This window comes from Streptomyces sp. D2-8 (genome assembly GCF_023184515.1).
Classification (GTDB): domain Bacteria; phylum Actinomycetota; class Actinomycetes; order Streptomycetales; family Streptomycetaceae; genus Streptomyces.
In genome coordinates, this window is the sequence record NZ_JAAHBP010000023.1 from 1 (window position 1) to 170,678 (window position 170,678).

Below are 170,678 nucleotides of genomic sequence, written 5' to 3' on the forward strand. Positions count from 1 at the left end.
AGACGACCAGCTGCTTGATGTTGAGGATCAGGTCGGTGACGTCCTCCTTGACGCCCGGCACGGTGGTGAACTCGTGCAGCACGCCGTCGATGCGGATGGACGTGACCGCCGCACCCGGGATCGAGGACAGGAGGGTCCGGCGCAGGGAGTTGCCGAGGGTGTAGCCGAAGCCCGGCTCCAGCGGCTCGATCACGAACCGGGAGCGGAATTCGTCGACGACCTCTTCGGTCAGGGACGGACGCTGAGCAATGAGCACGGGGTGGTGCCTCCAGTGGTTTGGCGCTCGCTGTGTGACGCCGTGGACACACGAAGGGTACGGGCGCTACGGATGCGACTCCGGGAGATAGCACGTGGAGAGGTCCATCAGCCACAGTGGCGACCACGGTACCCAAGATCGGCAGGGGGATGGTGGTCCCCAGGGCCTCAGCGTGTGAGGTCACGACGACTCGTTGCCTGGGTTTCAGCTGCCTGTTGATCGCGGAGTGACTCAGCAGAAGGGGGATGGAGGCTGTCCCAGGCGCAACTACGCTGATGCGTGCGTTTGCTTGGTGGACGATCAGCCTGTCGATCTCCTGAGTGGCCCACCCTGCTGCGGCGGCTGATTCTTCAGTCACGTGAGTGATGCGGCGCACCGCGTGACGGAAGTCCTCGTTCCGGGAACCGCCGCCGGGGATGCAGCTGGAGTCTGCGTGCCTGCCGTCGCTGCCCCATGCGGCTGGTCCGAGGGCTCCGGCACCCAAGGCCACCACCGACACCTCATCCAACCTGCTCTGCGCTTTCTCGCCGACCGCCAGCCATCGAAATCACCCGCCGCGCCAAGTCACCGTGCGCCCCGGTGAAGCGCAGACTGTGCCTGTCCGAGACCCTGGTGAAGGTCATGCCGCCTGGATGCTCGAAGGCGGGCAGGGCCAGGTCGCGACGAGCTGAGCCCTGAGGTGGAGTGGGGGGAAAGTCCCAGAGGACTCCCATTGCCGTCGGCCACTCTTTCGGCGATATGCAGAGTGAGGATGACGTCCCCTCGGATGTGTGGCCGGGTCGCCTTCGTGATGGTGCAGGTCCCGGCGGTGATCGGCCCGGCAGCCACGAACCTGGCGGGGGACGCCGCCTTGACCAGCTCGTGCAGCGGCCCGGGAGGCTCGGTCGCACCACCGGACCGATGGAGGTCACGCCTCGCGGGAACCCTCGTACATGGCCTCGATGGCCTCGGCGTACTCGCGCTCCACGACAGGCCGCTTGACCTTGAGGCTCGGCGTGAGCTCGCCGTGCTCCACGTCGAGGTCGCGCGGCAACACCGAGAACTTCTTGATGGTCTGCCACCGCTGCAGTTCGCCGTTGACGCGCTGGACGAAGCCGTCGATCAACTCGTGCACCTGCGGTGACGAGACGACCTCCGCGTAGCCGCGGCCACCGAGGTCGTGGGATGCCGCCCAAGGCATGATGGCGGTTTCGTCGAGGGCGATCAGAGCGGTGCAGTAGTTGCGGCCGTTGCCGATGACGAGGACGTTGCTGACGAACGGGCAGATGGCTTTGAAGCGCCCTTCGATCTCCGTAGGAGCCACGTACTTGCCGCCCGAGGTCTTGAACAGGTCCTTCTTGCGGTCGGTGATCCGGACGAAGCCGTCGCCGTCGACCTCTCCGATGTCGCCGGTGTGGAACCAGCCGTCGCTCTCCAGCACCTCGTCGGTCTTCTCCGGGAGGTTGTGGTAGCCACGCATGATTCCGGGCCCTCGGAGAAGGATCTCGCCATCGTCGGCGATGCGGACCTCGGTCCCGGGCAGGGGTTTGCCGACGGTGCCGACGCGAAGGTCGTCGGCGGGGTTGACGGTGCAGGCGGCGCTGGTCTCGGTCAGGCCGTAGCCTTCGAGGACGGGCACGCCGGCGCCGGCGAAGAAGTAGCCGATGTCGGGCGCGAGCGCGGCACTGCCCGAGACGCTGCCGCGCAGATTGCCTCCGAAGGCAGCGCGGATCTTGCGGTACACCAGCCGGTCGGCCAGGGCGTGCTGCACGGAGAGCCGCATAGGGGCCCTGCGCCTCGCGTTCGCCGCCACGGTGTTCTGCTGCGCCCTGGCGTAGTCGCGGGCGACCTGCGCCGCCCAGAGGAAGATCTTGTACTTGGCGCCGCCCTCGGCCCTCGCCTTGCTCGCGATGCCGTTGTAGACCTTTTCGAAGATCCGCGGTGCGGATGCCATCACGGTGGGCCGAACGGCGGGCAGGTTGGTGATGATGCGGTCGACACGCCCGTCCACGGCCATCACATGTCCGGTCCCGATCTGACCGGAGATCAGAGCCTTGCCGAAGACGTGGGACAGCGGAAGCCAGAGGAACTGCACGTCGTCGGGTCGCAGCAGCCCGCTGACCTCCTGTGCTACGCCCTGGTACGACCAGCAGTCGTGGACGAGGCGAACGCCCTTGGGGCGGCCGGTCGTGCCGGAGGTGTAGATGAGGGTCGCGAGTTGTTCCCGCTCGATGGCGCCGACGGCTGCCTCGATTGCGGCAGGGTGCTCTTCCAGGTGCGCGGTGCCGAGCTTCTCGAGCTCGGCGAGTGACAGCACCTCCAGGCCGTCCACGGGTAGGGCGTCCGCCTGTGGGTCGAAGAGGATCGCGTGGTCGAGCCCGGGAAGGCGGTCGGCATGGGCGACCACCTTGGCCAGCTGGGCGGCGTTCTCGACGAAGATCGCCCGGCTTCCGGAGTCGGCGAGGATGTACGCCGTCTCGTCGGCATTGGTGCTGGGGTAGACGGCGGTGGCGGCAGCGCCCGCGCACATGACGCCCATGTCGGCCAGGATCCATTCCACGCGAGTGGAGGAGGAGATCGCCACACGCTCTTCGGGCCGCACCCCGAGTGCGAGAAGGCCCGCCGCGATCACCTTGACCCGCTCGCCGGTCTGCGCCCAGGTCAGCGAGTGCCACTGCTCGGTGCCGGAAGAGCCGTCGTCGGACGGTGCGGGGTAGCGGTAAGCCTCCAGGTCAGGTGTGGCCCGGACTCTTGAGAGGAAGAGGTGCGCCACGGAAACGGGGCGGCTTTCAAGAAGAGACTGCGCGGAACTCACATCGACCTCCGGGCCCGGATGCGCCCATCCAAAGGCTTGTTAACTGGCTGGTAACTCGTAAGCAGATCTGAGACTAAGGGCAAAGCCTCCGGCACGTAAGGGGGAGGTTCTGGGGTGAACCCCCGCCTACCGTGGGTGTGCTGCGCGCTGTTGGTCAATGCGCCACATGCAGTGGGCGAAGCGTGTAGCGACGGCTTGGCCGAGCGGGCGGAAGGGCAGAGTGGGAGGTCGTTCCCCGGGCGACCCGCCGTGGTGGAACGGCACACGAGGGTTCGTCGGCTGGTCAGGCCCCGGCCGAGACCTGAGTCTTCTCGCCCGAGGCCGCGGCTGTTTCTTCTGCCGCCTGGAGTGTCTTGTTGCGGTGTACGGAGGACAGGAAGGAGGCCGCGATCAGGAACACGCCGACCAGGCCGGTGATGATCTCGCTGATCTCGTGCTGGATCGTCACCAGCAGGATCGCGGCGAGCGCGCCGATCGCGTAGTGGGCGCCGTGCTCCAGGTAGACGTAGTCGTCCAGGGTGCCCTCGCGGACCAGATAGACCGTCAGTGAACGCACGTACATCGCGCCGATGCCCAGGCCGAGCGCCATCCAGAAGATGTGGTTGGTGATGGCGAAGGCGCCTATCACCCCGTCGAACGAGAAGGACGCGTCCAGCACTTCCAGGTACAGGAAGAGGAAGAACGCGGCCTTGCCGGCCAGGGCGACCGCCGGGGCCGGTCTGCCCTCGGCCCTGGCCTCTTCCTCCTCCTCGTGTTCGTGCTCCTCCTCCTCTTCGAGTTTGTCCTCGAAGTAGCCGGAGAGACCGCCGACCACGAGATACGTGACCAGGCCGGCGACGCCGGAGAGCAGCACGGTGGCGGACTTGTCGGCGTGGCCCGTGCTGACGTGGGCGTTGGTGGCGAAGGTCGTCGCGGTGGCCAGCAGCACGATCAGCGCGACGCACACCGAGAGCATGTCGACCTTGCCGAGTTTGGCGAGCGGGCGTTCCAGCCGGGCCAGCCACTTGATGTCCCGGTCCTCGAGGATGAAGTCCAGGAAGATCATCAGCAGGAACATGCCGCCGAACGCGGCGATCGCCGGGTGGGCGTCGGTGACCAGGTCCTCGTAGCGGTTCGGGTCGTCGAGGGCGAGCTGCACCGCCTCGACGGGGCCGACCTTCGCGCTGATGGCGACGATCACGACCGGGAACACCAGCCGCATGCCGAACACCGCGATCAGAATGCCGAGGGTGAGGAAGACGCGCTGCCAGAAGGCGTTCATCTTCTTCAGGATCCCGGCGTTGACGACCGCGTTGTCGAAGGACAGCGAGATCTCGAGGATCGACAGGATCAGTACGATCCCGAACGCCTCCCAGCCCCACTGCCATGCGGCGAAGGCAAGGCCGGCCGCCGTGACGGCGAACGACCAGCCGAATGTCCTCAAGATCATGTCTTTCCCATGCAGTCGGAGTGAATACGGAGGCTGGGGGGCTCCGGCGCCGCTCGTGTCACGACGCCGGCCGGTCGAGATGGCTTGTGGGCGCGTGGGGTGCTACCTCGAACCAAACGGTCTTTCCCGTGGCCGTGGGCGTACTGCCCCAATCGGCCGCCAGGGCCGCGACCAGCAACAGGCCGCGACCACTCTCGGCGTACGGCTCGCCACCATGCGAGGTCCGGAGGGGGCGAGCCGTGTCGGCCACCTCCACCCGCAGCCGGGCCCTCGTCCAGCTCACGACGACGCTGTACGGGCCGGTGGCGTGCTGCAGCGCGTTGGCGATCACCTCGCCGGAGAGCAGCGCCAGGTCATCCAGCGTCTCGTCCGGAAGCGGCAGACCCCAGTCACCGACCGTCGACAGGATGAGCCGACGCGCCGTGGGAACGGTCTCGTCCCCCGTGCTGAGGGTGAAGTCGCGGCACAGGAGTTCTCTGTGGGTGTGCACCATGATCACCCCTTGACAGGTGCGCTCCCGGTGCGGACCGGGCGGCGACACCGCGGACACGGTCGGCGGGCGTGAGGCAGCAGGCATATGAAGGAGGGGCCGGCAGTGGTTCCCGGGATCGGGCGTATGGCTTGTCGTCCGCCCGCGTTGGTGCGCCCGCGCCGGGTAGAGGTTGATCTGTCTGTGATGCGTGGCCGGTCCATTTCGGGACGGACCGGCCACCTGCCCCTTGCCTGGCTCAGGACTTCTGGGCGAGGGCCTTCAGCGCCTTCTCCGCGCCGGGGTTCAGCTGGACGGGGGTGACGATCTCGGCCATGTCGAGATCGATGTCGGCCGCGGCCGCGTTCACCTTCTCCAGTTCGCTCTTCTTCTCGTAGACGAGGTTGACGATCTCGGCGGCGAGATCCGGGTCGAAGCCCTTCTTCACCAGCAGCACGTTGGGTACCACGATCGTGGGCACGTCCTTGGACTGGTTGTATACGGACTTGGGGATGGAGGCCGTCATGTAGACGTCGCCGTACTCCTGGTTCAGAGCGGACAGTTGCGGTGTCACGTCCAGGAAGCGGACCTCTTTCTTGAGGCTGGTGGTGAGGTCCGTGATCCCGCCGCTGGGCAGCCCGCCGGACCAGAACAGCGCGTCGATCGTGCCGTCCTTCATGGCGTCCACGGTCTCGGGGAGACCGAGACGGTCGGCGGAGACGTCCTTGTCGGGGTCCAGCCCGGCGGCCTTCAGCAGCCGGTTGGCGATCACTTCCGTGCCGGAGCCGGGGGCCCCGATGGAGATTCGCTTGCCCTTCATGTCCTTGATGGAGTCGATCCCCGCGTCGGAGCGGACCAGTACCTGGGTGTAGTTCGGGTACAGCCGGGTCAGTGCCTCGATGTCCTGGGGGGAGGAGAAGGACTCCTTGCCCTCGACGGCGTCGCCGGCGGTGTCCAGCAGGGAGAAGGCGACGTCGTAGGTGCCGGCTCCGAGGCCCTGAATGTTCTGCACGGAGGCGCCGGTGGTGGTGGCGGTGGCCCGGTAGCCGTCGAGGTTGTCGGAGATCAGCTCCGCGAGTCCGCCGCCGATCTGGTAGTAGACGCCGGTGGTGGGGCCGGTCGCGATGGTGAGCCGGCCTCCCTTCCCGCCGCTGTCGGCGGCCGTGTTCTCGGTCTGCTTCCCGCCACCGCAGGCGGTGGCGAGCAGACCTACGGCGAGAGCGGCGGTGGCGAGGCGCAGGGTGCGCATCCGGTGCTTCATGAGGAGAGCTGTCCTTCCGTGATGGTGTCCGCCTCGGGGTTCTCACCGGTGGTGGAACCCGAGAGGGTGGACTGCCGACGGCGTACGAGATGCACGCCGAGGGCGAGTACGAGGGCCGCGCAACCCGCGGAGATCGCCACGGGTTCGAGGTACAGCAGGCACAGGGCGGCGGCGGCGCACAGCGCACGCTCCACCGGGCCCGCCGGGCCGAGCAGCCGGCCTCCGGTGGCCGCGGCCAGTGCGGCTACGGCGAGGGCGGAGACCGCGGTGGTCCACAGGACGCCCCACAGGCCGCCGGTGCCGAGCAGATGGGCGCCGTTGTCGGTGAGGACGAAGGCGAACGGCACGAGGAACGCGGGCAGCGAGTACTTCCAGGTCGCCACCATCGTGCGCATCGGGTTGCCGCCGGTGATGGCGGCGGAGGCGGCCGCCGCCATGGCCGTCGGCGGGCTCACTTCGGAGAGCACGGCGTAGTAGAAGATGAACATGTACGCCTCGTGGGTGGCGACTCCCAGTTCGAGCAGGGCCGGCGCGATGATCACCGCGGCGATGATGAACGAGGCGGTGACCGGGACCGCGAGCCCGAGGATCGACACCGCGACCGCGGCGAAGAGAACGGTCAGGACCAGTGTCACGGTCGGGTTCTCGCCGAAGGCCCCGGCCGCGTCGACGATGACCGAGGCCAGGTTCAGGCCGAGACCGGTCTGGGTGACGACGGCGACGATCATGCCCGCCGCGGCGCAGGTGGCGACGACCGGGAGGACCGACTTGCTGCCCTCTGCGAGGGCTTGGTACAGCCGTCGCGGCGTCATCCTGTGCTTGGGGTCGAGGAACGACAGCAGGAACTGCAGGGCCGTCGCGTAGACCACCGCCCTGAAGGGGGGCAGTCCCATCGCCATGAAGCCGACGATCATGAAGAGGGAGAGGAAGTGGTAGCCGAACCGGCCCAGCAGGCGCAGTGCCGAGGTGGGCTCGTCGTCCACCACGGGCTGGGTGTGGTGCTTGCGGGCGTCGATCTCGACGGCGAGGAGGATGCCCAGGTAGTACAGGAGCGTGGGCACCAGCGCGTACAGCAGGACGGTGAGGTAACTCTCTCTCAGGTACTCGGCGATGATGAACGCGGCGGCGCCCAGTGTCGGCGGGGAGAGGATCGCGCCGATCCCGGCGGCCGCGAGCACTCCGCCGCCCTGCTCCTTGCCGTAACCGGCCCGGCGCAGGACGGGCCAGGCGACCGAGCCCAGGCTGACCGCGGTCGCGGTGCCGGAACCGGAGACGGTGCCGAGGAGGAAGCCCGCGGCGGTCACCGTGCGTCCGGGCGCGCTGCGGGAGCCGCGGAAGGCCGCGAACGACAGGTCGATGAAGAACTTGCCCGCGCCGGAGATGTCGAGGACGGCGCCGAAGATGGTGAACAGGACGATGTAGGTGCCGGCGACGTTCAGCGGCACACCGTAGACGCCGTCGGTGCCCATGAAGAAGTGGGCCGCGATCGCGTCGATGTCGAAGCCGCCGTGCGCCAGTGACCAGTCGTACGGCAGCAGTCCGCCGTAGTACGCGTACACCAGGAAGCTCGCGCAGAAGGCCGGCAGGACCCAGCCGGTGGTGCGTCGGCACGCCTCCAGGACCAGCACGATCATGGCGAGGCCGGCCGCCGTGTCCAGCGAGGTCGGCAGCTGGCGCCGCTCGATGAAGGCGTCGAACTCCAGCAGCGGGTACAGGCACACGGCGAGTGCCGCCGCGGCGAGCAGCCAGTCGAGCCACCCCGGGTTGTCGTGGCGGACGGCCGCCTTGTCCGGCACCCCGTCGGCGGGCGCGGTGCGGTCACCGCGTCGCCAGGGCAGCAGCAGCGCCGGTACCCGCACTGTCCCGCGGTGGGTCAGGAAGATCAACGGCAGCGTCCCCGCGAGGAAGAGGGTCAGGTAGTACTGGGTGCCCTTGGCAACCGGAAAGAAGATCGCGTACAGAACGAAGACCGACAGCGCGGCGCACACCACGGACACGGCCGCGGAGACCCGGGGGGAGAGTTTCCGGGCCGGCCGCTCCTGCTCGAACTCGGCCACGAGCTCCTCGGCTGATCGCTGCCTCGGCTCGGGCGGCACCGTTGCCATGCTCATCGCGGCTTCTCCTGGAACTAGGCGGTTCGTGGTGTCCCAGACCGTGGCAGCTGTTCACATGCGTGCAACAGAGCACGACCGAGGACTTAACGTAGGTTTAGGGTTCAGTGACGGCGGTCACTTCTACGCTCATCGCACCGGCTGTGACCTGCGCGCTCCCTCGGCACCTGTGCCGCCGGGCCTCAGGGCCCGCCGGATTCCATCCACCGGGAGGCCGTGTGCGGATACTTCTCGTCGAGGACGACAACCGGGTCGCCGACGCCCTCACCGGTGCCCTCCGGCGCCACGGATACGAGGTACGGCGTGCCGCGAACGCCGCCGACGCCCTGGCGGCACCCCCCGCCGATCTCGTGCTGCTCGATCTGGGTCTGCCCGACCGGGACGGCATCGAGGTCTGCCGCGAACTGCGCGCCCGCGGCGGCGTACCGGTGATCGCGGTGACCGCGAGGGGAGACGAGCCCGACCGGGTGCGGGGGCTGCGCAGCGGCGCCGACGACTACGTGGTGAAACCGTTCGGCACCGCGGAGTTGCTGGCCCGTATCGAGGCGGTGCTCCGGCGCAGCGTGAGCCAGCGCGGCCATGAGGACCGGCTCGTCGCCGTCGAGGGCCTGGAGGTGGACCTCGGGCGGCGCACGGTCACCGTGGACGGGCGCAGCGTCGCCCTGACCTTCAAGGAATTCGAGGTTCTCGCCCTGCTGGCCCGCGCGGGCGGTGCCGCCGTACCCCGCGACCGGATCGTGGTGGAGGTGTGGCAGACGACGTACGACGGCATGTCACGCACCCTCGACGTCCATGTGGCCACCCTGCGCGGCAAGCTGGGGCGGGCGGGGGGCTTGGTACAGACCGTGCGAGGGTTCGGGTACCGGCTCTCCGCGGGCCCGGGGGCGGCCCGTGGTCCGGGGGGCGGCACCGGTCCGGGAGCCGACGGTGGTGGCGCGGAGGCCGGCGGTCCGGCGGCGGCAGGCGAGTGAGGACGCCGGATGCGCCGCCGACTTCTCTTCATCGTCTTCGTCCTGGTCGCAGGTCTGATCGTCGCGCTCAGCCTGCCCCTGGTGCGGGCCACCGCGGAGCGTACGGTCCAGAGTTCGTTCATCGGGAGGGTCGAGGACGGCGCATGGTTCGCGGACCTGGCCGCCACCGCCCTGGAGTCGGGGCGGACCGGCCGTCTGGAGGCCGCCGCCGACCGCTACGCGAACCTCTACGACTCACGCGTCGCGGTGGTCGACGCCGACAGCGAGACCGTGATCGCCTCGCGCCCCGTCGACCTGGAGGAGCCGCAGGCGCGGTCGGCGCTGCTGCTCGCCCTCGCCGACCGGCCTCCCGAGCAGCCCGGCGTGTGGTGGCCATGGGACGACCGGCCCTTCGTGCTGGCCGAGCCCGTCCGGCGCGACGGCCGTGTGCTGGGTGCCGTGCTGATCGTCTCACCCACCGAACAGGCCCGTTCCGAGGTGGCCGACCATCTGACCCTGGTGGTGCTGGGCAGCCTCGCGGCACTCGTCCTGGTGGTGATCGCGGTCGCGGCGCCGGTGGTTCGCTGGGTGCTCCGTCCTGTCCACGACCTGGACCGTGCCACCCATGAGGTCGCCCTCGGGAGCCTGAAGACCCGTGTGTCGGAGCGGGTGGGTGCCCCGGAACTGCGCCGCCTCGCCAACCACTTCAACGTGATGGCGGACAGCATGCACGCCTCCCAGGAGCAGCAGCGGGCGTTCGTGGCACAGGCGTCCCACCAACTGCGCAATCCGCTGACCGCGCTCCGGCTGCGGGTGGAGAACCTGGAGGAGTTCGTGAACGACCCGCGCGGTCTGAACGAACTGCACTTCGCCGTGGAGGAGGCCGACCGGTTCGGCGAGATGCTCGACGGGCTGCTGCGGCTGGCCAGGGCGGAGGCGTCGGAGGCGGAAAGGGGACCGGTCGACGTCACCGCCGTGGTGACGCACCGGGTCGATGCCTGGCGGGCTGCCTTCTCCGGTGCGGGTGTCCCGCTCACCACGCAGATTCCCGACGGGGTGAGCGCGCTGTCCCTGCCCGACTGTCTCGACCACGCACTCGACACCCTGCTCGACAACGCCCTCAAGTTCGGCGAGGGGGCACCGGTCGATGTCTCCGTGCACCGCGCCCCGGCCGGGGCAGCGATGGAAACGGTCGAGGTGACGGTGCGGGATGCCGGCCCCGGCTTGACCGCGGAGGAACTGTCCCAGGCGGGCGGGAGGTTCTGGCGCAGCACACGTCACCAGAACGTCCGCGGCACGGGGCTCGGCCTCGCGCTCACCCGCATGGTGGTGGAGGCTGGCGGCGGTGAACTGCTCCTGGCAGCCGCGCGGCCACACGGACTCTCCGCCACCGTACGGCTGCCCGCCGCGCCGGCACTCCCCGGCGATCCCCTGTCCGATCCGCTGTGAGGGGAGCCGGTGACGGTACTTGCGAGCGGTCAGGGATGTGACTCGCGGTACCACCGAGCGGCGCCGGGGTGCAGCTCCAGCGGGTGGGTGGCGATCGCCGTACGCCGGTCGAGGCGGCGGGCCTCAGGGTGCGCCCGGATCAGCCGGGACTGCCCCTCGAACAGCAGCCGGGTCAGCCAGTACGCCTCCGCTTCCGGCATGTCCCGCCGTACCACCAGGAAGTTCGGCACGCTCACCGTGGTCACCGCGCTCTGCGCCCCGTACACGACGGCCGGCACGGTGGTCTCGGTGTACAGCTCGCCGTAGGACCCGGTGAGCTCGTCGACCACGTCGCCGAGGTCGACGAGGCGGATCATGGTGCTGCGGCGCAGTTCGGTGATGGCTCCGGTCGGCAGGCCGCCGCTCCAGAAGAAGGCGTCGATCCGTCCCTCGGCCAAGGCGGTCGCCGACTCGCGCACATCCAGCCGCAGCGAGGTCAGGTCACCGTTGGGGGAGAGCCCGGAGACCTTCAGGATGCGCTCGGCGATCAGCGCCGTGCCTGAGCCCTCGGACCCCACGGAGACCCGCAGCCCGCGCAGCGCTTTCGCGCTGCGGACCGGGCTGTCCGCGCGGACCACCAACTGCACATAGTTGTCGTAGAGCGAGGCCAGCGCCACCACGGGCAGCTTCTGGGAGAAGGGCGCGCTCCCGGCGACTGCGTCGGCGGCGGAATCGGCGAGGGTGAAGCCCGCCTGTGCCTGGTCGGCGGCCACCCGGCGCAGATTGTCCACACTGCCTCCGGTGTGCAGAACCCGCGCCGAGACGTCCGGCAGCCGGCCCTCGATGAGGTCGGCGTAACCGGCCCCATAGTCCGCGTAGACACCGCCCGGGTTGCCGGTGGCCACCTTGATCTCCCCGGACGGGCGGGGCGGCGCGTCGCTTCCGCCGCACCCTGCGAGCAGTAGTGCCGTGGTGAGGGCGGCGGCGAGTACGCGCGCCAGCCGCATGGGTACCTCCCTCGACGTTCCGAGCCGCGTACAGGGCGTGCGGCCCATGTCGTGCGGGGTCCGATGGGCCGACTCGGTCAGCCTAGCCGTCTGCGAAGACGGCGGTCCGTGACCGGGCGGTGGACGGTCGGCGGCGTCCCCGGCGGTGCTGCCGTACGGTGAACAGCCCGGCGGCCGCAAGCCCAAACCCGGCAGCACCGACTCCTACCGCGTCGGCCGAACCCCGTCCATCCCCTCGGCCCGTCTCCCTGACAGACGGTGGGACGTCCCCGGTCTCTGCGTTCCTCAGGATGTCGATCGATCCGGCTCGGAAGACCTATGGCCACGGGCACGCCGCAAAAGATGCCTTGCCAACAACACCACGCAGGCCACCATCGTCAACGTCGCAGCAATCCTCACCCAGGAGGCGCTGCCACTGCTAGCCGCCGTCCACCCACAGAACACGATGCTCAAGCACATCCCCCCCCCCCGGGCCGTCAAAGAACTCGCTCCTCGGGTTTCGTGACATCCCCACCTTCCTTCAGCTCTCGCAAGTCTCGGCCCCGGCCGCTCCAGCTGCGAGGAACCTTTCCACCGCCGCACGAGGACCGGGGCAGGGGAGCCGCCGCGCCGGGACAGGCAACTCAGCGAGGCGGCCCTGGTCGTCGGTGCCGTCCTTCGGGTGGGGGCACCCGGAACATCGCCCGCCGTAGCCGGCCGGGCAGAAGGGCCCGCCCGGCCATGACCGGACCGATGCCCAGCATGGCGCCTCCGATGGCGACGCAGCCGGAAGACAGCCAGCCGACGTTGTTCTCATCGGCCCAGTCCCCGAGGGCTGCGGCGACGAGGAAACCCAGCAGGCACGCGGCACTGATCAGGGCGTACCACCAACGAGAGAGCACAAGTTCACCCCTGCATGCGCCTCGAACGGGTTCGTTTGGCAGCGGACCCTGACTGTCCACGGTGAGTTGCCCAGCGTCGGCGCAGCCAGTCACCGATCTCCCCGATGCCGACCAGGAACGCCGAGGAGGCGGCGCATGCCGTGAGGGAAGAGGTCTGGCCGGCGGCGTGGCCAAGGAGCCACAGAGCCAGGGCCAGCAGCAGCCACCAAGCTGCGAGGGAGCAGGCATGCCGCACCAAGCGTGTACGGCCGGTCATCGGGTGGCCCTGGTCCGCTGGGTGGCGACGATCACCACGATGCATCCCGTGAGCGTCACCACCATCGCCAGGCCCGTGGCGGCCAGGGTGATCAAGGGCGAGGCGTCGGCCAGGCGGGGAATGGCGTTGAGCGGCGCAGCGGCGTAGAAGGCGAGAAGCGCCAGGCCGCGCGGGCGCATCGGGTCCAGACGAGGACGCAGCCGCTGTGGAATACGGCCGATGAGGAGAGCGACTCCAGCGGGCAACAGAGTGACAGAGAAGGCGGCGAGGCCCATCCACTGCCAGAGCATGGGAACCAGGGCTCCTGTCGGGGGTGAAAGTGATCACCTGCGGCGGAGCGCGGTGAGCATGAAGAAGCCGATGGTAAGAGCGGCCAGGCCGAGTACAAGGACAGGGAAGCCGGGGCCGGGCAGCACGTAGAGCGCAGCTCCTGCAAGGAAGAGCAGTGCGCCCACGACTACCAAGGCCATGCCGGTACACCCTTTGGCAGCAAGAGTCACGACGGTGGAGTCTCCGGGCAACGTCGACGAACGGGCACACAGCCCCCTTGAAACGCCGACCAGACTTCCCGGCACACCCCACATCGAGCTTGACGTGGTCTTTACAGACCATCTACCACAACCGACTCTGACCAGAGCGCTCCCTGCCACTCGCAGCTCGCCCAGCCTGCGCTTCGGCACCCGCTGGACTGCCCGCGCGGCAACGAAATTCGACCCGTCAAATCTCATCATCTTGCAAAGTGGTCCACCTCCATGGTGGCCTGGCCGCCCGGAGGACTGGTGAAGGAGCCTTGGACGCGTACGGGGATTCCGGTGTCATGGCAGTGAGCCCGGTGCATCGTGAGAGCTGCACGTCGGATGGCCTGGTGTGCGTAGGTGTCGGGCGGCTCGGGCAGGTCCGGGGCGGTAGTCCAGCGACAAGATCATCCGTCAGCGGGTGACTTCCGGTTCAATGCCGGAAGGCACTTCGCTGTCGACTGGCTCGGCGAGGAGGAAGCCTCCCATCTCGCGGACACCTTCCAGCCTTCCTGGCACCGGGGCCAGCACGACCGTATGGCAGTGGAGGCCCGCAATCTCCTGGCCGAGGACTTCGAGTTGCCGTGCGTGCAGGAACTCCGCCCCGACCAGCTTGCGGACCGTATCGACGTCCACACTCCCTGCCACGGTGCCCGTAACGCCGCGGTCCTCTTCACGGCCCTTCCCAAAACCGGCTTCACGAAGCGGCTGCTCGACGACTTCACGGACATCGGAAAGCAGACGGACCAGATCCAGATGACTGCCCTCGGCGCCCTCGCGCCCGACGCCGCTCAGCGCGCACGTGCGCTGGCTCTGGCAGATACGGAACCTGCGCGCCTGGTGACCCCTCTGCCCTGTAACGAAGCCCAGGCCGAGGTCATCCGTTCTGCCATGACCCGCCGCCTGACCGTGGCCACGGGACCTCCCGGCACCGGCAAGAGCCAGTTGGTGGCCAACCTCGTCGCCACCGCCATCGTCGACGGGCAGACCGTCCTGGTGGCCTCCACGAACAACGAGGCCGTGGACGAGGTCTGGCGTCGGTGCGACAGGCTGGTCCCCGGCAGCGTCGTACGCACCGGCTCGGCCCGAAAGAACGCGACGAGCAACGCGGAGCACGAGATCGCCGCCCTGCACGAGTTGCGGACCATGGCCGAGCCCTCGCCCAACGTGGCCACCGCCGCCGTGGAGGTCGACGTGTCGGCCGACCAGCTTGCTCGTGACCGGCACGCTCTCGCGCATATCGCGACCACGGAACGGCAGCTGCGCCAGGCGGGTGAGGCCCGCGAGGAGCACGCCAGGCAGCTCGGTGTTGCCGTAACCGAACTGCACCAGGTCCTCAATGGGCCGACGCAACCGAAAGAGCTGGAGGAGAAGGCGGGCCGCCTCGCCCGCGCGTGGTTCCTCGGGAGCTGGCGTTGCACCCGCTTTCTGCGTATGCACGGCCTCGGCGCGTACGACGGTGATCACGTCGCAGGGTGCCTCGCGCTCGCCGGCTTCGCCGCCGCCGAGGCCGACTGGCGTGACCTGCACAGTCATGTGGCTTCCGTCGATGACACACATCTGTCCAAAGCTCTGCACGGCGCCGAGGCGACTGTGCATGCCGCGTCGCGCACCCTTCTCGCCAGCACTGTTCAGGCACATGCACGGGCCGGGCGTCGCCGCATCCTCGACCTGCTCCGCGCACGGGACAGCGACCGCAGCGACTGGCCCGACATACGGGAAGTCCTCGGCCGGGCCCACGGGCAGAAGGTCCAGCCCGCGGTGGCCGGCTGGGCGGTGACCAGCCTTTCCGCCCGGCGTTTCCCACCCGGCCCGGCTCTGTTCGACCTCGTCGTCATTGATGAGGCCAGCCAGTGCGCCATCCCGCACGTTCTGCCGCTGCTGTTCCGCGCGCGGCGGGCTCTGGTGATCGGCGACGCCATGCAATTGGCGCACATCGCGAAGATCAGCCCGGAACGCGAGGCGCTCGTCCGACGGAAACTCGGACTGCGGTCGGAATGGCTGGAGAAGCACCGCCTTGCCTACCGGCGCCACTCCGCCTTCCACGCCGCCGAAAAGTCCGTCGGCGGCACTCTGCTGCTCGACGAACACTTCCGCTGCCACCCGCGTATCGCCGCGATCTCCAACGACTTCTTCTACGACGGTGAACTGACCGTTCTCACGGACACTCGCGGACGGCCTGCCCTGCCGCGTCCGGCAGTCATCTGGACCCACGTGCCCGGCCGCGCAGCCCGGCCGCCGTACGGAGGCTCCTGGGTCAACGATGTCGAGATGGACAAAGTGGACGCGAGCGTCCGGTATCTGTTGGAGCAACTGCCTCCAGAGGCCACCATTGGCGTGGTGACCCCCTTCGCAGCGCAGGCCGAAGCACTGCGTCGTCGACTGAGTCGATATGACGAAGAGCGTCTGCGCGTCGGTACGGTGCACACCTTCCAAGGCGGTGAACGCGACGTCATGGTGTTCTCACTCGTTGCCGGAGAGGGCATGCACCCCGGCGCCGTCGAATGGGGCGCCGGCCAGCTGAACCTCTGGAACGTCGCCATTACCAGAGCACGCAGTCACCTCATCGTGGTGGGGGACAAAGAGCGTTGGCGGAAACGGGGCGGTGTAGCCGTCGCACTGCTCGACGCAGCGGAAGACGACCGCTCAGGACCACACGACCATGCCGGAGACCCCCTGTCCAAGCGCCTCTATCAGGTCCTCTCCCAGCTACCCGGAGCCACTGTCACCTTGGGTGAGAGCCTCCACGGGCATCCGGCCGACGCGCTGGTGCGCTACACCGATGGCACAGCGACCCGGGCCATACTGCTCGATCATGAGCCGGAGGAAGAGACCGACGCGGCACGTCATCTGCGGCTGGCCCTGCACCGACGGAATCTGCTGAGCGGCGGACACGAGGAAGAAGGAGCCATCCGCTGGCCGGCTTGGAGGCTGTACGACACGAGTGGGACCTGAGCAGGGAGTGGCCCTGCCTCCCTGCCCTCATACAGGGGGGCTTACTTGCTGTATGCCTGCTTCCAGCGTGTCCTGTGCTGGGCGTCCCCCTGGCCGGCACCGTTGATCTCCGCGAGCGACATCAAAGAGGCTCCCCCGTTCCACGCCCCGAGGTGATCACGGTGTATGGCGAGGATCCCGTGCTGTACCGCGAACTTCTCCGACGGACGGCTGAACCGGGTGGTCGTCACGAAGACGGCCAGATCGGCACCAAAATGCACCCGGGCTCCCAGCAGGTCCCGCAGTTCGCGGCTCGCGATCGTGTTGGTCGGTGCGTACCGCTTGCACTGGATCACCATGCTGCGGCCGTCCGGAAGACGGCCGAGGACGTCGGCTCCGTTGTCGTTCGCGCCGCCCACCCGGCGTACCTCGACGCACCCGTCTCGTCGGCAGAGGTTCGCGACCAGTTCCTCGAACTCCATACCGGTCATCGCGTCCACTTCGGTCAGCGTCCGTCGACCGGCATCGATCAGATCGGCCTGACGCCATAGGTGGTCCCTCTGGCGTACCAGCCGGTCAGTGCGCCACAGCCACCAAGCGGCCGTTCCCACGCCGCCCAGCAACAGGGCCCCGGTGACGTAGGGCCAGACCATCGACCAGAACATCACCAGGAGGACCACCAAGGCGGCCCCACACGCCGATGCCCGCTTCAGCCGGACCACCCTCCGCTTACGTGCAACCGCACCTTGTCCACGCCGAGCCGCCATGCGAGCCTCCCGTCCCCAGCGCACCTCGGTGCGGCAGTCTGGCCGACGAGGGCCGACCCGAGTAGAGCGCGGGGTCGGCCATTGGCCGGATCAGCGGCGTGACCGGGCCGATACTGGGGCGATGGCCAGCATCTACAGAAGTGCTGCTGCCCGTAGCGAGGTTGGCATGTGGTGCGCTGATCGAGCTCACGCGGTGCCGGTGCCGCACCGGATCAAGGCACTGGCGTGGGCAAGGTGAAGCCTCGTCCATGGCCGCGGTGCCCCCGGCTCCAGCCCGCTGACGCCACTCACGCTGCGGCGGGGAGCTGCGTTCGCGCTTCTGTGTCGCAGTGCAGTCTGGCTGCTACGGCCAGGGCTTGTGTGAGCATCACGTTCCGGGTGATCGAGTTACGACGACGCCGCCTGGCACAACGGCAGGGTTCCCAGCAGTATCACCTTGGCGCAGACGAGGCCCGCAGCCCAGCGTCCGGTCCCATCGACTGGTCCGCAGACCCCGGCCAACGGCTGGGTCCGAGGCATCCTTTGCCGCCCTTTGCGGAGTCAGCCCCATCGAGTACTCCTCTGGCCGTCGGAGCACGCGCCGGCTCAACCACGGCGGCGACCGCCAGGCCAACGCGGCCCTGCACCGCATCGTGTTCACCCGCCTGCGCCACGACCCACGCACCCAGGCGTACTACGAACGCCGCACCCAGGAGGGCAAGACCCGACGTGAGATCATCCGATGCCTCAAGCGATATGCAGCCCGCGAGGTCTTCAACCTGGTCAGACCGGTTTCCTGCACCCCCGCGTTATAGGGGCGTCTGTGAGACGTGAGAGGGTCTGGGGCGTGAGTGAGACACCGTCGAACACCCTGCAATACCGCTTTGACGGGCCAGAAGAGGCTCCCGTCCTGATCCTCGGTCCCTCACTGGGTACCACATGGCACAGGTTGTAGAGACCGTCTTCGGGCGTCCATGTCAGTCCAGGGCGGGTGCGTAAGTCCAGGTCAGGGTGTCGCGCTCCGGGGGAGTCGGCGTAGTTGGTGACAGACGTGTGACAGCGCCTGTGACAGGCCGGTGATAGGACATGGCCGCACTGGGGAGCATGCCGGCGGGGCCTCTGCCCGGAGCCACGAGACGCAGCCCTACCGGAGCCCCGGTAGGGCTGCGTCTCGAGCTCGACTGTGCTTGCGCGCATGACGGGCTCGGCTTCTCATGCATTTCGTGTCCCTGTGCTGCGTTCGGCGATGCTGGATTTGCGATTGCAGCCAGCAAGACGGGACCTGTGAGGCCACGCGACCCCGCGGGGAAACCGGGCGGGCGGATGTGCGACGTGGTGGCCATCGTTGGTGCTGCGCCCCGTGATGAAACCGGACTTGGTCGTACGTGCCGGGCGTTCTGCGGGAACAGGGCACAATGGTCGGCATGCGGCGGCTGGGGGAGCGGCTCTGGGGGCGTCGTGAAGTTCAGAAAGCGAACGCTGGAAAGGCTTGGCGACCTCATTTGCGGGAACCTCGGTGCGGCTGATCCTCAGGTTGGTGCCGAGCCTGCATATTTCCCGTATCGCTCAAGCAGTTACATCACCGAGTTCTTCGCGGAACTCGACATGGAGTGGGAGCACGACGGTTCGACGCGGCATCGCTGGGTTGCGGGGGTGCTGGAACAATTGCTGGGGAGAGCCGCACGAGGGGTCTTCACACCCACAGGAGTCCTTCTGCAGGGTGATCGACCACTTGATGAATCCGGCGGATGCCCTCAACGAGGGTCTCGACCGGCCCGATGCCCTGCGCTTGCTGAACGCTCGCCCGGGAAGGTTTCGAAGCCTTCTATGGGGAGGACAAGCACTGCTACCTGCGGAACGAACACCGCCTCGATGTTGGCCGAGAATCCGCATCGTCCGCTGAGCGTCGCCGAGATGCAGCGGCGTGCAGCACTTGCCGCGTTCTTGGAAACGTGCAGTGAGGATGCGCTCATTGAGGAAATATTGCTGCCACTGTTCCGGCAGCTGGGTTTTCACCGGATCACTGCGGCTGGGCACCGGGACAAGGCGCTGGAGTACGGCAAGGACATCTGGATGCGTTACACCCTGCCGAGCCAGCACTTCCTGTACTTCGGCATTCAGGTGAAGCGCGGGAAACTGGACGCTACCGGAAAGTCCAGGGCGGGAAATGCCAACATCGCTGAGATTCACAATCAGGCCCTGATGACGCTGGCGCACGAGATCTTCGACCCCGAGACCAGCCGGCGTGTCCTTGTCGACCATGCGTTCACCGTGGCTGGCGGGGAGATCACCAAGGCTGCACGCAACTGGCTGGGCAACGCGTTGGACGCGGCGAAGCGGAGTCAGATCATGTTCATGGATCGCGACGACATCCTGAACCAGTTCGTGGTGACCAACCTGCCGCTGCAGCATGGCCTGCAGACGCTGACTGCGGCGGCCGTGCCGGAAGGTGAGCCCGCCGACCTGCTGCTCGGCGAAGGTGGCCTTCGGACACGCGGGCGCACTGCAGCGGAAGCGCCGTACCAGCCACCCCGTCCAGTTCGCGGAACAGCACATCGTCCAGATCCACCTCGGCCACGAAGACAGATCTTCGGTGCAAAGGCGCCCTTGCGCAGACAGAGCGTCGAAGGCGACCGCGGGTGGCTGGTCGTTTGTGAACGGGATCGGGTGTGACCGGCCGGCGGTGGCGACGGGGTTGTCGCTGTTGTTCAGCTCGGGCGCAGTGGAGGGCCAGGTGAACCGGATCAAGATGCTCAAGCGGCAGATGTTAGGCCGTGCGGGGCTGGACCTGCTGCGCAAACGGGTCCTGCTGGCCGTGTGAGTAGTGCCCGGGCCCTGCGGGGGCGGTGACCGTCCGTCAGCGCAACACGGAAAGTGGTCCAGAACCAAAATTCAGCCGCCGCCGACAGCCTACGTACGCCTTCCACCACCAGCGGTACTAGGTCGACGCGCTCACGTTCGGGAGCCGCGACGCCGGCGGCTTCGGTCTGGACAGCACCGACCCCCCTCATCGGCGCGGCACTGTTCCCCTCAGACCGTGACGAGGCGCTGTTCACGGTCCGCCGGTCGGCCCGTATGGACTCCTCCTCGCCACAGCGTCGCCGGGGAGACCGTCGTACCGAACACGGTTCTCGCTGAACTGGCCGTACGGGCAGGAGACGAGGAGGGCTGCACGGCGGTCGGCGAACTGGTCGTCGACACGCCGCTGGTGCTGCCACGCACCGGTGCCCTGCACCTCCAGGTCCGCGTCGCCGAACTAGACGCCACCAGCCGCCGGCTCCTCACCGTCCACGCCTGAGCAGCCGCATCTGGACGGCCGACTCCGGAGTTCACCCGCCCTTCACTCACTCATGACGGCAACAAAGGGGGCAACAACGACCTGAATCCGAAGAGAAGGAGGCGGATTTGCATCACAAATTGATGTTGATGTGAGGGTTTTGGAGCTGGAAAATGACTGAGTCATGGCAAGTTGCTCCAGTTGAGTACCTTTTGGATCTCTGTACGGTCACCCAGGCACTTCACAGGAAGTGCACAGATGTGATCAAGAGACCGAGGAATCATGGCGACTCACAGTCCCACGCCGGAGGAGCGGGGACGGCTCTGGTCAGGGGAAAGCCTGCGCTGCATAGCGGGCAGCCTCACCCTGGCGTTGACCGTCACCCTGCTCGACGGCGCGACCGCCGCCGCGGTGCCGCGCTCCCAGGCGCCGTCCGCGCCGAAGAAGCCTGCCGTCACCCAAGCAGCGGACTTACCGTCAGCCCGTGTCGCGGCCCGCTTGTCGGGCAAACGCGTCGAAGCGCTGTCAGAGCGGACCGAGACCTCCACGACCTGGGTGAACAAGGACGGCAGCCTCACCACCGAGTTCGCGGCCGGGCCGGTCCGTTTCGAGCGGGACGGCAAGTGGGTCGACGTCGATGTGGAACTGCGTGAATCCGGCTCAGGTGTGGAGCCGGTCGCGCACCCTGAGGGACTGCGGCTCGCGGGCAAGAAAGGTACGCCCGCGACATCACTGACGGCCGCGCGCGAGGCCAAGGCCACCGACCTGGTGACGCTCGGCGAGGGTGGCCAGCAGATCACCCTGCAGTGGAAGGGCGGGCTGCCGAAGCCGAAGCTCGACGGGACGCGGGCTGAGTACGTCGACGCCGTGCCCGGGGCGGACGTGGTCGTCGAGGCGACACGCACCGGCTTCGAGCAGTACGTGGAGCTCAGGCAGCGCCCCACCGGCGACGGCTACTCCTACACGCTGCCGCTGAAGGCCAAGGGGCTGAAGGCGAAGCAACTGAAGGACGGGAGCGTCCAGTTCACCGACCGGAAGAACAAGAAGCGGGCCGTCATGCCCGCTCCGGTGATGTGGGACGCCACCGTCGACAAGCGCTCCGGGGAGCACACCCGCAAGGCCAGGGTCGGCCTGAAGGTCGTCAAGACCCGGGGCGGAGTCGATCTGGTCGTCACCCCGGACGCGAAGTTCCTCGCCGACCCGGACACCAAGTACCCGGTCACTGTCGACCCGTCGACGTCCTCGCTGTCCAACGTCTTCGACACCTACGTCCAGCAGGGCGAGACCGTCGACTGGTCCAACGACACCGAACTGGACTTCGGCAACCCGGGCACGAAGAACGCCGACGGCACGCCGCGCACCGCGCAGTCGTTCATCTCCTGGAACACCTCGCCGGTCCAGGACGCACTGGTGTCCAGTGCCAAGCTGAGTCTGTGGAACTTCCACTCGGGCAACACCGACTGCAAGCCCTACCCCTGGGAGGCGTGGTCCTCCGGAGCGGCGTCCACCTCCAGCCGCTGGACCAACCGTCCGACGATGACGGCGAAGAAGGCCACCTCCACCGAGACCCGCGGCAACCCGGGCTGCAGCACACAGCCGGACGGCTGGATCAACGCCGACGTCACCACGCTGATGCAGGAGTGGGCGTCGGCCAAGGCCACCCGCGGCCATATGGGCATCCGCGCCTCCGACGAGTCGGCGACCGCCCAGTGGAAGCGGGTCAACTCCGCGAACGCGGCCTCTAATCCGCCCAAGCTGGTGGTGAACTACAACTACCGGCCGCGCACGGGCACCAAGCAGGAGGCCGGCCCGCCGTACTTCTCCTACAGCGGCGCCTACGTGGTGAACACCACCACACCCACCCTGCGGGACACCTTCGTCGACGCCGACGGTGACAAGGTCAACGGCACCTTCCAGATCTTCGACAACGCCACGAACACCCAGGTCGGCGATGTCATCGTCTCCAAGTACGTGCCCTCCGGGCAAGTCGCCTCGGTGACCGTGCCCTCCGGCGTGCTGACCAACGGCAAGACCTACAAATTCCGCACCTCGCCCTACGACGGGTCCCATTACAACAACGGCTGGTCGGCCTGGAAGACCTTCACCGTCGACACCACCGCCCCCTCCGCCCCCACTTCCGTCACGTCCACGGACTACCCGACGCCCCAGTGGGTGAAGGGCGCCGGACAAGCCGGCACGTTCACCGTCACCCCCAAGGGCAGCGACCACAACTGGCTGGAGTGGTCGCTGGACGGCATGACCTGGACCAAGGTCGCCACCGGTGGCTCCACCGCCGCCAAGGCCATCGGCATCACCCCGCCCAAGGACGGAACTCACACCCTTCAGGTCCGCCAGGTCGACAAGGGCGACAACAAGTCCGAGGCCGTCGACTACACCTTCCACGCCGGCCCGGGCGGCTTCGTCCGGCCCGACGAGGGGGAGCGCACCGCCCGACGCCTGCCGCTCGTCGCGGAGGCCGACGGTTCGAAGTACGACAAGGTGTCGTTCTCCTGGCGCCGCTCCGAGGCAGACCCGTGGGTGCGGATCCCCGCGGGTGACGTCACTTCGTCCGGCACTGCGCTGACCGCCTGGCCGGTGGCTCTCACGGCCGGCCGGAACGATCAGCTGGTGTGGGACGCGACCACCACGGTCGACCCGGACGGCACCGTCCAGATCAAGGCCGACTTCACCGGGCCCGACAACGCGTCGGGCAGTACCCAGCCGCTGTCCGTGGTCGTCGACCGCAACGCCTCCGGGGCAGCGACCGACGAGATCGGCCCCGGCTCGCTGAACCTGCTGACCGGTGACTACAGCCTGTCCGCCACCGACACCTCGCACTTCGACCTGTCGGTGACCCGCACCGCGTCCTCCCGGAGACCGGACGCCGGAGGACAGCAGACCGGCCAGGTGGCCATCTTCGGCAAGGAGTGGGTGTCGGGTACGGCCGCCGAGGCCACCGACTCCGACTACTCGCACCTGCGGAGGATTTCCGACACGGCCGTGGCCGTGGTGGACCTCGAGGGCGAGGAGATCTCCTTCACCGCGAACGCCGCGAAGACCGGCTGGATACCGGAGCCCGGTTCGGAGGAGCTGACCCTCAAGGGCAGTGTGAGCAGCACCTTCACACTCTCCGACACCGAGGGCACGGTCACCGAGTTCACCAAGCCGGACCCTGCCGCGACGACCTGGCAGGTCTCCAGCGCCCTGATGGACGGCCTGGCGCAGACCTCCACGACCGTGGTCTCCGAGACGGTGAACGTCGTCGGCAAGACGCTGGCCCGACCCAAGCGGGTCATCGCGCCGACGTCGGCCGTGTCCGCCGCGACCTGCACGGCCACCCCGGCCACGAAGGGCTGCCGCGCGCTGGAGTTCGTCTACGCGAGCACCACCACCGCCAACGCCTCCACGCTCGGCGACTTCACCGGCCAGGTCAAGGAGATCCGTCTCTGGTCGACCGACCCCGGCGCGGCATCGGCGACATCCAAGGTCGTGCAGACCTACCGGTACGACGAGGCCGGCCGGCTGACCGAGACGTGGAACCCGCTGATCAGCCCCGCGCTGAAGACGCAGTACGTCTACGACACCGCGGGCCGCGTCACCCAGGTCACCCCGCCGGGTCAGCTTCCGTGGACCTTCACCTACGGCAAGGCCGGCTCCGGCAGCGCGGCCGGTGACGGCATGCTGCTGAAGGCGACGCGGCCGGCGCTGCGGCAGGGCACCCTCGACGTGGTCGAAGGGACCGCCGCGACTAGCGTCGTCTACGACGTTCCCCTGACCGGCGGCACCGCCCCGCACAAGATGGGCGCCGCCGACGTCAAGGCATGGGGCCAGTCGGACGCCCCGACCGACGCGACCGCCGTGTTCCCCGCCGACGCCGTCCCGGCGTCGAACGCGGGCAGCGGCCTGTCCGCCACGTCCTACACGCGCGCCGACGTCACGTACATGGGTGTCTCGGGCCGCGCGGTGAACGCCGCGACGCCCGGCGGACACATCACGACGACCGAGTACGACCGCTTCGGCAACACCGTCCGCGAGCTGACGGCGGCCAACCGGGCCGTGGCGCTCGGCACGACCGCCGCGGACCGTGCCATGCAGGCCGAGCTGGGCATCGCCTCCCTGGCCTCGTCCGAGCGCGCCGACCTGCTCACCACCAAGTCCGTCTACAACGACAACGGCACGCGTGAGCTGGAGGAGTTCGGCCCGCTGCGGCGCGTCGACCTGACCGCGGACCTGAAGTCCGGCACGACCACCCTGGTGGCGGCCGACTCGCCCGTCACCGCCCGCAGCTGGACGGTCAACGAGTACGACGCGGGCCGGCCGACCGACGGCACCGCCAAGGTGAAGGACCAGGTCACCAAGGTCACCACCGGCGCCCAGGTCCGTGAGCACCCCGGTGTGCACGGCGAGACCAGGGTCGTGCAGACCGCGTACGACTGGGCCAAGGGCCTGCCGGTGAAGTCGGTCCAGGACCCGGGCGGCCTCGCGATCACCACCACGACCGAGTACGACGCGCTGGGCCGTGTGGCCAAGACGTACAACACGGGCAGCACGGGCGCCGACGCGGGCACCGTGGTGACCACGTACTGGTCCGCGACCGGCACCGGCACGTGCGCCGGCCGTCCGGAGTGGGCCGACCTGGTGTGCTCCACCGGACCCGGTGGCGCCATCACCGGAGGCGGCAGCAACCCGGGGCAACTCCCCACGACGAGCACCCAGTACGACTGGTGGGGCAACGCCACGGTCGGCACCGACACCGCAGGCGGCGTCACGCGGACCACGACCACCAGCTACGACGCGGCGGGCCGCCCCGAGACCGTGAAGGTCACCGGCGGCACCGGCCAAGCCGTCCCGGAGACCACCACGGCGTACGACCCGGCCACCGGGCAGGAGATCCGCACGACGTCGCCGACCGGCGGCACCATCACGCAGGTCTACGACAAGCTCGGCCGAGCCGCCTCGTACACGGACGCCGACGGCGGCAGGACCACGACCGAATACGATGCGCTGGACCGTCCGGTCAAGGTCAGCGACACCGCCCCGTCCACCGTCACCTTCACCTACGACCACACCGCCGAGCCGCGCGGCATGGCCACTAGGGCGACGGACTCCGTCGCGGGTGTCTTCCAGGCGACGTACGACGCGGACGGCTCGGTCGCCACGGAGAAGCTGCCCGGCGGCTACACCCTCACCCAGACCGAGGACACCACCGGCGCTCCGGTCGATCGCACGTACACCCGTGACAGCGACGGCACCGTGGTGATGTCCGACGCGGTCACCGAGTCCGTGCAGGGCCAGACGACCAGTCACGCCGGCTGGTCGGACCAGACCTACCGCTATGACGCCGCCGGACGCCTCACCCAGGTCGACGACACGGTGGAGACGGTCTGCACCCGGCGCACCTATGGCTTCGACAAGCACGCCAACCGCACGTCCCTGACCACGGCCGCCGCGGCCCCCGGTCTGGACTGCCCCACCTCCGGAGGAACCAGCAAGACCTCGACGTTCGACAGTGCCGACCGCATCACCGACGCGGGTTACGTGTACGACGCGTTCGGCCGCACCAGCGCCCTGCCGGGCGGCGTGAAAGTCGGCTACTACACCAACGATCTCGCCCACCAGCAGACCAGCGGCACCAAGCGCCAGACCTGGACCCTCGACGCGGCACTGCGCTTCCGCGCGTGGACCGTGGAGACCAACAGCGGCGGAACCTGGTCGCCCACTGAGAACAAGCTCAACCACTACGACGGCGACAACGACAATCCGCGCTGGATCGTCGAGAACACCGCCACCGGTGCCCTGACCCGCAACGTGGACTCCCTGTCCGGGAACCTCGGCGCGGTCACCAGCGCCACCGGTGACACGGTGCTCCAGTTCACCGACATCCACGGCGACGTGGCGCTCCAGCTCCCGCTCAACGCCGGCGAGGCGCCGGTCGTCCTCGACACCGACGAGTACGGCAACCCGCGCGACCGTCAGCAGGCCGTGCGCTACGGCTGGCTGGGCGGAAAGCAGCGCTCCAGCGAGACAGTGGCCGGCTACACCCTCATGGGCGTACGCCAGTACAACCCCGCCACCGGCCGCTTCCTGTCCGTCGACCCCCAGCACGGCGGCAACGCCAACGCCTACGAGTACTGCTCGGCCGACCCGGTCAACTGCTTCGACCTCGACGGCAAATGGGGCTGGAGGAAGATCTTCAAGAGGGCCAAACGCTGGGCCTGGCGCAACAAGTGGGACATCGCGCTCACCGCGGCCGGCTTCATCCCCGGCCTCGGTGCCGCCGCCTGGGGCTACCGCGCCTACCGCGGCTACCGCGCCCTGCGAGCAGCCCGCACCATCGCCCGCAGCTGCCGCCGGAACTCCTTCCTGCCCGAGACGCCGGTCGTCATGGCCGACGGCAGCACCAAGCCGATCAGCCAGGTGGAGGTCGGAGACCTGGTCCAGGCGGTGGACGAGATCACCGGTGAGACCACGATTTCCCCGGTCTCAGACGTGATCACTGGTCACGGCACCAAGGACCTCGTCACCTTGTCCGTGGATGCGGACGGCGACGGCACGTCGAAGAAGATCACCGCGACCGCCAACCACCCGTTCTTCGTCCAGGGCCGCGGATGGGTCGACGCGGTCCAGCTGAACCCGGGCTCACGCCTGTCCAGCCCCAGCGGGACCGCACCGAAGGTCACGGCCACCAGCCGCACGCAGGTGGTCCGCACCGTCTTCAACCTGACCGTCGCCGGCACCCACACGTATTACGTGGTGGCCGACGGCCGGTCGGCGCTGGTCCACAACTGCGCCCGCCGGATTCCCAAGAAGCGAGGCTGGAAGGACCTGCGGACGCCGACGAAGTTCAAGTCGAAGGCGCAGGCCATAGCAGCTGCTCGGCGCGATGCCCGAATGGGTGGTCGCTGCCGATACCGTGGAGTGTGCTCCTCAGGCAATCACGTCCACGTGGACTACTTCAACAGACGTGGGCAAATCTCGCACACCCGCCACTACAACTGGTGACGGGACGACACGGCCAGAGATCGGCCGGAGAACCAAGGAATCGGTATCGAGCACATGAGTATCCCTGCCGCGCTGAACGAGCTCGTGGCTGCCTTGAAGGAACATGCCGAGGTGATGTCCGGACAGGACGTCGCGCCAAGGAGGGCTGTCGAGGTCAATGAACGGGTACGTGTCGCTGCGGCGCGCTACTCCGACGCGACCTTCGAATCATCGGGTTGGGGGAGTCCGTTCTCCGATCTGTTCGAGGACGAGGAACTGGCCGAGGACACGGAAGAGAACAAGTCCGATGACGGCTCAATACCCGCAGACGCCGAGCGCATCAGCATCACAGGCCGCTGGGACTTCGTCGTGACGGACCAGGAGGCATGGTTTGCGCACGTAGTCCAAGAACTGGACGATCTCGGTGCCGGCGACTGCGTCGTGGAACTGAACAGCGCTGCTCAGGCGATGCATGAGCTTCTCTCTCACGATGAGCCCTTCAGCGGCTACACACGCCATGGCCTCGCCGACGGCGGTCAGGAGTGGGTGATCGAGCAGATCCCGAAGACACTGTCCGAAACGTCGGATGAGGAGCATCGAGCCTGAATCGCGTCAGACGTCGACACCGTTGAAGCACGAAGGTCTTGACGTAAGAAGCGGACGATGAACGTCGGGGCGGCCAGGAGGTCTTGGCCGCCCCGACCCATGCCGCGGACAGTGCCCGGTTGACGGTTCGCCGCGCTGGGGTGAGGCCACGGCCCGGCGGGCGTGTGCCGGGAGTTGTCACCCTTGGGCCGGGGAGTGCGGGCCGCAGTGAGGACGTGGGGGCACGGCCAGGAATGTGTCGAGCAACACAGCAGATGCCGGGCAGGATCGGCCATGACTCCAAGGTTGCACCTGGCGGCCGAGCAGGCGCAGAAGGCGGTGCGGCTGTGCTGCGGCCGCTTCGTCACGGGCTGGAGTGGATATGAGTGGAATGAGCGCCAAGACTCGATCAAGGACCTCGTAGTTGCTTACGCAGTCCTGGCCGACGCGAGCAACGTTTGTGATGCCGTCGACGAGGTGGTAGTGGCTGCAGACAGCTGGAAATCGGCCATCGAACTCATACGAGTCTGCGGCTACCGGAAGATTCCCGTTCGGCCCGCCCGCAGCACCATCGGCGACGACGCAGTGGAAGCGGCGTTCGCGATGCCCGGCACAGTCTTCGGCAAGCGCTTCGGAAGCGAAGCACCGTGGGCCCTGGTCTCCCACGGCGAAAAGGGCTGAATCCATGACGGTAGACACCAACTTGGAGCAATTGATCGCCGCTCTGCGACAGCACGCCCGGTTGATGACCGGGCCGGGGTCGGCGGGAGAAGCGGGCATCGATGCCTTTGATGCGTTGCGGTCGGCAGCGGTCTCCTACGGCAGATCTGTTACGGGAGACGACTGGCTGGGACAGCCCTTTCGACGAGCTGGAAGAAGTCGAGGGACTCGTTGTCGTCGGCGAAGCGGAGCAGCCTGCGGAATCCGACCGTTCGGATGAGCTGGGTCCCGGTCTCCCACCGCGGAAGAGGCTGAACCTGTAACGGATCACACCGCCTTCAAGCTGTTGACCGCCGCTCCGACAGCGACGGTCGCGGAACCGCCCGCATCGACAACCCGGTCGTCGCCACGGTCTCGAAGGCCGCCGTTATCTGTGCGGAGACCCTGAAGCCCAGCATTGTCGCCCTCCACCACCAAGCAGCGGCGGCTTGGATAGAGTGCGGGAGCGCTCCGACTGCCGGAGCTCAACCGCGCCGCAACAGAACGCGCCGAGCGCTGCAGCCTCACCCCACGGTGTGTCGCCGCGTTCGCAAGCCTTCCGCCGGCGCACGTATGCGGCCGGGGCCGCGATCCGAATGGGGTGGGAATGACCAAGCACAGGCTGTCCAGGAGAGGCCGTTACATCGCGTGGGCCACGACAGGCGTCGTCGTGGTCGCCGGTGCCGGGATCGCGGCGCAGACCTCCATGGCCGCCTCGAGCTGGCCGACGCAGAAGACGTACACGGGCCGGGCGTTCGACACCTGCACGGCGCCCTCCCTCGCCGCGATGAGGGCGTGGAAGACCGGCTTCTACGGCGCCGCCGCGGTCTACATCGGCGGCAAGAACCGCGGCTGCGCCCAGCCCAACCTCACCGCGTCCTGGGTGAAGTCGGTCAGCGCCACCGGCTGGAAGCTCATCCCGCTCTACGTCGGCGCCCAGCCGCCCTGCCAGACCAGCAGAAACCCGGAGAGGTTCACCGCCACCACGGCAGCCGCCGTCGGCAAGAGCAACGCCGAGGACGCCGTCGCGAAGGCGTCCGCGCTCGGCATGAAGCCAGGCAGCCCCATCTACCTCAACATGGAGTCGTACGACATCACGAACAAGGCGTGCAACGACGCCGCGCTGACGTACGTGCGCTCCTTCACCAAGACCCTGCGAGCCAAGACCTACCGCGCCGGGCTCTACGGATTCAGCAGCTCCAGCGCCAAGGCCGTCGCCACCGCCGGCGACCGGACCGACCTGCCCGGCAACCTCTGGTACGCGCTGTGGAACAACAAGAACACCACCACCGCTGACTGGCCCTGGGACCCCAAGCTCTACACCAACCACAGCCGCTCCCACCAGTACATGGTCAACAGCAAGGAGACCCGCGGCGGCCACACCATCACCGTCGACCGCAACGCCTGGGACGCCCCGGTGGCCATCACCGGATAGAGGGCCGGATAGGCCGTGATACCCGGGCACCAAGGCGCCTGGGAGTCATCCTGCCTCGGCAAGTGCAAGGTGGCGAAGAAGGGCTTCCCGGCACAGACTATGTCCAAGAGTGCTGAGCCCTCCGGCCCGTTTTTCATGGACACCACCGTCAACACCGCTGCCGCCAAGCAGCGGGGAACCGGCCGCAGCGTCGCCACCCTGGACGTCCACCAACCGCAGTGAGCGGCGCCGTCAGAGCTGACGAAGCTTTCTACCGTGGTCCTCCGCTGTGACAATGCATTGCCCGGCGCTCCCCCGATAGGTCGGTTGCGTAAACGTGCAGGGTGCGCCGGTGATCAGCTACAGCCTGAACGGGCCATGGCCGGAGGTCGCCACGGGACGATCCGGTGCCGTGCCCGGTGTGCGGTCAGCCGACGGGGCGGGTGCATGGTTTCCCCGGGCGGGTGGTCGCGGACGTGCCGGTGGACGGACGGCGGGTCGTGGCGTCGGTGCGGGTCCGGCGCCTGGTCTGTCCGGTGCTCGGCTGCCCGCAGCAGACGTTTCGTGAGCAGGTTCCCGGCATCGTGGAGTGCTACCAGCGTCGCACCAACTGCCCGGCCGACCAACTCGGTTGCGCAGTCTAGGAGTTAGCGGGCCGGGCGGGCGCCCGTCTCTCCCGCGCGATCTCCCGCTCGACCGAACTTCACATGCTCATGACACTCCGGTCTGGACCGGCAGCAAGACCTGGGTCAAGGGCGAGTTCCACACGGTGACCGCGACCTCGAAGATCAAGTGGACGAAGGGGACGGACCGCAGTGCCATCTCTCCCCTCTGGACCGTCAAGGGCGCGGCCAACGGAGCGACCACGGTGAACTCCGTCGACGTCGAGAAGCAGGAACTGGACGTCCGCTGCGACGTCGAGGTGGGACCACACCCGGCTGTGTCTTCAGCCGCTACAAGCCGACGTACGTCATGAACTCCAAGAAGTTCCCGGCGGCCGCCGCGCACGCGTGGCTGATCCAGAACAAGCTCCCCGGCCACTACGGTCTGCGGGGCAACACCCCGCTGACCAGGCCGGGGAAGCGGCCGGCTGCACCGGACTTCGTCAAGCGGGTCTTCACCGCCGAGGAACCCGACCTCGTATGGGCGGGTGACATGACGGAGATCGTCGCCGAGGCGGGCAAGCTGTACCTCGCCACGGTCATCGACCTGTTCTCCTGGCGCCTGCTCGGCTACGCGATGGGCGCCCACCACGACGCGGACCTGGTCGTGGCCGCGCTGAACATGGCAGCAGCCACCCGCGGCGGTGACGTCCGTGGCGTGATCTTCCACTCGGACCGCGGGAGCGAGTACGGCTCACGGAAGTTCGTCCGCGCCTGCCGCCGGCTGGGAGTGACATGGTCCGTGGCCCGAGTCGGCTCGTGCTTCGACAACGCCGTGAGCGGGGCGTTCAACAGCGTCCCCAAGGTCGAATACATCCACCGTCACACATTCCGCACCCGCATCGAGGCCCGAATCAGGATCGCCACCTGGATCACCGACTTCTACAACACCCGCCGATTACGCAGCGTGTGTGGATTCAAGAGCCCGATCGACTACGAGAACGAGTACCGGGCCAGCCTCACCATGAGACTGGCTGCATAGGAAGGACTCCACAGTCCGAGGGGATTGGCAACGACGTCGGTCCCCGGGTCGCAGCTCTTGCCGCTGGCGACCTCTGATCGCGCTGCTTGCCTTCGTGTGCTGTTGTGCTCGGTCGGGATAAGTTCGGGGTGTTGAGTGAAGGGGATTGAGCATGTTCTGCGGTTCCTGATTGGTAGCGAGATGAGGGGCGGGAGGATGAGCGGGCGCTGTCCCGGGCCCGGGGTCTGACTCATGATTTCTCTGACCGAAGTGTCTCGATCACACGGTGTCGGCCGTTGGCCGGGGATGGTGCGTTGCCGGTGCCGGGCCGGCGGGGTGTGTCCCGATAGGGGCCTGTCGACAGTTGTGGCGTCCTCACGATTCTGACCGTCTGACGCGGCCCGGTACCGCAACGCGACGTGGTATCGGACGGGAGGAGAGGAACGGGCATGTCCGGTTCGACCGTGCCCAGTACGTCGCCTGCTCCCAAGACCGGCCGCCGTCGCCCGGCAGGGGAGGTGGTTCTGGGAGTGGATACGCACCGGGATGCCCACGTAGCCTCGGTGCTCTCCGTGACAGGGGCAGTCCTTGCCACCGACGAGTTCCCGGCCACCGCGGCTGGCTACCGCGATCTGCTGAAGCGCGCCAGGAAGTGCGGAACCGTGATGCGGGCCGGAGTGGAGGGGACCGGCTCATACGGAGCGTCATTGTCCCGCTATCTGCTGGCCCAGGGCATAGACGTGTTCGACGTGAATCGAATGGACCGTGCGGATCGTCGTCGGCGCGGCAAGTCGGATCCGCTCGATGCCCAGAACGCGGCGCGATCCGTGTTGAGCGGGCGGGCCCGTGCCCGGGCCAAATCGGGCGACGGGCCGGTGCAGATCGGCAGGATGTACAAGCTCACGAAGGCGTCGGCTGTCAAAGCTCGCACGCAGGCCATCAACCAGTTCAAAGCCGTACTCGTCACTGCCGATCCCGTCTTGCGGGAGGAACTGGCCGGACTGGGCAATGCCGCACTCTTGCGTACCTGTGCGCGGTTCGCGGGCGCGAGCCGTTGCGAGGCGGCCAGCGAGGAGTCGGTGGTGCAGGCCACTAGGATCACGCTGGGCCTGCTGGCTCAACGGATCGGCCGGCTCTCCGAGGAGATCCGGGACGTTGAGGCTCGTCTGACCCGGCTCGTGGAAGGGCACGCCCCGCAGCTGCTCGACGTGGTGGGGATCGGTCCGGACACGGCGGTCGCTCTGCTGATCACGGTGGGGGACAACCCGGAGCGGCTGGACAGTGAGGCGTCGTTCGCCGCGCTGTGCGGTGTCAGCCCGGTCGAGCGTTCCTCGGGTCGGCGAAACTACCGTCGCCTCAACCGCGGCGGCGACCGGCAGGCCAACGCCGCGCTCCATCGCATCGTGTTCACGCGCTTGCGGGTCGACCCGCGCACCCAGGACTACTGCGAGCGCCGGATCAAGGAGGGCAAGGCCCGGCGCGAAATCGTCCGCTGCCTCAAACGCTATGCGGCCGGGGAGGTCTTCCACCTGCTAGGACAGCTACAGCCAGGACCCCGCTCATAGGGGCTGTCGTGACAGATGAGAGGCTCAGACGGGTGAGCGAGACACCACCGAACACCCTGCAATACCGCTTTGACGGGCCAGAAGAGGCTCCCGTCCTGATCCTCGGTCCCTCACTGGGTACCACATGGCACATGTGGGACCGCCAGATCCCCGAGCTGACCAAGCAGTGGCGCGTCTTCCGGTTCGACCTGCCCGGCCACGGCGGTGCCCCCGCGTACCCGGCGGGCTCGGTGGGTGACCTCACGACGCGGCTGCTGGCCACCCTCGAAGGGCTCGGCGTGCAGCGCTTCGGCTACGCGGGCTGCGCGCTCGGCGGCGCTGTCGGCATCGAGCTGGCCCTGCGCCACCCGGAGCGGCTCGCCTCGCTCGCGCTGATCGCCGCCTCACCCCGCTTCGGCACGGCCGACGAGTTCCGGCAGAGAGGCGTGATCGTCCGCACGAACGGCCTCGACCCCATCGCCCGTACCGCGCCCGAGCGCTGGTTCACCGGCGGGTTCGCCGCCGCGCAGCCCGCGATCACCGAGTGGGCCGTGCAGATGGTGCGCACCACCGACCCCGGCTGCTACATCGCCTCCTGCGAGGCGCTCGCCTCGTTCGACGTCCGCCCGGAGCTCGGGCGGGTCGGCGTACCGACCCTGGTCCTGGTCGGTTCGGACGACCAGGTCACCGGCCCGGCGGAGGCCCGCACGCTGGTCGCCGGCATCCCGGACGCCCGCCTCGCCGTCGTCCCCGGTGCCTCCCACCTGGTCCCGGTGGAGCAGCCCGCGGCGGTCACCGACCTGCTGGTGCGGCACTTCTCCACCGCCTGGCAGCCCGCCTTCGAGACCTCCACCGGCCAGACGGCCCTGCCCCCCGCCGCCCTCAAGCCGGTCCTGTCTCCCGCCTCGCCGCAGCCCCTGCAGACCGGGCCCGTCGCCGAGATCGCCCCGGTCGCCGTACCGCCGCAGGCCCAGGGGCGCCCCGACCCGTACGACGCCGGGATCAAGGTCCGCCGCGAGGTGCTGGGCGACGCGCACGTGGACCGGGCGCTGGCCCAGGCCGACGAGTTCTCCGGGGACTTCCAGGAGTTCATCACCCGCTACGCCTGGGGCGAGGTCTGGGACCGCCCCGGCCTCGACCGGCGCACCCGCAGCTGCGTCACCCTCACCGCCCTGGTCGCGGGCGGCCACCTGGACGAGCTGGCCTTCCACACCAGAGCCGCCCTGCGCAACGGCCTCACCCCGGGCGAGATCAAGGAAGTGCTGCTCCAGGCGGCCGTCTACTGCGGTGTCCCGGCGGCGAACAGTGCGTTCAAGGTGGCCCAGCAGGTCATCCGCGAGGAGACCACGCCCCAGGAGTGAGCCCGCGGGAGAGCGCGGAGGCAGGATGGAGCCATGAAGCTCACGAAGAAGTCGCATGCCTGCGTCCGCCTCGAGAAGGACGGCCGGACCCTCGTCCTCGACCCGGGCGGGTTCAGCGAGGAGGACGCCGCGCTCGGCGCGGACGCGATCCTCGTCACCCACGAGCACCCCGACCACTTCGACGAGTCCCGGCTGCGCGCCGCGATGGAGGACAACCCGGCCGCCGAGATCTGGACCCTGAAGGCGGTCGCGGAGAAGATCTCGTCCGCCTTCCCCGGCCGCGTCCACACCGTCGGCCACGGTGACACCTTCACGGCCGCCGGTTTCGACGTCCAGGTCCACGGCGAACTGCACGCGGTGATCCACCCGGACATCCCGCGCATCACCAACGTCGGCTACCTCGTCGACGGCGGCAGGGTCTTCCACCCCGGCGACGCCCTCACCGTCCCCGACCACCCGGTCGAGACGCTGATGCTCCCCGTGATGGCCCCCTGGAGCAAGATCTCCGAGGTCATCGACTACGTGCGCGAGCTGAAGCCGCAGCGCGCCTACGACATCCACGACGCCCTCCTCACCGACCTGGCCCGTCCGATCTACGACCGGCAGATCGGGCAGCTCGGCGGCTCGGAGCACCTGCGGCTGACGCCGGGGGACTCGGCCGAGGTCTGAGGCCCCCAGGGGGACACGGGCCGCGTTGTCAGACCCGCCGGGTAGGTTGTGGGACATGCGCATCGCGACCTGGAACGTGAACTCGATCACCGCCCGCCTGCCGAGGCTCCTGGCCTGGCTGGAGAGCAGCGGCACGGACGTGCTGTGCCTCCAGGAGGCCAAGGTCGCCGAGGAGCAGTTCCCGGCGGAGCAGCTGCGCGAGCTGGGCTACGAGTCGGCGGTCCACGCGACCGGCCGGTGGAACGGCGTGGCGGTGCTCTCCCGCGTCGGCATCGAGGACGTCGTCAAGGGCGTGCCCGGCGACCCCGGGTTCGACGGCTCGGTGGAGCCCCGTGCCATCTCGGCGACCTGCGGCCCGCTCCGCGTCTGGTCGGTCTACGTGCCGAACGGCCGTGAGGTGGACCACCCGCACTACGCCTACAAGCTCCAGTGGTTCGAGGCGCTCAAGGCCGCCGTCGCCGGTGACGCGGCGGGCAGCCGCCCCTTCGCGGTGATGGGGGATTACAACGTGGCGCCGACGGACGACGACGTCTTCGACCCCGCCTTCTTCGAGGGCTCCACCCATGTCACCCCCGCCGAGCGCGCCGCCCTGGCCTCCTTGCGCGAGGCCGGCCTGTCCGACGTGGTCCCGAGGCCCCTCAAGTACGAGCACCCGTTCACGTACTGGGACTACCGCCAGCTCTCCTTCCCGAAGAACCGCGGCATGCGCATCGACCTGGTGTACGCCAACGCGCCCTTCGCGAAGGCGGTCAGCGACGCGTACGTGGACCGCGAGGAGCGCAAGGGCAAGGGCGCGTCCGACCATGCGCCCGTGGTCGTGGACCTGGACGTCTAGGGGGCTTGTGATGGATCTCCGCGGCGTCGCGACGCCCGGCGCGCTCCCCCAAGCACTTCGAGCAGGGGGGACCCCCACTCGCCGCACCGGACAAAAGGCCTGGTAGCTCCTCCCCCCACTCTCGGCTTCGCTCGAGCGGGGGGACCCCCATCAAGGCCTTCCGCCCGGCACGCCGAGAGCACGCACCGAACGCCGCTCCTTCTTCCATGGAGAGCCATCAGAAGCCCCCTAGGGCCTCAGCAGCCGCAGGTCGACCGAGTCCGCCAGGGCCGCAAGCCCCGCGTCACCCGGATGCAGATGGTCCCCGCTGTCGTACGCGGGGAGCATCCGGGAAGGCCGCTCGGGATCACGGACCACCGCGTCGAAGTCGAGCACGCCGTCGAAGCCCCCGCCGTCGCGGATCCACTCGTTCACCGCGACCCGCTCGGCGTCGACGGCGGCCGTGCACCGCGTCTCGCCCTCACAGGGCAGGATCGTCGCCGCGAGCATCCTCAGCCCCCGGGCGTGCCCGCGTGCCGCCAGCTCGCGCAGCCCCGCGACCAGCTGCTCCGCCGACGCGCCCCACCGCAGGTCGTTGATGCCCTCGAAGACGACGGCCGTACGCGCCGACGGCTGGGCGAGGACGTCCCGGTCGAACCGGTGCAGGGCGCTCACCCCGGCCGTGTCCGTGGAGACCCCGTCGCCGGGGTACCGGTCGGACACCACGCGGTTGCCGGAGACGCCCAGGTTCAGCACGCCGTAGCGCGGGACGGTGCTCTGCTTCAGGAGCCGGCCGGCCAGGACGTTCGGCCAGCGCCGGTTCGCGTCCACCGTGGACTTGTCGCCGTCGGTGATCGAGTCCCCGAGCAGCACCACCGACCCGGGACCGCCGCTCACGTCGACCCCGGCGAGCAGCGGCCAGCGGGTGATCACCGAGGTGTACGCCCCGGCGTCGTGGTCCGCCGCGTGGTCTCCGGGCTCGCTGACCCAGGAGCGCTGCTGGGCCAGCCCGTGCACGGGTGCCGCAGCCACCGTCCCGGGCAGATGGAAGCTCACCAGCAGATTGGTGTCCGCCGGGACGGAGAAGCCGAGCGGATCGCTGTACGCCTGGCCCCCGGCCGGGATCGTCACGCCCGCCGCACCGCCGAAGGCCAACGCCACCGGGGTGGCCCGGGAGGCCGCGCCCGACGCCTGCACCGCGGCCGTCGCGCTCCCGATCCGTACCGGAGCCGCCGCGAAGGTGTTGTCGAACCGCACCCGCACTCGGGACCCGCCGGCCGACGTGTGCACGACCAGCCGCAGCGTCCGGTCCGTCCAGGGGCCCACCGCGGCGTAGCCGCCCGTGGCCGTCGACCAGCTGCCCGTCCAGCCCTGCGTGGCGGTCCGTACCGACACCGCGAAGACGTGCAGCCCGGCCGCGCTCGGCAGCCGGACCGAGGTCACCGCGCGCCCCGGGGCCAGCGGCACCGTCACGACGTACAGGCGGGCCGACCGGGCGAGTTGGCCGCCGGGCGTGTTGATGTGCGGCAGGGCCACCGCCTTGGTCGCGAGCGGCCCGGTGCGCCAGTCGGGTGCGGTCAGCCGGTACCCGGAGCGGGAGCCGTTCGCGTACGTGACCGTGCCCGGGCCGCCCACCTGGGAGCCTGCGGTGCCCGCCACCAGGAAGGCCAGGGCGTCCCCGCGCCCCGTGACCCGGACGTCCTGCCCGGCGGCGCGGACGTTGTCCGGCTCGCCCGGCTGCCGCCTCGGCCAGGTCAGCCGGGCGCCCTGCACGGTGAGCGCGCGGCCGGGCGTCCAGCCCGCGGCGGTGAGGTCCCGCGCGGACAGCGAGGCGCCGGAACCGTCGAAGTCGGCCTCTTGGGGCGATCCGTCGTCGCTGACGGCCACGTTGTCGAACAGCCGCTCCAGCGGCACCGGCGCGGCTCGTCTCTCCTCGGCGGCCTGCGCCGCCACCGCCGAGATCAGCGACCCGCACAGGGTCAGGACGACCAGGATCCCCCGGACACATCGGCGCACGGCCGACTCCTCCCGTTCATCGACACACGACGCAACAGACGAAAACGCAGGGACGGAACAGAAGAGGTAACGACGGCCGAGACGCAAGACGCACGGTGAAACTAGGGAGACATGACAGACCCGTCAACGCGCGATACGTGAACTCGGCCTGAATGCGACCGGGATCGGCGGGCCCGCGCGTCCCTGTGGTGCGTATGGCGGTACGAATGACACGCTGGACGTATGAACATCCCTTTCCTGGGCAACCGGCGCCAGAAGGTCGGGATCCCCGATCCGGCAGGCATCGCGGAACTCCTCGCCGAGTGTGAGCTGCTCCGCTCCCAGGCGTCCCGCGAGGGGTTCCTGCTGGACGACTCGGCGGCCTCCCTGGAGGCGCTGGACCAGCTCGTTCCGCGCTGGCGGGACGACGAGGAGACCCTGGCCTGGCTGGGCAACGACGCCGGGCTCTACCTGGGCACCGTCATCGTGCGCACCGTGCCGGGAGCCGCCTGGGAGATCCGCTCCGACGGACAACCGGTCGTGCGGCTGGCGTCCGGCCGGGAGTTCGACGTCGTGGACTCCGGGCACGAGTGGGCCGCGAACGGGGTGCCCGAGCTGTCGCAGTTGTACGCCGAAGTCGCGGAGTCGTGAGCCCCATGGCCGCAACCTTTGGCCCAAAGTCCGACGTAAATACGGCTAATGATCGAAAAGTGCGTGTCGCCCGACAAGTCCGATCTTGCCTGGATACGTTGCGGCAACCACCACACAGCTGAGAGTGAGTAGGGCTGAGTATGGCCGTCGAGCCGCTGATCGAGCTGCGTGACGTCAACAAGCACTTCGGGGAGCTGCATGTCCTGCAGGACATCAACCTCACCGTCGGCCGGGGGGAGGTGGTCGTGGTCATCGGCCCGTCGGGGTCGGGAAAGTCCACCCTGTGCCGGGCGATCAACCGCCTGGAGACCATCGAGTCCGGGACGATCATCCTCGACGGGCAGCTGCTGCCGGAGGAGGGCAAGCCCCTCGCGCGGCTGCGCGCGGACGTCGGGATGGTCTTCCAGGCCTTCAACCTCTTCGCCCACAAGACCGTCCTGCAGAACCTCTCCCTCGGGCAGGTCAAGGTGCGCGGGCGCAAGAAGGAGGACGCCGACCAGCGCTCCCGTGAACTCCTCGACCGGGTCGGCGTCGCCGACCAGGCGGACAAGTACCCGGCGCAGCTCTCGGGTGGTCAGCAGCAGCGCGTGGCCATCGCCCGCGCCCTGGCCATGGAGCCCAAGGCGATGCTCTTCGACGAGCCGACCTCGGCCCTCGACCCGGAGATGATCAACGAGGTGCTGGAGGTCATGAGGCAACTCGCCCGCGACGGCATGACCATGATCGTCGTCACGCACGAGATGGGCTTCGCCCGCTCGGCCGCCAACCGTGTCGTCTTCATGTCCGACGGCCGGATCGTCGAGGACCGCACCCCCGACGAGTTCTTCACCAACCCGAGCAGTGACCGCGCCAAGGACTTCCTCTCCAAGATCCTCAAGCACTGAACGGGCAGGCACCGGACGGCTCATCGCATCGGACCTCGACTACGATGTGCCCTTCATCCCTGTCGGAGAGGGGGACTTCGCCGAAGGCCGCCGATCCCGCCAGGGGTGAGCTGACCGCCCGCCCGGTCCGCGGGGCCATTCCCACCGGGTGCGGCCCCCATGGCCCGAAGGCCACGGGGGCGGCGGATCACATCGGCCAGGCCCGTCCGGCAGCAGCCGGAGATCACTGCTCGCGCAGCGGAACCGACACGTACGACGGGTCGTTCACCGGCGAGGAGAAGGTCAGCTGCGCGCCGGGCGGGTTGTGCTCGATGTAGAGCGGGTCGACCGTGTCGACGACCAGGGCGAGGCGATGCCCGGCCGGGACGTCGTAGGCCGTGGAGTACAGCTCCAGGTCGACGCCGAACGGCTTTCCGGGGGTGCGCCCGTGGAAGGTGTACGGCGCGTGGGTGACCAGCTTGCCGAGGCCGAGCGGCCCCACGTCGTACAGGTAGGCGACGAGGGTGCCGCTCTCCTTGGTCGGGGTGAGGGTCGTGTGCAACGCCGTCGTCCCGCGCACCCTTTGGGCCGCGGCGTACTTCTCCGACTGCCAGACGGCGGCCCAGCGGCGGGGGAGCAGCGGGATCGAGGCCATCGGCGGCAGCTGGGCCACCTGGTCGAGGATGCTGGACAGGAAGACGACGCCGCCGTCCGCCCCCGAGTTCACGTTCGCGCGGATCGTCTTCGAGCCCGCGAGGGCGATCTTCCGGCTGGTCGCGCCGGCCGACTTCCAGTCCGGGTACCCCTCGTAGCCGCCGGAGGTACGGGACTTGAGCTGGACGGGCTGCTCGCGGTCGATGCCGTTGTCCACGCCCCTGAGGTAGTGGTCGAACCAGCGCGCGGTGTCCTTCCACACGTCGTTGGGCAGCCCGAACAGGCCGGTCAGCTCCGCGGTGGCGTGGTCTCCGGGCCGCATCTCCAGCCGCTTCGGGCCGGTCAGCTTCTCGTAGAAGTCGGCGTACTGGTTGGGCGTGAAGACGCTGTCCCCCCAGGCGTTGGCCAGCATGATCGCCGCGCCGTTCTCGTTGATCTGGTCGACGTAGGTCGCAGCGGAACGTTTCTTCCCCCAGGCGACGAGCTCCGCTTCCTTCGCCAGGTTGGATCCGTAGAAGTCGTCGAAGGTCTGCCGGACTTCCGCGCTCTGGCGGCCCGTCACCACACTCGCGCCGTCCAGCAGCGCGGCGGCCTGGACGTGCTGGGTGCGCCCGCCGTAGATCGAGCCGATCAGGTCGGCCCAGCCGCTGAGTGAGGCGACCGCCTTGACCCGCTTGTCGTGCGCGGCCGTGAGCAGGCTGATGCCCGCCCCGTAGGAGACACCCGCCATGCCGATGTGCCCGGCCTCCGCGGGGGTGTGGGCGAGCGCCCAGTCGATGACCTTCGACGCGTCGGCGACGTCGGGTGGCCCCGCCACTTCTATCTCGCCGCCCGACTGCCAGAAGCCGCGCACGTTGTAGGTGACCACGACGTACCCGGAGTCGGCGAGCTTCTGTGCCTGGGCCAGGTACTCGACCTGGGGCAGGCCCCAGCTCGTGGGCATGACGAGCAGCGGGTAGCGGTCGGTGCCGCGTGCACCGGCCGGGGTGACGACGTTGGCCTTGAGGACGGTGCCGCCGTCGCCGGCGATGTCGACGAAACGGACGGGGTTCGGCGCCGCCTGGGCGGTGGGGGCGAATCCGAGGGCGGTGCCGGCGACCAGGGTCGCCGAGACGGCGCCTACGGCGGTGGTGCGCAGGGCGGCCTTGCGGTGGGGTCCCACGGGTCACTCCTCACTCGTGTCAGTGCAAAGTGACCGAACGGTAACCTCGCCCCCTTACCAGAGGTAACCCGTCGGTAAGTTACGTGCCAGTAACGATTGTTGAGCAGTGGAGGAGCTCAGGAGGCCCGGTGGGAATTGCGTGGAGCGGCGGGCGTCGCGGCGGGCAATGGGGTCTGTGCCGCCCGCGTCACGTCCTCCACCAGCTCGACGACGTCCGGGCCGTACGCCTGGGAGTTGATCACCTTGAGCAGCAGCACGAAGGAACCGCTGCCGTACTTGCGGGCCAGCCGCTCCTGGTTGCGGGCGAGATAGCGGGTGGCCGCCTGGTTGGTGATCGACGTCTGGCCGCAGAACACGAAGACCGGACGGGTGTTCTGGCTGCGCTCGGCGGTGAGCCGGGCGAGCAGGGCGTACTCCTCCTTGCCGTGATCCACGCGGTAGCGCTCCGGGCCCACCAGGAACGAGCCGCGGTCCGGGCCGGGTTCGGCATCCACGTTCACCCGCACACCGGGGAGCAGGGAAGACAGATGGGCCGCCATACGGCGGTTCGACGCCGGGCCGCCCACGCAGAACTCGGTGCGCTCGCCGAAGCCCTGACGCGCGGTGTCGTGCGGGAGGATCTGGGCGTGGGCGGTGCAGTCCTTGATCAGCGCGGCGAGTTCGAGGAGTGCGAACACGTCGTAGCGCATCACCGAGAACTCGGGCCCCGCCGCACCCCGGTTCACCACCAGCAGGGACTCGGAGTTGTCGGGCAGCCCGAAGAAGGCCTGCTTGCGGCGGAGCTTGCGCCGGTACAGATAGGTGCGGGCCACCCAGCCCAGCGCGGCACTGATGCCCGCCGCTATCACGCCCAGCACGATGTTGCGCACGTCGTCGTTCATGGGCGCGCATGGTAGCGGGCCCGACGCACCGGTGTTCGACGCTTGCCTGACGCGGGCATGGCCATGAATTAAGCTGCGCGGACGGCCTTTGACTGGAGGTGCGGATGCGTCGCCCTGTCGCACGGAATCTGACGGTCCTGGCGGTTTCGGCCGCTGTGGTGGTGTCGGTGGGGGCGGCGGCGCCGCCACCGGCCGCGCAGAGCCCCGGCGGTGAGAAAACCCCGCTGGCCGTCGGCTACGGCGGCGCCGTCTCGAGCGTCGACCCCGACGCCTCAGCCGCCGGGATCGAGGTCCTGAGGAAGGGCGGCAACGCCGTCGACGCGGCCGTCGCCACGGCCGCCGCACTCGGCGTCACCGAGCCCTACTCCGCCGGCATCGGCGGAGGCGGCTACTTCGTCTACTACGACGCCAAGTCCCGCACGGTGCGTACCATCGACGGCCGCGAGACCGCCCCCCTGAGCGCCGACAAGAACCTGTTCCTCGAGAACGGCAAGCCCCTCGCCTTCGCCGACGCCGTCAGCAGCGGCCTGAGCGTCGGCACCCCGGGGACGCCCGCCACCTGGCAGACGGCGCTGGACCAGTGGGGCAGCAAGCGGCTCTCCAGCGTGCTGAAGCCGGCCGAGCGGATCGCCCGCGAGGGCTTCACGGTCGACGAGACCTTCCGCTCGCAGACGGCGTCCAACGAGGCCCGCTTCCGCTACTTCCCGGACACCGCCGAGCTGTTCCTGCCGGGCGGACGGCTCCCCGTCGTCGGCTCCACCTTCAAGAACCCCGATCTCGCCCGCACGTACGCGGAGCTGGGACGCAAGGGCGTCGACGCGATCTACCACGGCCGGCTCGGCCGGGACATCGTCGACACGGTCAACAAGCCACCGGTGGATCCCGGCTCCGGCTGGAACGCCCGGCCCGGCGACCTGACCGCAAGGGATCTGGCCGCCTACCGCACCAAGCTCCAGGCGCCCACCAGAACCTCGTACCGCGGCCTCGGTGTCTACTCCATGGCGCCGTCCTCCTCCGGAGGCACGACGGTCGGTGAGGCGCTCAACATCCTCGAGCGGACCGACCTGTCCAAGGCGAGCAAGGCGCGCTATCTGCACCGCTTCATCGAGGCCAGCAGGATCGCGTTCGCCGACCGCGGGCGGTGGGTGGGCGACCCCGCCTTCGAGGACGTGCCGACGAAGGAACTGCTGTCGCAGAGGTTCGCCGACTCGCGCGAGTGCCTCATCAAGGACGACGCGGTGCTCTCCAGCCCGGTCGCGCCCGGCGACCCGCGTCATCCGCAGCGGTGCGGCACGGGCGGCACGGCGGCTCCCACGACGTACGAGGGCGACAGCACCACGCATCTGACGGCGGCCGACAAGTGGGGGAACGTCGTCGCCTACACCCTCACCATCGAGCAGACCGGTGGCAGCGGGATCACCGTCCCCGGGCGGGGATTCATCCTCAACAACGAACTGACCGACTTCTCCTTCACCCCGGCGAACCCGGCCGTGCACGACCCGAACCTCCCTGGTCCGGGCAAGCGCCCGCGGTCGTCGATCTCGCCGACGATCGTGCTGGACCGGCACCACAAGCCCGTGGTGGCGCTGGGGTCGCCGGGCGGCGCGACGATCATCACGACCGTTCTGCAGACGCTCACCGGCTTCGTCGACCGGGGGTTGCCGCTGGTCGACGCGATCGCCGCGCCCCGGGCCAGTCAGCGCAACGCCGCACAGACCGAGCTCGAACCCGGCCTGTACGACAGTGACCTGAGGAAGCAGCTCGAAGCGATCGGACACTCCTTCAAGGTCAACCCGGAGATCGGTGCCGCCACGGGTGTTCAGCGGCTGCCGGGCGGTAAGTGGCTGGCAGCCGCTGAGACCGTGCGGCGGGGTGGGGGGTCGGCGATGGTGGTGCGGCCCTCGCGTTGACGGCCGTGTGCGGGTGCGTGGGGGGCTGGTCGCGCAGTTCCCCGCGCCCCTAACGGGGCGCTGCCGGACTCTGCGTCTGGAACATGAGTTGACCGTCCTCCACGTCCACCGTCACCCCGCCACCCTTGTCGACCCTGCCGTCCAGCAACAGGCGTGACAGCTCGTTGTCCACCTCGCGCTGGATCGTGCGGCGCAGCGGGCGGGCGCCGTACTCCGGCTGGTAGCCGCGGTCGGCCAGCCATTCGACCGCCCGGTCGGTGAAGGTCACCGTGATGCCCTTGCCCCGCACCAGGGCCCGGGTGCGGTCCAGCAGGAGGTTGGTGATCCGGCGCAGTTGCTCCGTGGTGAGCTGGCGGAAGACGACGATCTCGTCGATGCGGTTGAGGAACTCCGGGCGGAAGTGCTCACGCAGCGGGCGCAGGATCTGCTCGCGGCGGGCCTCCTCGTCCGCGTCGGCGCCGCCCGCGGCGAAGCCCGTCGTGGCGCCCCGGCGGGTGATCGCCTCGGAGCCCAGGTTGCTCGTCATCACGATCACCGTGTTGCTGAAGTCCACCGTGCGGCCCTGGGAGTCGGTCAGCCGGCCGTCGTCGAGGACCTGGAGCAGGATGTTGAAGACGTCCGGGTGGGCCTTCTCCACCTCGTCCAGCAGGAGCAGCGAGTACGGGTGCCGTCGCACGACCTCGGTGAGCTGGCCCGCCTCCTCGTGGCCGACGTAGCCGGGCGGGGCGCCGACCAGGCGGCTGACGGTGTGGCGCTCCTGGTACTCGCTCATGTCGAGCCGGACCATGCGGTCCTCGCTGCCGAACAGGGCCTCGGCGAGCGCCCGGGCCAGTTCGGTCTTGCCGACACCCGTCGGGCCGAGGAACAGGAAGCTGCCGATCGGGCGGTCGGGGGCGGCAAGGCCGGCGCGCGAGCGCAGCACCGCGTCCGAGACGACCCGCACGGCCTCGTCCTGGCCGACCACCCGCTGGTGCAGATGCTCCTCCAGGCCCAGCAGCCGGTCCTTCTCCTCCTGGGTGAGGCTGCTGACCGGGATGCCGGTCTGCCGGGACACCACCTCGGCGATCGACTCGGCCCCGACGACGAGGTCCTGGCCCTCGTCGATCTCGCTGTCGCCGCCGGCCTGGGAGATCCGCTGCTTCACGTCCACGATGCGGTCGCGCAACTGGGAGGCCTGCTCGTACTGCTCGTCCGCGACGGCCTGGTCCTTGTCCCGGGTCAGCTGCTCCAGCTCCCGCTCCAGGGCCCGTACGTCCGTGCCCTTGGTCCGCGCCCGCAGTCGCACCCGGGCACCGGCCTGGTCGATCAGGTCGATCGCCTTGTCCGGCAGGCGGCGGTCGGAGAGATAGCGGTCCGACAGCTCCACGGCGCTCACCAGCGCCTCGTCGGTGTAGCGGACCTGGTGGTGGGCCTCGTAGCGGTCCTGGAGGCCGCGCAGGATCTCGATCGCGTCCGCGGGCGTCGGCTCCGGCACCATAATCGGCTGGAAGCGGCGGGCCAGTGCCGCGTCCTTCTCGATCCGGCGGTACTCCTCCAGCGTGGTGGCGCCCACGATGTGCAGCTCGCCCCGGGCGAGGGCCGGCTTGAGGATGTTGCCCGCGTCCATCGAACTGCCGTCGCCGCCGCCGGAACCGGCGCCCACGACCGTGTGCAGCTCGTCGATGAAGATGATCAGCTGGTCGGAGTGGGCACGGATCTCGCCCACGATGTTGTTCATCCGCTCCTCGAAGTCACCCCGGTAGCGGGTGCCCGCGACCACCCCCGTGAGGTCCAGGGCCACCACGCGGCGCCCGACCAGCACGTCGGGCACGTCCGCCTCGGAGATGCGCTGCGCCAGCCCCTCCACGATGGCCGTCTTGCCGACTCCCGCGTCACCGATCAGCACCGGGTTGTTCTTGCCGCGCCGCGAGAGGACCTCGACGGTCTGCTCGATCTCCTGGTCCCGGCCGATCACCGGGTCGATCCGGCCCTGCCGGGCCAGCTCGGTGAGGTCGCGGCCGTACTTGTCGAGGGTCGGCGTGTTCGTCGGGCGCGGGCGCTCGGACTGGGGGACCTCCGGCGCCTCGGGCGGTTCGGAGGGGGCGAAGCGGGCCGCGTTCAGGATGTGCCCGGCGGCCGAGTCGGGGTTCGACGCCAGGGCGCTCAGCACGTGCTCCGGGCCGATGTAGCCGTAACCGCGGGCCCGGGCCATGTCGTGCGCGTCCAGCAGGGCCCGCTTGGCGGCCGGGGTGAGGGAGAGCGCGGTCGGCGGCGGAGCGTCGTCCGGCGTGTGCTGGGCCGGGCCTGACCGGTCGTCGATCTGCGACGCCAGGGAGTCGGGGTTCGCGCCCGCCTTGCTGAGCAGGGTGCGGGTGGGCTCGGTGGCGAGCGCCGCCCGCAGCAGATGCTCCGTGTCGAGGTCCCGGCTGCCGTGCTCGGCGGCGTACTGTGCGGCGCCGCGGACGAGCTCCCGGGCCGGCTGGCTGAGCAGCCGCCCGAGATCGATCTGCCGGGGACCGGGACGCGGTCCGCCGAAGAAGCGTGCGAGGAATTCTCCGAAGGGATCCGAGCCGTAGCCCTCCGGGCTGGTGAAGCCGCTGCTCATGGGCCTTCCGTTCCCGGCGTCCCCGGCGCGCGGGCGGGGGACGCCCTCGCTGGTCGACGTGCCGGGGTCGGGTAACCCGGGTGGCAGCCGGTTACACCTGGGGCGCGCTCGTACAACACCTTCGCACGATCGTCGGCTAGGGGCACCTTTGGGGCATACCGGGGGGAAGGGGCGGTCGGCGGGGTTCAGCGGGCCGTCAGGATCCTCGGCCCGGACTCCGTGATCGCCACCGTGTGCTCCGCGTGGGCCGCGCGGGAGCCGTCGTTCGTCCGCAGGGTCCAGCCGTCGGCGGCCGCGTGGAACGCGTCCGTGCCGCCCTTGATGACCATGGGCTCGATCGCCAGCACCATGCCGTGCCGGAGCCGCATGCCGCGCCCCGGGCGGCCCTCGTTCGGCACCCCGGGGTCCTCGTGCATACGGCGGCCGATGCCGTGGCCGCCGAAGCCGTCCGGGATGCCGTAACCGGCGCCCCGGCACACCGTGCCGATCGCGTGGGCGATGTCGCCGATGCGATTGCCCACGACGGCGGCCTCGATGCCGGCCGCCAGGGCCCGCTCGGCGGTCTCGATCAGGCGGAGGTCCGCCTCCCGCGGGGTGCCCACGACGAAGCTGAGCGCCGAGTCGCCGACCCAGCCGCCCAGTTCCGCGCCGAAGTCGATGGAGACGAGGTCGCCGTCGCGCAGGCGGTAGCGGCCCGGGATGCCGTGCACGATCGCGTCGTTGACCGAGACGCAGAGGACGGCGGGGAACGGGGTCGGCGCGAAGGAGGGGCGGTAGCCGAGGAAGGGTGAGGTCGCGCCCGCCCCGCGCAGCACGCCGTGCGCCACCTCGTCCAGTTCCAGCAGGGGAACGCCCACGTCGGCGGCCTCCTGTACGGCCGTCAGGGCTCGGGCGACGACCTGGCCCGCCTCGTGCATCGCGTCGATAGAAGTGTCTGTCTTCAGCTCCACCATGCCAATTACTATACCGGTATTAGAATGGGGGCATGGTGCGCACCCCTCTCACTCCCGAAGAACGCGAACGCGGCGAGCGGCTCGGCCGGTTGCTGCGTGAGGCACGTGGTGGCCGGAGCATGGCGGAGATCGCGGCGAACGCGGGCATCTCCGCGGAGACCCTCCGGAAGATCGAGACCGGGCGGGCCCCGACCCCGGCCTTCTTCACGGTGGCCGCGCTGGCCGGAGTCCTCGGACTGTCCATGGACGAACTGGCCGGGCAGTGCGTGCTGGTGCCCGTCTGAGGCTCCTGCGCCGCGCGTGAAAACTCCCCGTAGCACGTCCGTAACACGACTGGTGTTGCCTACGGGGCGGAGTGCTCCGGTCTCAGGGAGTTGAGCGATGGCGGCGGATCAACTCCCGGCTGAAGTCGGGGAGTTCGCGACCTACCTGGACGGTCTGCTGGCACGCCTCGACCCGTCCGGCGGCTGGTTCGCGGTGTTCTGGCAGCGCGACCCGGAGGGCATGCGGGCCTGCCTCGACGGACGCGAGATGCCGCCCTGGGACGTGGTCGAGGCGCTGCTCCAGGACCTCGCCGGGCAGTACGGCCCGGCGGGAGCCGGCCCGGAGACGGACCGCGCCCGCGCCCTGCACGCCGCCGCGCTCGCCGCGTACGACACCCGGCCCGGGGGCCGTGACGCCCTCGGCGACCGCCTCGACGTCATGCTCCGCGAACAGAAGTACGCCGCCGAGCGCCAGGCCGCCCTGGCCCGCCACCTGACCTCGGCCACGACCCGCGAACAGGCGGACGCCCTGCGCCTGGACCTGGCCTGGGCACGCGACGACCACGAACGGGCCGGCGCGCGATGCGCGGAACTCCGGGCCCGGCTGGCGTACGTGAACCGGCGTGACCAGGGGGTGTCCCCGAGAGCGTGGAGTGAGGGCGAGGGGCTGCGCGGCGCCGGGGCAGGTTCGTCAGCGGCCGGGGACCCGTACGATCCCGGGCCACCCTCGGCTGCGAGGGGCGCCGTCGACCCGGACACCGGGCGTCCCGCCCAGCGGCATCCGGCGAGCCGGACCGCCGCCGGGGAAGCCGCCGCAGGCGTTTCCGACGCGTTCACCGTTCCAGCCCCGGCCCCATCGCCCGCCCCCGAACCCCCCACCCCCAAGCAGCGCAAGCGCCGTCGCGGGAGTGCTCGCTTCGCCGGGATGGCGGACGAGGAGGTCGCAGCCGCCGCCGTGCCGCCCGCTGTCGTGCCGACCCTGCCCGCACCCGCCCCCACGACCACAGGCCGTACCCCGCGCGGCGCGCGCTTCGCCGGGGCCGCCGAGGAGGCGGTGGCGGAGCGCCGGGCGCCGGAGGCCCACGCGGCCGGGGCCGCGGACCGGGCCGAGGTCGGACGGACCGTGGAGGTGCTGGCCCGGTTGCGGAGCGAGGGGCGCAGCGGGGAGGCCCACGCGCTGCTGGCCGAGGTCGTCTCGTGGGAGCCCGGCCGGTTTCCGCTGCTCGCGGAGCGGCTGCACCTCGCCGGGCTGGACGCCGACTGGCAGACCCTGCTGTGGGAGGCCGCCTCGCTGCCCGCCGGGCGGCTGGTCGCCGCCGCCGACGCGCTGGTCGCGGCCGGACGGGCGGGGGACGGGCGGCAGATGCTCCGGCAGGGCCTCGCACGGCCGCCGGGAGAGATCGGGGAGGCCGTCCTCGGCCTGGCCGCCGCGGGGCACGACCGCGAGGTGCGCGTGCTGCTCGACGCGTATGTCCGGGCCCGTACCCCCGAAGAGGCCGCCCGCAGCGCCGAACCCGATCCGGGGCGCCTCGTACCGCTTCTGCTGGAGGCCGCCCGGGACGTGTCGGAGGAGCGCCGCTGGGATGTCGTGTACGCCCTGCGGGTCGCCGGATTCCCCGCCTGAACGGCGATGCCGCGCCCCGGGCGACTCACCCACAGGAGTGCGAATCGCGCAATGCCCCGCGGGTTGGCGACGATGGTCTTGGCAACCCCGTGCCAGAGGCTTACGTTCGTGGCTCTACGGCCCGCTTCTACGGGCGTAGAGGCGCAGACGTCGCGTCGAAGGAGCAGCTCATGGCCAACGTCGTACGTGCCGCCCTGGTCCAGGCCACCTGGACCGGCGACACCGAGTCCATGGTGGCGAAACACGAGGAGCACGCCCGCGAGGCGGCCCGCCGGGGCGCGAAGATCATCGGGTTCCAGGAAGTCTTCAACAGCCCCTACTTCTGTCAGGTCCAGGAGCCCGAGCACTACCGCTGGGCCGAGGCCGTCCCCGACGGCCCGACCGTGCGCCGGATGCAGGACCTCGCCCGCGAGACCGGCATGGTGATCGTCGTGCCGGTGTTCGAGGTCGAGCAGTCGGGCTTCTACTACAACACCGCGGCCGTGATCGACTCCGACGGCAGCTACCTCGGCAAGTACCGCAAGCACCACATCCCTCAGGTCAAGGGCTTCTGGGAGAAGTACTACTTCAAGCCGGGCAACCTCGGCTGGCCCGTCTTCGACACGTCCGTCGGCCGCGTCGGGGTCTACATCTGCTACGACCGCCACTTCCCGGAGGGCTGGCGGCAGCTCGGCCTGGCCGGTGCCCAGCTGGTCTACAACCCCTCCGCCACCCACCGCGGCCTGTCCTCCCACCTGTGGCGGCTGGAGCAGCCCGCCGCGGCCGTCGCCAACGAGTACTTCGTCGCCGCGATCAACCGTGTCGGCCAGGAGGAGTACGGCGACAACGACTTCTACGGGACGTCGTACTTCGTCGACCCGCGCGGGCAGTTCGTCGGCGACGTCGCCAGCGACAGCACGGAGGAACTGGTCATCCGGGACCTCGACCTCGACCTCATCGAAGAAGTGCGGCAGCAGTGGGCCTTCTACCGCGATCGCCGCCCCGACGCCTACGAAGGGCTGGTGCAGCCGTGACCCACGACCTCCTGGGCCGCCACCGGGCCGTGCTCCCGGACTGGCTCGCCCTCTACTACGAGGAGCCCCTCGAGATCACCCACGGCGAGGGCCGCCACGTCTGGGACGCCCAGGGCAACCGGTACCTCGACTTCTTCGGCGGCATCCTCACCACCATGACGGCGCACGCGCTGCCCGAGGTGACGAAGGCGGTGAGCGAGCAGGCCGGCCGGATCATCCACTCCTCGACCCTCTACCTCAACCGCCCGATGGTCGAACTCGCCGAGCGCATTGCCCAGTTGAGTGGCATCCCGGACGCCCGTGTCTTCTTCACCACGTCCGGCACCGAGGCCAACGACACCGCCCTGCTGCTGGCCACGGCGTACCGGCGCAGCAACACGATCCTGGCGATGCGCAACAGCTACCACGGCCGTTCCTTCAGCGCCGTCGGCATCACCGGCAACAGCGGCTGGTCCCCGACCTCGCTCTCCCCGCTCCAGACGCTGTACGTCCACGGCGGCGTGCGCACCCGCGGCCCGTTCGCCTCCCTCAGCGACGACGACTACATCGCGGCCTGCGTCGACGACCTGTTGGACCTGCTCGGCCACACCCGCGCCCCGGCCGCGCTGATCGCCGAACCCGTCCAGGGCGTCGGCGGCTTCACGGCGCCGCCGGACGGGCTGTACGCGGCCTTCCGCGAGGTGCTGCACGAACGCGGCATCCTGTGGATCGCCGACGAGGTGCAGACCGGCTGGGGCCGCACCGGCGAGCACTTCTGGGGCTGGCAGGCCCACGGGCGCAACGGCCCGCCGGACATCGTGACCTTCGCCAAGGGCATCGGCAACGGCATGTCCATCGGCGGCGTCGTCGCCCGCTCCGAGATCATGAACTGCCTGGACTCCAACAGCATCTCCACGTTCGGCGGCACCCAGATCACCATGGCGGCGGGCCTCGCCAACCTCAACTACCTGCTGGAACACGACCTCCAGGGCAACGCCCGGCGCGTCGGCGGCCTGCTCATCGAGCGGCTGCGGGCCGTCGCCGCGCACGTTCCGGCGGTACGGGAGGTACGCGGCCGGGGGCTGATGATCGGCATCGAGATCACCGAACCGGGGACCGACACGGCCGATCCGCAGGCCGCCGCGGCCGTCCTGGAGGCGGCGCGCGAGGGCGGCCTGCTGATCGGCAAGGGCGGTGGCCACAACACCAGTTCACTGCGCGTCGCCCCGCCGCTGTCCCTCAACGTCGCGGAGGCCGAGGAGGGCGCCGCGATCCTCGAGAACGCTCTGAGGAGCATCCGGTAGCAGTGCACTGAGCAAGGGACCCGCCACCATGACCATCACCCCGGATTCCCTGGAACCGGCCCTGTCCGTCCGGCAGGTCCTCACCCTGGAGCGGGTGCTCGCCGGGGAGCCCGAGGTGGTGGCCGGCGCGAGCCATCTCGACCGGCCGGTGCGCTGGGTGCACGTCGCCGAGGCCGCCGACGTCGGTGTGATGCTCAGCGGTGGCGAGATGGTCCTCACCACCGGTGTGCTGCTCGCCGGCGACGAGGACAAGCAGGCCGAGTACGTCCGGTCGCTGCACCGCGCGGAGGCCGCAGCCGTCGTCCTCGGACTCGGCCGCGCCTTCCCCGCGGCGCCGGACGTGATGCGCCGGGCGGCCGAGCGGTGCGGACTGCCGATGGTCGTCCTGCACCGGCCCTTCCCCTTCGCCGAACTGACCGAGGAGGTCCAGTCGCGGCTGGTGCGGCGTAAGTTCGCCGTCGTCAGCCTCTCCGAAGCCGTCCGCACCGAACTCACCGCCCTCATCACCGCCGGCGCCCCGCTGCAACGCCTGCTCGACGAGGTCGCCCGGCACAGCGCCTGCCCGGTCGTCGTCACCAACCTCGCCCACCGCGTCCTCGGCACGGCCGGGGAGCGGCCCGCGGTGGACGACGTGCTGCGCGACTGGGAGCGCATCGCCCGGCAGGCATGGGGGCACCACCCAGGCCGTTCAGGCACTGGGGGAGGCACCGAGGGCGACGGCTGGATCCGCGCCGAACTGGGCGGGCGCGGCGAACGGTGGGGCCGGATCGTGCTGTGCGGATACCGCGGCGACACCGCCACCGGACGGCTGCTGGCCGACCGCGCCGCCGAGGCCCTCGTCCTGCACCGCATGCTCGGCGGCGGCGCCGCGTGCTCCTGGGAGGAGCAGTCCGCACAGAGCCTGCTGACCGACCTGGTCAGCGGCGTCGTACCGGCACGGCAACTGCTGCCCCGGGCCCGCGCGGCCGGGCTGCCGGTCAACCGGCGCACCTTCGTGCCGCTGGTGGTCCGCGACGGCGACCCCGCCCGCCTCGAACGGCTCCTGCGGCTGCTGGGCCTGCCCGGGCTGGTCGCCGAACTCGCCGACGGGGCCACCGCCGTGCTGCTCAGCCTGCCCCGGGACCAGGACGCGGGCGCCCTCGCCGTGCACTTCGCGACCCGGCTGCGCACCGAGTCCGGCGCGCACCACACGGTCGTGGCCGCGGCCGAACCCCGTGCCGCCTGGGACGACGTACCCACCGGACTGCGCGAGGCCCAGCACGTCGCGGACGCCGTGGCCGACTCCTCCGCCGTCCTCGACCTCCCGTCGGTGGTGCGCCTCAAGGACGTCCACCTGCGGGGCCTGATCCGCCTGCTGCGCGACGACCCGCATGTGCAGTCCTTCGCGGAGCGGGAGCTGGACGGGCTGCTGTGCGAGACCGAGGAGGACCTGCTGTCGGTGCTGCGCACCTACCTGGCCACCGGCCGCAACAAGTCCCGCACCGCACAGCTCCACCACGTCTCCCGGCCGGCCCTCTACCGCCGCCTGGAGGCGATACAGGTGCGCCTCGGGGTGGACCTCGACGACTTCGAGCAGGCCGCCTCGGTGCACATCGCACTCCTCGCGCACGACGCGCAACAGCAGTGAAACACGCGACCACCTGGGAAAACGGCGGTGAAACATGGGTCTTTGGCAGAGTGACACGGTGGCACGCCGCACGCCCTCAGACGTGACACGGTGCAACTCAAAGACCACCACGCGACTTCCTAGGCTCACGGCACACCGAGCGACCGGAGGTCCCGATGAGCCAAGTGATCCGTGCCGCCGTCTTCCAGACCGCATGGACGGGCGACAAGGAATCGATGATCCAGGTCCACGAACAGGCGGCTCGCGACGCGGCCGCGCAGGGTGCTCAAGTCCTGTGCTTCCAGGAGCTGTTCTACGGACCGTACTTCTGCCAGGTCCAGGACCCGGCCTTCTACGAGTACGCCGAGCAGATCCCCGAGGGCCCCATCGTCCGGCGCTTCCAGGCACTCGCGAAGGAACTGGGCATCGTCCTGGTGCTGCCGATGTACGAGGAGGAGCAGCCCGGCGTCCTCTACAACACCGCCGCCGTGATCGACGCGGACGGCTCCTACCTCGGCAAGTACCGCAAGACACACATCCCCCAGGTCAGGGGCTTCTGGGAGAAGTTCTACTTCCGCCCGGGCAACAGCGGCTGGCCCGTCTTCGACACGAAGGTCGGCCGTGTCGGCGTGTACATCTGCTACGACCGTCACTTCCCGGAGGGCTGGCGCGCCCTCGGCCTCGCGGGTGCCGAGATCGTCTTCAACCCGTCGGCCACCTCCCGGGGACTGTCCGCCTACCTCTGGCAGCTGGAGCAGCCGGCGGCGGCCGTCGCCAACGAGTACTTCGTCGGCGCGATCAACCGGGTCGGGGTCGAGGACTACGGCGACAACGACTTCTACGGCACGTCGTACTTCGTGGACCCCGAGGCCCAGTTCGTCGGCGAGGTGGCGAGCGACAAGGAGCCCGAACTGGTCGTCCGCGACCTGGACATGGCCAAACTCCGCGAGGTCCGCGACCGCTGGCAGTTCTACCGGGACCGGGCACCTGGAACGTACGGTCCGCTGACGGACCTCTAGGGGCGCGGGGAACTGCGCGACCAGCCACACACGACCGTCACGTTCAAACGGCGAGGAGCGACAGATCATGAGCACCCGAACCGTCATCCGAGGTGGCCTGGTCATCACCGCCTCCGACGAACTGCACGCCGACGTCCTGATCGAGGACGGCCGAATCGCCGCCCTCGCGGCCTCCGGCACACCTGCCGCCGAATCCTTCACCGCCGACCGGGTCATCGAGGCGACAGGAAAGTACGTCATCCCCGGCGGCGTAGACGCCCACACCCACATGGAGCTCCCCTTCGGCGGCACCTTCGCCTCCGACACCTTCGAGACCGGCACCCGCGCCGCGGCCTGGGGCGGTACGACGACGATCATCGACTTCGCCGTGCAGAGCGTCGGGCACAGCCTGCGCGAGGGCCTCGACGCCTGGCACGCCAAGGCCGACGGCAACTGCGCCATCGACTACGGCTTCCACATGATCGTCTCCGACGTCAACGAGCACACCCTCAAGGAGATGGACCACCTGGTCGAGGAGGGCATCACCTCCTTCAAGCAGTTCATGGCCTACCCGGGCGTCTTCTACAGCGACGACGGACAGATCCTGCGCGCGATGCAGCGCTCCGCCGAGAACGGCGGCCTGATCATGATGCACGCCGAGAACGGCATCGCCATCGACGTCCTCGTCGAGCAGGCCCTGGCCCGGGGCGAGACCGACCCGCGCTACCACGGCGAGGTCCGCAAGGCCCTGCTGGAGGCCGAGGCCACCCATCGCGCCATCAAACTCGCGCAGGTGGCCGGCGCCCCCCTGTACATCGTGCACGTCTCGGCGACGGAGGCGGTCGCCGAGCTGGCCCGGGCCCGCGACGAGGGACTGAACGTCTTCGGCGAGACCTGCCCGCAGTACCTGTTCCTGTCCACCGACAACCTCGCCGAGCCGGACTTCGAGGGCGCGAAGTACGTGTGCAGCACCCCGCTCAGGCCGAAGGAGCACCAGGCCGCACTGTGGCGGGGCCTGCGCACGAACGACCTCCAGGTCGTCTCCACCGACCACTGCCCCTTCTGCTTCGTGGGCCAGAAGGAACTCGGCCGCGGCGACTTCTCCAAGATCCCCAACGGCCTGCCGGGCGTGGAGAACCGTATGGACCTGCTCCACCAGGCGGTCCTCGACGGGCACATCTCGCGCCGCCGCTGGATCGAGATCGCCTGCGCGACCCCGGCCCGGATGTTCGGCCTGTACCCGAAGAAGGGCACCATCGCGCCGGGCGCCGACGCCGACGTCGTCATCTACGACCCGCACGCCGAGCAGGTCATGTCCGCCGAGACACACCACATGAACGTCGACTACTCGGCGTACGAGGGCAAACGCACCACCGGCCGGGTCGAGACGGTCCTCTCGCGCGGCGAACCCGTCATCACCGAGCGGGAGTACACCGGGCACGCCGGGCACGGCGTGTTCACCCCGCGATCCACCTGTCAGTACCTCAACTAGGAGTGGCGCAGATGGACTTCGGACTCGTCCTGCAGGCCGACCCGCCGGCCTCGCGGGTGATCAGCCTGATGAAGCGGGCGGAACGGAACGGCTTCACGTACGGCTGGACCTTCGACTCCGCCGTGCTGTGGCAGGAACCGTTCGTGATCTACAGCCAGATCCTGGCCAACACCACGACGCTGAAGGTCGGTCCGATGGTGACCAACCCGGGTACCCGTACCTGGGAGGTCACCGCCTCCACCTTCGCCACCCTCAACGACATGTTCGGCAACCGCACGGTCTGCGGCATCGGCCGCGGTGACTCCGCGATGCGCGTGGCCGGCCGCAAGCCCAACACCCTCGCCCGGATCAGCGAGGCCATGAAGGTCATCCGGGACCTCGGCAGCGGACGGGAGGCCGACCTCGGCGGCGGCACCGTCGTCCGGTTCCCGTGGATCGAGCAGGGCGCCGAACTGCCCGTGTGGATGGCCGCGTACGGCCCCAAGGCCCTGAAGATGGCCGGTGAGGAGGCGGACGGGTTCATCCTCCAGCTGGCCGACCTCTATCTCACCGAGTACATGGTCAAGGCCGTGAAGGACGCGGCCGTCGCCGCCGGCCGGGACCCCGCCGAGGTGACCGTCTGCGTGGCCGCCCCGGCGTACGTCACCGAGGACGACTCGCCCGAAGCGCTCGCCCACGCCCGCGAGCAGTGCCGCTGGTTCGGCGGCATGGTCGGCAACCACGTCGCCGACCTCGTCTCCAAGTACGGTGAGCACTCCTCCCAGGTGCCCGACGACCTCACCGAGTACATCAAGGCCCGCGAGGGATACGACTACTCCCACCACGGGCGCAGCGGGAACCCCGACGCCCAGTTCGTGCCCGACGAGATCGTCGACCGGTTCTGCCTGATCGGCCCGGTCGAGAAGCACATCGAGAAGCTGGACGCGCTGCGCGCGCTCGGCGTCGACCAGTTCGCCGTCTACGACATGCACGACGCGCAGGAGGCCGTGATCGAGGCCTACGGATCGCGGGTGATCCCGGCCGTCAACGGCTGACCTCCTCCGCCGCACCCTGTGAACTCCCCCTTCCCAGCGGCTCGGGAAGGGGGCCCCAGGACGCTCCCCGCCGCACCCGGAGCGCACCCCCCCATCGGCGTCCCCGCACGGCCTTTCCCGTCCCACCTCCCCTGATTGGCCCGGCCCATGACCGATACCGCTCCCACGGCCCCACCGCCGACCATCCAAGTCACCCGCGACGACGGCCGGGTGGAGATCGCCCCGGGCGCCCCCGCGCCCACCGGCCCCTACGCCAACGAGGACCTGCTGCCGGTCCCCGTCGAGAAGCGCACCTGGACCACGTACAACTTCTCCGCGCTGTGGGTCGGCATGGCCCACAACACGGCCTCCTGGACCCTGGCCTCCGGGCTCATCGCCGTCGGCATGGACTGGAAGCAGGCGGTGCTCACCATCGCCCTGGCCAACGTGATCGTGCTGATACCGATGCTGCTCACCGGGCATGCCGGGCCGAAGTACGGCATACCCTTCCCGGTCTTCGCCCGGGCCTCCTTCGGTATCCGCGGGGCCAACCTGCCCGCTGTCGTACGGGCGTTGGTGGCGTGCGGCTGGTTCGGCATCCAGACCTGGATCGGCGGCGAGGCCATCTACTTCCTGGCCGGCAAGCTCATCGGCACCGGCTGGACGGACGCGGCGAAGGTCGGCGGCTACGCCTGGACGATGTGGCTGTCGTTCGCGATCTTCTGGGCGCTGCAGGTCGTCATCATCTACCGGGGCATGGAGACGATCCGCCGTTTCGAGAACTGGGCGGCGCCCTTCGTGCTCGTCGGCGCGTTCGTGATGCTGTGGTGGATGAGCGAGAAGGCGGGCGGCTTCGGCCCGTTGCTCGACCAGCCGTCGAAGCTCGGCTGGGGCGCGGACTTCTGGAAGCTCTTCGCACCCGCGCTCATGGGCATGATCGGCTTCTGGTCCACGCTGTCGCTGAACATCCCCGACTTCACCCGCTACGGCAAGAGCCAGAAGGCGCAGACCTGGGGCCAGGCCCTCGGCCTGCCGACCACCATGACCCTCTTCGCGTTCCTGTCGGTGATGGTCACCTCGGGCTCCCAGGCCGTCTACGGGGAGGCCATCTGGGACCCGGTGCAACTCGCGGCCAAGACCGACAACACGGTGGGCCTGCTCTTCGCGCTGGTCACCGTCCTGGTGGCGACACTCTCCGTCAACGTGGCGGCCAACCTGGTCTCGCCGGCGTTCGACTTCTCCAACATCGCGCCCCGCAGGATCAGTTTCCGGGCCGGCGCCCTCGCCACCTGCGTCCTCGGTGTGCTGATCTTCCCGTGGAAGCTGTACTCCGACCCGCAGGGCTACATCTTCACCTGGCTGGGCCTGGTCGGCGGCCTGCTCGGCACCGTCGCGGGCATCCTCATCGCCGACTACTGGATCCTGCGCCGCGCCCGGCTGGACCTGGCCGACCTGTACCGCACGGGCGGCCGCTACTGGTACGAGGGCGGCTGGAACTGGCGGGCCGTCGTCGCCTTCGGCGTCGGCGGTGTCCTCGCGGTCGGCGGCGCGAGCTTCAAGCCGCTGATCGACGGCCGCCCGATCCCGGCGCTGGCCGATCTGGCCGACTACGGCTGGGCGGTGGGTCTGGGCACGTCGATGGTTCTGTACCTGGTGCTGATGGCCACGCGGGGCCGGAGCACCGTCTGAGTCTGAGGAAGGCCGGCGCGCTGGAGGGCGCTCAGTCCTTGTCGCTCTCCAGCGCGGCGACCGCTTCCTTCGCGGCCTTGATGGCGCCCTTGTTGATCGTGTCCGTGCTGGGCGCCTTCTTCGACTCGAAGTCGCTGCCGTTGTAGGTGATCATCACCAGCGCGTTGGAGGCGCGGGCGATCACGACGCCCTCGCGGGTCTCCTGCTTGTCCTCGGTGGTGAGGTTCACGACGGAGTACGCGCTCTCGCCCAGACCGGGGACGGCCCCGCCGCCGCTCTTCTTCTCGGTGTGCGCCTCGTACGACTTCTGCGCCGCCTCGTCCGACTCCAGGACCTCGTAGGACACGTCGAGCCAGCGGTAGTCGTACCCCTTGAGCGCGTTCCAGGAGCAGGTGCGGCGCAGCTTCGTGTCCGTGGACGGGATCTCCTTGCCGGCTGACTTGGCGCCCGGCACCAGCGACTCGATCGTCTTCTTGGCGACGCTCTCGCACGGGGCGGGCGCGGCCGAGTACGCCTTCGGCGCCGTCGACGTCGACGGTGCGGACGCGGACTGGGTCTCGGTCTTCTCTTCGGCCTGCTTGTGCTCGGCGGCCTGCGGCGCGGCGAGCGGACCGGACGACAGCGCCCAGCCCGCCGCGGCGAGCACAACCACCGGCGACAGACGAGCGGTCAGGGCCAAGGGCAGAGGTAGAGAACGCACGGCGCCCTTCTCGTGGGGGACGGCGGTGCGGAACGGGTCCGCACGGCGGACGGGACGACAGTTTCACACGAGTGTCCGTGGTGCGGAAGTGCGAACTCGCTCCGTGGCTGCGCGGTGACGGGGGCCCGCGGTCCACCGCCCGGATATCGGCCGGTTGAGCGGCTTCCGGGTGGTTTGCGGCAGGTGCGTGCGTAGCCGGGGAGCTGGGGTGGTTCCTGCCGAGACGTGTCCGCCCACCTGCGATCTTCCCCAGGTTTTGGCGGGACCCGGACAGGGGGAGGGGGACGGGTGGCGTACGACGACGAGAGGTGAGAAGGCCGTATGTGCACGACCCGCCCCACCCTCCAGGGCACCTTCGGCATGAAGTTGTCCACAGGGTGGCGCTGACCTGCCGTGATGCGGCAATCCCTGTCGCTGACCTGCACAACAGAGACGGCCATCTGGAAGCGCTCGGTATCAAACCGCGCACCGGCCCGTCATCTGGGGCCGTGCCCGGGCCGATGGGCACCGGCAGCGCGGCGTGGTGGACGATGCTGAGTGACTGTGTGCAGCGCGTCAGAGCGACGTACAGACCACGCATCCCCGAGCGGGTTTCACCCGCGATGGCGGCGGGCTCCAACTCGATGCCTTTGGCTTCGTGCGGTTGGAGGATCGGCACGGTGGCGCGATGGATGTGCGTGGCCCGCGAGGGCGAAGCACTCAGCAGCCCTCGAACCAGGGGTTTGCGGGGTGGCGCGGTGGAAGTCGTGGGAAGTAGACGCTGAGTTGGGGGCGGCGACTGAGCCGCTGCTGCCGAAAGCAGAGCGCCGGGACCGGCATCCGGGGCGCGCTGGGTCCGCTCAGGCCGGTTGGGCCTGTGCCGCGGCTGGGGCAGACGGCTGTGGGCGGGCGCGCAGCCGCACGGTCAGCGCGCTTACACAGCCGGCGAGGATGCCGAAGACGAGCGCCGCGGACACACCTGAGCCCATGGAGACGTAGTACAGCAGTGGCCCGCCTGTGCTGCCCTGATAGGAGAGTAGCGAGTTCCACATTCCACTCACCTCGACGCCGAGGGTGGTGGCGGCGACGGCGCCGAGCGCGTAGGCGGGGTAGGTCACGCGGTCAAGCAGGACGGCCAGCAGCCGCAGCCCCCACCAGACCAGGGCGAGCAGCGCCACGTCGCCGAGCCGATACAGCAGCCAGCGCCCGTCGGCGGAGCTGGTGGGCATGGTCCAGGCGCTGAGCTGGACCCACTGCCGCAGTAGATCGCCGGGCTCGGACAGCCGTCCTCCGCCCCCGAACCCGGTCTGGATGCGCCCGGCGACCCGGTCGTTGGAGAGCATGATGAGGGCGAAGGCGACCACGGCGGTGCCCAGGGTTGCGGCGAGCCGTGCGGTGGCCGTGGTCGGCAGGGCCGGGCCTGGTTCCGGTGTCGCCTCGGGCCGCAGCAGGGTCATGAGGCCGGTGGCCGCTGCTGCGGCCACCAAGGCGGCGCCCACCGGGAGTTCGCGGCCCTGAGACATGGCGCTCGCGAGGCCGGGGAGCAGCCGGAATGTCGCCGAGCCGCCGGAAGCAACCATCCATGGCGCGGAGACAACTACAGCAAGCATGGCCGCGGCGATGCCCCAGCCCCATAGGGCCGCCACGGAGACCACAGCGCGTCTGACGCCGCGGCCCGAGAGCCGACGCAACAGCGGCAGCGCGCCGCATGGGAAGAGCAGGACGAGCGCGGCGTATCGCACCCGCATGGCGGTCTCTCTCAGAGCCGCGTAGTCCGCGCCGTGACCGACCGCCCCGGCGGGATCGGTGAACTGGGTTGAGGACGGGAGGTCGGTCGACCACGGCAGCGTCCACGCCAACAGGCGGTTTGCTTGGTCGGGGCCGAAGAATCGCGTGGCGCCGGGCAAGCTGAGTGCGTGGGCACTGGAGCCCGCCCACCAGAGCAGTCCAGCCAGCAACAGCGCCCCGAAGAGCGCCGGTCCGAGCACACGCCGATACGCCATTGTTTGAGTCCCATCCATTGCCCGCTCCTGCGGGTTTCGCTTCCGCCGGTCGGCGGGCGCATGACAACGGCGACAGATGTATCAGACACTGAAGGCGCGGTCACCTTCGTCCGCAGGATTTGAGTACGCATACTCATGAGCCCCGCCTCGGCTTCGCGGAGAGTCTGTTCGAGTAGCGACGGCGCCCCGGTGCCCGCGTGCCCAGGTCAGTCAACCCAGTTTGGGAACCGGACGTGCGAGGGTCCGCACAGCCCCGTCGGCCAGAGCCTTCTCGTACGCTTGTCGGGATGCGGTGTCCCTGTCTGCAGCCGACGCACTGGCCGGCACGTAGGCCCCGGGGCAGACTGGGCATGCTGGATTCGACAGGCTGGGCGGTGTACCAGCCGAAGGCGACGATGGCGGCCAGGATGGCCACGGAGGCAAAACGACGACAGGGTGGGTGAAATAACCGGTTGATCACCCATGGGCCCTACGGAGAGGGCCTGCTGCTATGAACAGGGGGCGGCGCTCCAGACCCTGTACTGGTACAGAAGTCGCCCTGGGGGCCGCTCGTTTCATCGGCCTTCCCGACATAGCGCCCGACGCGGTCGCGATGGCCCTGACCACTACCGTCACGGTGATGCCTTCACGGACGGGCAACTCCCGTCTTGACTCTGCGCTACTAGGAACGGCGTGGTCTGCTGGGGGCTGTCCATAATCAACGGCGGATCTGCTGATCAAGGGAGAGACGCCACGTGAGCGAGACGACGACGGAGCAGGAGTCCGTGGGAGGAGTCGGCAGGCGATGCCAGGCCGTCGGCCGCGTCGGACGCATGGCAGTCCCTCCTCCTGCGCGCCGGCCGCTCCTACTCAGCGGAGAGGCAACGCTGAACGAGCTCCCTGTTGTTCTGCGGGACTCCGGGGCGTCCACCTGTCGGGTCGTGTGGGCCATTGAGAAGCGCATGGCAACGGCGTTCTTGCGTAGGGCGGCGCGGAGAGGATGCAGGCAGCTTCCTTCGCGGTCGGCGACGTCTTGCAGGGAGACATGACGTCCAGCTCCTCCACCTGCGGTACCGGGTTCGCGATCGTGGGGGCGTCGTGAGTCGGCGAGAACGACGTGTCCGCGTAACGGAGCGGCAGCGTGCACCAGGAGATTTTGGTGCCCGCCCAGGGGGCCCATTTCGCCAGGTGAGACGGGTTGCCGCTGAACTGCTGTGCACCTTGACTCCGCGAGCGCAGTAGTTTCGGGCCTCAACGGCCCGGCCAGGAAAGAGGGGGCGATGGGTCCACCTGGAGGAGATGGCCTCGCGCTCATTCTCCCCACGGCCCGTTCTGAGCCGACCGGCACACGTAAACACCGGGGTCAGATATGGAATTCACGACTCGTCCCACCCTGCGCGGCACCTTCGGCATGGTGTCCTCCACCCACTGGCTCGCCTCGCAGTCGGCGATGGCCGTCCTGGAGAGCGGCGGCAACGCCTACGACGCGGCCGTGGCGGGCGCCTTCGTGCTGCACGTCGTCGAGCCGCACCTCAACGGCCCGGCCGGCGAGGTGCCGATCCTGCTCGCCCCGGCCGGCGCCGAGGTACGGGTGCTGTGCGGGCAGGGCGTCGCGCCGGCCGGGGCGACCGTCGCGCACTACCAGGGCCTCGGCCTGGACCTCGTCCCCGGCACCGGGCCGCTCGCCGCCGCCGTGCCGGGCGCGTTCGACGCCTGGATGCTGCTGCTGCGCGACCACGGCACCAAGACCCTCGACGACGTCCTGGCGTACGCCATCGGCTACGCCGAGCACGGGCACGCGCCCGTGGAGCGCGTCGGCGAAACCGTCGAGACCGTGCGCGAGCTGTTCGAGACGGAGTGGACCTCGTCGGCGGACGTCTACCTGCCCGGCGGCAAGGCGCCCCGCCCCGGTGAGCTCTTCGCCAACCCCGCGCTCGCCGCCACCTGGAAGCGCCTGCTCGCCGAGACCGCCGGCGCGGGCGGCAGGGAGGCGCGGATCGAGGCCGCCCGTCAGGTGTGGCGCACCGGGTTCATCGCCGACGCCCTCGTCCGCCAGGCGGGGCGCCCGACGAGGGACACCAGCGGGGAACGCCACACCGGCACCCTCACGGCCGCCGACCTCGCCGCCTGGTCCGCGACCTACGAGACACCGGCGACCTACGACTGGAACGGCTGGACCGTGTGCAAACCCGGCCCCTGGAGCCAGGGCCCGGTCCTGCTCCAGCAGCTCGCCCTGCTCCCGCCCGAACTGCCCCCCTACGGTTCGGCCGACTACGTCCACCTGCTGATCGAGAACTGCAAGCTCGCCATGGCCGACCGGGAGGCCTGGTACGGGGACGCCGCCGACGTGCCGCTCGACGACTTGCTGTCCGACGGGTACAACACGGCCCGCCGCGCCCTCGTCGGAGACCGGGCCGAGAACGACCTGCGGCCCGGCAGCCCCGGCGGCCGCACCCCGCGCCTGTCCGCGCACGCGCACGTGGCGGCCGCCGCCCAGGAGGGCTTCGACGCCCTGGGCGCCGGTGAACCGACCGTCGCCAAGAGCCCGGCGTCCCCCGTGCCGGGCGAGCCGGAGACCCTCGCCGACGGGACCACCCTCGGCGACACCTGCCACCTCGACGTCGTCGACCGCTGGGGCAACATGGTCTCGGCCACGCCCAGCGGCGGCTGGCTCCAGTCCAACCCCGTCGTGCCCGAACTCGGCTTCCCGCTCGGCACCCGGCTCCAGATGGCCTGGCTGGAGGAGGGCCTGCCGGGCTCCCTCACCCCCGGCCGCCGCCCCCGCACCACGCTGACGCCCTCGATCGCCCTGCGCGACGGCGTACCCGTCATGGCGTTCGGCACGCCCGGCGGGGACCAGCAGGACCAGTGGCAGCTGCACTTCTTCCTCGCCGTCGCCCTGCGCGCCCAGGTGCGCGGCGGCCCCGACCTCCAGGGCGCGATCGACGCCCCGAACTGGCACAACGACAGCTTCCCCGGCTCCTTCTACCCGCGCGGCATGCGCCCGGGCAGCGTGACCGTGGAGTCCCGCACCGACCCGGCCGTCATCGGGGAGCTGAGGCGGCGCGGCCACGACGTGACCGTGGGCGGCCCCTGGTCGGAGGGCAGGCTGTGCGCGGTCGCGCGGGACCCGGAGACGGGCGTGCTGTCGGCGGCGGCGAACCCGCGCGGGATGCAGGGATACGCGGTGGGCCGGTGAACCGCTGTTCATCACGATGCCACCCCCATTCCACCCGGCGGGCGGGCCGTGTCAGTGGCACGTGTTGTCATGGAGGGGTGAACGACAGCAACGAAACCATCGAAGAGTTTCTCGCAGAGCAGGCCTCCGACGTCGAAGAGGCGATCCGCAAGGCGGCCGCCACCGAGATCATGCCGCGCTGGCGCCAGCTCGCCGCGCACGAGGTCGACCAGAAGAGCGGGCCGCACGACCTGGTGACCGACGCCGACCGCATGGCCGAGCTGTACCTGACCGCGGCCCTGGCCGACCTGCTGCCCGGCTCGGTCGTCGTCGGCGAGGAGGCGGTCCACGCCAACCCGGCGTCCTACGAGGCGATACGCGGCGACGCCCCGGTCTGGATCGTCGACCCGGTCGACGGGACACGCCAGTTCGTGCGCGGCGAGGCCGGATTCTGCACCCTGGTCGCGCTCGCCCACCGGGGCACCCTGCTCGCGTCCTGGACGTACGCGCCCGCCCGCGACCGGCTCGCCACCGCCCAGCGGGGCAAGGGCGCCCACCTCGACGGGGAGCGGCTGTTCGCCGGAGTGCCGGAGCCCGGCCGGGACCTGCGCGTGGCCACCTCCCACCCCGACTACACGACGGACGAGGAGAAGCACGCCCTGCTCGGCCTGCGCGCCGACGGTGTGGCACCGCGCCCGTGCGGCTCGGCCGGACTGGAGTATCTCGCCATCGCCCGCGGCGAGTCGGACGCGGTGGCGTTCTCCTGGGAGGCGGCCTGGGATCACGCGGCCGGTCTGCTCCTGGTCGAGGAGGCGGGCGGCGCCCACCTGACCCTCGCGGGCGAGCCGTTCCGCATCTCCGGCGGCAACGCCCTGCCCTTCACCGCGGCCCGCGACGCCGCCACGGCCCGCCGGGTGGTGGGCCTGCTGTCGGGCGGCGTATGAGCGGCAGAACCCGTTGCGTGCCGCACACAGGTGATGACCCAACGTGCGCATCGGAAGGTTTCAGCCGCCGCAAAGCGGCCTTCCGCACCGGAAATCACCGGCCGCCGGTGACTGTCAGTCTCCGGGCATATCCTGATCCTCAGTGGCCATCGGCTGACGAAGGGGTCCGAAGGTGCCGTCGATGCTCGATGTCGTCGTAGTGGGTGCGGGGCCGAACGGACTGACCGCGGCCGTGGAGCTGGCCCGCCGCGGTTTCTCCGTCGCCGTTTTCGAGGCCCGGAGCACCGTGGGCGGCGGAGCCCGCACCGAGGAGCTCACCCTCCCCGGCTTCCGGCACGACCCGTGCTCCGCGGCCCACCCGCTCGCCATCAACTCACCGGCGTTCCGCGCCCTGCCGCTCGAGCGGTACGGCCTGGAGTGGCTGCACGCCGAGCTGCCCATGGCGCATCCCTTCCCGGACGGCACGGCGGCCGTCCTGGCCCGGACGATCGGCGAGACGGCCGCCTCCTTCGGCCCGCGCGACGCCGGTGCGTACCGCAGGCTCATCAAGCCCTTCCTGCCCAAGTGGGACACCCTCGCCCGGGACTTCATGTCGCTGCCGCTGACCGCGCTGCCCCGCGACCCGGTGACCCTCGCCCGCTTCGGCCTGGCCGGGCTGCCCCCGTCGACGCTGCTGATGCGGCGCTTCCGCGACGAACCGGCCAAGGCCCTGTTCTCCGGGCTCGTCGCCCACGTCATGGCACCGCTCGGCGGCTTCGCCACCGGCGCCATCGGCCTGGTCTTCGCCCTCGCGGCGCACGCCCGCGGCTGGCCCGTCGCCCGCGGCGGCTCCCAGTCCCTCTCCGACGCCCTCACCGCCTACCTGCGCGACCTCGGCGGCAGCGTCCACACCGACTACGAGGTCAAACGCCTCGACGACCTGCCGCCGGCCCGGGCGTACGTCTTCGACACCTCGCCCACCGCCCTGGCCCGCATCGCCGGCTTCGGCAACCACTACGCCGGCTACCGCTACGGACCGGGCGTCTTCAAGGTCGACTACGCGCTGGACGGCCCCGTGCCCTGGACCGCGAAGGAGGCCCGCGCCGCCGGCACGGTGCAGGTCGGCGCGAGCAGCGCGGAGATCGGCGCGGCCCTGCGCGCGGTGTCCCGGGAGGGCCGGGCCCCCGACAAGCCGTTCCTCATCACGGTCCAGCCGAGCGTCGTCGACCCCACCCGGGCCCCGGCGGGCAAGCACGTCTTCTGGGCCTACGGCCACGTCCCGCACGGCTGGACCGGCGACCTCACCGACACCATCGAGCGCCAACTGGAGCGCTTCGCCCCGGGGTTCCGCGACCGCGTCCTGGCGCGCGCCACGGCGGGCCCGCCCGAACTCGCCGCCCGCAACGCCAACTACATCGGCGGGGACATCGCCTCCGGCGCGGTCTCCGGCCTCCAGCTCCTGCTGCGCCCGAAGCCCACCCTGTTCCCGTACCGCACCCCGCATCCGGCCGTGTTCATCTGCTCGTCGGCGACCCCGCCGGGCCCCGGAGTGCACGGCATGTCGGGGCACAACGCGGCGAAGGCCGTATGGAAGCGACTGAGGCAGACATGACGACCATCGAACTGGTCCGGGGCGACATCACCCGCCAGAGCATCGACGCGATCGTCAACGCGGCCAACTCCTCACTGCTGGGCGGGGGAGGCGTCGACGGAGCGATCCACCGCCGCGGCGGCCCCGCGATCCTCGAGGACTGCCGCCGGCTCCGCGCGGCGCACCTCGGCAAGGGCCTGCCCACGGGCCAGGCCGTCGCCACCACCGCGGGCGACCTGGACGCCCGCTGGGTCATCCACACGGTCGGCCCGGTGTTCAGCGCGAGCGAGGACCGCTCCGGCCTCCTCGCCTCCTGCTACCGCGAGTCGCTCCGTGTCGCCGGCGAACTCGGCGCCCGTACCGTCGCGTTCCCCGCGATCTCCACGGGCGTCTACGGCTGGCCGATGGACGACGGCGCCCGCATCGCGGTCGAGACCGTGCGGGCAGCGGACACGGCGGTCGAGGAGGTCAGGTTCGTCCTCTTCGACGAGCGGGCGTACGAGGCGTTCGCCGCGCGACTCGGCTGACGCGGCGGCGGGCTCAGACGGGCTCCGGCTCGAAATGCCGCAGCAGGTCCCGGCCTGGCTGGACGACGCCGTAGCTGCTCTCCGGTACGGCGTTCCACACGCCGGGGAGATCGCCCAGCGGCTCCGACACGACCAGCCGCGTCTCGTCGGAGACGTGGTTCAGGAACCCCAGGTCGGGGTGGAGGGCACGTATGTCCTCCACCCGGCTGCTGAAGTACAGCGACCGCGATTTTCCCGCGCTGGAGTAGCGGAAGAACCACACCCGCTCCCCGTCGGTCGCCGCGACCGTCATCTGCAGCGGCTGCGGCACTCCGTGCTCGCGGCCCAGCCGCTCGATGAGCCCCGTCATCCGGGCCACCGCACCCGGCGGATCGCCGTCCAGCCCGAGGGTGAGCGCCACGTGGAACATCACCTCGGAGTCCGTCGTGCCCTCCAGCGACGGGAACAGCCCCGGGTCCACGGCCAGCATGAGATCCCGGCGCAGTTCGCGGAACCCGTCGATCGCCCCGTTGTGCATCCACATCCACCGCCCGTGGCGGAACGGATGGCAGTTCGTCTGCTGCACGGCCGAGCCGGTGGAGGCGCGTACATGCGCGAAGAACAGCGGCGAGCGGACGTGGTCGGCGATCTCCCGCAGGTTGCGGTTGCTCCAGGCCGGGCCGGTGTCGCGGATGACGGCGGGGGTGCGCAGGTGCCACGCGTACCAGCCGACGCCGAAGCCGTCGCCGTTGGTGGTCTCGACCCCCATCCGCGCGTGCAGGCTCTGGTCGATCAGCGAGTGCTCGGGGCGGTAGAGGACGTCGTCGAGCAGCACGGGAGTGCCCGAGTAGGCGAGCCAGCGGCACATGGCCGATACCCCTGTTCCGAGCCGCCCGGGCCGGGCCCGCGCGGCTCCGTAGCCGGTGTACGTGGACTTCAGGGAACCCCGTTCGCGCCCGGGTCGCATCGCCCGCCGCGGGTGGTTGCGGGGCCGTGGCCGGGCCTGCGCGGGTGAGTGAACGCCGAGATCCTGATCGAGACGAGCGTCGCTCGCGACCGGACGGACGGCGGACGACGGTGGGGTCCGTGGCCGTGACGGAGGAGACCGACGCGGAGCCCGAGGACGTCGATCCCACGAGTGATCCGCTCCTGAGCACCCGCGCGCGCCCAGCCGGAGCGGCCCGGCCCCTTCGTGCGTCGGGTGCGCCTGGTCCGCCACCTCGACCGGGCCCTCGCGACACCGCTGACGATGGCCGACGGCGCGCGGACCGGCCGAGCATCAACCGCAAGCTCGCGGTGAGCCGGCGCCGCGACGCGGTCCGCCGCGCCCGCCCCATGAAGCCCCTGTGAGCCGCGCCGCGAGGTTCACCTGCGCAGGGTGAGGGCGGACGGCCCGCCGGAGCGGACCATGGCAGGACGAGGGCGCACCCCGCCCGCCCCAGGCCGCCCGGGGGAGAAGCAGCACATGCGCTACGAGATCCGCGTCGCCGGACAGATGTCGGAGACACTGGCCAAGGTCTTCCCGGAGCTGGAGCACGTGGTGATGGCCGGGCAGACGGTCCTGTTCGGCCCGGTCACCGACGAGGCCCACCTGTACGGGCTGCTGACCCGATTCCGGTCGCTGGGACTCAGGGTCGTGGAGATGCGCCGGCTGCCGGAGTGATCACTCCGTCGCCGCGTGGAGCCGGCCCGAGCGGACCGCCGCGCCCAGCGCCTCGAAGTCCCGCTCGTTCTGGTCGGCGTACGCCTGGGCGAACACGGTGAGCGCGCGGTCGAATCGGTCGCCGCCGCCCAGGTAGGCCGCGAGGGCGATGGGGTCGCCGGAGCGGGCGTGGGCCCGCGCCAGGCTCGCCCCGCACAGCCGCCCGAACAGCCGGAGCAGACCGGGGTCCATGGTCTCCGGCCGGGCGACGCCCTTCCAGTCCCGCAACTGCCGTACGTAGAAGTCCCGCTCCTGCCCGTCGAGGCCCACCGCGTGCGTCCACCCCAGCAGGATGTCGCTGGTCGTCTGGATCAGCCGCTGTCCCGCCACCACGCGCCGGCCCTGGTTGTCGTAGCGGTCGCCGCCGGAGTGGGCGGCGAGCACCGACTCCTGTGCCTCCTTGGCCTGGAGCAGCAGCGGATCGTCGTCGTCCCGCCCGAGCAGCAGCACGATCCAGCAGCGGGTGCCGACACTGCCGACCCCCACCACCTTGCGGGCGATGTCCACCAGGCGGTAGCGGCGCAGCAGATGCCGGCGCTCGGACGACAGGGTCCGGGCGTACCCCTCCAGGACGGCGCGCAGCTCCCTCTCCCGCCCCCGCTGCGAGGAGTCGTCCATCAGGTCCCGCAGCGGGGTGATCAGCGGCGGGTCCGGTGTGATCCGCCGCCCCTCGGCCGTGGCCCGGGTGAGCTTCGCGTAGGCCTGCATGTGGGTCCGGGCCCGGGCGCTCGCCGTGGCCTTCCCGGTGCGGCGCCGGGCCTCCTTGGACATCGACGCGGCCATCAGCTCCCGCATGTGGTCGGCGTCGTCCTGGGCGTACCAGATGTCCAGGTTGCGCATCCCGGCGAACTCCCGCATCCGCCGCCGGTAGGCCCGGACACAGGTCTCCACCGCGCTGTTCTGCTCCGCCGCCGAGAAGCCGTTGGCGCGGCCCGCGATGGCGAAGCTGGCCGCGAGCCGTTTGACGTCCCACTCGAACGGCCCGGCCAGGGTCTCGTCGAAGTCGTTGATGTCGAAGACCAGATGGCGCTCCGGCGAGGCCAGCAGCCGGAAGTTCAGCAGATGGGCGTCCCCGCACAGCTGCACCCGCAGCCCGGTGTCCGTGGTCGCCCCGAGGTCCGCCGCCATGATCGCCGCCGCGCCGCGGTAGAAGCGGAACGGGGACTCCAGCATGCGGCCGTAGCGCAGCGGCACCAACTCCGGTACGCGGGTGGCCGACTGGCGCTCCACCACCTCGACCGGGTCGAAACGGTCCGGTCCCGCCTCGAATCCGGCGTGGGACGACCGCGGCACGCGCCGCCGCGCGGCCCGGCCCGCGGCCGCCCGCTCTGCCGGTGACATGAAGGTCGTGAAGGGGCTCGGTACGGTCATGGCTCAGTTCTCCGGCCGCGAGGGGGAGTCCGAGGGCTCCCGGCCCTGCCGGCGCAGTCCCGCCTGCACCGCGCCGGCGAGGATCCGTGCCGCCACGCCCACCAGCAGCAGTCCGCCCGCCATCTGAATCATCGTCAGCACCCGTCCGGTCTGGGAACGGGCCGTGATGTCGCCGTAGCCGACGGTGGCGAACGTCGTGAGCGTGAAGTACAGGGAGTCCGTCTTGGTCAACGGCTCGCTGAACGAGCCCGGGGTCGTGTGTTCCAGCAGGAAGTAGGCGCCCGCAAAGAGCAGCAGGAACAGCGCCAGTGTCGTGGCCAGGGCCTCGACGGCCTTCAGCCGGGGGTAGGGCGAGGTCACGATGGCCCGCACCTCCCACCAGAAGACCACGACCACCAGCAGCAGACCGCAGGCCAGCACTACCGAATCGCCGCTCGTGATGCGCCCGTCGAGGGGCAGCACGTAGTAGACCGTGACGAGCCCGGCCGCGATGAGCGCGGAGCGCGCGAGGGCCGAGACCGCCGCACGCCGGCGTCCCGGCCGCCGCCGGTACGGCACCTCTGCTGGATCGTCCATCGCGCGTCTCTCGGTCTCGGTCCTGCCTCCGGCACTGGGGCGCCCCACAAGGCCTGCCCCACCACTTCAGCGCGCCGGCGCCTCATGCGGATCACCCGCCGCGGGTGAGGCAGCCTGCCCGGGCCCCGGGCAGGCTGGGGTCGACGGGGACCGCCGCCGGGCGTGCACCGGGGACGGAGGACTGGTTCCCGGGGGGTGTGCGCGTCTGTGTCCTCGCTCGCGGCCGGACCGGGGCCGCCGGGATGCGGCCCTCTCGCAGGGCTGTCCGGGATCCGCTCCCGCGGCGCCCTACGGAACCCGGTCCCCCCACCTCCGGTCGCCGACCGCGCCGGACGCAGCAGAATCGAGGAGCAGGATGACCGCCACACACCCTACGCACGGGCACTCGACGGCGAAGCGAGGCTGGGCCACCGGCATGATGGTCTTCGCGGCAGTCATGCTCATGATCACCGGGATCCTGGCCGTCATGCGCGGCATCGCGGCGATCGCCGAGGACGACGTCTTCGTCACGACTCGCAACTACGTCTTCGCGTTCGACCTCACCGGCTGGGGCTGGATCCACCTCATGCTTGGCGTGGTCGCCGTGCTGGTCAGCATGGGGCTGTTCCAGGGGTCCGGCTGGGCGCGCGTCGTCGGCGTGGGCATCGCCGGACTCGTCATCATCGCCAACTTCGCCTCCCTGCCCGCCTATCCGGTCTGGTCCGTGGTGATGATCGCGATGTCCGGGTTCATCATCTGGGCCCTGTGCACCCCACGCAAGGGTGACGCCTGACCCGTCCGGCCGTGCATGGCCCAGTTGTGCCCTGTCCCGCTCCAACTCGCCCGAACGGGCCAGGAGTTGCGGACCGGGCACTCAGGCGCGGGCGCGTACCAGCAGCAGGGCCACGTCGTCGTCGGGCTCGGGGCTCAGCGCGCTCAGGAGGCTGTCGCTGGCGCGTTGCAGGCTGGGCCCCGCGTTCTGGAGCAGGCGGGTCAGCGTGCTGAGGCCGGTGTCGATCGGCTCGGCGCGGTTCTCGACGAGCCCGTCCGTGTACAGGGCGAGCAGGGAGCCCGGGGTGAATTCCACCTCCACCGTGCCGAATTCCACGCCGCCGACCCCGAGCGGGACACCGCCCGGCACGTCGACGAGCTTCACACTGCCGTCCGCCCCGGCGAGCACCGGTGGCAGATGCCCGGCGCTGGACAGCTCGCAGGTGCCGCGCTTCAGGTCGCACACCGCGTACACGCACGTGGCGATCGCATCGCCGAGCGAGCCGGCGATGTCGTCGAGGTGCCGCAGCAGCTCGGCGGGCGGCAGGTCCAGCCGGGCCAGCGCCCGTGTCGCCGTGCTCAGCTGCCCCATGATCGCCGCGGCCTGGACGCCCTTGCCCATGACGTCCCCGACGACCAGCCCGGTGCGTCCCGGGCCCAGCGGCAGGACGTCGTACCAGTCGCCCCCGACCTCGCTGAGGGCCGGACGGTAGCGGGCGGCGATGTCCAGCCCCTCCCGCTCGGCGGGCGTGCTCGGGAGCAGGCTGCGCTGCAGGGTCAGGGCGGTGCCGCGTTCGCGGCCGTAGAGGCGGGCGTTGTCTATGCAGATCGCGGCGCGGGCGGCGAGTTCCGAGGCGAGCACCTGGTCCCGGTCGTCGAAGGGGCGCTCGCTGACCGTGCGGTACAGCGAGAGCGTGCCGAGCACCTTGCCCCGGGCCATCAGAGGCAGCGCCAGGTAGGAGTGGGCGCCGGCCTCGTGCAGGGCCTGGGCGGCCCGTGAGTCCCGGGCCAGACGCCGCATCATCTTGCCGTCCACGCGCTCGACCAGGACCGGGCGGGCGCTGCGCACGCACTGCGTGATGATCCGCGACGAGCCGTACGTGGCCAGTTCGCCCACCGGGTCGGCGGCGTGGATGGCGTCGGTGGGGTAGCCGGCGGCGACGGCCAGCGCCCGGAACTCGGCCGGGGCGCCGCCCGACACGGGCGTGATGGTGCCGCTGGCCACGACCGACTCCAGGACGTCCACGGCGGCCAGGTCCGCGAGATGCGGCACGACCACGTCGGCCAGCTCCCGGGCGGTCTGCTGGAGGTCCAGCGTGGTGCCGATCTTCATCCCCGCGTCGGCGATCACCGACAGGTGCTGGCGCGCCTGCGCGACCTCGGCCGCGGCCTGCTGGCGCTCGGTGACGTCCAGCACGGCCATCGCGAGTCCGAGCACCCGGCCGTCGGTGTCCTCGATGCGGTGGTACGACTCCGAGTAGGCGCGGTCGTGTGCGTCCGCCGCCGTACGCCCGACGGTCTGCTGGTCGAGCAGGGGTCTGCCGGTCTCCAGGACGTGCCGCATCCGCTCCTCGATGGCCTCCACGTCCAGGTCCGGCAGCACCTCCCCGACCCGGCGCCCCAGCACGGCCTCCTCGGGCACGCCGTTGATCCGCTCCAGCGCGGGGTTGACCCCGACCCAGCGCAGGTCGTTGTCGAAGATCGCGATACCGAGCGGGGTCTGGTTGACGAGGCTGTGCGAGAGGGCGAGGTCGCGTTCCACCTTCCGTACGGTCGTCGCGTCCGTGGCGAGTCCCAGCAGGTGGGGCTGCCCCTCGGGGTCGAGGAGACGCATCGTACGGAACTCCACGGCCCGTTCGGTGCCGTCGCGGTGCCGCAGCGGGAAGACACCGGCCCAGCGGGCGCCCGTGCTGACCTGGGCGAACAGCTCCCTGCCACGGGGCCGGTTCTCGGGGGAGACCAGGAGGGTGTCGGCACGCTGCCGCAGGGCCTCCTCCGCGGTCCAGCCGAGCAGCTGCTCGATCTCGGGGCTCCACAGCGCGATGTGCCCGCCCGCGTCCAGGACCACGGCCGCGACCTTCAGCAGATCCAGCAGCCCACCGGGCGCGGCCGCGACGGCCTCGCGGTCCGAGGTCGCATACCCGTTCATGCGAGCCGCTCCTTCCGGCGCGGCAAAGGTACCGCCATGATCTGTTGCGCAGGCTGTCCGATGAGGTCACATTACGGTCGGAGGAGGCGCACTGTCGCGCTGAAATGACAAAAAACGGCGGGTCGGCACCTGCGGTGGGAAGGAGCGGCATCGTGGGGGACTGGACACTGCGGGAGAGCCTGGACACCGCGTCGGGGACCGTGCGCTGGGACCGGTTCGGGGACCCCGGCGGCGAGCCGGTGGTGCTGCTGCACGGGACGCCCTTCTCGTCGTACGTGTGGCACGAGATCGCACCCGCCCTCGCCGGCGTCGGGCACCACGTGCACGTCTGGGACATGGCGGGCTACGGCACCTCCGGCATGCACCCCGGCCAGGACGTCTCGCTGGGCGCCCAGGGCCGGATCCTCGCCGAGCTGCTCGCGCACTGGGGGCTTCGGGAGCCGTCCGTGATCGCCCACGACTTCGGCGGGTGCGTGGCACTGCGTGCCCACCTCCTGCACGGCGCCCGCTACCGGCGGCTCGCGCTGGTCGACCCGGTGGCCCTGAAGCCCTGGGGTTCCCCCTTCTTCCGGCTGGTCGGCGAGCACAGCCAGGTGTTCGAGCAGCTCCCGGCAGCGCTGCACGAGGCCCTGGTGCGCGAGTACGTCTCCTCCGCCAGTCACCTCGGCCTGCGCCCCGCCACGCTCGACGCGCTGGTCGGGCCCTGGACGGGGGAGCAGGGCCAGGCCGCCTTCTACCGGCAGATCGCGCAGGCCGACCAGCGCTACACCGACGAGATCCAGCCGCTCTACCCGACAATCGACCTGCCCGTCACGGTGTGCTGGGGCACGGAGGACACCTGGATCCCCTTCGCCAGGGGGCAGGAGCTCGCCGCCCTGATCCCGGGCGCGCGGCTGGTGCCGGTCCCGGAGGCCGGTCATCTCGTCCCGCTGGACGCGCCGGCCCGGCTGACGAGCACGTTGCTCGCCTTCCTCACGGCCTGAGCGCCGTCCGACACCGGGGAACCATCAGGACCGCACAAAGTCCGACGAGATCATTGCTTCGTTTGTGTTCGAGTCCTAGGGTGTGCCTGCTCAGCAGTTGCTCCGTCACCGTCAGTTGCGGGCGTCCCAACAGAAACACCCATCAGTAAGGGGTGGTTGGGCGTCCCCTCTGACATGCCCTCAGTCCGTGCAGCACCCTGTCGAACCGAGGAAGGCCACGGTCATGCCGCACCCGCACTCGCACCCCTCTCCCGCCGACCGGCCGGTCGTCAGCCGTCGCCGACTGCTGGAGTCAGGAGCCGCCGTGCTCGGCGCGCTCGCCCTGTCCGCGTCGCCCGCCGCGGCGCACGCGGCCGGCCGGCGCCCGGCGGCGGACGGGCCTCCGGAGTGGAACGACGGCCTGAGTGTGTACCGGGTGGGCACCGAGCCACCGCACACCACCCTCATGCCCTACGCGGACCTCGGACAGGCGCTCAAGGGCGACCGCGAGCGCTCGCCGTACCGCCTGAGCCTCGACGGCACCTGGAAATTCGCCTACGTGGACCGCCCCGACGACCGGGACACCGACTTCCACCGCACCGACGTCGACGACTCGGGCTGGGACACCATCCCCGTGCCCTCGGCCTGGCAGATGCACGGCTACGACTTCCCGATCTACGTCAACATCACCTACCCCTGGTGGGGTCCCAACGGCGGTGGCGAGGAAACCCAGCCGCCGGCCGCCCCGACCCGCTACAACCCCGTCGGCCAGTACCGCCGCACGTTCACGCTGCCGCGCAACTGGTCCGGCCGCCGCACCTTCCTGCACTTCGAGGGCGTCAAGTCCGCCCACTACGTGTGGATCAACGGCGAGTTGGTGGGTTACCACGAGGACTCCTACACCTCCGCCGAGTACGACATCACCCGTCACCTCAAGCCGGGCACCAACCAGATCGCCGTCGAGGTCTATCGCTACTCCGACGCGGAGTGGCTGGAGGACCAGGACATGATCCGGCTGAGCGGCATCTTCCGCTCGGTGCACCTGTACTCCACGCCGAACGTGCACCTGCGCGACTTCCGCCTGGACACCCCGCTCGGCGACGGCTACACCTCCGCCGAGCTCGAGGTCACCGCGCACGTCCGCGACTACGGCGGCGAGGGCGCGGGCCGCTACACCGTCGAGACCCAGCTCTACGACGCGCGCGGCCACGCCGTCTGGTCCCGGCCCCTGAACCGGTCCGTCGACGTCCCCGACGGCGACGAGGCGACGGTCGAGGCGTCCAGAGCCGTCCCCTCGCCGAAGCTGTGGTCGGCCGAGCACCCGAACCTCTACACCGCCGTGCTCCGCCTGCGCGACCCGGCAGGCAAGGTGGTCGAGACCCTCTCGCACCGGGTCGGCTTCCGCGAGTTCGCGCTGAAGGACGGCCTGATGCGCATCAACGGAAAGCCGGTCTCCCTGCGCGGCGTCAACCGGCACGAGATGCACCCCGTCACCGGCTCGGCACTCACTCGCGCGCAGATGGTCGAGGACATCGAGATCATCAAGCGGCTCAACATCAACAGCGTCCGCACCTCGCACTACCCCAACAACCCGCTGTGGCTCGAACTCGCCGACGAGTACGGCCTGTACCTCGTGGACGAGACCAACCTCGAGACCCACGGCATCCGCGACAAGTTCCCCGGCAGCGGCCACCCGGAGTGGACCGAGGCGTGCGTGGTGCGCGCCCAGAACATGGTCCACCGCGACAAGAACCACGCCTCGGTGGTCATCTGGTCCCTCGGCAACGAGGCCGGCGGCGGCACCACCTTCAACGCCATGTACGACTGGATCCGCGGCTACGACCCCACGCGCGTCATCCAGTACGAGGGCGACGACCGCCCGGGCATCAGCGACATCCGCTCCGAGATGTACGACAGCCCGCAGCGGGTCGAGCAGCGCGCCAAGGACACGAGCGACACCCGGCCGTACGTGATGATCGAGTACTCCCACGGCATGGGGAACTCCAACGGCAACTTCAAGAAGTACTGGGACATCGTCCGCCGCCACGACGTCCTCCAGGGCGGCTGGATCTGGGACTTCGTCGACCAGGCCCTGCGCCGGCCCACCCCGTCCCGCAAGCTGCTGACCGAGTCCGGCCCGGGCTCGCTGCGCGGCGAGGTCATCGCGCCCGCCGGCACCTTCGACCGCGCCAAGGGCATCTCCGGCGGCACCGTCTTCCCCCGCGACTCCCGCCTCGACCTCACGGGCTCCCTCACGCTGGAGGCCTGGGTCACCCCGCACGTGACCGGCTTCCACCAGCCGATCATCGCCAAGGGCGACACCCAGTACGCCCTCAAGCAGACGGACAAGAACCTGGAGTTCTTCATCCACGGCGGCGGCCAGTGGGTCACCGCGAGCTGGGCGCTGCCCGACGGCTGGACCGGCAGGGAACACCACATCGCCGGTGTCTTCGACGCCGACGCCGGCACGCTCACCCTGTACGTCGACGGCCAGGTGCGCGGCACCCGGACCACCACCCGGCGCCCCGCCGACAACACCGCCTCCCTGTCACTCGCCACCGACATCGACAACCCGACCCGGGAGTTCAGCGGCACCATCCGCCGCGCCCGCGTGTACGCCCGCGCCCTGAGCGCCGCGGAACTGGCCTCGGAGACGCGCAAGCCGGGCGACGAGGGCGTGCGTTTCTGGTTCGACGCGGCCACCGTCGGCCTCACCGAGAAGCGCCCGCGCGACAAGACGTTCTACGCCTACGGCGGCGACTGGGGCGACAACCCCAACGACGGCGCCTTCTGCGGAAACGGCATCGTCACCGCCGACCGCGGCCTCACCGGCAAGTCCGCCGAGGTCAAGCAGATCTACCAGGCCGTCAACGCCACCCCGGCCTCGGGCGGTCCCGGCGCCGTCAAGCTCACCAACGAGTACTTGTTCACCAACCTCCGCGAGTTCGACGGCCGTTGGTCCCTCGTCGCCGACGGCAAGGTCGTCCAGCGCGGCCGGCTGACCCGCGACCAGCTGAACGTCGCACCGCTGAGCAGCAAGGACATCAGGATCCCGGTGCGGCTCCCGGCAAACCCCGAGCCCGGCACGGAGTACTTCCTCCAGCTCTCCTTCACCACCAGGGAAGCCACCCGGTGGGCCAAGGCCGGCTTCGAGGTGGCCAAGCAGCAACTCGCCCTCGACGCGGGCGGCCCGGCCGTGAAGCCCGCGCCGCTGCGAACCGTGCCCGCCCTCAGCCACACCGACGGGGACGAGATTGTCACCGTGAAGGGCAAGGGCTTCGCCGTCACCGTCGACAAGAGCACCGGAATCATCACCTCCTACGAGGCGGGCGGCATCCGGCTCATCACCTCCGGACCCGTCCCGAACTTCTGGCGGGCGCCCACCGACAACGACCGGGGCAACGGTCAGCACACCCGCAACCAGACGTGGCGCGACGCCGGAGCGAAGCGGAAGGTGGCAGACGTACGGGTGCGGCCCCTGGACGACCGGGCCGTCGAGGTCACCGTCACCGGCACGCTGCCCACCGGCACGGAGTCCACGTACAGCACGACGTACACGGTCTTCGGCAACGGCGAGATCAAGGTCGACAACACCCTGCACCCGGGCGCGGCGAACCTGCCCTACATCCCGGAGGTCGGCACCCTGCTGTTCCTGCCGAGGAGCCTGGACCGGCTGCACTACTACGGCCGGGGCCCCGAGGAGAACATGTGGGACCGCAACAACGCCACCGACGTGGGCCTGTACTCCGGCACCGTCTCCGGGCAGTGGACCCCGTACCTGCGCCCCCAGGAGAACGGCAACAAGACCGACGTCCGCTGGGCGGCGCTGACCGACGGCAGGGGGCGCGGACTGCTCGTGTCCGGTGAGCCGCTGCTGGAGGTGAACGCCTCGCACTTCACCCCCGAGGACCTGTCCGTCGGGGCCCGCCACGACTACCAGCTCACCCCTCGGGACGCGGTGGTCCTGCGGCTCAACCACCGCCAGATGGGCGTGGGCGGCGACAACAGCTGGGGCGCGCACACGCATGACGAGTTCAAGCTGCTTGCCGGCCGCGACTACGCGTACACCTACCGGCTGCGGCCGCTCACGCGCGTGAGCGAGGCGATGGAGGCCTCGCGACGGCCGACCGCCGGCGCGTAGACCGGGTCAGCGGCGCCGCCTCAGTCGGCGGCGTCGCTGATGCCCAGGCGCAGATGCTCCACGTGGTACACGGCCTGGTCGAGCAGTTCGGCGACATGGTGGTCGTGCAGCGCGTAGACCACCGAACGGCCCTGCCGCTCACCCACGACCAGGCCCAGATTGCGCAGCAGCCGCAGCTGGTGCGAGCAGGCCGACTGCTCCATGCCCACCTCGGCGGCCAACTCCGTGGCCGGCAGGGGGCCTTCGCGCAGCCGCGCCAGGATCAGCAGCCGGGACGGTGTGGACAGGGCCTGGAGCGTGGTGGCGACCTTCGCGACGTTGTCGGCGTCCAGGCGTACGCGCGCGCCGGCGTCCTGCACGGGGGTGACGGCTCCATGACCCATGACGTCATCGTACCGGCCCCGCACGAACACATGAATGAATCTTCATCTGTCCCGGTGGGGTGGTGGGGCGTGGGCACGTCGATGTCGGATTCTCGCCAGCCCCGCACCGCCCGGTGCCCGATCCTGGACGCATGCAGACGGGAATGCACACCGACACCGAGCGCTGCGTGCGCGCCGTCCGGTCCAAGGACGCACGGTTCGACGGCTGGTTCTTCACGGCCGTCCTGACCACCGGCATCTACTGCCGTCCCAGCTGCCCGGTGGTGCCGCCCAAGCCGGAGAACATGGTCTTCCACCCCAGCGCGGCGGCCTGTCAGCAGGCCGGGTTCCGGGCCTGCAAGCGCTGCCGGCCCGACACCAGCCCCGGCTCCCCGGAGTGGAACCAGCGCGCCGACCTCGTGGCCCGCGCCATGCGGCTGATCGCCGACGGCGTCGTGGACCGTGAGGGCGTGCCCGGCCTCGCCGGCCGGCTCGGCTACAGCACCCGGCAGGTCGAGCGGCAGCTGCTCGCCGAGCTGGGGGCGGGCCCCCTGGCGCTCGCCCGCGCCCAGCGCGCCCAGACGGCCCGGCTGCTCATCGAGACGACCGCCCTGCCCATGGCGCAGATCGCCTTCGCCGCCGGCTTCGCCTCGATCCGCACCTTCAACGACACGGTCCGCGAAGTCTTCGCCCTGCCCCCGGGCGAGCTGCGCGCCCGCGCCCCGAAGCGGCAGGGCGCGAGCACCCCCGGCGCCCTGTCGCTGCGGCTGCCGTTCCGCGTGCCGCTCAACCCCGACAACCTCTTCGGCCACCTCGCCGCGACGGCCGTACCCGGCGTGGAGGAGTGGCGCGACGGCTCCTACCGCCGCACCCTGCGCCTGCCGTACGGCCACGGCATCGTGGCCCTCACCCCGAACCCGGACCACATCGCCTGCCGCCTCACCCTCGGCGACCTGCGCGATCTGACCGTCGCCATCAGCCGCTGCCGCCGCCTGCTCGACCTGGACGCCGACCCCGTCGCGATCGACGACCAGCTCCGCACGGACCCCGTCCTGGCGCCGCTGGTCGACAAGGCACCCGGCCGGCGTGTGCCCCGCACGGTCGACGAGGCCGAGTTCGCCGTCCGGGCGGTGCTCGGCCAGCAGGTCTCCACCGCCGCCGCCCGCACCCACGCGGCCCGTCTGGTCACCGCGTACGGCGAACCGGTCGAGGACCCCGAGGGCGGCCTCACCCACCTCTTCCCGGCCCCCGAGGCCCTCGCGGCGCTCGACCCCGAGACGCTGGCGATGCCGCGCACCCGCCGCACGACCTTCACCACCCTGGTCCGCGCCCTCGCCGACGGCGACCTCCACCTGGGCGTCGAGAGCGACTGGCCCCAGGCCCGCGCCCGGCTCCTCGCCCTGCCCGGCTTCGGTCCCTGGACGGTGGACGTCATCGCCATGCGCGCGCTCGGCGACCCCGACGCCTTCCTCCCCACCGACCTCGGCATCCGCCGCGCCGCCCGGGAACTGGGCCTGCCGTCCACTCCCGCCGCGCTCACCGCACGCGCCGCGGCCTGGCGCCCCTGGCGGGCCTACGCGGTCCAGTACCTCTGGGCGACCGACAGCCACCCGATCAACTTCCTTCCGGTATAGGGACGTTCGATGAAGCAGCACACCGTGACCGACAGCCCGTACGGCCCCCTCACCCTCGTCGCCGACGACGGTGTCCTGTGCGGCCTCTACATGACCGACCAGCGCCACCGCCCGCCGCAGGAGAGCTTCGGCCTCCGCGACGACACCCTCTTCGGGGAGGTGCAGGAGCAGCTGAAGGCCTACTTCGCGGGCGAGCTCAAGGAGTTCACCGTCGCACTGCGCCTGGCCGGCACCCCGTTCCAGCGCACCGTCTGGGACCAGCTGCGCCGCATCCCCTACGGCGAGACCCGCACCTACGGCCAACTCGCCGACCTCCTCAGGGCCCCCGCCGCCTCCCGCGCGGTCGGCCTCGCCAACGGCCGCAACCCCATCGGCATCATCGTCCCCTGCCACCGCGTCATCGGCGCGAACGGGGGCCTGACGGGCTACGGGGGCGGGCTGGAGCGCAAGCGGCGCCTGCTGGACTTCGAACGCGGAGCCTCCCTTTTCTGACTCCGTAACTCATCGAATGTGACTGGAGCGGCACCACGGGCACGCCCCCGAGGAGACGTTCGCACGGGCCCTGCACTTCGCGTCCCTCCTGGCGGACTCCAAGGGGGACGCGGCGGGCGCCGCCAAGGTCATCGACCGGGTGCTGCGCAGTGACGCGCTCACGCGCCTGGCGGACCCGCGGGGCTCGCCTCGGCGGTGAGGCCGCGCAGCAGTTCGGGCAGCGCCGTGCCGATGGGTTCGCGGACGATCTCGTCGGCGCGGTCGTCGTACGGGGTGGGCTCGGCGTTCACGATGACCAGGCGGGCGCCGTGGTCGGCGGCGACACCGGCGAGGCCTGCGGCGGGCTGGACCTGAAGGCTCGTGCCGACGGCGACGAAGATCTGGCAGCCCTTGCTGATGGCGACCGCCTCGCCGAGGACGACGGGGTCGAGCCGCTCGCCGAACATCACCGTCGCCGACTTCAGGATCCCGCCGCACTCCCGGCACGGCGGGTCCTCCTCACCGGCCTCGACCCGCGCGAGCGCGTCCGTCATCGGGCCGCGGGCATGGCAGCCGGTGCACACGACACTCCGGGCCGTGCCGTGCAGTTCGAGCACCTTGCGGCCGGGCATCCCGGCGAGCTGGTGCAGCCCGTCCACGTTCTGCGTGATCACCCGCACCGGCACCCCGGACCGCTCCAGCTCGGCCACCGCCCGGTGCGCGGCGTTGGGCTCCGCCCGCACCGCCCGGTTCTCGCGCCGCATCCGCCAGGAGCGGCGGCGGATCTCCGCATCGCCCATGTAGTACTCGTACGTGACGAGCTTCTCGGCCTCCGGATCCCGCCGCCACAGCCCGTTCGGCCCGCGGTAGTCGGGGATGCCGGAGTCCGTGCTGATACCGGCACCGGTGAGCAGGGCGACGAGGGGCTTGGCCATGTCGCCGAGGGTAGGCCGGGCCGTGGGGGAGCGGCGAACGGATATCGCGGTGCCCCGGACCGGTGTTACTGTCCGCCCATGGCCAAGGTCACTGTCTCGCTCGACGCCGAACTCGTCGTGGAAGCCATGGTGCTCGCCGGGGTGGGCAGTCCCCAGGACGCCGTGGAACTCGTCGTCCGCGACTACGTCGAGCGCGGTCACCGCACCGAGGCCCGCGTGGCCGCACGCGACGAGGCGCTGCGCGAGGTCGACGTCAAACCCCGGGACGTCGAGGCCTGAGCAGCCGGCGCCGTTCAGGCGACCCGGTGCCCGTTCTCCAGCTCCGCCGTGCCCGAGCCGTCCGCCAGGACGTCGAGGGCGGCCAGGACGCGACCCCCGAGGGCGCCCGGCAGATACTCGGTCAGCTCCTCGCGCGGGACCAGCCGCCAGGACAGCAGCTCCTCCTCCTGGAGGCGGATCGCCTTGAACTCGTCCTCGCTCAGCACCCCGCCGTCGTAGAGGTACGCCACCAGCGGCGGACGGCCCGTGCCGTGCACCCAGTCCACCGCCAGCAGCCGGCCGGGCTCCCGGTCCAGGCCGATCTCCTCGGCCGTCTCGCGCCGCGCCCCCTGCCGCGGGGTCTCGCCGTCGTCGGACTCGACGGTGCCGCCGGGCAGCGCCCAGCCCTCCCGGTAGTTGGGTTCGACGAGCAGCACACGGCCCTCGCCGTCCCGGAACAGCGCGGCGGCGCCGGCCAGGACGCGGGGCAGGGACGCGATGTAGGCGGCGAAGTCAGATGAGGAGGTCACCGGTGCAGGGTAGCCATCGGATCCCGGCGCATCCATCGGCGGTCAGGCCACCGGCTCCGCCAGCCGCAGCGTCCGTTCCGCCAGCTCGCTGATCCGCACCCCGTCGTAGCCGAACACCGCGCTGCGGACCGTGTCCTCCAGCGGGGCCTTCCACTGGTCGGGGATGGCCGCCGCCCCGCCGAACACGCCGGCCACCGAGCCCGCGGTCGCGCCGTTGGAGTCGGTGTCCAGGCCGCCGCGCACGGTCAGGGTGATGGTGCGGGTGAAGTCGCCGTCGCCGTAGAGCAGACCGGCGGTGAGGACGGCCGCGTTCGGGACGGTGTGGATCCAGCCCATCCCGGTGGTCTCCTCGGCGACCGTGGTGAGCGTGTCCTCCCAGGACATCCGGGTGTCGTGCAGGGAGACCACCCGGCGTACGGTGCGGGCCAGGCGGCTGCTCGCCGGGATCACGGCCAAGGCCTGGTCGACGGCGTGCCGCACCGACCGCGCCGTGAACGCCGCCGAGATCAGCGCCGCCGCCCACATCGCCCCGTAGACCCCGTTGCCGGTGTGCGACAGCACCGCGTCCCGCCGGGCGAGCGAGGCGGCGCGGCGCGGGGCGCCCGGGCAGGTCCAGCCGAAGACGTCGGCGCGGATGAGGGCGCCGATCCACTCCTGGTACGGGTTGTCGTACGTCGCCGTCAGCGGCGGCTTCAGCCCGTTGGCGAGATTGCGGTACGCGGCCCGCTCGGCGGTGAACGTCTGCAGGTACGGCAGCCGCAGCAGCCACAGGTCGCCGACCTGCTCGGTGCTGAAGCCGAAGCCGTGGGTCTCCAGCAGGTCGAGGCCGAGGATCGCGTAGTCGATGTCGTCGTCACGGCAGCTGCCGTGGACGCGGCCGCGGACGCACTGGCGCCATTCGGGGCGCAGCGGCGGTCCGTCGTCGCCGACGGGCTCGGGCAGGTAGTCGGTGAGGGGGAGGGCCGCGGCTTGTCTGAGGTAGCGGTCGATACGGTCGCGTGTCCACACTTCGCCCTGTTCGACCGGCTTGCCGAGCATGTTTCCCGCGATGCGGCCCGTCCAGCCGCCGAGGATGCGGCCGGTCAGATCTGTCTCGGTGTGTGCTGGGGCCATGGTTACGGTCTACCCGCATCGGCGGCGGCGTGCCCTCGGGGCGGCGGTCCAGGGGATGGGCACGAGCTGACGGCGGCGGCGTCCTCCGGTTAAGGTCACAACGGCGCGACTGGCCTTGACATGCGTGAGGGCCCGGAGAGCAAGGGGAGTGCAAGTGGCGGACGCTGCAGTGAGCGACACCCGGAAGGCACAGCGGGTGCTCGTCGCCGCGGACAAGTTCAAGGGGTCGCTGACGGCCGTGGAGGTCGCCGAGCGGATCACGGCGGGGCTGCGCCGGGCCGTACCGGACCTTGAGGTCGAGGCGCTGCCCGTGGCCGACGGCGGCGACGGGACCGTGGCCGCGGCGGTCGCGGCCGGCTTCGAGCGCCGGGAGGTACGGGTCGCCGGTCCCCTCGGCGACGAGGTGACGGCGGCGTTCGCGCTGCGCGACGGCACCGCGGTCGTGGAGATGGCCGAGGCGAGCGGGCTCCAGCGGCTACCCGCCGGGGTCTTCGCCCCACTCACGGCGTCCACGTACGGCTCCGGCGAGCTGCTGCGGGCCGCGCTGGACGCGGGCGCCCGCACCATCGTCTTCGGGGTCGGCGGCAGCGCCACCACCGACGGCGGCGCCGGGATGCTGTCGGCGCTGGGCGCCCGGTTCCTGGACGCCGACGGGGAGCCGGTGCCTCCGGGCGGCGGCGGCCTCGCCGAGCTGGCCACCGCCGACCTGTCGGGACTCGACCCGCGCCTCGACGAGGTCGAGCTGGTCCTCGCGAGCGACGTCGACAACCCGCTGACCGGCCCGAAGGGCGCCCCCGCGGTCTACGGCCCGCAGAAGGGCGCCGCACCCGACGACGTGGAGGCCCTGGACACCGCCCTCGCGCACTTCGCGAAGGTGCTTCAGGGCCCGGCCGGCCCGAAGGCCGCCGCGTACGCGGCGGCGCCGGGTGCGGGCGCGGCGGGCGGCATCGGCTACGGCGCCCTGCTGCTGGGCGCCCGGTTCCGCCCCGGCATCGAGGTCATGCTCGACGTCCTGGGCTTCGCCCCCGCCCTGGACCGTGCCGACCTGGTCATCACCGGTGAGGGCTCCCTCGACGAGCAGACCCTCCACGGCAAGGCCCCGGCGGGCGTCGCCGCGGCGGCCCGTGCCGCGGACAAGGACGTCGTGGCGGTCTGCGGCCGCCTCGCCCTGCCGCCCCAGATCCTGGGCCGCGCCGGTTTCCGCCGGGCCTACCCCCTGACGGACGCGGAACCGGACGTGGCGAAGTGCATCGCCGAGGCGGGGCCGATCCTGGAGCGGGTCGCGGAACGCATCGCCAGGGATTTCCTGACCTGAGCCTCTTCTGACCTGAGCCTCTTCAGGACATCCTCAGGACAAGCGAAGGGCCCCGGACCGAATCGGTCCGGGGCCCCAGCCATGTCAACGCCACGAGGTCACGGCAGCTGTGCCGCCCGCGCCTCGCGCCGGTTGTCACGGAAGGTGTTCACCCGGCGGGCCGTGGCGAACAGCGGGATCGTCGCCGCCATCACGATCTGCAGCGCGCAGCCCATCTGGAGCAGCACCTGGCCGCCCGGCGCGTCGAACGCCCACGCCGCCAGCATGCCCATGGCCGACACGATCCAGCAGAGCATCGCCACCGCGAGGATGCCCCGCGGCTTCGGGTACTGGACCCGGCTCACCATCAGCCACGCGGTGCCGACGACCGCCAGCAGCGTCGCCTCGAACGGCAGCTCGAGCAGCACGATCGAGACGACCGTGAGTGCGCCGAACGGCGAGGGCATGCCCTGGAAGGTGCCGTCCTTCACCGTCACGCACGAGAACCGCGCGAGTCGCAGGACCACCGCCAGCAGTACGACGATCGCTCCGACCGCGGCTACTCGCTGGTGCGCGTCGTTCGCGACCATGCCGTAGACGAGCACGAAGTACGCCGGCGCCAGACCGAAGCTGATCAGGTCGGAGAGGTTGTCCAGCTCGGCGCCCATGGGGGAGGAGCGCAGCTTGCGCGCCACCAGGCCGTCGAAGAGGTCGAAGACCGCCGCGCAGAGCATGAGGATGACCGCCGTGGCCGCGCTGTGGCGGGCCATGCCGGTCTCCTGGCTGCCCGTGAGGTGCGGGATCAGGATGCCGGTGGTGGTGAAGTACACCGCCATGAAGCCGCACGTGGCGTTGCCGAGTGTCAGGGTGTCCGCTATCGACAGGCGAAGAGAGAGGGGCATCTCCTCTTCTTCGTCGACCTCGTCGGCCTCCGGGACCCAGCCGGCCTTGGTATCAGGATCAATCACGGTCAATGCGAGTCACCCCAGCCACGGTCTTCTGACCGACCTCGACCGCCACCTCCACGCCCTCGGGCAGGTAGAGGTCGACGCGCGAGCCGAAGCGGATCAGGCCGATCCGCTCGCCCTGCTCGACCTTCGTGCCCTGGGGCAGGTAAGGGACGATGCGGCGGGCGACCGCGCCGGCGATCTGGATCATCTCGATGTCGCCGAGCTCGGTGTCGAAGTGCCAGACGACACGCTCGTTGTTCTCGCTCTCCTTGTTGAAGGCGGGAACGAAGCCACCGGGTACGTGCTCGACCGACGTCACCGTGCCGGCCAGCGGCGCGCGGTTGACGTGGACGTTGAGCGGGCTCATGAAGATCGCGACGCGCGTGCGGCCGTCCTTCCACGGCATGATGCTCTGCACCACACCGTCGGCGGGCGAGATGACCCGGCCCTGGGTGATCTCACGCTCGGGGTCTCGGAAGAACCACAGCATCCCCGCCGCGAGCGCGGTGGCGGGAACGGCGACGGCCTTGGCGGCGCCGGAGCGCCGGGCCCGGGCCAGGCTGAGGGCTGCGGTGGCGACGGTCGGAAGGAGCCACGGCGATGCTCCGCGCGCGAGGCGTACGCCGACCCGGCTGTCGCGTGGTGCAGAGGTTTGGCTGTGGGGCATGGATGACCTTCGTAGCGGATGATGCCGCACTCTGACGGGGGACGGCGGCTTTCCGGCGATCGTAGCGGCTCGGGGCCGTAACTGGGTAAGCCAGGCAGCCGAGTCGGCGGCAGAAGAGTGCTGACGGGGTGTGATCTTCTTCTCCAAGAAAACACCCCGTATCCGGACATCTAGCCCTGGAATCGATACTCTTCGAGCAGCCGCCTGCCAATGATCATTTTCTGGATCTCGGCGGTACCTTCACCGATGAGCAGCATCGGAGCCTCACGATAGAGGCGCTCGATCTCGTACTCCTTGGAGAAGCCGTAGCCGCCGTGGATCCGGAAGGCGTCTTCGACGACCTCCTTGCAGTACTCGGAGGCGAGGTACTTCGCCATCCCGGCCTCGAGGTCGTTTCGCTCCCCGGAGTCCTTTTTGCGTGCTGCGTTCACCATCATCGCATGGGCGGCCTCGACCTTGGTAGCCATCTCCGCCAGCTTGAACTGGATCGCCTGGTGCTGGGCGATCGGCTTCCCGAAGGTGTGACGCTGCTGCGCGTACCGGACGCCCAGCTCGAACGCACGCTGAGCGACACCGCAGCCACGCGCCGCCACATTGACGCGGCCGACCTCCACGCCGTCCATCATCTGGTAGAAACCACGGCCAGTGACCCCGCCGAGCACCCGATTCGCAGGAATCCGCAGGCCATCCATGATGAGTTCGGTGGTGTCGACCCCCTTGTAGCCCATCTTGTCGATCTTGCCGGGGATCGTGAGGCCGGGACGCACCTCGCCGAAACCGGGCTCCTTCTCGACGAGGAAGGTCGTCATCGACTTGTGGGGCGCGGTGCCCTCGGGGTGACCTTCGTCACTCTTTACCAGAACGGCCACCAGAGACGACGTTCCGCCGTTCGTCAGCCACATCTTCTGGCCGTTCAGGACGTACTCCTCGCCGTCCTTCACCGCCTTCGACGTGATCGCCGACACGTCCGAGCCGAGGGCCGGCTCCGACATCGAGAACGCACCCCGGATGTCACCGGCCGCCATCCTCGGCAGGAAGTGGTCCTTCTGCTCCTGCGTGCCGTGCTGCTTGAGCATGTACGCCACGATGAAGTGGGTGTTGATGATGCCGGACACCGACATCCACCCCCGGGCGATCTCCTCCACGCACAGCGCGTAGGTCAGGAGCGACTCGCCCAGGCCCCCGTACTCCTCGGGGATCATCAGGCCGAACAGGCCCAACTCCTTCAGCCCGTCGACGATCTGCTGCGGGTACTCGTCGCGGTGCTCCAGCTCCGTGGCGACCGGAATGATCTCCTTGTCCACGAAGTCCCGGACGGTGGACAGGATCTCCTGCTGGATGTCGGTCAGACCGGCGGTCTGGGCGAGTCGCGCCATGGCTACTTCTCCTGCTCCCTGAGCTCGGGGCGGCCGGGCTGCTCGCCGCCGCGCTCCTTGATGTACGTCTCGGTCGGCACCATCACCTTGCGGCGGAACACGCAGACCAGCGTGCCGTCCTGCTTGTAGCCCTTGGTCTCGACGTAGACGATGCCGCGGTCGTTCTTCGACTTCGACGGCCACTTGTCGAGCACGGTCGTCTGGCCGTAGATCGTGTCGCCGTGGAAGGTCGGCGCCACGTGCTTCAGCGACTCGATCTCCAGGTTGGCGATCGCCTTGCCGGAGATGTCCGGCACGGACATGCCGAGCAGCAGCGAGTAGATGTAGTTGCCCACGACGACGTTCTTGCCGAAGTCCGTCGTCTTCTCCGCATAGTTCGTGTCCATGTGGAGAGGGTGGTGGTTCATGGTGAGGAGACAGAACAGGTGGTCGTCGTACTCCGTGACCGTCTTGCCCGGCCAGTGCTTGTACGTCGCCCCGACCTCGAACTCCTCGTAGGTGCGCCCGAACTGCATCGCGCTCAGCCCTCCGGAATCTCGAACTTGCTGGTGCGCTGCATGCCGGCGGCGCGGCCCTTGCCGGAGATGACGAGCGCCATCTTGCGGCTGGCCTCGTCGATCATCTCGTCGCCGAGCATCGCCGAGCCCTTCTTGCCGCCCGCCTCGGACGTGTAGTAGTCGTACGCGTCCAGGATCAGCTCGGCGTGGTCGTAGTCCTCCTGCGACGGCGAGAAGATCTCGTTGGAGGCCTCGACCTGGCCCGGGTGCAGCACCCACTTGCCGTCGAAGCCGAGCGCGGCGGCGCGCTGGGCGACCTCGCGGTAGCCGTCGATGTTGCGGATCTGGAGGTAGGGGCCGTCGATCGCCTGGAGGTTGTTGGCGCGGGCGGCCATCAGGATCTTCATCAGGATGTAGTGGTAGGCATCCGCCGGGTAGCCGGGCGGCTGCTCGCCCACGACCAGCGACTTCATGTTGATGGACGCCATGAAGTCGGCCGGGCCGAAGATGATCGTCTCGACGCGCTGGGAGGCCGTCGCGATCTCGTTGACGTTGTTCAGGCCCTGCGCGTTCTCGATCTGCGCCTCGATGCCGATCTTGCCGACCTCGAAGCCCATGGTCTTCTCGATCTGCGTCAGCAGCAGGTCCAGGGCGACGACCTGCTGGGCCGTCTGCACCTTCGGCAGCATGATGCAGTCGAGGTTCTGGCCGGCGCCCTCGACGACCGTGACGACATCGCGGTACGTCCACTCGGTCGTCCAGTCGTTGACGCGCACGACCCGCGTCTTGCCCGTCCAGTCGCCCTCGTTGAGGAACTTCACGATGGTGTGCCGCGCCTCGGGCTTGGCGAGCGGGGCGCACGCGTCCTCCAGGTCGAGGAAGACCTGGTCCGCCGGGAGGCCCTGGGCCTTCTCCAGGAAGCGCGGGTTCGAGCCCGGTACCGCCAGGCAGGAACGCCGGGGGCGAAGGCGGTTGACCTGCGGAGCAGGGCTGGTCATGCGGGGACCTCCAGAGGGTCGAGCTTGTTCGCTTTCCGGATCTCGTCGACGATGCGGCCGATGATCCCGGTGATGTCGAAGTCCTTCGGGGTGAAGACCGCGGCCACTCCGGCTGCCCTGAGCTGCTCGGCATCCCCGTTGGGGATGATGCCACCGGCGATCACCGGTATATCTGTGGCACCCGCCACACGGAGCCGTTCGAGCACGTCCGGCACCAGCTGGGCGTGCGAGCCGGACAGGATCGACAGGCCGACCGCGTGCACGTCCTCGGCCAGGGCCGCGTCCACGATCTGCTCGGGCGTCAGCCGGATGCCCTGGTAGACCACCTCGAAGCCGGCGTCCCGCGCGCGCACCGCGATCTGCTCGGCGCCGTTGGAGTGCCCGTCCAGGCCCGGCTTGCCGACCAGGAAGCGCAGCTTGCCCACGTTCAGGTCCTTGGCCGTCAGATCCACCTTGCGGCGGACCACGGCGAGCGCGCTGCCCTCCTCGACGGGGACGGCCACCGGCGCCGAGGAGACGCCCGTGGGCGCCCGGAACTCGCCGAACACCTCGCGCAGGGCCCCGGCCCACTCGCCGGTCGTCGCCCCGGCGCGCGCGCACTCCAGGGTGGCCTCCATGAGGTTCTCGTTGCCGCGCGCGGCCTCCTTCAGCCGCTCCAGCGCCTTGCAGGGCCGCGGGTGGTTGAAGGGAGGCTGGTAGCGGCTGTCGCGCCACTGCTGGAGCGAGGCGATGACCCGGGCCTCGACCGCGGGGTCCACCGTCTGGATCGCGGTGTCCAGGTCGGCGGTCAGCGGGTTCGGCTCGGTGCCCTCGAAGGCGTTGACACCGATGATCTTCTCCTGGCCGGACTCGATCCGGCCCCGGCGCTCGGCGTGCGAGGCGACCAGCTGCGACTTGAGGTAGCCGGACTCGACGGCCGCCATCGCGCCGCCCATCTCCTGGATGCGGTCGATCTCGGCGAACGACGCCTCGACCAGCTCCTCCACCTTCGCCTCGATCACCTTCGAGCCCTCGAAGATGTCCTCGTACTCCAGCAGATCGCTCTCGTACGCCAGCACCTGCTGGATGCGCAGCGACCACTGCTGGTCCCAGGGGCGGGGCAGGCCGAGGGCCTCGTTCCAGGCGGGCAGCTGCACGGCACGCGCGCGGGCGTCCTTGGAGAGGGTGACGGCCAGCATCTCCAGGACGATCCGCTGGACGTTGTTCTCCGGCTGCGCCTCCGTCAGGCCCAGGGAGTTGACCTGGACGCCGTAGCGGAAGCGGCGCTGCTTGGCGTTCTCAATGCCGTACCGCTCACGGGTGATGCGGTCCCAGATGCGGCCGAACGCCCGCATCTTGCACATCTCCTCGACGAAGCGGACGCCCGCGTTCACGAAGAAGGAGATGCGCGCGACGACATCGCCCATGCGCTCCTGCGGCACCTGGCCGGAGTCGCGCACGGCGTCGAGGACGGCGATCGCGGTGGACATCGCGTACGCGATCTCCTGGACCGGTGTGGCGCCCGCCTCCTGCAGGTGGTAGCTGCAGATGTTGATCGGGTTCCACTTCGGGATGTGGGAGACCGTGTACGCGATCATGTCCGTCGTCAGGCGGAGCGAGGGTCCCGGCGGGAAGACGTGCGTGCCCCGGGACAGGTACTCCTTGACGATGTCGTTCTGGGTCGTGCCCTGGAGCTTGGTGATGTCCGTACCCTGCTCCTCGGCGACGACCTGGTAGAGCGCCAGCAGCCACATGGCGGTGGCGTTGATCGTCATCGAGGTGTTCATCTGCTCCAGGGGGATGTCCTGGAACAGCCGGCGCATGTCACCGACGTGCGCGATCGGCACGCCGACCCGGCCGACCTCGCCGCGGGCGAGGATGTGGTCGGAGTCGTAGCCGGTCTGCGTCGGCAGGTCGAACGCCACCGACAGACCCGTCTGGCCCTTGGCGAGGTTGCGCCGGTACAGCTCGTTGGACGCCTCGGCCGTGGAGTGACCGGCGTACGTGCGCATGAGCCACGGCCGGTCCTTCTCCCGCACACCTTCGGCGGGCTGACGCTCAGTCATCTATGACCTCGGCTGTCTCAGATGTTGCGGAAGCGGTTGATGGCGTCGACGTGCTGGGCGCGCTTCTCCTGGTCGCGCACGCCCAGGCCCTCCTCGGGGGCCATGCACAGCACGCCGACCTTGCCCTGGTGGAGGTTGCGGTGCACGTCGTAGGCGGCCTGGCCGGTGTCCTGAAGGGAGTACACCTTCGACAGCGTCGGGTGGATCTTGCCCTTCGCGATGAGCCGGTTGGCCTCCCAGGCCTCGCGGTAGTTGGCGAAGTGCGAGCCGATGATCCGCTTCAGCGACATCCACAGGTAGCGGTTGTCGTACTCGTGCATGTAGCCCGAGGTCGAGGCGCAGGTGGTGATGGTGCCGCCCTTGCGGGTGACGAAGACGCTCGCGCCGAAGGTCTCGCGGCCGGGGTGCTCGAAGACGATGTCGATGTCCTCGCCGCCGGTCAGCTCGCGGATGCGCTTGCCGAAGCGCTTCCACTCCTTCGGGTCCTGGGTGTTCTCGTCCTTCCAGAACTTGTAGCCCTCGGCGTTGCGGTCGATGATCGCGTCGGCGCCCATGGACCGGCAGATGTCCGCCTTCTGCTCGCTGGAGACGACGCAGATCGGGTTGGCGCCGCCGGCCAGCGCGAACTGGGTGGCGTACGAGCCGAGTCCGCCGCTCGCGCCCCAGATGAGCACGTTGTCGCCCTGCTTCATGCCGGCGCCGTTGCGGGAGACCAGCTGCCGGTAGGCGGTGGAGTTGACCAGACCGGGGGCGGCGGCCTCCTCCCACGACAGGTGGTCGGGCTTCGGCATCAGCTGGTTGGACTTGACCAGCGCGATCTCGGCGAGGCCGCCGAAGTTGGTCTCGAAGCCCCAGATGCGCTGCTCCGGGTCGAGCATCGTGTCGTTGTGGCCGTCGCTGGACTCCAGCTCGACGGAGAGGCAGTGCGCGACGACCTCGTCACCGGGCCGCCAGGCGTTGACGCCCGGACCGGTGCGCAGGACGACGCCCGCGAGGTCGGAGCCGATGATGTGGTACGGCAGGTCGTGGCGCTTGGTGAGCTCGCTGAGCCGGCCGTAGCGCTCCAGGAAGCCGAACGTCGACAGCGGCTCGAAGATCGACGTCCACACCGAGTTGTAGTTGACCGACGAGGCCATGACGGCCACCAGGGCCTCGCCCGGGCCGAGCTCGGGCAGTGCCACCTCGTCCAGGTGGATCGACTTGCGGGGGTCCTTGTCGCGGGTCTCGAGGCCCGCGAACATCTCCGTCTCGTCCTTGTGCACGGTGATCGCGCGGTACGACTCGGGGAGCGGGAGGGCGGCGAAGTCCTCCGACGTGGAGTCGGGCGACTGGATCGCGGCCAGGATGTCCTTAACGGTCACGGTGTTGCCTCCGGCGGTGAGCGCCCTGAGGGAGGGGCGCCGATGGTTTCGTCGGTGCTGCTGAGGGTTGAGGGTGTGCCGTCGGTTCGGCGGTGGTGCTGTTCGGCAGCGCTGGGTGGCGCGGGAGGTTGCCTGTGACGCAGGCGCCCGGGCGAGCAGGCGGGTGAGCTTGCTGGGACGTCGCCCGGACCTCTTCAACGTATGACACCGCGTGTCACCCCGCAAGGCACTGAGTGCCAGAAGTTCCCCTCAGATGAAATCTTTACGTAACAAATGAGCGATGATCGATCGAATGGCCTCTCCGAGAGCCTGCAAAACGGCCCCTGACATGCCAAAACGGCCACCCCAGTGGGGTGGCCGTCATCACACAGGTGAAGGGGCTCAGCGCTCCTTGAGTGCCTGCTCGATCGTCCTCATGACCTCGTCCAGCGGGGCATCGGTGCGGGCGACCGTCACCAGCACCTCGCCCTGCGACGAAGCCGTGGCCAGGGCCGGCTGCGGTTCCGTGGAGCGCCCGGCCCCGATGCCCGTGCCGAAGGTCTTGCGCACGATCGCGAAGGCGTGGTCCAGCTGCGCCTCCACGTCCCCCTGGCCGCCCGCTCGCAGCCAGCGCCGCAGCACGTGGTTGTGGGCGGTGACGACCGCGGACGCGGCGACCTCCGCCAGCAGCGGGTCGTCGTTGGCGTCGTCGGCGTGCGCGCGCTCGTCGAAGTGGCCGAGGAGATAACGGGTGAAGAGGCGCTCGTAGCGGGCCACCGACGCGATCTCCGCCTCGCGCAGGGTGGGCACCTCGCGCGTCAGCTTGTAGCGGGCGACCGAGATCTCCGGCCGGGCCGCGTACATCCGCATGACTTCCTTGATGCCACGGCATACCGTGTCGAGCGGATGCTCGTGCGAGGGCGCGGCGTTGAGCACCGCCTCGGCGCGGATCAGGGTGTCGTCGTGGTCGGGGAAGATCGCCTCTTCCTTGGAGCGGAAGTGGCGGAAGAACGTGCGGCGGGCGACGCCGGCCTGGGCCGCGATCTCGTCGACGGTGGTCGCCTCGTACCCCTTGGTCGCGAACAGCTCCATCGCGGCGGCCGCCAGTTCCCGGCGCATCTTGAGTCGCTGGGCGGCGGCGCGAGAGCCGGCGGCACTCTCCGGCGCGTCGGCCGTAGCTGGTGTACGTGAGGACTTGGCGGGCTGGGGCATGCCCTGAACGTACTGCATGTGCGCAGCTCGGTGCGCATGACCTGGTTCTCCACCGGAGCCCGGGGGCGGGGGATGGGCGGGCCGGTCGGCCGGGTGGAACCGGTCCGGGCCGAGCAGGCCACCCCACTCCGCGCCGGACCGGAACCAGTCGCCGGGACGCTCAGCGCTTGGCATATTCGCGGAAGCCACGGCCGGTCTTGCGGCCGAGGCAGCCCGCGGCCACCAGGTGCTCCAGCAGCGGCGCCGGAGCGAGCCCCGGGTCGCGGAACTCGCGGTGCAGGACCTTCTCGATGGCGAGTGAGACGTCCAGTCCGACGACGTCCAGCAGTTCGAACGGGCCCATCGGGTAACCGCCGCCCAGCTTCATCGCCGCGTCGATGTCGTCGAGCGTCGCGTAGTGCTCCTCCACCATCTTGATCGCGTTGTTGAGGTACGGGAACAGCAGCGCGTTCACGATGAACCCGGCGCGGTCACCGCAGTCGACCGGGTGCTTCCTGATCCGGCCGCACACCTCGCGGACCGTCGCATGGACGTCGTCGGCGGTCAGCACCGTGCGGACGACCTCGACCAGCTTCATGGCCGGCGCCGGGTTGAAGAAGTGCATGCCGATCACGTCCTGCGGGCGCGAAGTGGCCCGGGCGCAGGCGACGACCGGCAGCGACGAGGTCGTGGTGGCCAGGATCGCGCCCGGCTTGCAGACCTTGTCCAGGGCCGCGAACAGCTGCCGCTTGACCTCCAGGTCCTCGGCGACCGCCTCCACGGCCAGGTCGACGTCGGCGAAGTCGTCGTACGTGCCCGTGGCGGTGATGCGGTCCAGGGTCGCGGCGGCGGCCTCGGCGGTCATCCGGCCCTTGTCGACCGAGCGGTTCAGGGACTTGCCGATCCGGGCCTTCGCGGTCTGCGCCTTCTCCGCGCTGCGGGCGGCGATGACCACCCCGTAGCCGGCCTTGGCGAAGACCTCGGCGATACCGGAGGCCATGGTGCCCGAGCCCGCGACACCGACCGAGCGGACCTCCCGGCCGGGAACCAGGTCGCCGCCCTCCAGCGGGGTCAGCGCGTCCCGCACCACGACCGGGCTGCCCGGCGCCTCGTACGTGTAGAAGCCGCGCCCCGTCTTACGGCCGGTCAGGCCCGCCTCGCTGAGCTGCTTGAGGATCGGGGCCGGGGCGTGCAGCCGGTCGCGGGAGGCGGCGTACATGGCCTCCAGGACCGTGCGCGCGGTGTCGACGCCGATCAGGTCGAGCAGCGCCAGCGGGCCCATGGGCAGCCCGCAGCCCAGCCGCATCGCGGCGTCGATGTCCTCGCGGGAGGCGTACTTCGCCTCGTACATCGCGGCCGCCTGGTTGAGGTAGCCGAACAGCAGGCCGTCCGCGACGAATCCGGGGCGGTCGCCGACCGCGACGGGCTCCTTGCTCAGGTCGAGCGCGAGGTCGGTGACCGCCGTGACGGCCGCCGGCGCGGTGAGCACCGAGGAGACGACCTCGACCAGCCGCATCGCCGGGGCCGGGTTGAAGAAGTGCAGGCCCAGCACCCGCTCGGGGCGGGACGAGTCGGCCGCCAGGCGGGTCACGGACAGGGCGTTGGTGCCCGTCGCCAGGATCGTCTCGGGGCGCACGATCCCGTCCAGTTCCCGGAAGATCTGCTGCTTGATCTCGTACGACTCCGGGGCCACCTCGATGACCAGGTCGGCGTCGGCCGCGGTGCGCAGGTCGGCGGAGGTACGGACACGGCCGAGGATCTCGGCGCGCTCCTCCTCGGTCAGCCGCCCGCGCTCGACGCCACGGGCGGTGGAGGCCTCCAGGGCGGCGACGCACTTCGCGGCCTGGGACTCGCTGATGTCGATGCCGACGACCGTGCGGCCGGCCTTGGCGAGGACCTCGGCGATGCCGGTGCCCATCGTGCCGAGGCCGACGACGGCGATGGTCTGCAGCGGGGACTGGGACGGGTCGGAAAGGGGAGTGGCCATCGCGGGACTCCAGGATGAGGGTGACGACGGGGAACGCGCTCCGGGTGCGCCGGAGGCGGCCCGGCAGAGGCCGGACCACGGGCGCACCGGGTGCGTGAGGAAGTGCGGGTGTTGGCCGGGCTGCGAAGCGCACACGCCCGGTGCCGCGCCGCGGGCGTGCACACGCCCGGGGTGAACGGCGGGTCCGACCGGCCCTGTCCCGGGGCCGAGCCGTACTGCGGTACCTGAGGCACCGAACCGACTGCTCCCGCGACAGCCGCGTCACCAGACCGCCGCGAGGAAATGCGAGTGGGTAACTCGCTCGTCTGAGCTTAACCGGCGGGTAACGAGCGCGCCAGCCCCCGGGTTTGTGATGTACGTCCCGCGCGGCTCGCGCCGCCCCTAACCTCTGAGTCATGGACGAAGAGTTGCGATCACTCACGGAGCGCTTACGGCAGGAGTCGGGGGCGCCGCCCGCGTTCGAGCGGCTCGTGGCGACCGACGACCTCGACGCCCTGGCGGCGGTGCTGACCGAACCCGGGCAGCACCTGTGGGCGAGGGAGCTGGCCGCGTTCCGGCTGGGACTCGCGCGGGACCTGCGGGCCTTCGAGGCGCTGGTGCTGCTGCTCAACCACCGCGACCCCCCGCGCTGCGCCTCCGCCGCCCACGCCCTCGCCCGGCTCGGCGACCCGCGTACCGCCCGCGCGGCCGCCGCCCTCGCCACCAACGAACTGCGCGTGGCCTACGCCCTGCACCCGGTGCGGCTCCTGGTCCAGCTGCGCGCCCCGGAGGCGGTGCCCGCGCTGATCACCACGCTTCAGCGGCGCCTGCGCCCGCACGACCCGTACCGCCGCGTGGCACTCGCCTGTGTGGACGGGCTCGGCACGCTGGGCGACGCCCGGGCCAGACCCGTCCTGAACGAGGCCCTCGCGCATCCGGCCCTGGCCGAGGCGGCGGTGCGGGCGCTGGGGCGGATTCCGAAGCAGAGGTGACGTCAGCGGGGGAGCGTCCTGGCGTACCGCACCTCGGGGACCGCGACCCCGTCCACCTCGAAGGGCTCCTCGGCGCCGTCCGCCCGGAAGCCGGCCCGTTCGTAGAAGCGGCGGGCCCGGTCGTTCCCCTTGAGCACCCACAGCAGGAGACGGCCGTGGCCCGCGGCGGTGCAGCGCGTGACGGACTCCGTGAGCAGCGTCCGCCCGACGCCTTGCCCCACCTGGTCCGGATGGACGTAGATGGCGTACAACTCGGCGTCTCCGGTGACGACTTCGCCGTCCCGGTACGGGCCGTGGCACACCCAGCCGACGATCTCGCCGCCGGTGTCCTCGGCGACCAGGTTCACCACACTGTCGTCGCCCTGCGAGAGGTACGTACGACGGTGCTCGGCGTCTTCCTCGACGCTGAGCCCGTCGAGGTACGACTGCGGGATCAGGCCCTGGTAGGCGCTCTGCCATCCCCGGGTGCGGATCTCCGCGACGCGGTCGCAGTCGGCGAGTGTCATCTCCCGAACGCGCAGGCCGCTCATTCCGGCACCACCGCGAACGCCTCGACCTCCAGCAGGAACTCCGGCCGGACCAGGGCGGCGACCGGCACCGCCGAAGCGGCCGGCAGCCGGTCGTCGGGTATGTGCTCGGCGCGGGCCGCGCGGATGGCGGGCATGTGGGCCATGTCCGTGACGAAGTAGGTGAGTTTGACGACGTCGTCGAAGGTCGCACCGGCGGCCGCCAGGCAGCGTCGGAGATTCTCGAAGACCTGGCGCGCCTGCGTCGCAGGGTCGCCCTCGCCGACCAGCCGGCTGCGCTCGTCGAGCGCGAGCTGGCCGGAGATCGCCACGAAACGGCCCGTGCCGATGACGATGGGGGTGCCCCCTGCTCGAGCGAAGTCGAGAGCTTGGGGGAGGCTGTACTGGGCCGTGGCCGCGACGCCGGCGGGGATCCTCGTCAGCTCACTCATGGGTCCATGGTGGACCATGGGACTGACAGCGCCCGCCCCCGACGGATCGTCAGCCGTTCAGTGACGGAACCCGAGCAGGCCGTGCAGCGCCGAACCGTTCGAGGAGGCCGACGCCCCGCGTGCCGAAGGCGAAGCCGTGGCCGCCGCGGGCTTCGGGTCGGGCAGCGCCTCGCACACCGCGTCCGCCTCCCCATAGCCGCGCGGCACCGTGCCGTCCGTCAGGTACGCCGCCAGATGCTTGTCCAGGCAGGCGTTGCCGCTCAGCGTGATGCCGTGGTTGCCGCCGCCCTCCTCGACCACCAGGCTGGAACGGGCCAGCAGACGGTGCACGGTGACACCGCCCTCGTACGGCGTGGCCGCGTCGCCGGTCGCCTGGAACAGCAGGACCGGCGGCAGTTTGCCGTTGGCCACGTTCACCGGGCGCAGCGAGTCCGTCGGCCAGAACGCGCACGGCGCGTTGTACCAGGCGTTGTTCCAGGTCATGAACGGCGCCTTCTCGTACACCGCCCAGTTGTCCTTGCGCCACTGCCGCCAGTCGCGCGGCCAGCCGGCGTCCCGGCACTGCACCGAGGTGTAGACGCTGTAGCCGTTGTCGCCGGAGGCGTCGACCGCGCCGAAGTTCTCGTACGCCTCGACCAGCGGCTCGGGGTCCTTGTCGTTCACGTACGCCGCGAACGCCTCCGCCAGGCTCGGCCAGTAGCCGTTGTAGTAGCCGCCCGGGATGAAGGTGTCCTCCAGCTCCGAGGCGCCCACCGTGCCGTCCGCCGGCTTCTCGGCGAGGGCGGCGCGCATCGCGTACCACTTCGCCTCGATCTTCTCCGGGTCGGTGCCGAGCTTGTAGGTCGCGTCGTGGCGGGCGACCCAGGCGAGGAAGGCGCGGTGGCGGTCGTTGAAGGCCACGTCCTGGTTGAGGTTGGCCTCGTACCAGACGTCGGTCGGGTCGGCGACGGAGTCCAGGACCAGGCGCCGGACCCGCTCCGGGAAGAGCCTGGCGTAGACCGCGCCCAGGTAGGTGCCGTACGAGTAGCCGAAGTAGTTGATCTTCTTCGCGCCCAGGGCCTGCCGGATCGCGTCCATGTCGCGCACGGCGCTGGTGGTGTTGATGTACGGCAGGAGATGCGCGTACTTCTTGCCGCAGGCGGCGGCGAAGGACCTGGCGCGGTCGAGGTTGGCCTTCTCGATCGCGGGCGTCGCCGGCAGGGAGTTCGGGCGGACCGGGTCGAAGTGGCCCGGCTTGCAGTCCAGGGCGGGCTTGCTCGCTCCCACGCCGCGCGGGTCGAAGCCGATGACGTCGTACTGGGCCGCGACCTTCGCGGGCAGCGAGGAGGCGACGAACCCGGCGAGCGTCAGCCCACTGCCGCCGGGACCGCCGGGGTTGACCAGCAGCGGGCCCTGGTAGGTCCGGGCGGTGTGCGGGACGCGGGACAGGGCGAGGGTGATCTTCTCCCCGTGCGGCCTGCGGTGGTCGAGCGGCACCTTCAGGGACGCGCACTGGAGCGTCGGGTAGTTCTCGGTGGCGCAGCTCTTCCAGGTGAGCTTCGCGGTCTGCGTGGTGTTCGCGGTGCTGGGTGCGCTCGCCTCGGCGGGAACGGCCGTGAAGGTCCCGGCCATGACGACGGCGGCGCCGCACAGTGCGACTGCGCGTTTTCTCATGGAGTCCTCCCAGGACGGCGGGATGTCGGACCGCGAGGGGCACCGTCCTCGCCGCATCGTCCCGGAAACCGGTCCCGGAAGAACTCATTCCGTCAAACTCATGACCCAATTGGATCTTCGGATGCGCTCGAATGCTCGCAAACGGGCGCTGGTCTGTGCGTCTAGGACTGCTTCATTGGCTTCAGCTAGCGCCGGGGCGAAGAAGCGCTCTGAGGGGCCGTCATAGAGTCCGGTACGCCGGTCTGGAGTCCGACCGACGGAACCCGGCGCGACGCAGAAGTGTTCTGGTCAGTGGTGCTGTCAGCATGGCACGCCACCATCAACGAGAAGAAATTCAAGCCGAGATAACGCTCCCGGCCGTTCGGGTCCACGGCACGCACCTGCCGCACCGGCGTCCACGCCGTAAGGAGTGCCGTCGGGCACAGCGCCCCTGTCACCGCGTAGCCGGTTGTCGTCGTCAGCCGGAACGCGGTGGACGCGCCGATACCATGGGGTCCGGGCCGCAGGCCCAGCACGATCGCCGTCGTGCGGAGTACGAGGACCGGTCTGGCCACATCCACAGCGATTCGGCCTCAATCGCTTGCGTACCCGCACCGGCAGAAGAGACGCGATTTTGTGGCTGACCGTGGGAATCTTCCTCGGCGTCCCTGGAGCGCTGATCGGCGACATGGCCGGTCTCGCGGGGGGTGCCGTCGGCGGCGCAGTCGTCTCCCTCACCTTGGCCGTGACGAGAACGGATACCGATCCGGTTATGAAGCCGCAAGACTCGGTGAGCGGAGACGCATTGGGAGGGGCTCTTTACGCGGCAGCCTTCGGCATCGCGTCTTTTCTTGCCCTGAACGGCATGGGAAGACTGTCCGAGATGGTCACCATCGCAGTTCTCGCTGGATTGGCAGTCGGTTCCGCGGCTCGATTCACCAACGGATTCCTTGTCACCCCGAAAAACGAGGCAGGGCGGGCCACGCTTCGGTACGTCGCCTTTCTGCTCTGCTCGCGCAGGCAACTCCCCTGGCGGCTGGGAAGGTTTCTCGACGACTGCTATCGGCTGGTCTTGCTGCGTACAGTCGGCACCGCTTGGCAGTTCAGGCACATCGAGTTGCAGGAACACCTTGCCGATCGAGCCGACCCGCCCTCGTCACGGTGATTCCAGCGAAACGCCCCTCGCACCTACTGCTCCCCGCGTGATGCGTCATCGGGCACAGATGCCCGTGTCGCCGTTCCGTGAACCGTGACCCCTATCCCGGCCCGTTCGCCACCCCGGTGGTTCGGCGCCACATGTCATCGGCGTCCTTCCATACCCGGCGCCGATGCAGCCGAACGGACCGAGGGAGGGGAGGCGGCGTCATTCGCCCAGCTGCCGGTGGGCGAAGACGATGTCGCGCACGCATACGACGGAGGCCGGCTCGATGCGGGCCAAGACGGGCAGCACGTGGTACCAGCCGTCGCTGGCGAGCGCGTCGACAACGAAGGACGCCGCCTCTTGGACTGTGTGTGCCGTGTCCGCAGGTATCTGAGACTGGGCGAGGCCCGGAACGTCCGGGCGAAGGCAGTGCTGGTGGATTCGGAGACGGATCTGGGCTGCGGGCGCGCCGGTGAGGTAGCCGGCCACGTCGGCGAACGCCGCGGACCGGTCGTGGGGAACGTTGAGACCGTTCGCGCAGCGGCGGGCGCCATCAAGGTCGCCGAACGCGGCGTGTGCGACGGCCACGGCTGCGGTCGGCAGTTCCCACGGGGGCACGCTCGTCCTGCTCTCCTCCCACCGTGTCAGTGTCTGCCCGGCCTGCTCGCGCTGCCCGGGGGCATTGAGGAGGAGGACGAGGAAATCCTCCGCATCCAGCGGTGTGCGTGTCTCCTTCAGTTGTTCCCATGTGCGGTCGACGGCGTCGCGGAGGCGTTCGGCGCAGGCCGCATCCGTGTCCTGGAGAGCGGCGAGGAGTTCGGCAAGATCGGCGATGCGCCCGCCCGGCCCCCGCGGGGAGGTGCTGGCCAGGAGCAGTTCCCGCTGGTGGTCGATGATGCCGGCTGCAGCGGCCGGGGCGTGGGAGCGCAGCCCGGCCGCCACGGCGACGAGCGCGCGTTGCCTCCTGTCGCTGTCCGGGCCGTCGGTGTCCTGCACGATGGAAAGGGCTCGCGGGCCCTCGCCGGCATACGACAGGGCTTGTGTGGCGGCGGCCCGCGCATCGCTGACGTCGCGCCCCTGGCGCGCCGTCGCGGACGGAGAAGGTCTCGGCGCCCTTGAGCGTCCTCGTGCGGTCGGCGGCCTCGTCGGCCAGCCGCCGACCGTCGGGGAGATGCCCGGCGGCAGCTGCGACGGCGGCACCCGCCAGCGCCTGGACCTGGTGGGCGGGGTTGTGCAGGCTGCGGGCCAGGTGCGCGCCGTCGGCGTGGTGCCCGATCGCGGCGAGTGCCGTGCACAGGGTGATCAGCCACGTCTCGTGCGGCCGGGCGGCGTGGGGGAGGCTTCGAGTGAATCCAGGGCCTGGTGCAGCCGGCGGCTCGCTTCCTGGGCCGGCCGGTTGTGCTGCGCGAGGCCGCAGGCCTGCTCGGCCAGTGCTTCAGCGGAGGGGTGCTCGACCGGGGAGCGGGGGTCCGCGGCGATCACTGCGTGCGCCCCGTCGCGGACGTCCCTGCCGAGGAAGGTGTGCCGTGTCGAAGGTACGCGTGGTCACCGCGTCCGCGCCGAACAGCGCGGCATCGGCCCGGCTGTGTTCGGAGTCCACTGTGAGGTTCTCCCAGCGCATGACGCCTCCTCGGTAGCACTGACCATAAAATAGAACACATGTTCCCTTGATCGTGCGAGGGTGTTTTCCGAACGTGTTCGACCGAGTTGCGTCACCCCGATTTGGGCGGCCGGGCGGCGGGGTGGTTGGCTTGCCCCGACCCCCGAGCAACCAGGTCCTGGAGGAAAGCGATGGCGCAGGTCGAGGCCACTACGGAGCGGATCGTCGCGGCGGACGCGGAGACGGTGTTCGACGCCCTCGCCGACTACAGCGGCACGCGCGCGAAGCTGCTGCCCGAGCAGTTCAGCGAGTACGAGGTCCGGGAGGGCGGCGACGGCGAGGGCACCCTCGTCCACTGGAAGCTCCAGGCCACCAGCAAGCGCGTGCGCGACTGCCTCCTGGAGGTCGGCGAGCCCACCGACGGCGAACTGGTCGAGAAGGACCGCAACTCCTCCATGGTCACCACCTGGCGGGTCACCCCGGCCGGCGAGGGCAAGTCCCGGGTCGTCGTGACCACGACGTGGACCGGCGCCGGCGGCATCGGCGGCTTCTTCGAGAAGACCTTCGCGCCCAAGGGTCTCGGCCGGATCTACGACGCGATGCTCGCCAAGCTCGCCGCCGAGGTCGAGAAGTAACCCGTCCCAAGACGCAAACCACCAGGGGGCGTTGCGCCCCTCACCGGTTCGAGTGATCTCCGTACGGCTCGCTCCTGTGCCGTAACTCGTCGCGCTTGCTCGTAGTTGTCGCTTTTACGCGGGAATTGTGCGGCAGCGCGACGAGGGGAGCGGTGAGTGGGCGGGATCACTCTGGCGCAGGACGAACCGGCGGTGGCGCCTCCCGACACCCCCGCACCACCGCCGGATCCGGACACCGGACCGAGCCCGCGCCGGGTGCGGTTGATCTTCTTCGCTCTCATGCCGGCCCTGCTCCTGGCCGCCCTGGAGCAGATGATCGTCGCCACCGCGCTCCCGAAGATCGTCGGTGACTTGCACGGCCTGGACCGGATGTCCTGGGCGATCACCGCCTACCTGCTCACCGCCACCGTCGGACTGCCGATCTACGGCAGGCTCGGCGATCTCCTCGGCCGCAAGGGTGTCTTCCAGTTCGCGCTCGTCGTCTTCGTCGCCGGCTCCGCGCTCGCGGGCCGGGCGCAGGACATGGACCAACTGATCGCCTTCCGGGCCCTGCAGGGCGTCGGCGCGGGCGGCCTCATGATCGGTGTCCAGACGATCATCGCGGACATCGTGCCGCCCCGGCGGCGCGGCCGCTACATGGGCCTGATCGGCGCCGCCTTCGGCCTCGCCTCCGTAGCCGGACCGCTGCTCGGCGGCTACTTCACCGACCACCTCTCCTGGCGCTGGTGCTTCTACATCAACGTCCCCTTCGGCCTGGTCACCCTGGCCGTCGTCGCCGTCACGCTGAAGCTGCCCAAGCCGGCCGTCAGAGCCCGGCTGGACATCCTCGGCGCGCTGCTGCTGACCGCCGCCTCCACCTGCCTGGTCCTGCTGACCAGTTGGGGCGGCACCGAGTACGCCTGGGACTCGCGCACGATCCTCGGCCTCGCGACCGGAGCGGCGGCGGCGACCGTCCTCTTCCTCGTCACCGAGCACTTCGCCGCCGAACCCCTCATCCCGCTGCGGCTGTTCAGGGACTCCGTCTTCAACGTCACCGGCCTGGTCGGCCTGGTGATCGGGGTCGGCCTGTTCGGGGCCGCCAGCTATCTGCCGACGTATCTGCAGATGGTCGACGGGGCCTCCGCCACCGAGTCGGGCCTGCTCATGCTGCCGATGATGGCCGGCATCGTCGGCGCCTCGATCATCGCCGGCCGGCTCATCAGCCACACCGGCCGCTACAAGGCCTACCCGATCCTCGGCGGCGTCCTCTCCGTCGCCGGCATGTGGCTGCTGTCGCGGCTGGAGGTCGGCACGCCCCGGTTGCACTACAGCATCTGGATGGCCGTCCTCGGCGCCGGCATCGGCATGGTGATGCCGGTGCTGATCCTCGCCGTGCAGAACTCCGTACGCCCCGCCGACCTCGGCACCGCCACCAGCGCCAGCAACTACTTCCGGCAGATCGGCGGCAGCGTCGGAGCCGCAGTCTTCGGCACCCTCCTCGCCGACCGGCTCACCGACGCCCTCGCCGAGCGCCTGCCGGCACGCGCGGGCACCGGGCTGCCGGACCCCGAGTCCCTCACCCCGCAGCTCGTGCACGCACTGCCCCCGGCCGTGCGCGAGGACTACATCCGGGCGTACGCCGACGCCATGCCGCGGATCTTCCTCTACCTGGTGCCGGTGCTCGTCCTCGGACTGGTCATCGCCCTCTTCCTCAAGGAGAAACCCCTGGTGTCCCACAACGCCTCCGTCACCGACCCGGACACGGCGCCGGGGAGCGCCCCGATCCCGCAGGCCCGCGCCGGGTACGCCGCCGGCGTACCCGTCTGCGGCTCGGTGCAGCACCACGACGGGACCGTCGTGCCCCGCGCGGCGATCACGCTCATCGACGTCACCGGGCAGCAGACCGGGCGCGGCGCGAGCGGCGAGGACGGGCGCTATGCGCTGGCCACCCCGGGCCCGGGCTCGTACGTGCTGATCGCCGCGGCCGGCGGCCACCAGCCGCAGGCGGTGTCCGTGACCGTCGGCGAACGCCCCGTCGAACTCGACATCGTCCTCGGCGGCGCCGGAAACCTGATCGGCACCGTGGTCACCGCCGACGGCACGCCCGTACGGGATGCCACCGTCACGCTCACCAACGTGCACGGCGAGGTCGTGGCCACCACCCGCAGCGGCCGGGAGGGCGGCTACGTCATCACCGAGCTGGTCGCCGGCGAGTACACCCTCGCCGCCAGTGCGCCCGCCTTCCGCCCGGCCGCGCTCCCCGTCACCGTCCAGGCAGCCCGCGAGACCCGCCGGGACATCGAACTGGCCGGCGGCGCCGTGCTGCGCGGCACCGTCCGGGCGGGCGGTGGCCGGCCTGTCGAGGACGCGCGCGTGACGCTGCTCGACGTGGCGGGCAACGTGGTCGACACCCTCACCACGGGCGCCGACGGCACCTTCCGCTTCGTCGACCTGTCCTCCGGCGAATACACCGTCATCGCCGCCGGATACCCGCCCGTCGCCACCGTGCTCCAGGTCGCCGGAGGAGGCCGTACCGAGCGGGATCTCCAACTGGGTCACGAGGACTGAACGGGCAGCGGCGCGCGGGGTCGCACGCCGGTGCGAACCCCGCGCGAGCAATTCCCGCATTGCCTCACATCGCCACCTGCGGGAGCCGTACGGTGGTGACGCCGGCACAGATCTTGCGTCCGTGGGGAGAGAGGGCCTGGGCCATGGACCGTGGCACCGACAGCGCTGGGCAGGGCACGACGACGGAACCCGCTGAACCCGGCCGCGTCCCCCTGGCCGTCGTCGTGGTCGACCGCGACGGCCTCGTGTCCCACTGGAGCCGCGGCGCACGGCGCCTGTTCGGCGTCCCCAAGGAGGAGGCGATCGGCCGCACGGCCCTCGACCTGCTCCCCGTCTCCGGTGCCCTGCCCCACGAGCAGGGCACCACTCCGTATGCCGCCGGCGACGGTCTCGGCCCCGACCTCGAATCCTCCCTCGACGGCGGGCTCTCCTACCCCTCGGCGGGCCGCGCCCGGCTCACCGCTTCCGGGGACGGGCGGGTCGACGTCCTGTGGTGGGCCTACCCCCTGGTGGGCCCCGGGCCCGAGCGGCTGCTCGTGCTGGCCGCCGACGCCGAAGGGCTGCGTGCGGGCGGCGGGGCGTTCGAGCGGATCGCGCCCGGCTTCGCACTGCACACCGACTTCCCCGGGTCCGAGGACCTCGCCCGCCGGCTCCCCGAGATCCTGCCCAGCATGAGCGTCGGCGAGAGCGCCCGGATCGTCGCGCAGATCCTCGAACTCGGCTACCCGATCCTGGAGTTCAGTCAGAACGACCGGGTGCCCGTCACCCCCGACTGGGGCGTGGCCCGGCGAGCCGAACGCACGGCGCGCCGCGAACGGGCCGCGCGGGCCCTGGCCGCCGGCGAACCCGTTCCGGAGGACCTGCGGGACGAGGGCGAGGACCTCGAACATGCCGCCGTCCGCGAGCGCCTGGAGTTCCTCAACGAGGTCAGCGGCCGTATCGGCACCTCCCTCGACCTGTCCCGCACGATCATCGAGGTCAGCAGGGCCGTCGTGCCCCGCTTCACCGATGTCGCCGGGACGTACCTGCGTGAACAGGTCGTCGCCGGCGAGGCGTTCGAGGACGGAGTGCCCGACACGACCACGATGTGGCACCGCGTCGCCGTCGAGCACACCGACGAACCGGGCCGCTGGGACGATGTCGTGCCGGTCGGCGAGGCCATGCCGTTCCCGGCGCACACGCCGTTCTTCCAGTGCATGACGAGCGGCGAACCCGTCCTCGTGCCGCGGATCAGCGAGGAGATGGGGCACGCCATCGCCGCGCAGTTCGAGAAGCGCGACATCCGGCCCCTCATCACCGGCCGCTCGATGCTGGTCGTGCCCCTCAAGGCGCGCAACGTCGTCCTCGGGTTCATGATCCTGCTGCGGCACCCGGAGCGGCCCGTCTTCAACGACATGGACCGCGTCACCGGCGCCGAACTCGCCGCCCGCGCGGGCCTCGTGCTCGACAACGCGCGCATGTACACCTTCCAGGAGAACGTCGCCGAGACGCTCCAGGACAGCATGCTCCCGCACATCCCGCCCCGCATGGCGGGCTGCGACATCGCCACCCGCTATCTGCCGGGCACGCTGCTCGGGCGGGTCGGCGGCGACTGGTTCGACGCGGTGAAACTGCACGGCGGGCGCACGGCGTTCGTCGTCGGCGACGTCATGGGCCACGGCCTGAACTCGGCTGCGATGATGGGCCAGTTGCGCACGGCCGTGCAGACCATGGCCGGGCTCGACCTGCCGCCCGCCGAGCTGCTGCGCAACCTCGACGACCTCGCCCAGCGCCTCGGCGACGGCTACCTCGCGACCTGCCTCTACGCCGTCTACGACCCGATCGCGAGCGAGCTCCACCTCGCCAACGCCGGTCACATCCCGCCGGTCCTGGTCCGTGCCGACGACGGCCGCAGCGAACTGCTGGACCTGCCCACGGGCGCGCCCATCGGCGTCGGGGGAGTGCCCTTCGAGGCGGTGCGTGTGCGCGTGGAGTCCGGCGACCGGCTGGTGATGTGCACCGACGGGCTCGTCGAGGTGCGCGGCGAGGACATCGGGGCCGGGCTCGCCACGCTCTGCGAGTCGGCCGCGCACCCGGCCGCGTCCATGGACGACGCCTGCGACACCATCATCCGCGCCCTGGCTGTGACATTCTCAAAAGCGGGCCGCGGCGGCCGTAAGGACGACGTGGCGCTGCTGATGGCGCGGCTGGGCGGCATCGAGCCGGACGACGTGGCCGAATGGCGCCTCGCCCTCGACCCGGCCGAGGTGGGCCGGGCCCGCGCGGTGGTCCGCGAGCAACTGCACGACTGGGGCCTGGCGAACCTCGTCGCGCCCGCCGAGCTGCTGGCCGGCGAACTCGTCACCAACGCCGTACGGCACTCCCACGCCCGGCCCGTCCAACTGCGCCTGGTCCGCGGCGACACCCTGCTGTGCGAGGTGGACGACGACGACCACGAGCTGCCGACGCTGCTCAACGCGGGCCCGCTCGACGAGACCGGACGCGGCCTGCGTGTCGTCAGCACGCTGTCGCGCGAGTGGGGGAGCAGCCGGACCAAGGCCGGCAAGACGGTCTGGTTCGAGCTGACGCTGCCGCGCCGCTGAGCACCTCCGGGGCGAACGCGGCGTGAAGGTACGTCCCCGCGTTCTTGTGGCCGCGACCGGAGCGCGATACACCGTACTCGCCCGTCGTATGGCGGGATTCGTTCGCACCCTGGGGAGTGGGCCATGAGCGTGACGAGTCGGTACCGGGAGGCCTGGGAAGGGTTCTGGCGCGAGGCGTCCGGTGAATCCGGGGCGGTGTTCTGGGACGCGGAACCGGTCCTGACCGTGGGCCCGCATCTCGCCCTGTTCGAACCGTATCTGGCCGACCCCGCACTGCCGCTGGTGGACCTGGGCTGCGGCAACGGTACCCAGACCCGCTACCTCGCCGACCGTTTCCCGCGGGTGCTGGGCGTCGACCTGTCCGCCGCCGCCCTCGATCACGCCCGGCGCGGCGACCCGGCGGGGCAGGCCGCCTACCGGCAGGTGGACGCCGCCGAGAAGGACGAGACCCAGGCCCTGCACGCGGAGCTCGGCGACACCAACGTCTACATGCGGGGCGTCCTGCACCAGTGCGAGCCGGACGACCGGCAGGCCCTGGTCGACGGGATCGCCACGCTGGTCGGCGACCGCGGCCGCGCCTGCCTGGTGGAGCTCTCGGGCGCCGCCAAGCCGGTCCTGAGGGGCCTCGCGGGCGGCCCGGACGGTCCGCCGCCCAAGCTCACGCCGGTGTTCCGGCACGGCCTCGCGCCCGGCGAGGTCTCGGACGAGGCCGTGCCCGAGTATCTGCGCTCGGCCGGGCTCACCGTCCTGGCGAGCGGTCACCTGCCCCTGAGGAGCGCGGAGTACCGGCCGGACGGCACACGCATCGAGCTGCCCTCCACCTGGCTGGTGGCGGGGCGTACGGCCTGAGGGGGGCCATCAGGGGACCGGACCCGGGGGACGTGCTCTGGCGGCGAACAGATTTGTCGGTGTACGGTCACCCTGCCCCGGTCCGTGCACCTGCCTCGCCCCCGCGGAGGACGGCCATGCCGATGCCCTGGTTACGGATGCTGGTCGCGTCGGCGGTGTCGACGGTGCTGGTCGGGACCTCCGCCGTCACGGACGCCGCCGCACCGTACCCTCGCGCGCTACGGGACAGTGTGCACACCGCAGGGCGGGTGCAGGACGCCGGCGACGTGCTCCGGTACAGCTGGCCCGGCGTCTACTTCGAGGGCCGGATCCGGGGCACCGGCGTGGGCGTCGTACTCGACGATCCGGCCGCCGACTACGACGTCCAGGTCGACGGAGCCACCGTCGCGACCCTCGTCACTCCCGGGAAAGCCACGCACTGGGTCAGGGGCCTGCGCGACGGCGTGCACAGCGTCCGGCTCGTCAAGCGCAACGACACCCCGTGGAGCACCAGCTCCTTCGGCGGCTTCGTCGCCGCACCCGGCGGTGCCGTCCTGGCCCGGCCGGCCGCACGCAGCCGCCAGATCGAGTTCATCGGCGACTCCCTCACGGCCGGCTACGGAAACCTCTCCACCTCCCGCGACTGCGACGGTGGGCAGCTGGGCCGCACCACCAACGCCGACGTGAGCTACGGCGCCCTCACCGCCCGGGGGCTGCGCGCCGACTACCAGGTCAACGCCTATTCGGGCCAGGGCATGGTGCGCAACTACAACGGAGGCTCCCCGGAGGTGAACTACCGCAGCTTCTACGACCGTGCGCTGCTGAACGTGCCGGGCGACGTCTGGCGGAACCCGGGCACCTGGCGGCCGCAGCTCGTGGTGATCCACCTCGGCACGAACGACTTCTCGACCCCGATCAACCCGGGCGAGCCATGGACGGACGAGAGCCTCGCCGCCGCCTACCGCGGCGCCTACAGCGGCTTCCTCGACAAGCTGCGGGGGCGCTACGGGCCCGCGGCCACCATCCTGGCCGTGGGCACGGGCCCCTTCGCCGGCCATGTCGAACACGTCGTGCGGGAGCGCACCGGCGCGGGCGACCGACGGGTGCGCTACTGGCCCCTCGACACCACCGGCCTGGACCACACCGGCTGCCACTGGCACTACTCGGCCCGTGACCACCGCCTGCTGGCCGACCGTCTCACCGCGTTCCTCGCCGACCTGCCGATCCGTTGGTGACCACCTCGTAGCCGGTTCAGCCCGCAGCGCGTAACGTGACGAACCATGAAGATCTCCGCCCTGGACGGCTCGTCATGAGAATCCTCGTCAGCGCCGACATGGAGGGCGCCACCGGCGTCACCTGGCCCGACGACGTGATGCCGGGCGCGTCCCAGTGGGAGCGCTGCCGCTCACTGTTCACCTCCGATGTCAACGCCGCCGTACTAGGCTTCCACGACGGCGGCGCCGACGAGGTGATCATCAACGAGGCGCACTCCACGATGCGCAACCTGCTGCTGGAGCAGCTCGACGACCGCGCCCAGATGCTCACCGGCCGGCACAAGGAACTGTCCATGGTGGAGGGCGTGCAGCACGGCGACGTCGACGGCATCGCGTTCGTCGGCTACCACGCGGGCGCCGGCATGGAGGGCGTCCTCGCCCACACCTACCTCGCCAACTCGATCACGGGCGTGTGGCTGAACGACGTACGGGCCAGCGAGGGGCTGCTCAACGCGCATGTCGTCGCCGAGTTCGGGGTGCCGGTCGTGCTGGTCACCGGGGACGACGTGGCGTGCGAGGACGCGCTCGGGTACGCGCCCGAGGCGCTGAAGGTCGCGGTGAAGGACCACGTGTCGCGCTACGCGGCGGTGTGCCGCACGCCCGCCCGGACCGGGGCCGACATCCGGGCGGCGGCCAAGGAGGCCGCCGCGCTGGCGGTACGTCACGAACCCGTGCACGGCGGCCCGTTCACCGTGGCCGTGGAGTTCGACGCCGAGCACCTGGCGATGGCCGCCACCGTCGTCCCGGGCGTGGAACGGATCGGGGAGCGGAAGGTGGCGTACACGAGCGAGACCATGTACGAGGGCATCCGCGCCTTCAAGGCGGTCACCACGATCGTCTCGGCCGCGGTGGAGGAGCAGTATGGCTGATCAGGTGGACGGGACCGCGCTGGACGAGGTCGTGACGTTCACGTCCGACCTCATCCGGATCGACACCACCAACCGGGGCGGCGGCGACTGCCAGGAGCGGCCCGCCGCCGAGTACGCCGCCGCCCGGCTCGCCGGCGCCGGGATCGAGCCCACCCTGCTGGAGCGCGCCAAGGGGCGGACCAACGTCGTCGCCCGTATCGAGGGCACCGACCCGTCGGCCGGCGCGCTGCTGCTCCACGGCCATCTGGACGTCGTGCCCGCCGCGGCCGCCGACTGGAGCGTGCACCCGTTCTCCGGGGAGATCCGCGACGGGGTCGTCTGGGGACGCGGCGCCGTCGACATGAAGAACATGGACGCGATGATCCTGGCCGTCGTGCACGGCTGGGCACGGCAGGGCGTCCGGCCCCGCCGGGACATCGTCATCGCGTTCACCGCGGACGAGGAGGACAGCGCCGAGGACGGAGCCGGATTCCTCGCCGACCAGCACCCCGCACTCTTCGAGGGCTGCACCGAAGGCATCAGCGAGTCGGGCGCCTTCACCTTCCACGACGGCGACGGGCGGCAGATCTACCCGATCGCGGCCGGGGAGCGCGGCACCGCCTGGCTGAAGCTCACCGCCCGCGGACGCGCCGGACACGGCTCCAAGGTCAACCGGGACAACGCGGTGACCCGCCTCGCGGGCGCGATCGCGCGGATCGGCGCGCACGAGTGGCCCCTGCGGCTGACCCCGACCGTACGGGCCGCACTCACCGAACTCGCCGCGCTCTACGGCATCGAGACCGACCTCACCGACGTGGACGCACTGCTGGAGAAGCTCGGCCCTGCCGCCCGGCTCGTCGAGCCGACCCTGCGCAACAGCGCCAACCCGACCATGCTGGACGCCGGTTACAAGATCAACGTCATTCCCGGTGAGGCCGTGGCGCACGTGGACGGCCGGTACATGCCCGGCGGCGAGGAGGAGTTCCGCAGCACCCTCGACCGGCTCACCGGGCCGGACGTGGACTGGGAGTTCCACCACCGCGAGGTCGCCCTGGAGTCGCCGGTGGACTCGGTGACGTTCGCGGGGATGCGGGCCGCCATCGAGGAGTTCGCGCCCGAGGGGAGCGTGGTGCCGTTCTGCATGTCCGGTGGCACCGACGCCAAGCAGTTCTCCCGCCTCGGCATCACCGGCTACGGCTTCACGCCGCTGAAGCTGCCGGACGGCTACGACTACGCGGCCATGTTCCACGGCGTCGACGAGCGGGTACCGGTCGAGGCGCTGCACTTCGGCGTCCGCGTGCTCGACCGGTTCCTGCGCACGGCCTAGGAGAGTGGGGGAGACGGTGCGGACGCTGGCCTACGGGGCGTGGCCCTCGCCCATCGACGCGGCCCTGACCGCCGCGCACGACGGGCACCCGGAGTACGTGGGCTTCGTCGGCGACGAGGTGTGGTGGACCGAGCCGCGCCCCGCCGAGGGCGGCCGGCGCACCCTCGTGCGGCGGCACGCCGACGGCCGGGAGGAGTCGCTGCTGCCCGCGCCGTGGAACGTGCGCAGCCGGGTCATCGAGTACGGCGGGCACCCGTGGGCCGCCCTCGCGGGCGACGAGGGACCGCTGGTGGTGTTCGTGAACTTCGCCGACCAGCGGCTGTACCGCTGCGCGCCGGGCGGCGAACCCCAGCCGCTCACCCCCGTGTCCCCCGTAGGCGCCGGCCTGCGCTGGGCCGAGCCGCTGCCGCTGCCCGAACGGGGGGAAGTGTGGTGCGTGCTGGAGGAGTTCACCGGCGACGGACCCACCGACGTGCGCCGCGTCCTGGCCGCCGTCCCGCTGGACGGATCCGCGGCCCGCGACCGGGACGCCGTACGCGAACTCACCGACGGGCGGCACCGGTTCGTGACCGGGCCGAAGCTCTCGCCCGACGGGCGGCGGGCCGCCTGGCTCGCCTGGGACCATCCGCGCATGCCGTGGGACGGCACCGAACTGCTCCTCGCCGATATCACCCCCGACGGCACCCTGCGCGGCGTCCGGGCCGTGGCCGGCGGGCCCGGCGAGTCGATCGCCCAGGCCGACTGGACCCACGACGGCCGCCTGCTGCACGCGAGCGACCGCACCGGTTGGTGGAACCTCTACCTCGACGGAGAGCCGCTGTGCCCGCGCGAGGAGGAGTTCGGCGGAGCGCTGTGGAAGCTGGGATCGCGATGGTTCACGCCGCTGGACAGCGGTCTGATCGCCGTCGTGCACGGCCGGGGTGCCACCGCCCTCGGCGTCCTGGACCCCGAGACCGGCGAGGTCGTGGACGCGGCCGGACCCTGGACCGAGTTCGCCCCCACCCTCGCCGCCCACGGCGAACGGGTCGTCGCCGTCGGGGCCAGCCCGCGCAGCGCCTACGAGGTCGTCGAGCTGGACACCCGCACCGGCCGGGCCCGTGTCGTCGGTGCCGAGCACGACGACGCCGTGGACCCCGCGTACTACCCCGAGCCGCAGATCCGCACCTTCACCGGCCCCGACGGACGTGACATCCACGCCCACCTCTACCCGCCGCACCACCCCGGCTGCGTCGCGCCCGGCGACGAACTGCCGCCCTACGTCCTCTGGGCGCACGGCGGACCCACCGGCCGCGCGCCGCTCGTGCTCGACCTGGAGATCGCCTACTTCACCTCGCGCGGCATCGGCGTCGCCGAGGTCAACTACGGCGGCTCCACCGGATACGGCCGTCCCTACCGCGAGCGGCTGCGCGAGCAGTGGGGCGTGGTGGACGTCGAGGACTGCGCCGCCGTCGCCCTGGCCCTCGCCGACGAGGGCACCGCCGACCGCGGCCGGCTCGCCGTCCGGGGCGGCAGCGCGGGCGGCTGGACCGCCGCCGCCTCGCTCACCACCACCGACGTCTACGCCTGCGGCACCATCAAGTACCCGATCCTGGACCTGACCGGCTGGGGCACGGGGGAGACCCATGACTTCGAGTCGCGGTACCTGGACGGCCTGATCGGGCCGCTCGCCGAGGTGCCCGCCCGGTACGCGGAGCGCTCGCCCGCCGCCCACGCCGACCGCCTCGCCGTGCCGTTCCTGCTGCTCCAGGGCCTGGACGACGTGATCTGTCCGCCCGTCCAGTGCGAGCGGTTCCTGGCCCGGCTGGAGGGCCGGAAGGTGCCGCACGCGTATCTCGCCTTCGAGGGGGAGGGGCACGGGTTCCGCAGGGCGGAGACCATGGTGCGCGCCCTGGAGGCCGAACTTTCCCTCTACGCCCAGGTGTTCCGACTGAACCCGCCCGGCATCCCCCTTCTGGAGCTCGCCAAGTGAACCCGCTGGTACGACCGCCCCGGCTCGCCCCCGGCGCCCGCGTCGCCGTCGTCGCGCCCAGCGGGCCGGTGCCCGAGGAGCGGCTCCAGGCCGGGCTCGACATCCTGCGCGGCTGGGACCTCGACCCCGTGGTGATGCCCCATGTGCTCGGCCGTCACGGGGAGCTGGACTACCTGGCCGGCACGGACGAGCAGCGGGCCGCCGACCTCCAGAACGCCTGGTGCGATCCGTCCGTCGCCGCCGTGCTGTGCGCCCGGGGCGGGTACGGGGCGCAGCGCATGGTCGACCTGCTCGACTGGGCGGCGATGCGGGCGGCGGGCCCGAAGGTGTTCGCCGGGTTCAGCGACGTCACCGTCCTGCACCAGGCCGTCGCCACCCGCCTGGGCCTGGTCACCCTGTACGGGCCCGCGGCCGCCGGCGTCGACTTCCTCAAGAACGCCCGGGCCCAGGAGCACCTGCGGGCCACCCTCTTCGAGCCGGAGTCCGTGCGGACCGTCACGGCCGTGCCCCCGGGCGGCACCGCACTGGTCCCGGGCCGCGCCCGGGGCGTCACCCTGGGCGGCTGCCTGAGCCTGCTCGCGAGCGACCTCGGCACCCCGCACGCCCACCCCCGGGCGCGGGGCGGGCTGTTGCTGGTGGAGGACGTCGGTGAGAGCCCGTACCGCCTGGACCGGTACCTGACCCAACTCCTGCGCACCGGCTGGCTCGACGGGGTCGCCGGGATCGTCCTCGGGTCCTGGGCGGGGTGCGGCCCGTACGGGGAGCTGCGCGCGGTCCTCACCGACCGGCTCGGTGCTCTGGGCGTCCCGGTGGTGGAGGAGTTCGGGTTCGGGCACGGCGAGGGCGCGCTCACCATGCCCCTCGGGGTCCGGGCCGAACTGGACGCCGGAGCAGGCACGTTGACGCTGGACGAACCGGCTCTGGGCTGAGAACCGCCGCTGCTGAAATTCTGTCAAGAAACCCTCGTTTCGGTGATTGACGGGTACTGACACGTGTCACACCATGACAACCGGCCAGTACTTACTGGTCGGTACCCCGGTTGCCCTCACCGTGGAGGTCCGTGTGCCCCGAAGCGTGCCCAGATCCCGCGCACCCCTCGCTCTCGCTCTGGGCGCCGCCCTGGCCGTGCCCCTCACCCTCACGCCGCCCGCGACCGCCGCCGACACCTACACCGTCACGCCGCTGAAGTTCACCGCGGGCGGGCGACCGCGCCTGCACCGTCGACGCCGACCTGTACCGTCCCGCGGGCGTGGACCGCGACCACCCGGCGCCCGCCGTACTCGGCACGAACGGCTTCGGCGGCAGCAAGACGGACGGCTCCACCGACACCATCGGCAAGGCCTTCGCCCGGCGCGGCTACGTCTCGCTCGTCTACTCCGGGCTCGGATTCGGCCGCAGCGGCTGCCTCGTCTCCCTCGACGACCCGGACATCGACGGCGCCGCCGCCTCGCAGCTGGTCGACTTCCTGGGCGGCACCCGCGCCGCCGACGACGGCACCACCGCCGACTACGTCACCCGTGACGCACCGGCGACCCGCGCGTCGGCATGATCGGCGGCTCCTACGGCGGCGCCGTCCAGCTCGCGACGGCCGCCGTCGACCACCGCCTCGACGCGCTCGTCCCGATGATCACCTGGAACGACCTGGCGTACTCGCTCGATCCCGACAACGCCGTCGGCAGCGGAGGCGTCCCCGGGGTCTTCAAATGGCAGTGGACAAACGGCTTCTACCTCAGCGGCGAGGGCCAGCCGCTGCTCCAGCCGAGTCTCGACCCGTCCCGCATCAACTCCCTGGCCTGTCTGCACTTCGTCACCGAGGCCTGCCGGACCGTCCACACCCTCAACTCCGGCAGCTACCCGGCCGACCGGACCGCCGAGCTGCTCGCCTTCGCGCACCGCGTCTCCCCGGTGTCGTACCTCCACCGCGTCGACACACCGACCCTGCTGGTCCAGGGCCAGGCCGACACCCTGTTCAACCTCAACGAGGCCACGGCGACGTACCGGACGCTCAAGGCCCAGGGCACGCCCGTCAAGATGATCTGGCAGTCCTGGGGCCACAGCGGCGGGCTCACCGGCCCGGCCGCCGGTGAACTCGACCTGTCCAAGGGCAACTTGGAGACCAGCTACGTCAGCCCGCGCGTCCTCGCCTGGTTCGGCCGCCATCTGCGCAAGCAGACCCACGTCGACACGGGTCCGGCCTTCGCCTACTACCGCGACTGGATCACCGACCCCGACCGCACCTACGCCACCGCCGGCGACCTCCCCGCCCTCAGTCGCACCCTGTACCTCTCCGGCGACGGCACCCTCGTCGACCAGCGCGGCAAGGTGGCCCGCGGCAGCCGCGGTAACACCAACTGGCTGATCCCCACGAGCCATTCGGAGAGCTCGCTCTCCGGCCTCATCGGACTGCGGGACTCACCGCCGCGCGACACCAAGGGCACCTACCTCGACTGGACGAGCGCACCGCTGAAGGACCCCCTCGACGTCGTCGGCGCACCCCGGGCCACGCTCAAGGTCGTCTCCCCGAAGGCCGAGCGCACCCAGAACTCCGCCGACGCGGCCGACAAGCTCGTCCTGTTCGCCAAGCTCTACGACGTCGCCCCCGACGGCACCCGCACCCTGGTGCGCCGCCTGGTCGCGCCGGTGCGCGTCCCGGACGTCACCAAGAGCTTCACCGTCACCCTGCCCGGCATCGTGCACCGGTACGAGACCGGGCACCGGCTGCGGTTCGTGATCGCCGCGAGCGACGACGCGTACTTCGGCAACCGGGGGATCAAGCCGGTGACCGTGGTCAGCGGGCCGCGCGACACCGGGGTGCTGCGGCTGCCGGTCGCCGGCTCCTGACGCCACGACTGGGGCCACACAGGCAGCGCGGTTACTGTGGCGGGGTGCCGCACCACGCATCCCGCCACCTCGCCGAAGGCCCCCGGGTGGGCATACGCCACTTCACCTACGAGGACGGTGCCGAGTTCACCGCCCGCGCCCGGGAGAGCAAAAACCTGCACCACCCCTGGCTCTTCCCGCCCACCACGACACAGGCGTACACCGCCTACGCGGGCCGGCTGATCGAGGACCCGTCCAAGGCCGGGTTCCTGGTCTGCGAGAAGAGCGACGGGGCCATCGGCGGGTTCATCAACATCAACAACATCGTCGAGGGCGGCTTCCAGTCCGGGGCGCTCGGCTACGGCGCCTTCGCGCACGCCGCCGGGCGGGGGCTGATGCGCGAAGGGCTGGACCTCGTCGTGCGGTACGCGTTCGGCCCGATGCGGCTGCACCGGCTGGAGATCAACGTTCAGCCGGGCAACGCCGCGTCGATCGCCCTGGCCCGCGGCTGCGGGTTCCGCCTGGAGGGCTTCTCGCCGAAGATGCTCTTCGTCGACGGGGCCTGGCGCGATCACGAACGCTGGGCGATCACCACCGAGATGATCACCCAGCCGAGACGGCGCTGAGCCCGGCGGCGCTCACGCGTGGCGGTCCACGTACTCGTAGATCGACCCGTCCGGATGCAGCGCGATCAGATTGCGGCCCGCCGGCGAGGCGATGGGGCCCGCGACGATGTGGGCGCCCAGCCCGGTCAGCACCTTGTGCGTCTCCTCGACGTCCGTCACGGCGATCGTCGCGGCGACCTTGCGCAGCACCTCCAGTTCGGCCGGGGGGCCGCTCATCAGCAGGAAGCAGCCGATCGCCGCCACCTGGACACCTCCCCGCTCGAAGCGCTGGGCTCTGCCGCCCGCCAGCCGCTCGTAGAAGGGGATCGCGGTCTCGAGGTCGTCGACGCAGACGCGCAGTGTGGCACCCAGAATCTCCATGCTGCTGAGCCTAGTTACGCACCGGGGGGCGAGGGTACCCGGTCGGGCATGAAGCCGTTGGATCACCTGGAGCATCTGGACAAGCACCTGGTCGACGAACTGGCACAGGTGGCGCGCGAGACCGTACGGGAGGAACTGCGCGAGCAGACGCGCAAGCAGCGCCGCAAGGCCGCGCTGTACGCCGCGTCCGGCGCCCTCGCCCTGTACGCGGGCGCCGCCCTCGCGCTCGCCGTGGGGCTGGCCCTCGCCCTCGGCCTGCCCGACTGGGCCGCCGCGCTGATCACCGCCGTGATCCTGGGAGCCCTGGCCTTCGTGCTGCGCGGCATGGCCCGGCCGTCCCGGCCGGGCCCGGAGCACGCGGCCGGCATGGCGCCGGGCGGGGACAGCGCTCGGCAGAGCGCCGCCGGGGCGGTCGGCGGCATGCCGTATCCGCCCGTGCCGCCGGCCCCGCCCGCCGCCCCGGGCACCGTGCCCCCGCGGCCGGCCGACGACCCGGACGTACCCCACCACAGGGCGTGATGCCGGGTGCGCAAGGCGGGAACATCGCGCAAGCGCGGCCGTGTGGTCGTGGTGACCGGAGCCAGCGGCGGTGTCGGACGGGCCACGGTCCGGGCCTTCGCCGCCCGCGGCGACAGGGTCGCCCTGCTCGCCCGCGGGCGTGCGGGACTCGCCGCGGCGGCGGACGAGGTGGAGCGTGCCGGGGGCGAAGCGCTCGTCGTCGGCGTGGACGTCTCCGACGCCAGGGCCGTCGACGACGCCGCCCAGCAGGTCGTCGACGCGTACGGCCACATCGACGTCTGGGTCAACAACGCCTTCACCGGGGTGTTCGCGCCGTTCACGGAGGTCGCCCCGGACGAGTTCAGGCGCGTGACCGAAGTGACGTACCTGGGCTACGTGTTCGGAACCCGGGCGGCCCTGCGCCACATGCTGCCGCGCGACCGCGGCACGATCGTGCAGGTCGGCTCCGCGCTCGCCTACCGGGGCATTCCGCTGCAGTCGGCGTACTGCGGGGCCAAGCACGCGATCCAGGGGTTCAACGAGTCCCTGCGCTGCGAACTGCTGCACGCGCGCAGCGGGGTGCGGACGACGATGGTGCAGCTGCCGGGCCTCAACACCCCGCAGTTCGACTGGGTGCTGAACCGGATGCCCGGCCGGGCCCGGCCCGTCGCGCCCGTGTACCAGCCGGAGGTCGCGGCCCGGGCGATCGTCCACGCGTCGTCGCACGCGCGGCGCCGGGAGTACTGGGTGGGCGGCTCCACGGCCGCCACGCTCCTCGCCAACGCGGTCGTCCCCGGGCTGCTGGAGCGCTATCTGGCCCGCACCAACGTCGACGCGCAGCAGGAGGAGGGCCGGACCGAGGGCCCGGCGAACCTGTGGTCCCCGGCGGACGGCCCGCACGGGCGGGACTTCGGCGCGCACGGACGCTTCGACGACGAATCCGCCGACGACGGCCCGCAGCAGTGGCTGTCGCGCAACCGCGGGTGGATGGGAGCGGCCCTCACCGCGGGAGCGGGCGCCCTGGCGGCGCGCAAGCTGGCCGGGCTGGTCCGCCGGTAGGGAGGGGCGTCCCGCCGGCAGGGAGGGTCGTCCGAGTCCTGCCCGGCCGGCGAGGCTGTCCGGGCCGAGCGACGGACTCAGGTCCCGAGGGCGTCTTCGTCCGTTCCTCCGTCGAGGAACCGGAGCAGCACCGCCGCCTCCGCCCGGAGCCGCGCGGCCCGGTCGGCGTGGGCGGGCGTGGTCAAGTGATCTGCCGCCGCCAGTCGTTCGTCGGCCTCGGCGCGTACGACGTGCAGGACGTCCCGCTCGCTGAGCTCGCGCCGGGCCGCCTCGGTGGCGCCCGCGCCGACCGGGGAGGCTTCCAGCGCGCCGGCCCGGGGCGCGGTGTCGGCCAGGGGCACCGCCTCGGCGTTGTCCAGCGCGGCCAGGGTGCTGCGCAGGGCACTCACCGCGGCCTTGTCCCGGGCCCGCATCGCTTCCGGCAGGGCGTCACGCATACGAAGACGTACAGACATGCGGGCGACTCTAGGCGACCCGGCGTTCCGCCACCTCTCGATTCGGCGCGCTCGCCCTCGTCAGACGGCCTGCTGGAGCTGCGGCAGCACCTTCGTGCGGTAGAAGTCGAAGAAGCCGCGCAGGTCCGGGCCGATCTGGTTCACATAGACCCGGTCGAAACCCGCGTCGGCGAACTGCTTCAGCTCCGCCATGTGCTCGTCCACGTCGCCGCCGCACACCCGGTTCTCGCGCACCATGTCCTCGGTGACGAGCTGCTGCGCCTGCTCGAAGTGCTTGGGGGAGGGCAGCACCTGGCCCAGCTCGCCCGGCAGCTGCTCGTTCGCCCAGAGCCGGTGCACGGTCCGTACGGCCTCGTCCCTGTCAGTGTCGTAGCAGACCTTGGTGCCGCCGCTGACCAGCTTTCCGCCGCCTCCGCCCTTGCGGTACTGCTCCACCATCGCCTCGTCCGGCGCGACCGTGATGTAGCCGTCGCCGACGCGGGACGCGAGCTGGGTCGCGGCGGGGCCGAAGCCGGAGATGTCGATCGGGATCGGCTCGTCCGGGACGGTGTACAGGCGGGCGTTCTCGACCGTGTAGTGCGGCCCGTTGTGGTTCACCTCCTCGCCGGTGAACAGTCGGCGCATCACCTGGATGGCCTCCTCCAGCATCTCCAGGCGGACGTGGGCCGGCGGCCAGTGGTCGCCCAGGATGTGCTCGTTGAGCGCCTCGCCGGAGCCGACGCCGAGCCGGAAGCGGTTGTTCGTCATCACCGCGCTGGTCGCCGCGGCGTGCGCCACCACCGCCGGGTGCATGCGCACGGTCGGGCAGGTCACCGCCGTCTCGACCGGCAGGGACACCGCCTCGGACAGCGCGCCGATCACCGACCACACGAACGGGCTCTGGCCCTGCTCGTCGTTCCACGGGTGGTAGTGGTCCGAGATCCACAGCGCCTGGAATCCGGCCTGCTCGGCCATCCGCGCCTGCTCGATCAGCTCGGCGGGTCCGTACTGCTCGCACGAGAGGAAGTAGCCGTATTCGGGCATGGGGGAGTGCCTCCGCGACATCGGCGGTCCGTAACCCGCACCGAGTACCCGGGTGCGGGGCCGGAAACCGGTGCCGTTCGGGCCTACCGGGCACCCGTGGACGTTTGGGTGCCCTGGCCAGGGGGACGCGGAAGGCTCCCGAGCTACGCGACAGCGCCGGAGGCGAGCGACCGTGAGTCGACCCCGCATCGTGATCGTCGGTGCCGGCTTCGCCGGGTACCGCACGGCCCGCACCCTGTCCCGGCTCACCCGGGGCCGGGCGCACATCACCCTGCTGAACCCGACCGACTACTTCCTGTATTTGCCCCTGCTGCCCCAGGTTGCCGCCGGGGTCCTCGAGCCGCGCCGGGTCACGGTCTCCCTGTCGGACTCGCTGCCGGACGTACGACTGGTGCTGGGCGAGGCCGACCGCATCGACCTCGACGACCGCACGCTGCACTACACCGGCCCCGAGGGCGAGGGCGGCACCCTCGCCCACGACCGGCTGGTGCTTGCCGCGGGCAGCGTCAACAAGCTGTTGCCCATCCCCGGTGTCGCCGAGCACGCGCACGGCTTCCGGGGCCTGCCCGAGGCGCTGTACCTGCGTGATCACGTGACCCGGCAGGTGGAGCTCGCGGCCGCGGCGGACGATCCCGAGACCTGTGCCGCGCGGTGCACCTTCGTGGTGGTCGGCGCCGGATACACGGGCACCGAGGTCGCCGCGCACGGGCAGATGTTCACCGACGCGCAGGTACGCAAGCACCCGCTGCGGCAGGGCATGCGGCCGCGCTGGATGCTGCTGGACGTGGCGCCGCGGGTGCTGCCGGAGATGGACGAGAAGCTGTCCGCCACCGCCGACCGGGTGCTGCGGCAGCGGGGCGTGGACGTGCGGATGGGCACCTCCGTGAAGGAGGCCACGCACGACGGGGTCGTGCTGACCGACGGCGAGTTCGTCGGGACCCGGACGCTGGTGTGGTGCGTGGGCGTACGTCCCGACCCGCTGGTCGAGTCCCTCGGGCTGCCGATGGAGAAGGGGCGGCTGCTCGTCGACCCGCACCTGCAGGTGCCGGGCAGGCCGGAGCTGTTCGCGTGCGGGGACGTGGCCGCGGTACCCGATCTGGACGACCCGGGGAGCTATACGCCGATGACCGCGCAGCACGCCTGGCGGCACGGCAAGGTCGCGGCGGAGAACGTCGCCGCGTCGCTCGGCCTCGGCGGTGTGCGCAAGCCCTACCGCCATCGCGACCTGGGCTTCGTCGTCGACCTGGGCGGCGCGAAGGCCGCGGCCAACCCGCTCGGTGTGCCCCTGTCCGGCGTACCGGCGGGCGCGGTGACACGGGGCTACCACCTCGCCGCGATGCCCGGCAACCGCGTCCGGGTCGCCGCCGACTGGCTGCTGGACGCCGTACTGCCGCGCCAGGCCGTGCAGTTGGGGCTCGTACGGTCCTGGTCGGTTCCGCTGGACACGTCGTCGCCCGAGGTGGCCCGCGTGCCGGGTGGCCCCGGCCAGGGGCAGGAGGCGAGCGCCCGGTCCGGGCCGGGGGCGGCGCTCGCGGCCGACACGGACGACGGGGGCACCGGCACCGGAGGGCCGGGCCCGGCCCGGCCCCACGAAGAGCCCGCGAAGGGGCAGCCCGGATCCGGGGCGACGCAGGTGCGGCCCGGATCCGGGGCCGCGGTACCGCGGCCCGAGTCCGAGACGGCGAAGGGCCGCCCGCCCGCGGGCCGGCCCCGCTCCGCTCACGGGGAGCTGCGGTCCGAGTCCGAGACGGCGAAGGGACGGCCGGCCGCGGGCGCAGCCGGCGAATCGCGCAGGAACCAGCCGGGCGGTGAGCCTGCGAGGAATCAGCCTGATGCTGAGCCCGCGAAGAACCCGCCGGGTGACGAGCCCGCCAGGAACCAGCCCGGTGGTGAGCCTGCGAGGAATCAGCCGGGTGACGAGCCCGCCAGGAACCAGCCGGGTGGTGAGCCTGCGAGGAATCAGCCGGGTGGCGCACCGGCCGAGAACCAGCCGGGTGGTGAGCCTGCGAGGAATCAGCCGGGTGGTGAGCCCGCGAGGAATCAGCCGGGTGGCGAACCGGCCAAGAACCAGCCGGGTGGCGAGCCCGCCAGGTATCAGCCCGGTGGTGAGCCTGCGAGGAATCAGCCGGGTGGTGAGCCCGCCAAGAACCAGCCCGTGCCCGCACCCCCGCCCGGCCGCCCGCCCCCGAGCCCCCATCCCGCCCCCGGCCCCGTCAAGCGAACCGACCTCCCGGACGATTCCGCGAAAGGAGACTCATGAACACCGGTGAACTCACCGACCTCGGACAGCAGCTGCGGGTGGACAGTGTCCGCGCCGCCGCCGCGGCGGGCTCCGGGCACCCGACGTCCTCGATGTCCGCGGCCGACCTGATGGCCGTCCTCCTCGCGCACCACCTCCACTACGACTTCGACCGCCCAGCCCACCCCGGCAACGACCGCTTCGTCCTCTCCAAGGGCCACGCCTCCCCGCTGCTGTACTCCGCGTACAAGGCGGCCGGCGCCATCGACGACGAGGAACTGCTCACCTTCCGCAAGCTGGGCAGCCGCCTCGAAGGGCACCCCACTCCGCAGCGCCTGCCGTGGGTCGAGACGGCCACCGGCTCGCTCGGGCAGGGCCTGCCCGTCGGGGTCGGCATCGCGCTGGCCGGCAAGCGGCTCGACCGCACCGGCTACCGCACCTGGGTGCTGTGCGGTGACAGCGAGCTGGCCGAGGGATCCGTGTGGGAGGCCGCCGAGCACGCCGGGTACGAGCACCTGGACAACCTCACCGTGATCGTCGACGTCAACCGGCTCGGCCAGCGCGGCCCCACCCGGCACGGCCACGACCTGGACGCCTACGCCCGCCGTTTCCAGGCCTTCGACTGGCACACCATCGAGGTCGACGGCCATGACGTGGACGCCATCGACCGCGCCTACGGAGAGGCCGCGTCCACCAAGGGCCAGCCCACCGCGATCCTCGCCCGCACCCTCAAGGGCAAGGGCGTCGAGGGCGTCCAGGACCGCGAGGGCTTGCACGGCAAGCCGCTGCCGGAGGCCGAGGAGGCGATCGCCGAACTCGGCGGCCCGCGTGACATCCGCGTCCGGGTGCAGGAGCCGCCCGCCGCCCGCATGCTGCACTCCGTCCACACCGGGAACTTCGAACTCCCGAGGTGGGACAAGGGCGAAGAGGTCGCCACCCGCAACGCCTTCGGCGAGGCGCTCGCCGCCCTCGGCACCGGCCGCGGCGACATCGTCGCCCTGGACGGCGAGGTCGGCGACTCCACCCGTGCCGAGTTCTTCGCCAAGGAGCACCCCGACCGCTACTTCGAGTGCTACATCGCCGAGCAGCAGCTGGTCGCCTCGGCCGTCGGCCTCGCCTCCCGCGGCTGGGTGCCGTACGCCGCCACGTTCGCGGCGTTCCTGACCCGGGCCTACGACTTCGTCCGGATGGCGTCCGTCAGCGGCGCAGGCATCAACCTCGTCGGCTCGCACGCGGGTGTCGCCATCGGCCAGGACGGGCCCAGCCAGATGGGCCTGGAGGACCTGGCGATGATGCGGGCGGTGCACGGCTCGACCGTGCTGTACCCGTGCGACGCCAACCAGACCGCACGGCTCGTCGGCGCGATGGCCGGCCTGGAGGGCGTCCGCTACCTGCGCACCTCGCGCGGCGAGAGCCCGGTGATCTACGCCCCCGACGACGAGTTCCCGGTCGGCGGCAGCAAGGTCCTGCGCTCCTCCGGCCAGGACCGGCTGACCCTCGTCGCGGCGGGCGTCACCGTGCACGAGGCGCTGACCGCCGCCGAGGCCCTGGAGCAGGAGGGCATCCTGGTGCGGGTGATCGACCTGTACTCCGTGAAGCCCGTCGACCGGGCCACCCTGCGCCGGGCCGCCGAGGAGACCGGCTGCCTGGTGACCGTGGAGGACCACCACCCCGAGGGCGGTATCGGGGACGCGGTCCTCGACGCCTTCACCGATGGGCGCCCCGTCCCGCGCCTGGTGCGCCTCGGCGTCCGGAGCATGCCGGGCTCGGCGTCCCCGGAGGAGCAGCTGCGCGCCTCGGGCATCGACGCGGAGTCCATCGCGGCGGCCGGCCGGCTGCTGGTCGAGGAGGCGGTCGTGCGGTGAGCGGCGGCTCCGGCACGCGCAGGGTGCGGGCGGGCCGCCGCACGGTGGAGGTGCACCGGCCGGACAAGGTGCTCTTCCCCGGCGGCGGCGACGCCAAGGAGTACACCAAGGCCGACCTGGTGGACTTCTACCGGGCCGTCGCGCCCTTCATGCTGCCGCACCTGCGCGGCCGCCCGCTGATGCTGGAGCGGCACCCGGACGGCATCGACGGGCCGACGTTCATGCAGAAGAACACCCCGGACCACTACCCGGAGTGGATCAAGCGCGTCGAGCTGGCCAAGGAGGGCGGCACCGTCTGCCACACCGTCTGTGACGACACGGCGACCCTCCTCTACCTGGCCGACCAGGCGAGCATCACCCTGCACCGCTGGCTGTCCGGCGCCGACAGCGCCGACCACCCCGACCGGCTGGTCTTCGACCTCGACCCGTCGGGGGACGACTTCGAGGCCGTGCGCGAAGCCGCCCGGCTGCTCGGGGAACTGCTCGACGAGCTGGAGCTGCCCTCGGCGCTGATGACGACCGGCTCGCGCGGGCTGCATGTGATCGTGCCGCTGAACGGCCGGCACGACTTCGACGAGGTTCGCGCCTTCGCCCGGGACGTCGCCGACACCCTCGCCGAGGCGCACCCCGACCGGCTCACCACCGCCGCCCGCAAGAAGGAGCGCGGCGAGCGGCTGTACCTCGACATCCAGCGCAACGCCTACGCCCAGACCGCCGTCGCGCCCTATACGGTCCGGCCCCGGCCGGGCGCGCCCGTGGCCACCCCCATCACCTGGGCCCAGCTGGACGACCCTGAGCTCGGCGCCCGCCGCTGGACCGTCGCCGACGCCGTCGAGCAGGCCCGCACGAACCCCTGGTCAGGCCTGCTGAGCCGCGGCCGGGCGCTCGGACCGGCCTGGCGGCGGCTGAACGCCCTGCGCGGCTGAGACCCCCGCGGCGATCTTCCGGTGGGTGTCAGATGCATGCGCCTGTAGAGGTTTGGCGAACACGCTTGCGGCCACACGGAGGGGGAGGTGGCCATGTCGAACACAAAAAACACGCAAGAGTCACAGAGTTCACAGAAGTCACAGGACTCTCAGAATTCGAGCAAAACGAACGACGACCGGACGGCCCGGAAGCGGCCGAGCCCGATGGAGGTGCTGCGTCAGGCGCGCGGCCAGCTCGCGGAGCTCACCGGCATGGAAGCCGAGTCCGTGTCGTCCTTCGAGCAGACGGAGGAGGGCTGGGCGCTGGAGGTCGAAGTCCTCGAACTCGAGCGCGTACCCGACACGATGAGCCTGATGGCGAGCTACCAGGTGGAGCTCGACCCCGACGGGCAGCTCACGGGTTACCGGCGCGTCCGTCGCTACGAACGGGGTCGGTCCGACGCGCGCAGGGGCGGCCGCTAGGCCCCCCGACCCGACCCGCACCCACACACGAGGAGGAACACCCGGCATGACAGTCGTACCGGCACAGCAGTCCGGCGGCGGAGGCGGCAGCAGCGGTCTCTACGACGTGCTTGAGCTCGTCCTGGACAGGGGGCTCGTCATCGACGCATTCGTGCGCGTCTCCCTGGTCGGCATCGAGATCCTCAAGATCGACGTACGCGTCGTCGTCGCCAGCGTCGATACCTACTTGCGCTTCGCCGAGGCGTGCAACCGGCTCGACCTGGAGGCCGGCCCGCGCAAGGACCCGGGGCTGCCCGACCTGGTCGGCGAGATGACCGAGTCCGGCGCCCGCGGCAAGTCGAAGGGGGCGCTGTCCGGCGCCGCCGAGACCATCTCCGACGCCTTCCAGCAGGCGCGGTCCGAAGGCTCCGAGCGAGAGACCGAGTCGCGTCCGCGAGCCCGCAAGAGCACGTCGTCCCGCCGTAAGGAGGAGCAGGAGTGAGCACGTACGTCTACGGCATCGCCTCGAGTTCGCACCCCGGTCTCCCCGAGGGCATGAGCGGCGTCGGCGATCCGCCCCGCCCGGTGCGCATCCTGCGCGAGGGTGACCTCGCGGCCGTCGTCAGCGAGGCGCCCGACGGGCTGCGGCCCAAGCGCAAGGAGCTGCTCGCCCACCAGAACGTGCTCAGCGAAGCGGGTGCGGCCGGCTGTGTGCTGCCCATGCGGTTCGGCAGCGTCGCCCCGGACGACGACTCCATCACCGGGGTGCTCGCCGAGCGCGCCGAGCACTACAAGGAGCGGCTGCGGGCCCTGGACAACCGGGTCGAGTACAACGTCAAGGCCAACCACGTCGAAGAGGCCGTCCTGCACCAGGTGATGGCCGAAAGTCCCGACATCCGCGGTCTGGCGGAGGCCAACCGGCAGGCGGGTGGCGGCAGTTACGACGACAAGATCCGGCTCGGCGAGCTGGTCGCGGCCGCGGTCAAGGCCAAGGAGGCCGACGACGGCGCCGCCGTGCAGCGCGCCCTGGAGCCGGCCGCCGACGACGTGAGCGTGGGCCCGGAGTCCACCGGCTGGCTGGCCAATGTGTCGTTCCTGGTGGACCGGGATTCGGCCGAGTCCTTCCTGGCCGCGGTCGAGCAGGTTCGCAAGGACATGCCGCACCTGGAGGTGCGGGTCAACGGTCCGCTGCCGCCGTACAGCTTCGTCGAGCCCGGCCCGGCCGAGCCCGCGGGCACCGTGGCGAGCGGAACGGAAACCGGAGCGGGGTGACGACGTGGGTCTGATCTCTGAGGTGCTGCTGCTGCCGTTCGCACCGGTACGCGGCAGCGCCTGGGCCATCAAGCAGGTGGTGCAGGAGGCCGAGCGGATCTACTACGACCCCGCCACGATCCGGGCCGAACTGGCCCGCCTTGAGGAGCAGATGGAGGCCGGAGAGATCACGGAGGACGAGTTCGACCGTCTTGAGGACGAACTCCTCGACCGGTTGGAGATCGCTTCGCGCGGGAGCGCGGGAACAGGCAACGGGACAACACCATGAACCGAACGGGACTGGGTCTCGCCATAGGGGCCGGATACCTCCTGGGACGGACCAAGAAGCTGAAGATGGCGATGGCCGTCGGCGGCCTGGTCGCCGGGAAGAAGCTGAACCTGAGTCCGCGCATGGTCGCGGATCTGCTCCAGCAGCAGCTGCGGAACAACCCGCAGTTCAAGGAGATCGGCGACCAGCTGCGGCAGGACCTGCGCGGTGTCGGCAAGGCCGCCTCCGGTGCCATGGTCGAGCGGCAGATCGACGCCCTCGCCGACCGGCTGCACGGCCGTACCGCCAAGGTGCGCGACCAGCTGACGGGCGTGGTGCCCGGCGAGCAGGACGAGGACGCCGAGGACGAGGAGCCCGAGGAGCCCGAGGAGCCCGAGGACTCCGGACTCGACGAGGAAGAAGAGGAAGAGGAGCCCGACGCGGAGGAGCCTGAGGACTCCGGTGCCGACGAGGAAGAGGAAGAAGAGGAGGAGGAAGAGGAAGAGGAGCCGGAGGCGAAGAAGGCCCCCGCCAAGAAGGCCCCCGCCAAGAAGGCGCCGGCGAAGAAGGCGGCCAAGAAGGCTCCCGCCAAGAAGGCCCCCGCGAAGAAGGCTCCCGCGAAGAAGACGGCGGGCCGCAAGGCGGCGGCGAAGAAGACCACGCCCGCCAAGAAGAAGGCGACCTCCGGGGGCCGGGGCGGCAGCGCCCGGTCCCGGCTGCCGAAGGGAGGCGGTGAGGGATGAGTGACACTCTCGGCTCGGCGAAGTCCGCCGCCAACGGAGCGACGAAGAACCCGCTCACAGACCTGGCCCACAGCGAGGCCGCCGACCGGCTGAAGGCCGAACTGCAGGAGTACCTCGCCGCTCAGGCCACCCGCATGCTGACCGGCGTGGGCCACAAGCTCGGCGAGACCACCGGCAAGCTGAACGACATCGCCGAGGGCAACAGTCCCGGCTTCGCCAAGCTCGCCCTCGAAGGCGGTCGCAAGATCACCGAGGGCAAGGGGCCGCTGCGCTCCGCACTGGAGATGGGCGGCTCGCGCCTCAAGGACAAGGTCACCGGTGCCTTCAAGGGCCTGGGCGGCAAGGGCAAGGGCAAGGGCCGTTCCGGCAACAAGCCCACCGTCATCATCGAGCACATCGATGTCGGCGTCCCGCTGCGCACGGCGTACGACCAGTGGACCCAGTACCAGGACTTCAGCACCTTCGCGAAGGGTGTCAAGGCCGCGAGCAAGGCCGACGACACCACCTCCGACTGGCAGTTGAAGGTCTGGTGGTCCAACCGCAGCTGGAAGGCGACCACGACCGAGCAGGTCCCCGACGACCGCATCGCCTGGACCTCCGAGGGGGCCAAGGGCACCACGAAGGGCGTCGTCTCCTTCCACGAACTCACCGACAGCCTGACCCGCGTCCTGCTGGTCATCGAGTACTACCCCTCCGGCTTCTTCGAGAAGACCGGCAACATCTGGCGCGCCCAGGGCCGCCGCGCCCGGCTCGACCTGAAGAACTTCGTCCGCTTCATCACCATCAAGGGCGAGGCGGAGGACGGCTGGCGCGGTGAGATCCGCGACGGCGAGGTCGTCCGCAGCCACGAGGACGCCGTCGCCGAGGAGGAGGCGGAGTCCGAGGAGGAGAGCCCCGAGGGCGAGGAGCCCGAGGGCGAGTACGACGAGGATGAGACGGAGGAGGAGGGCGAAGAGGAGCCCGAGGGCGAGTACGAGGACGACTCCGAGGCCGAGTACGACGAGGAGGCCGAGGACGAGGAGCCCGAGGACGAAGAGGAGCCCGAGGCTGAGTACGAGGACGAGGACGAGGACGAGGAAGTCGAGGCGGGGAGCCGGCGATGACGACGCCCAGCAGGATGCCCGAACCCTACGGCCAGGGGAGCGGCGCCAACCTCGCCGACATCCTTGAACGGGTCCTGGACAAGGGCATCGTGATCGCGGGCGACATCCGCATCAACCTGCTCGACATCGAACTCCTCACCATCAAACTGCGATTGATCGTCGCGTCGGTCGACAAGGCGAAGGAGATGGGCATCGACTGGTGGGAGACCGACCCGGCCCTGTCCTCGCGCGCCCGGCGCGACGAACTGACCCGTGAGAACGCCGAGTTGCGCGAGAGGCTGGCCCGGCTGGAGGAACTGGAGCCCGGCCGCGCGGAGAAGAAGGAGGCACCGTGACCGGACTGCGGTACGTCTACGCCGTCTGCCGCCCCTTCGGTACACCGCTCCAGGCCCAACTGACGGGGGTGGCGGGCGACCCGCCCAGAACGTTGACCCACCACGGCCTGGTCGCCGTGGTGAGCCACGTACCGGAGCGGGACTTCGCGGAGGAGCCGCTCCATGCCCATCTGGAGGACCTGGACTGGCTCACCGAGACCGCCCGGGCCCACCAGGGCGTGATCGACGCACTCACCACCGTCACGACCCCGCTGCCGCTGCGGCTCGGCACCGTCTTCCACGACGACAGCGGCGTGCGGACCATGATGGAGGCCCGCGAGGAGAGCTTCCGGCAGACCCTCGACCGGCTGGAGGGCCGCGTCGAGTGGGGCGTCAAGGTCTACGCCGAGTCCGAACCGCAGGAGAGCCCCCGGCCCGCGCAGAAGCCCGCGTCGGGCCGGGACTACCTGCGGCAGCGGCGGATGCAGACCCGGTCGCACGAGGAAACGTGGCAGAAGGCGGAGAGTTTCTCGACCAGGCTGCACGAGGAGCTTTCCGCCTTCGCGGAGGATGCCCGGCTGCACCCGCCGCAGAACCCCGCTCTTTCCAAGGCGACCGGGCGGAACGTCCTGAACGCCGCCTATCTCGTACCGCGTGCGCATTCCGAGGAATTCGTGGAACTGGTGGACCGTACCAAGGGCGAGCTGCCCGGAATGCGCGTGGAACTCACCGGCCCCTGGGCGGCCTATTCGTTCGCCGGGGAGGCCACATGACCGACGGGGAGCATCCGTGACCGTAGTGGAACGCCGTGAGGTCGCTCTCGTGGACCTGCTCGACCGGCTGCTCGCCGGCGGAGTCGTGATCACGGGGGACATCACGCTGCGGATCGCCGACGTCGACCTCGTCCGTATCGACCTCAACGCGCTCATCAGCTCGGTGAACGCCCAGGTGCCCTCACCGTTCGAGGAGTTGCTGTGACCACCCCCGACAAGCCCCGGCCGCACCGCAACCGGATGGATCTGGAGCCCGACACCGTCGAGCGCGACCTGGTCAAACTCGTGCTGACGGTGGTGGAGCTGCTGCGCCAGCTCATGGAGCGCCAGGCGCTGCGCCGGTTCGACGTGGGGGACCTGAGCGAGGATCAGGAGGAGCGGATCGGGCTCACGCTCATGCTGCTCGACGAGCGGATGACGGAACTGCGCGAGCGGTACGGACTGCGGCCCGAGGACCTCAATCTGGACCTCGGGCCGCTCGGACCGCTGCTTCCGCGGGACTGACGCTCACGCGTTTCCCCGGGCCCTGACCCAGGCCCGGGGAAACGCGTGTGTATTTACCACCTGTACCAACGACCCCTGCCGCCGGATGCCGATGTGCCGCGGACGAAGAATCCCAGCAGCCACAGGACGAGAACCGCGAGTGCGATCCACCAGAGTATCTCCACTGCAAATCCGGCGCCGAAAAGAATCAACACCAGAAGCAGGACCAGCAGGATGGGAACCATAATTCGAACCTCCTGCTTTTATAGTGTCCCGCAATCGGTATTTCAGGCCTCCTTTCGGCAGAGAATTTCGCCGTGCAGGACGCTGAACCACCCGTCCTCCCGGGTGCCCCATTCCCGCCAGGCCTCGGCCACGCCCCGCAGGTGCGCCTCGTCGGCGTGTCCGCCCTCCAGGGCCCGGTCCGCGTAGGCCGACGCCAGGGTGCGGTCGGCCCACAGTCCGCTCCACCAGGCCCGCTCCTGCGGTGTGGCGAAGGTCCAGGTGCCGGAGCTCGCCGTGATGTCCGTGAGCCCGGCCTCCCGTGCCCAGGCCGTCAGCCGGCGTCCCGCGTCCGGCTCACCGCCGTTGGCCCGGGCGACCCGGCGGTAGAGGTCCAGCCAGGCGTCGAGCCCCTCGGACGCCGGATACCAGGTCATGGCCGCGTAGTCCGCGTCCCGTACGGCGATGAGACCGCCGGGTCTGACGACCCGCTTCATCTCGCGCAGCGCCCGCACCGGGTCGCCCACGTGCTGGAGCACCTGGTGGGCGTGGACCACGCAGAACGTGTCGTCCGGGTAGTCCAGGGCGTGCACGTCGGCGACCGCGAAGCCGACGTGGGCCAGCCCCCGGCCGGCCGCCGTGGCACGCGCCTGCTCCAGGATCCCCGGCACCCGGTCGACGCCGGTGACCTGCCCGTCGGGCACCAGCTCCGCCAGGTCGGCGGTGATCGTGCCGGGCCCGCAGCCGATGTCCAGGATCTTCATGTGGGGCTTGAGCGACGGCAGCAGGTACGCGGCCGAGTTGGCGGCGGTCCGCCAGGTGTGCGAGCGCAGTACGGACTCGTGGTGCCCGTGGGTGTAGACGGCGGTCTCCCGGGGTTCCGGCATGGCGGATCCCACCCCTTCCGGTCGGGTCGGCTTGGGATCACCGTACGCAGGGTGGCCGCATATTGAGACCCGCATCCTGCAATGTGGACTGACGGGACGTCAGTAGCCCGCCGTGCGGTGCGGGTACAGGGAGGGGGTGGACACGCCGGCGGTCCGCGGGCAGGCTCGTGCCTGATCATCATCACCGAAACAGGGGGAACCGAGAGATGAGCGGGCACGTGACGGCGGTCAGCAGCAACGGGGAGTACTCGTTCACCAAGCCGAACCGGGACAGCATCACGCTGCTCACGGGGCTCGGGGTGGAGGGCGACGTGCACGCCGGCGTGACGGTCAAGCACCGCTCGCGCATCGCTCAGGACCCCACCCAGCCGAACCTGCGCCAGGTCCACCTCATCCACGAGGAGCTCTTCGCCGAGGTCGGCGAGGACGGGTTCCGGGTGACGCCCGGCGAACTCGGCGAGAACATCACCACCCGCGGCATCGACCTGCTCGGACTGCCGACCGGCACGCTGCTGCGCATCGGCGACGGCGCGGTCCTGGAGGTCACCGGGCTGCGCAACCCCTGCCTGCAGATCGACCTCTTCCAGGACGGGCTGCTCAAGCGTGTCGTCGGACGTGACGAGGCGGGGAACATCGTGCGCAAGGCCGGGATCATGAGCGTGGTGCGCGAGGGCGGCGTGGTGCGGCCCGGCGACCCGATCGAGGCGGAGCTTCCCAGCGAGCCGCACCGGCCGCTGGAACGGGTCTGACCGGCACCCGCAGATCCGAAACCCGTTTGCCCCGGACCCCCGCGCCCCCACAGAATCGCGCACATGGGTCACCTCGAAGCCGCGCACCTGGAGTACTACCTGCCCGACGGAAGGGCGCTGCTGGGTGATGTCTCGTTCCGGGTGGGGGAGGGGGCCGTCGTGGCCCTCGTGGGGCCCAACGGCGCCGGGAAGACCACCCTGCTCCGGATGCTCGCCGGTGAGGTCAAGCCGCACGGCGGGTCCGTAGTCGTCGGCGGCGGGCTCGGCGTCATGCGGCAGTTCGTGGGGTCCGTACGCGACGAGACGACCGTGCGGGACCTGCTCGTGTCCGTCGCCACGCCCCGCATCCGCGAGGCGGCCCGCGCCGTGGACGCCGCCGAGCACGCCATCATGACCGTCGACGACGAGGCCGCCCAGCTGGCGTATGCGCAGGCCCTCGCCGACTGGGCCGAGGCCCGCGGCTACGAGTCCGAGACGCTGTGGGACATGTGCACGACGGCCGCGCTCGGGGTGCCGTACGACAAGGCGCAGTTCCGGGAGGTCCGCACCCTCTCCGGCGGCGAGCAGAAGCGGCTCGTCCTGGAGGCGCTGCTGCGCGGCACCGACGAGGTGCTGCTCCTCGACGAGCCCGACAACTACCTCGACGTCCCCGGCAAGCGGTGGCTGGAGGAACGGCTGAAGGAGACCCGCAAGACGGTCCTGTTCGTCTCCCACGACCGCGAACTCCTCGCCCGCGCCGCCGAGAAGATCGTCTCCCTGGAGCCCGGCCCCGCGGGTGCCGACGCCTGGGTGCACGGCGGCGGCTTCGCCACCTTCCACGACGCCCGTCGTGAACGCTTCGCCCGCTTCGAGGAGTTGCGCAGGCGCTGGGACGAGAAGCACGCGCAGCTGAAGAAACTGGTGCTGACGCTGCGTCAGGCGGCTGCGGTCAGCCATGAGATGTCCTCCCGCTACCAGGCCGCCCAGACCCGTCTGCGCAAGTTCGAGGAAGTGGGACCGCCGCCCGAGCCGCCGCGCGAGCAGGACATCAAGATGCGGATCAAGGGCGGCCGCACCGGCGTCCGGGCGGTCACCTGCGCGAACCTGGAACTCACCGGCCTGATGAAGCCCTTCGACCTGGAGGTCTTCTACGGCGAGCGCGTCGCCGTCCTCGGCTCCAACGGCTCCGGCAAGTCCCACTTCCTGCGCCTGCTCGCCGGTGACGACGTGGCGCACACGGGGGACTGGAAACTGGGCGCCCGGGTCGTGCCCGGCCACTTCGCGCAGACGCACGCGCATCCGGAGCTGGAGGGCCGCACGCTCCTCGACATCCTGTGGAAGGAGCACGCACAGGACCGCGGCGCCGCGATGTCCCGCCTGCGCCGCTACGAGCTCACCCACCAGGCGGAGCAGACGTTCGAGCGTCTCTCCGGCGGCCAGCAGGCCCGCTTCCAGATCCTGCTGCTGGAACTCCAGGGCGTGACGGCACTGCTGCTGGACGAGCCGACCGACAACCTGGACCTGGAGTCCGCCGAGGCGCTCCAGGAGGGTCTGGAGGCCTTCGACGGCACCGTACTCGCGGTCACCCACGACCGCTGGTTCGCCCGCTCCTTCGACCGCTTCCTGGTCTTCGGCAGCGACGGCCGGGTCCGGGAGACCCCGGACCCGGTCTGGGACGAACGAAGGGTGGAACGGGCCCGCTAGGACCCGCTCCCGGTCACTTCCAGCGCAGCAGCGCCCCCAGGCCCCCCACGGGGACCTCCCGCTCGGAGACCGACAGGGCGGGCGCGTCCGTGGCCACCGCGGAACGGATCAACGCGTCATCCGCCCGGGCCGGCCACGAGTGCTCCTCGCCCAGGACCTTCAGGTCCGTCCGGCGCACCGCGAGCTGGTCGGGCTCCTCCCCGATCCACACCTCGCGGTGCGCGTCGGGCCCGTCCACCCTGATCAGCAGCTCGTCGATGCGGTGCTCCCGCGCCGCCTCGACCAGCGCCGGCACGCCCTCGACGGCCCCGGCACGGCCCGCGCCGTCCGCGGTGCGGGCGGCGCGGAACCGCTCCAGCTCCGCCTCGGCCTGCCGCCCCACGTGTTCGGCCCGGGCCCGCTCCACGTCCTCGTCGAGCAGCCGGCTGCCGGTGCCGTGCGGCGCCTCGACCACCATGCCGTGCAGCCGCTTGGGCAGCCGCTCGTGCACGGACCGCCGCTCCCGGTCGTCGCCGACGAGAATCAGCAGGTCGGCCTTGGTCTCCTCCTGGCACACGGCGAGCGCGTCGGCGATCTCCGCGGCGTTGTGCTCCCAGGTGTTCTCCACCCGCAGCTGGAAATGCCGCTCGGACCAGTCCGCGGAACTCGTCCGGTGCACCGGCCACTGCCGCCCGGTGACGCTCCCGGCGTCCTCCCGGCCCAGCGCGCTGCGCAGCTCGAAGTCCGCGCCCCTGCGGTCGACGTACGCCACCACGCACACCGGGTCCTCCCCGGCCAGCTCCAGCAGCGGCGCGACCCGCGGCAGCGGCGCCCATTCGGCCCAGTCACCGCCCTGCGGGGGACGGACCAGCGGCGGGTCGAGAACGACCTCGCCGGCCCGTGCGAACAGTGCCCGGCCGTGCGGTTCGGAGGAGTGCCGCAGATCCTCGATCGCGCTCTGCACGGCCCGGCAGGTCGCCTCGTCCGCCCCCTGCGCGGCCAGCTCCCTGGCCATCGCCTGGGCCGTCAGCTCCCGCTCGTGGGGAGTGCCCTCCGAGTGCCGTGAGGTGTCGACGTACACGGAGGCCCAAGGCCCGGGGTGTTCGTACAGTGGGTGCAGAAAGGCGAGATCCATGGTTCCTCCCGGATGCCGCTCGGGGGCAGTGCTCAGTTGCTCCGGGGGCGGGTACCCGGACCGCATGAACGAACACGACGAGCGGGGCGACACGATGACCGGAGTGGACCCTGACCGGCTGGACGACCAGCAGCTCATGAAAGAGCTGGAGACCATCCACCGCACGCGCCACGACACGCTGCTCTACGGCTCGAACGACGCGCTGCGCGCCCACAACGAGCGCATGGCGCAGCTCGAGGGCGAGTACCTGCGCCGCAACCCGGGCCGCCTGGTGTCCGCGGGCCGCACACGCGAAGGGGCCCGGGAGCGGGGGAGCGGGGAGTCGGCGACTCCCACGACCCCCGGCACCTGAGCCCCTCGAAGGACACGACCGGAACAGCACCGACGCGCACCCGCGCCGCACGGACCGGACCGGCAGCCACCGGCCCGGCCCCGCAGCTCAGCGCCGTACCGCCGGCCGGCCCCAGTGGCGGTGCCCGGCGAGGGCCGTCACGAACGCGTCCAGAAACTCCTCGCTCGCCGGTCCCGGTGACGTGTCCGTCACGATGCCCTGGTCCGCGACCACCCGGTGGAACTCCGTCGACAGCCCGAGACCCTCGGGCTCCAGCGCTGCCAGGATCCCCACACCCGAGCCGAGCGCGCCCACCGGCTTGCCGTGCCGGTAGGCGTCCCGCACGAACCGCACCATGTCCGGATCGGCCGCCGCCGGCGGAGTGCCGGCGGGCCCGCCGGGCAGCAGCACGGCGTCGTACAGCACGGACGCCACGGTCGGCAGCGCCCGGTCCACCGCGTAGGTCTCACCGTCGGCTCCGGTGATCGTGCCGTCCGTCGCGGCCAGCGCCTCGACGATCGCCCCCTCGGCGGCCAGCCGCACCCGCACGGAAGTGACCTGCTCGGCGTCCACCCCGTCGGTGACGAGCACCGCGACCTGCCGGGTCCGGATCGAACCGTCCCCGCGCAGCGACTCGAGGCTGAGGGCGGGGGAGGCCTGCTTGTACGGGGTCTGCGCACCGGACGGCTCCGGGATACCGATGCCCCGTGCCACCCGCTCGGCCAGCTCCCCGTCGACCTTGGCCAGGTGTTCCACCGTCCGGGCCCGCACGGTCAGCGCGCCGACCTTGCCGAGCTCGAACCGGAACGCCTCCACGATGTGCTGCCGCTCCCAGTCCGTCATGCTGTTCCAGAACATCGCGGTCTGGCTGTAGTGGTCCTGGAAGCTGGGGCTGCGACGCCGGATCTTGTGCCCGTCCACTCGTTCGGCGTAATGGGTGTAGGCGCTGCCGCCGGCCCCGGCGTGGGCCGGGCAGCCCCCGCCGAGCGAGTTCGGGGAGTAGTTCGTCCCGGAGTGGATCGCGCTCTGGTGGTAGCCGTCCCGCTGGTTGTTGCGCACCGGCGCCACCGGCCGGTTCACCGGCAGCTGCGAGAAGTTGGGCCCGCCGAGCCGGATCAGCTGCGTGTCCAGGTAGGAGAAGTTCCGGGCCTGGAGCAGCGGATCGTTGGTGAAGTCGATGCCGGGCACCACGTTGGCCGTGTGGAAGGCGACCTGCTCGGTCTCCGCGAAGAAGTTCTCCGGGTTGCGGTCCAGCACCATCCGGCCGATCGGCCGGACCGGCACCTGCTCCTCCGGGATGATCTTCGTCGGGTCGAGCAGATCGAAGTCGAAGGCGAACTCGTCCTCCTCCGGCACGAGTTGCACGCCCAGCTCCCACTCGGGGTACTCGCCCGCCTCGATCGCGCCCCACAGGTCACGCCGGTTGAAGTCCGGGTCCCGGCCCTGGCACTCCTGGGCCTCGTCCCACACCAGCGAGTGCACGCCCAGCTTCGGCTTCCAGTGGAACTTCACGAACGTGCCGCGGCCCTCGGCGTTCACGAACCGGAAGGTGTGCACGCCGAAGCCCTGCATCATGCGGTAGCTGCGCGGGATCGCCCGGTCCGACATCAGCCACATGATCGCGTGCAGCGTCTCGGGCTGGAGCGACACGAAATCCCACAGGGAGTCGTGCGCGGACGCGCCCGTCGGGATGTCGTTGTGCGGCTCGGGCTTCACCGCGTGCACGAAGTCCGGGAACTTGATGCCGTCCTGGATGAAGAAGACCGGGAAGTTGTTCCCGACCAGGTCGTAATTGCCCTCCGACGTGTAGAACTTGGTCGCGAAGCCGCGCACGTCCCGCACGGTGTCCGCCGAGCCCTTCGGGCCCTGCACGGTCGAGAACCGCACGAACACGGGTGTCCGCACGGACGGGTCCTGGAGGAACGCCGCGCGGGTGAACTCCGCGCAGGACTCGTACGGTTCGAAGTACCCGTACGCGCCCGCGCCCCGCGCGTGCACCACCCGCTCCGGGATCCGCTCGTGGTCGAAGCGGGTGAGCTTCTCCCGGAAGTGGAAGTCCTCCATCAGGGTCGGACCGCGCTCGCCCACCGCCAGGGAGTCGTCGGTGTGGTCCACCTCGACGCCCTGGTCGGTGGTGAGCGGACCGGCGGCGGGATCGTCCGCCCGGAACCCCTCGCGCTGCCGCTGCTTGCGGTCGTCGGGGGATGCCATCAGGCGGCCTCCTGCGCGAAGACGTCCAGGAAGGTCTCGCAGAACGCCTTCAGATCGTCCGGCTTGCGGCTGGTGATCAGCTTGTTCGCCCCGTGGTCACAGACCTTGACCTGCTTGTCGACCCAGGTGCCGCCCGCGTTGCGGATGTCCGTCCGCAGGCTCGGCCAGGACGTGAGCTCCCGGCCGCGTACGACGTCCGCCTCGACCAGCGTCCACGGGGCGTGGCAGATCGCCGCCACGGGCCGGCCGTGCTCGAAGAAGTCCCGGACGAACGCCACGGCCTTGTCGTCCATCCGCAGGAAGTCCGGGTTGGCGACGCCGCCCGGCAGCACGAGCGCACCGAACGAGTCCGGGGCGGCGTCGCCGACGACCTCGTCCACGGGGAATGTGTCCGCCTTGTCGAGGTGGTGGAAGGCCTGGATCTCGCCCTGCTGCGTCGACACCAGCACGGGCTCGTGACCCGCGTCCTTCGCGGCCTGCCACGGATCGGTCAGCTCGACCTGCTCGACGCCCTCGGGTGCGACCAGAAACGCGATACGCATGATGTTCAACGTCCTTTCCCGGAGCGGGCGGTGCTCCAGCGCGCCGCGTCGCTCCACGCGTCGTTCTCGTACTTCTCGTGCTTGTCGTGCTTGTCGTTCTTCCTGCGCTCGCGACCCGCGCGCACGCACCGCAGCAGCTCCTCGCCGTACGGCAGCAGCACGCACGTGCCGATCGCGGCGGCGATGCCCGCCAGATAGCCGCGCGACAGGGGCCGTCGGCGCGGCACGGGGCGCCACGCGTCGGGATCGCCCCTGCCGCCGCGCAGCAGCGACTTCACCTGGTCGGCGTGCAGGCACATCAGGGCGGCCAGCGCCCCGAACGGCAGCGACTCCAGAAAGCTGTGGATGTGCTGCTCGATCGGCTTGACCTCGCGCTCGCTGCCGACGGCCGTACGGACGTCCCACAGCGCCGTCGCCTCGTGCACCGCGGCTCCGCCCAGCTGCACGGTCAGCAGCAGCGGATTGACCTCGTAGCGCAGCGTCAGCGCGATCGGGATGCCGACCTCGGCCATCATCAAAGAGTGGATCAAGGACTCCTTGGTGCCCGCGGTGTCCTCGATGCGGGTCCGCCGGTGCATCACCCAGTCGGCCACGCCGGGCACGAACCAGCTGGGCAGCAGCCCGTAGAGCAGATACCGGGTCGCGGCGTCGCCGACGTCGACGGTGGCTCCGGTGGCGCTGATCTGCTTCGCCCGGTCCGTGCTCATGCACCACCCCGGGCGTCGGGCTCGGCCCGGCTGATGTCGGCGAGCGCCGACGCGGGGTCCTCGGCCTCGGCCACGTCACCGAGGCTCACGATCCCGACCGGCAGCCCGTTCTCCACCACCGGCAGCCGGCGCACCGCGTGCTCGCGCATCAGCGTCACCGCGGTCGCCACCCGGTCGTCCGGCGTCACCGTCACCGGATTGCGGGTGCACACGGTCTGCGCGCTGACCGTCATCGGGTCGGCGCCGTCGGCGACGGCCCGTACGGTGATGTCACGGTCGGTGAGCACACCGATCACGTCCTGCCCCTCGGCCACCACCACATCGCCGATGTTCTGTGTGCGCATCAACTGCGCCGCCTCGACGAGCGAGGCGTCCGGGCGCACGGCGACCACACCCGCTGTCATCACGTCCTTGACGTACTCGGCCACCACTGGAGCCTTCCCTCCGTTCCCAGGCCGGCGGGGACACCGCGACCTGCCGCGATGCCCCCGCCGCGGTTCCTACGCGTACTCCTCCGGCCCGGTCTCACGGGCCCGGGTCAGGGTCTCGGCCAGCTCCTGGACGGTGCCGTAGCGCTCCTGGCGGGGCCGTCCCTCCAGGGCCTCGACGAGTGCGTCGGGCGCCTGGTGGCCGCGCAACTCGCGGACCAGCTCACGCGCACTCGCGGGGAACGCCCTGCGGCCCAGGATCCGGGCCAGCTCCAGCCGCACCGACTCCAGGGACGTCGGCGCACGGCTCGGCGTCACCGGACCGTGAGCGACCTCGGGATCGTCCTCGGCGGCCGGCTCCGGGTCGTGCCACTCCTCACTGCGCGTGGGGTGCCCGGACCTGAGCAGACCCTGCAGTTCGTGCTTCATCTCGTCGTCCCGGTGGACGCTCAGCCGGTTGCTGCCTCGCTGCATGTCTCCCTCCAGACGTTCGGGGGCCCGCACCGCGTACCCGAACACCGGAAGGCGACACAGGTTGCCCGAACCCGATCGCCGCCGTCCGTACTGGTTTGCGCCATGCCCTGCGGGAGACCCGCATTGCACCCCCCCACACCTCCCTGGGGAAGGACCCGTCATGGCGATGCTCGCTGTGCTCATCCCGCTGCTCATGCTCGGAGTGGTGCTGGTGCTGGGCCGCTACGAGGAACTGCTGCTGCCGCAGGAGGACGCCGACCGGCGCGAACCGGCGGGCGTACCTCCCGCTTCCGCGGCGGTCACTTCTTCTCCCGCCCCGGCAGGAACTCCTGCACCTTCGCCTTGAAGCCCCGCTTGACCATCGATCCCCGGTCCGCGTCGCCCTTCAGGATCGACGCGGCGGTCGCCTCCATCTGGTCCCAGGTGGCGTGCGGCGGGATCGGCGGGACAGCCGGATCGGTCAGGAACTCGACCACGGCCGGACCGTCCGCCTCCAGTGCGGACCGCCAGGCCGCCTCGACGTCCTCCGGCTTCTCCACCCGGATGCCGGTCAGGCCGAGGGAGCGGGCGAACGCGGCGTACCGCACGTCCGGAAGCTCCTGCGAGGGCAGGAACGAGGGCGCGCCCTCCATCGCCCGCATCTCCCACGTGACCTGATTCAGATCGTGGTTGTTGAACACCGCGATCACCAGCCGCGGGTCCTCCCACAGATGCCGGTACTTGGCCGCCGTGATCAGCTCCGCCATCCCGTTCATCTGCATCGCCCCGTCCCCGACCAGCGCGATCGCGGGCCGGTCCGGGTGCGCGAACTTCGCGCCGATCACATACGGCACCCCGCAGCCCATCGTCGCCAGCGTGCCGGAGAGCGAGCCGCGCATGCCCGGCCTCATGGTCAGGTGCCGCGCGTACCAGTTCGCCGCGGAACCCGAGTCGGACGTGACGATCGCGTCGTCCGGCAACATCCGGTCCAGCGCGCGGGCCACGTACTCCGGGTTGATCGGATCGGCTGCGAGCCCCGCCCGGCGCTCCATGACCTCACGCCAGCGCGTGACGTTGTCGCACACGGTGTCGTACCACTCGCGCCCGCGCCCCTCCTCGATCAACGGGATCAGCCGCTCCAGGGTGGCCTTCGCGTCGCCGACCAGGTTCACCTCGTACGGGTAGCGCATCCCGACCATGTGCGGATCGATGTCGATCTGCACGCCCCGCGCTGTGCCGAACTCCGGCAGGAACTGGCTGTACGGGAACGACGACCCGATGGTCAGCAGTGTGTCGCAGTCCCGCATCAGCTCGTACGACGGGCGGGTGCCCAGCAGGCCGATCGAGCCGGTGACGTACGGCAGTTCGTCGCTGAGGACGTCCTTGCCGAGCAGCGCCTTGGCGACGCCCGCGCCGAGCAGCTCGGCGATCCGCTCCACCTCGGCCCGCGCACCGGCCGCGCCCTGGCCGACCAGGATCGCCACCTTGTCACCGGAGTTGAGGATCTCGGCGGCCCGCCGCACCGAGTCGTCGGACGGCACCGCCGTCCACGAGCTGCGGTCCAGGCTGGAGGGCACCATCTTGAACTCGTGCGTCGGCGGCGCGTAGTCGAGCTCCTGCACATCGCCGGGGATGATGACCGCGGTCGGGCAGCGGCGCGCGTACGCGGTGCGGATGGCCCGGTCCAGCACGTTCGGCAGCTGCTCCGGCACCGTCACCGTCTCCACGAACTCGGAGGCGACGTCCTTGTACAGCGTGTGCAGATCGACTTCCTGCTGATAGGAGCCGCCCATCGCGGTGCGGTCCGTCTGGCCGACGATCGCCAGCACCGGCACATGGTCCAGCTTGGCGTCGTACAGGCCGTTCAGCAGATGGATCGCGCCCGGCCCCGACGTCGCGGCGCACACCCCGATACGGCCGCTGAACTTGGCGTAGCCGACCGCCTGGAACGCGGACATCTCCTCATGCCGCGACTGCACGAAACGCGGCTCGTTCCCGGCCCTGCCCCACGCGGCGAGCAGGCCGTTGATGCCGTCGCCCGGATAGCCGAAGACCTGCTCCACTCCCCACTCGCGCAGCCTCTGCAGGACATGGTCGGCGACCTTGGTGCTCATGGACGACCTCCTGGACGTATGGGGACAGACCCAGCGGTACGAGTCACCCTGCGCGACGGCGGAAAACCTCTCCGGGTTTGCGGGTGGGGGGCCGGGGCAGGCGCACCTCAGTGCTTCGGACAGGAGGCACGCCCGTGGGAGCGGCCCAGCGAGCCGCCACCGGCGCCCTGTCCCGCAACGGATGCGCTCCCACGGAGACCCGTCCAACCCGCAGCACTTTCAAGGGAATTGCGACGTATCATGCAGACCCGAACCCGTACGAAGCGGCACCCCCACGACGACGCCCCCGACACCGCCGAGGCCTTCCGCAGGCTCACCTCGATGCCCGCCGGCCCGGAACGCGACGCGCTCCGCGACGAGATCGTCGAGGCCTGGCTGCCCATGGCGGACCGCCTCGCCGGACGCTTCCGCAGCCGCGGCGAGAGCTTCGACGACCTGCGCCAGGTCGCGGCCCTCGGCTTGGTCAAGGCCGTCGACCGGTACGACCCCGAGCTGGGCAACGCCTTCGAGAGCTACGCCGTACCGACCATCACCGGCGAGATCAAGCGCCACTTCCGGGACCACATGTGGACCCTTCACGTACCCCGCCGCGTCCAGGACCTGCGCAACCGTGTGCGTTTCGCCAGCCAGGACCTGTCCCAGACCATCTCCGGCCGCCGGCCCACCGTGGCCGAGATCGCCGAGCACGCGAACATGAGCGAGGAGGACGTCCGGGCCGGCCTGGAGGCCCTGGAGAGCTTCACGGCGCTGTCCCTGGACGCGGAGCTGCCCGGCGGCGAGGACGGGTACTCCCTGAGCGACGCGCTGGGGTCCTGCGACTCGGCGCTGGACGCGGTCGTCGACCGTGAGTCCGTGAAGGCCCGGCTGGCGGCGCTGCCCGAGCGGGAGCGGGCGATCCTGTACATGCGGTTCTTCGGGGACATGACGCAGAGCCGGATCGCCGAGGAGCTGGGGATCTCGCAGATGCACGTGTCCCGGCTGATCAGCCGGTGCTGCGGTCGGGTGCGGGAGCAGGTGATGCGGGACGTGGCCTGAGGGCGGGCCGTCTCCGCTTTCACCCGGTTGGAGGGTGCTGTCCCGCTAATGGGGTCCGGCTTCGCGCGGGGCTGCCGGGGGCGGGCTGTCATGGCAGAGGGGTATGACTACCGAAGGAGTCCCCTCGATGCGCCGCAGCCTGCACGCCCTGTCCGTCGCCGTCCTGGCCGGCTCAGCCCTGGTGGGCTTCGCGCCGGCCGTCTCCGCCGAACCGGCCGCCGAGGTCAGTCCCGCCACCGTCCAGCCCGGAGGCACGCTCACCGTCTCGGTCAGCTGTGATCCGACCGGCGGGTCGCCGCCCGACACCGTCGACGCCACCTCGCAGGCCTTCGACGAGGGCACGGTGGCGCTGCACCGGGTCACCGGCAACGACGACGAGGTGTCCGGACCCGCCTACCGCGGCACGGCCCGTATCGCCTCCGCGGAGAACTTCGAGGGTGATCCGGACGCCACGGGGGAGGACTCGGCGTGGACCGTCGACGGCACCTGTCCGGCCGCTCCCGGCGGCGAGGGCAAGGAGTGGAGCGCGACGTTCACCGTGAGCCACGGCTCCGGTCCCCACAAGCCGACGCACCAGCCCACGCACCAGCCCACGCACCAACCCACCCACAAGCCCTGCCCCGAGCCCTCGCACCACCGCGGACCGCACCACTCCGCGTGCGACACGGCGCCGGTCCAGCGCGGGGTGCGGGCCGGTGACGGCGGCGCCTTCACCGACTCCGTGCCGGCCCTGGTCGCGGGCGGGGTGCTGATCGCGGGCGCGTTCGGTGCCGCCCTGCACCGGCTGCGCAACCGGGAGAGCGACCCCTACCGCTGATCCGCCCGCCCACCACCCGGAAGAACCCGGTTTCCCCGGCCCCGGCCCGCTCATGCTGTGACCGTCACAACCCGGCCGGGCGCCCATGGGGCGGCGGCACCCTGGGTACTCAGTGGCGTGGGCGGCACAACACGGCGGCACCAGGCACTGGCACTGCGGAGGTACGGATGCGGCGGACGGCCCCGGAAGGTCACGGCCCCGTCCGGTTCGGGCCCCCGCTCCCCGAGGACGGGCTGCCCGTCCTGCCGGAGCTGTCCGCGGTGCTCGCCGCCGCGGCGTCCCGGGGTGACCACGAGCCGGTCGGCGGCGGCCGGGCACTGCGCGAGGCCGCCTGCGGCTACTGGGACCGGCGCGGACTGCACTGCGACCCGGACCGTGTGGCCGGCGGCCCCGGCTCGCCCGCCCTGCTGCTCGCGCTGACCGCCGCCGTCGGCGGCGACGTCCTCGTGCCGAGACCCTGCGCCGCCTGGTGGGCGCCGTACGCACGCCTGCTGGGCCGCCCGGCCTTCCATGTGCCGACCCCGCCGGAGAGCGGCGGTGTTCCCGACCCCTACGCCCTGCTGGAGACCGTGCGCCGGGTGCGAGCCGAGGGCGGCGACCCGCGCCTGCTCGTGCTGTCCGTCGCCGACGACCCCACGGCGACCGTCGCCCCGCCCGAACTGCTGCACGAGACCGTCGAGGCCGCCCAGGGGGAGGGCCTGCACCTGGTCAGCGACGAGACATGGCGCGACACCCTGCACGAACCGCGTGACACCGTGCTGCTCAGCCCCGCCGAGATGGTGCCCGACCGGGTCACCGTCGTCACCGACCTGGCCGGTGCCCTGCTCCCGCCCGGCTGGCCGGCCGCCGTGGCCCGCTTCCCGGCCGGGGAGGACGGCGAGGGCCTCCACGCGCGCGTGCTCGACGTCCTCACCGCCCTCGACGCCAGCGTCGCCGCCCCCGTCACCGCGGCGGCCGCGTACGCCCTGGGCGAGCCGGAAGCCGTCACGGCGCGCATGGCCGCCGTCGTGCGCCTGCACGCGCTCCTGGCCGCCGAGGCGCACTCCGCCGTCGTCGCCGCGGGCGCCCTCGCCCGGCCCCCACGGTCCGGCCGCCACCTGTACGTCGACCTGGCCCCGCTGAGCCCCGCGCTGACCGCGCACGGCGTCGGCGACGCACAGGAACTGGAGGACTTCCTCACCGCACGCCTCGGCATGCCCGCCCCGGGCGGGCACCGCTTCGGCGACGACCTCGAAGCTCCGCGCGTGCGGCTTTCCACCGGCGCGCTGATGGCCGGGTCCGACACGGAGCGCGCGGAATGCCTCACCTCACCCACGCCGTTGGAACTGCCGCAGGTGCAGCGCGCGTTGATCCGGCTGAAGACGGTCTTCGGCGATCTCCGCGACGACGCTCAGCGATGGGAGCCTCCTCGATGACGCAGCAGTCCGAGTCGACCACCGGCACGACCACCCGGGAAGCCGACGAGCCAGCGCTCCCGTCACTCCTCGCACCCCCGTATCCGCCCCTGGCCGAACCCCGGCCGCTGGCCGAGCGGCGGGTGTGGCCGCGCACCTTCCACGACCGGCTGACCGCGCCGCTCCCTGGCCTGAAGGCCATGGCCCGCTTCGCCCGCGAGGGGGCGGTGAGACCGGGTCCGGAAGGCCTCGCCGACATCCCCCGGCTGCCCTACGCCCCGGCCCCGCTGCCCCGTGTCGACGCCCGCACCGTCGCCGTCACGTGGGCGGGACACGCCAGTTGGGTGCTGCGCATCGGCGGACTGACCGTCCTCACCGACCCGGTGTGGTCCCGCCGCATCCTCGGCACCCCGGCCCGCATCACCCCCGTGGGCGTCCCCTGGGAGGACCTGCCGCGCATCGACGCCGTCGTCATCAGCCACAACCACTACGACCACCTGGACGCCCCCACGCTGCGCCGCCTCCCGCGCGACACCCCGGTGTTCGCCCCGGCCGGTCTCGCCCGCTGGTTCCACCGCCGCCGCTTCACGCGCGTGACGGAACTCGACTGGTGGGAGGCGGCCGAACTGGACGGCGTCCGCTTCGACTTCGTCCCGTCCCACCACTGGTCCAAGCGCAGCCTCACCGACACCTGCCACAGCCTGTGGGGCGGCTGGGTCCTCACCGACCAGGACGGCCAACGCGTCTACTTCGCCGGCGACACGGGCTACGGCCACTGGTTCTCCCGCATCGGCCGCCGCTACCCCGGCATCGACCTGGCCCTGCTGCCCATCGGCGCCTACGACCCGCGCTGGTGGCTCCGTGACGTCCACTGCGACCCGGAGGAAGCGGTCCGCGCGGCCCAGGACCTGGGCGCGAGCCGGATGGCCCCCATGCACTGGGCGACGTTCGTCCTGTCGGCGGAACCGGTCATGGAGCCCCTGACGCGCGTGCGAGCGGCGTGGGAGAAGGCGGGCCTGCCGCGCGAGAACCTCTGGGACCTGCCGGTGGGCGCCTCACGGGTGCTGTCCGGGGACTGACCTCAGGAGCCGGCGGAACCGCGCACCCGGCGCACCACGGCCGGCACCGCGCTGATCAGCACGGTCAGCGCGATCGCCGCCACCACGCCCTCCCACGGCTCGGCGAACAGCGACCCCCCGAGGATGCCGATCAACTGATACGTCACGGCCCAGGCCAGACACGCCGGCAGGTTCCCCCGGGAGAACCTCCGCATCGGCCACTCCGCCAGCAGACAGGCCAGCATCACGGGGATACGCCCCGCCGGCATCAGCCGGGACAGCACCAGCACCGCGACGCCGTGTGCGGCGAGCTTCTCCTGCGCCTGTTCCAGCCGGTCCTCGGGCGCCCGGGACCGGAGCGCCTCCAGCCACCGCGACCCGTTCTTCGACTTCAGCCCGCGCCGCCCGAGCCAGTACAGCGCCGCATCGCCCAGGAACGCCGCCAGCGACGCCGTCACGAACACCATCGCCAGCGAGAACGGCGCCGTCTGGTGCACGGCGACCACCGCCGCCGAACTCACCAGCGCCCCCGTCGGAATCACCGGCACCAGCGCCCCGGCCAGCACCAGCAGAAAGAGCGTCGGATACCCGATCGCCTGCTGCGTGGACTCCGGAACGACCGACGCGGGGGTGACGGCCGATGCCGCGAGCAGGTGTACACCGGCCGGCGCCGCGAGCGCGGACCAGCTCACCGCGCCACCTCCAGGCGCACGCTCTCCCCGTGGCCGAGGCGGTGCACCGCCACGTCCGGCGCGTGCCGGGCCGCCAGCCGGACGAACTCGTCCCCCGGCGCGTGGAACTCGTGGGGGCGCACGGCGTCCATGCCGATCGGCCAGTACGTGCCGTAGTGCACCGGCACCGCACTGCGCGGCGCCAGCTGTGCCAGCGCCTGCGCCGCCCGGTCCGCGTCCAGGTGCCCCTCGCCCAGGTACGGCCCCCAGCCGCCCACCGGCAGCAGCGCCACCTCGACCGGCCCGACCTCCTTGGCCATGTCGTCGAACAGCCCCGTGTCCCCGGCGAAGTACGTCCGGGCCTCGCCGGCTATGACGTAGCCGAGAGCGGGGGAGCGGTGCGGTCCGAACGGCATCCGCCGCCCGTCGTGCCGCGCGGGCACGGCCCGTACGACGACGTCGCCGACCGGGATCTCGTCCCCGGGGGCCACCTCGCTCACCCGCAGGTGCGCGAGCCGGCGCAGACCCGGTACGGCCCGGCGCGCGCCCCGGGGCACGAGCAGGCGCGTGCCCGGAGCGAGCCGCATCAGCGACGGCAGGTGCAGATGGTCGGCGTGCAGATGCGAGACCAGTGCCACGTCCGCGTGCGGGGCGCCCGGGGGCGGCAGCGCTCCGCGCCGGCGCCGCAGGTGCGCGAGCCGGCGTGCGAACAGGGGATCCGTGAGCACGCGCACGTTCGAGTCCTCGACGGTGCAAGTGGCGTGACCCCACCAGGTGATCTCCACCGGCACTTCTTTGCCTCCTTCGCGCGACTCCCCCGAAGCCTACGTGCAGGAGTAGGGTCGGCGGCGAAACCGGAGGTGAGGGGGGACGCCATGGTGCCGGTGCGGGTCACGGCGATCGCGAGTCTGACGCCGCTCGAGGAACTGGACGACGACCCGTTCCTGGTCGACTCCCGCAGTCAGCACGCGATGTGCGCCCGCTGGGCCGCCGAGCGGGGCTACGTGGTCAGCCGCGAGTTACTGGTCCGGGGACTGCGGCCCGACCACGGCGCCCTGTGGGACGGCGTCCGGCCCGGCCTCGACCTGTTCGTCGCGCCCAGCCGGCGGGTCCTGGAGAGTGCGCTCGCCTCCGTCGAGGAGTTCACCGCCGAGTGCGCCCGGCGCGGTGTACGCGTCGAGACGGCGGGGCACGCGGAGCCTGCGTACGACGCCGCGATGAAGGCCTGTGTGCACCGGCGGCTGTCGATGCCGACGGCCGGCTACGACGGTCGCTGACGGTCGTCCTCTCACGGGTGTGACCTGGGGACGAAACGGCCCGACCGGGCGTTGAGACACTGTGGGGGAGGGCCCGCGACGGCTGCGGGCCAGGGACGTGAGGTGGGCGGGCGTGCGGGGCGTGCGGTGGCGGCGGGTCGCCAGTCAGGTGGGACGGAGCGCCGCCGTGTGGGCGGTCTCCACCGTCACCATGCTCGTGCTCGCCGGGATCCTCCCGGACTTCCGGCTCCGCTCGGAGAACGGCGGCAGCGCGACCGACATCGCCGTCACGGCGGCCTTCGGCGCGGGCGCCTTCGGTCTGCTGTCGGCCGTGGTGTGGCCGCTGCTCGTCCGGCTGCTGCTCCTCGTACCGGCGCTGGTGCTGGGGCTGCTGGTGTTCTTCCTCAACGGCGCCCTGCTGCTGCTCGCCCTGCAGCTCAACCCGGCCGAGCGCGGCGCCGCCGCGCCGGAGACCGCCGTGGTGGTCGCCGCCGTGATGTCCGCCGTGGCGTCCGCGACCGGCGCCGCCCTGGCCGTGCGGGACGACGACGCCTACCGCCGCAGGCTGTACCGCCTCTCCGATCGCCGCCGCCGGTCCGGACCGCCCTCCCCCGCCAGCCCGGGCACGGTCTTCGTGCAGCTCGACGGCGTCGGCCACGACACCCTGCTCGACGCGGTCGGCAAGGGCCTGATGCCCACCGTCGCCCGCTGGCTCGACATAGGCGACGGCGGCCGCCCCAGCCACCGGCTCACCCCCTGGCGCACCGACTGGTCCAGTCAGACCGGCGCCAGCCAGCTCGGCATCCTGCACGGCAGCAACCACGACGTGCCCGCCTTCCGCTGGTACGAGAAGGACACCCGCGAGGTGGTCGTCTGCAACCGCCCGACCAGCGCGGCCGAACTCCAGCGCCGCGCCGTCGCGTACGCGGGGCACGGCGGGCTGCTCGCCGTCGACGGCGCCAGCCGGGGCAACCTGTTCAGCGGTGGCGCCGAGCAGCAGGCCCTCGTGCTGTCCATCGCCGCCCGCCGCCGCAGCCGGGAGAACCGCTCCCGTGCGGGCTACTTCGCCTACTTCTCCGACCCGGCCAACGCCGTGCGCACCGCGCTGTCCTTCATCGCCGAGGTGGGCCGGGAGATCGGCCAGTCCACCCGGGCGAGCCTGCGCAAGCAGCGCCCGCGCGTCTCCCGCGGCGGCCTCTACCCCCTCGTCCGGGCCTTCGCGACCGTCGTCGAGCGGGACGTCGTCGTCGCCGCGGTGACGGGCGACATGCTCGTCGGCCGCACGGCCGTCTTCGCCGACCTGGTGGCCTACGACGAGGTCGCCCACCACTCCGGCCCGGCGAGCCGCGACGCGCAGAAGGTCCTCGAACGCCTCGACCGCTCGCTCGCCCTGATCGAGAACGTCGCCGAGCACGCCCCGCGCCCGTACCGGATCGTCGTGCTGTCCGACCACGGCCAGAGTCCCGGCGAGACCTTCCGCTCCCGCTACGGCCTCACCCTCGAAGACCTGGTGCGGGCCGGCTGCGGCATGCCCGTACCGCGCCGGGCGGAGCGCACCCGCAGCGGGGCGGAGGCCCGCGCCGCCGTGCGCGCCGCGCTGCGCTTCCCCGTCGAGGAGGGCGGCGAGCAGCACCGCCCCACGCGTGACTCGGAGCCGATCGTGCTGGCCTCCGGCAACCTCGGCCTGGTCTCCTTCCCCGACATCACGCACCGGATGAGCAAGGAGGAGATCGACGCCCGCCACCCCGCGCTGCTGCCGACCCTCGCCAACCACCCCGGCATAGGCTTCCTGCTGGTCCGCAGCGACGAGCACGGCGGTGTCGTCCTCGGCGCGTACGGCGCCGAGATCCCGCTGGCCGACCTCGACGACAACCCGGGCCCGCTCGCCCCGTTCGGGCCGGGCGCCGCCGACGCGGTACGCCGTACGCACTCCTTCCCGCACACCGCCGACATCATGGTCAACTCCGTCCACGACCCGGCCGACGGCGAAGTCCTCGCCTTCGAGGAGCAGATCGGCTCCCACGGGGGGCTCGGCGGCGCCCAGGGCAGACCCTTCCTGCTGTCCCCGCTCGGCGTCTCCGCACCGGTCCGCGAGGGCGAGGAACTCGTCGGCGCCGAGCACGTGCACCGGGTGCTGCGGCGCTGGCTGCGCGAGTCGCACGGACCGCAGGTGCCGCTGGAGGCCACCGAGGAGGAGCGCGCCGCCTGAAATTCGGCTGCGCCCACAGGGCCGTACGCCCACACTGTTCGTGCCGGACGCCGCACACCTGCGCGTCCCTTTCGAACACCCCCGAGGAGTTGCTGCTTTGCAGGCAGCCGTCACCGTCACGCCCGCCCGCATTCCCGACCTGCTGCTCGGCCTGGCCACCATCCGGCCCGTCTTCATCTGGGGCGCTCCCGGCATCGGAAAGTCCTCCCTGGTAAGGAACTTCGCCGAGTCGCTGGGCCTGGAGTGCGTGAGTCTGCTGGGCACCCAGCTCGCCCCCGAGGACCTCATCGGCGTCCCGCAGATCCGCGACGGCCGCTCGGTGTTCTGCCCGCCGGAGACGATCGCCCGGGACGAGCCGTACTGCCTCTTCCTGGACGAGCTCAACGCGGCCACACCGGATGTGCAGAAGGCGTTCTACTCGCTGATCCTGGACCGCCGGATCGGCAGCTACGAGCTGCCCAAGGGCTCGATCGTCATCGGCGCCGGGAACCGCGCCACCGACAACGCCCTCGCCCGGCCCATCGCCTCCGCGCTCGTCAACCGCCTCGCCCACGTGCACCTGGAGGCCTCCGCGAAGGACTGGCTGACCTGGGCCGGGAGCAACGGCATCCACCCCTGGATCGTGGACCACCTCACCGACCGGCCCGACCACCTGTGGTCCAAGCCGCCGAAGAGCGAGGAGCCGTTCTCCACGCCCCGCTCCTGGCACATGCTCTCCGACGCGCTGCACTCCTTCGGCCGGGACCTCGACGAGGAGACCCTGAAGGTCCTCGCGCACGGCACGCTGACCCCGGCGCACGCGACCGCCTTCTGCGGCTACGTCAAGGTCGTCCGCAGCCGGTACGGCATCGAGGCCATCGTCAGGGGAGACGCCCGCTGGCCGAACCGGCCGGAGGACCGCGACCTGCTCTACTACCTCGCCGACTCCTTCCGCGGCCGCCTGGTCAAGGAACTGCCCGCGAGCAAGGACCACATGTCCGCGAACGGCCGGCAGACCGCCTATCGCGCCAAGTCCCTGCTGGTGCAGCTCGCCGAGATCTCCGTCGAGGTCGCCCAGACCGTCATCGCCTCCGACGGCGACGGCAACCCCGTGCTGCCCTCCTGGTTCCTCGTCGAGGCGGCGCGGGACATGCCCCGGCTGGTGGAGGCCCGCCGGTGAGCCGCAGCCCCGCCAAGAAGAAGAAGCGGGACCTCGCGGGCGAGGCCTTCGCCGAGGGGATGCGGCTGATGAGGGCCAACCCCGCCCTCGCAGCGGTGGAGTTCGACGTCTGCCGTCACGAGGAGTGCCGCTTCGCACCCCGTGACGGACTCGTCGTCGTCGACTCCGACGGCGACCTGCACGTCCACCCGCTGCGCCTCGCCGAGCCCGCCGCCTGGGCCTGGGCGCTCGCCCACGCCGTCCTCCACCTCGGCTTCGGGCACGTCCCGGCGGTCAAGGGCGAACGCGTCCAGCCCGACCGCTACGACCTCGCCGCCCGCTGCGTCGTCGTCAACCGCTTCCTGCTCGGCTTCAGCATCGGCGAGACCCCCGAGCATCTGCCCGCCTCCTACCCGGACGGCGACGAGGAGCAGCTCGCCGCCCGCTGGCGCCGCGACGGACTGCCCGCCGTGTACGCGCGCTGCGGCACGGCCGGCGGCGAGCCGGACCAGCTGCTGACGCGCTGGGCGGGCTGGTCCCAGCCGCCCGACTGGCAGCTGGCCTTCGCCACCGCCCTGACCCGGACCGTGTCGGCCGCGATGGACATGGCGGGCGGCCGCCGCGACAGCCTGGACGGCGAGGCACCCCGGCTGCGCCCCTGGCAGCGGGCCCTGAGCTGGTTCATCTCCTCCTACCCGCTGCTCGGCGGCATCGCCTCCGGCATCAAGCTGGTCGCCGACGCCGAACTCACCCGCGCCCACGGCATCGCCATCGCGGCGGTCGACGCCGAAGCGGCCGAGATCTACATCAACCCGATGCGCCGGTTCGACGACGAGGAGTGGCGGTTCGTCCTCGCCCACGAGATGCTGCACGCCGCCCTGCGCCACGGCGACCGCTGCGGCACCCGCGACCCGTACCTCTTCAACGTCGCCTGCGACTACGTCATCAACGGCTGGCTGAAGGAGATGCAGGTCGGCGCCATGCCCGACGGGCTGCTGTACGACCCGGAACTCGCGGGCCTGTCCGCCGAGGAGGTCTACGACCGCATCGCCGGCGACCTGCGCCGCACACGCCGGCTGGCGACCCTGCGCGGCAAGGGCGTCGGGGACATCCTCGGCGGCCCGCTCGGCCCGCCCCGCGACTACGTCGACCTCGACGCCTTCTACCGCCGCGGCCTCGCCCAGGGCCTCGACCTGCACCAGCGGCAGGAGCGCGGTTTCCTGCCCGGCGGTCTGGTCGAGGAGATCCGCGCGCTCAGCCATCCGCCGCTGCCCTGGGACGCCCGACTGGCCCGCTGGTTCGACGAGTTCGTGCCCCGCCCCGAGCCCGCCCGCTCCTACGCCCGCCCCTCGCGACGGCAGGCGGCCACTCCCGACATCCCGCGCGCCGGACGGTACTTCCCGCCCGAGGAGATCGCCCGCTGCACCTTCGGAGTCGTCCTGGACACCTCCGGCTCCATGAACCGCGTTCTGCTCGGCAAGGCCCTGGGCGCCATCGCCTCCTACGCCGGGGCGAGGGACGTGCCGGCGGCCCGGGTCGTGTTCTGCGACGCCGCCCCGCACGACGCCGGCTACCTGCCCGTCACCGAGATCGCCGGCCGGGTCCGGGTGCACGGCCGCGGCGGCACCGTCCTGCAACCCGGCATCGACCTGCTGCAGCGCGCCGACGACTTCCCGCCCGGCGCGCCCGTCCTGATCATCACCGACGGCTGGTGCGACGTCCTGCGCGTGCGGCGCGAGCACGCGTACCTGATCCCGCGGGGAGCGCGGCTGCCGTTCACCGCCAGAGGGCAGGTCTTCCGCGTGAGTTGAGCCGTAGTGTGATCGGATGGGGGACACGGGGCCCGGAGACGGGCCCACACGCGAGTCCGCACGCGAAAGGAAGAACTCGTGGCTACCACGCGCTCCGCACACACGGTCTGGGAAGGCAACCTGCTCGAGGGCAACGGTGTCGTCACCTTCGACTCCTCCGGTGCCATCGGCGAGCAGCCGGTCACGTGGGCCTCGCGCGCCCAGGAGGCGAACGGCAGGACCAGCCCCGAGGAGCTGATCGCGGCCGCCCACTCCAGCTGCTTCTCCATGGCCTTCTCCAACATCCTCAACAAGGCCGGGACGCCGCCCACCAAGCTCATCACCTCGGCCGACGTCTCCTTCCAGCCCGGTGAGGGCATCACCGGCATCCACCTGACCGTCGAGGGCACCGTCCCCGGCATCGACGAGGCGGCCTTCCAGGCCGCCGCCGACGAGGCCAAGGTCGGCTGCCCGGTCAGCCAGGCCCTCAAGGCCACGCCCATCACGCTGACCGCCAAGCTCGCCTGACCCGCCGTACCCTCGTCGCGCGGGCCCGCCCACCAGGGGCGGCCCGCGCGTCGTCGTCGGTTCACCACCCCCGGCCGGGGTATGAACCAGGGGGCTTCTGATGGATCTCCGCGGCGTCACGACGCCCGGTGCGCACGCCTCGAACCGCCGGGCCGGAAGGAACGCGATGCTGCCGGGAACGTCCACGAACGCCACGGTGCTCGACTCCGCCACCCGTGACCGGACCCGCGTCCTGCTGCTGTTCAGCCTCTCCGGACGGCTCCGCCCCCGGAGCTCCGCCCTCGGCGCCCTCGTCGACCGCTACGACTACGGCCGCTTCGCCTCCCACCTGATGACCAGCCAGGACGTGCTGCCCGTCCCGGTCCTCGACGAACTTCTCGCGCCCCGGCGGCTGCGGCTGCCGCACGGCGACCACGGCCTCGGCCTCGCGTCCTTGCGGATCCTCGTCGTCAACACCCCCCGCGGGGACGCCACCCTCGTCATGGACTGCGCCTTCGCCGGCGAGACCACCGCAGGCGACCTCGCCGTCTGGCTGGCCACCACCTGCTTCGACCGGGAGCGGATCGAGCTCGACGACCGCCCGCTCCTGCAGACGCTGGCCGCGCAGCTCGGCGGCCGGCCGCTCGCCCTCGGCCAGAACGTGCACCAGCTCGTCTTCCCCGGCGGCCGGTTACAACGGGAGCTGCTCAGCGCCGACGAGACCCGCAAGGCGATCCTGCTGAACGAGATCGTCTACCGCGGCCGGATGCCGTGGAACCCCGCCACGCCCGACGACGCGAGCCTCGCGCCCCACCTCAGGAACCACGGCCTCACCCTGAGCGCCCTCGGCCGGGGCGTCTCCGTCCAGGCCGGCTGGGCCCCGCACGTGGAGAACGGCCTGGTCCTCGTCGCCGTCGGCATGATCTCCGCCCTGTCCGTGCTCCAGCGCACCCGGCTGGCGGCCTTCGCCATGATGAAGGCCAACGAGCAGGCCCTGACCGACTCACCCACCGAGATCCGCTCCCTGATCTCCCGCCTCTCCGCCGGTGTCAACGAACTCCAGCTGGACCTGGCCTTCGGCGTCGAGGCCTACGTCGACAGCCTGCTGATCCCCGAAATGATCACGGAGGCCTTCCAGTCCTCGCTGGGCGACGCCCTGGGCATCCGCGACAGCCTGGAGAACTCGGCCCGCATGGTCGAGCGCCTGACCTCGGTGATCAGCACCCGCTCCGCCGCCCTGGACGCCGAACTCGCCGAGCGCGACGACCGCCGCGACCGCACGGTCTCCGGCCTGGTCGCAGCGGCCACCCTGATCGCCCTGCCGCCGACCCTGCTGCTGGCCTTCTTCGGCGTGAACGGCACGAACGTCGACGAGCACCGCTCCATCCTCGACGTGCGTGCCTACGGCACGGCCTACGCGCTGGCCTGGCTGCCCTTCGTCGTCCTCGTGGCGATCGGCTGGATCCTGCTCAGACGGGTCGGCGCCCGCTCCGGCTCGCTGCTGCCCGCGCCCGACGACGACTTCGTACCCGTCCCGCCGCCCCGCTCGCCCTCAGGGAACCGACGACCATGACCCCACACCCCGCCGTCTCCGCCCACCGGGGCGGCTCCGAGCGCGCCGGCCCCGCCACCTGGGAGGCGTACGAGGACGCGATCGAGTCCGGCGCTGAGTACGTAGAGTTCGACATCCGCCGCACCGGGGACGGGGTGCTCGTCGTCTACCACGACCCCCGGGTCGGCCCCGCCGGGCCGCCGCTGTCCGCGCTCACGCATGCCGAGCTGTGCGAGCGGGCCGGATACGCCGTGCCCGTGGTGGACGAGGTCATGGCGCTGATCGCCGGGAAACTCGTGGCCCACCTCGACCTCAAGGAGATCGGCTACGAGCAGGAGGTGATCGACCGGGCGGTCGCCCTGCTCGGCTCGGACGGGCTCGTGGTGACCACGCTGGAGGACTGCTCCGTCGCCGCCGTCACCCGGGGCTTCCCCGGCGTGCGCACCGCCTTGTCCCTCGGGCGCGACCGCAGGGAGCTGGCTTTGGCCCGGCTGCCCGGGACCCGGCTGAGCGAGCTGTTCCCGGCCCGCCGCATCCGGGCCTGCGGGGCGCACGGCGTCGCCGTGCACCAGCGCCTGGCCAGGACCAACGTGCTGCGTGAGGCGACCCGGCACGGTCTGTTCACCATGGTCTGGACCGTCAACGACGACACCCTCATGCGGGCCTTCCTCGCCCACCCGCGCGTCGACGTGCTCGTCACGGACCGGCCCCGCCGTGCGGTGGCGCTGCGCGGGCCGATCACCCCATCGCGGCATTGACAACGGCGCACTCAAGTTTTGTGCTGGAGTGTGTGGAGAGTCGTCGCCCTGGCGGAAGGGGACAGCGATGGGACGAGCGGTCGGAATCGACCTCGGAACCACGAACTCGGTGGTCGCCGTGCTGGAAGGCGGCGAGCCCACCGTCATCGCCAACGCCGAGGGGGCCAGAACCACCCCCTCGGTCGTGGCGTTCGCCAAGAACGGCGAGGTGCTGGTCGGGGAGGTGGCCAAACGGCAGGCCGTGACGAACGTGGAGCGCACCGCCCGCTCGGTCAAGCGGTACATGGGCGACGCGCACTGGCGCTTCCCCGGCGAGGGCGACGTGGACGGCACCCGCTACCGGGCGCAGGAGCTCTCCGCGCGGGTGCTGCAGAAGCTGAAGCGGGACGCGGAGTCCTACCTCGGCGAGGACGTCACCGACGCGGTGATCACCGTCCCCGCCTACTTCGACGACTCCCAGCGCCAGGCGACCAAGGAGGCCGGTGAGGTCGCGGGCCTGAAGGTCCTGCGGATCATCAACGAGCCGACGGCCGCGGCCCTCGCCTACGGCCTGGACAAGGAGAACGACCAGACGGTGCTCGTCTTCGACCTCGGCGGCGGCACCTTCGACGTGTCGCTGCTGGAGATGGGCGAGGGCGTCATCGAGGTGAAGGCCACCAACGGCGACACGCACCTCGGCGGCGACGACTGGGACCAGCGGATCGTCGACTACCTGATCAAGCGCTTCAAGGGCCAGAACGGCGTCGATCTCGGCACCGACAAGATGGCCGTGCAGCGGCTGCGTGAGGGCGCCGAGCGGGCCAAGATCGAGCTGTCCAGCTCGACCGAGACGACGATCAACCTGCCCTACATCACGGCCTCCGCCGAAGGGCCCCTGCATCTCGACGAGAAACTGACCCGGGCCCAGTTCCAGGAGCTCACCGCTGATCTGCTGGACCGCTGCAAGGCGCCTTTCCACCAGGCGGTCCAGGACGCCGGTGTGCAGCTCTCGGTGATCGACCACGTGATCCTCGTCGGCGGCTCGACCCGGATGCCCGCCGTGACCGACCTGGTCAAGGAACTCACCGGCAAGGAGCCGCACAAGGGCGTCAACCCCGACGAGGTCGTGGCCGTCGGCGCGGCGCTCCAGGCGGGCGTCATCCGCGGCGACGTCAAGGACGTGCTGCTGCTCGACGTCACCCCGCTGTCCCTGGGCATCGAGACCAAGGGCGGCATCATGACGAAGCTCATCGAGCGCAACACCACCATCCCGACCCGGCGTTCGGAGATCTTCACAACGGCGGCCGACAACCAGCCCTCGGTCGGCATCCAGGTCTACCAGGGCGAACGCGAGATCGCCGCGTACAACAAGAAGCTCGGCGTCTTCGACCTGACGGGCCTGCCGCCGGCGCCGCGCGGTGTGCCGCAGATCGAGGTGGCGTTCGACATCGACGCCAACGGCATCATGCACGTCTCCGCCAAGGACATGGCGACCGGTCGCGAGCAGAAGATGACCGTCACCGGCGGCTCCGCCCTGCCCAAGGACGACATCGACCGCATGATGCGCGAGGCCGAGCAGTACGCCGAGGAGGACCGGGGGCGCCGCGAGGCCGCCGAGACCCGCAACCAGGCCGAGCAACTCGTCTACCAGACCGAGAACTTCCTCCGCGAGAACGGCGACCGGATCCCGGCCGACACGAAGAGCGAGGTCGAGTCGGCCGTCGCCGAGGTGAAGGAGCAACTGCAACAGCAGGCGGACACCGCCGCCCTGCGCGCCGGCGTCGAGAAACTCGCCTCCGTCAGCCAGAAGATGGGCCAGGCGATGTACGCCCAGGCCCAGCAGACCCCCACCGAGGAACCCTCCGGCACCCCCCACGATGAGGAGGGCGTGGTCGACGCGGAGATCGTGGACGAGGACAGGGACAAGGACAAGGGCAGGGACAAGCAGGATCGACGCGACGAACAGGGAGGTGCCGCCTAGCGGAAGTCGAGTACGAGATCAGCACTCGGCCGCAGCCTCGCCCTACTCTTCGCACGCCTGGCCGAATAGTCGGCCGCCCATCTGGACCAGGTCGAGCAGGCCCGCCACGCCTACGACAGCGAGAGCTAGCGTCCGGTGGCGACCGGCGGCAGGGTCGCGCAGACCGCGTCCAGGACGGTCGCGTACGGCGTGCCGAAGTCGGTGAGCCTGGAACGGAGCTGGTCCAGGCCGTCCCGGTGCTCCGCCAGCAGCTCGGTGTCGCCGGTGCGGGCCGCGAACTCCAGGACCGCGGGCAGGAAGTCCGGCGGCTCCTCGCCGGTGGTCTCCAGGCCGTGCGCGCGGTACAGCTCCTCGGAGGGCGCCGGGGCGGCCTCGCGCCAGACGCTCAGATACAGGCTGTGGTCCTGCCCGGCCTCGAACACCTCGACGTAGTGCGCGGCCAGTTCCATCGGCGGGGTGACGGCCGCGTGGTCGGCGAACTCCCGCAGTTGCGGGGCGGCTTCGCGCAGCAGCGGCAGCCGGGCGCGGAAGTCGTCGTCGGGGTACATCAGGCACAGTGCGGCCGCCTGGTACAGCACCTCGAATCCGGGCATCGGACCTCCTTCGCGTGCGCTCCCTTGCCTGCCCCGTCATCCCGACGCTAGGGGCGGGCCGGGGAGCACACCTGCCGACGGCGCCCGTACGGGTCAGAACCCGTGCCATGACGTCAGGGCGGAAGGGGAGTGCCACGACGCCGAAAGCGCTGTGCCGCCAGCTCGCGAGCGCGGTCACGCACCCGCGCGGCACCGCGGAGGCTCAGTAGCGCTCGCGGTACTCCCGCAGCAGCTCCTCCGTGCGCTGCGCGGAGCCCGCCCGGGCCGTCATGTGGTCCAGCACCTCCAGATGCGCGGAGACCTCCTTGCGGGAGTCCAGGTACAGCGCTCCGGTCAGATACTCGGTGAAGACCATGTCGGGCAGTTCCGGCTCGGCGAAGCGGAACAGCGAGAACGGCGCGTACGTCCCCGGGTGGGGGCCGTCCGCGAACTCCGCGATCTGGAGTGTGACCCGGTCGCGTGCGGCGTACTCCAGCAGCTTGTCCAACTGGTCGCGCATCACCCGGCCGTCGGTGCTCACCGGGCGGCGCAGCACCGTCTCGTCCATGATCACCCACAGGTGCGGCGGGTTCGGGCGGTCCAGGAGCCGCTGCCGCTCCATCCGCAGCGACACATGCCGGTCCACGGCCTCCGGCCCGGCGTTCGCGATGGTGCCGGCCTGCATCACGGCCCGTGCGTACCCCTCGGTCTGCAGCAGCCCCGGCACGAAGTGCGGCTCGTAGGACCGGATGATCCGGGCGGCGCCCTCCAGGCTCACGTACAGGCTGAACCACTCCGGCAGCACGTCGTGGAACCGCTGCCACCAGCCCGGCCGGTTCGCCTCCTCGGCGAGGTCGACGAACGTGGTCACCTCGTCCTCGGCCACCCCGTACGCCGTCAGCAGGATCTGCACGTACGGGATCTTCAACGCGACATCGGCGGTCTCCATCCGCCGGACCGTCGCGGGGGCGACGCGCAGCACCTTGGCGGCCTCGTCACGACTGAGGCCCGCGGCCTCGCGCAGCTCCTGCAGCCGCTTGCCCAGGACCACCTGGCCCACGGTGGGTGCGGCCCGCCGTTCACTCACGCCACGCCTCCCCAACGCGCCCAAGCCTGCGATCAGTCTGTCACGTCCGGTAGGCAGCGTCACAGGGATCGCACCGAGGAGATCGCCGGAAACGGAGGAACGGCTCGGGCATGACCCCGCGGGTAATCGACCGGGCGCGGCCGGAACGGGATCGTGAACGCACCGGTTCCCGGGCCGGCGCACTCCGGCCCGGGAACCGGCCCAAGCCGCCGCACCACGACCCGACGGAGGGTGATCCCCCATGTCCGCGATCCAGCTCGCCGCACTCGCCCGGACCTCCGAGCCGCAGTCGACGCTGCGCCGCTTCCTCGCCCTGGACGCCGTGGTGACCGGCGCGAACGCGCTCGCCTACCTGGCGTTCTCCGGCCCGCTCGGGCGATTCCTCGGCGTCGGCTCCGCCCTGCTGCTCGCCCTGGGCGCCTTCCTCGCCGTCTACGCGACCGGCGTGGGCCTGCTGGCCGCCCGCAGGCAGCCGCCCGCGCTCGGCGTGCGGGCCGTCGTCGAGGGCAACCTCGCCTGGGCGGCGGTGAGCCTTGCGGCCCTGGCGCTGTGGCTCACGCCGAGCACGCCGGGCGCCGTGTGGACGGTGCTCCAGGCCCTGGTCGTGGCCGGGTTCGCCGTACTCCAGCACCTGGCCCTGAGGGCCCGTCAGGGCATGAGCGTCTGAAGGTACTTGGCCGTCGCCGGGTCGGCCGGGAGCAGTGTCTCGATGGCCAGCTCGGCGACCGTCACGTCCATCGGCGTGTTGAACGTGGAGATCGACGAGATGAACGACAGCGTCCGCCCCTCGTGCTCGATCCGCAGCGGCAGGGCGAAGTACGGCACCGGCTCCGACGGCTCGTCCGCCGGATCCGCGTCGGGCGCCGGATAGGCCGCCACCTCCTCGTACAGCGCCCGCAGCGGCTCCGAGCGGTGCAGCGCGATCTGCCGCTCCATCTGCTCCAGCAGATGACCCCGCCAGGCGCGCAGATTACGGATGCGGGGCGCGAGACCCTGCGGGTGCAGGGCCAGTCGCATCGCGTTCAGCGGCGGTTCCAGCAGCCCCTCGGACACGCCGTCGACCAGCGTCATGATCCCCCGGTTGGCCGCCACCACGTTGTACAGCGCGTCCACCACCAGCGCCGGATACGGGTCGTAGCCGCTGATCAGCCGCTCGATGCCCTCCCGCAGCGCGTCCAGCGCCGGGTCGTCCAGCGGGGTCTCCGGGTAGCGGGGGGCGTATCCGGCCGCCAGCAGCAGCGCGTTGCGCTCCCGCACGGGAACGTCCAGATGCTCGGCCAGCCGCAGCACCATCTCCTCGCTGGGCCGGGAGCGGCCGGTCTCGACGAAGCTGATGTGCCGGGCCGAGGAGTCCGCGCGCAGGGCCAGCTCCAGCTGGCTGACCCGCCGCTGCTCCCGCCAGGCCCGCAGCAGCGGGCCCACGCCCCGCTCGGCGGTGGACGGGTGAGAGGTCATGCCGCGACCGTAGTCGAGAACCGGTCGTGCCGGACAGACGCACCCTTCTGACCAGGGCCTCGACCGCCCCGCTGTGGCAGGCTGAGAGGACACAGCAGCCAGGGAAGGAGCGCGGCCCATGCCCGTCGAACCGCTGTCGCAGAAGGAGGTCGAGGACCGGCTGGCCGAGCTGCCGGGCTGGTCGCTCGACAGGGACCACCTCATCCGCTCCTACCGGCTCGGCTCGCACTTCTCGGCGACGGCGATGGTCGTGCACATCGCCCAGGTCCAGGAGGAACTGAACCACCACTCCGACCTGACGCTCGGCTACAACACCGTCTCCCTGGCCGTGCACACGCACAGCGCGGGCGGCGCCCTCACCGAGAAGGACTTCGAGCTCGCCCGCAGGGTGGAGGACCTCGCCCCCGGGCACGGGGCACACTGACCGGGTGCTCGACTACGACAAGGAAGCGGAGCGGTACGACGCCTCGCGCGGCGGCGAGCCCCGGGCGGCCGCCGCCGCGCGAGCCGTGCTGGGCCTCGTACCGCCGGACACGCGCAGTCTGCTCGACGTCGCGTGCGGCACCGGCATCGTGACCCGCCGGCTCGCGGCCGCAGGCGACGGCATGCGGGTGACCGGCGTCGACCTCGCCCCCGCGATGGCCCGGCAGGCCTCCACCCGGCTCCCCGGCGCCGTCGTGCGCGCCGACAGCCGCCGGCTGCCCTTCCGGGACGGACAGTTCGACGCCGTGTGCAGCGTCTGGCTGCTGCACCTGGCCGCCGGGCCCGCCGAGGTGCGGACCATCGTCGGCGAGTGCGCCCGGGTGCTGCGGCCCGGCGGGGTCTACGTCACCACGGTCGACAAGGCCGCCTCCCACAACGTGGGCAGTGACATCGATGTCGTGCTGTCCTCCCGGCCGCCCAGCCCGGTCCGGGACGCGGCGGCGGACGTCGAGTCCTGCGCCGCCGCCCACGGCCTGGTCCCGGTCGGGCAGGCCCGTTTCACCGGTCACGGCCAGGGCCGCAGCCCTCGCCGCACGATCGCCGACCTGCGCCGGGGCTGGTTCGTCACCCTGCCCCCCGGTGACCCGCTCGCCGACGGATTCGCCGCCCGCCTCGCAGACCTCCCCGACCAGGACCGGCCCCGCCCCGACCCGGTGTTCAGCCTGCGGTCGTTCCGGAAGGCCGGGGGAACGGAATTGCGAGGGCGAGGGCGGGCGTGACGGAGGCGGAGCGGCCGGGCAGGTACCGGCCCCCAGTCGGCCGCCGCCGCGAGAAGGCCCTCCGCCGCGGGGGGCGCTCACCGTGTTCGGCGTGCGCCCCCGGAGGCACCCCTCAGGTGACCGTGCAGCTCCTGTCGCCCAGTGTGAAGGCGGCCGGATTCGTGTTCGTGTTCGACCGGCTCGCCGTGAACCCGAAGCTCACCGACGAACCCGCCGCCACGTTCGCGTTCCAGCCGACGTTCTTCGCTTTCACCGCCGCACCCGACTGTGTCGCCTCGGCGTTCCACGCCTGGGTCAGCTTCTGACCGTCGGGGAAGGTCCAGCCGAGCGACCAGCCGTTCCAGGTGGTCGTGCCGGTGTTGGTGAGCTGGACGTCCGCCTGGAAGCCGCCCGACCACTGACTGGTGACCTTGTACGTCACCTTGCAGGCGCCCGTCGGCGTCGGATCGGGGCCCTGCCCCGGATCCGTGGTGCCGCCGCCGGAGCTGTCGCCGTAGATGACGCCCCGGCCGTTCGTCGAGACGTAGACCCGGCCGTACACCCGCGGGTCGCCGGTGATCGCAGCGCCCGTCCAGCCCCACTGGTGGGTGTCGTCGTTGATGCGGGTCCAGCTCGCGCCCTTGTCCGTGGAGCGGAAGATGCCGCGGACGCCACCGATCTTCGCGCTGGTGTAGAGGGTCTGGTAGGAGGCGCCGGGTGCCGCCTTGCCGAAGCCGACGGTGTCGGCCTGCTCGACGTTCGGGACCTTGGTGAAGCTCGCCCCGCCGTCCGTGGAGCGCCACAGCCCGTACGCGCCGTCCGTCGCGCCGCCCGCCAGCCACACGTCGCCCTTCCCGCCCGGCAGGGCCTTGAAGCGGACGCTGTCGCCGCCCGGCAGCCCGGTGGCAGGCGACTCCTTGAAGGTCGCCCCGCCGTCCGTGCTGACGTAGAACGTGCCGGACTTGAAGCCGTAGAAGGTCTTCGGGTCGACCCGGTCCGACTCGACGATCGCCCCGGCGGGAATCCCGGCGGACGCCTGCCACGACGTGCCGAAGCCCGTCGTGTGGTGCACGCCGGCGCCCTCGGGGCTCCACACGAACCGGCCGCCGTCGGCCGCCGACGCGACCGTGCCGCCGCCGCTCACGCCCGAGGGGTCGGTCCCCGCGAACCAGTTGGCGCCGTTGTCCGTCGAGAACGCGATGTGCGGCCCCGAGTCGAGGTTGCCCACCCGCACCACGGTGTTCGGGTTCGACTCGGCGAAGTCCAGGCTCGTGGTCGTCGTGAAGTTCGGCTGGGTGAACATCATCGACGGCACCTTCGTCAGGTCCGTGTGCCGGAAGCCGCCGATGTCACCGAGCGCGCTCAGCAGCGGGGCGCCGGACGGGGGAGAGGCGAGGTCGTTGACCGCCGTCTCCTCCAGGCCCCGCACCATCGGTTTGACGGCGAACTTGCTGCCGCTGTCCCAGTTCGTGAGGTTCTCGGTGCCGTAGATCGTGGCGCCCGTTCCGTACATCATGCGGTCGGAGTCGAACGGGTCGATCTCCAGCGCCTCGGTCATCCAGCCCAGCTTCGGCGTCTGCTCGGGCGGTTGCGGGTTCGCGCCCCAGGTCAGCCACGGCGAGGACGAGACGTCCATCGTGTAGCGGTTCTCGCGGTTCGGGTACGACGTGTAGTCCCACGCCCTGGTCCAGGTCCCACCGCTGTCCGTGGAGCGGAAGATCTGCGTGTCCGGCCACCAGGCGCTGTACGCGGTCGCCATGACCGTGCCCGGCTTCTGCCGGTCCAGCGTGAGCCCGCTGAAGCCGTAGAAGGTGTCGGCCTCCGCCACCGGGCTGATGTCCGTCCACGCCCCGGTCCCGGTCGTGTACCGCCACAACCGGCCCTTGCCGCCGTCGTACGGGCCGCCCTTGTCGCTGTAGGCGAGGTAGAGGTGGCCGTTCTCCGCGTCCAGGACGCCCTTGTGGGCCAGGTAGCCGGTGGGCTGCCCGGCCAGCCGCTGCCAGGACGCGCCCGCGTCCGTCGACCGGTACACCGCGTTGTCCTTGTCGGCGACCCCGACGTAGATCGTCTTCGTGGCGCTCCCGGCCGAACCCGTGGACTCGTCGAAGGTGACCCAGACGATGCCCTGGTTGTCGCTGGAGTAGCCGGACGTGTCGCTCGGATCCGCCACGTAGGTGCCCACGTTGGGGAAGTTCGCGACCTGCGACCAGGTCACGCCCGAGTCCGTCGACCGCCACAGCCCCTTGCCGCTGGGCGCGCCCAGATACAGCACGCTGTTCCGGTTCGGGTCGACGGCCAGCCGCTCGCCCATGCCCCGCCCCGGCATGTTCCCGCCCAGCTTGAACGGCAGGACGGTCTTCCGCCAGCTCGCGCCCCGGTCGGTGGAGCGCATCACCGCACCGTTCTTCGGATCCCAGCTGTTCGTGTACGTCCCGACCGCCGCGTACACCCGGTTCGGATCGACGGAGTCGGACGCGATGCCGACGACGCCCGTGTGCCCCCAGTCGTTCCACCCGACCGAGTCCAGCAACGGCGTCCAGGTCTTGGAGGACTCCTGCCAGCGGTAGGCACCGCCGATGTCCGTGCGGGCGTACGCCAGGTTCTTCTCGGAGCGGTTGAAGACGATGCCGGGTACGAACCCGCCCCCGTCGATCCGGGCGTTCTTCCAGGTGTACGTATCAGCGGCGAGCTGCGCCTTCGGGGGATCGGCGGCCAGGGCGGCGGGGGCGCCCGACAGCAGGCCGGCCGCCAGCGCCAGCCAGGCCGTGAGGATACGGGTTCTTCGCACGGTGGGGGTCCTTCCGTGAGGGGGAACGTGCGAGGGCCGGGCGGCTCCCGTGCGGGGGGAGCCGCCCGGCCGTGGTGGCCCCGCGTCAGGTGCGGGGCCACGTACGCGGAGCTTCGGACGCGCCTGCCTTCACGTGGGGAGCGCCCGGCGGGGTTATTCGAGAAGCTCCGCGTACGAGCCCATGGCCAGGGCGATGTCCGCCTGGGCCCAGAACCGGTGATACGTGAACGACGGCACCGCACCGCCCGCGAGATAGCTCTCGATCTTCGACCAGGCCGGATCGTCCTCGTAGAAGGACCGGATCGAGTCGAACGTCGACGACGAGTTGATCGCGTCACCGTTCGGCATCGTGCCCGTCCAGCCACTGGGGATGTACACCGGGTCGTCGAACCGGTTGTAGTCGGCCCGGTTCTCCGGGACCGCGATCCCGAGCGCGTCCTGGTGGTTGGCCCACATGCCGTCCAGCAGCTTCTTCGCCGCCGCCGCGGCCTCCGTGTCACCGGAGCGGTCGGCGTAGTACGTCAGGGTCTTGGCGTACGCGGCCGCCACGCCGACGTCGTTGGTGTAGTCGGCGACGGTGACGTGCAGCCCGCTGTTGGAGCCGGGGCTGGAGGCGTTCCAGGTGTCGGGCTGGCCCGACCACTGCAACGTCGACGGGATGCGGTAGGTGCCGTCCGGGTTGAACGTGGTCTTGGACAGCGCCCAGTCGACCCACTTGTCGAGGACCGCCTTGGCCTTCGCGTTCCCCGTCTGCTGGTACAGCTCGGCGACCCGCTCCACGGACCACGCCTGGAAGCCGAACCACTGGTTGGACGGCGGGTCGTGGTACACGGGCTTCTCGTCGTAGTACATGCCGTAGAACGTCGACTTCCCGGCGGGCGGGGTCGCGTACCGGCCCGCCCAGCTGTTCGTCGCGCCTCCGGCGATGGCGCCCTCGTCCGACTGCAGCCAGCGGTAGAACTCCAGCTGCCGGTCCATCGACTTGGCCCAGTCCGCCGCACCCGTCGCCGACTTGGGCTTCAGCGGGGCGTAGTTGCCGAGCGCGTAGGCCGCGAGGGGGTTCTGGTAGCCGCCGTGGGCGTGGCTGGAGCCGATGCGCCAGGCCCAGCCGGCACTAATGTCGGTGGCGCCGCCCCAGGCGTAGTACCAGGACATCAGGTAGAACGAGGCGTCCTTGCCGGTGCCCGCCGGGCAGGTCGAGGGTCCGACGCAGTTGCCGACCTTCTTGAAGTACTTGTCGAACATGGAGTAGCGCAGGTAGTCGCCCATCTTGGCGGCCTTGCCGACCGTCGCGGAGACGTCCCCGCCCTTGCCCTGCTCCTTGGCCCACAGGTCCGCCCAGTAGGCGGCCTGCACGGCCCGCGCGTCGGCGTCCGGCGCGTTGGTGAACTTCCACTGCTTGGCGTAGGAGGCGTCACCGGTGAACAGGTCCAGATAGCCGTTCTTGCCGCCGTACTTGAAGGCGTCGCAGGTCGGCTGCGGCACCGTCTCCCACACCGACTCCTGCGCGCCGCGCTGGAAGGTGTTGATGTACGACGGGCCGGTGTCCGACGGGCCCGCCTCGCACTTGCCGGGCGAGTTGCCGTAGCCGTAGACGTTGTCCACGTCCTGCAGCCAGTGCATGCCGTAGACGTCGTCCGTGCCGTAGGCGCTCTTCAGCTCGCTCGCGATCGGGTCGGAGCCGACCGCGACACCGCCGTCGAGCTTGGCCGGGTACTCGTTCGGCGTGTCCAGCTCGGGCGCGTAGGTGGCCGGCTTGGAGGCGTTGTAGAAGGAGTTGGTGGGCTGGTCGGCGTGGGTGGGGATCATGTACTTCTCCATGAGGTCCCACGCGCCGTTGAACTTCGACCAGTCACCGGTCACCTTGCCGTACATGGCCTGGAGCCACAGGAGGTAGCTGTACGCCTCCGACGTGGTCTCGTGGCCGTGGTCCGGCGCCTCGACGATCAGCGTCTCGACCGAGTGGTAGGGGATGCCCTCGGGGGAGAAGTAGCCGTTCGCCGGGTTGGTGATCTTCCCGTAGAGCTCCAGGAAGCGGGCGTCGTACACCTTCGCCGCCGCCAGCTGGGTCACCGTGACCGAGGCCTTGGCGTGGCCCTGCGCCGTCGACTCGAACACGGCGGAGCCGGTACCGGAGCCCGCGGCCGTGACGGTCACCTTCTGCGCGGTGTTCCAGTTCTGCGGCGTGAAGGTCAGCGAGGCGCCGGCCGAGACCGACAGCCCCGAGTTGCCGCTCGCGCGGGCCGAGGCCACCGTCACGTTCGCCGAAGGCTGCTTGGACAGCCTCACCTCGTAGGTGCCCGACTTGCCCGACTGGACGCCCAGTTGGAGCGGCGAGGCGACGACGGTCGGGCCGGAGGCGACGGTGATGCCGACCGGGGTGGAGTCGGCGGACGCACCCATGCTGTCGTACGCCTTCGCCACCAGCGAATGACTGCCCACGGTCAAATCTGAGACGGAGAGTGCGTAGGGCGCGCTCGTGTCCGTGCCCAGCAGCTTGGTGTCGTCGTAGAACTCCACCTTGCTGATCGTGGCGTTGTCCGCGGCGGCGGCGGTGGCCGCGAGCGGCACCGCCTGGCCCTGGGTGTAGACGGCGCCGGCGCTCGGGCTGGTCAGCACGGCGATCGGCGGCTGGTGCGCGCCGGTGCAGGGAGTGCCGTTGACCGAGAAGGACGTCGGCGCGGTGTTGCCGCCGCTGTAGGAGAACTGGGCGCCGGTGGAGACGGCGGCGCCCGCGGCGACGCGCGCGTTGTGGGAGGCGTTCTTCACGGTGATGTTCTGGCCGGACTGCGACCAGGTGCCGTTCCAGCCGTTGCCCAGCTTCTGGTTGCCGGAGTAGGCGTACGTCAGCGTCCAGCCGTCGATGACGTCCGTGCCGCGGTTGGTGAGGGTCAGGTCCACCGTGAAACCGGAGCCCCAGTCGTTCGTCTTGTAGTCGACACTGCACTGAAGTGCCGCTGCCTGCGCGGGAGTCGACCCCGAGGAGAGCATCGTCAACGGAAGCGCGAGAGCTGCGAGGGCGGCGGTCCACAACCGCCGTACCGCTCCGCGTCTCCGGGGTGGGGGATGCATGGTGCTGGTTCCTCCTTGCGGCTCGGAGAAGTCAAGGCTTGAACCAGTGGGAGCGCTCCCATAGTGCGGACTCGTCAGGTATCGGTCAAGGTCCTTGAAGAGTCGAAAAGATTCGACGGCCCCCGTTGAGCAAAAGTCAGCAACTCCCCTGTTCTTTACCGTCACTTGGCGCTACCTTCCTTGACACCAGTGGGAGCGGTTCCATCAGTCGACGCGTCCGTCACGGCGCGCCCGACCTGCAAGGAGTCCGCTCATGCGACACCCCCCGCGTTCAGTACTTTGAGCCGCCGCCGGCGTGAGCCGCCGCGTGCGGCGGACAGTTGCTGCCCCGCGTCGGCCGCGTACGGCGCCGCGCCGGCTCCGGCATGCCCGCGAAAGTCTCACCGCGCCTGAAGAACCCCCCACGCAACCGCGGAAATCGCAAGGAACCCAACGGAAGAGGGACCCCCACTCATCTTGGCGTTTAACATCGCAGGTCACTCGTCCTGCTGACCTGCGGTTCTTCCCGGGACAGCGTGGGCGGCCGTTCTCCACGCTTCGAGATGTCGAGTAACGAAGTGCGAGAGAACGGCCGCTGCGCAT

At 71.0% G+C, this 170,678-nt stretch carries 143 protein-coding genes and 6 pseudogenes; 92 read left to right on the plus strand and 57 right to left on the minus strand.

The window, feature by feature from the left end; all coding sequences use genetic code 11:
* From G3I77_RS32280 to G3I77_RS32305, 6 genes and pseudogenes are all read right to left on the minus strand, one after another.
* Positions 1-256, minus strand: a pseudogene (locus G3I77_RS32280) (DNA-directed RNA polymerase subunit alpha); the annotation flags it as partial.
* A gap of 907 nt (positions 257-1,163) precedes the next feature.
* The gene (locus tag G3I77_RS32285; protein ID WP_248509335.1) at positions 1,164-3,050 is read right to left on the minus strand and encodes a long-chain fatty acid--CoA ligase; all 1,887 of its coding nucleotides are present in this window, start codon (positions 3,048-3,050) and stop codon (positions 1,164-1,166) included.
* A 283-nt stretch (positions 3,051-3,333) separates the two neighbouring features.
* The gene (locus tag G3I77_RS32290; protein ID WP_248509336.1) at positions 3,334-4,479 is read right to left on the minus strand and encodes a DUF475 domain-containing protein; all 1,146 of its coding nucleotides are present in this window, start codon (positions 4,477-4,479) and stop codon (positions 3,334-3,336) included.
* Between the two features lie 58 nt (positions 4,480-4,537).
* Positions 4,538-4,972, minus strand: coding sequence for an ATP-binding protein (locus tag G3I77_RS32295; protein ID WP_248509337.1), 435 nt, complete (start codon positions 4,970-4,972; stop codon positions 4,538-4,540).
* Positions 4,973-5,207: 235 nt separating this feature from the next.
* The gene (locus G3I77_RS32300) at positions 5,208-6,209 is read right to left on the minus strand and encodes a TAXI family TRAP transporter solute-binding subunit (RefSeq protein WP_248509338.1); all 1,002 of its coding nucleotides are present in this window, start codon (positions 6,207-6,209) and stop codon (positions 5,208-5,210) included.
* Entirely contained in the window at positions 6,206-8,320 is a 2,115-nt protein-coding gene (locus tag G3I77_RS32305; protein ID WP_248509339.1) for a TRAP transporter fused permease subunit, read from the minus strand. Before G3I77_RS32305 ends, G3I77_RS32300 begins: the two co-directional genes overlap by 4 nt.
* A 218-nt stretch (positions 8,321-8,538) precedes the next feature.
* On the opposite strand from G3I77_RS32305, the gene G3I77_RS32310 reads away from it, so the two are divergent.
* Both G3I77_RS32310 and G3I77_RS32315 read left to right on the plus strand, forming a co-directional pair.
* The gene (locus G3I77_RS32310) at positions 8,539-9,291 is read left to right on the plus strand and encodes a response regulator transcription factor (protein WP_248509340.1); all 753 of its coding nucleotides are present in this window, start codon (positions 8,539-8,541) and stop codon (positions 9,289-9,291) included.
* A gap of 9 nt (positions 9,292-9,300) precedes the next feature.
* Positions 9,301-10,719: a HAMP domain-containing sensor histidine kinase gene (locus G3I77_RS32315; protein WP_248509341.1), complete on the plus strand. Its 1,419-nt coding sequence runs from the start codon at positions 9,301-9,303 to the stop codon at positions 10,717-10,719.
* A 29-nt stretch (positions 10,720-10,748) separates the two neighbouring features.
* On the opposite strand, the gene G3I77_RS32320 is transcribed toward G3I77_RS32315, so the two are convergent.
* The 3 genes from G3I77_RS32320 to G3I77_RS32330 all read right to left on the minus strand — a co-directional run bounded on the left by G3I77_RS32320 (position 10,749) and on the right by G3I77_RS32330 (position 13,312).
* Positions 10,749-11,705, minus strand: coding sequence for a TAXI family TRAP transporter solute-binding subunit (locus G3I77_RS32320; RefSeq protein ID WP_248509342.1), 957 nt, complete (start codon positions 11,703-11,705; stop codon positions 10,749-10,751).
* 1,133 nt (positions 11,706-12,838) lie between these two features.
* Positions 12,839-13,132 carry a hypothetical protein gene (locus G3I77_RS32325; RefSeq protein WP_248509343.1) on the minus strand — a complete coding sequence of 98 codons (294 nt, stop codon included), beginning with the start codon at positions 13,130-13,132 and terminating at the stop codon, positions 12,839-12,841.
* A gap of 33 nt (positions 13,133-13,165) precedes the next feature.
* Positions 13,166-13,312, minus strand: a complete 147-nt coding sequence (locus G3I77_RS32330; protein ID WP_171112612.1) for a PGPGW domain-containing protein — start codon at positions 13,310-13,312, stop codon at positions 13,166-13,168.
* Positions 13,313-13,894: 582 nt separating this feature from the next.
* On the opposite strand from G3I77_RS32330, the gene G3I77_RS32335 reads away from it, so the two are divergent.
* Entirely contained in the window at positions 13,895-16,312 is a 2,418-nt protein-coding gene (locus G3I77_RS32335) for a DEAD/DEAH box helicase (protein WP_248509344.1), read from the plus strand.
* A 41-nt stretch (positions 16,313-16,353) separates the two neighbouring features.
* Here G3I77_RS32335 and G3I77_RS32340 read toward each other — a convergent pair whose 3' ends face one another.
* Complete coding sequence (locus tag G3I77_RS32340; RefSeq protein WP_248509581.1) at positions 16,354-16,971, minus strand: restriction endonuclease; 618 nt, start codon at positions 16,969-16,971, stop codon at positions 16,354-16,356.
* Positions 16,972-17,567: 596 nt separating this feature from the next.
* Between G3I77_RS32340 and G3I77_RS32345 the strand changes: the two are divergent.
* From G3I77_RS32345 to G3I77_RS32415, 17 genes and pseudogenes are all read left to right on the plus strand, one after another.
* Positions 17,568-17,852: pseudogene (locus G3I77_RS32345) on the plus strand (transposase); the annotation flags it as partial.
* A gap of 32 nt (positions 17,853-17,884) precedes the next feature.
* Positions 17,885-17,983 (plus strand): annotated as a pseudogene (locus tag G3I77_RS41315) (3-oxoadipate enol-lactone hydrolase); the annotation flags it as partial.
* Between the two features lie 512 nt (positions 17,984-18,495).
* Entirely contained in the window at positions 18,496-19,710 is a 1,215-nt protein-coding gene (locus G3I77_RS32350) for a hypothetical protein (protein ID WP_248509345.1), read from the plus strand.
* On the plus strand, positions 19,691-19,858 hold the full coding sequence (locus G3I77_RS32355; RefSeq protein WP_248509602.1) for a hypothetical protein: 168 nt from the start codon (positions 19,691-19,693) through the stop codon (positions 19,856-19,858). The genes G3I77_RS32350 and G3I77_RS32355 overlap by 20 nt, the downstream gene beginning before the upstream one ends.
* Positions 19,859-20,074: 216 nt before the next feature.
* Positions 20,075-20,335 (plus strand): hypothetical protein, encoded by a 261-nt coding sequence (locus tag G3I77_RS32360; protein ID WP_248509346.1) that lies wholly within the window; start codon positions 20,075-20,077, stop codon positions 20,333-20,335.
* A gap of 351 nt (positions 20,336-20,686) precedes the next feature.
* Positions 20,687-27,316, plus strand: a complete 6,630-nt coding sequence (locus G3I77_RS32365) for a polymorphic toxin-type HINT domain-containing protein (protein WP_374387716.1) — start codon at positions 20,687-20,689, stop codon at positions 27,314-27,316.
* A 54-nt stretch (positions 27,317-27,370) separates the two neighbouring features.
* The gene (locus tag G3I77_RS32370; RefSeq protein WP_248509356.1) at positions 27,371-27,901 is read left to right on the plus strand and encodes a hypothetical protein; all 531 of its coding nucleotides are present in this window, start codon (positions 27,371-27,373) and stop codon (positions 27,899-27,901) included.
* Between the two features lie 285 nt (positions 27,902-28,186).
* Complete coding sequence (locus tag G3I77_RS32375; protein ID WP_248509357.1) at positions 28,187-28,561, plus strand: hypothetical protein; 375 nt, start codon at positions 28,187-28,189, stop codon at positions 28,559-28,561.
* A 625-nt stretch (positions 28,562-29,186) separates the two neighbouring features.
* On the plus strand, positions 29,187-30,014 hold the full coding sequence (locus G3I77_RS32380) for a glycoside hydrolase domain-containing protein (protein WP_248509359.1): 828 nt from the start codon (positions 29,187-29,189) through the stop codon (positions 30,012-30,014).
* Between the two features lie 99 nt (positions 30,015-30,113).
* Positions 30,114-30,236 carry a hypothetical protein gene (locus tag G3I77_RS40730; RefSeq protein ID WP_282574233.1) on the plus strand — a complete coding sequence of 41 codons (123 nt, stop codon included), beginning with the start codon at positions 30,114-30,116 and terminating at the stop codon, positions 30,234-30,236.
* 152 nt (positions 30,237-30,388) lie between these two features.
* Positions 30,389-30,634, plus strand: a pseudogene (locus G3I77_RS32385) (transposase family protein); the annotation flags it as partial.
* A gap of 128 nt (positions 30,635-30,762) precedes the next feature.
* Positions 30,763-30,969 (plus strand): hypothetical protein, encoded by a 207-nt coding sequence (locus G3I77_RS32390; protein ID WP_248509361.1) that lies wholly within the window; start codon positions 30,763-30,765, stop codon positions 30,967-30,969.
* On the plus strand, positions 30,966-31,637 hold the full coding sequence (locus G3I77_RS32395; RefSeq protein ID WP_248509363.1) for an IS3 family transposase: 672 nt from the start codon (positions 30,966-30,968) through the stop codon (positions 31,635-31,637). The genes G3I77_RS32390 and G3I77_RS32395 overlap by 4 nt, the downstream gene beginning before the upstream one ends.
* A 428-nt stretch (positions 31,638-32,065) precedes the next feature.
* The gene (locus G3I77_RS32400; protein WP_248509366.1) at positions 32,066-33,181 is read left to right on the plus strand and encodes an IS110 family transposase; all 1,116 of its coding nucleotides are present in this window, start codon (positions 32,066-32,068) and stop codon (positions 33,179-33,181) included.
* Positions 33,182-33,213: 32 nt separating this feature from the next.
* Positions 33,214-34,521: a 4-carboxymuconolactone decarboxylase gene (pcaC, locus tag G3I77_RS32405; protein WP_248509368.1), complete on the plus strand. Its 1,308-nt coding sequence runs from the start codon at positions 33,214-33,216 to the stop codon at positions 34,519-34,521.
* Between the two features lie 33 nt (positions 34,522-34,554).
* Positions 34,555-35,190 (plus strand): MBL fold metallo-hydrolase, encoded by a 636-nt coding sequence (locus G3I77_RS32410; protein ID WP_248509370.1) that lies wholly within the window; start codon positions 34,555-34,557, stop codon positions 35,188-35,190.
* A gap of 55 nt (positions 35,191-35,245) precedes the next feature.
* A complete protein-coding gene (locus G3I77_RS32415) occupies positions 35,246-36,025 on the plus strand; it encodes an exodeoxyribonuclease III (protein WP_248509373.1) in 780 nt (259 codons plus the stop codon).
* Between the two features lie 228 nt (positions 36,026-36,253).
* Here G3I77_RS32415 and G3I77_RS32420 read toward each other — a convergent pair whose 3' ends face one another.
* Positions 36,254-38,020, minus strand: coding sequence for an SGNH/GDSL hydrolase family protein (locus tag G3I77_RS32420; protein ID WP_374387640.1), 1,767 nt, complete (start codon positions 38,018-38,020; stop codon positions 36,254-36,256).
* Between the two features lie 222 nt (positions 38,021-38,242).
* On the opposite strand from G3I77_RS32420, the gene G3I77_RS32425 reads away from it, so the two are divergent.
* Together G3I77_RS32425 and G3I77_RS32430 are read left to right on the plus strand one after the other, a co-directional pair.
* Positions 38,243-38,650: a DUF6278 family protein gene (locus tag G3I77_RS32425; protein WP_248509377.1), complete on the plus strand. Its 408-nt coding sequence runs from the start codon at positions 38,243-38,245 to the stop codon at positions 38,648-38,650.
* A gap of 140 nt (positions 38,651-38,790) precedes the next feature.
* Complete coding sequence (locus tag G3I77_RS32430) at positions 38,791-39,534, plus strand: amino acid ABC transporter ATP-binding protein (protein ID WP_248509378.1); 744 nt, start codon at positions 38,791-38,793, stop codon at positions 39,532-39,534.
* Between the two features lie 223 nt (positions 39,535-39,757).
* On the opposite strand, the gene G3I77_RS32435 is transcribed toward G3I77_RS32430, so the two are convergent.
* Positions 39,758-41,329 carry a CocE/NonD family hydrolase gene (locus G3I77_RS32435; protein ID WP_248509381.1) on the minus strand — a complete coding sequence of 524 codons (1,572 nt, stop codon included), beginning with the start codon at positions 41,327-41,329 and terminating at the stop codon, positions 39,758-39,760.
* Positions 41,330-41,445: 116 nt separating this feature from the next.
* Positions 41,446-42,210, minus strand: a complete 765-nt coding sequence (locus G3I77_RS32440) for a hypothetical protein (RefSeq protein WP_248509383.1) — start codon at positions 42,208-42,210, stop codon at positions 41,446-41,448.
* A gap of 104 nt (positions 42,211-42,314) precedes the next feature.
* Between G3I77_RS32440 and ggt the strand changes: the two genes are divergently transcribed.
* On the plus strand, positions 42,315-44,120 hold the full coding sequence (gene ggt / locus G3I77_RS32445) for a gamma-glutamyltransferase (protein WP_248509385.1): 1,806 nt from the start codon (positions 42,315-42,317) through the stop codon (positions 44,118-44,120).
* Between the two features lie 49 nt (positions 44,121-44,169).
* On the opposite strand, the gene G3I77_RS32450 is transcribed toward ggt, so the two are convergent.
* Both G3I77_RS32450 and map read right to left on the minus strand, forming a co-directional pair.
* Positions 44,170-46,704 (minus strand): ATP-dependent Clp protease ATP-binding subunit, encoded by a 2,535-nt coding sequence (locus tag G3I77_RS32450; RefSeq protein ID WP_248509387.1) that lies wholly within the window; start codon positions 46,702-46,704, stop codon positions 44,170-44,172.
* 185 nt (positions 46,705-46,889) lie between these two features.
* On the minus strand, positions 46,890-47,657 hold the full coding sequence (gene map, locus G3I77_RS32455) for a type I methionyl aminopeptidase (RefSeq protein ID WP_248509389.1): 768 nt from the start codon (positions 47,655-47,657) through the stop codon (positions 46,890-46,892).
* 32 nt (positions 47,658-47,689) lie between these two features.
* On the opposite strand from map, the gene G3I77_RS32460 reads away from it, so the two are divergent.
* The 9 genes from G3I77_RS32460 to G3I77_RS32500 all read left to right on the plus strand — a co-directional run bounded on the left by G3I77_RS32460 (position 47,690) and on the right by G3I77_RS32500 (position 58,638).
* The gene (locus tag G3I77_RS32460) at positions 47,690-47,941 is read left to right on the plus strand and encodes a helix-turn-helix domain-containing protein (protein WP_248509391.1); all 252 of its coding nucleotides are present in this window, start codon (positions 47,690-47,692) and stop codon (positions 47,939-47,941) included.
* 97 nt (positions 47,942-48,038) lie between these two features.
* On the plus strand, positions 48,039-49,544 hold the full coding sequence (locus G3I77_RS32465; RefSeq protein WP_248509393.1) for a hypothetical protein: 1,506 nt from the start codon (positions 48,039-48,041) through the stop codon (positions 49,542-49,544).
* A 170-nt stretch (positions 49,545-49,714) separates the two neighbouring features.
* The gene (locus tag G3I77_RS32470; RefSeq protein ID WP_248509395.1) at positions 49,715-50,557 is read left to right on the plus strand and encodes a nitrilase-related carbon-nitrogen hydrolase; all 843 of its coding nucleotides are present in this window, start codon (positions 49,715-49,717) and stop codon (positions 50,555-50,557) included.
* Positions 50,554-51,840 (plus strand): aspartate aminotransferase family protein, encoded by a 1,287-nt coding sequence (locus G3I77_RS32475; protein WP_248509396.1) that lies wholly within the window; start codon positions 50,554-50,556, stop codon positions 51,838-51,840. Before G3I77_RS32470 ends, G3I77_RS32475 begins: the two co-directional genes overlap by 4 nt.
* Positions 51,841-51,868: 28 nt before the next feature.
* Entirely contained in the window at positions 51,869-53,467 is a 1,599-nt protein-coding gene (locus G3I77_RS32480) for a PucR family transcriptional regulator (protein ID WP_248509397.1), read from the plus strand.
* Positions 53,468-53,622: 155 nt separating this feature from the next.
* The gene (locus G3I77_RS32485; protein WP_248509399.1) at positions 53,623-54,465 is read left to right on the plus strand and encodes a nitrilase-related carbon-nitrogen hydrolase; all 843 of its coding nucleotides are present in this window, start codon (positions 53,623-53,625) and stop codon (positions 54,463-54,465) included.
* Positions 54,466-54,532: 67 nt separating this feature from the next.
* Positions 54,533-55,936 (plus strand): dihydropyrimidinase, encoded by a 1,404-nt coding sequence (gene hydA / locus G3I77_RS32490; RefSeq protein WP_248509401.1) that lies wholly within the window; start codon positions 54,533-54,535, stop codon positions 55,934-55,936.
* A gap of 11 nt (positions 55,937-55,947) precedes the next feature.
* Positions 55,948-56,970, plus strand: coding sequence for a TIGR03842 family LLM class F420-dependent oxidoreductase (locus G3I77_RS32495; protein WP_248509403.1), 1,023 nt, complete (start codon positions 55,948-55,950; stop codon positions 56,968-56,970).
* Between the two features lie 147 nt (positions 56,971-57,117).
* A complete protein-coding gene (locus tag G3I77_RS32500) occupies positions 57,118-58,638 on the plus strand; it encodes an NCS1 family nucleobase:cation symporter-1 (RefSeq protein WP_248509405.1) in 1,521 nt (506 codons plus the stop codon).
* A 31-nt stretch (positions 58,639-58,669) separates the two neighbouring features.
* Here G3I77_RS32500 and G3I77_RS32505 read toward each other — a convergent pair whose 3' ends face one another.
* The gene (locus G3I77_RS32505) at positions 58,670-59,338 is read right to left on the minus strand and encodes a hypothetical protein (protein WP_248509407.1); all 669 of its coding nucleotides are present in this window, start codon (positions 59,336-59,338) and stop codon (positions 58,670-58,672) included.
* An 839-nt stretch (positions 59,339-60,177) separates the two neighbouring features.
* A complete protein-coding gene (locus G3I77_RS32515) occupies positions 60,178-61,320 on the minus strand; it encodes a hypothetical protein (RefSeq protein ID WP_248509409.1) in 1,143 nt (380 codons plus the stop codon).
* 1,348 nt (positions 61,321-62,668) lie between these two features.
* Between G3I77_RS32515 and G3I77_RS32520 the strand changes: the two genes are divergently transcribed.
* The 4 genes from G3I77_RS32520 (at position 62,669) to G3I77_RS32535 (ending at position 67,518) form a co-directional block, all read left to right on the plus strand.
* Complete coding sequence (locus G3I77_RS32520; protein ID WP_248509410.1) at positions 62,669-64,498, plus strand: gamma-glutamyltransferase family protein; 1,830 nt, start codon at positions 62,669-62,671, stop codon at positions 64,496-64,498.
* 77 nt (positions 64,499-64,575) lie between these two features.
* The gene (locus tag G3I77_RS32525) at positions 64,576-65,421 is read left to right on the plus strand and encodes an inositol monophosphatase family protein (protein ID WP_248509411.1); all 846 of its coding nucleotides are present in this window, start codon (positions 64,576-64,578) and stop codon (positions 65,419-65,421) included.
* 181 nt (positions 65,422-65,602) lie between these two features.
* On the plus strand, positions 65,603-67,012 hold the full coding sequence (locus G3I77_RS32530; protein WP_248509412.1) for an NAD(P)/FAD-dependent oxidoreductase: 1,410 nt from the start codon (positions 65,603-65,605) through the stop codon (positions 67,010-67,012).
* Entirely contained in the window at positions 67,009-67,518 is a 510-nt protein-coding gene (locus tag G3I77_RS32535) for an O-acetyl-ADP-ribose deacetylase (protein WP_248509413.1), read from the plus strand. Before G3I77_RS32530 ends, G3I77_RS32535 begins: the two co-directional genes overlap by 4 nt.
* A gap of 13 nt (positions 67,519-67,531) precedes the next feature.
* On the opposite strand, the gene G3I77_RS32540 is transcribed toward G3I77_RS32535, so the two are convergent.
* Positions 67,532-68,365, minus strand: a complete 834-nt coding sequence (locus G3I77_RS32540; protein ID WP_248509414.1) for a class II glutamine amidotransferase — start codon at positions 68,363-68,365, stop codon at positions 67,532-67,534.
* Between the two features lie 597 nt (positions 68,366-68,962).
* On the opposite strand from G3I77_RS32540, the gene G3I77_RS32545 reads away from it, so the two are divergent.
* Entirely contained in the window at positions 68,963-69,160 is a 198-nt protein-coding gene (locus tag G3I77_RS32545) for a hypothetical protein (protein WP_248509583.1), read from the plus strand.
* Here the strand turns inward: G3I77_RS32545 and G3I77_RS32550 are convergent, their stop codons facing one another.
* Complete coding sequence (locus G3I77_RS32550) at positions 69,161-70,570, minus strand: DUF2252 domain-containing protein (protein ID WP_248509415.1); 1,410 nt, start codon at positions 70,568-70,570, stop codon at positions 69,161-69,163.
* 3 nt (positions 70,571-70,573) lie between these two features.
* Positions 70,574-71,146 (minus strand): potassium channel family protein, encoded by a 573-nt coding sequence (locus tag G3I77_RS32555; RefSeq protein WP_248509417.1) that lies wholly within the window; start codon positions 71,144-71,146, stop codon positions 70,574-70,576.
* A gap of 355 nt (positions 71,147-71,501) precedes the next feature.
* On the opposite strand from G3I77_RS32555, the gene G3I77_RS32560 reads away from it, so the two are divergent.
* Entirely contained in the window at positions 71,502-71,918 is a 417-nt protein-coding gene (locus G3I77_RS32560; protein WP_248509418.1) for a hypothetical protein, read from the plus strand.
* A gap of 81 nt (positions 71,919-71,999) precedes the next feature.
* On the opposite strand, the gene G3I77_RS32565 is transcribed toward G3I77_RS32560, so the two are convergent.
* On the minus strand, positions 72,000-74,045 hold the full coding sequence (locus G3I77_RS32565; protein WP_248509419.1) for a SpoIIE family protein phosphatase: 2,046 nt from the start codon (positions 74,043-74,045) through the stop codon (positions 72,000-72,002).
* A gap of 152 nt (positions 74,046-74,197) precedes the next feature.
* On the opposite strand from G3I77_RS32565, the gene G3I77_RS32570 reads away from it, so the two are divergent.
* Both G3I77_RS32570 and G3I77_RS32575 read left to right on the plus strand, forming a co-directional pair.
* Positions 74,198-75,028: an alpha/beta fold hydrolase gene (locus tag G3I77_RS32570; protein WP_248509420.1), complete on the plus strand. Its 831-nt coding sequence runs from the start codon at positions 74,198-74,200 to the stop codon at positions 75,026-75,028.
* A gap of 223 nt (positions 75,029-75,251) precedes the next feature.
* The gene (locus tag G3I77_RS32575) at positions 75,252-79,148 is read left to right on the plus strand and encodes a glycoside hydrolase family 2 TIM barrel-domain containing protein (RefSeq protein WP_248509584.1); all 3,897 of its coding nucleotides are present in this window, start codon (positions 75,252-75,254) and stop codon (positions 79,146-79,148) included.
* 20 nt (positions 79,149-79,168) lie between these two features.
* Here the strand turns inward: G3I77_RS32575 and G3I77_RS32580 are convergent, their stop codons facing one another.
* Complete coding sequence (locus G3I77_RS32580) at positions 79,169-79,531, minus strand: metalloregulator ArsR/SmtB family transcription factor (RefSeq protein WP_248509422.1); 363 nt, start codon at positions 79,529-79,531, stop codon at positions 79,169-79,171.
* A gap of 131 nt (positions 79,532-79,662) precedes the next feature.
* Between G3I77_RS32580 and G3I77_RS32585 the strand changes: the two genes are divergently transcribed.
* From G3I77_RS32585 to G3I77_RS32595, 3 genes and pseudogenes are all read left to right on the plus strand, one after another.
* Entirely contained in the window at positions 79,663-81,144 is a 1,482-nt protein-coding gene (locus G3I77_RS32585; protein ID WP_282574234.1) for an AlkA N-terminal domain-containing protein, read from the plus strand.
* Positions 81,145-81,153: 9 nt separating this feature from the next.
* Entirely contained in the window at positions 81,154-81,636 is a 483-nt protein-coding gene (locus G3I77_RS32590; RefSeq protein WP_248509423.1) for a methylated-DNA--[protein]-cysteine S-methyltransferase, read from the plus strand.
* A 34-nt stretch (positions 81,637-81,670) separates the two neighbouring features.
* Positions 81,671-81,781, plus strand: a pseudogene (locus G3I77_RS32595) (VOC family protein); the annotation flags it as partial.
* 13 nt (positions 81,782-81,794) lie between these two features.
* On the opposite strand, the gene G3I77_RS32600 reads toward G3I77_RS32595, so the two are convergent.
* Positions 81,795-82,550 carry a Sir2 family NAD-dependent protein deacetylase gene (locus tag G3I77_RS32600; RefSeq protein WP_248509425.1) on the minus strand — a complete coding sequence of 252 codons (756 nt, stop codon included), beginning with the start codon at positions 82,548-82,550 and terminating at the stop codon, positions 81,795-81,797.
* A 78-nt stretch (positions 82,551-82,628) separates the two neighbouring features.
* On the opposite strand from G3I77_RS32600, the gene G3I77_RS32605 reads away from it, so the two are divergent.
* A complete protein-coding gene (locus G3I77_RS32605) occupies positions 82,629-82,829 on the plus strand; it encodes a type II toxin-antitoxin system VapB family antitoxin (RefSeq protein ID WP_248509427.1) in 201 nt (66 codons plus the stop codon).
* 14 nt (positions 82,830-82,843) lie between these two features.
* On the opposite strand, the gene G3I77_RS32610 is transcribed toward G3I77_RS32605, so the two are convergent.
* Positions 82,844-83,338 (minus strand): NUDIX hydrolase, encoded by a 495-nt coding sequence (locus G3I77_RS32610; protein WP_248509428.1) that lies wholly within the window; start codon positions 83,336-83,338, stop codon positions 82,844-82,846.
* 42 nt (positions 83,339-83,380) lie between these two features.
* Positions 83,381-84,451 (minus strand): ADP-ribosylglycohydrolase family protein, encoded by a 1,071-nt coding sequence (locus tag G3I77_RS32615; RefSeq protein ID WP_248509429.1) that lies wholly within the window; start codon positions 84,449-84,451, stop codon positions 83,381-83,383.
* Positions 84,452-84,647: 196 nt separating this feature from the next.
* On the opposite strand from G3I77_RS32615, the gene G3I77_RS32620 reads away from it, so the two are divergent.
* Positions 84,648-85,766: a glycerate kinase gene (locus G3I77_RS32620; RefSeq protein WP_248509587.1), complete on the plus strand. Its 1,119-nt coding sequence runs from the start codon at positions 84,648-84,650 to the stop codon at positions 85,764-85,766.
* Between the two features lie 98 nt (positions 85,767-85,864).
* On the opposite strand, the gene pssA is transcribed toward G3I77_RS32620, so the two are convergent.
* The 9 genes from pssA to G3I77_RS32665 all read right to left on the minus strand — a co-directional run bounded on the left by pssA (position 85,865) and on the right by G3I77_RS32665 (position 96,796).
* Positions 85,865-86,719: a CDP-diacylglycerol--serine O-phosphatidyltransferase gene (gene pssA, locus G3I77_RS32625; protein WP_248509430.1), complete on the minus strand. Its 855-nt coding sequence runs from the start codon at positions 86,717-86,719 to the stop codon at positions 85,865-85,867.
* Positions 86,706-87,362, minus strand: a complete 657-nt coding sequence (locus G3I77_RS32630; RefSeq protein WP_248509431.1) for a phosphatidylserine decarboxylase — start codon at positions 87,360-87,362, stop codon at positions 86,706-86,708. The genes pssA and G3I77_RS32630 overlap by 14 nt, the downstream gene beginning before the upstream one ends.
* Before the next feature lie 170 nt (positions 87,363-87,532).
* Positions 87,533-88,738 (minus strand): acyl-CoA dehydrogenase family protein, encoded by a 1,206-nt coding sequence (locus G3I77_RS32635; RefSeq protein ID WP_248509434.1) that lies wholly within the window; start codon positions 88,736-88,738, stop codon positions 87,533-87,535.
* Positions 88,739-88,740: 2 nt separating this feature from the next.
* A complete protein-coding gene (locus G3I77_RS32640; protein ID WP_030843910.1) occupies positions 88,741-89,253 on the minus strand; it encodes a MaoC family dehydratase in 513 nt (170 codons plus the stop codon).
* Between the two features lie 5 nt (positions 89,254-89,258).
* The gene (locus G3I77_RS32645; protein ID WP_248509435.1) at positions 89,259-90,233 is read right to left on the minus strand and encodes a CoA ester lyase; all 975 of its coding nucleotides are present in this window, start codon (positions 90,231-90,233) and stop codon (positions 89,259-89,261) included.
* Positions 90,230-92,278, minus strand: a complete 2,049-nt coding sequence (locus tag G3I77_RS32650; RefSeq protein WP_248509437.1) for a protein meaA — start codon at positions 92,276-92,278, stop codon at positions 90,230-90,232. Before G3I77_RS32650 ends, G3I77_RS32645 begins: the two co-directional genes overlap by 4 nt.
* Before the next feature lie 17 nt (positions 92,279-92,295).
* Positions 92,296-93,639 carry a crotonyl-CoA carboxylase/reductase gene (ccrA, locus tag G3I77_RS32655; RefSeq protein ID WP_248509441.1) on the minus strand — a complete coding sequence of 448 codons (1,344 nt, stop codon included), beginning with the start codon at positions 93,637-93,639 and terminating at the stop codon, positions 92,296-92,298.
* A 381-nt stretch (positions 93,640-94,020) separates the two neighbouring features.
* Positions 94,021-94,848, minus strand: coding sequence for a TetR family transcriptional regulator (locus G3I77_RS32660; RefSeq protein WP_248509442.1), 828 nt, complete (start codon positions 94,846-94,848; stop codon positions 94,021-94,023).
* Between the two features lie 142 nt (positions 94,849-94,990).
* Positions 94,991-96,796 (minus strand): 3-hydroxyacyl-CoA dehydrogenase family protein, encoded by a 1,806-nt coding sequence (locus tag G3I77_RS32665; RefSeq protein WP_248509444.1) that lies wholly within the window; start codon positions 96,794-96,796, stop codon positions 94,991-94,993.
* A 395-nt stretch (positions 96,797-97,191) separates the two neighbouring features.
* Between G3I77_RS32665 and G3I77_RS32670 the strand changes: the two genes are divergently transcribed.
* Positions 97,192-97,767, plus strand: a complete 576-nt coding sequence (locus G3I77_RS32670) for an adenylosuccinate lyase (protein ID WP_248509446.1) — start codon at positions 97,192-97,194, stop codon at positions 97,765-97,767.
* A 2-nt stretch (positions 97,768-97,769) separates the two neighbouring features.
* Here G3I77_RS32670 and G3I77_RS32675 read toward each other — a convergent pair whose 3' ends face one another.
* From G3I77_RS32675 to G3I77_RS32685, 3 genes are read right to left on the minus strand one after another with little or no spacing between them, the layout of a single operon-like run.
* Positions 97,770-98,297 (minus strand): GNAT family N-acetyltransferase, encoded by a 528-nt coding sequence (locus tag G3I77_RS32675; protein ID WP_248509448.1) that lies wholly within the window; start codon positions 98,295-98,297, stop codon positions 97,770-97,772.
* Positions 98,294-98,725 carry a RidA family protein gene (locus G3I77_RS32680; RefSeq protein ID WP_248509449.1) on the minus strand — a complete coding sequence of 144 codons (432 nt, stop codon included), beginning with the start codon at positions 98,723-98,725 and terminating at the stop codon, positions 98,294-98,296. Before G3I77_RS32680 ends, G3I77_RS32675 begins: the two co-directional genes overlap by 4 nt.
* A gap of 57 nt (positions 98,726-98,782) precedes the next feature.
* Positions 98,783-100,378 (minus strand): alpha/beta hydrolase, encoded by a 1,596-nt coding sequence (locus G3I77_RS32685; RefSeq protein WP_248509450.1) that lies wholly within the window; start codon positions 100,376-100,378, stop codon positions 98,783-98,785.
* Positions 100,379-100,958: 580 nt separating this feature from the next.
* Here G3I77_RS32685 and G3I77_RS32690 point away from each other — a divergent pair.
* Complete coding sequence (locus G3I77_RS32690) at positions 100,959-101,522, plus strand: hypothetical protein (RefSeq protein WP_248509451.1); 564 nt, start codon at positions 100,959-100,961, stop codon at positions 101,520-101,522.
* A gap of 198 nt (positions 101,523-101,720) precedes the next feature.
* On the opposite strand, the gene G3I77_RS32695 is transcribed toward G3I77_RS32690, so the two are convergent.
* Positions 101,721-102,494, minus strand: coding sequence for a hypothetical protein (locus G3I77_RS32695; RefSeq protein WP_248509452.1), 774 nt, complete (start codon positions 102,492-102,494; stop codon positions 101,721-101,723).
* 795 nt (positions 102,495-103,289) lie between these two features.
* Between G3I77_RS32695 and G3I77_RS32700 the strand changes: the two genes are divergently transcribed.
* The 11 genes and pseudogenes from G3I77_RS32700 (at position 103,290) to G3I77_RS32750 (ending at position 118,554) form a co-directional block, all read left to right on the plus strand.
* A complete protein-coding gene (locus tag G3I77_RS32700; RefSeq protein ID WP_031106739.1) occupies positions 103,290-103,733 on the plus strand; it encodes an SRPBCC family protein in 444 nt (147 codons plus the stop codon).
* Between the two features lie 156 nt (positions 103,734-103,889).
* Positions 103,890-106,280: an MFS transporter gene (locus G3I77_RS32705; RefSeq protein ID WP_248509453.1), complete on the plus strand. Its 2,391-nt coding sequence runs from the start codon at positions 103,890-103,892 to the stop codon at positions 106,278-106,280.
* Positions 106,281-106,423: 143 nt separating this feature from the next.
* Positions 106,424-108,862 (plus strand): SpoIIE family protein phosphatase, encoded by a 2,439-nt coding sequence (locus G3I77_RS32710; protein ID WP_248509454.1) that lies wholly within the window; start codon positions 106,424-106,426, stop codon positions 108,860-108,862.
* Positions 108,863-108,985: 123 nt separating this feature from the next.
* A complete protein-coding gene (locus G3I77_RS32715; RefSeq protein ID WP_248509456.1) occupies positions 108,986-109,711 on the plus strand; it encodes a class I SAM-dependent methyltransferase in 726 nt (241 codons plus the stop codon).
* Positions 109,712-109,827: 116 nt separating this feature from the next.
* Positions 109,828-110,925: an SGNH/GDSL hydrolase family protein gene (locus tag G3I77_RS32720; RefSeq protein WP_248509458.1), complete on the plus strand. Its 1,098-nt coding sequence runs from the start codon at positions 109,828-109,830 to the stop codon at positions 110,923-110,925.
* Between the two features lie 74 nt (positions 110,926-110,999).
* Positions 111,000-111,833: a M55 family metallopeptidase gene (locus G3I77_RS32725; protein ID WP_248509460.1), complete on the plus strand. Its 834-nt coding sequence runs from the start codon at positions 111,000-111,002 to the stop codon at positions 111,831-111,833.
* Positions 111,826-113,139: a M20/M25/M40 family metallo-hydrolase gene (locus tag G3I77_RS32730; RefSeq protein WP_248509462.1), complete on the plus strand. Its 1,314-nt coding sequence runs from the start codon at positions 111,826-111,828 to the stop codon at positions 113,137-113,139. Before G3I77_RS32725 ends, G3I77_RS32730 begins: the two co-directional genes overlap by 8 nt.
* 4 nt (positions 113,140-113,143) lie before the next feature.
* Positions 113,144-115,108 (plus strand): prolyl oligopeptidase family serine peptidase, encoded by a 1,965-nt coding sequence (locus tag G3I77_RS32735; RefSeq protein ID WP_248509468.1) that lies wholly within the window; start codon positions 113,144-113,146, stop codon positions 115,106-115,108.
* Positions 115,105-116,037 carry an LD-carboxypeptidase gene (locus G3I77_RS32740; RefSeq protein WP_248509471.1) on the plus strand — a complete coding sequence of 311 codons (933 nt, stop codon included), beginning with the start codon at positions 115,105-115,107 and terminating at the stop codon, positions 116,035-116,037. The genes G3I77_RS32735 and G3I77_RS32740 overlap by 4 nt, the downstream gene beginning before the upstream one ends.
* 73 nt (positions 116,038-116,110) lie before the next feature.
* Positions 116,111-117,949: pseudogene (locus tag G3I77_RS32745) on the plus strand (CocE/NonD family hydrolase).
* A 44-nt stretch (positions 117,950-117,993) separates the two neighbouring features.
* Complete coding sequence (locus G3I77_RS32750; protein ID WP_248509473.1) at positions 117,994-118,554, plus strand: GNAT family N-acetyltransferase; 561 nt, start codon at positions 117,994-117,996, stop codon at positions 118,552-118,554.
* Positions 118,555-118,566: 12 nt separating this feature from the next.
* On the opposite strand, the gene G3I77_RS32755 is transcribed toward G3I77_RS32750, so the two are convergent.
* A complete protein-coding gene (locus G3I77_RS32755) occupies positions 118,567-118,914 on the minus strand; it encodes a VOC family protein (protein ID WP_248509475.1) in 348 nt (115 codons plus the stop codon).
* Between the two features lie 48 nt (positions 118,915-118,962).
* On the opposite strand from G3I77_RS32755, the gene G3I77_RS32760 reads away from it, so the two are divergent.
* Together G3I77_RS32760 and G3I77_RS32765 are read left to right on the plus strand one after the other, a co-directional pair.
* Positions 118,963-119,433 carry a phage holin family protein gene (locus tag G3I77_RS32760; RefSeq protein WP_248509477.1) on the plus strand — a complete coding sequence of 157 codons (471 nt, stop codon included), beginning with the start codon at positions 118,963-118,965 and terminating at the stop codon, positions 119,431-119,433.
* A gap of 6 nt (positions 119,434-119,439) precedes the next feature.
* Entirely contained in the window at positions 119,440-120,471 is a 1,032-nt protein-coding gene (locus tag G3I77_RS32765) for an SDR family oxidoreductase (RefSeq protein WP_308311431.1), read from the plus strand.
* Positions 120,472-120,548: 77 nt separating this feature from the next.
* On the opposite strand, the gene G3I77_RS32770 is transcribed toward G3I77_RS32765, so the two are convergent.
* A complete protein-coding gene (locus G3I77_RS32770; protein ID WP_248509589.1) occupies positions 120,549-120,884 on the minus strand; it encodes a hypothetical protein in 336 nt (111 codons plus the stop codon).
* A 102-nt stretch (positions 120,885-120,986) separates the two neighbouring features.
* Complete coding sequence (locus G3I77_RS32775) at positions 120,987-121,949, minus strand: TIGR03557 family F420-dependent LLM class oxidoreductase (RefSeq protein WP_248509483.1); 963 nt, start codon at positions 121,947-121,949, stop codon at positions 120,987-120,989.
* 172 nt (positions 121,950-122,121) lie between these two features.
* Between G3I77_RS32775 and G3I77_RS32780 the strand changes: the two genes are divergently transcribed.
* The 13 genes from G3I77_RS32780 to G3I77_RS32840 all read left to right on the plus strand — a co-directional run bounded on the left by G3I77_RS32780 (position 122,122) and on the right by G3I77_RS32840 (position 132,376).
* Positions 122,122-124,209, plus strand: a complete 2,088-nt coding sequence (locus G3I77_RS32780; protein WP_248509484.1) for an FAD-dependent oxidoreductase — start codon at positions 122,122-122,124, stop codon at positions 124,207-124,209.
* On the plus strand, positions 124,206-126,053 hold the full coding sequence (locus G3I77_RS32785) for a transketolase (RefSeq protein ID WP_248509485.1): 1,848 nt from the start codon (positions 124,206-124,208) through the stop codon (positions 126,051-126,053). The genes G3I77_RS32780 and G3I77_RS32785 overlap by 4 nt, the downstream gene beginning before the upstream one ends.
* The gene (ligD, locus tag G3I77_RS32790) at positions 126,050-126,979 is read left to right on the plus strand and encodes a non-homologous end-joining DNA ligase (RefSeq protein ID WP_248509487.1); all 930 of its coding nucleotides are present in this window, start codon (positions 126,050-126,052) and stop codon (positions 126,977-126,979) included. Before G3I77_RS32785 ends, ligD begins: the two co-directional genes overlap by 4 nt.
* A gap of 93 nt (positions 126,980-127,072) precedes the next feature.
* A complete protein-coding gene (locus G3I77_RS32795) occupies positions 127,073-127,441 on the plus strand; it encodes a gas vesicle protein (RefSeq protein ID WP_248509591.1) in 369 nt (122 codons plus the stop codon).
* A 46-nt stretch (positions 127,442-127,487) separates the two neighbouring features.
* Positions 127,488-127,922 (plus strand): gas vesicle structural protein GvpA, encoded by a 435-nt coding sequence (locus tag G3I77_RS32800; protein ID WP_248509489.1) that lies wholly within the window; start codon positions 127,488-127,490, stop codon positions 127,920-127,922.
* The gene (locus G3I77_RS32805; protein WP_248509491.1) at positions 127,919-128,692 is read left to right on the plus strand and encodes a GvpL/GvpF family gas vesicle protein; all 774 of its coding nucleotides are present in this window, start codon (positions 127,919-127,921) and stop codon (positions 128,690-128,692) included. Before G3I77_RS32800 ends, G3I77_RS32805 begins: the two co-directional genes overlap by 4 nt.
* A 4-nt stretch (positions 128,693-128,696) precedes the next feature.
* Positions 128,697-128,960, plus strand: a complete 264-nt coding sequence (locus G3I77_RS32810) for a gas vesicle protein GvpG (RefSeq protein WP_191845112.1) — start codon at positions 128,697-128,699, stop codon at positions 128,958-128,960.
* Entirely contained in the window at positions 128,957-129,682 is a 726-nt protein-coding gene (locus G3I77_RS32815; RefSeq protein WP_248509493.1) for a DNA primase, read from the plus strand. Before G3I77_RS32810 ends, G3I77_RS32815 begins: the two co-directional genes overlap by 4 nt.
* Positions 129,679-130,785 carry an SRPBCC family protein gene (locus G3I77_RS32820; protein WP_248509495.1) on the plus strand — a complete coding sequence of 369 codons (1,107 nt, stop codon included), beginning with the start codon at positions 129,679-129,681 and terminating at the stop codon, positions 130,783-130,785. Before G3I77_RS32815 ends, G3I77_RS32820 begins: the two co-directional genes overlap by 4 nt.
* The gene (locus G3I77_RS32825; protein ID WP_031108661.1) at positions 130,782-131,120 is read left to right on the plus strand and encodes a gas vesicle protein; all 339 of its coding nucleotides are present in this window, start codon (positions 130,782-130,784) and stop codon (positions 131,118-131,120) included. The genes G3I77_RS32820 and G3I77_RS32825 overlap by 4 nt, the downstream gene beginning before the upstream one ends.
* Positions 131,117-131,872: a GvpL/GvpF family gas vesicle protein gene (locus tag G3I77_RS32830; protein WP_248509496.1), complete on the plus strand. Its 756-nt coding sequence runs from the start codon at positions 131,117-131,119 to the stop codon at positions 131,870-131,872. Before G3I77_RS32825 ends, G3I77_RS32830 begins: the two co-directional genes overlap by 4 nt.
* 16 nt (positions 131,873-131,888) lie before the next feature.
* Positions 131,889-132,077 carry a gas vesicle protein gene (locus G3I77_RS32835; RefSeq protein ID WP_003994122.1) on the plus strand — a complete coding sequence of 63 codons (189 nt, stop codon included), beginning with the start codon at positions 131,889-131,891 and terminating at the stop codon, positions 132,075-132,077.
* Positions 132,078-132,112: 35 nt separating this feature from the next.
* Entirely contained in the window at positions 132,113-132,376 is a 264-nt protein-coding gene (locus G3I77_RS32840) for a gas vesicle protein K (RefSeq protein WP_248509596.1), read from the plus strand.
* Positions 132,377-132,429: 53 nt separating this feature from the next.
* On the opposite strand, the gene G3I77_RS32845 is transcribed toward G3I77_RS32840, so the two are convergent.
* On the minus strand, positions 132,430-132,600 hold the full coding sequence (locus G3I77_RS32845) for a hydrophobic protein (protein ID WP_248509498.1): 171 nt from the start codon (positions 132,598-132,600) through the stop codon (positions 132,430-132,432).
* Between the two features lie 42 nt (positions 132,601-132,642).
* Complete coding sequence (locus tag G3I77_RS32850) at positions 132,643-133,464, minus strand: methyltransferase domain-containing protein (protein ID WP_248509500.1); 822 nt, start codon at positions 133,462-133,464, stop codon at positions 132,643-132,645.
* Positions 133,465-133,670: 206 nt separating this feature from the next.
* Between G3I77_RS32850 and G3I77_RS32855 the strand changes: the two genes are divergently transcribed.
* Both G3I77_RS32855 and G3I77_RS32860 read left to right on the plus strand, forming a co-directional pair.
* Complete coding sequence (locus G3I77_RS32855) at positions 133,671-134,213, plus strand: MOSC domain-containing protein (protein ID WP_248509502.1); 543 nt, start codon at positions 133,671-133,673, stop codon at positions 134,211-134,213.
* A 63-nt stretch (positions 134,214-134,276) separates the two neighbouring features.
* Positions 134,277-135,896 (plus strand): ATP-binding cassette domain-containing protein, encoded by a 1,620-nt coding sequence (locus tag G3I77_RS32860; protein WP_248509510.1) that lies wholly within the window; start codon positions 134,277-134,279, stop codon positions 135,894-135,896.
* Between the two features lie 13 nt (positions 135,897-135,909).
* On the opposite strand, the gene G3I77_RS32865 is transcribed toward G3I77_RS32860, so the two are convergent.
* Entirely contained in the window at positions 135,910-137,010 is a 1,101-nt protein-coding gene (locus G3I77_RS32865) for a Vms1/Ankzf1 family peptidyl-tRNA hydrolase (RefSeq protein ID WP_248509512.1), read from the minus strand.
* Between the two features lie 64 nt (positions 137,011-137,074).
* Here G3I77_RS32865 and G3I77_RS32870 point away from each other — a divergent pair, with 64 nt between their 5' ends.
* Positions 137,075-137,362, plus strand: a complete 288-nt coding sequence (locus G3I77_RS32870) for a DUF6158 family protein (RefSeq protein ID WP_248509514.1) — start codon at positions 137,075-137,077, stop codon at positions 137,360-137,362.
* Between the two features lie 87 nt (positions 137,363-137,449).
* On the opposite strand, the gene G3I77_RS32875 is transcribed toward G3I77_RS32870, so the two are convergent.
* From G3I77_RS32875 to G3I77_RS32895, 5 genes are all read right to left on the minus strand, one after another.
* Positions 137,450-139,552 carry a catalase gene (locus tag G3I77_RS32875; protein WP_248509516.1) on the minus strand — a complete coding sequence of 701 codons (2,103 nt, stop codon included), beginning with the start codon at positions 139,550-139,552 and terminating at the stop codon, positions 137,450-137,452.
* Positions 139,552-140,094: a type 1 glutamine amidotransferase domain-containing protein gene (locus G3I77_RS32880; protein ID WP_248509518.1), complete on the minus strand. Its 543-nt coding sequence runs from the start codon at positions 140,092-140,094 to the stop codon at positions 139,552-139,554. The genes G3I77_RS32875 and G3I77_RS32880 overlap by 1 nt, the downstream gene beginning before the upstream one ends.
* Positions 140,095-140,099: 5 nt before the next feature.
* Entirely contained in the window at positions 140,100-140,801 is a 702-nt protein-coding gene (locus tag G3I77_RS32885; RefSeq protein ID WP_248509520.1) for a diguanylate cyclase, read from the minus strand.
* Positions 140,798-141,229 carry a CBS domain-containing protein gene (locus G3I77_RS32890; protein WP_248509522.1) on the minus strand — a complete coding sequence of 144 codons (432 nt, stop codon included), beginning with the start codon at positions 141,227-141,229 and terminating at the stop codon, positions 140,798-140,800. The genes G3I77_RS32885 and G3I77_RS32890 overlap by 4 nt, the downstream gene beginning before the upstream one ends.
* 72 nt (positions 141,230-141,301) lie before the next feature.
* The gene (locus G3I77_RS32895; protein ID WP_248509523.1) at positions 141,302-141,703 is read right to left on the minus strand and encodes a DUF2795 domain-containing protein; all 402 of its coding nucleotides are present in this window, start codon (positions 141,701-141,703) and stop codon (positions 141,302-141,304) included.
* A gap of 160 nt (positions 141,704-141,863) precedes the next feature.
* On the opposite strand from G3I77_RS32895, the gene G3I77_RS32900 reads away from it, so the two are divergent.
* Positions 141,864-142,049, plus strand: coding sequence for a hypothetical protein (locus tag G3I77_RS32900; RefSeq protein ID WP_248509524.1), 186 nt, complete (start codon positions 141,864-141,866; stop codon positions 142,047-142,049).
* On the opposite strand, the gene G3I77_RS32905 is transcribed toward G3I77_RS32900, so the two are convergent.
* Entirely contained in the window at positions 142,003-143,796 is a 1,794-nt protein-coding gene (locus G3I77_RS32905; RefSeq protein ID WP_248509525.1) for a thiamine pyrophosphate-requiring protein, read from the minus strand. The genes G3I77_RS32900 and G3I77_RS32905 overlap by 47 nt on opposite strands.
* A gap of 240 nt (positions 143,797-144,036) precedes the next feature.
* Here G3I77_RS32905 and G3I77_RS32910 point away from each other — a divergent pair, with 240 nt between their 5' ends.
* The 4 genes from G3I77_RS32910 (at position 144,037) to G3I77_RS32925 (ending at position 148,121) form a co-directional block, all read left to right on the plus strand.
* The gene (locus tag G3I77_RS32910) at positions 144,037-144,831 is read left to right on the plus strand and encodes an RNA polymerase sigma factor SigF (RefSeq protein ID WP_248509526.1); all 795 of its coding nucleotides are present in this window, start codon (positions 144,037-144,039) and stop codon (positions 144,829-144,831) included.
* A 127-nt stretch (positions 144,832-144,958) separates the two neighbouring features.
* Positions 144,959-145,648 (plus strand): hypothetical protein, encoded by a 690-nt coding sequence (locus G3I77_RS32915; RefSeq protein ID WP_248509527.1) that lies wholly within the window; start codon positions 144,959-144,961, stop codon positions 145,646-145,648.
* A 167-nt stretch (positions 145,649-145,815) separates the two neighbouring features.
* Positions 145,816-147,063, plus strand: a complete 1,248-nt coding sequence (locus G3I77_RS32920) for an aminotransferase class I/II-fold pyridoxal phosphate-dependent enzyme (RefSeq protein WP_248509533.1) — start codon at positions 145,816-145,818, stop codon at positions 147,061-147,063.
* A complete protein-coding gene (locus tag G3I77_RS32925) occupies positions 147,060-148,121 on the plus strand; it encodes an MBL fold metallo-hydrolase (RefSeq protein ID WP_248509535.1) in 1,062 nt (353 codons plus the stop codon). Before G3I77_RS32920 ends, G3I77_RS32925 begins: the two co-directional genes overlap by 4 nt.
* Before the next feature lie 2 nt (positions 148,122-148,123).
* Here G3I77_RS32925 and G3I77_RS32930 read toward each other — a convergent pair whose 3' ends face one another.
* Positions 148,124-148,753: a DedA family protein gene (locus G3I77_RS32930; protein ID WP_248509598.1), complete on the minus strand. Its 630-nt coding sequence runs from the start codon at positions 148,751-148,753 to the stop codon at positions 148,124-148,126.
* A 35-nt stretch (positions 148,754-148,788) separates the two neighbouring features.
* Positions 148,789-149,562 carry an MBL fold metallo-hydrolase gene (locus tag G3I77_RS32935; RefSeq protein ID WP_248509538.1) on the minus strand — a complete coding sequence of 258 codons (774 nt, stop codon included), beginning with the start codon at positions 149,560-149,562 and terminating at the stop codon, positions 148,789-148,791.
* A gap of 84 nt (positions 149,563-149,646) precedes the next feature.
* On the opposite strand from G3I77_RS32935, the gene G3I77_RS32940 reads away from it, so the two are divergent.
* The 8 genes from G3I77_RS32940 to dnaK all read left to right on the plus strand — a co-directional run bounded on the left by G3I77_RS32940 (position 149,647) and on the right by dnaK (position 159,941).
* Positions 149,647-150,048: a hypothetical protein gene (locus tag G3I77_RS32940; RefSeq protein WP_190903429.1), complete on the plus strand. Its 402-nt coding sequence runs from the start codon at positions 149,647-149,649 to the stop codon at positions 150,046-150,048.
* Between the two features lie 112 nt (positions 150,049-150,160).
* Positions 150,161-152,236 carry a phage holin family protein gene (locus G3I77_RS32945; protein ID WP_248509540.1) on the plus strand — a complete coding sequence of 692 codons (2,076 nt, stop codon included), beginning with the start codon at positions 150,161-150,163 and terminating at the stop codon, positions 152,234-152,236.
* Positions 152,237-152,333: 97 nt separating this feature from the next.
* On the plus strand, positions 152,334-153,395 hold the full coding sequence (locus G3I77_RS32950) for an ATP-binding protein (RefSeq protein WP_248509542.1): 1,062 nt from the start codon (positions 152,334-152,336) through the stop codon (positions 153,393-153,395).
* 59 nt (positions 153,396-153,454) lie between these two features.
* A complete protein-coding gene (locus tag G3I77_RS32955) occupies positions 153,455-155,185 on the plus strand; it encodes a hypothetical protein (RefSeq protein WP_282574252.1) in 1,731 nt (576 codons plus the stop codon).
* Positions 155,186-155,263: 78 nt separating this feature from the next.
* On the plus strand, positions 155,264-155,692 hold the full coding sequence (locus G3I77_RS32960) for an OsmC family peroxiredoxin (protein WP_248509549.1): 429 nt from the start codon (positions 155,264-155,266) through the stop codon (positions 155,690-155,692).
* Between the two features lie 166 nt (positions 155,693-155,858).
* Positions 155,859-157,244, plus strand: a complete 1,386-nt coding sequence (locus tag G3I77_RS32965) for a hypothetical protein (RefSeq protein ID WP_248509600.1) — start codon at positions 155,859-155,861, stop codon at positions 157,242-157,244.
* Positions 157,241-157,981: a glycerophosphodiester phosphodiesterase family protein gene (locus G3I77_RS32970; RefSeq protein ID WP_248509550.1), complete on the plus strand. Its 741-nt coding sequence runs from the start codon at positions 157,241-157,243 to the stop codon at positions 157,979-157,981. Before G3I77_RS32965 ends, G3I77_RS32970 begins: the two co-directional genes overlap by 4 nt.
* Positions 157,982-158,048: 67 nt before the next feature.
* Entirely contained in the window at positions 158,049-159,941 is a 1,893-nt protein-coding gene (gene dnaK, locus G3I77_RS32975; RefSeq protein ID WP_248509554.1) for a molecular chaperone DnaK, read from the plus strand.
* A gap of 125 nt (positions 159,942-160,066) precedes the next feature.
* Here the strand turns inward: dnaK and G3I77_RS32980 are convergent, their stop codons facing one another.
* On the minus strand, positions 160,067-160,534 hold the full coding sequence (locus G3I77_RS32980) for a nitrate reductase molybdenum cofactor assembly chaperone (RefSeq protein WP_248509556.1): 468 nt from the start codon (positions 160,532-160,534) through the stop codon (positions 160,067-160,069).
* 202 nt (positions 160,535-160,736) lie between these two features.
* Entirely contained in the window at positions 160,737-161,600 is an 864-nt protein-coding gene (locus G3I77_RS32985; protein WP_248509558.1) for a helix-turn-helix transcriptional regulator, read from the minus strand.
* Positions 161,601-161,841: 241 nt separating this feature from the next.
* On the opposite strand from G3I77_RS32985, the gene G3I77_RS32990 reads away from it, so the two are divergent.
* Entirely contained in the window at positions 161,842-162,267 is a 426-nt protein-coding gene (locus G3I77_RS32990) for a hypothetical protein (protein WP_248509560.1), read from the plus strand.
* On the opposite strand, the gene G3I77_RS32995 is transcribed toward G3I77_RS32990, so the two are convergent.
* Complete coding sequence (locus G3I77_RS32995) at positions 162,249-163,055, minus strand: helix-turn-helix domain-containing protein (protein WP_248509563.1); 807 nt, start codon at positions 163,053-163,055, stop codon at positions 162,249-162,251. The genes G3I77_RS32990 and G3I77_RS32995 overlap by 19 nt on opposite strands.
* Positions 163,056-163,173: 118 nt before the next feature.
* Between G3I77_RS32995 and G3I77_RS33000 the strand changes: the two genes are divergently transcribed.
* Together G3I77_RS33000 and G3I77_RS33005 are read left to right on the plus strand one after the other, a co-directional pair.
* Positions 163,174-163,479: a 4a-hydroxytetrahydrobiopterin dehydratase gene (locus G3I77_RS33000; protein ID WP_248509569.1), complete on the plus strand. Its 306-nt coding sequence runs from the start codon at positions 163,174-163,176 to the stop codon at positions 163,477-163,479.
* A 4-nt stretch (positions 163,480-163,483) separates the two neighbouring features.
* On the plus strand, positions 163,484-164,257 hold the full coding sequence (locus tag G3I77_RS33005) for a class I SAM-dependent methyltransferase (RefSeq protein WP_248509570.1): 774 nt from the start codon (positions 163,484-163,486) through the stop codon (positions 164,255-164,257).
* Between the two features lie 112 nt (positions 164,258-164,369).
* On the opposite strand, the gene G3I77_RS33010 is transcribed toward G3I77_RS33005, so the two are convergent.
* Positions 164,370-167,024: a cellulose binding domain-containing protein gene (locus G3I77_RS33010; protein WP_248509576.1), complete on the minus strand. Its 2,655-nt coding sequence runs from the start codon at positions 167,022-167,024 to the stop codon at positions 164,370-164,372.
* Positions 167,025-167,177: 153 nt separating this feature from the next.
* Positions 167,178-170,096, minus strand: a complete 2,919-nt coding sequence (locus G3I77_RS33015; protein WP_248509579.1) for a glycoside hydrolase family 48 protein — start codon at positions 170,094-170,096, stop codon at positions 167,178-167,180.
* Positions 170,097-170,678 lie beyond the last annotated feature (582 nt).

What these genes read in the sequence shown, in the direction of transcription:
- G3I77_RS32290 (WP_248509336.1), bottom strand. Translation starts at nt 4,479, where the DNA reads ATGATCTTGAGGACATTCGGCTGGTCGTTCGCCGTCACGGCGGCCGGC.
- G3I77_RS32295 (WP_248509337.1), bottom strand. Translation starts at nt 4,972, where the DNA reads ATGGTGCACACCCACAGAGAACTCCTGTGCCGCGACTTCACCCTCAGC.
- G3I77_RS32300 (WP_248509338.1), bottom strand. Translation starts at nt 6,209, where the DNA reads ATGAAGCACCGGATGCGCACCCTGCGCCTCGCCACCGCCGCTCTCGCC.
- G3I77_RS32305 (WP_248509339.1), bottom strand. Translation starts at nt 8,320, where the DNA reads ATGAGCATGGCAACGGTGCCGCCCGAGCCGAGGCAGCGATCAGCCGAG.
- G3I77_RS32315 (WP_248509341.1), top strand. Translation starts at nt 9,301, where the DNA reads ATGCGCCGCCGACTTCTCTTCATCGTCTTCGTCCTGGTCGCAGGTCTG.
- G3I77_RS32320 (WP_248509342.1), bottom strand. Translation starts at nt 11,705, where the DNA reads ATGCGGCTGGCGCGCGTACTCGCCGCCGCCCTCACCACGGCACTACTG.
- G3I77_RS32325 (WP_248509343.1), bottom strand. Translation starts at nt 13,132, where the DNA reads ATGCTCTGGCAGTGGATGGGCCTCGCCGCCTTCTCTGTCACTCTGTTG.
- G3I77_RS32330 (WP_171112612.1), bottom strand. Translation starts at nt 13,312, where the DNA reads ATGGCCTTGGTAGTCGTGGGCGCACTGCTCTTCCTTGCAGGAGCTGCG.
- G3I77_RS32335 (WP_248509344.1), top strand. Translation starts at nt 13,895, where the DNA reads ATGGCAGTGGAGGCCCGCAATCTCCTGGCCGAGGACTTCGAGTTGCCG.
- G3I77_RS32370 (WP_248509356.1), top strand. Translation starts at nt 27,371, where the DNA reads ATGAGTATCCCTGCCGCGCTGAACGAGCTCGTGGCTGCCTTGAAGGAA.
- G3I77_RS32380 (WP_248509359.1), top strand. Translation starts at nt 29,187, where the DNA reads ATGACCAAGCACAGGCTGTCCAGGAGAGGCCGTTACATCGCGTGGGCC.
- G3I77_RS40730 (WP_282574233.1), top strand. Translation starts at nt 30,114, where the DNA reads ATGTCCAAGAGTGCTGAGCCCTCCGGCCCGTTTTTCATGGACACCACC.
- G3I77_RS32395 (WP_248509363.1), top strand. Translation starts at nt 30,966, where the DNA reads ATGAACTCCAAGAAGTTCCCGGCGGCCGCCGCGCACGCGTGGCTGATC.
- G3I77_RS32400 (WP_248509366.1), top strand. Translation starts at nt 32,066, where the DNA reads ATGTCCGGTTCGACCGTGCCCAGTACGTCGCCTGCTCCCAAGACCGGC.
- G3I77_RS32410 (WP_248509370.1), top strand. Translation starts at nt 34,555, where the DNA reads ATGAAGCTCACGAAGAAGTCGCATGCCTGCGTCCGCCTCGAGAAGGAC.
- G3I77_RS32415 (WP_248509373.1), top strand. Translation starts at nt 35,246, where the DNA reads ATGCGCATCGCGACCTGGAACGTGAACTCGATCACCGCCCGCCTGCCG.
- G3I77_RS32425 (WP_248509377.1), top strand. Translation starts at nt 38,243, where the DNA reads ATGAACATCCCTTTCCTGGGCAACCGGCGCCAGAAGGTCGGGATCCCC.
- G3I77_RS32430 (WP_248509378.1), top strand. Translation starts at nt 38,791, where the DNA reads ATGGCCGTCGAGCCGCTGATCGAGCTGCGTGACGTCAACAAGCACTTC.
- G3I77_RS32440 (WP_248509383.1), bottom strand. Translation starts at nt 42,210, where the DNA reads ATGAACGACGACGTGCGCAACATCGTGCTGGGCGTGATAGCGGCGGGC.
- ggt (WP_248509385.1), top strand. Translation starts at nt 42,315, where the DNA reads ATGCGTCGCCCTGTCGCACGGAATCTGACGGTCCTGGCGGTTTCGGCC.
- G3I77_RS32450 (WP_248509387.1), bottom strand. Translation starts at nt 46,704, where the DNA reads ATGAGCAGCGGCTTCACCAGCCCGGAGGGCTACGGCTCGGATCCCTTC.
- map (WP_248509389.1), bottom strand. Translation starts at nt 47,657, where the DNA reads ATGGTGGAGCTGAAGACAGACACTTCTATCGACGCGATGCACGAGGCG.
- G3I77_RS32460 (WP_248509391.1), top strand. Translation starts at nt 47,690, where the DNA reads ATGGTGCGCACCCCTCTCACTCCCGAAGAACGCGAACGCGGCGAGCGG.
- G3I77_RS32465 (WP_248509393.1), top strand. Translation starts at nt 48,039, where the DNA reads ATGGCGGCGGATCAACTCCCGGCTGAAGTCGGGGAGTTCGCGACCTAC.
- G3I77_RS32470 (WP_248509395.1), top strand. Translation starts at nt 49,715, where the DNA reads ATGGCCAACGTCGTACGTGCCGCCCTGGTCCAGGCCACCTGGACCGGC.
- G3I77_RS32480 (WP_248509397.1), top strand. Translation starts at nt 51,869, where the DNA reads ATGACCATCACCCCGGATTCCCTGGAACCGGCCCTGTCCGTCCGGCAG.
- G3I77_RS32485 (WP_248509399.1), top strand. Translation starts at nt 53,623, where the DNA reads ATGAGCCAAGTGATCCGTGCCGCCGTCTTCCAGACCGCATGGACGGGC.
- hydA (WP_248509401.1), top strand. Translation starts at nt 54,533, where the DNA reads ATGAGCACCCGAACCGTCATCCGAGGTGGCCTGGTCATCACCGCCTCC.
- G3I77_RS32495 (WP_248509403.1), top strand. Translation starts at nt 55,948, where the DNA reads ATGGACTTCGGACTCGTCCTGCAGGCCGACCCGCCGGCCTCGCGGGTG.
- G3I77_RS32500 (WP_248509405.1), top strand. Translation starts at nt 57,118, where the DNA reads ATGACCGATACCGCTCCCACGGCCCCACCGCCGACCATCCAAGTCACC.
- G3I77_RS32515 (WP_248509409.1), bottom strand. Translation starts at nt 61,320, where the DNA reads ATGGCGTATCGGCGTGTGCTCGGACCGGCGCTCTTCGGGGCGCTGTTG.
- G3I77_RS32520 (WP_248509410.1), top strand. Translation starts at nt 62,669, where the DNA reads ATGGAATTCACGACTCGTCCCACCCTGCGCGGCACCTTCGGCATGGTG.
- G3I77_RS32530 (WP_248509412.1), top strand. Translation starts at nt 65,603, where the DNA reads ATGCTCGATGTCGTCGTAGTGGGTGCGGGGCCGAACGGACTGACCGCG.
- G3I77_RS32535 (WP_248509413.1), top strand. Translation starts at nt 67,009, where the DNA reads ATGACGACCATCGAACTGGTCCGGGGCGACATCACCCGCCAGAGCATC.
- G3I77_RS32540 (WP_248509414.1), bottom strand. Translation starts at nt 68,365, where the DNA reads ATGTGCCGCTGGCTCGCCTACTCGGGCACTCCCGTGCTGCTCGACGAC.
- G3I77_RS32545 (WP_248509583.1), top strand. Translation starts at nt 68,963, where the DNA reads ATGCGCTACGAGATCCGCGTCGCCGGACAGATGTCGGAGACACTGGCC.
- G3I77_RS32550 (WP_248509415.1), bottom strand. Translation starts at nt 70,570, where the DNA reads ATGACCGTACCGAGCCCCTTCACGACCTTCATGTCACCGGCAGAGCGG.
- G3I77_RS32555 (WP_248509417.1), bottom strand. Translation starts at nt 71,146, where the DNA reads ATGGACGATCCAGCAGAGGTGCCGTACCGGCGGCGGCCGGGACGCCGG.
- G3I77_RS32560 (WP_248509418.1), top strand. Translation starts at nt 71,502, where the DNA reads ATGACCGCCACACACCCTACGCACGGGCACTCGACGGCGAAGCGAGGC.
- G3I77_RS32565 (WP_248509419.1), bottom strand. Translation starts at nt 74,045, where the DNA reads ATGAACGGGTATGCGACCTCGGACCGCGAGGCCGTCGCGGCCGCGCCC.
- G3I77_RS32575 (WP_248509584.1), top strand. Translation starts at nt 75,252, where the DNA reads ATGCCGCACCCGCACTCGCACCCCTCTCCCGCCGACCGGCCGGTCGTC.
- G3I77_RS32580 (WP_248509422.1), bottom strand. Translation starts at nt 79,531, where the DNA reads ATGGGTCATGGAGCCGTCACCCCCGTGCAGGACGCCGGCGCGCGCGTA.
- G3I77_RS32585 (WP_282574234.1), top strand. Translation starts at nt 79,663, where the DNA reads ATGCAGACGGGAATGCACACCGACACCGAGCGCTGCGTGCGCGCCGTC.
- G3I77_RS32590 (WP_248509423.1), top strand. Translation starts at nt 81,154, where the DNA reads ATGAAGCAGCACACCGTGACCGACAGCCCGTACGGCCCCCTCACCCTC.
- G3I77_RS32600 (WP_248509425.1), bottom strand. Translation starts at nt 82,550, where the DNA reads ATGGCCAAGCCCCTCGTCGCCCTGCTCACCGGTGCCGGTATCAGCACG.
- G3I77_RS32605 (WP_248509427.1), top strand. Translation starts at nt 82,629, where the DNA reads ATGGCCAAGGTCACTGTCTCGCTCGACGCCGAACTCGTCGTGGAAGCC.
- G3I77_RS32615 (WP_248509429.1), bottom strand. Translation starts at nt 84,451, where the DNA reads ATGGCCCCAGCACACACCGAGACAGATCTGACCGGCCGCATCCTCGGC.
- G3I77_RS32630 (WP_248509431.1), bottom strand. Translation starts at nt 87,362, where the DNA reads ATGCCCCACAGCCAAACCTCTGCACCACGCGACAGCCGGGTCGGCGTA.
- G3I77_RS32635 (WP_248509434.1), bottom strand. Translation starts at nt 88,738, where the DNA reads ATGGCGCGACTCGCCCAGACCGCCGGTCTGACCGACATCCAGCAGGAG.
- G3I77_RS32640 (WP_030843910.1), bottom strand. Translation starts at nt 89,253, where the DNA reads ATGCAGTTCGGGCGCACCTACGAGGAGTTCGAGGTCGGGGCGACGTAC.
- G3I77_RS32645 (WP_248509435.1), bottom strand. Translation starts at nt 90,233, where the DNA reads ATGACCAGCCCTGCTCCGCAGGTCAACCGCCTTCGCCCCCGGCGTTCC.
- G3I77_RS32650 (WP_248509437.1), bottom strand. Translation starts at nt 92,278, where the DNA reads ATGACTGAGCGTCAGCCCGCCGAAGGTGTGCGGGAGAAGGACCGGCCG.
- G3I77_RS32660 (WP_248509442.1), bottom strand. Translation starts at nt 94,848, where the DNA reads ATGCAGTACGTTCAGGGCATGCCCCAGCCCGCCAAGTCCTCACGTACA.
- G3I77_RS32665 (WP_248509444.1), bottom strand. Translation starts at nt 96,796, where the DNA reads ATGGCCACTCCCCTTTCCGACCCGTCCCAGTCCCCGCTGCAGACCATC.
- G3I77_RS32670 (WP_248509446.1), top strand. Translation starts at nt 97,192, where the DNA reads ATGGACGAAGAGTTGCGATCACTCACGGAGCGCTTACGGCAGGAGTCG.
- G3I77_RS32675 (WP_248509448.1), bottom strand. Translation starts at nt 98,297, where the DNA reads ATGAGCGGCCTGCGCGTTCGGGAGATGACACTCGCCGACTGCGACCGC.
- G3I77_RS32680 (WP_248509449.1), bottom strand. Translation starts at nt 98,725, where the DNA reads ATGAGTGAGCTGACGAGGATCCCCGCCGGCGTCGCGGCCACGGCCCAG.
- G3I77_RS32685 (WP_248509450.1), bottom strand. Translation starts at nt 100,378, where the DNA reads ATGAGAAAACGCGCAGTCGCACTGTGCGGCGCCGCCGTCGTCATGGCC.
- G3I77_RS32700 (WP_031106739.1), top strand. Translation starts at nt 103,290, where the DNA reads ATGGCGCAGGTCGAGGCCACTACGGAGCGGATCGTCGCGGCGGACGCG.
- G3I77_RS32710 (WP_248509454.1), top strand. Translation starts at nt 106,424, where the DNA reads ATGGACCGTGGCACCGACAGCGCTGGGCAGGGCACGACGACGGAACCC.
- G3I77_RS32715 (WP_248509456.1), top strand. Translation starts at nt 108,986, where the DNA reads ATGAGCGTGACGAGTCGGTACCGGGAGGCCTGGGAAGGGTTCTGGCGC.
- G3I77_RS32720 (WP_248509458.1), top strand. Translation starts at nt 109,828, where the DNA reads ATGCCGATGCCCTGGTTACGGATGCTGGTCGCGTCGGCGGTGTCGACG.
- G3I77_RS32725 (WP_248509460.1), top strand. Translation starts at nt 111,000, where the DNA reads ATGAGAATCCTCGTCAGCGCCGACATGGAGGGCGCCACCGGCGTCACC.
- G3I77_RS32730 (WP_248509462.1), top strand. Translation starts at nt 111,826, where the DNA reads ATGGCTGATCAGGTGGACGGGACCGCGCTGGACGAGGTCGTGACGTTC.
- G3I77_RS32755 (WP_248509475.1), bottom strand. Translation starts at nt 118,914, where the DNA reads ATGGAGATTCTGGGTGCCACACTGCGCGTCTGCGTCGACGACCTCGAG.
- G3I77_RS32760 (WP_248509477.1), top strand. Translation starts at nt 118,963, where the DNA reads ATGAAGCCGTTGGATCACCTGGAGCATCTGGACAAGCACCTGGTCGAC.
- G3I77_RS32770 (WP_248509589.1), bottom strand. Translation starts at nt 120,884, where the DNA reads ATGCGGGCCCGGGACAAGGCCGCGGTGAGTGCCCTGCGCAGCACCCTG.
- G3I77_RS32775 (WP_248509483.1), bottom strand. Translation starts at nt 121,949, where the DNA reads ATGCCCGAATACGGCTACTTCCTCTCGTGCGAGCAGTACGGACCCGCC.
- G3I77_RS32785 (WP_248509485.1), top strand. Translation starts at nt 124,206, where the DNA reads ATGAACACCGGTGAACTCACCGACCTCGGACAGCAGCTGCGGGTGGAC.
- G3I77_RS32795 (WP_248509591.1), top strand. Translation starts at nt 127,073, where the DNA reads ATGTCGAACACAAAAAACACGCAAGAGTCACAGAGTTCACAGAAGTCA.
- G3I77_RS32800 (WP_248509489.1), top strand. Translation starts at nt 127,488, where the DNA reads ATGACAGTCGTACCGGCACAGCAGTCCGGCGGCGGAGGCGGCAGCAGC.
- G3I77_RS32815 (WP_248509493.1), top strand. Translation starts at nt 128,957, where the DNA reads ATGAACCGAACGGGACTGGGTCTCGCCATAGGGGCCGGATACCTCCTG.
- G3I77_RS32820 (WP_248509495.1), top strand. Translation starts at nt 129,679, where the DNA reads ATGAGTGACACTCTCGGCTCGGCGAAGTCCGCCGCCAACGGAGCGACG.
- G3I77_RS32825 (WP_031108661.1), top strand. Translation starts at nt 130,782, where the DNA reads ATGACGACGCCCAGCAGGATGCCCGAACCCTACGGCCAGGGGAGCGGC.
- G3I77_RS32840 (WP_248509596.1), top strand. Translation starts at nt 132,113, where the DNA reads ATGGATCTGGAGCCCGACACCGTCGAGCGCGACCTGGTCAAACTCGTG.
- G3I77_RS32845 (WP_248509498.1), bottom strand. Translation starts at nt 132,600, where the DNA reads ATGGTTCCCATCCTGCTGGTCCTGCTTCTGGTGTTGATTCTTTTCGGC.
- G3I77_RS32850 (WP_248509500.1), bottom strand. Translation starts at nt 133,464, where the DNA reads ATGCCGGAACCCCGGGAGACCGCCGTCTACACCCACGGGCACCACGAG.
- G3I77_RS32855 (WP_248509502.1), top strand. Translation starts at nt 133,671, where the DNA reads ATGAGCGGGCACGTGACGGCGGTCAGCAGCAACGGGGAGTACTCGTTC.
- G3I77_RS32860 (WP_248509510.1), top strand. Translation starts at nt 134,277, where the DNA reads ATGGGTCACCTCGAAGCCGCGCACCTGGAGTACTACCTGCCCGACGGA.
- G3I77_RS32865 (WP_248509512.1), bottom strand. Translation starts at nt 137,010, where the DNA reads ATGGATCTCGCCTTTCTGCACCCACTGTACGAACACCCCGGGCCTTGG.
- G3I77_RS32870 (WP_248509514.1), top strand. Translation starts at nt 137,075, where the DNA reads ATGAACGAACACGACGAGCGGGGCGACACGATGACCGGAGTGGACCCT.
- G3I77_RS32875 (WP_248509516.1), bottom strand. Translation starts at nt 139,552, where the DNA reads ATGGCATCCCCCGACGACCGCAAGCAGCGGCAGCGCGAGGGGTTCCGG.
- G3I77_RS32880 (WP_248509518.1), bottom strand. Translation starts at nt 140,094, where the DNA reads ATGCGTATCGCGTTTCTGGTCGCACCCGAGGGCGTCGAGCAGGTCGAG.
- G3I77_RS32885 (WP_248509520.1), bottom strand. Translation starts at nt 140,801, where the DNA reads ATGAGCACGGACCGGGCGAAGCAGATCAGCGCCACCGGAGCCACCGTC.
- G3I77_RS32895 (WP_248509523.1), bottom strand. Translation starts at nt 141,703, where the DNA reads ATGCAGCGAGGCAGCAACCGGCTGAGCGTCCACCGGGACGACGAGATG.
- G3I77_RS32900 (WP_248509524.1), top strand. Translation starts at nt 141,864, where the DNA reads ATGGCGATGCTCGCTGTGCTCATCCCGCTGCTCATGCTCGGAGTGGTG.
- G3I77_RS32905 (WP_248509525.1), bottom strand. Translation starts at nt 143,796, where the DNA reads ATGAGCACCAAGGTCGCCGACCATGTCCTGCAGAGGCTGCGCGAGTGG.
- G3I77_RS32910 (WP_248509526.1), top strand. Translation starts at nt 144,037, where the DNA reads ATGCAGACCCGAACCCGTACGAAGCGGCACCCCCACGACGACGCCCCC.
- G3I77_RS32915 (WP_248509527.1), top strand. Translation starts at nt 144,959, where the DNA reads ATGCGCCGCAGCCTGCACGCCCTGTCCGTCGCCGTCCTGGCCGGCTCA.
- G3I77_RS32920 (WP_248509533.1), top strand. Translation starts at nt 145,816, where the DNA reads ATGCGGCGGACGGCCCCGGAAGGTCACGGCCCCGTCCGGTTCGGGCCC.
- G3I77_RS32925 (WP_248509535.1), top strand. Translation starts at nt 147,060, where the DNA reads ATGACGCAGCAGTCCGAGTCGACCACCGGCACGACCACCCGGGAAGCC.
- G3I77_RS32940 (WP_190903429.1), top strand. Translation starts at nt 149,647, where the DNA reads ATGGTGCCGGTGCGGGTCACGGCGATCGCGAGTCTGACGCCGCTCGAG.
- G3I77_RS32955 (WP_282574252.1), top strand. Translation starts at nt 153,455, where the DNA reads ATGCGGCTGATGAGGGCCAACCCCGCCCTCGCAGCGGTGGAGTTCGAC.
- G3I77_RS32965 (WP_248509600.1), top strand. Translation starts at nt 155,859, where the DNA reads ATGCTGCCGGGAACGTCCACGAACGCCACGGTGCTCGACTCCGCCACC.
- G3I77_RS32970 (WP_248509550.1), top strand. Translation starts at nt 157,241, where the DNA reads ATGACCCCACACCCCGCCGTCTCCGCCCACCGGGGCGGCTCCGAGCGC.
- dnaK (WP_248509554.1), top strand. Translation starts at nt 158,049, where the DNA reads ATGGGACGAGCGGTCGGAATCGACCTCGGAACCACGAACTCGGTGGTC.
- G3I77_RS32980 (WP_248509556.1), bottom strand. Translation starts at nt 160,534, where the DNA reads ATGCCCGGATTCGAGGTGCTGTACCAGGCGGCCGCACTGTGCCTGATG.
- G3I77_RS32990 (WP_248509560.1), top strand. Translation starts at nt 161,842, where the DNA reads ATGTCCGCGATCCAGCTCGCCGCACTCGCCCGGACCTCCGAGCCGCAG.
- G3I77_RS32995 (WP_248509563.1), bottom strand. Translation starts at nt 163,055, where the DNA reads ATGACCTCTCACCCGTCCACCGCCGAGCGGGGCGTGGGCCCGCTGCTG.
- G3I77_RS33000 (WP_248509569.1), top strand. Translation starts at nt 163,174, where the DNA reads ATGCCCGTCGAACCGCTGTCGCAGAAGGAGGTCGAGGACCGGCTGGCC.
- G3I77_RS33015 (WP_248509579.1), bottom strand. Translation starts at nt 170,096, where the DNA reads ATGCATCCCCCACCCCGGAGACGCGGAGCGGTACGGCGGTTGTGGACC.